This window comes from Hymenobacter sp. YC55 (assembly GCF_029433095.1).
In the GTDB taxonomy this organism is placed as follows: domain Bacteria; phylum Bacteroidota; class Bacteroidia; order Cytophagales; family Hymenobacteraceae; genus Hymenobacter.
Genome location: NZ_JARNTX010000001.1, coordinates 690,497 through 921,182, shown reverse-complemented (window position 1 = coordinate 921,182; position 230,686 = coordinate 690,497). Strand labels below are relative to the sequence as shown.

Annotated in this window: 199 protein-coding genes and 3 tRNA genes (2 of these 202 cut by a window edge); 94 read left to right on the top strand and 108 right to left on the bottom strand. The window is 55.1% G+C overall.

Annotated elements, in window-relative coordinates:
- The 20 genes from P1X16_RS03960 to P1X16_RS03865 all read right to left on the bottom strand — a co-directional run.
- Positions 1-935, bottom strand: the 5' portion of a protein-coding gene (locus tag P1X16_RS03960) for a hypothetical protein (protein WP_277226553.1). The gene continues 547 nt to the left of window position 1, outside the view; the window shows 935 of its 1,482 coding nt (coding positions 1-935); its start codon is at positions 933-935; its stop codon lies beyond the left edge, outside the window.
- Between the two features lie 11 nt (positions 936-946).
- A complete protein-coding gene (locus P1X16_RS03955) occupies positions 947-2,866 on the bottom strand; it encodes a SprB repeat-containing protein (protein ID WP_277226552.1) in 1,920 nt (639 codons plus the stop codon).
- Between the two features lie 3 nt (positions 2,867-2,869).
- Positions 2,870-3,409: a hypothetical protein gene (locus P1X16_RS03950; protein ID WP_277226550.1), complete on the bottom strand. Its 540-nt coding sequence runs from the start codon at positions 3,407-3,409 to the stop codon at positions 2,870-2,872.
- A gap of 2 nt (positions 3,410-3,411) precedes the next feature.
- Positions 3,412-4,233 (bottom strand): hypothetical protein, encoded by an 822-nt coding sequence (locus tag P1X16_RS03945; protein ID WP_277226548.1) that lies wholly within the window; start codon positions 4,231-4,233, stop codon positions 3,412-3,414.
- A gap of 4 nt (positions 4,234-4,237) precedes the next feature.
- The gene (locus P1X16_RS03940; protein ID WP_277226546.1) at positions 4,238-4,612 is read right to left on the bottom strand and encodes a hypothetical protein; all 375 of its coding nucleotides are present in this window, start codon (positions 4,610-4,612) and stop codon (positions 4,238-4,240) included.
- Positions 4,613-4,845: 233 nt separating this feature from the next.
- Positions 4,846-5,301, bottom strand: coding sequence for a hypothetical protein (locus P1X16_RS03935; protein ID WP_277226545.1), 456 nt, complete (start codon positions 5,299-5,301; stop codon positions 4,846-4,848).
- Between the two features lie 200 nt (positions 5,302-5,501).
- Positions 5,502-6,053, bottom strand: a complete 552-nt coding sequence (locus tag P1X16_RS03930; RefSeq protein WP_277229446.1) for a CHAP domain-containing protein — start codon at positions 6,051-6,053, stop codon at positions 5,502-5,504.
- A complete protein-coding gene (locus P1X16_RS03925; RefSeq protein ID WP_277226544.1) occupies positions 5,942-6,457 on the bottom strand; it encodes a hypothetical protein in 516 nt (171 codons plus the stop codon). Before P1X16_RS03925 ends, P1X16_RS03930 begins: the two co-directional genes overlap by 112 nt.
- Positions 6,458-6,461: 4 nt before the next feature.
- Positions 6,462-6,761 (bottom strand): hypothetical protein, encoded by a 300-nt coding sequence (locus P1X16_RS03920; protein ID WP_277226542.1) that lies wholly within the window; start codon positions 6,759-6,761, stop codon positions 6,462-6,464.
- Entirely contained in the window at positions 6,761-7,771 is a 1,011-nt protein-coding gene (locus P1X16_RS03915) for a DUF6712 family protein (protein WP_277226540.1), read from the bottom strand. Before P1X16_RS03915 ends, P1X16_RS03920 begins: the two co-directional genes overlap by 1 nt.
- Positions 7,762-7,944, bottom strand: coding sequence for a hypothetical protein (locus P1X16_RS03910; protein WP_277226538.1), 183 nt, complete (start codon positions 7,942-7,944; stop codon positions 7,762-7,764). The genes P1X16_RS03915 and P1X16_RS03910 overlap by 10 nt, the downstream gene beginning before the upstream one ends.
- Positions 7,945-7,946: 2 nt before the next feature.
- Complete coding sequence (locus P1X16_RS03905) at positions 7,947-9,281, bottom strand: hypothetical protein (RefSeq protein WP_277226536.1); 1,335 nt, start codon at positions 9,279-9,281, stop codon at positions 7,947-7,949.
- Positions 9,281-9,643: a hypothetical protein gene (locus tag P1X16_RS03900; RefSeq protein ID WP_277226535.1), complete on the bottom strand. Its 363-nt coding sequence runs from the start codon at positions 9,641-9,643 to the stop codon at positions 9,281-9,283. The genes P1X16_RS03905 and P1X16_RS03900 overlap by 1 nt, the downstream gene beginning before the upstream one ends.
- Positions 9,644-10,010: 367 nt before the next feature.
- Positions 10,011-11,669, bottom strand: a complete 1,659-nt coding sequence (locus tag P1X16_RS03895; RefSeq protein ID WP_277226534.1) for a hypothetical protein — start codon at positions 11,667-11,669, stop codon at positions 10,011-10,013.
- Positions 11,666-12,298, bottom strand: coding sequence for a hypothetical protein (locus tag P1X16_RS03890; protein ID WP_277226533.1), 633 nt, complete (start codon positions 12,296-12,298; stop codon positions 11,666-11,668). Before P1X16_RS03890 ends, P1X16_RS03895 begins: the two co-directional genes overlap by 4 nt.
- Positions 12,291-12,971, bottom strand: a complete 681-nt coding sequence (locus tag P1X16_RS03885; protein WP_277226531.1) for a hypothetical protein — start codon at positions 12,969-12,971, stop codon at positions 12,291-12,293. Before P1X16_RS03885 ends, P1X16_RS03890 begins: the two co-directional genes overlap by 8 nt.
- 727 nt (positions 12,972-13,698) lie before the next feature.
- Positions 13,699-14,271 (bottom strand): hypothetical protein, encoded by a 573-nt coding sequence (locus tag P1X16_RS03880; RefSeq protein ID WP_277226529.1) that lies wholly within the window; start codon positions 14,269-14,271, stop codon positions 13,699-13,701.
- Positions 14,272-14,296: 25 nt separating this feature from the next.
- Complete coding sequence (locus P1X16_RS03875) at positions 14,297-14,581, bottom strand: hypothetical protein (protein ID WP_277226527.1); 285 nt, start codon at positions 14,579-14,581, stop codon at positions 14,297-14,299.
- A gap of 61 nt (positions 14,582-14,642) precedes the next feature.
- On the bottom strand, positions 14,643-15,653 hold the full coding sequence (locus P1X16_RS03870) for a hypothetical protein (RefSeq protein WP_277226525.1): 1,011 nt from the start codon (positions 15,651-15,653) through the stop codon (positions 14,643-14,645).
- Positions 15,654-15,708: 55 nt separating this feature from the next.
- Entirely contained in the window at positions 15,709-17,079 is a 1,371-nt protein-coding gene (locus P1X16_RS03865; protein WP_277226523.1) for a S49 family peptidase, read from the bottom strand.
- Positions 17,080-17,236: 157 nt separating this feature from the next.
- On the opposite strand from P1X16_RS03865, the gene P1X16_RS03860 reads away from it, so the two are divergent.
- Together P1X16_RS03860 and P1X16_RS03855 are read left to right on the top strand one after the other, a co-directional pair.
- Positions 17,237-18,322 (top strand): acyltransferase, encoded by a 1,086-nt coding sequence (locus P1X16_RS03860; protein WP_277226522.1) that lies wholly within the window; start codon positions 17,237-17,239, stop codon positions 18,320-18,322.
- A 39-nt stretch (positions 18,323-18,361) separates the two neighbouring features.
- Complete coding sequence (locus P1X16_RS03855; RefSeq protein ID WP_277226520.1) at positions 18,362-18,541, top strand: hypothetical protein; 180 nt, start codon at positions 18,362-18,364, stop codon at positions 18,539-18,541.
- A gap of 48 nt (positions 18,542-18,589) precedes the next feature.
- Here P1X16_RS03855 and P1X16_RS03850 read toward each other — a convergent pair whose 3' ends face one another.
- From P1X16_RS03850 to P1X16_RS03760, 19 genes are all read right to left on the bottom strand, one after another.
- Entirely contained in the window at positions 18,590-22,033 is a 3,444-nt protein-coding gene (locus P1X16_RS03850) for an IPT/TIG domain-containing protein (RefSeq protein WP_277226518.1), read from the bottom strand.
- Positions 22,033-22,695 (bottom strand): hypothetical protein, encoded by a 663-nt coding sequence (locus P1X16_RS03845; protein WP_277226516.1) that lies wholly within the window; start codon positions 22,693-22,695, stop codon positions 22,033-22,035. Before P1X16_RS03845 ends, P1X16_RS03850 begins: the two co-directional genes overlap by 1 nt.
- Entirely contained in the window at positions 22,688-23,248 is a 561-nt protein-coding gene (locus P1X16_RS03840) for a hypothetical protein (protein ID WP_277226514.1), read from the bottom strand. The genes P1X16_RS03845 and P1X16_RS03840 overlap by 8 nt, the downstream gene beginning before the upstream one ends.
- 742 nt (positions 23,249-23,990) lie before the next feature.
- The gene (gene dnaG, locus P1X16_RS03835) at positions 23,991-27,512 is read right to left on the bottom strand and encodes a DNA primase (protein WP_277226512.1); all 3,522 of its coding nucleotides are present in this window, start codon (positions 27,510-27,512) and stop codon (positions 23,991-23,993) included.
- A gap of 26 nt (positions 27,513-27,538) precedes the next feature.
- On the bottom strand, positions 27,539-27,841 hold the full coding sequence (locus P1X16_RS03830) for a hypothetical protein (RefSeq protein ID WP_277226511.1): 303 nt from the start codon (positions 27,839-27,841) through the stop codon (positions 27,539-27,541).
- An 11-nt stretch (positions 27,842-27,852) separates the two neighbouring features.
- Positions 27,853-28,110: a hypothetical protein gene (locus tag P1X16_RS03825; RefSeq protein WP_277226509.1), complete on the bottom strand. Its 258-nt coding sequence runs from the start codon at positions 28,108-28,110 to the stop codon at positions 27,853-27,855.
- 11 nt (positions 28,111-28,121) lie between these two features.
- Positions 28,122-28,259: a hypothetical protein gene (locus P1X16_RS03820; protein WP_277226507.1), complete on the bottom strand. Its 138-nt coding sequence runs from the start codon at positions 28,257-28,259 to the stop codon at positions 28,122-28,124.
- Between the two features lie 8 nt (positions 28,260-28,267).
- Positions 28,268-28,558 (bottom strand): hypothetical protein, encoded by a 291-nt coding sequence (locus P1X16_RS03815; protein WP_277226504.1) that lies wholly within the window; start codon positions 28,556-28,558, stop codon positions 28,268-28,270.
- Positions 28,551-28,973, bottom strand: a complete 423-nt coding sequence (locus P1X16_RS03810; protein WP_277226502.1) for a hypothetical protein — start codon at positions 28,971-28,973, stop codon at positions 28,551-28,553. The genes P1X16_RS03815 and P1X16_RS03810 overlap by 8 nt, the downstream gene beginning before the upstream one ends.
- Before the next feature lie 2 nt (positions 28,974-28,975).
- Positions 28,976-29,377, bottom strand: a complete 402-nt coding sequence (locus tag P1X16_RS03805; protein ID WP_277226500.1) for a hypothetical protein — start codon at positions 29,375-29,377, stop codon at positions 28,976-28,978.
- The gene (locus P1X16_RS03800; RefSeq protein ID WP_277226498.1) at positions 29,374-29,691 is read right to left on the bottom strand and encodes a hypothetical protein; all 318 of its coding nucleotides are present in this window, start codon (positions 29,689-29,691) and stop codon (positions 29,374-29,376) included. The genes P1X16_RS03805 and P1X16_RS03800 overlap by 4 nt, the downstream gene beginning before the upstream one ends.
- A gap of 151 nt (positions 29,692-29,842) precedes the next feature.
- Positions 29,843-30,256 (bottom strand): hypothetical protein, encoded by a 414-nt coding sequence (locus P1X16_RS03795; protein ID WP_277226496.1) that lies wholly within the window; start codon positions 30,254-30,256, stop codon positions 29,843-29,845.
- Entirely contained in the window at positions 30,253-30,690 is a 438-nt protein-coding gene (locus P1X16_RS03790) for a hypothetical protein (protein ID WP_277226494.1), read from the bottom strand. Before P1X16_RS03790 ends, P1X16_RS03795 begins: the two co-directional genes overlap by 4 nt.
- 4 nt (positions 30,691-30,694) lie before the next feature.
- Entirely contained in the window at positions 30,695-30,868 is a 174-nt protein-coding gene (locus tag P1X16_RS03785) for a hypothetical protein (RefSeq protein WP_277226492.1), read from the bottom strand.
- Positions 30,865-31,455, bottom strand: coding sequence for a hypothetical protein (locus P1X16_RS03780; protein ID WP_277226491.1), 591 nt, complete (start codon positions 31,453-31,455; stop codon positions 30,865-30,867). The genes P1X16_RS03785 and P1X16_RS03780 overlap by 4 nt, the downstream gene beginning before the upstream one ends.
- A 24-nt stretch (positions 31,456-31,479) precedes the next feature.
- A complete protein-coding gene (locus P1X16_RS03775; protein ID WP_277226489.1) occupies positions 31,480-31,728 on the bottom strand; it encodes a hypothetical protein in 249 nt (82 codons plus the stop codon).
- Positions 31,729-31,995: 267 nt separating this feature from the next.
- Positions 31,996-32,244, bottom strand: coding sequence for a hypothetical protein (locus tag P1X16_RS03770; protein ID WP_277226488.1), 249 nt, complete (start codon positions 32,242-32,244; stop codon positions 31,996-31,998).
- Between the two features lie 11 nt (positions 32,245-32,255).
- Positions 32,256-32,636, bottom strand: coding sequence for a hypothetical protein (locus P1X16_RS03765; protein WP_277226486.1), 381 nt, complete (start codon positions 32,634-32,636; stop codon positions 32,256-32,258).
- A gap of 37 nt (positions 32,637-32,673) precedes the next feature.
- On the bottom strand, positions 32,674-32,943 hold the full coding sequence (locus P1X16_RS03760; RefSeq protein ID WP_277226485.1) for a hypothetical protein: 270 nt from the start codon (positions 32,941-32,943) through the stop codon (positions 32,674-32,676).
- 146 nt (positions 32,944-33,089) lie between these two features.
- On the opposite strand from P1X16_RS03760, the gene P1X16_RS03755 reads away from it, so the two are divergent.
- The 5 genes from P1X16_RS03755 (at position 33,090) to P1X16_RS03735 (ending at position 38,094) form a co-directional block, all read left to right on the top strand.
- Positions 33,090-34,013 (top strand): S24 family peptidase, encoded by a 924-nt coding sequence (locus tag P1X16_RS03755; RefSeq protein WP_277226483.1) that lies wholly within the window; start codon positions 33,090-33,092, stop codon positions 34,011-34,013.
- A gap of 8 nt (positions 34,014-34,021) precedes the next feature.
- On the top strand, positions 34,022-34,267 hold the full coding sequence (locus tag P1X16_RS03750) for a hypothetical protein (RefSeq protein WP_277226481.1): 246 nt from the start codon (positions 34,022-34,024) through the stop codon (positions 34,265-34,267).
- A 463-nt stretch (positions 34,268-34,730) separates the two neighbouring features.
- Entirely contained in the window at positions 34,731-35,453 is a 723-nt protein-coding gene (locus P1X16_RS03745) for a SprT family zinc-dependent metalloprotease (protein ID WP_277226479.1), read from the top strand.
- A gap of 691 nt (positions 35,454-36,144) precedes the next feature.
- Positions 36,145-36,594: a hypothetical protein gene (locus P1X16_RS03740; RefSeq protein WP_277226477.1), complete on the top strand. Its 450-nt coding sequence runs from the start codon at positions 36,145-36,147 to the stop codon at positions 36,592-36,594.
- 633 nt (positions 36,595-37,227) lie between these two features.
- Positions 37,228-38,094 carry a S24 family peptidase gene (locus tag P1X16_RS03735; RefSeq protein ID WP_277226475.1) on the top strand — a complete coding sequence of 289 codons (867 nt, stop codon included), beginning with the start codon at positions 37,228-37,230 and terminating at the stop codon, positions 38,092-38,094.
- A 136-nt stretch (positions 38,095-38,230) separates the two neighbouring features.
- On the opposite strand, the gene P1X16_RS03730 is transcribed toward P1X16_RS03735, so the two are convergent.
- A complete protein-coding gene (locus tag P1X16_RS03730) occupies positions 38,231-39,724 on the bottom strand; it encodes a M28 family peptidase (protein WP_277226473.1) in 1,494 nt (497 codons plus the stop codon).
- A gap of 344 nt (positions 39,725-40,068) precedes the next feature.
- Entirely contained in the window at positions 40,069-42,024 is a 1,956-nt protein-coding gene (locus P1X16_RS03725; RefSeq protein ID WP_277226471.1) for a prolyl oligopeptidase family serine peptidase, read from the bottom strand.
- Positions 42,025-42,531: 507 nt separating this feature from the next.
- Between P1X16_RS03725 and P1X16_RS03720 the strand changes: the two genes are divergently transcribed.
- The 7 genes from P1X16_RS03720 (at position 42,532) to P1X16_RS03690 (ending at position 49,373) form a co-directional block, all read left to right on the top strand.
- Complete coding sequence (locus P1X16_RS03720) at positions 42,532-42,885, top strand: S-adenosylmethionine decarboxylase (RefSeq protein ID WP_277226469.1); 354 nt, start codon at positions 42,532-42,534, stop codon at positions 42,883-42,885.
- 163 nt (positions 42,886-43,048) lie between these two features.
- Entirely contained in the window at positions 43,049-44,218 is a 1,170-nt protein-coding gene (locus P1X16_RS03715; RefSeq protein ID WP_346771248.1) for a DUF4178 domain-containing protein, read from the top strand.
- 26 nt (positions 44,219-44,244) lie between these two features.
- Positions 44,245-44,433 carry a hypothetical protein gene (locus P1X16_RS03710; protein ID WP_277226467.1) on the top strand — a complete coding sequence of 63 codons (189 nt, stop codon included), beginning with the start codon at positions 44,245-44,247 and terminating at the stop codon, positions 44,431-44,433.
- A 125-nt stretch (positions 44,434-44,558) separates the two neighbouring features.
- On the top strand, positions 44,559-44,774 hold the full coding sequence (locus tag P1X16_RS03705; RefSeq protein ID WP_277226465.1) for a DUF350 domain-containing protein: 216 nt from the start codon (positions 44,559-44,561) through the stop codon (positions 44,772-44,774).
- Positions 44,767-46,356 carry a polyamine aminopropyltransferase gene (locus tag P1X16_RS03700; RefSeq protein ID WP_277226463.1) on the top strand — a complete coding sequence of 530 codons (1,590 nt, stop codon included), beginning with the start codon at positions 44,767-44,769 and terminating at the stop codon, positions 46,354-46,356. The genes P1X16_RS03705 and P1X16_RS03700 overlap by 8 nt, the downstream gene beginning before the upstream one ends.
- A gap of 64 nt (positions 46,357-46,420) precedes the next feature.
- On the top strand, positions 46,421-48,121 hold the full coding sequence (locus P1X16_RS03695) for an NAD(P)/FAD-dependent oxidoreductase (protein WP_277226461.1): 1,701 nt from the start codon (positions 46,421-46,423) through the stop codon (positions 48,119-48,121).
- Positions 48,122-48,308: 187 nt separating this feature from the next.
- Positions 48,309-49,373: a hypothetical protein gene (locus tag P1X16_RS03690; protein WP_277226459.1), complete on the top strand. Its 1,065-nt coding sequence runs from the start codon at positions 48,309-48,311 to the stop codon at positions 49,371-49,373.
- 30 nt (positions 49,374-49,403) lie between these two features.
- Here the strand turns inward: P1X16_RS03690 and P1X16_RS03685 are convergent, their stop codons facing one another.
- Both P1X16_RS03685 and P1X16_RS03680 read right to left on the bottom strand, forming a co-directional pair.
- Positions 49,404-50,315, bottom strand: coding sequence for a hypothetical protein (locus P1X16_RS03685; protein WP_277226458.1), 912 nt, complete (start codon positions 50,313-50,315; stop codon positions 49,404-49,406).
- 112 nt (positions 50,316-50,427) lie between these two features.
- Positions 50,428-52,500 carry an RICIN domain-containing protein gene (locus tag P1X16_RS03680; protein ID WP_277226457.1) on the bottom strand — a complete coding sequence of 691 codons (2,073 nt, stop codon included), beginning with the start codon at positions 52,498-52,500 and terminating at the stop codon, positions 50,428-50,430.
- A gap of 754 nt (positions 52,501-53,254) precedes the next feature.
- Between P1X16_RS03680 and P1X16_RS03675 the strand changes: the two genes are divergently transcribed.
- Positions 53,255-53,470 carry a DUF2945 domain-containing protein gene (locus P1X16_RS03675; protein WP_277226455.1) on the top strand — a complete coding sequence of 72 codons (216 nt, stop codon included), beginning with the start codon at positions 53,255-53,257 and terminating at the stop codon, positions 53,468-53,470.
- 71 nt (positions 53,471-53,541) lie between these two features.
- Here the strand turns inward: P1X16_RS03675 and P1X16_RS03670 are convergent, their stop codons facing one another.
- Positions 53,542-55,107, bottom strand: a complete 1,566-nt coding sequence (locus tag P1X16_RS03670) for an amino acid permease (protein ID WP_277226453.1) — start codon at positions 55,105-55,107, stop codon at positions 53,542-53,544.
- A 207-nt stretch (positions 55,108-55,314) separates the two neighbouring features.
- On the opposite strand from P1X16_RS03670, the gene P1X16_RS03665 reads away from it, so the two are divergent.
- Both P1X16_RS03665 and P1X16_RS03660 read left to right on the top strand, forming a co-directional pair.
- A complete protein-coding gene (locus P1X16_RS03665; RefSeq protein WP_277226452.1) occupies positions 55,315-55,767 on the top strand; it encodes a hypothetical protein in 453 nt (150 codons plus the stop codon).
- Between the two features lie 357 nt (positions 55,768-56,124).
- A complete protein-coding gene (locus P1X16_RS03660; protein WP_277226450.1) occupies positions 56,125-57,504 on the top strand; it encodes an MBL fold metallo-hydrolase in 1,380 nt (459 codons plus the stop codon).
- 93 nt (positions 57,505-57,597) lie between these two features.
- Here P1X16_RS03660 and P1X16_RS03655 read toward each other — a convergent pair whose 3' ends face one another.
- A complete protein-coding gene (locus P1X16_RS03655) occupies positions 57,598-58,362 on the bottom strand; it encodes an MOSC domain-containing protein (protein ID WP_277226449.1) in 765 nt (254 codons plus the stop codon).
- 166 nt (positions 58,363-58,528) lie between these two features.
- Here P1X16_RS03655 and sbcD point away from each other — a divergent pair, with 166 nt between their 5' ends.
- The 4 genes from sbcD to P1X16_RS03635 all read left to right on the top strand — a co-directional run bounded on the left by sbcD (position 58,529) and on the right by P1X16_RS03635 (position 64,870).
- A complete protein-coding gene (gene sbcD / locus P1X16_RS03650) occupies positions 58,529-59,758 on the top strand; it encodes an exonuclease subunit SbcD (protein ID WP_277226447.1) in 1,230 nt (409 codons plus the stop codon).
- A 54-nt stretch (positions 59,759-59,812) separates the two neighbouring features.
- Complete coding sequence (locus P1X16_RS03645) at positions 59,813-60,817, top strand: alpha/beta hydrolase (protein WP_277226445.1); 1,005 nt, start codon at positions 59,813-59,815, stop codon at positions 60,815-60,817.
- Between the two features lie 428 nt (positions 60,818-61,245).
- Complete coding sequence (locus P1X16_RS03640; RefSeq protein WP_277226443.1) at positions 61,246-63,720, top strand: TonB-dependent receptor; 2,475 nt, start codon at positions 61,246-61,248, stop codon at positions 63,718-63,720.
- Positions 63,721-63,883: 163 nt separating this feature from the next.
- Positions 63,884-64,870, top strand: a complete 987-nt coding sequence (locus P1X16_RS03635) for a virulence protein RhuM/Fic/DOC family protein (protein WP_277226441.1) — start codon at positions 63,884-63,886, stop codon at positions 64,868-64,870.
- A gap of 12 nt (positions 64,871-64,882) precedes the next feature.
- Here P1X16_RS03635 and P1X16_RS03630 read toward each other — a convergent pair whose 3' ends face one another.
- Positions 64,883-66,157, bottom strand: a complete 1,275-nt coding sequence (locus tag P1X16_RS03630; RefSeq protein WP_277226439.1) for a glycoside hydrolase family 2 TIM barrel-domain containing protein — start codon at positions 66,155-66,157, stop codon at positions 64,883-64,885.
- A gap of 63 nt (positions 66,158-66,220) precedes the next feature.
- A complete protein-coding gene (locus tag P1X16_RS03625) occupies positions 66,221-66,583 on the bottom strand; it encodes a hypothetical protein (RefSeq protein WP_277226437.1) in 363 nt (120 codons plus the stop codon).
- A gap of 354 nt (positions 66,584-66,937) precedes the next feature.
- Here P1X16_RS03625 and P1X16_RS03620 point away from each other — a divergent pair, with 354 nt between their 5' ends.
- Positions 66,938-67,174, top strand: a complete 237-nt coding sequence (locus P1X16_RS03620; RefSeq protein WP_277226435.1) for a hypothetical protein — start codon at positions 66,938-66,940, stop codon at positions 67,172-67,174.
- A gap of 94 nt (positions 67,175-67,268) precedes the next feature.
- Here P1X16_RS03620 and P1X16_RS03615 read toward each other — a convergent pair whose 3' ends face one another.
- Entirely contained in the window at positions 67,269-69,566 is a 2,298-nt protein-coding gene (locus P1X16_RS03615) for a GH92 family glycosyl hydrolase (protein WP_277226433.1), read from the bottom strand.
- A 62-nt stretch (positions 69,567-69,628) separates the two neighbouring features.
- Complete coding sequence (locus P1X16_RS03610) at positions 69,629-70,183, bottom strand: hypothetical protein (protein WP_277226431.1); 555 nt, start codon at positions 70,181-70,183, stop codon at positions 69,629-69,631.
- A 345-nt stretch (positions 70,184-70,528) separates the two neighbouring features.
- Between P1X16_RS03610 and P1X16_RS03605 the strand changes: the two genes are divergently transcribed.
- The 3 genes from P1X16_RS03605 (at position 70,529) to P1X16_RS03595 (ending at position 76,460) form a co-directional block, all read left to right on the top strand.
- Positions 70,529-71,374 (top strand): phytanoyl-CoA dioxygenase family protein, encoded by an 846-nt coding sequence (locus tag P1X16_RS03605; protein WP_277226429.1) that lies wholly within the window; start codon positions 70,529-70,531, stop codon positions 71,372-71,374.
- A gap of 139 nt (positions 71,375-71,513) precedes the next feature.
- Positions 71,514-72,515, top strand: coding sequence for a glycoside hydrolase family 43 protein (locus P1X16_RS03600; protein WP_277226427.1), 1,002 nt, complete (start codon positions 71,514-71,516; stop codon positions 72,513-72,515).
- 510 nt (positions 72,516-73,025) lie between these two features.
- On the top strand, positions 73,026-76,460 hold the full coding sequence (locus P1X16_RS03595) for an SbcC/MukB-like Walker B domain-containing protein (RefSeq protein WP_277226425.1): 3,435 nt from the start codon (positions 73,026-73,028) through the stop codon (positions 76,458-76,460).
- 36 nt (positions 76,461-76,496) lie between these two features.
- On the opposite strand, the gene P1X16_RS03590 is transcribed toward P1X16_RS03595, so the two are convergent.
- A complete protein-coding gene (locus P1X16_RS03590) occupies positions 76,497-77,549 on the bottom strand; it encodes a DUF6687 family protein (protein WP_277226424.1) in 1,053 nt (350 codons plus the stop codon).
- Positions 77,550-77,632: 83 nt separating this feature from the next.
- Positions 77,633-77,965 (bottom strand): HNH endonuclease, encoded by a 333-nt coding sequence (locus tag P1X16_RS03585; protein WP_277226422.1) that lies wholly within the window; start codon positions 77,963-77,965, stop codon positions 77,633-77,635.
- Between the two features lie 202 nt (positions 77,966-78,167).
- Here P1X16_RS03585 and P1X16_RS03580 point away from each other — a divergent pair, with 202 nt between their 5' ends.
- The 4 genes from P1X16_RS03580 (at position 78,168) to P1X16_RS03565 (ending at position 82,510) form a co-directional block, all read left to right on the top strand.
- Positions 78,168-78,623, top strand: coding sequence for a hypothetical protein (locus P1X16_RS03580; protein WP_277226420.1), 456 nt, complete (start codon positions 78,168-78,170; stop codon positions 78,621-78,623).
- Positions 78,624-78,852: 229 nt separating this feature from the next.
- Positions 78,853-79,161: a thioredoxin gene (trxA, locus tag P1X16_RS03575; protein ID WP_277226418.1), complete on the top strand. Its 309-nt coding sequence runs from the start codon at positions 78,853-78,855 to the stop codon at positions 79,159-79,161.
- Positions 79,162-79,270: 109 nt separating this feature from the next.
- Positions 79,271-81,619 (top strand): TonB-dependent receptor, encoded by a 2,349-nt coding sequence (locus tag P1X16_RS03570; RefSeq protein WP_277226416.1) that lies wholly within the window; start codon positions 79,271-79,273, stop codon positions 81,617-81,619.
- 48 nt (positions 81,620-81,667) lie between these two features.
- On the top strand, positions 81,668-82,510 hold the full coding sequence (locus P1X16_RS03565; protein WP_277226415.1) for a DUF4249 domain-containing protein: 843 nt from the start codon (positions 81,668-81,670) through the stop codon (positions 82,508-82,510).
- Between the two features lie 143 nt (positions 82,511-82,653).
- On the opposite strand, the gene P1X16_RS03560 is transcribed toward P1X16_RS03565, so the two are convergent.
- From P1X16_RS03560 to P1X16_RS03550, 3 genes are all read right to left on the bottom strand, one after another.
- Entirely contained in the window at positions 82,654-83,472 is an 819-nt protein-coding gene (locus P1X16_RS03560) for a purine-nucleoside phosphorylase (protein WP_277226413.1), read from the bottom strand.
- A gap of 160 nt (positions 83,473-83,632) precedes the next feature.
- The gene (sppA, locus tag P1X16_RS03555) at positions 83,633-85,387 is read right to left on the bottom strand and encodes a signal peptide peptidase SppA (RefSeq protein WP_277226411.1); all 1,755 of its coding nucleotides are present in this window, start codon (positions 85,385-85,387) and stop codon (positions 83,633-83,635) included.
- 273 nt (positions 85,388-85,660) lie between these two features.
- Positions 85,661-86,998 carry a replication-associated recombination protein A gene (locus P1X16_RS03550; RefSeq protein WP_277226409.1) on the bottom strand — a complete coding sequence of 446 codons (1,338 nt, stop codon included), beginning with the start codon at positions 86,996-86,998 and terminating at the stop codon, positions 85,661-85,663.
- Positions 86,999-87,185: 187 nt separating this feature from the next.
- On the opposite strand from P1X16_RS03550, the gene P1X16_RS03545 reads away from it, so the two are divergent.
- Complete coding sequence (locus P1X16_RS03545) at positions 87,186-88,121, top strand: DMT family transporter (protein WP_277226408.1); 936 nt, start codon at positions 87,186-87,188, stop codon at positions 88,119-88,121.
- 137 nt (positions 88,122-88,258) lie between these two features.
- On the opposite strand, the gene P1X16_RS03540 is transcribed toward P1X16_RS03545, so the two are convergent.
- The 10 genes from P1X16_RS03540 to P1X16_RS03495 all read right to left on the bottom strand — a co-directional run bounded on the left by P1X16_RS03540 (position 88,259) and on the right by P1X16_RS03495 (position 99,492).
- Complete coding sequence (locus P1X16_RS03540) at positions 88,259-88,576, bottom strand: hypothetical protein (RefSeq protein ID WP_277226406.1); 318 nt, start codon at positions 88,574-88,576, stop codon at positions 88,259-88,261.
- A gap of 122 nt (positions 88,577-88,698) precedes the next feature.
- Positions 88,699-89,643, bottom strand: coding sequence for an N-acetylornithine carbamoyltransferase (locus P1X16_RS03535; RefSeq protein ID WP_277226404.1), 945 nt, complete (start codon positions 89,641-89,643; stop codon positions 88,699-88,701).
- Between the two features lie 346 nt (positions 89,644-89,989).
- On the bottom strand, positions 89,990-93,220 hold the full coding sequence (gene carB, locus P1X16_RS03530) for a carbamoyl-phosphate synthase (glutamine-hydrolyzing) large subunit (protein WP_277226402.1): 3,231 nt from the start codon (positions 93,218-93,220) through the stop codon (positions 89,990-89,992).
- A gap of 95 nt (positions 93,221-93,315) precedes the next feature.
- A complete protein-coding gene (locus tag P1X16_RS03525; RefSeq protein WP_277226400.1) occupies positions 93,316-93,684 on the bottom strand; it encodes a hypothetical protein in 369 nt (122 codons plus the stop codon).
- Positions 93,685-93,724: 40 nt separating this feature from the next.
- On the bottom strand, positions 93,725-94,084 hold the full coding sequence (locus P1X16_RS03520) for a hypothetical protein (RefSeq protein WP_277226399.1): 360 nt from the start codon (positions 94,082-94,084) through the stop codon (positions 93,725-93,727).
- Positions 94,085-94,142: 58 nt separating this feature from the next.
- Positions 94,143-95,216: a glutamine-hydrolyzing carbamoyl-phosphate synthase small subunit gene (gene carA / locus P1X16_RS03515; RefSeq protein ID WP_277226398.1), complete on the bottom strand. Its 1,074-nt coding sequence runs from the start codon at positions 95,214-95,216 to the stop codon at positions 94,143-94,145.
- A gap of 129 nt (positions 95,217-95,345) precedes the next feature.
- Positions 95,346-96,509 (bottom strand): aminotransferase class III-fold pyridoxal phosphate-dependent enzyme, encoded by a 1,164-nt coding sequence (locus P1X16_RS03510; RefSeq protein ID WP_277226397.1) that lies wholly within the window; start codon positions 96,507-96,509, stop codon positions 95,346-95,348.
- On the bottom strand, positions 96,509-97,489 hold the full coding sequence (argC, locus tag P1X16_RS03505) for an N-acetyl-gamma-glutamyl-phosphate reductase (protein WP_277226395.1): 981 nt from the start codon (positions 97,487-97,489) through the stop codon (positions 96,509-96,511). The genes P1X16_RS03510 and argC overlap by 1 nt, the downstream gene beginning before the upstream one ends.
- Positions 97,479-98,666, bottom strand: coding sequence for an argininosuccinate synthase (gene argG / locus P1X16_RS03500; protein WP_277226393.1), 1,188 nt, complete (start codon positions 98,664-98,666; stop codon positions 97,479-97,481). The genes argC and argG overlap by 11 nt, the downstream gene beginning before the upstream one ends.
- Positions 98,667-98,913: 247 nt before the next feature.
- Entirely contained in the window at positions 98,914-99,492 is a 579-nt protein-coding gene (locus P1X16_RS03495) for a GNAT family N-acetyltransferase (RefSeq protein WP_277226391.1), read from the bottom strand.
- Between the two features lie 615 nt (positions 99,493-100,107).
- Between P1X16_RS03495 and argB the strand changes: the two genes are divergently transcribed.
- Both argB and P1X16_RS03485 read left to right on the top strand, forming a co-directional pair.
- Complete coding sequence (gene argB, locus P1X16_RS03490; RefSeq protein WP_277226390.1) at positions 100,108-100,890, top strand: acetylglutamate kinase; 783 nt, start codon at positions 100,108-100,110, stop codon at positions 100,888-100,890.
- Positions 100,878-101,945, top strand: coding sequence for a M20 family metallo-hydrolase (locus P1X16_RS03485; protein WP_277226388.1), 1,068 nt, complete (start codon positions 100,878-100,880; stop codon positions 101,943-101,945). The genes argB and P1X16_RS03485 overlap by 13 nt, the downstream gene beginning before the upstream one ends.
- Before the next feature lie 2 nt (positions 101,946-101,947).
- On the opposite strand, the gene P1X16_RS03480 is transcribed toward P1X16_RS03485, so the two are convergent.
- Positions 101,948-102,412 carry a VOC family protein gene (locus P1X16_RS03480; protein WP_277226387.1) on the bottom strand — a complete coding sequence of 155 codons (465 nt, stop codon included), beginning with the start codon at positions 102,410-102,412 and terminating at the stop codon, positions 101,948-101,950.
- A 182-nt stretch (positions 102,413-102,594) separates the two neighbouring features.
- Here P1X16_RS03480 and argH point away from each other — a divergent pair, with 182 nt between their 5' ends.
- The gene (argH, locus tag P1X16_RS03475; protein ID WP_277226385.1) at positions 102,595-103,902 is read left to right on the top strand and encodes an argininosuccinate lyase; all 1,308 of its coding nucleotides are present in this window, start codon (positions 102,595-102,597) and stop codon (positions 103,900-103,902) included.
- A gap of 946 nt (positions 103,903-104,848) precedes the next feature.
- Here the strand turns inward: argH and lpdA are convergent.
- Complete coding sequence (gene lpdA, locus P1X16_RS03470; protein ID WP_277226384.1) at positions 104,849-106,243, bottom strand: dihydrolipoyl dehydrogenase; 1,395 nt, start codon at positions 106,241-106,243, stop codon at positions 104,849-104,851.
- A 542-nt stretch (positions 106,244-106,785) separates the two neighbouring features.
- Here lpdA and P1X16_RS03465 point away from each other — a divergent pair.
- Positions 106,786-107,496, top strand: a complete 711-nt coding sequence (locus P1X16_RS03465) for a tetratricopeptide repeat protein (RefSeq protein ID WP_277226383.1) — start codon at positions 106,786-106,788, stop codon at positions 107,494-107,496.
- Here the strand turns inward: P1X16_RS03465 and P1X16_RS03460 are convergent, their stop codons facing one another.
- Positions 107,497-108,738, bottom strand: coding sequence for a geranylgeranyl reductase family protein (locus P1X16_RS03460; protein WP_277226382.1), 1,242 nt, complete (start codon positions 108,736-108,738; stop codon positions 107,497-107,499).
- A gap of 240 nt (positions 108,739-108,978) precedes the next feature.
- Between P1X16_RS03460 and fabG the strand changes: the two genes are divergently transcribed.
- The gene (gene fabG, locus P1X16_RS03455; protein WP_277226379.1) at positions 108,979-109,728 is read left to right on the top strand and encodes a 3-oxoacyl-[acyl-carrier-protein] reductase; all 750 of its coding nucleotides are present in this window, start codon (positions 108,979-108,981) and stop codon (positions 109,726-109,728) included.
- 195 nt (positions 109,729-109,923) lie between these two features.
- Here the strand turns inward: fabG and bglX are convergent, their stop codons facing one another.
- From bglX to P1X16_RS03425, 6 genes are all read right to left on the bottom strand, one after another.
- Positions 109,924-112,245, bottom strand: coding sequence for a beta-glucosidase BglX (gene bglX, locus P1X16_RS03450; protein ID WP_277226377.1), 2,322 nt, complete (start codon positions 112,243-112,245; stop codon positions 109,924-109,926).
- Between the two features lie 356 nt (positions 112,246-112,601).
- Positions 112,602-113,960: a glucoamylase family protein gene (locus tag P1X16_RS03445; RefSeq protein ID WP_277226375.1), complete on the bottom strand. Its 1,359-nt coding sequence runs from the start codon at positions 113,958-113,960 to the stop codon at positions 112,602-112,604.
- Positions 113,961-114,391: 431 nt separating this feature from the next.
- The gene (locus P1X16_RS03440; RefSeq protein ID WP_277226373.1) at positions 114,392-115,951 is read right to left on the bottom strand and encodes a RagB/SusD family nutrient uptake outer membrane protein; all 1,560 of its coding nucleotides are present in this window, start codon (positions 115,949-115,951) and stop codon (positions 114,392-114,394) included.
- A 9-nt stretch (positions 115,952-115,960) separates the two neighbouring features.
- A complete protein-coding gene (locus tag P1X16_RS03435; RefSeq protein WP_277226371.1) occupies positions 115,961-119,272 on the bottom strand; it encodes a TonB-dependent receptor in 3,312 nt (1,103 codons plus the stop codon).
- Positions 119,273-119,430: 158 nt separating this feature from the next.
- Entirely contained in the window at positions 119,431-120,459 is a 1,029-nt protein-coding gene (locus tag P1X16_RS03430) for a FecR domain-containing protein (RefSeq protein WP_277226369.1), read from the bottom strand.
- Between the two features lie 501 nt (positions 120,460-120,960).
- Positions 120,961-121,569 carry an RNA polymerase sigma-70 factor gene (locus P1X16_RS03425; protein WP_277226368.1) on the bottom strand — a complete coding sequence of 203 codons (609 nt, stop codon included), beginning with the start codon at positions 121,567-121,569 and terminating at the stop codon, positions 120,961-120,963.
- A gap of 717 nt (positions 121,570-122,286) precedes the next feature.
- On the opposite strand from P1X16_RS03425, the gene P1X16_RS03420 reads away from it, so the two are divergent.
- Together P1X16_RS03420 and P1X16_RS03415 are read left to right on the top strand one after the other, a co-directional pair.
- A complete protein-coding gene (locus tag P1X16_RS03420; RefSeq protein WP_277226366.1) occupies positions 122,287-123,462 on the top strand; it encodes an MFS transporter in 1,176 nt (391 codons plus the stop codon).
- Positions 123,463-123,544: 82 nt separating this feature from the next.
- Complete coding sequence (locus tag P1X16_RS03415; protein ID WP_277226364.1) at positions 123,545-124,216, top strand: YiiX family permuted papain-like enzyme; 672 nt, start codon at positions 123,545-123,547, stop codon at positions 124,214-124,216.
- 6 nt (positions 124,217-124,222) lie between these two features.
- Here P1X16_RS03415 and P1X16_RS03410 read toward each other — a convergent pair whose 3' ends face one another.
- Positions 124,223-124,699, bottom strand: coding sequence for a hypothetical protein (locus tag P1X16_RS03410; RefSeq protein ID WP_277226362.1), 477 nt, complete (start codon positions 124,697-124,699; stop codon positions 124,223-124,225).
- Positions 124,700-124,885: 186 nt separating this feature from the next.
- On the opposite strand from P1X16_RS03410, the gene P1X16_RS03405 reads away from it, so the two are divergent.
- The 6 genes from P1X16_RS03405 (at position 124,886) to dnaK (ending at position 133,537) form a co-directional block, all read left to right on the top strand.
- The gene (locus tag P1X16_RS03405) at positions 124,886-126,964 is read left to right on the top strand and encodes a VWA domain-containing protein (RefSeq protein WP_277226360.1); all 2,079 of its coding nucleotides are present in this window, start codon (positions 124,886-124,888) and stop codon (positions 126,962-126,964) included.
- Positions 126,965-127,353: 389 nt separating this feature from the next.
- Positions 127,354-128,031 carry an NAD-dependent epimerase/dehydratase family protein gene (locus tag P1X16_RS03400; RefSeq protein ID WP_277226359.1) on the top strand — a complete coding sequence of 226 codons (678 nt, stop codon included), beginning with the start codon at positions 127,354-127,356 and terminating at the stop codon, positions 128,029-128,031.
- On the top strand, positions 128,031-129,164 hold the full coding sequence (locus P1X16_RS03395) for an MBL fold metallo-hydrolase (RefSeq protein WP_277226357.1): 1,134 nt from the start codon (positions 128,031-128,033) through the stop codon (positions 129,162-129,164). Before P1X16_RS03400 ends, P1X16_RS03395 begins: the two co-directional genes overlap by 1 nt.
- Before the next feature lie 278 nt (positions 129,165-129,442).
- Entirely contained in the window at positions 129,443-130,399 is a 957-nt protein-coding gene (locus P1X16_RS03390; protein WP_277226356.1) for a pseudouridine synthase, read from the top strand.
- Positions 130,399-131,358, top strand: a complete 960-nt coding sequence (locus P1X16_RS03385; protein ID WP_277226354.1) for an alpha/beta fold hydrolase — start codon at positions 130,399-130,401, stop codon at positions 131,356-131,358. The genes P1X16_RS03390 and P1X16_RS03385 overlap by 1 nt, the downstream gene beginning before the upstream one ends.
- A gap of 232 nt (positions 131,359-131,590) precedes the next feature.
- Positions 131,591-133,537 carry a molecular chaperone DnaK gene (gene dnaK, locus P1X16_RS03380; protein ID WP_277226352.1) on the top strand — a complete coding sequence of 649 codons (1,947 nt, stop codon included), beginning with the start codon at positions 131,591-131,593 and terminating at the stop codon, positions 133,535-133,537.
- A gap of 76 nt (positions 133,538-133,613) precedes the next feature.
- Here dnaK and P1X16_RS03375 read toward each other — a convergent pair whose 3' ends face one another.
- Positions 133,614-134,780: an endonuclease/exonuclease/phosphatase family protein gene (locus P1X16_RS03375; RefSeq protein WP_277226350.1), complete on the bottom strand. Its 1,167-nt coding sequence runs from the start codon at positions 134,778-134,780 to the stop codon at positions 133,614-133,616.
- A gap of 214 nt (positions 134,781-134,994) precedes the next feature.
- Here P1X16_RS03375 and P1X16_RS03370 point away from each other — a divergent pair, with 214 nt between their 5' ends.
- The 4 genes from P1X16_RS03370 to P1X16_RS03355 all read left to right on the top strand — a co-directional run bounded on the left by P1X16_RS03370 (position 134,995) and on the right by P1X16_RS03355 (position 138,507).
- Positions 134,995-135,612, top strand: a complete 618-nt coding sequence (locus tag P1X16_RS03370) for a MarC family protein (protein WP_277226349.1) — start codon at positions 134,995-134,997, stop codon at positions 135,610-135,612.
- Positions 135,613-135,810: 198 nt separating this feature from the next.
- Entirely contained in the window at positions 135,811-136,842 is a 1,032-nt protein-coding gene (hemE, locus tag P1X16_RS03365) for a uroporphyrinogen decarboxylase (protein WP_277226347.1), read from the top strand.
- Positions 136,843-136,961: 119 nt separating this feature from the next.
- Entirely contained in the window at positions 136,962-137,225 is a 264-nt protein-coding gene (locus P1X16_RS03360) for a hypothetical protein (protein WP_277226346.1), read from the top strand.
- A gap of 28 nt (positions 137,226-137,253) precedes the next feature.
- A complete protein-coding gene (locus P1X16_RS03355) occupies positions 137,254-138,507 on the top strand; it encodes a M1 family aminopeptidase (RefSeq protein ID WP_277226344.1) in 1,254 nt (417 codons plus the stop codon).
- Between the two features lie 55 nt (positions 138,508-138,562).
- On the opposite strand, the gene P1X16_RS03350 is transcribed toward P1X16_RS03355, so the two are convergent.
- The 6 genes from P1X16_RS03350 to P1X16_RS03325 all read right to left on the bottom strand — a co-directional run bounded on the left by P1X16_RS03350 (position 138,563) and on the right by P1X16_RS03325 (position 146,175).
- Positions 138,563-139,585, bottom strand: coding sequence for a bifunctional ADP-heptose synthase (locus P1X16_RS03350; protein WP_277226343.1), 1,023 nt, complete (start codon positions 139,583-139,585; stop codon positions 138,563-138,565).
- Positions 139,586-139,698: 113 nt separating this feature from the next.
- Entirely contained in the window at positions 139,699-140,928 is a 1,230-nt protein-coding gene (locus tag P1X16_RS03345; RefSeq protein ID WP_277226341.1) for a pyridoxal phosphate-dependent aminotransferase, read from the bottom strand.
- Between the two features lie 452 nt (positions 140,929-141,380).
- The gene (locus tag P1X16_RS03340) at positions 141,381-143,468 is read right to left on the bottom strand and encodes a glycosyltransferase family 2 protein (RefSeq protein ID WP_277226339.1); all 2,088 of its coding nucleotides are present in this window, start codon (positions 143,466-143,468) and stop codon (positions 141,381-141,383) included.
- Between the two features lie 128 nt (positions 143,469-143,596).
- Positions 143,597-144,976 carry an aspartate kinase gene (locus tag P1X16_RS03335; RefSeq protein ID WP_277226337.1) on the bottom strand — a complete coding sequence of 460 codons (1,380 nt, stop codon included), beginning with the start codon at positions 144,974-144,976 and terminating at the stop codon, positions 143,597-143,599.
- Between the two features lie 204 nt (positions 144,977-145,180).
- A complete protein-coding gene (gene recR, locus P1X16_RS03330) occupies positions 145,181-145,795 on the bottom strand; it encodes a recombination mediator RecR (RefSeq protein ID WP_277226336.1) in 615 nt (204 codons plus the stop codon).
- A 98-nt stretch (positions 145,796-145,893) separates the two neighbouring features.
- The gene (locus P1X16_RS03325) at positions 145,894-146,175 is read right to left on the bottom strand and encodes an ATP-dependent Clp protease adaptor ClpS (RefSeq protein ID WP_245122861.1); all 282 of its coding nucleotides are present in this window, start codon (positions 146,173-146,175) and stop codon (positions 145,894-145,896) included.
- A 334-nt stretch (positions 146,176-146,509) separates the two neighbouring features.
- On the opposite strand from P1X16_RS03325, the gene P1X16_RS03320 reads away from it, so the two are divergent.
- Together P1X16_RS03320 and P1X16_RS03315 are read left to right on the top strand one after the other, a co-directional pair.
- Positions 146,510-147,067, top strand: a complete 558-nt coding sequence (locus P1X16_RS03320) for a hypothetical protein (RefSeq protein WP_277226333.1) — start codon at positions 146,510-146,512, stop codon at positions 147,065-147,067.
- 32 nt (positions 147,068-147,099) lie between these two features.
- Positions 147,100-147,864: a hypothetical protein gene (locus tag P1X16_RS03315; protein WP_277226332.1), complete on the top strand. Its 765-nt coding sequence runs from the start codon at positions 147,100-147,102 to the stop codon at positions 147,862-147,864.
- 74 nt (positions 147,865-147,938) lie between these two features.
- Here the strand turns inward: P1X16_RS03315 and P1X16_RS03310 are convergent, their stop codons facing one another.
- Together P1X16_RS03310 and P1X16_RS03305 are read right to left on the bottom strand one after the other, a co-directional pair.
- Positions 147,939-148,631, bottom strand: a complete 693-nt coding sequence (locus P1X16_RS03310; protein ID WP_277226331.1) for a YceI family protein — start codon at positions 148,629-148,631, stop codon at positions 147,939-147,941.
- A 54-nt stretch (positions 148,632-148,685) separates the two neighbouring features.
- Entirely contained in the window at positions 148,686-149,132 is a 447-nt protein-coding gene (locus P1X16_RS03305; RefSeq protein ID WP_277226330.1) for a MarR family transcriptional regulator, read from the bottom strand.
- Positions 149,133-149,292: 160 nt separating this feature from the next.
- Here P1X16_RS03305 and P1X16_RS03300 point away from each other — a divergent pair, with 160 nt between their 5' ends.
- Positions 149,293-149,880, top strand: coding sequence for a DUF6799 domain-containing protein (locus P1X16_RS03300; RefSeq protein ID WP_277226328.1), 588 nt, complete (start codon positions 149,293-149,295; stop codon positions 149,878-149,880).
- A gap of 26 nt (positions 149,881-149,906) precedes the next feature.
- Here P1X16_RS03300 and P1X16_RS03295 read toward each other — a convergent pair whose 3' ends face one another.
- Positions 149,907-150,923 (bottom strand): dipeptide epimerase, encoded by a 1,017-nt coding sequence (locus tag P1X16_RS03295; RefSeq protein ID WP_277226326.1) that lies wholly within the window; start codon positions 150,921-150,923, stop codon positions 149,907-149,909.
- A 324-nt stretch (positions 150,924-151,247) separates the two neighbouring features.
- Here P1X16_RS03295 and P1X16_RS03290 point away from each other — a divergent pair, with 324 nt between their 5' ends.
- Together P1X16_RS03290 and dinB are read left to right on the top strand one after the other, a co-directional pair.
- Positions 151,248-152,669, top strand: coding sequence for a cation:dicarboxylase symporter family transporter (locus P1X16_RS03290; RefSeq protein WP_277226324.1), 1,422 nt, complete (start codon positions 151,248-151,250; stop codon positions 152,667-152,669).
- 192 nt (positions 152,670-152,861) lie between these two features.
- On the top strand, positions 152,862-153,941 hold the full coding sequence (gene dinB / locus P1X16_RS03285) for a DNA polymerase IV (RefSeq protein ID WP_277226323.1): 1,080 nt from the start codon (positions 152,862-152,864) through the stop codon (positions 153,939-153,941).
- 31 nt (positions 153,942-153,972) lie between these two features.
- On the opposite strand, the gene P1X16_RS03280 is transcribed toward dinB, so the two are convergent.
- Positions 153,973-154,617 (bottom strand): sce7726 family protein, encoded by a 645-nt coding sequence (locus P1X16_RS03280; protein ID WP_277226320.1) that lies wholly within the window; start codon positions 154,615-154,617, stop codon positions 153,973-153,975.
- Between the two features lie 224 nt (positions 154,618-154,841).
- Between P1X16_RS03280 and P1X16_RS03275 the strand changes: the two genes are divergently transcribed.
- From P1X16_RS03275 to P1X16_RS03265, 3 genes are all read left to right on the top strand, one after another.
- Entirely contained in the window at positions 154,842-155,753 is a 912-nt protein-coding gene (locus tag P1X16_RS03275) for a T9SS type A sorting domain-containing protein (protein ID WP_277226319.1), read from the top strand.
- Between the two features lie 202 nt (positions 155,754-155,955).
- A complete protein-coding gene (locus P1X16_RS03270; RefSeq protein WP_277226317.1) occupies positions 155,956-156,486 on the top strand; it encodes a hypothetical protein in 531 nt (176 codons plus the stop codon).
- Between the two features lie 100 nt (positions 156,487-156,586).
- A complete protein-coding gene (locus P1X16_RS03265) occupies positions 156,587-158,920 on the top strand; it encodes a GAF domain-containing protein (protein ID WP_277226315.1) in 2,334 nt (777 codons plus the stop codon).
- A gap of 47 nt (positions 158,921-158,967) precedes the next feature.
- Here P1X16_RS03265 and P1X16_RS03260 read toward each other — a convergent pair whose 3' ends face one another.
- From P1X16_RS03260 to P1X16_RS03250, 3 genes are all read right to left on the bottom strand, one after another.
- Complete coding sequence (locus P1X16_RS03260; RefSeq protein ID WP_277226314.1) at positions 158,968-159,666, bottom strand: phosphatase PAP2 family protein; 699 nt, start codon at positions 159,664-159,666, stop codon at positions 158,968-158,970.
- Positions 159,667-159,799: 133 nt separating this feature from the next.
- A tRNA-Leu gene (locus P1X16_RS03255) sits at positions 159,800-159,881 on the bottom strand.
- A gap of 135 nt (positions 159,882-160,016) precedes the next feature.
- Positions 160,017-160,730 (bottom strand): phosphatase PAP2 family protein, encoded by a 714-nt coding sequence (locus tag P1X16_RS03250; protein WP_277226312.1) that lies wholly within the window; start codon positions 160,728-160,730, stop codon positions 160,017-160,019.
- Between the two features lie 122 nt (positions 160,731-160,852).
- Between P1X16_RS03250 and P1X16_RS03245 the strand changes: the two genes are divergently transcribed.
- Together P1X16_RS03245 and P1X16_RS03240 are read left to right on the top strand one after the other, a co-directional pair.
- Positions 160,853-161,503 carry a class I SAM-dependent methyltransferase gene (locus tag P1X16_RS03245; protein WP_277226311.1) on the top strand — a complete coding sequence of 217 codons (651 nt, stop codon included), beginning with the start codon at positions 160,853-160,855 and terminating at the stop codon, positions 161,501-161,503.
- 99 nt (positions 161,504-161,602) lie between these two features.
- Positions 161,603-163,441 (top strand): PDZ domain-containing protein, encoded by a 1,839-nt coding sequence (locus tag P1X16_RS03240; protein WP_277226309.1) that lies wholly within the window; start codon positions 161,603-161,605, stop codon positions 163,439-163,441.
- Positions 163,442-163,524: 83 nt separating this feature from the next.
- Here P1X16_RS03240 and P1X16_RS03235 read toward each other — a convergent pair whose 3' ends face one another.
- The gene (locus tag P1X16_RS03235; RefSeq protein WP_277226307.1) at positions 163,525-164,247 is read right to left on the bottom strand and encodes a Bax inhibitor-1/YccA family protein; all 723 of its coding nucleotides are present in this window, start codon (positions 164,245-164,247) and stop codon (positions 163,525-163,527) included.
- Between the two features lie 123 nt (positions 164,248-164,370).
- On the opposite strand from P1X16_RS03235, the gene P1X16_RS03230 reads away from it, so the two are divergent.
- The 4 genes from P1X16_RS03230 (at position 164,371) to P1X16_RS03215 (ending at position 168,348) form a co-directional block, all read left to right on the top strand.
- Complete coding sequence (locus P1X16_RS03230; protein ID WP_277226306.1) at positions 164,371-165,627, top strand: MFS transporter; 1,257 nt, start codon at positions 164,371-164,373, stop codon at positions 165,625-165,627.
- A gap of 141 nt (positions 165,628-165,768) precedes the next feature.
- Complete coding sequence (locus tag P1X16_RS03225) at positions 165,769-166,470, top strand: hypothetical protein (RefSeq protein WP_277226305.1); 702 nt, start codon at positions 165,769-165,771, stop codon at positions 166,468-166,470.
- 156 nt (positions 166,471-166,626) lie between these two features.
- Entirely contained in the window at positions 166,627-167,226 is a 600-nt protein-coding gene (locus tag P1X16_RS03220; RefSeq protein WP_277226303.1) for a hypothetical protein, read from the top strand.
- Between the two features lie 105 nt (positions 167,227-167,331).
- Positions 167,332-168,348, top strand: a complete 1,017-nt coding sequence (locus tag P1X16_RS03215; RefSeq protein WP_277226301.1) for an MBL fold metallo-hydrolase — start codon at positions 167,332-167,334, stop codon at positions 168,346-168,348.
- Between the two features lie 96 nt (positions 168,349-168,444).
- On the opposite strand, the gene P1X16_RS03210 is transcribed toward P1X16_RS03215, so the two are convergent.
- On the bottom strand, positions 168,445-170,208 hold the full coding sequence (locus P1X16_RS03210) for a T9SS type A sorting domain-containing protein (protein WP_277226299.1): 1,764 nt from the start codon (positions 170,206-170,208) through the stop codon (positions 168,445-168,447).
- A 539-nt stretch (positions 170,209-170,747) separates the two neighbouring features.
- On the opposite strand from P1X16_RS03210, the gene P1X16_RS03205 reads away from it, so the two are divergent.
- The 7 genes from P1X16_RS03205 to P1X16_RS03175 all read left to right on the top strand — a co-directional run bounded on the left by P1X16_RS03205 (position 170,748) and on the right by P1X16_RS03175 (position 178,732).
- The gene (locus P1X16_RS03205; protein ID WP_277226297.1) at positions 170,748-172,232 is read left to right on the top strand and encodes a sodium:solute symporter; all 1,485 of its coding nucleotides are present in this window, start codon (positions 170,748-170,750) and stop codon (positions 172,230-172,232) included.
- A 155-nt stretch (positions 172,233-172,387) separates the two neighbouring features.
- On the top strand, positions 172,388-172,867 hold the full coding sequence (locus P1X16_RS03200) for a TonB family protein (protein ID WP_277226295.1): 480 nt from the start codon (positions 172,388-172,390) through the stop codon (positions 172,865-172,867).
- 84 nt (positions 172,868-172,951) lie between these two features.
- Complete coding sequence (locus tag P1X16_RS03195; protein WP_277226294.1) at positions 172,952-174,787, top strand: ABC transporter transmembrane domain-containing protein; 1,836 nt, start codon at positions 172,952-172,954, stop codon at positions 174,785-174,787.
- Between the two features lie 156 nt (positions 174,788-174,943).
- Positions 174,944-175,939, top strand: a complete 996-nt coding sequence (locus P1X16_RS03190; protein ID WP_277226292.1) for a cation diffusion facilitator family transporter — start codon at positions 174,944-174,946, stop codon at positions 175,937-175,939.
- A gap of 21 nt (positions 175,940-175,960) precedes the next feature.
- On the top strand, positions 175,961-176,509 hold the full coding sequence (locus P1X16_RS03185) for a hypothetical protein (protein WP_277226290.1): 549 nt from the start codon (positions 175,961-175,963) through the stop codon (positions 176,507-176,509).
- Between the two features lie 3 nt (positions 176,510-176,512).
- Complete coding sequence (locus tag P1X16_RS03180) at positions 176,513-177,046, top strand: hypothetical protein (protein ID WP_277226288.1); 534 nt, start codon at positions 176,513-176,515, stop codon at positions 177,044-177,046.
- Between the two features lie 801 nt (positions 177,047-177,847).
- Positions 177,848-178,732 (top strand): DUF2911 domain-containing protein, encoded by an 885-nt coding sequence (locus P1X16_RS03175; RefSeq protein ID WP_277226286.1) that lies wholly within the window; start codon positions 177,848-177,850, stop codon positions 178,730-178,732.
- Positions 178,733-178,887: 155 nt separating this feature from the next.
- Here the strand turns inward: P1X16_RS03175 and P1X16_RS03170 are convergent, their stop codons facing one another.
- From P1X16_RS03170 to P1X16_RS03155, 4 genes are all read right to left on the bottom strand, one after another.
- The gene (locus P1X16_RS03170; RefSeq protein WP_277226284.1) at positions 178,888-180,579 is read right to left on the bottom strand and encodes a sodium:solute symporter; all 1,692 of its coding nucleotides are present in this window, start codon (positions 180,577-180,579) and stop codon (positions 178,888-178,890) included.
- Positions 180,576-180,707 carry a hypothetical protein gene (locus tag P1X16_RS03165; protein ID WP_277226282.1) on the bottom strand — a complete coding sequence of 44 codons (132 nt, stop codon included), beginning with the start codon at positions 180,705-180,707 and terminating at the stop codon, positions 180,576-180,578. Before P1X16_RS03165 ends, P1X16_RS03170 begins: the two co-directional genes overlap by 4 nt.
- A gap of 73 nt (positions 180,708-180,780) precedes the next feature.
- The gene (locus P1X16_RS03160) at positions 180,781-183,360 is read right to left on the bottom strand and encodes a PIG-L family deacetylase (protein ID WP_346771230.1); all 2,580 of its coding nucleotides are present in this window, start codon (positions 183,358-183,360) and stop codon (positions 180,781-180,783) included.
- 267 nt (positions 183,361-183,627) lie between these two features.
- Entirely contained in the window at positions 183,628-184,845 is a 1,218-nt protein-coding gene (locus P1X16_RS03155; RefSeq protein WP_277226280.1) for a T9SS type A sorting domain-containing protein, read from the bottom strand.
- Positions 184,846-185,264: 419 nt separating this feature from the next.
- Between P1X16_RS03155 and P1X16_RS03150 the strand changes: the two genes are divergently transcribed.
- The 3 genes from P1X16_RS03150 (at position 185,265) to P1X16_RS03140 (ending at position 189,676) form a co-directional block, all read left to right on the top strand.
- Positions 185,265-186,899: a S8 family peptidase gene (locus P1X16_RS03150; RefSeq protein ID WP_277226278.1), complete on the top strand. Its 1,635-nt coding sequence runs from the start codon at positions 185,265-185,267 to the stop codon at positions 186,897-186,899.
- Between the two features lie 1,178 nt (positions 186,900-188,077).
- The gene (locus P1X16_RS03145; RefSeq protein ID WP_277226276.1) at positions 188,078-188,905 is read left to right on the top strand and encodes an MOSC N-terminal beta barrel domain-containing protein; all 828 of its coding nucleotides are present in this window, start codon (positions 188,078-188,080) and stop codon (positions 188,903-188,905) included.
- Positions 188,906-189,004: 99 nt separating this feature from the next.
- On the top strand, positions 189,005-189,676 hold the full coding sequence (locus P1X16_RS03140) for a DUF2461 domain-containing protein (protein ID WP_277226274.1): 672 nt from the start codon (positions 189,005-189,007) through the stop codon (positions 189,674-189,676).
- Positions 189,677-189,792: 116 nt separating this feature from the next.
- Here P1X16_RS03140 and P1X16_RS03135 read toward each other — a convergent pair whose 3' ends face one another.
- On the bottom strand, positions 189,793-190,416 hold the full coding sequence (locus P1X16_RS03135) for a deoxynucleoside kinase (protein ID WP_277226272.1): 624 nt from the start codon (positions 190,414-190,416) through the stop codon (positions 189,793-189,795).
- 145 nt (positions 190,417-190,561) lie between these two features.
- On the opposite strand from P1X16_RS03135, the gene P1X16_RS03130 reads away from it, so the two are divergent.
- Complete coding sequence (locus tag P1X16_RS03130) at positions 190,562-191,050, top strand: hypothetical protein (RefSeq protein ID WP_277226270.1); 489 nt, start codon at positions 190,562-190,564, stop codon at positions 191,048-191,050.
- 26 nt (positions 191,051-191,076) lie between these two features.
- Here P1X16_RS03130 and P1X16_RS03125 read toward each other — a convergent pair whose 3' ends face one another.
- Positions 191,077-191,760, bottom strand: coding sequence for a hypothetical protein (locus P1X16_RS03125; protein WP_277226268.1), 684 nt, complete (start codon positions 191,758-191,760; stop codon positions 191,077-191,079).
- Between the two features lie 138 nt (positions 191,761-191,898).
- Between P1X16_RS03125 and P1X16_RS03120 the strand changes: the two genes are divergently transcribed.
- On the top strand, positions 191,899-192,417 hold the full coding sequence (locus P1X16_RS03120; RefSeq protein WP_277226266.1) for a GNAT family N-acetyltransferase: 519 nt from the start codon (positions 191,899-191,901) through the stop codon (positions 192,415-192,417).
- Positions 192,418-192,528: 111 nt separating this feature from the next.
- Complete coding sequence (locus P1X16_RS03115) at positions 192,529-192,801, top strand: CDGSH iron-sulfur domain-containing protein (RefSeq protein ID WP_277226265.1); 273 nt, start codon at positions 192,529-192,531, stop codon at positions 192,799-192,801.
- 90 nt (positions 192,802-192,891) lie between these two features.
- Here P1X16_RS03115 and P1X16_RS03110 read toward each other — a convergent pair whose 3' ends face one another.
- Positions 192,892-193,152, bottom strand: coding sequence for an acyl-CoA-binding protein (locus tag P1X16_RS03110; RefSeq protein WP_277226263.1), 261 nt, complete (start codon positions 193,150-193,152; stop codon positions 192,892-192,894).
- 325 nt (positions 193,153-193,477) lie between these two features.
- Between P1X16_RS03110 and P1X16_RS03105 the strand changes: the two genes are divergently transcribed.
- From P1X16_RS03105 to P1X16_RS03090, 4 genes are all read left to right on the top strand, one after another.
- Complete coding sequence (locus tag P1X16_RS03105; protein WP_277229440.1) at positions 193,478-194,665, top strand: amidohydrolase family protein; 1,188 nt, start codon at positions 193,478-193,480, stop codon at positions 194,663-194,665.
- Between the two features lie 149 nt (positions 194,666-194,814).
- A complete protein-coding gene (locus P1X16_RS03100; protein WP_277226262.1) occupies positions 194,815-195,480 on the top strand; it encodes a hypothetical protein in 666 nt (221 codons plus the stop codon).
- Positions 195,481-195,511: 31 nt separating this feature from the next.
- On the top strand, positions 195,512-196,828 hold the full coding sequence (locus tag P1X16_RS03095) for an APC family permease (protein WP_277226260.1): 1,317 nt from the start codon (positions 195,512-195,514) through the stop codon (positions 196,826-196,828).
- Positions 196,829-196,934: 106 nt separating this feature from the next.
- Positions 196,935-197,468, top strand: coding sequence for a nicotinamide-nucleotide amidohydrolase family protein (locus P1X16_RS03090; protein WP_277226258.1), 534 nt, complete (start codon positions 196,935-196,937; stop codon positions 197,466-197,468).
- Positions 197,469-197,512: 44 nt separating this feature from the next.
- Here P1X16_RS03090 and P1X16_RS03085 read toward each other — a convergent pair whose 3' ends face one another.
- Complete coding sequence (locus tag P1X16_RS03085; protein ID WP_277226255.1) at positions 197,513-198,550, bottom strand: hypothetical protein; 1,038 nt, start codon at positions 198,548-198,550, stop codon at positions 197,513-197,515.
- A gap of 241 nt (positions 198,551-198,791) precedes the next feature.
- On the opposite strand from P1X16_RS03085, the gene P1X16_RS03080 reads away from it, so the two are divergent.
- The 4 genes from P1X16_RS03080 to P1X16_RS03065 all read left to right on the top strand — a co-directional run bounded on the left by P1X16_RS03080 (position 198,792) and on the right by P1X16_RS03065 (position 206,900).
- Entirely contained in the window at positions 198,792-200,042 is a 1,251-nt protein-coding gene (locus P1X16_RS03080; protein ID WP_277226253.1) for a hypothetical protein, read from the top strand.
- A gap of 597 nt (positions 200,043-200,639) precedes the next feature.
- Positions 200,640-204,710 carry a T9SS type A sorting domain-containing protein gene (locus P1X16_RS03075; RefSeq protein ID WP_277226251.1) on the top strand — a complete coding sequence of 1,357 codons (4,071 nt, stop codon included), beginning with the start codon at positions 200,640-200,642 and terminating at the stop codon, positions 204,708-204,710.
- 384 nt (positions 204,711-205,094) lie between these two features.
- Entirely contained in the window at positions 205,095-206,000 is a 906-nt protein-coding gene (locus P1X16_RS03070) for a manganese catalase family protein (protein WP_277226249.1), read from the top strand.
- 147 nt (positions 206,001-206,147) lie between these two features.
- A complete protein-coding gene (locus P1X16_RS03065) occupies positions 206,148-206,900 on the top strand; it encodes a peptidylprolyl isomerase (RefSeq protein ID WP_277226247.1) in 753 nt (250 codons plus the stop codon).
- Positions 206,901-206,946: 46 nt separating this feature from the next.
- Here the strand turns inward: P1X16_RS03065 and P1X16_RS03060 are convergent, their stop codons facing one another.
- Both P1X16_RS03060 and P1X16_RS03055 read right to left on the bottom strand, forming a co-directional pair.
- Positions 206,947-207,309, bottom strand: a complete 363-nt coding sequence (locus tag P1X16_RS03060; RefSeq protein WP_277226245.1) for a hypothetical protein — start codon at positions 207,307-207,309, stop codon at positions 206,947-206,949.
- A 367-nt stretch (positions 207,310-207,676) separates the two neighbouring features.
- Positions 207,677-209,812: a M13 family metallopeptidase gene (locus P1X16_RS03055; protein WP_277226244.1), complete on the bottom strand. Its 2,136-nt coding sequence runs from the start codon at positions 209,810-209,812 to the stop codon at positions 207,677-207,679.
- A 516-nt stretch (positions 209,813-210,328) separates the two neighbouring features.
- Here P1X16_RS03055 and P1X16_RS03050 point away from each other — a divergent pair.
- Positions 210,329-211,339 (top strand): GDP-mannose 4,6-dehydratase, encoded by a 1,011-nt coding sequence (locus P1X16_RS03050; protein WP_277226241.1) that lies wholly within the window; start codon positions 210,329-210,331, stop codon positions 211,337-211,339.
- A 150-nt stretch (positions 211,340-211,489) separates the two neighbouring features.
- Positions 211,490-213,187 carry a glycosyltransferase family 39 protein gene (locus P1X16_RS03045; protein WP_277226240.1) on the top strand — a complete coding sequence of 566 codons (1,698 nt, stop codon included), beginning with the start codon at positions 211,490-211,492 and terminating at the stop codon, positions 213,185-213,187.
- A 49-nt stretch (positions 213,188-213,236) separates the two neighbouring features.
- Here P1X16_RS03045 and P1X16_RS03040 read toward each other — a convergent pair whose 3' ends face one another.
- Both P1X16_RS03040 and P1X16_RS03035 read right to left on the bottom strand, forming a co-directional pair.
- Positions 213,237-213,908 carry a lipid-A-disaccharide synthase N-terminal domain-containing protein gene (locus tag P1X16_RS03040; RefSeq protein WP_277226237.1) on the bottom strand — a complete coding sequence of 224 codons (672 nt, stop codon included), beginning with the start codon at positions 213,906-213,908 and terminating at the stop codon, positions 213,237-213,239.
- A complete protein-coding gene (locus P1X16_RS03035) occupies positions 213,901-214,659 on the bottom strand; it encodes a glycosyltransferase (RefSeq protein ID WP_277226235.1) in 759 nt (252 codons plus the stop codon). The genes P1X16_RS03040 and P1X16_RS03035 overlap by 8 nt, the downstream gene beginning before the upstream one ends.
- A 289-nt stretch (positions 214,660-214,948) precedes the next feature.
- Between P1X16_RS03035 and xseA the strand changes: the two genes are divergently transcribed.
- From xseA to P1X16_RS03005, 6 genes are all read left to right on the top strand, one after another.
- Positions 214,949-216,331 carry an exodeoxyribonuclease VII large subunit gene (xseA, locus tag P1X16_RS03030; RefSeq protein WP_277226234.1) on the top strand — a complete coding sequence of 461 codons (1,383 nt, stop codon included), beginning with the start codon at positions 214,949-214,951 and terminating at the stop codon, positions 216,329-216,331.
- 116 nt (positions 216,332-216,447) lie between these two features.
- The gene (xseB, locus tag P1X16_RS03025) at positions 216,448-216,753 is read left to right on the top strand and encodes an exodeoxyribonuclease VII small subunit (RefSeq protein WP_277226233.1); all 306 of its coding nucleotides are present in this window, start codon (positions 216,448-216,450) and stop codon (positions 216,751-216,753) included.
- Between the two features lie 128 nt (positions 216,754-216,881).
- Positions 216,882-217,229 carry a hypothetical protein gene (locus tag P1X16_RS03020; protein WP_277226231.1) on the top strand — a complete coding sequence of 116 codons (348 nt, stop codon included), beginning with the start codon at positions 216,882-216,884 and terminating at the stop codon, positions 217,227-217,229.
- Between the two features lie 14 nt (positions 217,230-217,243).
- Positions 217,244-217,966, top strand: coding sequence for a hypothetical protein (locus tag P1X16_RS03015; protein ID WP_277226229.1), 723 nt, complete (start codon positions 217,244-217,246; stop codon positions 217,964-217,966).
- Between the two features lie 341 nt (positions 217,967-218,307).
- Complete coding sequence (locus tag P1X16_RS03010) at positions 218,308-219,126, top strand: sensor histidine kinase (RefSeq protein ID WP_277226227.1); 819 nt, start codon at positions 218,308-218,310, stop codon at positions 219,124-219,126.
- On the top strand, positions 219,123-219,530 hold the full coding sequence (locus P1X16_RS03005; RefSeq protein ID WP_277226225.1) for a response regulator transcription factor: 408 nt from the start codon (positions 219,123-219,125) through the stop codon (positions 219,528-219,530). The genes P1X16_RS03010 and P1X16_RS03005 overlap by 4 nt, the downstream gene beginning before the upstream one ends.
- Before the next feature lie 468 nt (positions 219,531-219,998).
- Here P1X16_RS03005 and P1X16_RS03000 read toward each other — a convergent pair whose 3' ends face one another.
- Positions 219,999-220,361, bottom strand: coding sequence for an MGMT family protein (locus tag P1X16_RS03000; RefSeq protein WP_277226224.1), 363 nt, complete (start codon positions 220,359-220,361; stop codon positions 219,999-220,001).
- A gap of 11 nt (positions 220,362-220,372) precedes the next feature.
- Between P1X16_RS03000 and P1X16_RS02995 the strand changes: the two genes are divergently transcribed.
- From P1X16_RS02995 to P1X16_RS02980, 4 genes are all read left to right on the top strand, one after another.
- On the top strand, positions 220,373-220,996 hold the full coding sequence (locus P1X16_RS02995) for a ferritin-like domain-containing protein (RefSeq protein ID WP_277226222.1): 624 nt from the start codon (positions 220,373-220,375) through the stop codon (positions 220,994-220,996).
- 228 nt (positions 220,997-221,224) lie between these two features.
- A complete protein-coding gene (locus tag P1X16_RS02990) occupies positions 221,225-222,373 on the top strand; it encodes an efflux RND transporter periplasmic adaptor subunit (protein ID WP_277226220.1) in 1,149 nt (382 codons plus the stop codon).
- Between the two features lie 114 nt (positions 222,374-222,487).
- Entirely contained in the window at positions 222,488-225,565 is a 3,078-nt protein-coding gene (locus P1X16_RS02985) for an efflux RND transporter permease subunit (protein ID WP_277226218.1), read from the top strand.
- A gap of 204 nt (positions 225,566-225,769) precedes the next feature.
- Positions 225,770-227,203: a TolC family protein gene (locus tag P1X16_RS02980; protein ID WP_277226216.1), complete on the top strand. Its 1,434-nt coding sequence runs from the start codon at positions 225,770-225,772 to the stop codon at positions 227,201-227,203.
- A gap of 54 nt (positions 227,204-227,257) precedes the next feature.
- On the opposite strand, the gene P1X16_RS02975 is transcribed toward P1X16_RS02980, so the two are convergent.
- The 5 genes from P1X16_RS02975 to P1X16_RS02955 form a co-directional block, all read right to left on the bottom strand.
- A complete protein-coding gene (locus P1X16_RS02975; protein WP_277226214.1) occupies positions 227,258-227,683 on the bottom strand; it encodes a hypothetical protein in 426 nt (141 codons plus the stop codon).
- 739 nt (positions 227,684-228,422) lie between these two features.
- Positions 228,423-229,697, bottom strand: coding sequence for a zinc dependent phospholipase C family protein (locus tag P1X16_RS02970; protein WP_277226212.1), 1,275 nt, complete (start codon positions 229,695-229,697; stop codon positions 228,423-228,425).
- 260 nt (positions 229,698-229,957) lie between these two features.
- Positions 229,958-230,042: transfer RNA gene (locus tag P1X16_RS02965), tRNA-Ser, on the bottom strand.
- Between the two features lie 92 nt (positions 230,043-230,134).
- Positions 230,135-230,221: transfer RNA gene (locus tag P1X16_RS02960), tRNA-Ser, on the bottom strand.
- Positions 230,222-230,349: 128 nt separating this feature from the next.
- Positions 230,350-230,686: the end of a YihY/virulence factor BrkB family protein gene (locus tag P1X16_RS02955; RefSeq protein WP_277226210.1), read on the bottom strand. Its footprint extends 668 nt past the window's final position; the window shows 337 of its 1,005 coding nt (coding positions 669-1,005); its start codon lies beyond the right edge, outside the window; it ends in the stop codon at positions 230,350-230,352.

The following is a 230,686-nucleotide window of genomic DNA, read 5'->3' as shown; positions in this document are numbered from 1 at the left end:
TTGAGCAGCTCGTCGCCACTATCGGCCGTAAAGCCGAGCACAAAGCCATCCACCTCGCTGGCTACGTCGCGCCAGCCGGCCCGGGAACGACGATCCAGATAAACCGGGTCGGCAATCACTTCGCGCAGGGGCCGGATGGTGAGTTCCTTTCGCACCGGATTGAAGAGGTAGCCCAGACAGAAAGTCTGCTGCAGGGCAATCAGCAAGTCCGCTACCCGCACATCTGGCAGTAGCGTGGCCATGGCCACGGTGGCCACGTTGCCGATGCCAGTGGGCGCATCCAGGCAGCGCGTGGAATAGCAGACGAGTTGCTGGATTTCCTCATCCTCCACCCAACTGCCAACGACCGAGTAACCGAACAGCCCCAACACGCGCCGCAGCAGCGGCACCACCTTCAGGAAGGGCGTATTGGTGTGGATTACCGCATCGATGTTCGTGGTGAACTGGTCGAAGTTGTAGTGGTTGACGATGCCGCAGTAATTGGCTTCGTTTTCCTTGTCGTAGAAGATTTTGTTGCGAACTGGAAACAACACGTAGTCGGCTGTTTCGGGTTGCAGCACCACCAGCAGCTCCGGCAAGGCCAGCGTAGCTAGGGTCACCCCCTCGATCTGCGTGGCCAGGGCATCGGCATCCGCCTCGAACTGGTATTGATATTCGTTTTTGGCGCTGTCGTAGTCCTTATAGCGCAACTGGCCACGACGCCAGAGCGTGCCGCCCAGGTAGCAATCGGCCGGCACCGGGGGCACCGGGCCGACCTGACGGCTCCGGCGAGCCGGGAAGCGCAACAATCTGCGGTTGGCGGGCGTGTCGGCAAAGGGTGCCGGGTACGACTTGGTACCCGGCACCGCATTGGTTTCAAATAATGGGCTGCGGATTTCCAGCCCCAGGGTGGCATTGAAGTCCAACCACTGCTCATCCACTCGGAAGCCTATCATAACGTATGGGGTTAGGAGTTGAGGAGCCGGGGCGTATAGTGCCGCTCGCGGGGCATCTCGAAGTCGAACTGGAGCACGCGCCGGGTGGCGTCCTCGTCGAACACCGTCGCGGTGCGGTCCTTCACCGTGCCCGCCCGGAAGCGGTCCGAGTCGTAGAGCAGCACCCGAGGAGAAAGCAGGAAGTCGGTATCGGCCAGCGTCTGCTCAGCGGAGCGGGCACCGGTATAAACTTTAAGCGTCGGCAGGCCCGTTCTGCGGTCCACTTCCACGTCGCCGCGTACGGCATCGTAGCCGGCGACGCGCGGCAAGGGCGAGCTGGTCGTTTTGCTGGCCAGCTGCAGCTCCGCCCGCCCATGGGCCGACACGGTGTTGAAGCCGCCCAGGCTATTGACATAAATAAAATAGCGGGTCGTGGCCCGGTACCGGGTATCCAGGACGTAAGTGCGCACCTCGCTCACCTCCGTTCCATTTTGATCGGTCACGGCCACGTCCCAACGCTGCACGCGCCGGGCACCGGTTTCGTAGCGACTAAGCCGCAAATCCGTGAATCCTACGGGAATCAGGTACACCTCATTGGCCTTGGCAGGACCATAGCCACTGTTTTGAAACGTCGAAACCGAGCCGTCACTGAGGTAGACCCGCACCCGGCGGTTTACACTGGTGATGGCATCCGTGGGTACCAAATAGGATAGGTACTCCGGCTGGGCACGCTGCACTTTTTTGCGAACCGGCTCCCAGGTCAGAAAGGGGCGACGATTGAAAAACCAGCCATCAAACCAGGTACCCCTGGCCGCTTCCTCGAAGCTGAGCCCGCCGTAGACCACGTAGCTCAGCTCGGTGGTGAGCGTCCCCACCAGGACGCCCGCGACGCGCTCCTGGTAGCGCAGATAGAAGCGCTTGAAGTTGTCGCCACTGCGCACCACATCGGTGCGGTAGCGTGGGTCCAGGGTCGGCAGCTGCGGGCTTACATAGGGCTCCAGCAGCTCCTGCACCTCAAATACGGTGCGGCCGTCACGGTCGGCAGGCTGCTCTTCAGCCTGGCCAGCCAGCTCGAATACACCGCTGAGGTAGGTGCGCTCAACAAACACTTCGCACACGAAGCTCAAATTCGGCTTGGTGGTCGGGTTGTTGCGGTAGTCCTGGCCGGCATCGAGCGCGAGCACAATCGGATCGTGCGAGAAGTAGAACCGGTTAGCGCCGATGGTGCCAGAAATAGAAGCTGTGCAGCCCCGGCTGTCGCGCACCACGCACCGGTAGGTTGCCGGATCGAGGCCCGTACGGCTGGCCGTGGTGGCGCCATCATCCCAGCGGTAGGTATAGCCGGGCGTGCCGCCACTGGCTACGACCGTGAGCCCGGAACCGGTTTTGATTATCTCCAGGATAATCTGGTCGTTCTGCTCGACCGTGATATCGAGCGTACGCTGAGCGCCGCTGGGCGTATCTGTTATTAGCAGCGAGTAAGACGCCGCGCCCAGGCCCATACGGTCCTTGGTGGTGACGCCATCACTCCAGCGATAAGTGAACGGCCCGGCCATGCCAGCAGGCGTGACGGTCAGCATCACGTTGCGCGTGCCAAAACAGTTAAAGCCTGCACTCGTGTAGGTAGCAGTCAGCGTCGTTTTAACGACCGTAACGGCCACCACGTCACTGGTTTCGTTGTTGTAGTAGCCGTAGCGGTCGGCACCATCAACATACCAGTAGAATTCCTCGGTGCCGGGCCGCTGGTAGTTGGTGGGCGGTACACCGCCGAAAGCGACTTGCACACCGGCGTACAGGCTGCCGTCCGTGGTATGGTCGGCAAACACAATGGTGCGTGTGTTCGAGTCAAACGACCAGCGCTGGCCATAGTAAATGTCCTCATCGGCCTGGGGAACGTCCGGGGTCTGGTTGGTATGGTCGTACTGCCAGACAATTCGAAGGGTATAGAGCATAAGCTAGCTGGTAAAGGCGTCCGCGTTAAAAGCCAGCGCCTTGGTAGCGGGCTGGGTGAACTTGAAGGCGAACTGGTTGCCGTAATGGTTGTCGGCCACCGGACCGATGGCATCGAGCGCCATGTCGGAGCGGTTGATGAAGCGGCCCTGGCGCCGGGCCTCGGGACTGCGGAAGGCCAGCAGCACGAAGCCCATCACTTCATGGGCAATGCGCTCGGTGCGCTCCAGCACCTCGTCGCGGTGCTCATCATCACCGGCCTTCACCTTCTCGAGAATGATAAAGGAGCCGTGCCGGTGGGTCAGCGTCTTATCGTCGCCAGTATCCTCGTAGTCGGCCTCGTAGCTGATGGCCACCAGGGTAATGCCGGGCTTGAGCTTGGTTTTGAGTGCCGAGAAAAATGACGTCCAGTAGGTGGCCTTCTGCACGGGGTCCGCCGAGAGCACGAGCTTCACGAAGTGGCACTCCTTATCGGAATGCTTGATTTCCTTGTGACGGGTGGCCGCTTCCTTGAGTAAGGCGGTGTAGGCGAGGTTAGCGAACATGGTTACTGGGGTTGCTGGGCTTCTTTGGCCCGGTCGTAGTTGTCGAGCACGCGCTGCATTTCGCGCATCACGTTGTGCAGCAGCTGCCGCGACGTCACGTCGACGCGGTGCACGCCGTCGGCTAGCGAGAAGAGCACTTGCTGCCAGCCGCTCTGGCTGGCCTTCTGCTGATTGTCGCTGCTGAACACCCGCACGTAGCGCCGCTCCAGCTCACGCCGGCAACCCCGGTACCAGAGCAGCACGGCATACTGAAGGTGATGGGGCACGCGGGCCACGTGGCGCACGCGCCCCTCCACTAGATGCTCGTTGAAATCTTCGCGCCGGTCGCCGCCATAAGTGACCGCGGCCGGATCGTAATCCGCTCGCTGCGGCCGGTAGAGCACGGCCACCAGGCGCTGCAGCCATACCTCCTCATTGGTCTGCAGGTAGCGCAGAAAGTAGGTATCGGCGTAGATGAACTCGGTGAAGGTGAGGTTCAGAAACGACTCACGCGGGCCGTACAACTTGGGGCTGAGCAACTGCCGCCAACTGATTTTAGGTAGGCTGGGCAGCAGTTGCTTGGTAAGCGGAGCGCATTCGCTGGGCTCCTTTAGGAATCGAACCAACGGCTTTAGCTCTACCAGCTGCACAATATTGAGTTGGCGGATGGTGCGCAGGGGCACCTGAAACACTGCCTGCAGCAAGGCCTGGTACAACGGCCCAGGCGAATCGTAGGGCGTGCCATGCACTAAGCACACACGCAGTAATTGCGCCTCTGTCAAGTCGTTCCAGGATTGTGCCACCAGGCGCTCGCGGCCGTCAATCACCACCTCGATCTTTTTCATCGAGTTACTTCTTGAGCTCGCCCATTACACCCCGCTGAGTCCGCTCACGAACCCGCTTCTCCAGTGCCTCTAAGGCCAGATCAATGCCGGCAATGAATTGGGCGTGGTCATCCGACGGATAAACGGCGTTCAGTTTTTCGTGCCGGTCTTTGAGAATGTGCAGTAGCTGCTCGGTCTGAACGCCAGGCTGCCAAGTGCCATCCTCATTGCGCTTCACAAATGGGATGGAAACCAAGTTGCCACCATAGACGGCACCATCCTGAAAACCTATCATAGGCATCAGATAGTAATTGTGGGCACCTTGAAATTTATCATCGGTGGCCACGCACAGCATGGTTTTTTGGCGGCTAGGAAAAACGGAGGCGTTAACGGCGTTCATGGGGCTGTTTTAGTGAGTACAGCCCGAAATTCCCTTGGCAATTGCCGCTAGCAAAGGACATAAAAAAGCCCTTTCAGTACGGAATGGGGTGGTATACCACCTAGTATATTTGTATAAACCTTGATCCCTTGAGGTGAACCGGCTGTACAGGTTTGTTCTAGCAGTTTGTTTCGAAGCAACAAAAAGCCCCGGCCTTTATAGACCGGGGCTTTTTGCTTTTAATAATGCGCTGTTTACGGATGGTCACGCTTTAGGCGCTTGGCCTGGAGTTTCCGGTCTTGCTGCAAATCCCGAAGGTCCTGGCGGTTGATACGCCGATAATAGCGCACGATACGGTTATAGCGGCGCTGAGTGCGACGTGATTCCTTGTAGCTGTATCGCCTCGGCTTTGGCTCATCAGCCTGGGCAGTCTGCGGCTTGAGCGGGCCATCGGCAGCCGAGGCCTGTGAGGCCAGCGCCATGAGCAGCAGCAGAACCATGGCCATCCGGCTTTTGAGCACCCAGCCCGCTATCGCAGCCCCAACGACCAGCACCCCGACCAACCAAGCAGCCGTGGTGTTTTTCGTGCTGGCTTCGGAGTGGCCACCGTTGGCGCCGGTCTCGGCAGCCCGGCCAGTGTTGTCGGTTTTCGTGGTGGTGGCCACGTGGCCAGTACCGTGCTGGATGGTCACCGGGCCATTGAACTTCACCTTGCCGGCACTAAGCTGGCCAAAGGAATCCAGCTTTACCGCGACGGGTGGAATAGGTGGCTCAGGCTCTGGTGAAGCAAAGATGAGCGGCCTAGTGCAGCTGCTGAAGAGTATAGACCAAGTGGCTATAAGTATAACCCAATAGAAACGGTTTCTGAGGCAGGCAAATGCGGCCTCCTGCATTCTAGCGTACATAGAACTCAATATTTAGGATTAGAGATAACATCTGCCACGGCTCTGACTTGCCGCTTATCACGCCAGTTGCGGAACACGCCCTGGCCTTCCCGGAGCAGCGCCCGGCCCCCGCCCGTATTGCCCTCGATGGTGAGGCATGTCGCGCCGGTGCCCCAGCGCTCGATGATGCCCACGTGATTGATGTGGGAGCCGCCCCACTGGTAGCCGACCAAGTCGCCGGGCCGGGGTGTAGTGCCCCGGCTTTGCTGCCAGATGACGTGGCGCTTATCAAACCAGGAGCGGGCAGCACCGAACTTGGCCGTCAGCACACCGGCTGAGCGCACGCACCAAGTCACGAACCACGAGCACCAGGCATCACCTTTGCGGCCTCCGCCAAACCGCTGATACTTCTCGACCTGCGGGCCGGCATTGTTGCCGACTTCGCGCACGCCCAGCTGCGAGACGGCTACAGCAACGACGCGGGCGCGGAGGCTGTCGGCAGCACGGTCATGGCCACGGTCAGCATATGCGTGGCCAGGTGCAATAAATAAGCTAAGACAAGCAAGCAGAAGGATAATCGCACGCATCGGATAAGGAATTGGAATTGCGCCACCTTGCGGCGCTCAGTGAGTTGAGCCAGCCGGTTAGGGCCGAGATAGTCTGCTTTGATTAGGGGCTGCCAGAGTTGATCGGTGAGGTTTTCGAACAGCTTTCCCTCCCCTTCCAGGCATTCGCGCAGGTAGTCGTAGAAGCGGGGAAACAGCCGGCGAAACACGAAGAAGCCCACGTGCACGGCCGCCAGAACCAGCATAGCCGCCAACGCCAAGGTGTTGAACTGATCCGCAGTGAAGCCACCGGCACCGGCATCAAACAGATGCAGCACGTAGGGCAACCCGATCAAAATAAAGCTGGCCAGCACCAGCGAGATAAAAGCAAAGCGCAAATAGTGCGGCTTGTCGGTAGTGGGTAAGCGAGGATCCATAAAGCTAGTTTCGCGCCTGGCGCAGGTTGTCGATGATAAAATCCGTAAACATTTTCTTCATGGAGGCCACGTCAGAGCCGATCTGATCGAGCCGCTTTTCAGTGCGGGCATCACAATCATCCATGCGCTGCTTGAGGTGTGCCACCTCCTGCTCTGTGCGCTTCGCCAGTTCGTGGGTGGCATCGAGCTTGGCATTGCGGGCCGCATCCTTAACATTGCTGCGGGCCGTGAGCAGGTTGTAAATGGCCGCGGTGGTACCGAGCACGGCGAAGAAGGTGCCGATAATCTTGAGGGCTAAATCCATCAGAGGGCGCCGAAGATCGGCTCGGAAGAAGCGGTGGAGAAGAGTTCCGGCCCGGCCGGCAACTCATAAGCCGAAGAGCTGAAATAAGTGGCGTAGCGCGTAGCGGAGGCCGTTTCGTTGAGGTGCTTGCGCATACGACGCAGGAACCGCTCCCCGTCCTCCAAGGCCTGCTCGCCCTTCATGTCGAGCAGCTTCTGCAGACCTGGGTCGGATTCCTTGGCGTTGGAGTTGTCAGGCCGGTACACGTTTAGCTCCAGCGAATTGCCCGACAAGCTGAAGCCCAGCTCGCCGATGGCCTGAGCCATGGTCAGATGCGCCAGGGCCGGCCGCAGGTACTTCTCGACTAGGGCTTTGTTTTCTGGCGTGAGCGACTCGGTGGCCAGCTGCTCTTTCAGCTCGTCGAAGAAGTCGGAACCCAGAGCGGGTTCCAGGGCAAACGCTTCGGTTTTCTGCACCAACGAAGCCAGCGCCAGGTACGTGAGGCGGGCGTTGTTGATGTTGTAGTACTGCGAAAACTGCGTGGCGGACGAGATGAACAGCTCGTGGTACTTACGAGCGGCCGGCGACGTGGCCCAGGCCGTGAAGTGGGTATCGTGGCTGTCGAGGAAAGCCAGGGCTTTCTCCAGGCCATTGTAACCCTTGCGGCTGAAGTTGCGCTTCAGATCGTCGATCTGCCATTGGAAGGCCGTCTTCTGGTTTTGGTCGCTGACGATCTGCACGCCGGCACCCGATATGTGCACTTGCGCGATATCGAGGTAGCTCACCATGGTCAGGTTGGCCAGGGCCGACTGGAGCAGCTGCAGCAGCCGGTTCTGATCGTCGTCGAGGGCAGCGGGTATCTGGGCCAACTCGTGAAACTCCTCGTAGAACTCATCACCGAGCAGCGGACGGATGTGCTCATCCTCCATCAGCAGCAGGTCCGGCAGCAAGGCCTTGTAGGTGTCCTCGTCCGAGCTGCTGTTGAGCGTGACGTGGCCTAAGAATTGGTCGATATAGGTAATTAGAGCCATGTCTGGTTGATGAAAGAGCGGAGGGTTCGGATTTGGGCCTGGATGGCGGAGTACTCCTGCTCCAGAAGTGTTTGCCTGGGGTGCTTGGCCGGCAAAGCGCAGATTTGCCGGTTGAGTTCACGCGCCTGCTCTAGCAGGACTTTCATCGTGTTGGGGTGCTGGACTTGGGCCATGGTCAGGAGGTTTGCTGCTGGACTTGTTTGCCCTTGTCCATCGTCATGATGAGGGGCTGCTTGAAGCGGAAATGAATGTTAGCCGGCCAGCCGTTGAAGTCGCGGATGAAGTGCAGCGGCTCCAGTACCAGGTCCTGCTCGAAAGTGGAGGTGCTGATAAAATTGTTGAAGGCCACCCGGGCGTCAGACCCGGAACCGGCTCCCATGTTCTTGCCGGGCTGAATGCCCATCAGTGTGGGCGCGACGCCACCGGCTGTGAACACGTGGCTGGCTGACTCCTGGGAGTCTTCGTTGAGGAAGCCTTCCTTGCTGGCCTTGTCGAGCGGAGTGACCTTGAAAGCGGGCACATCGTTGCCCTGGGCATCCTTGACCATCGTGGTCATCAGGGCCTTGCCAGCGCCGTTACTGCCGCTCATCACCTCGCCGAAGTTCTTCAGCTCCACCTTCATCAGCCGACGCTGCTCATCCTCGGTCTTGTCTTCCCAGTCTTTGTACTTCCACTGCCAATAGGCCGGGTGGATCTCGATCAGCCATTCAATCGAGAGAATTTGCCCTAGCAGCTTGGCTTTGAATTCGACCACGGCCTTGCCGATGCCGAGCCAGCCCGAGCGACGCACCGAATTCCAGCTCGCCAGCTGATACTCGGTCTTATCCGGCGAAGGGAAACTGATCGGATAGATGTACTTGAAGCCATCGGTGCGCTCGCGCAAGGCCTCCACCGCATCGTAATAGGGGTCGAGCACCGGCACCGTCGTGGTGTACTCGTCGTCCCAGCGGCCCCCGTTAGCCCAGTTGGCATTGATAAAAACCTTGCGCTTGAAGTCCAGCGGGCCTTTGGCCTTGGCGTAGCGCGTGTCGCAGCACTCCTGTTCGGAAATGCCGACAATCTTGGCCCGGTTGCGCGAGAGGATCAGTTCCGGGAAGCCATTAGAAAACCAGGACACATCCAGCAACGCTTCCATGGCGTAGCGGTTGATGAGCGTCCGGTTCAGGAAAGCATCGATTTCGGTGTTGCGTACCCGCTTGAACACCTCCTCCCCTTGATCGTCGAAGTCGAGGGTGCCATACACCAGGCCCCCGCCGTACCAGGCCTTGGCCTTCCAGTTGAGCATGGTGGCCAGCGACGTGTTGCTCTCGGCATCGGCCACCACGTTTTGCGGAAACAGGTTGTCGTCGCCCCAGAAGGCCACTTCGGCGTTGCCGCCCTGGTCTTTTTTTACCGACGTGGTGGAGGCCGTGCCGGCTTCCTGGCCAGCGCCGGCACCGGTGCGCACAACGGCCCCTATTCCACTCAGATAGCCAAAGGATAGATCACTACTTACAAAAGCATCTAGCATTAGATAAGAACTTTTTTGCCGTTAAATCCGAGAATCAGATAGATGTGCACCTTGGTGAAGCGGTGGTTGATCGTGCTCACCAGGTTGCGGGTCATGTTGTCGGAGTGGTTGGGGTCGCGGGTGAGCTGCGTGGGCTGATCTGGCTGGTTACTCGCCTCGGCCACCGGCGACCCCTTTTTCTCCGACGGGTCATTCCCAGCCACGTGATTCCGGCCGCTGAGCAGCACGGAAGGCAGCTCCACGATTTCCCCGCCCTGCTGCTTCCCTTCATTCAGCTTCACAAACCGCAGTGAAAACGGCTCTTTCGCGGCCTGCATTTCTGCTAGCACCTGCTTGAGTGGTATGAGTTCTTGACCTGCCATAACACTGCGAAACTCCCTCCCAAACAGGCCCTACCAAAGGACAGAAAAACCGACACTGAGGGCCGGCAATCGGCCTTTCAAAACCCAGTCTCACGCCAAAGTGCCCCTGCTCGCTGGAAACGTCGTTTTCGGGCTGAAAACAGAAAATCCAGTCTCATTTTGTCGTAGAAGACCCCAGCTTGCACTAACGCGTGACGGCAATTGCCATCGGCAAAAAAGGGATATATGAATGGGGTTATGGCAAACAAAAACCCCGTTTCCAAGCTGGAAAAGGGGTTTTGATGCTGTTATGAATGGCAATTATGGACTAGATGCAGACGCGGACAACTGAAGGACATAGATGTCCATTAGTTGTCCGACTACTGTCCTACCCTACCTCCATGATGAAGCCACTGAAGTCAGCAGCAGGCTTGAGGGTAGTGTCGTCGATGCTTAGCAGGTGCAGGTCTACCGTGTCCGTGAAGTGAGGCGCTTCCTCAGCGGGTACGCTCTTTAGCTTCTCGGTCTTCTTGTTCTTCTCGATACCCTTGGGTCCCTCCTTCATCTCGGTTAGCTGCATGGCCAGCAGGACCTCCTTGCAGTGATGCTTATTGAAGCGGATGATAGGGTTGCGCGGGTCCTGCTCAGCGAGTAACTCATGGGCCAGCAGGTAGCGAGCATGGTGCCCAGGTGTGCGCCCTAGCTTAATCACCTTGACCTTCCATTCTGCCTCCCTAAGCATACGCACGAACATCTGATTGTAGGTCTCATCGGAGTTCGGTACGCGGCTATTGCCGTACTCGGCATCCTCAATAAACTCCACCCGCTTGATCAGATGATAGGCATAGTACTCGGTGAACTTGGCGGCCAGGTGTCGGATCAGCTCTGGGTGCTTCACATACAGCCCCTTCAGGAACCGGTATTCCCGCTGCTTGGCGTGCACCTGGGCTATCGTGATAAACGAAGCCTTGCCCCAGTCAGGAGCAATACGCAAGGGTAACGTGGGGTCACAGTCCCCATCCTGCCTAGAATCGGGCTTATCGTTAAGGCGTTGCAGCTTCTTTAGGTTGAACTCTATGCCCCCCAGGTAGTCGTTATTGAAAGCCTCATAGGCGTGCTTGGCTGTATCGAGCGTCGGATAGAAACCAGCTTCCACCGCAAACGGGCGCTGGTTGAGCATTTCCACCCGAAACGTGAAGTCAGTGAGCACCCGCCGCTGCTGCTCGAAGTAGCGGATACCCACGTTGTGCATGTTCTCGAAGGCATTGGCCTCAGAATACAGCTGGCCATCCTTGTCGACGTAATACCTCAGCTCGGTGGTGAGCTTCTGAATATCGCCCCAGATAACACGCCGGGCTTCGCGGTCTTTATTGTCGATGTACTTCAGTTGGAGCTTAATCAGCTCGCGAGTCAAGATTTCGTAGTCCTTGCCCGCCTCCTGGTAGTGTTTTGAACCCTCCAGCAGCCATTTGCCCTGCTGGCCGTACGGCATCGAGCTGAAGTGAAAAATGCCGTGGTGCAGCCGGTTGTCAGACCACGCCTGGCGCTCGTTGCCCCGGTTGGCCGGCACTACCTCATCATCGAACTTTTCCTTGTTGAGCGTCAAGGATTCGTCGGAAATAATGCCGTCCAGGTTCAGGCCCCGGGCAGAGCCCCCACCACCATCGAGCGACACCAGGTGAAAACAGGCCCCGGTATAAAAGACCATGCAGTGGTTGAAGGTCTGTGGTGGCTCAAATGGCAAGGCAAAGTGCGCTGGTGGCTTCACGCCGATGACGTAGTGCACGCCCTGGAAATAGCCGATGCGCTCCAGACTGGCAATCGTACTCGGCAGCGTCCGGGTTAGAATCTGCTGGTAGGTCTGGCCACAGAGTGCCCAGGCACTGCGCGGCAGCTGCTGAACGATCAGGTGCATCAGCCAGGCAATCAAGCTCGACTTGCCGGTGGCCCGGCCCCAGATGCTGATGGCCGAACTAATCAGCGTGATGATGAAGCGCAGCTGGGGCCGGTTGAACTTGAGCTGCTTAACGTTGATTTCGGCGCTCATTTCTTCGATTTTCCTTTCTTCTCGGCCTTATCCTGAATTTCTTCCATGTCCTCGGCCGTAATGGTCATGTTCTCGACTGCATCCACCACTTGGGCATAGGTGGCTTCCTCCAACTCCTCGATTTTATCGACGTTGAACTGTACCGGCTTGCCGGCATTGCCCTTCAGCTCAATGAGGAAGGTGTGCGCCTGCAGGGCTTCCAGGCTGCTTTCTTTGTCCTCGACATTGAGGCCCTCGAACGTGGTCATGTTCTTCAAAATAGCCGCGTAGGCCCGCATGTCGCCTAAGGCCTCGGCCATCTTCAAGCCATTGAGCGAGTATTCCCACATCAGCAAGCGCTTTTGCTCCTTGGTGGTCTTCACCACGTCGCCGAAAATCCGCAGCGTCTGCTTGACGATGCGGAAGGCCGTGGCCCGGCTGATGCCCCGCTTGCTCTGCAGCCACTCGGCTGTGGCCAAGGGTGACTTACGCTTAAGCAGATAATGCCAGGCCTCGTCAATGCGGGTGCGCTGCTCCAGTTCCTGGGCCGTGAGCGTAGCTTCGACCTCCGCGCTAAGGAACGAGAAGTAAATGCGGTCTTCACTGGTTTCCAGCTTCGCGGGCACCTGGATGGCGTCTTTCTTAGCCACGTGCTACCTCCTTTCCCTTCAGCTCGTCGATGCGGGCCGTCAGCTCCAGCACCTCGGCCTGAGCACGTGCCAGGTCAGCAGCCCGGGCCGGCTTTTTCTTCCACTTGCTGATGTTGCTGCGCAGATTGTTGCGGGCGTCGATAAGTTCGGCCAGGGTGCCATTTTTCACGTCAAACGCCGCGGGCGTGGGTTCTGGAACAGGTAAATGGCCGTGCTCCTTCACGTAGGCCACCGTTTTCCAGTGCTCGTTGATGCTACGCGAAAGACGTTGGATATTGAGCGCGTAGGTGAGCCGGGTGGGCTCATCGACGAGCGGCAATTGCGCGTGCAGGTAGCGCCGGTGGTCGTACGCGGGCTGCACGTCACTTTTAAGGGTTGCCAGTAGGTCGGCTCCTTTCTCAGGCTCCTCAACTGGCTTTTGCAACGTTTTCGTTGCATTCGGGGAGCTCACCACCGGAACCGAAAGCACGAGGGGTGCACCTACGCCGGCCTTGGCTAGCTTGCCCAGCTCATAGGCCAGAGCCGCGCGGTTGTAGCGGTTGGGGCCGGTGCTGAGCGTGCGCTTCAGCATGGGGTTAGTGCCAAGTGCCTCGTAAAGCAGCCGGCCAGTATCGTAGTCTTGCTCGCTCTGGAGCCATGATTGGGGCGTCATACCCCGAAATTCCGTTGGCAATTGCTGGGGGCAAAGGACAACAAAAAAGCCACCAGCGATGCTGGTGGCTTCTTCTACCTCACGATGTATGGCACGTTGAATTTCCCTTCTGTGATAGGCCGCACATCACATCGCTTGCATACCGTACCGCTGAACGTTCCGCTGATTGTTTGCTTCTCCGTATCAACTTTTTTCACTTCTAGGGTAAAGGATTTTGTAGCGCAATTAGTGCTACTGAAAATATATCCCCCAGTACCTCCAATCAAAGTGGTACACTCGGACCTGTAATCCTTTATGATGCGTTGGTACACCACGGTAGGAGAGTCAAAATCGGACCGAAAATTATATACGTGAGGCTCTTCTACGCTCCCTTTCTTACCGAACCCTATCGATAATTGCGTATCGTTGTTGTCAGCGTATCCATATAAAATACAGCCATTTTCGCCATTTCTGACGTTCCTAGTTAAAAACGCGGAATCCACCCGAAAGACAATTGTACGATTATCTATTTTCATGCTAAAGGTGTTAGCTGGAATCGCCTCCTCCTTTTCGGAGCAGCCTGCTAAACCTATGCTAACACACAATAGTAGAGTGTAAAGCTTATTCATGTTGGATGATAGTATATTAATAAAGTTCAACAAAGCTACTATAGATTTAGCACGCTACAACAAAAAAGCCAGCTGCATTCGCAACTGGCCTTTCGCAATGTCAGAAGCCGATTACCAGCCTCTTAATCTCTGCTTCAAAACTACGCTAAAAACACCAGCACCTGTTCAACGGCACCGGCTAATACTTTGCCAGTGAAGCGAGGAGCTGGGCCGCTCCATACGCTTTGGAAGCTAAAGGTGCGGCCTTTCGCGTCGGCGGTTTTCTCACCGGTCGTGCCGGGCGCACTGACCATCTTGGCCGGATAACCCGGGTGGCCAAGCAGGAACACCGTGCCGTCCAAGTCAGCGAAGAGGATGTAGAACGAGCCGTTTTTGGCAAAACGAGCGAAGCCATCCGCATCGGCGTTGTTGCCAGGGTGGAACAGCTTGATGCTGTTCTTGAACGACATGCCATCCATTTCGCCCTGGCTGTCGCTGTTGGCACCGCTTTTTTCCAACGTGCAGTAGAAGTTGATGGCCCTAGCTCCGGCCTTCAGCACGATGTCGCCGGCCACGGTGGCCAACTCGGCTAGGGTAGTAGCGACGCCTAGCTTAGGCAGGGCCGGGAAGGTCGTAACGTCACTTTTGCTGATAAAATAGACATTCTGCTGAATGCCGGCGGTGTTATCCTGGCCTTGCGTCCAGTCGATATCATCGAGAATTAATTCGGGCATTTCTCTGATAAAATGAGACCCGCGCTTAGATAGCGTAGGTCAGGTTGGTGAAAGTCAGCTCGACGTCTTTCGTCAGCTCTGGGGCTTGCTCGATGGTCGGCCCTTCGTAGCTCTTGTACTCGGTCACCACATTGCTGAGGATCGTGGTTTTGGCTACATCCGATACGACCAGCTGCGGCCCCTTCTCGCCGGCTCTCACCAGCACTGAGGCTTTGCCCTTCTCGGTACCATCGGGCGCCGTTACCACGCCCTTGGCGTAGAACAGACCCTTTTCCTTGGTCTCCGAGGTGATTTTAACTTTTAGAGGCATATAACACTGAAATATGTCCGCCCTGGCTTGCAGGCCAGAGCGGGCGATTTATCGTTTCAGATTAGGGCTGGGCAACTACGGCATCTGTGCCGTAGTACTTCTGGTTGGCACCCGCTGGAGCCAAGCCCGTGATGTTGCCACCGATGACGCCGGCCACGACCAACTGGTTGGTCCAGAAGGCAACGCCTTCCCACCACTCCATGAAGATCTTCACGTCGTAGTCGAGGGCCTGCACGTCGGTGATAACCGGCTCGTCGTTGAGGTCGATCAGACGCAGGAAGTTCTCGTCAGGAGTCGAGAAGATGAGGTCCGAACCGTTCAGGCCAGGCAACCCGATCAGCTCACGGCTACCGAGGATGGTGGTGAAGCCTTTGTTTTCGGTGTAAGAAGGGTATGAGCCGTACTTCTTGAAGTAGTCCAAGCGGTACTTCTCCAGGTTGCTCGAAGACATGTAAATCTTCGTCAGGAAGCCCTTGATGGACTCTGGCAAGGCCAGCTCGAACTCGGTTACCTGATCCGTGATGTTGGCCACCGTGATGGCTTCCATTGGAATCTGGTAAACCGGATTTTCGCTGTTAGCCGCCAGGCCCAGCTCAATCACTTTCACGATACCGTTCATCGACTTGCCAAACGTACCTAAGTCGTTGGCATCGTAAACACCACGGCAGATCAGGTGCTCCCGGTCGCGCACAACAGCCGGCATCAATTCCTTCTCGATGATATACTTCGAGATGGGCATGTCCTGCGGCTTCTTGTTCTCTTCGTAGAGGTGCGCCAACCAGCTAGCCTGAATGTCGGCCGGCTTGATTGGATAGTTCACCTTCTGCTGATAGTTCTTCAGCTCGTTTACGCGGAACTCGGTGATGCCGAGCGGAGACCATACCGCCTGGAAGCCTTGTACAACGCGGCCCGTAATGGACTGCAGCGCGGGGAAGCGGCCCTTGATAGCCGGCACCGTGCGCATGTACTTGGCCGTTACCGATTTCTGGTACGCCATGGCCCGAACCTCTTTGTTGTGGGTGCGGGAATAAGCGCCCAGCTCGGTTTTTAATTGGGTTGCGTTGATACTCATTAGAGTAGTAGAGAATAAAAAAAGTGAATAATCAGTCTAGCCTAGAGCAAGTCACTTAGCCGAGTAAAGCAGCGGCCTCCTGGTTGTGCTCCGCGTTCGGATCGAAGTAGCTGGTAGCTTTCGGAGCATCCTCCGTCTTGTCACCGTCCTTCTTAGCGGTCGTGGTAGGAGTAGCACCACCCAGAGCACCGAGGCGCTCAACTTCTTTCTGGGAGGTAGCAAGCTTGCCTTCCAGATCAGTTTTAGCAGTGGTCAGCTCGGTTACCTGCTTTTGCGCAGCTGTCAGCTGGGTGCCTTTCTCCACCAAGGCATTGTAGTTACCCTCAGTGATGAGAGCGGCCGTGGTGATGCCGGCAGCACGCAGCTCTTCGTTGGCCGCGCTGGCCTCCTCGGCCGTGATAGTGGTTTTACCCGAAAGCGCTTCCAGCTTCGGGAACTTCGATTTTGCGCCAAAAAGCGACATAGAATTGGTAGTTAAGGATGAAAAAGAAAGTTTTTGGGTAGTAGCAGTCGTTGGGGTGGGTGCGGCCGTCGCCTGCTCAGATGCCAGGTCAAAAGCAATCTGGATGGCGTCCTGCATGGTGCCGAGCGAGTCGGCAATACCTTTGGCCACCAGGGTCTCGCCCAGGTAGCACATGCCGCTGAGCACTTCGGCCCGCTCCTTTTTGTCGGTGGGCAGTTTCTCGCCCCGGGTGGCCTCGACCGTGCTCAGGAACACCTCGTTGATGGGGTCGAGCAGCTGCGCCCGCAGGGGCTCCGGATCACCAGCAGCAGCCGCTTCGAAAGCGGCGTTCTTGTTGGTTGATTTGGTAGCAGTAATGGAGCGCCGCTTGATGCCCATCTTGGCGAAATACTCGCTGTAGTCGGCCGTATCGAACTTGGTGCCGATGCTACCCCCAATGGAAGTGCGGCCGGCAGCCACGATGTGGTTGGCGCCGCTGAAGGCCCAGACGCCAGCCGAGCACATCTGCACGGCCAGCACCACCAACGGTTTGCGGGTGGCACTTACGATGTTGGCAAAGTTTTCCAGGCCGGCCACTGAGCCACCAGGCGTGTTCACGTAGATCACGTGGCCCACGATGTTGCCATGGCTGTCGGCGTCTTCCAGGCGCTGACCCATGGTCCGGGTGCCGGCACTGAAGCAGGTATCCTCCTCCATCATCACGCCTTCCACCGACATGATGTTCATGCTGCCAGTGGGAATCTCATCCAGGCTGCTATAGCCCTCAAAGAAGAGGCTCTGGGCGCTGGCCTGAATGGCCATGAACGTGGCTTTGGGCGCTTCCGATTGCAAGTCCCGCCAGTCTTCGGCCTTGAAGGTGCCGCTGAGCAGGGAAGCCACTAGGGGCAAATAGGACTGGGTGGCCGTTTCCTCCATGAGGAACTGACCACCCAGAATAGCACGTAGGATAGGACTGGTTTGCATCGATAGGCATTAATCGATGCAAATGTGCTGTGCCCCCTATCCGAAGCGAAGGACAAAAAAAAGCCCCGGCCTGGGGAGGTTGGGGCTAAAGTAATGGAACGCGCATTGCAGGTAATGTCCTTAGCTTTGCAGGCTTTTTTAGATATACTCTACCTATATGGCCTTATCAACTTTGGCAGCTCCTACGAATTCGATTCCTACTGCCGCGAGTCACAAGAATAACAATTTTAACTTTTTACGGCTGTTCTTCGCCTCGCTCGTCTTGATTTCGCACGCGCCACAGTTGCGAGATGGAGACTATCGCCGAGAGCCAATCATGCAATTTTTCGGCACTACTTCCGCCGGCGAATTAGCAGTGTATGGGTTTTTCCTGCTGAGCGGTTACCTGATTGTGGGCAGTTGGCAACGCAAGACTGATTTGCTGTATTTCCTCAATAAACGGGTACGCCGCATTTACCCTGCCTTCATTGTAGCCATCATAATTTCGGTATTCATCGTTGGCCCTTTGGCCGTGCCGGATGTTGCCGCGTATTTTCAGAAGATAAATTACCGTTGGCTGATTAGCGGCACGATGAAGCTACGCCCCCCAGAGCAAACGAACGGCTTAGCGTTTGCCGGGCAGCCTTCTCCCTTCCTCAACGGCGCGGTATGGACCATAGCCTACGAGTTCCGGTGCTATGTTATTACCGCTTTGGTGGGCTTACTGGGCCTGAAAAGGCAGAAACCGGTGTGGGTATCGCTGCTCGTCATCTCGCTAGCCTTCACCTTGGTTCCTGCCGACCTGTTGGATATTCCTTTTCCAGGGCGTGAGCTGCTGATTGACAACCCAAACGCATTCTTTCGGCACCTGTCCATGTTCTCGGCTGGCGCCTGCTTCTACTTTTTTCGCGGCGCCTTGCCTGCTACTGGGCGCAAGGCGGCATTGGTTGGTATCGTGCTGTTCGCTTTGCTATTTCTGCCTGTTCCCCCAACCGTAGCCCTGTCTACGCTTGGTGCTTACTTTCTATTCTGGGTGGCTTTCGCACGCATCTCCTTTCTAGACAGCTTCCAGAACATGAGTGACATTTCGTATGGGGTTTACCTTTATGGCTGGCCCATACAGAAATTGCTCGAATGGTATTTCCCAACAGTTTCTGTATGGGTGTTAGTGGTAGTCGCCTTCGGGCTGTGCTGCGTTATGGGGGCAGCAAGTTGGCATCTAATCGAGAAACATTTTATTGCGGGGCAACGTCGCCAAGCGTAAGCCTTAACTCTTTACCTAATCTCTTTTTACTTATCACCGATGAAATCATTTATTATGGGCCTGTGGCGTTGGATGGTTAAGCAAGTCCAGGAGTCAGATGGGCGCCCGCCGTATCCGTTCGATGACCCAGAAGGCACCCAGCAATGGGAAGCCGGCAAAGAAGAAGCCGAGGCTAACAAGCTAGTTCGAGAAGTGAAGGAGATTGTTGGTTCCAAATAAAAAAAGCCCCTGGTTAGAGGGGCTTTTTTTATTGCTGCGCTTGCCTGCTTACCCCGTTACCACAAAAGCGCTGACAACAATGAATTGCACATTGTTATCGGCTTTCTCCACTAGCAGCGTGTGCGTTCCCCCACCCAGACCGGCAAAGGAGTGCAGGAATGTATCGGTCACAGTTTCCCCGTTGTTGGTGTCGATAATCGTTGCATTACCATCCAACGTGAGTTTGATGCGGCCCCCATCTGGAAACTTGTTGCCTCTGAGGGTTAGCGCCGAGCCGGTGAATCGGAACGTGCCAATAGCATTGAACAGCGTCGTGTAAGCAATGCCGCCGTACTGTCCGTCACGCGTCCAGTCCGAGGCCGTGGTTTCAAAGGCGTTGACATCATTCGCGCGGTACGTACCGGCCCCACTTGGCGCGGGGCCGCTTGGCGCCACCGTTTGCCCCTGCACAAAGTCCAGATTACGGGTTGGATCAGCCCGGTTATACGCTACCGTGCTGCCGAGCTTGGTGCGGAAAGAAGTGTCGAGCAAGCAATTTGGATTCTCATACTGGGCTGGCGTGAGCACGCAGTTCGCAGCAAAGATGCTGCTGATAGTTGCCGCGTCCAGCGCAATATTCCAGAAGCAACCCCGCTGCAACGTGCCGTTCATGGCATTTCCGGAGCCGGACGGATTGATCTTGCGCACCCCGCCAAAGGTGAGGTTATCCAAGATAGCGCCCACGTTTGCCACCGCCGCGCCGCTGAAAACTTGCCCGTTCAAATGCAAGCGGACTTCGCTCCGGCTCGATACCAGCGCGTAATTAAAGGCGACGTTCGCAGCGAGTGCTCCCGCGCCGGAGTTGAGCGTCGTCCCGACGCCTCCAGCGGCGGGAAATACGCCCGCGCTTAATACCCCGTCGAGACTGGTATACACGCCGAACATGCCCGTTCCGCCCACGCCGGACACATCTACTACCGCTTTGGCAGCAATCTGCTGCGCCCCGTAGAGCTGCGCCAAGGTAGTTCTCCCGATGACGGTGAAATCCTGATAATTGTAATTCTGCGTGTCGCGCATCAGCGCATAGGTGCCCGCCGTGGTGGCGTCCATTACCGTCTCGTTCAACCGGACGGCTTCGCTGTAATCCCCATCCGCTTGCACGCTAGAGCTGATCCGCTCGAAATAACGGGCAGCGGAGATGGAGTACCCGCCGTCGTTACCGTGTAGCAGGTCAGTGTGAAGGTCAGCCTGGGACCACCAGTTGGTGGCATTCATCAGCTTGACATACGCTAAGTTGTTGCCGACGCCTATTATCGCATCCGTATAATTCTGGAGCGTAAAGCCTAACCCATTCGCGCCGCTGTTGACTTTGAATAGGGGCGTTTTAAGATAGATTTCCACTGCGGAATCCCAGCCCCTAACCAGCTCAATCATTGCTTGCGCTGCCGCCGCCGCTTGCGCGGGGGTGCCGTAGCCTACGCCGTGGTCGTTGGTGCTCATATCGAGCACGTAAATCCGCCGACCCGTCCGGCCGGACAGAAACGCTTGCACCCTGCCTAACTCCTGCTGGCGCAATTCCGGCGTACCGAGGGAAGGAATCAAGCCCTTCCAGCCATAACCGCCCGCGGCTACATCGAAACCTAGCAGCGCCCGCAAACGTGGGATTAAGCCGAAATCAATGCGCGTTGCGCCAGTTGATACGGTTATGGAGTCACCCGTAAGGTAAGCCCCATCTGGTGTTTTGGTGGCCGCGCCTACACTATACGTGGCATTGGTGCCCACTACTTCCACTTTCGTAAAGGTGCCACCAGTCAAGATGCTGCCCTCTTCTTCGGGCCGCTGCTGTGAGCCTTCATAGAGCTTCAGAACGTGCGTACCGAGGTCTGGTAGCGCCAACGTAAACTCACGCGTCAGCTGCCCCGCATTATCGAAGTAAGTTTTCTGTGCCCCGTCTATGGTAGCATAGCCCGACCCAGCCTGCGTGTACGCATCATTCTGCGTGACCACATGCGTAATCTTCACCGCCGTAGCTCCCGAGATAGAAATTGGCACACTGGTAGCTAAGGCCGAACGCCTGCGGTAGTTGGGCGCTATGCTGGAATAATCATCGTCAAAGGCATTTTGCGTGAACAGGTTGCTGCTCATCACCAGCGGCCCGGTATTCCCAACCGGTGTTGCGGCATTGACGGTGACCAAGACAAAATCTTCTTGCGACTCCGCGCTCTTGTTATCAATTGTCTTAAAGCCGAACTGATACGCGCCGGCAATCAAGTTACTAGCCACCACATTCTGCGTGTTAGCAGGTACGCCCGTCGCGTTGTTGGGACCAGTTACTTGTCGCCACTGGTAGCCCGTAATGGTGCCATCGGAATCCGAGCCGCTACCCAGCAAGGCAATGGAATTGGTGGGCAGTTGAATGGTAGCGTCCGAGCCCGCGTTGGCACTAGGCAGCACGTTAGCCGCCGGCGCCGTAACCGTGAAGTAAAGCGAAGCGGTACCAGCGTTGGTGGTAGCGGTGAAATTGCCCGGAGTAGCACCAGCAGGTACGGCCACCACAATTTGGGTAGCTGTAATGCTAACAGGAGCCGCTGGCGTGCCATTGAAGGCGGTGACAGCGCCGCTTAGGTTGGTACCAGTAAAGATAATCTGAGTACCCACAACCCCACTTGCGGGCTGCGCTTGCGTAAGCGTTGGCCCGGGTACTACGGCTGGGCCAGTGAACGGTCGGGGGTTTGTTGCAAACGGACCTGCTGGCTGGCTACCATTAGCGGCAACTCGGAAACCTGCCCCATCAATATCAATAGGTCCGCTCAGCCCCTGCATGAACAGATAGCCGTCTTGGATATAGGCGTTCTCGCTCGTTAAGGGTACGGTGCCGGCTATGCCTGGAAAGCCAAAGCCTTCGTAAAGCACCAGGCTAGGGTAACCGGGCACAAGCTTCGCGCTGAGCGTATTGGCCACATCATCCACCCGGATATCCGTTGGCTTAGCAGGCACCTGTATCGGCACCAGCTGGTTTAGCCGCTGCAGCAGATAAGCAAAAGCAGTTTGCTCGGTGGCCAAGGCCGGATGGATACCATACTGATCCTTCGCGATGGGCGTGAAGGTGACGCCCGCGAACAGTTGCGTGAGCACCTGCTGCGAGATGGTGGCCGTAGTGCTGGTCCCGGTGCTCTGCAATACGGGTACCGCTGCCGGCACCTCCAGAACCAATTCCCAGTAGGCATTATTGGTTGGGGTGGCACTGGCGTTGAAGTTGCTCTTGGCCCGGTAAATGAACCGCTGGTTGGAGACGTAGAAGCTGTCTTTCTCCACGGCTTGCGGGCTACCCACCGAGCCAGTAAACACCCGCATCTTGCCGGTCATATCCCCTACCGCAAGGGGAAGCGAGAAGCTATCGGCAATATCCTGGCTGTATTCGCGTAAATCTTCTTCGTCGATAGCGAAGGAATCATTGGTCGCAAAGCGGACATTCCACTTATCGACAAAGGCGGTGGGCGTTAGAACGGCCATTAAATAATTTGATAAGAGAGTTTAAAGCCGGACTTGAGCACGACCCGCTTGCCCACTGGCACCACGGCCAGCAAGCGTCCACCGGCCGTGCGTAGCTCGATGGTGCCGCCGCTGCTCTGCTGCAGGCCTAGCCCGGTCTGTAGGCCCAGCTCGCTCACCACCCAGCTACCGAAATAGGCACGAGCCCGGCGCGTGGTATCGCTGGCGAACGTGAAGCTCTTCTGGTTGCGGTCATTAACGCCGTTTCCTGTATCGAGCACCTCGCTCCAGGAAAGGGGCTCGTCGAGCGAGCCGACCAGCCACACCTGGCCATTGCCATCGCGGTAGAGCACCAAGTAAAGGTGACCCTCCATAGCTTCCAGGCCTGCGGCTAAAGCAGCCGTATTCTTAGCCAGCACGCCCGTCAGCTTGGGTTGATAGAACACGCCGTGGCGGTCTTCCTTGCCGGGCTCGTTGTAGCGCACCGTATTGAGCGTGGCCACCAGCTGGTACCAGGTCGCACCCGGGCGAAGGTCAACGCTCTCGTACACGATAGGCTCTTCCGAGTCGGGTACGAAGAGCACGTCTTCAATCGGCACGTACCAGAGGGCTTCCACTCCGCCCAGGTTGTCGTCGATAGACTGCGATAGGTTACGCAGTTGACCTGCAGGCAAATCAGACATGAGCCAAGGCTTTAGGCCCCGGGAATACAGGACATTTCGGGATAAGAAAGAAGGGTTTTTGGAGTCTCTCGGCCGCTTTTCGGCGACGATACTCCGCTTTGATCAGGGCGTCAAGGCTGAAGTCATCTTCAGTGAACCCATACAGGCTCATGAAGTCCTTGGCGAACTGCTTGGTCTCGACCTGCACGCCGTAGGCCCGCAGCACCCGTAGGCAGTTCAGAAATTCTTCCTCAATCATGTCTTCCACCTGGCGGTTGAAATCATGAATGGCCTGGGGCGTCAGGTAGCGGCAGCCGTTAAGCCAGGAAAGGTGATGCGACACGCTGACGACGAACTTAACCGGGTACTGCTCTGCCGAGCAGTCATATTGCCGGTCGTCTTGCGGCGTGCGCAATAAATGATAAAGCATGCGCCCTACCTGACTCTTCTTGCCCACTGGGAAAGGTTCGTTGTTTTCGATGACGAGCTTTTTCTCAAGGAATTTGAGCACCGCCCGGCGAACTGGGATAACATGAAGTTCAGGAGGAGTAGTCGTGTGGCTATGCTTTCTCATTAGGACAATACTACCAAATTGCCTGTTCTTAGCAGAGGACAATTCGGGATACAAAATATAGCTAGAGTACAGGTTGATAACTCAAACCTGATAGCGCAAAACATTTGCCATACATGGCATAAAACGCGCTTTTATGTGCCTTGCTAAGATACTCAGCCCAATTCTATTAGTAATAGATTATTGGATAAATAATATCTATCGATAATAGCGCATTAAGTCTTTCACTTTTCCGGTTTGAAACGGGCTTATAAAAAGTGGTGCGACGGGAATGAATCCGGAATGGCGCGGCGGTTCGGAGGGGGACGCAGCAAAAAAAGTTTTTTCCAGGGCCAAACGGCTTGTTTTCAGTTTCCCTGTTTCCCCGTTTCCACATCCCTGTATACCAATTACTTACCTTTCACCCTACCTCGGGAAACAGGGAAACAGGCGGGGAAACAGGGTGAAAAACGACTCCTCAGCATCGCCCTGTTTCCCCGGTTTTCAGGCTGTTTCCCCAACTTTCCCCGCGTTTCCCCAACTTTCCCCGGTATTATACCCTTACTTACTTTTTATAAACTACACGTATGCAGTACATTAATCATATTCATAATTGTTCTGATAACAGGTATGGGGAAACAGGGAAAGAATTTATGATATACCCCCTATGTGCTAGAAATCGCATTGGCCCGCAAACCGGCTGGGGCCAAAAAAAGGGCGCACTAGGCGCCCTTTCGGTTATTGTATATTTCCTCCTTTCCTTTCGTTAAAACGGCAGCATTAGCTTGAACCGGGTGAAGTCGGAGTTAAATTCAACATTATGGTGATTGCGTCCCCCGGCGTACTCCTTTAAATGCGCCAGCCAAGCGTCGTGGCTTAGGGCCGGCTGCTTGTTCTCGTTGAACTCGTCGAGGGCCGTGGCCACGTCGAGGATGTCATCGGCTGGTCGCTCGTCGAGCCAAGCCTTTACCAGCTCGCCGGCGTTGCCGTCAATGATGACCTTCTCCTGCAGTTTGCGGCTGTCATCATCCTTGGCCACCAGCTCGGAAAGCTTTTGCTTGGTCTCCAGCTCGATGCCGTATTCGCGCATCATCTGGTAGTTGAACACCAACGCGCTCGTCGGGTTGCCTTCCTCGCCAAAGCGTACGCCCTTGGGGCGGTCTTCCAGGAAGTAGCGCGACTTGGTGAGGTAGTTGCGAATGGTGGCAATGCTCAGCGGCTCGATGCCCTGGCGCTGCGCCGCCTGCAGGTAGAGTGGGTGCACCTTGCGCACCCGTACGAAAAGTTTCGTAATACCGTCCTCCTCTTTCTGCACTTTGAAGTCGCGGTCTTCCATAATCTCGCGGCCAACCATGGAGCCGAGCACCATGAAGTACTGCTCGATATCGTCGCTGGTGTGCTGGATATTGACTACCTGCTGCAGGCGCTCGATCATAATGCCGAACAGCTCCTGGCTGGTGAAGGGAAACTTCACGCCCGCCTCGCTCAATATCTCGCACGTGGTAAGCAGCGAAACGGCATTGAGGGCCGTGCGGTCTTCTACTTCGAAGCCCAGCACCTCTTTGCAGTGGCTGCGCACCCGGCGCATCATATCCGAGCTGCGGAAACGGTAGTTTTTCATCTGCTCCCGGTAGCCGAGCAGCTCACAGGTCACGTGCACGGTGGCCAGATTCTTCTCCAGCTCCTTGAGCTCGTCGTAGGCCTGGCCGTTGTTCTGGCGCTTCATGTCTTCCGAGAACTCCAGCACGATGCAGCGGCTGAGCAGGGCCGGGTCGCGCGTCGGCAGGTCCTGGCCACCGACCACGGCGGTGCTCAGCGGCTTGAAGCTTTTGGTTTGGTTGCCGCTGGTGGCCACGCCCGTAATCTTCGACGATCCGTCGGCCAGGCCCTTGAGCAAGCCGATCATGCGCATGTCCAGGCTGTTCTTGTACTCGTCGATAAAGATGATGCCGTTGCGGGCCGTGGCCATGCGGCGCTGGATACCGGTTTGGGTCGCGCCCCCTTCCAACCGCAGCGGGTCGCCGGCATGCTGGCCGAACGGCGCCACCACCGACTCAGCCGCTTTACTCTTACCAGAACCACGTACCCCGAACAGGTTGAGCAGCGGAAAGAAGTAGTTGTTTTCGTGGTAGATGATGTCGCGGAAGTTGCTGGCCACGTAGTAGGCCGTCATCACCACACCGTTCTGACCGTAGGCTTTGCGCATCAATTCGCCCCAGCGCTCGAACGAAAGCTTCTCCCCTTTCTGCGGCAACAGATAGCGCCGCTCGTTTTCCATCATGTCATCATCATCCTCCACTAGCTTGAGCGTCGAAGCAAAAGGCAGGAAGTAGTACGCCAGGTGAAACACGTTGCCGGCTTCCAACGCTTCCTCCAGCTTGGCCTGGCCAATCTTAAGTGCCAGGCGCTCGGCCGATATCAGCACGTGCACTTCCTCGCCGATCATCACGTGCGCCTCGCCCCGGAGCTTAGCCAGCTCCTCCTCGGTGGCCACCGGCCGCTGCAGCCGCACGATGCCGTAGCGGTCGGCCGGATAGAACTTCTTGCGGTAGAACAACCCGTTGGCGAACGTGGTAAAGTCGCCGGTCGGGTTGTAGAGCATGGCCCGGGGCTGCACGGCCTCGGCTACGCCGTGGAATACCTTGATCTTGATTTTATTGAGCTGCTCGTCATTGCCCTCGAAAATGAAATTACCGAGCCGGCCCACGCACTTCTTGAACGTGGCCACGCTGGTGAAGTCGTCGGTGGTGATGGCAATGGTGCGCGAGCTGCCGAACATGTTGCGGAAGTGGCAGACGTATTTCGGCTCGTCCTGGCTCAGCACGAAGTATTGAATCTCGAAAGTGAAGTTGCAGATGCGCACCTCCATCTTGTTATGGTAGCCATAAAAGCAGCCATCCTTTTCAAAGAAGCCATAGTCGAAGTACTGCGCCCGGGCTTCGGCCTTCATTTGCTCGAGCAACTTATTCTCGGTGCTGTCGCCCCGCTTTACCAGCTTATAGAGCTTCTTGAAGTCCGACCACTTGGCCGTTAGATCATCGTAGTAAGCCTGGCGCTGGCCTTGGTTGGCCAACAGCTCCAGCACGCCCCCCAGGCGCTCGGCCGCGTTGGCCCGGTCGATGGGCGAGAGCACCGCTTCCCGCTCGCAGTCGGCCAGCAGCTCGCCGGTGATGTAGTCACGGCGGCTGGAGAGCCAGGTCGTTACCTCTTCCGGAGTCTTGAGCTTCTTACGGAGCATATCATCCGGGTCGCAGGTGTCGGCCGGCATGAGCACCTCCACCCGGATACCCGCTTCAATCAGCAGCAAGGCGTACTTGTGCATAGCAGCACGGCCGGCCGGATCATTGTCCGGCACGAAGACCACGTGCTCGGTGTACTGCTTAAGCAGCTTGATCTGCTCTTCCGTGAGCGAAGTGCCGTAACCGCCCACGGTATTGGTCAGGCCGGCCTGATGCCACTGCACCACGTCGATGTGCCCTTCTACCAGATAAACGAAGCCCTGCTTGCGAATAGCTGGCCCGGCCACGTCGAGGCCGTAAAGGTGTAAGCGTTTATCCCAAACGGTATCCGGGGAGTTAAGGTACTTCGGGGGTTTGTAGGTGGCATTGGCCGGTGTATCCTTCACCAGACGCCCCGTAAACGCTACCAACCGGCCCCGGTGGTCACGGATGGGGAACATGGCCCGGCCCTGAAACACGTCGTAGTAACGGGGCTCGCCCCCTTCGATGCGGTGCTCTCGCACCAGGCCCGCCTTGACAAGCAGCTCGACCGAGTGGTGCTGCAGCACGGCCGCTTTGTAAAAGGAGTCGGGGGCCTCCTCAGCGTAGCCAATGCGCCAGTCGCTAAGGGTCTGCGGCAGCAGGTTACGGTACTTGCTCCAAGTTTCAGGTACCTGGTTAAATTGGTAGTAGGCCGCGGCGTAATCGAGCACGATGCGCACGGCCTCGCGCTCCAGTTGCAGCTGCGCCTGCTCGGCCGCTTTCTCTGGATCTTGCTCTTTGTATTCGATGCTGATGCCATGGTCGCCGGCCAACTGCTTCACAGCCTCGCCGTAGCCGATATTTTCGTGCTTCATCACGAAGCCAACACCGTCGCCGGCAGCCCCGCAGCCAAAGCACTTATAAATCTGCTTTTGAATATGTATATGGAAGGAAGGCGTTTTCTCGTCGTGGAAGGGGCAGCAAGCCTCGTGCTTGTTGCCCTTGGATTTTACTTGCAGGTAACGGCTAACGACACTTAGGATATCGAGCTGCTTAACCTGGTTAATAGTGGTATCGGAAATGAGCATGAGTAACGGCGGGGCTAGTAAAGAGATTAGAGGTCGAGGCGCAGGGTGGAGTACTTGTGCTCGGTGCCGTATTTGCGGTTCTGGATGTGGCTGGGCCGGTCGTAATTGAGGTGGCAGCGCTGGCACAATGCCTTCAGGTTGTGGAAGCGGTTATTGGTCCGGTCGCGGTCCAGGTGGGCTACCGTCAGAATCACCTTGGAACCGGTTTTCGGGTGCGGCTTATGGTTTTCGGCGCCGCACCACTCGCACTTGTTGCCGGCCCGGTGGAACCGGATCAGGCGGCTGATCAGGCTCCACTTAGGGTGATACTTCTTGTAGTTGATGGGCATGGATTCAATCGTTAGTAAGCCGGCCCCTGGAGTGGTGGCCAGTGTTCACTGCGGCCATCAGTGCCGGCATTCGCCCAGCCGTATGCCTTGCGCCGCTCCCGGGCGAATTGGCGACATTTTTCGCAGCGCAGCCCATGGCGCGGGGCACGGCTAGGGGTGTATTGCACCTCACTGCTGCCGTCACAAAGCCGGGTGCCGTCCTCTTTGAAAAAGTGCCACAACAAGGGCTGGTAGACGGTACCCCAGGTACCGCTTCTTGGGAAAAACATAGCCGTAAGATTTAGTAGGGAGGGTAGCCGTACTGGCGGATGAAGTCGCGGTAGAGTCGCTCAGCGTGGGCTTTTTGAATCCGGTAGTTGCGCCACTGCACGAATGCGTTGGCTACTTGCACAAAGGCATTCAGAAGGAGAGCAATCATGCAGAGCGTCATCCTAGTGGTTGGTAGTGTAAGTCTGCGTAGTTATTGCTCACCTGAATGCCTGAATACAGCTGTTCGGGGACTGGACTACCGATCAAACCGACGTAGCCAACACCTTCAATCATGCTGTAGTGGTCGCCCCAGGTCTTTAGCTGGCTGATAGCGTGAATCACCATATCCTGAGCGTCCCCATCGCTAATGAGTTCGTTGTAGGATTCTAGTGCATCCTTGAATTCTGGCGAGTTTTCGTCGTACTGCACTTTGATTTCGCCGCTTACTTCTATGGTTACCTTATTCATCGGTATCTGGCTTTAAAACCCATTCCAACTGCTGGATAGCGTAGCTCACCTGGCGCATCGAGACAAATAGGACACCCGCTTTTTCGCTTTCTGCACCCTCGGAATCAAGGCTTTCGAATTCGTCAGCATACTCTTGGCCCTCCCTCCTTAATGCCTCGATCTGCTGTTTGATCTGATCAGCCGTCTTGCGAGCCCAGTTTTCACGTTGTGCTGGCTGTGACTGGCATAAATCTTCAGGCCAGCCCATGTGCTTTTTTTGCCGATTACCAAAATCAGCGGCCTCATGTGCCTGTTGCTCGTTTTTGCCGTGGGTGGTAACATGCTCTGAGCCATCTGGCCACATGGCCAACAGGATCAAGTGGGAAGCACCGATATCCTCCCGGATTTGCTTGGCTTGTTCTATTGAAATACTCATGGTTAGTAGCGTAAGTCGGTCCAGCCTACCAGCTGGCCAGTGAAGGGTCGCCAAAATCGGAGGCCGTGATTTTGGCGGAAAAAGTCGAGCAGTTGCTTGAAGTCGTCGAAGCCATCGGTACAGGCTAGAATTTGGCACTCCAGCGGCGTGAGCTGACGGCCGTCGATGGTTATAGTGGGCTGGTTAGGCGGGCCGAGGAAGCTTTCTTTGGCCTCCGCGATGGTAATGGCCTGCACCACTTTCGCCACTGCATCTTCCCGGAACTTGAGCATCGACTTCTGGCGCACGTCCTGGTAGAACTGGATGCTCATGCCCACGCGCCACCGGTTGCCGAGTCGTATCGAGTGAGGCTTCGTGCCGTCTATTACAGAAGGCACGAATTGGGTTTTGAAACCGAGGATCATTGCTGAGCGCCTTCTTGCGTGCTATTAGCCGCTTCCTTAAAATCTTTAGGTGGGTTGGCCAAGAACCTCAGGAAACCCTCAACTACCTTTTGCGCTATCTCCTCATCGAAGTAGGCATACTTCTCATCCCGGTTCGCAACACCTTCAGCCTCATAGCTGTGTGTTTGCATCATCGTCACACCTTTAATGGTGACCTTGATGTGGATTTGGTGCGGTTTGTCGCTGTTGAACTTGTCTTGTTTTCGAATCTGAACTAGTCGATTGCCAACACGAAATGTCTTTTTGTCGAGGATTGAAAGGCGCTTTGAAGTCATGATTTAATGATGTTTTTAGCGGCTCCAGTGAGAATGAATGACACCACGAAAAGGGTGATCAGTAGCTCTTCACTCTCAGCAGCCTTGATGTGAAAGAGGAAGGCCAGCAGGGCAAAAAGCCCTAGGAAAATGAGTGCAACGGAGAAGTACTTCACGTCTGCTCGCCTTCTGACTTGTTCTTGATGGCTTCTTGTAAGGCAGCTACCTGTTCTTTTGCAACCTCGACCCACTGTGCACCATGTTTGAGCACGAGGCGCACTAGCCAGTTGAGAACGAAGGCTTGCTCAGCCTCAGCTTTAGGCGGAATCTTAGCGCCAGTGGCCCGAAAGAGTTGGGCGTAAGGGCCGCACTTGAAGTTGGGCCACCCTAGTACAAACTCTAGCTCTGGCGTCATTTCATCCGGGTATTTCAGCCCAGCTCTAAACTTTTGCAGGGCGTCGACTGGGTTCGGCATTATCTCGTTTACCAGCTCACGTAAGGCTTCAGCCTCCGCTTCATCGCCTTGAATTGAGCCCCACATAATGCGCTCACCATCGACGTAGAGCTTTAGGTCCAGCGTGCTCATACCGGCTCCCCTCCTTCCCCGGTCAGCTCCCGCATGATGTTTTCCAAAGCCGCCAGCCCGTCCGGGCCTAGCGTCTCCATCTGGTGAGCGTTGTGCTCCAGATAAAGCATATGGCTGGCAATCTGCTGTTTGACTGCTTCTACCTCTTTCTTGATAGCCTCTTCCAATAAGCGCCGCTTAGGGTTGGTCAGTGCCGTCCAGGCTGCTGGTGAAAAGTGGCCCTTCACGTCCTCCAGCTGAATAACGCCGGTATCTACCGCGTCGAAGTACTTCTGGTACAGGGGCAAAATCAGCTTAAGCAGCGCCCCGATCTTGAGCAGATTAGTGGCCCCATCCGGGCCGATCATGCGGGTCACTTCCTTGCTGACGATAACGGTGGCCATTTTGGCCACCGTCACGTTGTTTGGGGTTCTGAGATTTGGGGTCGCTACCATGAGTCTAGCCCTGAATGATGGAGGATAATTGAACTACTGGGGTGGTTTTCTCCGGCTCGGCCGGGAAGAAGCGCTTGCAGCAGGCGGCACAAGACAGGATGATGGCCATGCCGAGTAAGGTGAGCCACTGGCTGCGGTCAGCCTGCTGCTGATAAGGGTTGCGGATGGAGCGTCTCATGCGGCCCAGGCGTCTTCTTGGTCTCTCTCCTGCTTGTGCTGAGGGGCTTCGACCGTCAGGTAAAACACGTTGAGAAAATCACGTTTAGCTGCTCCAGGTGAGAGGGGCTTCCAGCCTACCCGGCGAGGAGCCGGGTCTACTAGTGCCAGGCTGGCATCATTCCAGGGCACATTGCACGGCCCCATCACTAGGCCTACTTCCATGAGCAGCACCTGCAAGTCCATGGTCTTAATGGCCAGCTTGGCCGCGACTGTGGGCGTAAGGCCGAACTTATGGTTGATGGTCGCCTGCAGCACCTTTTCGGCGTCGCGGTAAAACTGGAATTGGTCCATGGCTTTTAGCGGCCGAGGCAAATCCGCGAGGTAGGCTTCGCTGGCATCGTGCATAAGCGCCAGGCCCTGGTACTCGGGAGCCACGCGGCTGGCCACTTCCACGCAGTGCTGGGCTACCGAATAAAACTGCTTGGTGTGACCAGAAAAGCGGCACTGATTGGCGAGGGCATGGGCAATGTCCTCAATCTTGATTTTAGCGGGGCTCGGGTTGAACGGGTCAAAGTCCTGACCGGTGAAGGTTTGAATCCAAGGCATGGGAAAGAGATAAGAGGGTGGGAATTACATCCAGCTTGGAAGGGCTGGAAGTGGGCAAAGGCTAAGGAGGATGGCTTCCACGCTGGCTAAGTCAGCAGCTAGTTCGTCGTGGTCACGTTGCCAGGCATCAGCGTGGCCTTGCTCGAAGTAGGCCAGCTTGGCCAGATTAAGCTGGGCGTGCTCATGCCGCAACAGCCGGTGCATCCAGGCGACTAGGTTCAGCTGCGCTTCGGGCGAGTAGATGCGGATCTGGTCTAAAGAGGGGCGGATCATAGCGGTAAGGGGAATCGAGCGTGTGGGATGGAAAAGCTTTAAGTAGAGTGAGCAGGTCTTCATCGTCCTGCAGTGGCTCGGTGGTGATAAGCTCCCGCACCACCAGCCAAATGGTGCGGGAATCGGAAACCCAGGCGGAGTAGTAGCCATTGGTTTCCCGGTAGAGCACATCCAGTAGCCCGTCCGGACGCTTTCGCTTGCGAACCCTGGCCGTGGTGGGCAGGAAGCCAAGGCGGCACCACTCTTGGTAGCTAGGTTCGTAGCACATCAGATAATTCGGAGCTTAATCTGGCGGGCCTTGCGCCGGCGCCGGCGTTCGTCGAGCAGCACCCAGGCCGTCTCCTCTGCCAGATGGGGGTGCTCGTTATCGATTTCTTCTTTACGCCGCTCCAACTCTTCCATGGAAGTGAGCTTGACGAGTACTGGCGGTAGAAACTCGGTGTTAACCTTGCGCAGCTCCAGGATGCTGATTGGGCCGGGCAACAGCGACGGCACCGTTTCGGGCAGTATGAACATCTGGCTCATCATCAAGCGGCTTTGAGGAAGCTGATGGATAACTGGCCTTTCTCAGGGCGCTCTAGCTGCAGCGACTCGGCATACACGTCCACTTCCAACTCGTGCAGCCGTACCGGCAACATGGATGAGAAGAGTACTTCGCGGCTGAGTGGGTCAGGAAAGCGCAGATGGTCGCGCTCAACGGCTGGTTTCTGACGGCCGGGCACATAAGCTGTCACGCTCATGACGCGCTGGTGCTTGGTGAGCAGGAGCCGGTAACCAAGGATAGGGTGTGCCTCGCCAGCCGTCAGGCCGTCGATGGAATCCGCGACGTGCAGCACGTCGTCGGAGCGGAAGCCTTCTGCGAGGGAGGCAAAGCCGCCAGCCAGTAAGGCAATGTGTGGAGTGAGCATAAAATGAGATAAGAGGTTGGGCAATCAGGTCGGGCACTTATTTCTTCTGCTCCAGGGAGCGGAGGTACTCTTCGTTAAGGCGGGTCTCTTCATCACGGCGCAGCTTCTCCGTTTGCGCCAGCTTCAGCACGATGGGCCAAATAGGATGAGTGGTGCGCGCTGAGCGTACCACATCACTAATCACCGAGTCGGAATAGACCCGGGTTTTCTTGCGCCCCAGTTGGTCCTGGATCAGCTTCAGATAGTTGTCTGGCATCAGACCACGGACGGCCAGAGGGGCAATAGGGGCGGCTGTTGTAGAGGTCATGGGAAATGTGCTTTTCGGTTTTCACTACCTTAGCCTGTCAGGAATTTTCCGGAATAGAAAAGGAATGCTCAAATATGATTGGTTTTAAACCAATAGGCAATTCTAATTCTATTTATAACCAATAGAGTATTGCCAACACATTGAAAATGAGCGATAAAAAATTGGCTGAAAACCAAGAAGATCTGCTCAAGCGCGACACTGGTAGGCGCTTGAAGGAGCTTCGGGAGCATTTTGGTTTGAGGCAGGCCGAATTCATTGCCCCTTGGAAAGGCAAAATCGGGACGTACAGCTCTGTTGAAACCGGAAAAAATGGCCTTTCAGAACAATTAATCCGTTTATTATTGAATTACTACCGGGCAAACCCTGTGTGGTTGCTGACTGGGGTAGGCGCGATGATATTGCCGGAAGACCTAGGAGCGAGCGCTGCTAATGGCTCTCAATTGCAAAATTCCAAGAAAGAACAGTCTGATATTATCACAGTCACTGTTGATTCTTCGGGTGAAGAAAATATCACGATTGTAACAGCAAAGGCCCGGGGCGGCTACCCTACTCATCATCTAGAGCCTGAATTTCTTCGTGATCTGCCGGCTTTCTCGCTACCAGGTGCTCGCTATAAGAACGGTACGTTCCGCGCCTTCGAAGTTGCCGGAGACTCTATGCAAACCACCATCTATGCTGGCGACTTAATAATAGCGGAGCAACTATATAAGTGGGCTACCGATATCACAGATGGAGACGTGCACATCATCGTCACACGAGACGACATTTTAGTGAAGCGAGTTTATAACCGGCTCATGGAGTCCGGACATCTGATGCTTAATAGCGATAACATTTCCTACACCACGCAGATGGTGGAGGGCGAAGAAGTACTCGAGGTATGGCGTGCCAAAGCCAAGCTCTCAGATAAGTTCGTCAACACCCATTATGATGCGGCCAAGGAGGTTGCCAACCTCCAGGCAGAGCACGCTGAGTTGGCCGATGAATTCGACGACTTCAAAAAAGCAGTGGCTGAAAAGCTAGGCCTCTCAGTGCGTGACCTAAAATCCAAGAAACCGTCCCGCAAATCCTAACATACCTAATGCAACAAGTAACCGCAGTCGAAGCCATGCATGCCGGCGTGCTCTATCTGGTAGACGAGCATGGCCAAAGGCTTACAACATCTTTCGAGGAGCAGCTGCAGTCCGGCAAGTGCTGGGCTCATCTTCGTGATGGAGCCACTGGCCAGTGGCATGTTCATGAATTTAGTCAAGCAGCTGAGTTGAATGAGACGCGCATACTGGAAATGTTGCAGCCGTTTCCTCAATCCGTTTCACCAAATGCTTAGCATCTGCTTAGCATATAACAGCCAACCACTTCACAGTCAAACTTGTCCGGTATCCCGGCTCTGGGTACCTAGAGGCGCAAAAGCAGCCTCAACAGCCGTAAAAGCGGCCTTTCCAACTTTCGGAAAGGTCGCTTTTATATTTTATGGCCACTCGCTTAAAACCATTTATTAAAATGCCGCCCTTGGAAAGCGGATTTCTCTCACCAACCAGATGCTAGTGATTGAAAACCGCTAAAGCCTAGAGGCGCGGCAACTAGAAAGCCACCAAAGCTGAGCTGAAGGCTCGGCTGTAATATTTAGGCCTATTGGAAGCTAGGCACCCGTCTGGTAGCTTCGCAATGGCCTTTGCGGGCACGTAAGGAAATGATGCCGATGTGCTGCCGCCCGTTTCGACTACAAGTTCACGTTACCCTATAAAGAAGACTTAGCAGCGCTGAAATCAGCGTTTTTGCTGCCATTCGCCATGCCAACAGTACAAATTGGTGATTTACAAGTAGAAGTAGTACGCAAGAATATCCGCAGCCTACGCCTAACAGTATACGCCCCCGACGGCCGCATCCGAGTGGCAGTACCAACGCGCACATCCGACCAAGCTATTCAGGATTTTGTGGCCGCGCGCCGTACGTGGATTAACAAGCACCAAGAAAAATTTAAGTCGCAAAAGACTCCGGTGGAGTTACAGTACGTTTCGGGAGAAACGCATTACTACCAGGGCGTGGGCTACTTGCTGCAGGTACATGCATTTGATGGGACACCGAAGGTGGTTTGCCGCGAGTCACAAATCCTGGATTTATATGTGCGGGAAGGCAGTACGCAGCAGCAACGCGAGAAAGTATTGCAGGCCTGGTACCGGCGACAACTGAAGGCTCAATTGCCGGAAATGGTAGCGCAGTGGCAGAAAGTGGTAGGCGTGCAAGTGAACGACTGGGGCGTTAAGCAAATGAAAACTCGCTGGGGCACTTGCAACATTCGGGCGAAGCGCATCTGGTTGAATTTAGAGTTGATTAAGCGGCCGACTCCTTGCCTGGAATATGTGGTAGTACATGAACTGGTACATCTGCACGAGCGGCTACACAATGCGCGGTTTTGGGGACTGATGGATCGGTTTATGCCCGCATGGCGCACCTACCGGGAGCAGCTGAAAAAGACGATGCTAGAGTTGCCTATTGAACTAGATGCTTGCTAGACCATCTGTTCAAGCATAGTCTGAAGTGATTTTGACTAAGACAAACTAGATCATCTATTGAGTTGCTATTCGTTGCAAGCATTAGCTCAAGCGGCTCGTGCTGACTCTTAAGTAGTCAGCAGAGTTAGTTGAGAAGTTGGTATTTACAGGGCAAGACTACTTCTAAAAGCCCTTTGGTCTCTTACCCTTCCCTACAATTGCTCGGCTGTTAAGAAATGCGCATTAAGGGGAGTAGTTGCAGACTTACTGACGTCTTTAAAAACGTTATTACAACATAACCTGAAAAACGAGAATGTTTTTCAGCAATTTTACTATTGCTTTCAATTCACAAGTGCTTGATAATAAATACTATATAATTATAAGTTTAGTGAATTAAGATAATGTTACTTGATTTGGCAAAACATTTTTACCTAATTACTTGTATATAATACAACATTATACAAGATTTGTGTATTAATGTTTGCACTCTAATCTTATACTCTATGAACAAGCTTAACAATGTCACCAAAACCGGTTATGCTACCAGTAGATCTGTGTCACTATCTACCGTCAGCAAACCTGAGCTCCATGCACATCTGAGATGTGGGCATAAAAGTGCTAACAGGCTAGCACAGCAGGACAAGGTATTGGCGCAGATTAGCTTACGCTATTGTGCCTTCATGGTGTGGTCCAAATTTAATTACTGAGCACCATGCAAGACTTTATGAGTTATTGGGGAGTTCTGGTGTCGGTGTTAACGGCGGGCTCAGCTGGCGTGCTGTATTTCATCAAAAGCTGGCGAGATGTTGAAACTCTTAAAGAACACCGGCGCGCGCAGGAAATGCAGATTGCTGCTTTGCTGGAGAAGGTAGACGGATACCAGATGGCCGCATTGGCGCGGGAGGTAAAGCACAAGCAGGCTTTTGAAATCAAATTACAAGAACATCGGACGGAGATGGCCCGGGAGGTAGCGGTAGGCCGCCGCGAAAGCGCAAACTCGGTGCTACGGCTACACGAACGAGTGGAAGCTTTAGATAAACTGCTATCGGTTTCGGTGGAGCGGCAGAATCAGTTGATGGACTCGACACGGCGCCAAGAGGTTCGTAGCGAGCGGGTAGAACAGATTTTGTGGCGGGCCAATACTAGGCTCAACGAGGAATAATATTCAACAGATCTTGAAATAAGTCGGCGTTGTGCGGGCACATCGAGTGGAGCTTCGCTCCTGCTCTGCTACGCCTTTTCCATTCATTTTTCATCAGCACTGCCATGAATCAGCACCAGAATCTAACTCTATGGGACCGGTTGAGACTGCCTACCCCTCAGTTTTTTCGCAAAGTTCGCGCTATAGGTTCCGCCCTAGGCGCCTTGGGATTGGTACTTACTACCACGCAAGTACCATTGCCCGCTATTGTTGTAACAATAGGCAGCTACCTTATTCTGGCTGGCTCGGTGGCTGCCGCAATATCGTCGGTGGCAGTGGAGCCAGAAGCCGGCAGCAGAAGTTTAACACCTCCTACCCCACTTGGCCAGCCCCCACAGCCCACTCCTTCCAACGCCTTACGACTATGATACAACGCCCTTTTCAAGTGTCTGCCCTTCCTTAGCGCATGCCAAACTCACAAACGCTATTTTCAATGACATGTAATTGATGATGTACACTGCATAAATTTCTAGTACATCTGTTGTAATTACAACTATATCCTTTATTATTGCCAATAAATATTGAACACACAACGAGTAACCTGACTGAAAACTAACGCCCTAGCACGACACCTTACAACATAAACGCACCAAAATGGAATTGCACGAACGATTCGCTGCTTTTATAGCCGATAAAGGTATTACCGTGAATCAGCTAGCCAAAGAGTTGAGCTATGATAGGCCCGAAAAGCTGTATTCCATTTTGCGCCAACGCAACAAGCCTAGCTATGAAACCTTGTTGGACATACTCACGCGCTACCCCGAGTTGAGTGCCGAATGGCTTATCCGAGGACAAGGCACTATGTATATAAGCGCTCCTACAACAGATGTTGAAGTAGGAATTGAAGTAACCAAAAACCTGCCTCTACGCACCGACAACGGCCGTACCCTGGTAGTTACTACCGACACCAAGGGCAAGGAAAACATGTCGTTGGTACCTATTCCGGCGCAAGCTGGCTATAGCCGCCAGTTCAGCGACCCATCTTTTGTAGAGGACCTCGTAAAGTTTACTATTCCTGGCTTTCCTATTCAAGGCGGACGGGCGTTTGAGGTGGAAAGTGACAGTATGATGCCCATTATCCGTCACAAAGACATGGTGCTGTGCAGCTACGTAGACAAGTGGACCAACCTAGCGCCTGGTTACCCCTATGTGGTGGTGATGGAGAACATGATTATGGTGAAACGCATCAACGCACCCATCTTACACGCCGACGACATCGTGGAGCTTTATTCCGACAACTCCCACTACCAAGTACACCGGGTAAAAGCGGAGGACATCCGGGAGATTTGGCTGGTGCGCGGAATTCTCACTTCACAGATACCCGCCAACAACCGTGAAGTGCAGGACCGCTTGATTGAAATGGTTGGGTTTATGACCAACAACACCGAGCACCTTCAGTTAATGACCATGGAGATGCTACGCATGATCCGTGAAACGCAGGCTGGTGCTAAAAAGCAGTAGATAGTTGCCGCACCTGCCCAGAAACAAACTGAGCGCGACAGAAATGCTGATTTTAGCGTTTCTGCCGCGCTCAGTTTGTTTTCAGCTTAATCAGAGCTTGCGACTACTCAGTAGACTCTTTGATGCCGTACTCGTTTTACCGCTCCAACTTGAAGCCAGGATCTACTGGTGGCCGCTCGTTTTGGTTAGCCACGGCCCAGCCGGTCAGGTAAATCCAGCGGGTGACGCCGGCCAGTTTGGTGATGTTGATGCCCGCTGGCTCATCTTTAGGGGTGTGATAATCCTTGTGCAGCAGCGTGGTGTAGCAGATAGAAGGAATATTCAAGCGGGCGTAGGACAGGTGGTCGGAGCGGAAGTACCAGCCTTCGGGATGGGTTGGCTTGTCCCAGAGCGTATCGAGCTTGAACTTCGGGCTGGCTTGGTTGGCTGCCAGCGCAGTGGCTACCAAATCTTTGGAATTGCGGTGAGGCGGCTGCGAGCCAAGCAGGGCAGCGCTGTCGGGGACATTGCGACCTATCATTTCGGCGTTCAGCACGGCCACTATCGACTCTTTGGGTACTGTGGGATTAGCCGCGTAGTAGCGCGAACCTAGCAGGCCCCGCTCCTCGGCCCCGTGGTACACAAACAGCGCCGAGCGGCGCCCTGGTTTCTGCACAAAAGCTCGACCGATGGCCAGCAAAGCGGCGCAACCGGTGGCATTGTCGTCGGCGCCGTTCCAGATGGAGTCGCCGGCTACGGCTTTGCGCACCCCGTCGTGGTCTTGGTGGGTGCTGAACAGCACGTTTTCGGCTTTCAGTTTGGCATCGGTGCCGGGCACTTTGGCTACAATATTGACGGATGGATAGCTGAAGCTTTCCACGTTGAGGGTAGCCGTAAGCTGCTGGCCAGGCTGGCGCACCCACGACAGCGCATCAGCAGGCAACCAAATGGTAGGCGCCTGCGCCACTACAGTTACGTTGGGGCCGCCGGGCAAGTCATAACGGCCCCGCTCGTAGCCGGTAGTCCACCGCTCGTAGTAGAATTGAGCTTGTGCATTCGACACAAACACCACCGCCGCGGCACCGGCCTTTACCAGCTCCGCCGACCGGTCGCGCATGGTACCGGTCAGGAAGCGCCGATAGCTCAATTCAGCCGGCCCGGTACCCGAGAAAAGAATAGCTACTGCCTTCCCTTTCACATCAACGTTCGCCATTTCGGCAGCGGTACCCGTGCCCACATATACCAATGGCGCATTTACCGAAGCAATGCCAGGCGCCAAAACCATAGCATCTTGGCCGTGGGTGAGCTGGTGAGTACCAATGCGCAGCGTACTATTTTTGGTGAGGCGCGTGCGCTGAATGTGAAAGAATTGGAAGTAGGTGCCATCGTCGCCGGCGGGTTGGAGGCCGCTGGCCCGCAGCTGTTCGGCTATCCACATGGAGGCTCGAAGTTCATCGAGCGTACCACCTTCGCGGCCACGGAAATGGTCACCACCGATAGCAAATAAGTCGCGCTTCAGGTCGGCCTCTTTAATAGCGGTGCGCTTGTCGCCGGTGAAAGGATTGCGTTGCGCAGTAGCTGCGCCGCCAGTTAGTAAAAGGGTACTTAAGCAGCCAGCGGCTGCTACGTGCGAAAGGAAATTTCTTGTCATGCAGGCAAAATAAGATGCTTTAGCTTCTGCCGTACGCAGCGGCTGGCATCTGGTTGGAACGGTAATGTGAGGACTAGTAGCCTTGCGGTTGAAGGCTAGTTTACTAGTTTCCCTTTAAATGCAAGAGTGGTTACCAGTTGCTACTGGTATAGCCAAACCACCCGTCATGCTGAGCTTGTCGAAGCATCTCGCGTGCTGATGTTAGATTAGTAATCCAGCGTCAGCACGCGAGATGCTTCGGCTGCGCTCAGCATGACGGTCAGGGCAAACAAGGATTAAGCAGAATCACTTCTGGCCCTTAGTTGGAGAATGAAGCGAGTTTTCTAGCTTCTAGTGTTGGTATGTTACTTCACCAAATTCACCAGATTGTCTCGCAGAAACAGCATCATGGCGCCGTAGGTGTAGTCGCGGTTGGCTTTCTTGGCGAGGCTGTGGCCTTCGTCTTTGGCCATGATGTACCAGACTTTGGTACCCTGCTTCTTTAGGCCGTCCACCATTTGTTCGGATTCGGAGAGGGGCACGCGCGGGTCATTTTTGCCTTGGTACACCAGCATGGGCTTGGTGATGTTCTTGATCTTGTTGATGGGCGAAATTTGCTCGAATACGGCTTGCATGGCCGGGTCCCGCTCGTCGCCGTACTCCACCCGGCGCAGATCGGCGCGGTAGGAACTGGTGTTTTTCAGGAACGTGGTGAAGTTGCTGATACCAAACAAATCGACGCCGCAGCGCATGCGGGCGTTGTAGTTGGTCATGGTGGCCAGGCACATATAGCCGCCGTAGGAGCCGCCGTACACGCCGACCCGCGTGGCATCGAGGTCAGGCTGCTTGGCTATCCAGTCGAGCAGCGCACCAATGTCGCGCACCGATTCTTCGCGCTTGGGCCCGTTGTCGAGCTTGAGGTAGGTTTTGCCGTAGCCACTGGAGCCGCGCACGTTGGGCACTACCACCGCAACGCCAAGCTCGTTTACCAAGAGGTTGATTAGCGGGCTGAAATTGGGCAGCGATTGACCCTCCGGGCCGCCGTGGATACTAAGCAGCACGGGCGTTTTGCCGGTTGCATTGCGCGGACGGTACACGAAAGCCGGAATCAGGCGGGGTTTGCCGTTTACCTGGTCGAAGGTGGGATACTGAATCAGCTCAGGCTCCACAAAACTGGCCGGGTTCAATCCGCCGACTTCGCTGGTGGTCCAGCGCGTGAGGGCTTGCGTGGCGAGATTTACCACGTACACGTCGGAGCTGGAGGTGGGGGTGCCGAAGCTTACGGCCAGCTGTTGGTTGTCGTCGTTGAGCTTGAAGTTGCCAATGACGCCTTTGGGGATGTTCGGAACAGGCTGGTATTGCCGGGTTTTGGTGTCGAGCACGTAGAGCTTGTAGTAGCCACCTTCGTTGGTGGAGAAGACGAGCTTGCTACCATCTTTGCTTAGGTCTGTGCCTTCCACGTCCCAATTGATGGCGGCCGTGAGCGGAGTCTGCTTGCCCGTTGCTAAATCATAATAGCGCAGGGTTTGAAACTCAGTGCCTTCGTCGGAAGTCAGGAACAGGCCTTTGCCATCCTTGGTGAAGTTTACCCCACTGTAGGCTACCGGCGTGGACGTTGGATGCAGTCGTTCCATCTTGCGGGCAGTTACATCAAACCGGTACAGCTCACTTTCATTGATGGATTTGTAATTGGCCAGAATCATCTGCTTGCCATCGTCCGACCAATCGGCCACGCCCCAACCGCCGCCTTTTAGCTCGGCCAGCATGGTGGGCTTGGCATTGGGCTTGAAATCGAGGCTGTAAAGGTCGAGGTCGGTGCCGTTGCGCTGGTTGCTGGTGAAGGCTAGTTGCGTGCCCGCCTCATTCCAGCTTTGCAAATTGTTGCGGCTCTTGCCATCGGTCAGCAGCCGCGACTGGCCATTACCGAGGTCGAAAAAGTAGATCTGGTAGTTTTCGTTGCCGCCGATGTCGCGGCTGTAAAGGAAGCCGTTCTGCTTTTTATCGGGCGCTACTTGTACTGCCCCAAGCGGTTCCTTGAAGAAGGTAATCTGGCGCCGGTCGGCGCCGGGCGCGGCTACGTGGTGAATCTGCGGTACCTCCGCGAAGCGCGTCGAGATATACAGGCCCTTACCGTCCCGGTCCCAATCGGCGAAGCTCGCGCCCCGCACGTTCTGGTATTGATCGACGCGCTCCAGCAGGTCGGCGGGTAAGGCCGGGATGCCATCTACCACCAGATTGCCGATTTCCTTGCGGTTGTCCTGCGCCCAAGCTGGCGCGGATAAGGCCGCTAGCAAGCCTATTGAGAGTAAGTGTTTCTTCATAGCAACAAGTTGAGGTTCGCCTTCCCGGAGTTGCTTTTAACTGCCGAGCTGGCTAGAGTTTAAGAAAAGACCTTATTAGTCCAATATACTAGAGTCTGTGGACAGTCAGTAACACAGAGCCTTTTGCACAAGTGCGGCCGAAGCATCATGCGTCCTTATGCTGTGATGCTAACTGTCATGCTGAGCTTGCCGAAGCATCTCGCGTGCTGACGTCTGATTACTACTCCGGCGTCAGCACGCGAGATGCTTCGACTTAGGCTGCGCCTTCGCTCAGCATGACGGTCTTTTTAAATTAGAACCGGTTTTTACTGACTGACCACACAACCCGATTGACTATGCTATTGACACAAGTTGATTAAGGGTCTCTGAAGGCTGAGCATGAAGCGGACCCACTAGAGGAGGCGAGCCTTGCAAGCTATAGCGTTGTTGGTTTTGGCATTAGCGGCGCTCTGCGTACTATTGCTTTCCTATTATTCGTCCGGTTTACGGACGTGCTGTTGTTTATTTATGTCTTCTTATACTCCTGGTTTACACGTGCTGGCCACGTTTACGGCGCCGGTACAACACTTAACCAACGCTGTTGCCTGCCAGTCGTTTTTCAACGAGCAGATCCGGGCGTTGCAGCTCACCAAAGTGGGTGAAGTCTACCACACATTTCCCAATGGCAGCTTTACGGCGGTGGTCGGCCTCACGGAGTCGCACCTGAGCGTGCACACCTGGCCGGAATACGGGCTGGCCACCTTCGACGTGTTTTTGTCGAACTTCCAGCGCGACAATTCGGCCACCGTGCGGCAGCTCTACGCAGAAACCCTGCGTTTTTTCGAGGGCACTGAGCAAACCAAAACGGAGGTGCGCCGATGAGTGAAAATCTACAATCTACCGTGGCCCCGGCGCAACTTGAATGCCCAAAGTGCAACGCCACCATTGGCTACTTTGACACCAAGAATAGTTCGTTTTTCGTCTGCCCAGCGTGTCGCACTTTGTTTGAGGCACAGGGGTTGCTTCCACCGCGCATCATCAATGGATTCAAAAAAGTCTGAAATCCAGGCTGCCTCTGTCGGTAGGGGCAACCGGTACGCTTTTCGGCGATGAATACCGCGTGGTGGGAGCTATGGTGAAGAAAGAAACCCGAAGCTCCGCACAATGGGTGGAATACATGCTGTTCCAGCAAGCTACGGGAGCTACAGCGCAGTTGGCTGTGTACGAGGGGCACTGGATGTTCATTCAGCCTACTGACAAACAGTTTACAGTAACTACTCCATCCCAAGCCGGACAGCATAGCTACGTTGACACCTTACTAGGCACCTATCAGATTTACAACCGCTACTCACCTCACATACTTTATGCAGTGGGGGAATTTGACTGGAACATTCTGGATGATCAAAAGCTGGTAATCACTGAATTTATCTTGCCACCGTTCATGCTAGTGCAGGAGCAGCAAAAATCTAGCGAACGGGTCAACTGGTATAAAGGAGAACATTTGGAGCCCGCTCAAATAGAAGCAGCTTTCCAAGTAGACCCAAGCCGTTTTCCTCGGCGCAATGGCGTGGGCGCGATTCAACCAGCACCTGGTGAAGGCAACTGGCCCGCATTGAAATGGTTTGCTTCACTGATGGCCTTGGCAGTAGTGATTACGCAGTTGCTGCTCCTGTTTGTGAAGCCCGAGCGCCTATTATTACAACAGCAGTTCAGCAGCCAACCTACTACCCTGGACAACGCCGCTACGGCCACTGCAGCAGGCAGCAACAATGTTATCGTAACACGCTCTTTCGAGGTCCAGGGACCGGCTGCCCTAGAGTTCGACTTACGGTCTTCGCTGAGCAATCAGTGGGTGGAAGTGCCTATTACGTTAGTAAACGAGAATACTGGCGTGAGCTACGAATTCACAAAGAGCTTAGAATACTATTCTGGCGTGGAAGATGGCGAAAGCTGGAGCGAAGGCAACAAGCAAGACGATGCTATGTTGGCAGGCATCCCGTCGGGCCGCTATCATCTTAATATTTACCCTATTTCGGATTTCGGCACCAGCCTGCTTGTTGACCTGAAAGTATCGCAGAATACCCCCTTGCACTCTAATGCGGTGCTGGCTTTGTTGGTTCTATTGGTCTATCCTGGCATTCAGTTTTTTCGGCGCTATAGCTTCGAGCAAACCCGCTGGCTTAACAGTGACTATGGGCCACAGGAAGCAGATTAACTATCCTCCTTTTACCACCCTTTCGCATGAAATTCCTGCGTGAATTAAGCAGTATTCGTTACTATGTCTTGGCCGCCGCCCTGGCTTACGGCACGTTTGTATGGGCTGGCTTACGAGGCATACGCTTCCTCGGCGACGACAACGAATATACCGAGACGCTTAATGGCAACGGCAGCCATGGCTCTGGTGGCCATGCTCGCTTCTTTCATAAGTGAGATGGTGACTTTACAACTTACTGAGTCGGCTATCCAAATCATATTACTGGCACAAATTGAATAGCCTGTCCAGGAAGCTATCAAGCTGCTGAATCACAATTTCACTACCTCACCACTTCACCTCTATGGAATACCTCAACTTCAAGCTTATTGCTGCTTCCGTTATCTACTCGGTTTTAGGCATTATTATTCTTGTTATCAGCTTTTATCTCTTCGAAAAGTTTACGCCAGGTACGCTGCGCAAGGAAATCATGGAGGAGCATAACAACGCTTTTGCGTTGGTAAGCGCGGCTTTCATGATTGCCGTGGCTCTGATAATCAGCGCGGCTATTCATGGTTAAGGAGCCGGTACGCCGCACCGGGCGCAAAACCGCTGCCGCGGCTTCGGGCGCGCCAGCCCGGCCAACCGCTGCGGAAAGCCAAGCGGCGCTGTTGTTGGGCTCCGTGTTCGTCATTGCTACGTGCGGCCTGATTTACGAGTTGATTGCCGGCACCCTGGCCTCGTATCTACTCGGCGACTCGGTCACGCAGTTTTCCACCATCATCGGGGCCTATTTGTTTTCGATGGGCATTGGGTCGTGGCTGTCGCGCTACTTGGGCGGGTCGTTGCTGAAGTGGTTTATCCGGTTGGAGATATTGGTGGGGCTGGTGGGTGGCTTTTCGGCGCCACTGCTGTTCGTGCTGTTCGAGTACGTCACGTCGTTCCGCTTGATTTTGTACACGCTGGTAGGCTTTACCGGGATATTGGTGGGCCTGGAAATTCCGCTGCTGATGCGGATTCTGGAGAACCGCTACGAGTTTAAAGACTTGGTGTCGCGGGTTTTCACTTTCGACTACATCGGGGCGCTGCTGGCCTCGCTGATTTTTCCGCTGGTGCTGGTGCCGCAGCTGGGGTTGATGCGGACCTCGTTGCTATTTGGCGCGCTGAACGTGGTAGTGGCGGGCGTGGCGCTGTTTCGGTTCCGCGAAACGCGGCCGTACCGACGGGGCTTTGCGGGTGGGCTGTTGGTGGCGCTGCTGGCTTTGGGCGTCACCTTCGCGTATTCCGAGCGTATCCAGAGCTATACCGAAACCCTGGCTTTCCAGGACCAGGTGATTTACAGCAAGAGCACCGTGTACCAGCGGCTGGTACTCACCAAGAATAACCGTGAGCTGCGCCTGTTCCTCAACGGCAACCTACAATTCAGCTCCCAAGACGAATACCGCTACCACGAGGCGCTGGTGCACCCGCTGCTGCAAGGCTTACCCAACGCCCGCCGTATCTTGGTGCTAGGCGGCGGCGACGGCCTGGCCGTGCGGGAGTTGCTAAAGTATCCGCGCCTCCAACAAATCCGCCTCGTCGACCTCGACCCGGGCATGACGCAGCTATTCCAGCGCAACGAAATCTTGGCGCAGCTCAATCAGCGCGCTTTGCTCGACCCTAAAGTGGAAGTTGTCAACGGCGACGCTTACCAGTGGATTCGGCAGGATACCGCTCACTACGACGGTATTGTGGTGGACTTTCCCGACCCCGGCAACTACTCGATTGGCAAGCTGTACAGCACCGCTTTCTACCGGGCACTGGAACAGCGGCTGGCGCCTGGTGGCCGGGTGGTAGTGCAAAGCACCTCGCCTTACGTGGCGCGGCAATCGTTTTGGTGCGTGGCGCATACGCTGGCCGCGGCGGGTTTCCATACCATTCCCTACCATTGCTACGTGCCCTCTTTTGGGGAATGGGGCTACGTACTGGCGGGCCGCAACCCCCATTGGCGCCCCGATGCTAGCCCGTTGCCCACCGGCCTGCGCTTCCTGACGCCCGCCACCCTGCGCCAAATGCTTTACTTCCCGCCCGATATGGCTGAAGTGCCAACGGAAATCAACCAGCTAAACAACCAGGCCCTAGTACGGTACTTCGAGGAAGATTGGGGACCTTACTCACACTGATACTCACCTATCATTCAACGTGTTTTAGCCCCGCAAAGGGCGCAGTGTTCTATACCAGTTCAGCATGGCTTTTAGAGCTCAAAAACGACAAGCTAGCCCCCCCTCTCCTCAAGAAAGGGGGCTAGGGGGTGAAGTCCCGCGGCGCACGTTTCTACAACGGGCTGGCCTAGGCGTAGCCGGGGTGCTGCTGGCCCCTACCGGCTTGCTCGAATCGTGTGCGCCGGGTACGATGCGGGCCCATATTCAGGGGGCGCTGCACGGTGCGAACCACGCCACCGGCCATTTGCTGCGTCAACCCGAGAAATTGCCGCCGCCTACCCGTACTGTACGCACCGAGGTATTGATTATTGGTGGGGGCGTGGCCGGGCTAGCCGCACGGCGCGAACTGCACCAGAAAGGTCAAACTAACACGCTGCTACTCGAACTAGACGAGCGGGTGGGTGGCAATGCATCCTCGGGTCAAAACCAAGTTTCTGCTTACCCGTGGGGCGCCCATTACCTTCCTGTTCCGGACTCCCGCAATAGCAAGCTTATTGCTTTTCTACGGGAAGCAGAGGTGATAACCGGGTTTGCGGCGGATACCAGCTTGCCTATTTACAACGAGTACTATCTCTGTCACGACCCCGAAGAGCGCCTCAGCATCCACGGGCATTGGCAGCAGGGTTTGGTGCCCGATGCCGGCGTACCAGCCGCCGACCGCGCCGAAATAGCTCGGTTTTTCAAGCTAATCGAGGAGCTAAAGCAAGCCCGCGGTCAGGATGGTAAAGAGGTGTTTGCGATTCCCTTAGATCATTCTTCCGCTGACTCCACTTACCGCCAACTCGACACCATTTCCTTTGCCGATTACCTCACGCAGCACGGCTACGTTTCGCCCTACTTGCGCTGGTACCTCGACTACGGCTGCCGCGACGACTACGGCGCACCTGCCGCCGCAGTATCAGCGTGGGCAGGGCTGCACTACTTTGCTGCCCGCAAAGGGCGCGCCCATAACGCCAGCGCTTCTGATGTCCTGACCTGGCCCCAAGGCAACAACTTTCTGATCGAGCAATTACGCCAACAGGCTGCCGCCCCCATCAGCACGGGTATGGTGGCCTATCAGCTGCGCGAAACCGCTACGGGAGTAGATGTGCTAGCGTATGACGTAGCCGCCCATCAAACCGTGCGCGTGGAGGCACGGCAGGTGCTGCTGGCTACGCCGCAGTTTGTTACGCAACGGTTGCTAGCCGGCCTAGCCGATGCTCCAAGCTCCCTCCTGACGCCTTATCATGCGCCGTGGGTGGTGGCGAATCTGACCGTAGATGGTCTGCCGCAGGGCCCCGGCCAGCCGCTTTGTTGGGACAATGTGCGCTACGGCAGCACGTCGGTAGGCTACGTGAATGCCAATCACCAGAACCTAAGCCTACGCTCCGACGGGGCTAAGGTGATTACTATGTACTGGCCACTGTGCGACGAACTACCCGAAGCTGCCCGGCGCCGCGCGTACCAAACCAGCTACGATGAGTGGGTAAAACGCCTGCTCGCGGAGTTGGAAATTATGCATCCGGGCGTTACGCACCACGTTCGGCGGGTTGATGTGTGGGTGTGGGGCCACGGCATGGTGGCCCCCACGCCTGGCTACTTGTGGGGCCGGGGCCGAGCGGCAGCGGCTCAGCCCTGGCGCAACAAGGTCTTCTTCGCCCACACCGACCTCAGCGGTATTTCTATCTTCGAGGAAGGATTTTATCAAGGCATACGGGCGGCCCACGAAATGCTGGCTGTATTGTAGCTGGCAAGCATCCTTGTCATTCTGACGCAGGAGGAATCTGAATTATTTATTCCGACGATTTATACTCAGATTCCTCCTGCGTCGGAATGACAGCCATTGTTTAAATATTCTCTAGGCCGGCTTCTACGGCATAGAAGCCGGTCGGTCTATCAGCTTTAGCTATCTACCCACTTAGCAATTAGTTTTCGTGCATCTTTCTCACTCCACTCAGCCTTGGATTCGTTCTGCCCGCTTCGATGGGGCGTTTATCCTGTTGCCGCCGTTCTTGGCGCTGCTGGTGGTGTTGGCCCTACCGGCGCAGTTTCGTACTACGTCCCAAATGCCGCTTTGGGGATGGGTGATTCTAGTCGTACTGATTGATGTGGCGCACGTGTACAGCACGCTGTTCCGCACGTACTTCGACCCGGCGCGTCGGCGCCAGTTTCGGCAGCTACTGTGGTTGGTGCCGCTGGTCTGCTACGCAACGGGTGTGGCGCTGCACTACGCTGGAAACCTGCTGTTTTGGCGGGTGCTCGCGTATCTGGCGGTTTTCCATTTCATCCGACAGCAATATGGATTCCTGCGCTTGTACTCCCGCCACGAAGCCTCCAGTTCCGGCGCCCGCACCCTTGACACCCTGCTGATTTATTACTCCACGCTCTACCCACTGCTGTACTGGCATCTTTCGCCGCCGCGCAACTTCAATTGGTTTATTGCTGGCGACTTTGTACAGCACGACTTCCCCCTCGGCCGACTAGTAGCCACGGTGGTGTATGTTGGGTTAATTGGCGCCTACCTACTCAAGGAAACGAAGCTATGGCGGCGCACTCACACTTTCAATCTGCCCCGTAATCTGTTGATGGTAGGCACGTTGGTATCGTGGTATTTCGGCATTGTGCAATTCAACGGCGACCTGGCATTTACCCTGCTCAACGTGGTAGCACACGGCATTCCTTATTTGGCTTTGGTATGGACGACCAGTCAGCCTACCTCCACCGCGCATTCTGCCGCCCGGATAGGGTATTGGTGGACGGGCCGCTACGGCTGGTTGCTGTTCTTGGGTGTCTTATTCGGCTTGGCATATGCCGAAGAAGGCTTTTGGGACGGCCTCGTGTGGCGTGAGCATGGCACGGTGTTCCAATGGTTCCAAGGCCTACCATCCGTAGCCAGCACCCCGCTGCTACTGACCCTGCTCGTGCCTCTATTAGCCCTCCCCCAAATGACACATTATGTGCTGGATGGCTTTATTTGGCGCCGCGCCAAAGCAAAATAAAACTCTAGCAGTTGGCTGTTAAGCAGCAACTCACACCGTCACTTCTACCAGTACCGCCGTAGAGCCGCCTTGGTCGTCGTCGGTGACGAGAAGCAGTTCGTAGCGACCGGGCGCCAAACGCCGCCGGATAGCTACGCTTTCCACTTTCCCGGTGTAGGGTTTGCCGCCGGCAAGTTGCAGTTGCGCAAAGGAAACTGGCTTGTTGGCGGGCTGGTCGAGGTCGAGCAAGCCAACAAAGCTCCCTAACACCTCACCGTCCAGAATGGCATCGGCGGTATCTTCCACGGAGGCCGTTATAAACAACTTGTCTTCATAGGTGCAGGCACCCGAGAAACCGGCTGGTTTGCCCTTGATGTTGGGCAGTTGAAAAAACTGTGGCCGCACCGTGGGTAATTGTGTGGAGCGGTGATGCAGAAAGTCGAGCGTTGCGGCCAAGGGCATTCTGAATACTAAATTGCCGGCCGTTGAACCAACCGTACGCTGGAACAACAGCAGCTCAGTGTCGGTAGCGGCGGCCGCCTCTAAGTTGAGGGTAGCACCGGCGGGCAGTAGGGTACGCAGTTGCGCATACAAGCCACTTAACGACACGGGGTGCACAGTGGCCGCCTCTCCTTGCGTGGGGGAAAGTGGCACCCAAAAGCCGTTTTCCCGCGCTGCTGTGGCCCCCGAACCGCACACCAGCAACCCCATTTCGCCGGTAGCAGTGGTGAGCGTTGTGAGGCATTCCAGGTCGGCCTTGATGGCTTTGTCTATGCGGCCGGAGCTGAAATGCGCGGTTTCAAATAGAGTCAGCGGCTTGCCGGGTACCAAGTCGGTGGCCGTAAACCGATACAGGTAAGGCGAGTCGTCGCCGATGATGTACACCGTGTCGCCTACAATTTCTACCCCGGACGCCGACGGCAGATTAGGTAAATCGAGCTGACGCAGAATGGTGGCAAGCATGGCTAATGATTAATTGCTGGTTGTTGAATGCTGATTGCTCACTGTTAATAAGCTCCGATTGGGGCCTCCCATGTAGAAGTCTAAGGTTGAGCAGCACCAACCATCAACTTACCTACTTGACAATGGTAAACTCGACGCGACGGTTAAGCTTACGGGTTTCTTCTTTCTCGTTGCTGGCCCGGGGGTGAGTACCGCCGTAGCCTACTACGCTAATACGGTTTTCCGGCACGCCCCGCATAATTAAATACCGCCGTACCTCCCCCACTCTATCCTCGGACAGCTTTTGGTTGAGGTGAGCAGGCCCTTGGTTGTCGGTGTGGCCTTCCAGGCGGATGTTCACCGTGGGGTTGTCGGCGAGGGTACGGGCCAAACGGTTCAGCTCGGCATAGGATGCGGGCAGCAGCGTGAACTTGCCTTGCGCAAAAATCAAGGTAGGCAGTTCCAAGCTGGAGCCAACCGCGGCCGGCACCAACAGCAAATCGAGCGTACGGGAACCGGTCATGCTCACGGTATCGGTGGCATTCAGGAACGTGGCACTACTGCCGAGCACTTGGTAGCGGCCGGGCGGCAGCGTGAACTGATACGAGCCGGTACCGGGCAGGCTTCGGGCGGTAGCGTTGAAAACCAGGTTGTTGTCTAGTCGAACAATCTTGACTTCGGCGGCCAGGGGTTGCTTGGTTTTTGCATTCAGCACGCGGCCGGTAAGCAAGGTGCGAGGTACCACTGTAGCCGGCACGGGAGGCGCCACAGGCGTTGCAACTACAGGGGCCGCAGAGTCGGGAGGGGCTACGGTACGTTGCACGTTGGTTGCCGTGCGGAAAATGTCGGCGGGACCGTTGGCGGTGCGAGCTGACGCATAGTAGGCCTGCTTGCCATCGGGTGTAAGCGTAAAATAGGCGTCGAAACCAGGCCCGTTGAGCTGGTTGCCGAGGTTGCGCGGCTCACTCCACTGCGTCCAGGTGTCGTCGAGGCGAGTACTCACGAAAATATCGGCGCTGCCGTAGCCGGCGTGGCCGTAGGAACTGAAATACAAGGTCTTGTTGTCGGGCGACAGCCAAGGAGCAAATTCAAACCCCGGCGAATTAACGACGCTGCCCAAGCTGCGCGGCTCACTCCAGCCCCCGTTAGTCGTTGGAGTGCTTAGGTACAAGTCGTTGCCGCCCTGCGTGTCGCCGCGCTCCAGCGAGAGCAGCAGCACCTTCTTGTCGGGCGTCATAAAGAAGGTAGTGGACGGGCCGGCTGAGTAGTAGTTCTGAATAATGAGCGGCACTGGCCGGACTCCTTTGCCACCGGAGCGAAGAACTTCGGAAACGCCTTCGTCACGGAAGCTGCCGTCTCGCTCGTAGGTACCACGCACCAGCAGCGAATTGCCTTCGGGTCCTACCACCGCCATTACGCCGTTGTTCTGAGGGGTATTCAGAGCATCTACCCGCGTAGGGGTACTCCAGGTGCGGCCTTTGTCGGAGGAAACGCTCATCCAAGCATCGCCCGATTCGGTGTTGCCTTCGGTGTTGGCCGGATAGCGCGTACGCGACAAATACAGCGCGCTACCGTCCGGCGACAGCACAGGATGCAGTTCGTTGCCGCTCGTGTTGAGCGTAGGCAACAGCTCCGGCGTTCCAAAGCCAGGTAAGTTGGGGTCTTCGTTCAGGCGCAACTGAAACAGCCGCCACTGCTGCGTGGCCCGGTTTTGGGGTCGTTGCAGTACCGCCGCGGTGCCATTAAACTTATCGGCATTGATGATGGCGGCACAATTGTTATTACCTTTTACCACCAGCTGCACGCTTCCGAAAGGGCCGCCGGGCTCTAGCTTCCACTGCTGATAAAAGCTGCCGGTAAAGGGCCGTTGCACTAGAGGCGCGTTTTCGTCGGGCTTATCAACGGTTAGGCACTTACCGCTTTGGCGGTTTTCAATGCGGTAGTATTCGCCGCCGGGCACTACCCGTACAAAGCGCCATTGCTGAGAAGCTGGGTGGGTAAATTCCCATTGCACTACGGGGGCGCCGGCCTCTTGCGAACCGCCTTGCACCTCTAAAGAGCGGCCACTACTGCGCGCCACAATACCGTACCAGCCGTTTTCGTCTAGCACCGGCACGGTAGCCTGCGCCCATAAGGGGCCGCTAGCCAGCAAAGAAATCAGTGAAACAAACAGAAACAGTAACTCACGGAAACGGGAAGACAGCATGGGCAACTAAACGCAGGGTTTAGGTTGCAAGTTAGCCCAAAAGCTAGCGTCCGTATATGCAAAGCGCCGCACCCCACAACAGGGACGCGGCGCTTACTTATTGCAGCAACAGATTATCTCTGTTTTTACTGGGCGTTATGAATGTACTTGAAGCGTACAAACCGGTCGTTTTCGTAGATAGCGGTAAAGTGGCCGCTGCTCTGCACTTTCGTTTCTTGCTTGCGTTCGGGCTTGGTAGTAGCCATAGGTACAGCAGGGTAAGAACCAGGTGTCGTGCCTGGAACGTGTACAATGAAGGAGAGAATCTTAGAGGGCATAACTAGTTTGTTTTCGTTTGGTGTGACTCAGGTTGAAGAAGGCAAAATCCTGGAATCAAGAAAGCAACTCCAAGACGGCATTTAGGCGCAACTGCACCAAATGCACAGTTCATGTCCCAAATGTAACGATATTTCTATTTGATAGAACGTTGCTAATGTATATTTTTTCATGAAAAAAATAAAATAGGTTATACATTATATATAAGCGTCTATTTCCGCCTATACGGCCTGTCTATCATCTATCTACCTTTCCCCTACTGTTCAGCCGGCATGGCTTTACCGCTTACGGCTCAGTGCCTGCCACTTGCAAGAGAAGTAGACTAGCTGAACAGCTAGGTGCTGCATCTTTCCAAGAACCTAAGCAGCACCGAAACAGTAAAACGAAAATAGGCGGCTCCTCGCTTGCCATTTATTCACTGCTACTTGTTTTCCATATCATGCGCAAAGGCACTACTGTAAGCTGGAAGTACGGCACTGGCACCGCTACCGGCAAAATCGAAGAAACCCACAAGGAAACTGTCACCCGCAAACTCAAGGGCTCCGACATCACCCGCCATGGTACTCCTGACAATCCGGCTTTCGTAATCGTTCAAGAAAACGGCGACCGGGTCATTAAGCTTCAGAGCGAAGTAAAGGAAGCGTCTAAGAGCTAAGGAAGGTTGTAAAACGCAAAAGACCCCGCTGGCTAGCCAGCGGGGTCTTTTTGTTGCTCGGTAGCGAGTATCTAGTCTTTTATAAATGCCTGCTCTTCCATTTCGGTGGGCACTACCACAATACCGCGTTGCAGCATGGAGTTGCGCTTGCCATAGATGAAGTACACCAGGAAGCCTAGCAGCATCCACCCCACGGCTACTTCCAGCGTGAAGGCGTCGAGGCCGATGATGAGCAAAGTGCACACCACTGCACCCATGATAGGCACGAGCGGGAAGCTAGGCGAAGATAGTGGCGCGCGGAACGGCCGGGGCTGGCTGGGGTCGGAGCGGCGCATAATCCACACCCCGATGCTCACCAGCACGAAGGCCAGCAGGGTACCAAACGAGGTAAGGTCGCCGGCCAGAGAGCCGGGCACGAAGGCCGCAAACAAGCCCACGAACACCATCAGCATGAGGTTGGATTTGTAGGGCGTGTTGAATTTGGGGTGCAGGTCCGAGAAGGCTTTGGGCATGAGGCCGTCCTTGGCCATCGAGAAGAACACGCGGCTTTGGCCCATGAGCATTACGAGAATAACCGAGGTGAAGCCCAGCAAAATGCCTACTGTCACGGCCGTAGCCAACCAGCCGTAGCCGGGCATGTGCGCACGGATAGCATAGGCCACCGAAGCCTCACCACCCAGAGCCGGGTCGGCAAACTCGCGCCAGTTGGCCACGCCAGTCAGCACGTGGCCGAACAGGATATAAAGCACCGTGCAAATAGCCAATGAGCCAAGAATACCGATAGGCATGTCGCGCTTGGGGTTTTTAGCTTCCTGCGCGGCCGTACTTACGGCGTCGAACCCGATGAAGGCGAAAAACACGATACCTGCGCCGCCGATAATGCCGCCCAAGCCGTGTTTGAAGAATCCTTCGTAGGTGCGTACTACTTCACCAGCGGCGTTTTTAACCACGGCATCAGCCGGAATGAGGTAGGGCGTGTGGTTGGATGGGTTGATAAACTGCCAGCCCACCGCAATAAATACTACTACGATGAGGGTCTTCAGCACCACGATAACGGCGTTGAACAGGGCTGATTCCTGCGTGCCTTTTACCAGCAACAAGCTCAGCATTACGATGATAAGCAAGGCGGGCAGGTTGATAAGTCCGTGCTGCGTCACGCCATTGATAACAGCGCTTTCGAAAGGCGAGTGGCTAAGATTATACGGTATACTGGTGCCAAAGACCTCCAAGAGTTTGTTCAGGTATTCGCTCCACGCAATGGATACCGTGGCTGCTCCTAGGGCATACTCCATGACGAGCGCCCAGCCGATAACCCAAGCCACAAACTCGCCCATGGTAGTGTAGGCGTAGGTGTAGGCCGAGCCGGCAATCGGAATCATGGCTGCAAACTCGGCGTAGCAAAGCCCGGCAAACACGCAGCCGAACGCGGCCAGCACGAAGGCCAGCGTCACGCCGGGGCCCGAAGCCTGGGCGGCAGCGGCGGCCGTACGCACAAATAGGCCCGCCCCGATGATGGCGCCTACGCCCAGAGCTACGAGGTTGCCCGCACCCAGGGTGCGCTTGAGCGCCCCGTGTCCGGAAGAATTAGCTTCACTCAGCAACTGAGTTAGCGGTTTTTTGGCGAAAATACCTGCCATATAATTTTGTGAGAAAGGGAAAGAAAGTGAGTTGGTAGTCGAAGCGGAAAAAAGCCGTCTACAAGCAGTTGCCCGGCCCCGAATATAGGCGTTTATTGGATTCGTCCGCTTCAGATAGGTCATTGTCCTAATCTTTGCAGACCAATTAAACCCAGCCGTGGCAGCGTCCTCTAAGCAGTCGTCATTAACCTCAAAGACAACTCTACCATGAAAAAGACGCTTGTTATACTAGCTGCTTTCTTTTTAACTGCCGGCGCGGCCTCGGCTCAATCCTCTGATCTAACTACTGCGGGCCGTGGCAACCGCATGGGCATGGGCCAGGGCCGCGGCGGCAACATGACGCCCGAGCAACGCGCCGACATGCAAACCCAGCGCTTAACCAAAGAATTGAGCCTCACCGCCGATCAATCGACGAAAGTTCGCACTATCGCGCTGGCCGAGAACCAGGAGTTGCAGGCCCTGCGCGCCAAGTTCTCGTCCGCCGATTCTCGCCAGGGCGCTGGCCAGGAAATGAAAGCTGTCCGCGAAAAATATGATGCGCAACTTAAAGCAGTGCTTACTCCAGAGCAGGTAACGAAATTCGACCAGATGCGCGAAGACCAGCTAGACAAGCGCAAAGACAAAATGCAGGGCGCTATGAAAAAGAAGGCAAAAGCGTAAGCAAACGCGCAGCAAATTAGATGCAAAAGCCCCGGCCTGTTTGGCCGGGGCTTTTTGCTGCCGAACTGTTTACCCTGCCGTTGCGCCTGCTTTTGCCGCAGGAGGCGCAAGCTGGTGTATAACTCCACGCGCCATAGGTTTTTCCAAGCTGTGCGTAGTATGCAGTGCGCTACGCCTTGCGCAGACTTCATGGAAAACCGCTATTTCAACACGCTGCCTCCAAAGCGCTTGCACCTTTTCGAGAATACTTTTCCCTCTACTTTCGGTTTACGTAGAATTCCACTTGCTTATATTTGAAAATATGCGTCCGGCTTTGCCTTTCCCACCCGGTTGCGCATCCACCACATTCCTCACCCCATGAGTCCTCTGCCCAGTAGTACCGCGTCGGTACAAATTCAGCAGTTTTACGATAAAGGCTTAGCGCATGCCAGCTACGCCATCCGCAGCGGCCGCCAAGTGGCCATCATCGACCCGGCCCGCGACCCCCAACCCTACTACGACTTCGCCGACGAGCACGACGCCCGCATTATTGCCGTCATCGAGACCCATCCGCACGCCGACTTTGTCAGCAGCCACCTCGAAATAGCCGAGGAAACCCACGCTACCATTTATTGTAGCCGGCTGGTGAAGGCCAGCTACCCCCACCAGCCCTTCGACGATGGCGACCGGATCAAGCTCGGCAACATGGAGCTGCACGCCATCAACACCCCCGGCCATTCGCCCGATAGCATCAGCGTACTGCTGATGGACGAGTTTGCCCATACCCGCGCCGTATTTACCGGCGACACCTTATTTGTGGGCGATGTTGGCCGCCCCGACCTTCGCGAAGCCGAGAATGTAGGCGGGCATAGCCGCGAAGAGCTTGCCGCGCAGCTCTACCACAGCACCCGCCAAAAGCTGATGACCCTGCCGCCCGCCACGAAGGTATACCCCGCCCACGGCCCAGGCAGCTTGTGCGGCAAAACCACTAGCACCGACCTCGACAGCACCATTGGCAAGGAAGTGCAGTCCAACTACGCCTTGCAACCCATGTCGCAGGACGAGTTTATTAAGGTACTGCTGGAAGACCAGCCTTTCCGCCCCAAATATTTCGGGCACGATGTGGTGCTCAATAAGCAAGGCGCGCTTCCCTTCGAAGACAGCATCCGGCGGGTGCCACGCTTGCAGCCCGATGCCGCCCTCGACCCCAAATCTCTGATAATTGACACGCGGCCGGCCGAACAATTCCGGACGGGCCACTTACCCGGCGCCATCAATCTGATGGATGGACCCAAATTCGAGACCTGGCTCGGCTCGGTAGTGGGCCCCGAAGAAACGTTCTACCTATTGGCTGATTCGCAGATTGCGCTGGATACGGTCATCCGCAAAGCGGCTAAAATCGGCTACGAGCTCAACATCAAAGGAGCCCTTGTTACGCCGCAGCAGCTCCCCGTCACGAGCCCCAGCACGGATGTTGCGCACGTTCGTGAACGGCCCGAGGACTATACGATTGTGGACATCCGCAACACCACCGAAGCCAAGCAGCCCATCTTCGAGAACTCACTGCAAATTCCGCTGCCGGAATTGCGCGAGCGGGCCCATGAAATTCCTACCAACAAGCCTGTGCTCGTACACTGCGCGGGTGGCTACCGCTCCGCGGCGGGGTCTAGCATCTTGGATGCGGCACTGCCCGACAGCGTGCAAGTACACGATTTAGGTGAGGCCGTTACTACGTTTCAGCCGCAGGTAGTTCACTAACCGTCTTACCAGCACTAAAAGCCCCGGCCCGACAATAGCTGGGGCTTTTTTTATGGTCATTTATTTCAAGGGAGCTTCAGTGGCTTGAAAATATTATCCGGCATTGGGGCCAACCAACCGATTAGCGTCGTCATTGAGTGGCAAAGAACCGTCTGTTCGGCCTTGCATTTTGCGGCGCCAATGCTGCCCTAGTGCTGGGCAGGCAGCTAACTGTGCTACTAGCTCCCGGTCGTGGCGCTGTTCGTATTTGGCAGAATTAGCACGAGCCACCGTCCATTCGGGGTGTGGGCGCTCCATGAGGCGCAGTACGTCATGGGGGCCGACCAAGCCAGGGTGTATGACCCGCATGTACCAGCCCGTAAAACCAGTTTCCTGTAGCCACTGCGAAAACAACGGCAGTTGCCAACGGCGCGCAATTTTCCAGCAGGGCGACCGTGGCTGCGAGATTTGCACCACTGCCTCACCGAAAGCCAGCACATCCCCAATGCACACGTCATCTTCGGTACACTCACCGCCAACAGTTAAGTTTTCACCGAAGCTGCCAGCCGTTAGCGGTAGGCCTAGCCTCTTGGTCCAGTAAGCGTAGTGCTGGGCTGGGTAAGCGCACAATGCCTGGTCGGGCCCGCCGTGGTTACGCTGATCAGCTTGCTCGTCGCCGGCCAGATTAAGCGTAGAAAGCCATACTGGCTCAGTTACTTCCCGCTTGAATATGGCCGAGGTCCACGCCCGGCTCAATACGTCTGGTGCATTGTGTGTTCCTAACTCCTGCGGCAATCCTACGCGCAAGGAAGTTAGCGGCCATGAAATAGCGGGGACAGAATCCGCTTGAGCAGGTGCGGTATTTTCTATGCGTTCCATTACGTCTAGTGAATTACCAGGTTAAGCTACCCGAGTCGATATAAAGCGACTACTGCTGGTAAACTTATCTACTTCCGGATAACGTTGTTAGCGCGCATCGTGGAATTACGAATAGAATCGGCGAAGCAAGCTGTAATTTTGAATTTGCATTGTTACACTTTTCAGCATGAGAGTCCTGCACACCGCCGACTGGCACCTGGGCCAGCGCTTTATCAGCGGCCACGAACGCACCGACGAACACCGCCACTTCCTCGATTGGCTGGTGGAAACGGTGCGGACGCAGCGCGTGGAAGTGCTGGTCATAGCCGGCGACATCTTTGACACCGGCTCGCCTTCCAACCAGGCGCTGGAGTTGTACTACTCTTTCCTGCTGAACATGCGCGGTACCAGCTGCCGCGACATTGTGGTAGTAGGTGGCAACCACGATTCGCCCGCCACGCTCAACGCGCCGGCCCGGTTGCTGCGCCACTTGCGCGTGCACGTGGTGGGTTGCGTGCCCGACTGCTTCGAAGACCAAGTGCTGGTGTTGGATGACGCCACCGGCAAACCCGGCCTTGTGGTGTGCGCCGTGCCTTTTCTGCGCGACCGAGACGTGCGCCTGTCGGTGCCCGGCGAAACAGCCGAGGAGCGGGAAGCTCGCATCAAACAAGGCATTGCCGACCACTACGGCCGCATGGCGGAGGTAGAGCAGGTATGGCAACTTAAAGACTTAGGCTTGCCCGTACTGGCCACCGGCCACCTCTACGCCGCTGGCGCCGCTCCCTCCGATTCCGAGCGGACTATCCACGTCGGCAACCTGGGGCAGATTACGGCCGACCATTTTCCTGCAATCTTTGACTACGTGGCGCTCGGGCATTTGCACCGCCCGCAACGCGTGGGCGGGCGGGAGCATATTCGTTATTCCGGCTCCCCTATTCCGCTGTCGTTTTCCGAAGTCGACCACCCCAAGGAAGTGCTGCTGCTAGAATTTGGCGGTGGCAAGCTGCAAACGCTGGAAGCCCTGCCCGTGCCCGGTGCACGGCGGCTGGTGCGCTTTCACGGCGCCCTCGACGAAGTGGTTCTGCTCCTGACTAGCTATGATAACTCCGGCTACGCCCTTCCCGCCTGGGCCGACGTGCAGATTCATTCCGAGCTAACGCAGTTGGAAGTAGCGGAAGCGCTGTTGAAAGTAATCAAGGACCTGGACCGCAAGCAGCTGGAGGTGTTGGCCCGTCGTCACTTCCGCTTGGTGAAGCTCCGCGCCCTTGGCGATGAACCGGAAGCAGAAGCCCCTCTCACCCGCAGCCTCCACGACTTTACCGAGCGCGAAGTATTCGAGCAACGCCTGGAAGCAGAACCCGAAGCCAGCCGCGCCGACCTACTGCGCACGTTCGACGAGTTGCTGGAGCGGCTGTAAGCCTAGCAGCTATTCAGTAAGTTAGGGGCAACTGGAAGATTTCACTGTGTATTTATGACCACCCAAGGTGTTTTTTCGCTGCAGCGCTGGCTAGCTGCGCTGAGTTGCTCGCTTGCTTTTCATACTCTGCCAGTGGCTGCCCAGCAGCCTCCGGCCCCGCGCGACACGTCGTTCACTGTATATAGTGCCTTCACCAAAGCCAAGAAGAACTATCCAAACATCAGTGTAGCCAGGCCAGCCATGCCAGCCACTGTTCAGGCGAAAACCAACCTGACCTACTGCAGCCTTGGCAACCGCAATTTGCAGCTCGACATCTTCCGTCCGACTGCCAACCGCAAGAAAGGGTACCCGGCTATCCTGTTTATTTATGGCGGCGGCTGGCGTTCCGGCGACCGTTCGCACCACGTCCCGATGGCCCAGGAACTAGCGGCCAAAGGCTACGTGACCGTAACAGCCGACTACCGGTTGTCCACGGAAGCTATTTATCCGGCCGCCGTTACGGACCTAAAAGCTGCCATTCGGTGGATGCGTGCTAACGCAAAAGCTTATGCCATCGACACCACCAAAATTGCCGTTTGGGGCTTTTCGGCGGGTGGGCAGCTAGCGGCGCTGCTCGGCACCACCAACGGCGACAAAACCCTGGAAGGCGATGCCTGCCACACCAGCCACTCCAGCAGCGTGCAAGCCATTGTGGATGTAGACGGTACGCTGGCGTTCATCCACCCCGAATCGGGCGAAGGCAACGACAGCAAAGGGCCTTCTGCTGCTACGTATTGGTTTGGCGCCTCCAAAACCGAGAAACCTGAATTGTGGCACCAAGCCGGCGCTCTAAACCATGTGAGCAGTGCAACGCCGCCCATTGTTTTCATCAACAGCTCGGTTGATAGAATGCACGCCGGTCGAGAAGACATGATTAAGAAGCTAGATGCCTTCCATATCTATCACGAAGTGCACAACTTCCCCGATGCGCCGCACACGTTTCCGCTTTTCAACCCCTGGTTTGAGCCCACACTGACGTATACCGTGGATTTTCTTAACAAGGTATTCAAGGTAAAATAAAGCCACTAAGGTTAAGCTGAGCTGCTAGAACAGCCAGAGCATCACCCTATAAGAGACCCGCTGCGCTTCGTCGTGGCGGGTTTTCTGCTTTCAACGCGTCTGGCATGGTACGGATGTGCTCAGTCTGACTGCCTGTTTTGCACCCGATGAAGGCAGCAACGCTTGAGAGCAGTTGCAGTGCCGCAAGCGCGAAAAATAAATAGCCCCTGCGGCTGTAACGTCCGAAAGTTCGCGCGGTATCCACACCTGAAACCGAACTCGGCGACCCTTTATCTGCCTTCCTAGCTGGCTCCACTTGCTGGCTAGCTTGAAATCCAAGGGTTACCCTCTGCTGCTTGCCACGGTCATTAGCTTGCTTTCAGCCTGCATGGCTCGCTTGGACATTCCTGTTGCTGTACTTCCTTTTGCCACTTAACCGCTTCAATACATTGAACAGCAAAATCTCTACTCGCTTCTTTTTGTTTGCGGCCGGAATTTTGGTGACAGCACTAACGGGGTTCATTGTGCCTACCCAAGCGCAAACTTCCGGCAACATAACGGGAACCGTGCGCTCAGCGGCGGGCACGGCTATTGACTACGCTACCGTGACGCTGCATCGCGCAGCCGACTCTTCGGTGGTGAAAACCGAGTTCAGCGACGCTAACGGCGCTTTTCGTTTCGAGCATCCTACAGAAGGCCGTTACCGGGTATCGGCAGCCCAGATAGGCTTTGCTCGGTACTGGAGTGAGCCGTTTGCGTTGCCAGCAAGCGGCAGCTTGGCGCTACCAAGCATCGCGCTGCAACCTAGTGCGGCTACGGCATTGAAAGAAGTACAGGTAGTAGGCCAAAAACCGTTGTTTGAACGCTTAGCTGACCGCACGGTAGTGAATGTGGAAGGCTCCACGCTGGCCGCCGGCAATACCACGCTCGACGTACTCGCCCGTGCGCCGGGCGTCACCGTCGATGGCAACGACAACCTGGCGCTACGGGGGCGGCAGGGCCTGCTGGTTCTCATTGATGGTAAGCGCCAGCCCATGACCGGCTCAGAGCTAGCCGACTACTTGCGCTCCTTGCCCGCCGATCAGCTTAAGAGCATCGAGCTGATTACCAATCCGCCTGCCAAGTATGATGCGCAGGGCGGCGCTGGCATTATTGCCATCAATCTAAAAAAGGACCAGCGCATGGGTACCAACGGTGCCCTGAATGCCAGCTACGGCCGCACCCAATACAATAAGTTTACCAGTGGCTTCTCGGGCAACCACCGGCGCAAGGACCTCAACATTTTCACTTCCGTAAACTACACCCGGCGCCGGGGCTTCGGCATTCGGAACACGTACCGCTACTTCTACGAGTCGCAAAACGAGGAAGCCCCCGTCCTGCAAAGCACCAGCGACCAGCGCAACCGCATAGAATCCAGCGACCATTTTCTGATCTATAAGATTGGCGCCGATTTCAACCTGTCGAAAAACACTGTCCTCGGTGGGGCCATCAACGGGTTTGCCGTTCCGAACCCGCGCCCGAATGGCGTAGGTACCAACACCAGCACCTTTTATGATGCGGCTGGTCAGGTAACGGATTATTACACGGCCCTGAGCAGAACCGAAGGCTTCAACCCCAACGTTGCGGGCAACCTCAACTTCAAACACACCTTTGGTGCCGCCGGTGCCGGCAGCCCGGAGCTAACGGCCGATGTGGATTACGCCAACTACTATACGCACCGCCTGCAGCGCCAAACCACTTTCTTTGAACTGTCGGGCCGCCCCACTTCTACCCTAACAGGCGACCAGACCGGCGAGCTAATCATTCGGGCCGTGAAAGCCGACTACACGCAAGCCCTATCCCCTAAGACCAACCTCGAAGCCGGGGCCAAAGCCAGCCAAGTGTCTTCCGATAATGACTTGCTATTTGAGAACACCGTCAACGACATAACCACTATTGACCTCGGCCGCACCAACCGCTTCAAATACGACGAAATCATCACGGCTGCCTACGCTACCTTATCGCACACCATCAATAAGCTCAACCTACAGGCCGGCTTGCGCAGCGAGCAAACCGTAATGAAAGGCCGTCAGTTGGTGGATACACTCAACTTCCGGCGCGACTATTACCAGCTCTTTCCGAGTGCTGGCCTCAAGTACACACTCAATGACAAACACGAGCTGTCAGCGTCGCTGAGCCGGCGCATCAATCGGCCCTCCTACCGGCAGCTTAACCCCTTCCGTTTCGTCATCGACCCAACTACTTCGGGCAAGGGCAACCCCGACCTGCGGCCAGAAACCAGCTACAATGTGGAGCTTAGCCACACGTTCAAGCAGAAATTTACCACTGGTTTTAGCTTCAGCGTTACCCAAGACCCCATCACGGACGTGGCTCAACCCGAAAGCGACAGTACTACCGTGTCGCAGTACGTCAACCTGAACCGGCAGCAGTACGCGGCCTTGACGCTCACGGCTCCCCTGACGCCGGCTAAGTGGTGGAATATCTACAACAACGTGGTGCTGTACTATATCCATTACCAGGGCAGTTTGGCCGGCACGGCCCTCAACCGCGGCCGGGGCGCGTGCTCGTTGAGCAGCAACAGCACTTTCACGTTCGGCAAAGGCTGGGGCGCGGAGTTGAATGGCACGTACGAGTCGCGGCAGCGGGTAGGGTTCTTTGTGTTTCAACCGTTTGGCCAAGTTGGAGTGGGCGTGCAAAAGGCCGTGTGGGAAAAGCGTGGCAACGTGAAGCTGGCCGCCACCGACATCTTCTATACCAGCCCCCTACGGGCTACCTCGCGCTACAACAACTACCAGGAAAACCTCTTCCTGCGCCGTGACTCCCGCGCCGTGACCCTGTCATTAAGCTGGAAGCTAGGCAATGATAACTCCACCGCCACCAACCGCCGCAGCGGCGCCGAAGACGAGAAGCGCCGCGCCCAATAGTAATAGCCGCGTTGTTAGCACCATTTAGTTTTCAGAATCAGTTTGCCGCAGGTTGTACCACCGATAGGCCCGATTTTATTTCAGTGAAATGAATAGTAGATCTTACTGTTGAGATAGTGCGGATAGCTACTATCTTGTCCGACCATTTTTTGTTCGGCAACTCATGTCCTCCACCGACGATATCCTCCTCTACCACTCCCCCGACGGCAACACGCAGCTACAAGTACAGTTGCAAAACGAAACTGTCTGGCTAACCCAGGCTCAAATGGCTGAGCTGTTTGATGTTTCTCGCCCAAATGTCACTATGCACTTGCGTAATGTCTTTAAGGAAGGGGAATTAGAAGAAATTTCAGTTAGTAAGGAATCCTTACTAACTGCTGCCGACGGCAAAAGCTACCGCGTCAAACATTACAACCTTGACGTTATTATATCCGTCGGGTACCGGGTGAAGTCCCTGCGCGGCACGCATTTCCGGCAGTGGGCAACGCAGGTGCTGCGGCAATACCTGGTGCAAGGCTACGCACTGAACGAGCAGCGGCTGCGGGAAAGCGCCCGTCAGCTGGCCGACCTTAAGCGCCTGGTGCAGTTGCAAAGCGAAGTGGCAACCAACCACGAGCTAACTTCTGACCAGTCGGATGCGCTGCTGCGAGTGCTCGGTGACTATGCCCGCGCCCTCGACGTCCTCGACCAGTACGACCATCAGCGCTTGCAGGTACGAGGCACTGCCACCGAGGAGCCGTTTGAGCTTACGTATGAAGCTGGCTTAGAGGCAGTAGAAGGCTTACGCAAACAGTTTGGGGGCAGTGTACTCTTTGGCCGCGAAAAAGACGCTTCGTTTCAAAGCTCCGTACGCACTATTTACCAGAGCTTCGATGGCGAAGATCTATACCCCAGCGTGGAAGAGAAGGCCGCCAACCTGCTCTACTTCGTGGTAAAAAATCACTCCTTCTCCGACGGCAATAAGCGCATTGCCGCTTTCCTGTTCGTGTGGTTCCTCGACCGCAACCATTGCCTCTACAAACCCGATGGTTCCCGACGTTTGGCTGACAATGCCTTGGTAGCCCTCACGCTGCTCATTGCCGAAAGCAAGCCGGAAGACAAAAACACAATGGTGACGCTAGTGGTGAATCTGATTAACCAAGAGAACTAGATCAGTAAATTTCTATTTCCCACTTACATAAAACGGGATGTTAGCCGTGGCTACATTGTCGTGGCCGTCGGTGGCGTAGATGAAGAGGCGGTAGGCACCTTCCCGTCTGGGGGCCGTGAGGGTAGTTTGGGCTTTGGCGTTGGCCGGAAGCATGCCGGGAACGGCGGTGGGGCGGCTTTCCCGGTCGCCACCTGATTTAAGGTCGGTGCTTTCGGGCAGCAGCTCGTAGCGGTAGGTCAACTGGTCTTTGTCGGGGTCCGATACGGTGGCTTGCACGGGGTATGCTCTGCCGGGCTGGAGGTACACGCTGTCGGTGGCCTGCTTGCCGTTGAGCCGAAACGAGGTTAAATGCGGAGCGCGATTCTTAGGCCACTGTCCACTCCACAAGTACTGCATCACATCCACCACCTCCGACTCCTTACCGTCCTCGGTGAAGATGCCATACCAGGTAGGCGTGCGCTCCTGCTTCTGCCCCCACAGAAACACGTAGGTACCCAGGCACTGCGTTTTGTCTTTAGCCACTGAGGCCTCGTAGCGGCTTTGGTACACGGCGGCTTTCTGGCTGCTGGTTTCCTCAACCGAGGCTTTCCAGGGTGTAACGGGACTTTCCCAGTGGCCCGTTGGGCCCCACTCGGCTACTACGTAAGGCCCGGTCCAGCCCGTAGTGCGAACCTGCTGCGGAATGGCGGCCAGTCCGGCGTAGGTGTTGATGCTAAGGATGTCCACCGCCGGGCACTTGGCCTTGATGTAGTCCACTTCTTTCTTGCTGCAGCCCGCCAACACGGTACTAGTCGGGTGGTTGGGGTCTACTTCGTGAATCATCTGGGCTATTTGCTGCACGGCGTCCCAAACTTTGGGGTTGGTGTACTCCAAGTTCAGTTCATTGCCGATGCCCCAGAATAGCACAGCCGGGTTGTCTTTGTACTTGAGCACGTCGGCCCGCAGCTTCTGTAGTTGCGCGGCCACAGCCTCCGGGTTGTTGTAGTCGAAGCCGTGCCGTTCGCGGGCTACATCTAGCCCTAGCATCACGGTGAGGTCATTTTTGTTGGCTTCGGCCAGCACTTTGTCGGCGCCGCCAGTTCCCCAGGTACGAATGGAATTGCCGCCATACGCTTTGATGCGCTCGGGAAACTGCCCGCCGCCTGCGCCATTGATGAAGTATGGCTTTCCTCCCCGCAGCAACTCATAACGACCATCGGTTTGCTTGACTTCAACCTTAACGGGGCCGGTTTGAGCGTAAGTAGCGGTGGCCAGGGCAAGCAGAGAGAGAAGAAGGCGGGATTTCATGGACAGATGCGGGGAGTGAGGGCTCTATTTTAATTAATCAGCACGAATATATTGTGCGCGCCCTTACTTGTACACTGACCCAGCTGGGATATAGTGAGCTTGAGACTCGCTCACCTGCCACTGCTTACGCCGACGGTTAAACAAAGCAGTGCCGGGTAGCAGAACCGTTAGCAGGGAGATACCAGCTACTTCCCAGAAGTGCAGACCAGGCAGCCGCACTAATACCTCGGCCACTAAAGCTACGTAGAGCTCCAGCACCGATAAATACATAAAACTGTAGTGTAACTGCTGCCAAGAGCGCACTGGTTTCTTCCGCAGTACGGGCGCCATTCCCAGGCCCAACGTAACGGAACTGAGTAGTGCAGCTACGTGAAAAATGCCGAAGCCGTGGTACTGTCGGTAGATGGCAAACGAGGTAGCAAGCATTAATACCATGCTACTCACGTAACCATAGCCCAGCCGTTTGTGAAGATTGTTTCGCTTGGGCAGCAATAACACTGCAGTCCCTAAAATCAACGACGCCAGTGCGGCTATAAGGTGTAGTAAGCCCCAATTGCTATAGACTATTGTAGGCATACGGTACGCGTCGTATTCGGCAGCCGTCACAGGCCTGTTCAGACGAATTCAAGGGAGGCTATTTTGGCCGTTTGCTACCTAAACAGTGCGTAGCCTGTATTGTTCTTCCCGCCATCTGGTGCAGGCTTCTATTCCTGCATGTTAACCCTACCAATTCCGCTTGCGTTATATAGCTACACACCCACACCAATTCCTTTTTCAATCATGAGCATATTTGGTTCTGGCCGCCAACCGAGCGGCACTATGGGAGGCTTACTTTCGGCTCTGTTTGGAGGTAATTCCACTGGCGGTGATGCTACCGGAGGTAACATCAGCAGAAACACCGGAGGTTTTAGTCGTAAGCTGGCTGGCGGCGCGCTGCTAGCTGCTGGCGCGGCGTATCTGTATAACCGCAACAAAAACAAAAGCATCAACACGCCACGCTTCACCGGTAACGAATAAACCCGTTCGTTGAAACAGCGAAATCCCCGCCCCTGCCTATTTCGGCAGGGGCGGGGATTTTTGATGCTAGACTATTCCTAAAGGCATTCTACTATTACGGCTTAGCCGCCATTGTAAACACCAGTTCGCCGCCCTTCACAATATCCTGGTAAGCCAAGAACGGCTTGGTGAGTTTCTGGCCATTGAGGCGAGCTTCCTTCACGTAGACATTTTTGTCGCTTTGGTTTTTGACGGTGATACGGAAGGTCTTGCCGTTTTCCAAGTTCATGGTGGCGCCGTGGACAGCAGGGCTGCCAAGAGCATAATCGGGGGAGCCGGGAGCTACAGGGTAGAAGCCGAGAGCCGAGAAAATGTACCAGGCGCTCATTTGGCCGCAGTCGTCGTTACCGCCGAGGCCGTCGGGCGTGGGGCGGTACATCTTGGGCAGAATCATGCGCACACGCGCCTGGGTTTTGTAGGGTTGGTCGGTCCAGTTGTAGAGGTAGGCGGCGTGGTGAGCGGGCTCGTTGCCGTGCACATAGTTGCCGATGATGCCTTCCCGAGTGATGTCCTCGGTTTCGGCGAAAAACTTATCGGGCAAGTGCATCGTGAACAACGAGTCCAAGTGCTCCACGAAGCGCTTCTGGCCGCCCATGATGGTAATAAGGGCCGCGGGGTCTTGCGGCACGTAGAGGCTGTAGTTCCAGGCGTTGCCTTCAATAAATCCTTGGTTGTGCGTGCTCAGCACATCGAATTCCTTGCGGAAAGTACCGTCGGCGAGCTTGGGGCGCATAAACCCGATACGCGGGTCGTAGACATTGCGCCAGTTCTGGGCGCGCTTGCTGAACTCCTGATAGATGTCCTGGCGGTTGAGTTTCTGGGCCATCTGGGCAATGCACCAGTCGTCGTAGGCGTATTCCAGGGTTTTCGATACCGACGAGCCGCTTTTGTCTTCCGGCACGTAGCCGAGCTGCATATACTCGCCAATGCCATCGTAGCGCTGGGTGCGGGCGGTAGTCACGCAGGCGTCGAGGGCCTTGTTGGCGTCGAAGGGGGCGTTGCCTTTGAGTACGGCATCCGCCACCACGGGCACCGAGTGGTAGCCAATCATGCACCAGTTTTCGTTGGCATAGTGGCTCCACACGGGCAGCATGCGTTCCACACTTTGGTTGAAGTGAGCCAGCATGGATTGCACCATGTCGGCGTTACGCTTGGGTTGCAGCAGGTTGAAGAGCGGGTGCAGGGCGCGGTAGGTGTCCCAGAGCGAGAAGGTGGTGTAGTTGGTGAAGCCGTCCGCTTTGTGCGAGTTCTGGTCGAGGCCGCGGTACTGACCGTCCACGTCCATGAAGGTGGTTGGGCTTAGGAAAGCATGGTACATGGCCGTGTAGAAGTTCTCCTTGTCTACTTTCTTCGGCGACTCCACTAGCACCTTGCTTAGCTCTTGCTGCCACAGTTGCTGGGCCTGTGCTTTCACCTTGTTGAAATCCCAACCGGGGGCTTCGGTGCGCAAGTTTTGCAGGGCCCCAGCGGTGCTCACGGGCGAGAGGGCAAATTTCACTTTCAGCTTCTCCCCTGCCGTGGTCTTGAAGTTGAAGTACATGCGCAGCTGCTCACCAGCCAAGTCGGGAAAGTTTTTGGTTTGGTCGAACTTGCCCCAGAAGCCGCGGTACACCTGTTTTTTAGAGAAGTTGCGGCTGCCGTAGTCGGTGAAGGGCTTCGAGAAAGACATGGCGAAATACACCGTGCGGGTACGGGCCCAGCCGTTGGTTTGGCGGTAGCCCGTCACCAGCGAGTCATTCTCTACCCGCACAAAAGTCCAAACGTTCTTGTCGGGGTAGTTGTAGATGCCGGCCATCAAATCCAGAATCAGGTGAGCTTGGTCGGACTGCGGAAATGTGTACTGGTGCATCCCCACGCGGTTGGTGGCAGTCAGCTCGGCGAGGATGTTGTGATCGTCGAGCTTCACTTTGTAGTAGCCGGGCTCGGCTACTTCGGTGTCGTGGGAGTAAGTAGAGCGGAAGCCGCGCTCGGGCTGGGTGGCCGTGCCGGGGTTCAGTTGCAGCGGGCCGGTGGTGGGCATCACGAGGAAGTCGCCAAGGTCGGAGTGGCCGGTGCCGCTGAAATGGGTGTGGCTAAAACCGACGATGGTTTTGTCGGTGTACTGGTAGCCCGCGCAGTACTTGTACATGTCGGGGTTGTACTTGCCGTTCAGCTCGTAGCTAAGCGTGTCGGTATCGGGCGAGAGCTGCACCATACCGAAAGGCACCGTTGCGCCCGGAAAGGTGTGACCCATCTTCGCCGTCCCTACTATTGGGTGGGCATACTGCACGAGGTTCTCGGCAGCTTTCGGCTTTTGGGCGAAGGTAGGCAGCGCCGCAAGGAGCAGTGCGGCAGGCAGGAGCAGTCTGTTCATCAGCTTCAATCAGGAGTGGAGTTGAAGCTGGAAAGGTAAGGAGCAGTGCGTTTAGTTAATCTTTACCCTTGTTTATTTAGGACATTCACCACTTTCCAAAACATCTCATTCTTAATCTCTATCTTCTTATTATTCTCTTTATCATAGAAAATCAACCGTTTAACCATGATACTCACTACATCAGCAGCTTCGCCGTAGTAATCCGTTTTACTACTGACCCCAATTACTATTTCACCTGTCTTGCTTACAATTTTTCTAACAGGTCTTGCACTGTTAACTGTAGTCACATCAGTGCAAATATTATTTAGGTTAGCCTTGCTGTCTTTATAAACAGAAAGAGCAGCCATAAAATACTGTATTGTTCTTGGGCCTTGAGCAGTTATACAGGAGCCAGTCTGGGGAAGCGTGTCAAGCTTGATACTTAACACATATTTCTTCCCTATCAGCTTATAAAATGTATTATGGCAGCCTAAAGCACGTGCAAAGTCAGAATGATGAATGTTTGAGAAACACTTATCGAAAGCTATTCTTGTAGTATCACCCCGAATAGAGTCAGCCGCACAGCACACCTTGAAAACAAGTAAGAACAAGACAAAAAGTGTGATTCTAGTTTTCATAGCCTGAGCTTGCCGTTAGAGTAGCAATACACTGAAATAGAACAATTGCTCACCGGAGCCGATTTGTTAGATTTCTCGGGCTAATCAAGAGTGAGCATACTATTGGGAAGGTAATGCAGAAGAGAGCCTAGTACCGTCACTTTTCGAGGAGGCGAGTGATTCCTTTATGTCTACACACAAGCCAAGTACCGCGTAAGAATTCAAAAGTGTGGCATTTCCGGCACCTGATGCCACCAAAAACGCTTTGAATCCGTTAGGAAATAGACATCGACTGGCTTCTCTTGTACCCCTGTTGATGCGGGACGGAGTTCGGTTGACTTTCAAACAGCCTAACAGCAGAGCAGTATGGAAACAGCGCAGTTAAAAAATCCCACCCAAACCACCTACGACGTCGCGCAAATTATGGGCGGGCTCTACGGCGACGGTATTATCGGCCTGAAAGGGGCCTTTAGTCGCGAATGGGCGCAGCAGCTCGGCGAAGACATTGCCGTGCTCTACGCAGATGCCCTGAAACGTCCTGGTGGTGCCCTTGGCCGTGGTCCTAAGCGGCACTACGTCGAGATTCACCCCGAAAATATTCGCGGCTTTGTGGAGCTAGCCACGCACCCGTGGGTGACGGCGGTGTGCGAGGCGGTGCTCGGACCAGAGTATAAAATCGTGGAAATCGGCTTCGACGTGCCCAATCCCGGCGCCGTCAACCAGCCCTGGCACCGCGACTTTCCTGCCCCCGACGACACCATCATTGGCCGCCGACTCAACTCGCTGGCCTTCAACCTTACCACCATCGACGTGACCGAAGATATGGGCCCATTCGAGGTGGCGCCCGGCACGCAGTGGGACTTGCCTATCGATTTCGAACACGGCATGTTCCCGCCCAAATCCAACAGCCCCCGCTACGAGCAGCGTGCCCAGCGCAAAATGCCACAGATGGGCGACATCTCGGCCCGTTCGGCCCTAACTATTCACCGCGGCACGGCCAACTACTCCGACAAGCCCCGCCCCGCGTTGGTACTCGGCGTAGATGCTCCCACCGCTAACAACGCTGAGCGCCACGACCTACAAGTCAGTAAAGCATTCTACGAAACCCTCCCCGAAAGCCTCAAGCAGCACCTCACGTGCCGGATAGTTGATGAGCTAGAGGTTATCGAGCAAGGACATACTATTGAAGGGTTGATGATGGGCGAGGCGTAGGACTTGTAGAGGAAAGAAATATAAGCTAGAGTGTTCGTTGCCCTTCTTAGATGCCATTGCGCCTCTAGCAAGAAGGAAAACCAACGCTCTAGCTTCTTTTCTAGTCTTATCCCCTGCACTCTATTGATGTAGCATAGACATGCATATACCTGATGACCATATTTACCAAGAGGCGCATTTAGCGCCGATGACCGTAGCGGAAATAAACGAGCTAACAAAGAACGCGCGGGCGCTGCCACCAAGTGGCGACCAAACGCATGTGTTGGTGGAAGATGGTGAAGACCCCTGGGTTATTTCGCACGAAGGCCACCTGTACTATTGCAGCGTTGATAGGCTAAAGCAAACCATTCAGGTAAGCAGGTTCTCTAGCTTAACGGAAATGGCCACCGCCGAGCTCGTGCAGGTATGGCCAGGCAAGCAAGGCACCACGCCCGAGTTTGTGGAAATATGGGCTCCCGAGCTGCAGCTAATCGACGGGAAATGGTATATCTATTTCGCCCTTTATAATGCCAAAAACGGCGAAGAGCGACTTTATGCCCTTGAGGGTATTTCCGATGACCCGCAAGGCGAATACGAGTTCAAAGGCAAACTTGACGTCCCCACCGACCGATGGGCCATTGACGGAACGATACTAGCCACCGACGACGGGCAGAAGTATTTCGTATGGTCAGGGTGGGATGGATTTACCAACGTCAGCCAAAACATTTACATCGCCGGAATGAGCAACCCCTACACGATTTCCTCGGACCGGGTGTGCATATCTCGACCGGAATACGAGTGGGAAAAGCAGGGCTACCCGTACGTGAACGAAGGTCCGCAAGTGCTGACTCGCAACGGCCGCATCTTTATTGTCTACTCCGCCAGCGGCAGTTGGACCGATGACTATTGCCTAGGTCAGCTCACGTACTTGGGCGGCGACCTGCTAAACCCGGCTTCGTGGCGCAAGGAGCCCCAGCCCGTGTTTTCAAAGACGGACACCATTTTCGGCCCGGGCCATGCCTGCTTCGTTGAAATCAACCAGCAGGACTACATCATCTACCACGCTGCTCGCCGTAGCCAAGCCGGTTGGGCCCGCCAAGTTCGCGCAAAGCCCTTTACCTGGAACGAGGACGGCTTGCCCAATTTTGGCGCTCCAGAATAGTCCCAAGGTGTAGTTAAGTAGCGGCTTACTTCTCTTCATAAGATGATATGACACCTTTCCAGCAGCATTAGCCCAGCTGGCATTCAGCTTGTTGGAATGTTGAAACCGATGGTAACTAAACCGGCTGTGGGTTTAGGCCTATCCTCAATACGCCTGGTCTGCACGTCACGGCTGACGCCGTTAGAAAACGGTGGCTTTGCCGTTGGCGAGGTATAAGGTGGGCTTAAGAAGAGTAAGCCGTTGAGTACATGCTTTCGATGGGTTATATTGAATTGAAGACCAATGCCGAGAAAGCGCACTACGCCGAGGTGCCGCTATTTCGCAGTAACTTCGTAGTGCGAAGCTTTGCTTTCGGTTAAGCTTAGTTTTTCGCTTAGGTTGTAGCGACGTCCAGTTAGTTTTTCTCTTCGAGCAAGCGGATTCCTTTATCAAGTAGGGCAGCTACACCGTCCCTTTGAGGCTCCTTTATTACTTGTTTCCTCTGGCTCATCTCTCAGCCAGCTATTGTAAATGAAAATTCTCCGCGTCCGCTTCTTCAATCTCAACTCCCTGCGCGGGGAGCACACCGTGGATTTCAGCCAGTCGCCGCTATCAGATGCGGGGCTATTTGCCATAACTGGCGCTACGGGGGCGGGCAAGACGACCATTCTCGATGCCATTACGCTCTCACTCTACGGGCAGGTGCCACGCCACGAAACCAGTGGCCCCGAGCAGGTAATGAGCCACGGCACTGGCGAAAGTTGGGCCGAAGTGGAGTTTGAAGTGAACGGCCAGCAGTACCGCGCAAAGTGGGGCCAATACCGCGCCCGCAAGCGTCCGGATGGCAAGCTGCAGGATCCGCGTATGGAGTTAAGTGAGCGGCACGTAGCCGAGAACGGCGAGGAAACTTGGCCGTTTCTGGAAACCTACAAGTCGAAGGTGCCGCTACGGGTGGCGGAGCTGAGCGGGCTTGAATACCGGCAATTTTTGCGCTCGGTGTTGCTGGCGCAGGGCGACTTCACCAAGTTTCTGAAATCGACGGCAGGCGAGCGGGCGCAATTGCTCGAGAAGATTACTGACACCAAAAAGTACTCTGATATCTCGCGGGCGTCCTTCGAGAAAGCCAAGCAGGAAGCGCAGTTAGTGGAAACCCTGCGCGCGGGTCTGGCGGGTGTAGTGCTGCTTTCGCCCGAGGAAGTGGCCGTGCTAGAAACCGAAATTCAGTTGCTACAGCAGCAGCTTGAAGAAACTACTAGTGCTCAGCAGAAGCTTCAGGATGCCCAGACTTGGCTGCGGCGCTTGCAGGAACTCCGCACGCGTCACCAAGAAAGTCAAACCCGCCAGCTCCAGCTCACGGCCCAAACCGATACCCTCACCCCGCTGAAGCAGCGCTTGGCTTTGCACACCCAGGCAGCTCCCTTTGCCACCGATTGGGCGTTGCTTCGGCAGTCGGATGCGCACATAGCCCGCCTGCGCCAAGAGGCCGAGCAGTTTCGGCAGCGCCTCCCGCAGTTGCAGCAGCTCCGCGACACGGCTGCCGCTGCCCGCGCCACCGCACAGCAAGCCTACGACACGGCCACGGCTACCCGCCAGTTGCAAGAGCCCAAGCTGCGGGAGGCCGAGCAGCTAGACAACTCGATACGCGAAGCCAACAAGCAATTGCAGTTGGCGAAAGAAGAGTACGAGCAAAAAAACGAGCAGTGCAAGGCGCTAAAAGCTACAGCCGAACAAGCCGCCACCCTCACCCGCACCTTGCGCGAGCAAGTGCGCGAGCTAACGAAGTGGCTGGAGCTAAACGCCAACATCAGCGAGTTAAACGAAACCCTGCCCGACTTATCGGCCAACCTGCAGCAGTGGGAGCACCTGAAAGCCGAGCTAGGCCAATTGCGCCAGCGCCTGCACGAGGCGCGCCAGCGCCAAACCCAAGCCACGGAGGCAGCCACCCGCTACCAAGAGGCTGCCACCGAAGCCAGTCAGCATTTGCAGGCCCTTAGCACCCGCCAGCAAGTTGCCCTCGATGCCCGCACCGCTTGGCTGCACCGCTTGCGCTACCACGTGGCAAGCCTGGTGCGCGAGCAGGAAAAAGAACAGCAACACTGGGACGACCTCCGCCGTAGCCTCCAGATGCAGCAGCTGATTTTGTCGCACACCGACACGCGCCAGCTCTTGGAGCCCGGCCAGCCGTGCCCAGTGTGCGGAGCTACCGAACACCCCTACTTGGCTGGGGTGCTAGGCGTGAGCGAGGATGCTTTCCAGCACGACCGGCAACGCGAGGAAGACATGAGCCAGCGGGTGCGCGCCCTAGGAACCCGCTTCAACCGCCTCAACACCTATGTTACCATGCTGGAGCAAGCCGGCCCTGAGCCCGCGGAGGTGCCAGCAGATACCATCCAGCTGTTGCCCGAAGCCGGTGAGAAAGCCGCGGCCGAAGAAGTAAGAGCCTTGGTGCAGGAAATGAAAGAGCTGCGCGACCAGCACACGACCATCAACCAGCACTTTACGCAGGCTACTACGCAGCAGGAAGCGGCCACGCGGCAGCAGCAGGAATACGCTCAGGCCGTACTGCACTTAGAAGCCGAGCTGGCCGATGCCGAAGAACGTGGCCCGGCCGCCAAAATGATGATTCAGAGCCAGCTCGAAAACTTCGGGATGGTGTTCTCCGATGAAAATGGGCGCGCCCTGATGGAGCAGGCTCGCCTGCGCATTCTAGAGTTCACCACCAAACAGCAGCAGCGCGAGAAAGCCAGTAATGAGTTAAGTGGCGTAAGTGTAGCCGCCGATGAAGCCGAGCGGCAGAAAAAGGAACTGGATATTTGGCTCCGAGCCCGCAAGCAAACGGTGCTCGACAAATACAATGATATTCAGGCGCAGCAGCACCAGCGGCAAGCGCTTTTCTCTGGCTCCGACGTAGCCCAGGCCCGCCAGCAGCTCGAAGAAGCGGTGCGCCAAGCAGAAACCCGGCGGCAGCAAGCCGAACAGACACTGCAGCAACACGAAACCGCTTTGGTGCTGGCCAATACCCAGCAGCAACAGCGAGAGCAGGATGCCCAAACGCAGCAGTTGCTTCGGGAGCAGCAGCACACCACGCTCACAACAGCCCTTTCCGCCGCGGGCCTCGCCCCCGACCCTGCCGCTCTTACTGCCCTGCTCCTCCCCGACCCCGAGGTGCGCCGCCTCGCCGACCAGCTTCAGCGGCACGAGCAGGCGCTGGCCGTCACCCAACAAACCCTCACCGATTTGGCGCAGCAGCTTCAGCAAGAGCAAGCCCGCGCCCTTACCGAGGAGCCTTTAGAGTCAATAGAGCAGCAGCTACGTGCCAGTAATCAGCAGCTGGCCAATCTTAATCAGCAGCTAGGCCAGCGGCAGCAGCGCCTGCACGACCACCGCAACGGCCAAGAGCGCCACGCTACCCTGGCCGAGCAACTAGAGAAACAGCAGCAAGAGGCCCGCCGCTGGCGCCAGCTAGCCGACGTGATAGGCTCGGCCGATGGCAAGAAATTCAGTGAATTTGCCCAAGGCCTAACTCTGGCCCGCCTCACCGACCTGGCCAACCGCCACCTGCACCGCCTCACCGACCGATACCGCATCCTGCGTAACCCAGAGGAGCACCTCGACCTGCTCATCGTCGATGAGTACCAGGGCGGCAGCAGCCGCACGATGAACTCGTTGTCGGGTGGGGAGAGTTTCTTGGTGAGTTTGGCGCTGGCCTTGGGGTTGTCGGAACTAGCCAGTCACCGCACCCAAATCGACACGCTCTTCATTGACGAAGGCTTCGGTACGCTCGACCCTGATGCCTTGGATGTCGCCCTTTCGGCTCTCGAGAACTTGCAGGGCAGTGGCAAAACTATCGGTATCATCTCCCACGTCGAAGCGCTGAAGGAACGCGTCAGCACCCAGATCAACGTGCGCAAGGGTGTTGGTGGCGTTAGCTCGTTGCAGATTGTAGGCTTTGGAGAGGCACTATAGCGTCTGTTAACTACTAAGTCGTTATCAAAGCTGCCTCTATACAGCTTTGATTTCTGCCCACGTCCAGTACTGTTTTGGTTCTATAGCGGCGTATTTCTCTCGGAAGTATGTCACCACTAATTGCTCTAGCTCTTCCGGCGCGATAGAAGAAGCATGAATTGGCCGCTGGTCAGGGTCGGCGTAGCGTTGCGCTTTGCCAAGGCTTTTGCCCGCCAAGCGCAGCAAAGGGCCAGTATCGGTTATGCCATCGAAGGTCCAGCGGTGCGGAGCTTGCTCGCGGGCGTTGAGTTGAGCGGCCAAGGTGTCGAGTGGCAGACGAGGCAGTGTAGGGCGGCTTTCGAGGTCTATCCAGGTGGTATATTTGTACTCGAATTCGTAGCGCTGCCCTCCGTAGATGCTGAGTACCATGTCGTAGCCCGCCGTAGGGCCGAACAACGCGTAGTAAGGCAGCGGCACTGGTGCCCGCACCACCACCAGCCCAATTTCCGGATACCGGGTAAGCCGTGCATCTGCACCTTGTAGCACGGTGGCCGCTTGTTTGACCCGCTCATACTCCGGCTCCCACACCGGGTGCTCATTCTCAGGATTTTCTAGTACGTGCTGAAAGCGCAGCAAAAACCACTCGAATTTATCTGCTGAAGCCTCGTCTTCGCGCCGGCGCAGCGCTGGCGCGCCAAACGGCACATAGAACAACTCTTTTTCCTTGGCATTCAGCCAGCACACCAGTTGCAAGGCGTGGTCGGCGCAAGGGTCCTGCCAATCCAGTTCCCGGAAGTCGCCGAGGGTGGCGGTAAGACGGAGTAGGTGCTCGTGACGCAAGGCTAGCTCGGGATTCAGCAAGCTCCACACGCCCACAAAGCCATCTACATCAAAATGATTGGCCGTGACAGCTGTGGCGTTTATACCAGGGGTTTCGGGCGCGTGCAGTGCCCGGAGCACCGAGCCCGCACTGGTATCGTCGCGCAAGAATTCTGGTGTAGCCGCGCCGCGCCAATGCGCTAGCGTGAGAGTAGCACCCAAGCCCACACTGTCTACTACAATGGTAGGCTGCTGGCGGAGCTTCTGGAAAGCAACGAACTGCTTGGGCACGGCAAGAAGATGTAAGAGGAAACTGGCTAGGCCGCAAAGCTAAGCCAGCGGCATGACTAAGCTCTTCTCGCTGCCTCCCAAACTCACTTGTTTCCCCGCCGATTGGAAATGCGCTCTACGCGGCTGCGGCGTATCCAGTGCAGGTATTTCTGCAGCTTCTCAGCGCCACGCAACGCTTCAATAGTGTGATACTGGCGGGCCAGCTCCTTGTTGTCGAGCAGCAAGTGCACACTACTATGGCAGGGCTGGCAGAGGTCAGCAGTGGGACCGTGCCGCCCCCCTTCCTCGCGTGGTATCAGATGGTGCCGCGACAATTGCTGCACTTCCCGCTCGCACAAAGCGCAGCAGTTGCCGCTGACCGAAGCAATTGGGGCAATTAATTCAGATTGGGAATTATAAATCGAACGTCGCCGCATAAGACTATGATAAATAGCATGTTGAAAACATCTAGACTTGACATAGTAGTTTCTCGGAAGTAGAGAAAAAAATGCACCTTACATTACCAGCCATGTCGAAATACTCCTATATTTGGTTGGACCCGAACGGTTTAATCGAATACGACCTTAAATTTTTCACTTTTCTCTTCTTTTTTTGCCTTATCACTTTATCGTTTAACTCATGGGCGTTTCTACTCTTGTTTTTCCTAATCGCCTCACCTCATTGCTACGGGTTGCCGGGTTAGGGCTGGCTTGCATCGTGCTGTCACCTACTGATTCGAAAGCTCAAACCTGGATGGTTTCTACAGATGCCTTCATGAAACTGGGCGTGATGGATAAGTTTGGCACCTTAGGCGCTTACTCGGCCAAGTTCGTTGTCACCAATACCACTAGCGGCAAAGCGTACATCCTAGTGAAGGAAGTTGGAGGTGGCCAAAACGGGATTGACGTGGTTTTCCCATCCGAACCTTCCGAGCCCGACTATTTCAAAGCTGATACGGGCGAAGCTGCCCGCGCGCTGCCAGGCTCCTATGTTTGGGAGTGCCAGGTAGGAGGCAAGAAAGTGGTTGGCGGAAAATTCTCGTTCCCGCAAACAGCTAACGACGTCACTACTGTAGTGGTCGATAAAAAGAAATAATGCAGCAATTATACTCAGCAACTGGCCCGGTGCTTACGCATCGGGCCTTTTTGCGGTAAGGCCTAGTTGTTTCGGAACGTGGGCTCGGGTGGTTTCGTAGTATGTACCTACTTACTGTTGTAGCGTTTCGCCAACAGAGGATTCAGTAGGAAGCCTCTGGACTTGTTGTCTGGAATCCTTGTTCTAAGAACCAGAGCTTTCGTTTGTATTCATCTAACTGCTATTCATCATGCCTAAAAAATCTTTCTCCGAACTCATCAACAGCCCTGGTATGCCGGTGCTGGTTGACTTCTATGCCGACTGGTGCGGGCCTTGCAAAACAATGGCGCCTATCCTCGAGCAAGTAGCGGCCCAGCACCAGGGCAAGCTCAAAATCATCAAAATAGACGTGGACCGTAATCCGGCAGCCGCCCAGCAGTTTCGGGTGCAGGGCATTCCAACGCTGATTTTGTTTCATAAAGGGCAACCCGTGTGGCGGCAGTCGGGCGTAGTGGCAGCGCCGCAGCTCAACCAGGTGGTGCAACCGTTTTTAGGGTAGGCGCTTCTAAAAGAGGAAAGGAACAGCCGGGCTACAAACTATACAGTGAAGCAGGGCGTTAGGTACTACGCTGCCTACCTTTGCTGGCGCTGGCTCATACTTTCCTCGGATGCGGTTTCCTTTTCTACTACTAGTTCTTGGGTTTTTCAATCTTCTGCTTATTTCCCCGGTTTCGGCTCAGTCGGCGGGTGGTTATAAATTGAGCGGCTTCGTACGAGCCGGCAGCAGCCGGGAGGTTTTGCCCGGAGCCTCCGTTACGGTACCCGCACTTGGCACCGGCGTTACCACTGATGGGGCAGGCTTTTACACGCTGGTATTGCCCGCGGGCCGGTATGAGGTGGTTGTTTCTTTTATCGGTTACCAAAACCAAACGCGGGAGCTGAACCTCACGCGCGACCAGAAGGTGTCGTTTAGCTTGTCGGAATCAACCAACACGCTGAATGAAGTGGTGGTAGAAGGCTCTGGCACGCTAGAGCAAAAGCTGCAAACCACTCAAATGAGCGTGGAGCGCCTTTCAGCCAAAGAAGCTAAGTTGCTACCGGCATTGTTTGGCGAAGTTGACATTCTGAAAACCTTGCAACTCAAGCCAGGCGTGCAAAACGGCGGTGAAGGTACCAGCGGCCTGTTTGTGCGCGGGGGCTCCAGCGACCAAAATCTGGTGCTCGTTGACGATGCCCTGGTGTACAACCCGAGCCATTTATTTGGTTTGTTTTCGGTGTTCAACCCCGATGCCGTTGCCAGTGTGGACTTGTATAAGGGCGGGTTCCCGGCTCAATATGGTGGGCGTTTGTCGTCGGTGATAGATGTAAAGCTGCGCGAAGGCAACAAGGAAAAGATAGGTGTTAGTGGTGGCCTGGGGTTGATTTCGTCGCGCCTGACTGTGGAGGGGCCGATAGTGAAAGACAAGGGCTCGTTCATCATTTCGGGTCGCCGCACGTATTTCGACGTCTTCACGCGCAAAATCAACAGCCTCAACGACGACGACCCCGAGTACAACCCCATTCCCGACTACTACTTCTACGATTTCAACGCCAAGGCCAACTACACGCTCGGCCCTAAGGACCAGGTGTTTTTGAGTGGGTACTACGGGCGCGACGTCTTCGGCTTTGCCTCGCAGGGAGGGTTCGACTTTAATTTCACCTGGGGTAATTCGGTGGGGGCGGTCCGCTGGAACCACGTGTTTAATAAGCGGCTTTACCTCAATACCACCGTCTCCCTCACCGACTACAAGTACGACGTAACTAACAAGCTAGACCAGTTCAGCTTCAACCTGGCCTCTGACATTCGCGACTATTCCGTCCGCACCGACCTCGACTATGCTCCCAATAGCAAGCACGCCCTCAAGTTTGGGGTGCAAGCCACTACGCACCAGTTCGGGGTGGGCCGTCTGCAAGCCGGCTCCGGCGACGGCCGCCTCAACATCGGCTCTGATGTGAACTACCGCGGACAAGAAGCGGCCGTGTATGCCTCCGACAACTTCAAGCCCACCGACAAGTGGCAGTTCGAGTACGGCCTGCGGCTGACCGGCTTTCAAAGCGGTGCCCAATCCTATGGCGGTATCGAACCCCGGGGGTCGGCACGGTATTCCCTCACGCCCAAAACCTCGCTGAAAGCTAGTTACGCCCTCATGTACCAGTACGTGCACTTGGTCACGAACTCCGGGGCCACGCTGCCGACTGACATTTGGTATCCCTCCCGCCTCTCGGTAAAGCCCCAACGCTCGCAGCAAGTGGCCACGGGCATCAGCTTTCTGCTCGGCGACGGCAAGTACTTGCTGACCGATGAGGTGTACTACAAGTGGGCGCAAAACCAAGTGGACTTCAAGGACGGCGCCCAGCTGTTTGTGAATCCGGACCTGGATACAGAATTCCTGTTCGGCAAAGGTTGGGCCTACGGCAACGAGCTGTATCTGGAAAAGAAAACCGGCCGCACCACGGGCTGGCTCGGCTACACGTTGTCGTGGAGCAAGCGCAAGTTTCCGCCGCAGCGCGAAACCAGCGGCATCAACGGAGGCCGGACGTTCTACCCCAACTATGACCGGCGGCACAACATAACGGCCGTTATCCTGCACCAGCTTAGCGAGCGGGTTAACCTGACGGGCTCGTTTGTGTACACTACCGGCAACGCCACTACCCTACCCTCGGGCCGCTTTGCGGTGCAAGACGTGTTTGGGGGCGAAACCGCGGCAGTACCCATCTACCCCGACCGTAACTCCTTTCGCCTGGCCTCTTACAATCGGCTGGACCTAGGCGTGGTTTGGCGCATGAAGCCCAACCGCTGGTTCCGGGAGTCCGACGTGACGTTCAGTGTTTACAACGCCTACAACCGCCGCAACCCCTACTTCGTGTATTTCGACCAAATAAAGGAAGACGACGATGCTCCTGTCACGGGGTATCGGGCCCGGCAGGTGTCTTTGTTCCCCGTCATTCCGGCCGTGACTTACAATTTCAAGTTCTAACCCCGGACGGCGCGGCCTACAGTCTCCTAGCTATCTGCTTTTGCTTTTATGCCCATTTTCAAGAAAAACCATTTACTGTCTTGGCGCCTAGTGTGGCTGTTGGCGTTGGCACCCTTCACCAGCTGCGACTTACAAAAGGAAATTGATGTGGATTTGCCCGTTCTGCCGGCACAGTTGGTGGTGGAGTGTTACCTCGAAAACGGGCAGCTCCCGCGCCTGACGGTGACGGAAACCGTACCCTACCTTTCCAGTCCCGACCCCGTCATTCCCGAAGACGTTAAGGTCCGCATCACGTTAGCCAACGGGCAAGTACAGCAGTTGCAGTATTTCCCTGGTTATGACCCCACTACTGGCAAGGCCTTCACGCATATAGGATTACGCCGAATAATAGCCCGCCCCGGCGACACGTTCAAGCTAGATGTAACCGACACCAAAGGGCGTCACGTAACGGGCACGGCTACCATGCCCGCGCGTATTCCCATCGATTCGCTGGAATACAAATACAACGACCTGCCGCCTGAGTCCCGCGAAGCCTACGTGCTCACCAACTTCAAGGACCCCGTGGGTGTGGGCAATTACTACCGCTTGCAAATCCACCGCGACAGTATTTCCAACGACCCCGTGCTCGATTACGATGTGGACGACCGCCTTAACGACGGCACTAACTTCACGCTCGGCACCAGCTACATCTTCGACCCCGGCGACCGGCTGTACGTAACGCTCTACCACTTCGACCGGCCCTACTATTTATTTCGGCAGTCGGTGAATGATGCGCGCAACGCCAACGGCAATCCATTCTCACAGCCATCAGCCATAAAAAGCACAGTAGAAGGCGGCGTTGGCGTGTTTACGGTGCTTAGCTACGAGCGAAAACGCCTCTACATACGATAAGTGTTTAGCTGCGCTACGGGCTACTCAGAGGAATAGCGGAAATATCAGCCTTTGCATAGTCCATCAACAGAAAAGCCCTTTCCAACTTTGGAACGGGCTTTTCTGTTGGTGCCTCTGGTACGCAGGTGCGGCAGTAAGTATCCTTACTGCATCTGGATTACGGCTCGTAGCAAGGCGGTAAGGCGGGGCTCAGCATCGGCGGCTACGCGCAGGATATCGGCTATAGCCACGCGCTTGAGCTTGCCAGGCGAGCATAAGTCAGTAACAACGGAAATAGCCAGCACGGGCAAACCCATATGCACTGCCGCAATAACTTCGGGCACCGTGCTCATGCCCACCGCGTCGGCGCCGATGGTGCGCAGGTAGCGGTATTCGGCGGGCGTTTCGAGCATGGGCCCGGGCAGGCTGGCGTACACACCGCGCCGCACTTTATCGGCGAAGCCGAGGGTACGGGCGGCTTCCTCGGCTTGTTGCAGCAGGGTAGCATCGTAGGGCTCTAGCATGTCGGGGAAGCGGGGGCCTAGCTCGTCGAGGTTTTTGCCGACTAGTGGGTTGGTGGGCTGCAGGTTGATGTGGTCTTCGAGCAGCATCAAATCCGAGTACTCCATGTCGGGGTGCAAGCCACCAGCGGCGTTGCTGACAAACAGCTTCCGGATACCCAGCAGCTTCATCACGCGGACCGGCAGCACCACTTGCTCCATGCTGTAGCCTTCGTAGTAATGAAAACGGCCCTGCATCACCAGCACCTTCCGCCCGGCCAGCTCGGCGGCCAGCAGGTTACCCGAGTGGCTTTCCACCGTCGAAACCGGGAAGTTGGGAATCTCGGCGTAAGGAAACGTGTGGTGGATGGTCAGATCCTTGACCAAGGCCCCAAGGCCGGTACCGAGGATGATGCCAAACTCAGGCGTGAAGTCATGAAGGCGTTGGCGGAGGTAGTCGGCGGCTTGGTGAAGTTGCTGCATGTAATCGGCTCTCTTGTTAAGCTTTAAACAATAAAAGTTGTCATCCTGAGCTTGCGAAGGACCTTCTGCCCGCAGCGCGAAATCGTTGAAACGACTATTCGTACTGATGGCATAAGATCCTTCGCAAGCTCAGGATGACAACCGGTTTTTTACTGATGTGTTACTGAATGTTAACCTCGAACGGCATGCGCATTTGGGCGCCTTTCATTTCCGAGAGCTTTTTGTACTGCTGATACACGGGGTACATCGGACCCATTTCTTCCTTCACGAGGCGCAGCTTGGCTTCTTCACTGAAGCCGCTGAAGATAGATTCGGCGAAGGTTTTCTGGCGCGGCAGCTTCTGGATGCGGTAGTCGCCTTCCTTGAGCTTAGCCCGGCGAGCCGCAATGCGCAAAGCATCGTCGTACGAACCTAGCACGTCAACCAAGCCCCGGGCCTTAGCTTCCGAACCCGACCATACCCGGCCAGAAGCATAGCCGCGCAAACGCTCAACCGGCATGTGACGGCCTTGGGCCGCTTTGGTGGTGAAGTCGGCGTAGATGCGGTTGATTTCGTTTTGGAACTGCGTTTTCTCGAAAGGCGTGAGGGCCCGCGTCACGGTGGGGAAGTCCGAGAACTTGCCGGTTGTTACGCGGTCTGTAGTGATGCCTAGCTTGTCGCGTAGCAGCGGCTCGATGTTGGGCAACACGCCAAACACGCCAATGCTGCCCGTAATGGTATTCGGGTGCGCCACAATGGTGTCGCAGCCCATGGCAATGAAGTAGCCGCCACTAGCCGCCACATCCGACATCGAGCACACAATGGGCTTCACCTTCTTGGTGAGCATCACCTCGCGGTAGATAATGTCGGAAGCCAACGAGGAGCCGCCGGGCGAGTTTACACGTAGCACTACGGCCTTCACCTTATCGTCGAGGCGGGCTTTGCGGATGGCTTCCGCGAAACGGGTGCTACCGATGTTGTCGTTGCCGCCCTTGCCGGTCACGATGTCGCCATCGGCATACACCACGGCAATGCGGTTGCTGCTGCTGTTCTCTTCATCGTCGGTTTGGCTGTAGTCGCCGAGGTTTACGAGGCTGAGCTTGTCGTCTTTTTCCACGCCGAGCTTGCCTTTCATGTAGTCGAGGGCTTGGTCGTAGTAGCCGAGGTGTGTGACGAGGCCGAGACGCTTGGCATCGTCGGCGTTGTGCACGAGCATGGAATCGGAAATGACCTTGAGACGTGCGGGCGCAATCTTACGGGCCGTGGCCACATTGCCGAGCGTGAAATTGTTGATGGAATTCAGGAACGACGAAGTTTGCAGGCGGGCCGAGTCGGACATATTCTCGCGGAAAAACGGCTCTACAGCGCTTTTAAACGAACCAACCCGGAAGATCTGTGGCTGAATACCGGCCTTGTCGAACAGGTTTTTGTAGTACATCGTCTCCGAGCTCAGGCCATTGAACTCCAGTGTGCCCTGCGGATTGAGATAGATGCGGTTGGCTACGGAAGTCAGGTAGTAGCTTTTCTCGGACGCGGCATCGGCATACGCCACAATGAACTTGCCCGACTTCTTGAAGTCGATTAGCGCGTCGCGCACTTCCTCCAGCGACGCCATGCCGGCCTGCACCAACTCCACGTTCAGGAAAATGCCTTTGATGTCGCCATCGGCCTTGGCCCGGCGGATAGTGGCTTTGAGTTGGTCTAACCCAATGTTGTCGGCTTGGTTGCTGAACGCGGAACCGAAGGAATCACGGCTTTCGCGCTCGGCAATGGGCCGGTCGAGCTTCAGTTCCAGCACCGAGTCGCTTGCTACGGTCACTTCCTTGTCGGAGGAAGCCAGCGCGGCTACAAAGCCCACCAGCAACACCAACCCAAGCAGGCCTAATATGAAAATGCCGGTGATGGTGGCCAGCACGTACTTAAAGAATTGTCGCATGAAAAAAAGAACAGATTAACTGATGGAAAGCGAATGACGCAAAGGCAGACGTAGCAGGTTGCATTTGCCTTTACTGGAACAACACTGGCGAGCAAGTTATTCATTCGGGCCGCCTGAACTAGTGAGTAGCCAAGCGAAATTTCAGGACGCCCGGCTTGACCTGACGCCTATTGATTGAAGCATCTATCGCCGAAGTGTTTTCCTCATTACAAGTAAGCTGCAAAAAGGTCTGCGGGTTCTTGGCAGGCTAGTTTAGAGGCAACTTTCTAGCTATTAATACCCGTACTTCTCGCCCCACAACTGGCGCAGGCGGTCCTGAATCTTCGTTTCAGCGGGGTTGTGGCCGGGATGGTAGAATGTGGTGCCACTGAGTTGCTCGGGCATGAACTCTTGGTAGGCGAAGTTGCCGGGATAGTCGTGCGAATACTGATACTGACCGCCGTAGCCGAGGTCTTTCATGAGTTTGGTGGGCGCGTTGCGCAGCGGAATCGGGACTGGTTGCACACCTTGCTGCCGCACTAGCGCCCGCGCCTCCCGGATGGCCTTGTAGCTGGCGTTGCTCTTGGGCGAAGTGGCCAGATACACCACCGTCTGCCCCAGAATAATGTCGCCCTCTGGCATACCAATCACCGTGACGGCCTGGAAGCAGCTATTGGCTAGCATCAGGGCGTTGGGGTTGGCCATGCCCACGTCCTCGGAGGCCAGAATAAGCAAGCGCCGAGCAATGAACTTCGGATCCTCGCCGCCTTCCAGCATCACGGCCAAGTAGTACAGCGCGGCATTGGGGTCGGAGCCGCGGATGCTCTTAATAAAGGCCGAAATAACATCGTAGTGCATTTCGCCGCCTTTGTCGTAGCGCGCTAAGTGCTGCTGCGCCAGTTGCTGCACCACTTCATCGGTAATAATGATTTCGTGGGTTTTCGGGTCGGGGCGGCTGGACTCTACTACTATTTCGAGCAGGTTGAGCAGCTTGCGGGCGTCGCCGCCCGAGATGGTGAGCAGGGCGCCGTACTCGGCTATGCGCACGTTTTTCTGCTTGAGCTGTTCGTCTTCGGCCAGCGCCTTATCGACGAGGTCGGTTAGCACTTCTTTGCTCAAGGGCTCCAGCACGTACACCTGCGCTCGGCTTAGCACAGCCGGAATCACCTCGAACGAGGGGTTTTCGGTGGTAGCCCCTATCAGCGTGACAATGCCTTGCTCTACAGCCCCGAGCAGCGCATCTTGCTGGCTCTTGCTGAAACGGTGAATTTCATCGATAAACAAGATGGTACCACGCTGCTTTTTAGCCCGATCAATAACATCCCGCACGTCCTTCACGCCGGCATTGATGGCGCTCAACGCCACGAATGGCTTGTGCAACTCCTCGGCCAGCAAGTGCGCCAACGTGGTTTTGCCAACGCCCGGCGGGCCCCATAGAATCAGACTTGGCAGGCGGCCGGCGTTCAGGTAACGGCGCAGCACGCCCTCCGGACCAATTAGGTGTTGCTGGCCGGCGTACTCGTCGAGGGTGCGGGGCCGCCGGCGCTCGGCGAGCGGAGCCGTATCGTCGGCTTTGGGGCGCAGATTGGAAGCAGGTGTAGGGTCGGAATCGAAGAGGGAGCCGGTGGACATAGAGCAGATAAATTCAGGTGGTGAAAGTACGGCAGATGGCGCGCGGAGGTGATAGAATTCTATTTTTAGGCTGCCATTCCTACGAATTCACTTCAAAAAAAGCCCTGTAAGGCTACATACGGGCGCTACTCGACACGAAACAGATTTGTTGTGCCTTCGCACCTCGTCTGCCGTAACTTTACGCGCAATGAAAAACTCCGTCAAGGTGCACGCGGCCCTGTTTCTGGTGGCCCTGATTTATGCGGCCAACTATAGTATCTCTAAGGATGTAATGCCCCACTACATGGGGCCATTTGGACTGGTGCTGCTGCGTATTGTGGGGGCAACGCTGTTTTTCAGCATTATCAGCCGTATTGTGGCGCCCCACGACCGGATAATTGGCCGCGCCGACAATCTGCGGGCGGTGGCGTGTGGCGTGCTCGGCATTGGGCTCAACCAGTTGCTGTTCTTTTCGGGCCTCAACCTCACCACTCCCATCAATGCCTCGCTCATTCAAACGGTAGCGCCTATCGTCACGGTGCTGGCCTCCGTGGTGCTGCTCGGTGAGAAACTAACGCTGCCTCGGTTGCTAGGCATTGTACTAGCGGGCGCAGGCGCGGCGCTTATTATTCTGGGCCGTAGTGGTCCGGTAGCCGTGGCTGGTCAAGATGGTACGCTAGGCAACTTATTCATTCTGCTCAACGCCACGGCCTTCGGGGCGTACTTGGTTATCGTGATGCCCTTGATGCGCAAGTACCACCCATTCACGGTATTGGCCCGCATCTTTCTGGTTGGGGCTGTGTTGGCGGTTCCCGCTGGCTGGCAGCAAGTCCAGACTCCCGACTACGCCAACTTCCCTCCTAGCATCTGGGCGGCTATTGTGTACATGGTAGTGTGCCTCACCATTCTGGCGTACCTGCTAAACAACTGGGCACTGAAATACGCCTCCCCTGCCCTACTAGGCGCCTACATCTACCTGCAACCGGCGCTGGCGGTACTGATTGCCGTGAGTTTGGGGAAAGACTCGCTCACGCCAGCCAAAGCCTTGCAGGCCTTGCTAATCTTTGGCGGTGTGTTCCTGGTAAGCCGAAAATCCAAGCAACCGAAGCCTGCCGCTATGCCCTTGGAAACGGTGCAAGACTAAAACCGCGCCAAGGTGTAGCGCCGCTCCTAGCTACGCACACAACTGAAGCGGAATAGCATTTCATAGGCAAAAAGAAAGCCTGGTCGCCACAACGGCAACCAGGCTTTCTTTTTGCTAAGCGCGAGGCGCTTAGGCAATTACTTGTTAGGATCAGCCTTTACTTTAGACTTCTTCTTTTTGTCTTTCGACTTTACGTCAGCGTCGGTTGGCATGGTTGGAGTAGCCGGGGTAGCGCTGGTGCTAGACTGCGTTTCAACGGTAGTAGTCGTAGCAGGAGTGGTGCTCATGGTAGGAGCGGTAGCGGGGGTAGTCGTAGTTGCTGGCTGAGTAGCAGGCTGCGTCTGGGTAGTCGTGCTCTGTTGCGGGACCGTCGTAGTCGTAGTGGTCGAAGTTTGCGCGTTGGCGGCAGAAATACCGGTTACGAATACTGCGGCGAGAACAAGTAGCTTTTTCATGAAAAGGGGTTATGGTGGACTATCCGAAATCCGACTGTTGAGTCAGACTCCGTTGAGTGCCCTTGAACGACTGTCAACAACCGGGTGTTGCGTTACCACCAAAAAATACCCGAATTATGCACTTATTTCAGCAACTCATGCAGCACCGTCTGCATCGAGAAAACCCGGTTTCCGGCTTCCTGAATCACTAAAGAGTTAGGCGAATCCAGAACGGCATCCGACACTTCTACATTGCGGCGCACGGGCAAGCAGTGCAGAAATTTGGCGTTGTTGGTACCGGCCATGTGTTCGGGAGTTAGCATCCAGGAAGGGTCGCTCTGGAGTACTTGGCCGTACTGTTGGTAGCTGCTCCAGTTTTTAGCTTGCACAAAGTCGGCGCCTTCCAGGGCTTTCTTCTGGTCGTACTCGATGCGGGCACCTTTCGTGAACTTGGGGTCCAGCTCGTAGCCTTCGGGGTGCGTGATAACAAAGTCCACCCAATCAATTTCCGAAAACCAGTCAGCGAAGGAGTTAGGTACACACTGAGGCAGGGCCCGCACGTGTGGAGCCCAGGTGAGCACCACTTTCACACGTTCCTTCTGCTTGAACTCTGCTACCGTAATCAAGTCGGCAAACGACTGTAACGGGTGCAGCGTGGCGCTTTCCAAGCTGATAACCGGCACGGTGGCGTATTTCAGAATCTTGTTGAACACCACTTCCTGGTAGTCTTCGGCGCGGTCCTTGAGCGTAGGAAAGGTGCGCACACCCAGCACGTCGCAATATTGGCTCATCACGGCAATAGCCTCCTTAATGTGCTCCTGCGTGCCGCCATTCATGACGGCACCATCTGCCATTTCCAGCGTCCAAGAGTCCGCTCCGGCATTCAGCACCCACGCCTGCGCCCCTAGGTTGTAAGCCGCCTTGATAGAGCTAAGGCGCGTACGCAAGCTAGGATTGAAGAAGATCAGCCCAACGGTTTTGTTCTTGCCAATATGCTGGTAACCATACGGATTCGCTTTGATTTCCAGGGCCTGCTTCAATAAGGCATTATAATCGCCTGCATCGGCGAAGGAGGTAAAGTTCTTCATGAGGTAATGTAAGGTGTCAGTTGTTTTTGGATGCAGGTGTTTTAGCCCCTTTTCTTGACCAGGAATAACTTCTGCTCAACCGGAACCCACACGTAGACGAAACTACCAATTGGGCAAGCTGAGAAGAAAGTGTAATAGCTTCCAGGCTTACCTGCAGATGCTTTTAAGGGTTGTATTAACCAAGTGTTGTCAACACCAATCAAGAGTATAAAACAACCTACTGCTAGAATCAGAGCCGTAACAAGTATCCTTTTAGCCATTCAGCAAAGTACAAGACATATTCCCCTAAAAAGAGTTGAGCAACTTAAATGGCTTTAAGTTGCTCAACTCTTTTTCGAGACTTTACTTACTTCGCCTTATACTCATTCCAGCTCTTGATCTTCAAGTCATCTAGTTTCAGCGTGCAGAAGGCTTGGATAAACGACTTGGCCAAGCGAGCATTGGTTAGCAGCGGAATACCGAAGTCAATGGCCGTGCGGCGGATTTTGTAGTCGTTGTCCAGTTCGCCCTTCGACAGGTTCTTGGGAATGTTGATAACCAAGTCGATTTTCTTCTCTTTCAGATACGTCAGCACGTTGGGCTCAACGTGGTCGTCGGGCCAGAAGAGCAGGCTGCTCGGCACGTTGTTTTCGGCGAAGAAACGGTGCGTGCCCTGCGTAGCGTAGATGATGTAGCCACGCTTCACCAGCAACTCCGTGGCCGACAGCAAAGCCACTTTCGACTTGATAGGCCCACCAGAAATCAACACCGTTTTCTGCGGAATCTTGTAGCCCACGCTCAGCATCGACTTCAGCAACGCCTCTTCGGCCGTGTCGCCTAGGCAGCCTACCTCGCCAGTCGATACCATATCGACGCGCAGTACGGGGTCGGCACCGGGAAGACGCGTGAACGAGAACTGCGGCGCTTTCACGCCCACAAATGGCAGGTCGTACACCCGCTCGCTCTCGTCGCGCTCTACTTTCAAGCCAAGCAGCACTTTCGTGGCCTTCTTGATCATGTTGTTGCCCGATACTTTCGACACAAACGGGAAGCTACGGGAAGCGCGGATGTTGCACTCAATCACCCGGATTTCGCCGTCTTTCTCCAGAAACTGAATGTTAAATGGACCGCTGATTTGGTAACGTTTGGCCACCTTCTCGGCAATGATTTTCAGCTTGCGAATAGTGCGCACATATACCTTCTGCGGCGGGTAGTACATGGTAGCGTCGCCGGAGTGCACGCCCGCAAATTCCACGTGCTCGGAAATGGCGTAGCTCACGATTTCGCCTTTGGCCGCTACGGCGTCCAACTCTATTTCCTTGGCTTCCTGCATGAACTCCGACACCACCACCGGATACTCGGCACTCACTTCCGTAGCCGCTCGGAGGTACGATTCCATCTCGAAAGCATTGGAAACCACGTTCATGGCCGCGCCCGACAGTACATACGAAGGCCGAATTAGCACGGGGTAGCCTACTTCCTTCACGAACTCGAACATGGCGTCCATCGAAGTCAGCTCCTTCCAACGCGGCTGCGCAATGCCTAGCTCGTCCATGATGCTGGAGAACTTGTGGCGGTTTTCAGCTTCGTCGATGCGAGAAGGCGAGGTACCCAAAATGGGTGCCTGCGCCTCTTGCAGGCGGGTAGCTAAGTTGTTAGGAATCTGGCCACCGGTGGAGAGAATGAGGCCCTCCGGCTGCTCGAATTCCAGAATATCCATCACCCGCTCGAAACTTAGTTCCTCGAAATACAGCCGGTCCGACACGTCGTAGTCGGTCGAAACGGTTTCCGGGTTGTAGTTGAGAATGATGGTTTTGTAGCCTTCTTCGGCCGCTGTTTGCACCGCATTTACGCCGCACCAGTCGAACTCCACGGAGCTACCAATCCGGTACACACCCGACCCCAGCACCATCACCGACTTATCCGTCTCGGGCGCCAAGTCGTTTTCGGTGCCGTGGTAAGTGCTGTAGAGGTAGTTGGTTTTCGCTGGAAATTCAGCCGCCAGCGTGTCAATCTGCTTGATAACCGGCAACACGCCTAGTGCTTTGCGGCGGGCGCGCACCAGTAGTTCGTCGCCTTTTACGTCGCCCTCCCCGAGCAGCTTCACGGCTATTTGCTGGTCGGAGAAGCCGGCTTTCTTGGCATCCCGCAACAACGTTGTTTCTAGAGCGTCGAGGCCAGTGCCCCGCAGTGCCGCGAGTTGGTTGCCGAGCTGGAAAATGGTGTACAGACGCTGCAAAAACCAGTGGTCGATGCGCGTCAAGTCGTGCACTTGGTCGAGCGTATAACCAGCCTCGAAGGCTAGGTTGATGGCAAAGATGCGCTCCTCGTTGGGTTCGCTCAGCAGTCTGTCGATGGTGGAATTGCTGACGGTTTCGGGCCGGTTGGCCACGAAGCCGCGCTTGCCCGTGTCTAGCATGCGCAATCCCTTCTGAATAGCTTCTTCGAAGGATTTGCCAATGGCCATCACTTCGCCCACGCTCTTCATGGCACTGCCAATCTGCCGGTTTACGCCCTCAAACTTGCCCAAGTCCCAGCGTGGCAGCTTCACTACTACATAATCCAGGGCTGGCTCGAAAAACGCCGTTGTGGTCTGTGTTACGCTGTTTTTCAACTCCGACAGCGAGTAGCCCAAGCTCAGCTTGGCGGCCACAAACGCCAGCGGATAGCCCGTGGCCTTGGAAGCCAGCGCCGAGGAGCGCGACAAACGGGCATTCACTTCAATTACGCGGTAGTCCTCGGAAACGGGGTCCAGTGCGTATTGAATGTTGCACTCACCCACAATACCGAGGTGGCGAATCGTTTTGATGCCGATGCTGCGCAGCTTGTGGTACTCGCGGTTGCTTAGCGTCTGCGAAGGCGCCACCACAATGCTTTCCCCGGTGTGAATACCAATGGGGTCAAAGTTCTCCATGTTGCAGACCGTGATGCAGTTATCATACTGGTCACGCACCACTTCATACTCCACTTCCTTCCAGCCCTTCAACGATTCTTCCACCAGAATCTGGTCGGAAGTGGTGAAGGATTTCTGAGCCAGGGCCCGCAGCTCGTCCATGTTGTTGGCGAAACCACTACCCAGGCCGCCCAGCGCAAACGCCGCCCGCACGATAATGGGGAAGCCGATTTTCTCACCAGCTGCCAGAGCGTCTTCCATCGTCGTCACGGCCACGCTGCGGGCTGTGAAAACTCCAATTTGGTCGAGCTTGTCCTTGAAAATATCCCGATCCTCCGTATCTATTATAGACTGCACCGGGGTACCTAGCACCTTCACTCCGTACTTCTCGAACACGCCACCGCGGAACAAAGCCACGGCGCAGTTCAGAGCGGTTTGTCCCCCAAATGCCACCAAAATGCCGTCGGGTTTTTCTTTCTTGATGACTTCCTCCACGAAGAAAGGCGTCACAGGAAGGAAGTACACATCGTCAGCAATGTTGTCCGATGTTTGTACCGTAGCAATGTTGGGGTTGATGAGGATGGTGCGAATGCCTTCCTCTTTCAGCGCTTTGAGCGCCTGCGAGCCGGAATAATCAAATTCTCCGGCCTCGCCAATCTTAAGTGCGCCGGAACCGAGGACAAGAACTTTGTTGGGTTTTTCCATTCTTAGAGTTGAGAGAACAGACCAGCAGAGCGGTCATGTTAAAAAGTAGCCGGACCAATCCGGCTACCGCTTATTGCTTACGTGGGGCAGGTTATCTACTTGGTAAAGAGGGTGTCGCTTTTGACTGTTTTCCATTCACCAGAAGGTCGTCTGACCATCCAGAGCTTGATAGTTGCATTGGAGTACTCCCCTTTCAAAAAGAATTGAAAGGCAAGAGAATCTCCTTTAGAATTCAGTTTCTGAACCCTAAAGTTTTTGCCGGTTATTTTTCCAGTTCTACTGGTTATCCTAGAAGAAGCCTTGGCCGAACTCATGGCTGTAGCAATCAGATCGGCCGGCTTACCAAGCACTGCTTTCATGATCGTCCGCTGTCCCATGTTCTTAACAAAATAGAACGTAGCGAAAGCCAGAGCACCTAATAACAGATATCCCCAGTTTGGGAAACCTCTAGTTTTCGCTTGCATGAGAGTAGTGCGATGACGGTCGAATGAATGCCTATGCTTTCTAAACTTCTACTGAAGACGATGTTTCAAAAGGGTTTTCCTTGTCGAGGTTCTTCTCTACAAAACTAATAGCTGCTTGTGGGCTGTTGAAATACCGTTTTTCGGTATTGTCATAGCTTGAAACAGTGTACTGATTTTGATGAAAGTACAAGCACACAAATTGGTCAGCTTGTCCACGAGCATAAGTATCATACCGTTGCAAGCCCATTCGCCCTAAACTGATATATGGCAGCAACTGGTGGAGAAGCTTAGAAGCCCTACAAGCATCTAATAACTCTATGGTTTTCTTGGAATGAAAGTGTGGCGGAAACTCCGCCAAGCGAAGGCGTATCTGGTGCCACTTTTCATTGTTTTCAACCATAGACAGCTATTTAATCATGTGCGGTAAAGCTTCCATTAAAGAGAAGGCAGAGTTAGGATTAGCGTTGCTTATACTCCTCCACCGCTTTTAGGAAGTCGTCAAACAAGTATTCCGTATCCTCGGGGCCGCCAGCGGCTTCGGGGTGGAATTGGGTGGAGAAGAACGGCTTGGTTTTGTGCTTGATGCCTTCGCAGGTGCCATCATTTAGGTTCTCAAACAGCATTGTCCATTCGTCGGGCAGCGTATCGGTGTCCAGCGCGAAGCCGTGGTTTTGGGAGGTGATGTAGCTACGCTTGGTACCAGAGAGCAACACGGGCTGGTTGTGGCTGCGGTGACCGTATTTCAGCTTGAATGTGTCGCCGCCCGCGGCCAGGCCCATGAGTTGGTTGCCTAGGCAGATGCCGAAGATGGGCTTGTCCTGTTGCAAGGCAGTTTGCAGGTGGCTGATGGTGGCCTCGCACATTTTCGGGTCGCCGGGGCCGTTGCTTAGGAACAGGCCGTCGTAGTCGATTGTGTTGAAGTCATAATCCCAGGGCACGCGAATCAACTCTACGTCGCGGGTGAGGAAGCAGCGGATGATGTTGGTTTTGGTGCCGCAGTCTACCAGCACGATTTTGTGTTGGCCTTTGCCATAGTGCTGCACGCCGGGTGGGCTCACTTGGGCTACTAGGTTGTCTTGGTTGGGGTCGTGGAGGGGAATGTCTTCCTCGGCCACAATCTTACCAAGCATAGCCCCTTTCTCGCGCAGCTTCTTGGTGAGCATGCGGGTATCCACCCCGAAAATGCCGGGAATGTTGTACTCGGCTAGCCAGTCGCCGAGGCTCTTGGTGGCGTTCCAGTGGCTATGCTCTTCCGAGTAGTAGTTGACCACTAGCCCGGCAATATGAATCTTGTCGGACTCGAAAATCTTGGAAATCGACTCGTACAGTTCTTCGCCGGGCACACCGTAGTTACCCACCATGGGGTAAGTCAGCACCAGAATCTGGCCGGCAAAAGATGGGTCGGTGAGGTTTTCGGGGTAGCCTGTCATGGCCGTGCTAAACACCACTTCGCCTGCGGCCGATGTGTGGGCGCCAAATCCAGTACCCTCGATTTCGGTGCCGTCTTCTAGCACCAGCTTTACTTGCTTCATCAGTATCAGTTGATGGAAATATTAGTAGTGAAATCTTGCTCTCTACAGAACCATGGATAAGCAGCACAAGGCTATATTTTTAGAGCTGTAGCCTTTCTCCAAAAGGAAGAAAAACTACAGCTCTAAATGCTAGTCCAATGCCGAAGGCTCCTGAATAATGGCTACCGATTTGCCGGTTAGTTCGTACAGCGCGTGTAAGAATCGGTCGACTTCTGCCTTCGTTATATTAAGCGGTGGCAGTAGGCGAAGCACCGTCGGGTCGGAAGCATTGCCGACGAAGATGTGGTGCTCGGTCAGCAGTTTGTCACGTACGTCCTTTATAGGAAAGTCGTACTTGATACCTACCATCAGGCCCCGCCCACGAATTTCTTCGGCCCCGGAATTAGCTTCTAGCTCGGTGCGCAAGTAGTTGCCGAGTTCGGTGGCGTGCTGCAACAGGTTTTCGTCTTCAATAACTTCCAGCACAGCCAGCGCAGCGGCGCAGGCCAGATGGTTGCCACCGAAAGTAGTACCCAACAACCCGTAAGACGCTTTCAACTCCGGCGCAATGAGGATGCCGCCGATAGGGAAGCCGTTGCCCATGCCCTTTGCCACCGAAATAATATCGGGCTTAATGCCGGCGTGTTGATGCGCGAAGAACTTACCGCTGCGGCCGTAGCCGCTCTGCACCTCATCGGCAATCAGCAGCACGCCGTGCTTTTGGCAGAGCGCGCCTAGTCCCACCAAAAACTCGTCGGAAGGCATAATGATGCCACCCACGCCCTGAATTGGCTCGATGATAACGGCGCATACGTCGCCTGCCTGCATCACCCGCTCCACTTCGCTTAGCTCGTACGGCACAAAGGAAATGGCATGGCCTGCGTTGAAGGGCGCCACAATTTTCGGATTATCGGTGGCCGCTACCGCGCCGGAAGTCCGGCCGTGAAACGCACCTTTGAAGGCAATGACGTGATTTTTGCCGGTGTGGAACGAGGCCAGCTTCAGTGCATTCTCGTTGGCTTCGGCGCCAGAGTTGCACAGGAACAGCGTGTAGTCGTCGTAGCCTGATACCTCACCAAGCTTGCGCGCCAATTGCGTCTGAATCGGAATCTGTACAGAATTGGAATAGAAGCCGATGTTCTGCAACTGCTCAGTGAGGCGCTGCACGTAGTGCGGGTGGCTGTGGCCGATGGAAATTACGGCGTGGCCGCCGTAGAAATCCAGGTATTCCTGGCCTTTGTCGTCCCAAAGCTTCGCTCCCAGCGCCTTAACCGGCGTGATGTTGACGAGCGGATATACGTTGAAAAGCTCCATTACAAAAGCACTGATTTGAGGTGAAGGCCCGTCGTTTCCGGCAGACCGAACAGCAAATTCATGTTCTGGATGGCTTGCCCGGAAGCGCCCTTCACCAGATTATCAATAACCGAAGTAATCAGCAGTTGCTTGCCGAACTTCTGCACGTGCAGCAGGCACTTGTTGGTATTAACTACCTGCTTCAGATGCAGCTCCTTATCCGACACCGTAGTGAACGGCGCGTCGGCGTAAAAGTCTTTAAATAGTTGTCGAGCCTCGTCCTGCGTCAGGTCAGATGGTGTATACACGCTGGCAAAAATACCGCGCGAAAAGTTTCCCCGGTACGGAATGAAGTGAATATCCATTTCCAACTGCGGCTGCAACTGTGCCAAGCTCTCCCCTATCTCGCCCAAGTGCTGGTGCGAAAAAGGCTTGTAGATAGACACATTGTTGGTGCGCCACGAGAAATGCACTGTTTCCGATAAGCTTTGTCCTGCGCCCGTAGAGCCCGTAATAGCCGACACGTGTACGTCATCAGTCAGCTTGCCCGCAGCAGCCAACGGTAACAAGGCCAGCTGAATGGCGGTGGCAAAGCAGCCCGGATTGGCAATGCTCTGCGCCTGCTGGATACGGCTCTTGTTCAGTTCTGGCAATCCGTAGACGAATTCTCTATCGGCAAATTCCTGGTCGGCTTCCAAACGGAAGTCGTTGCTCAAGTCGATGACGTGGGTAGTAGCGGCCAAGGGCGTCTTTTCCAGGAAAGCACGGGAGTTGCCGTGCCCGAGGCACAAAAATACTACGTCCTCGTCTCCTGCCAACTCCGAGGCAAACACCAAGTCTGTTTCCCCCACCAAATCGTCGTGCACCTGGTACACCGGATTGCCCGCGTTGGAAGAACTGACAATAGCGCCCAACTCCACGTATTCGTGATGCAGCAGGATGCGGAGTAGCTCGCCGGCCGTGTAGCCCGCGCCGCCCACAATGCCGACCTTAATTTTCATCGTTGAAGGAAGAGTGAATGCGCAATTGATTGCTGAAAATTTTGATGAAGCCCTTGGCGTCGCGGCCGTCCCAGGCGTCGTTTTCCTCGCCGTAGGTGGCTACTTTCGAGCGCATCATATCGTACTTCGACTCGATGCCTTGCAGCTCGAACTGGTAGGGCTTCAGCGTAACGAACACCTTGCCCGACACCCGCTCCTGCGACGACGTCAGGAAGGCTTCCATATCGCGCATCACCGGGTCGAGGTACTGCGCTTCGTGTAGCAGCGTGCCATACCAGTTGGCGATGTAGTCTTTGTGCAGCAGTTGCCAGCGCGACGAGGTGTGCTTTTCCAGCAAGTGGTGGCCCTTCAGCAAAATCAGCGGTGCTGGTGCTTCAAAACCCACCCGACCCTTGATGCCGAGGATGGTATCGCCGACGTGGATATCACGGCCAATGGCGTATTTGCCCGCCATGTCGTTTAGCTCCTGAATGAGCTGCACCGGCTTCATCGTCTGACCGTTCAGCGCAACCGGCTCGCCCTTCTCGAAGGTTATTTCCACGTTAACCGGCTCTGTGGCACTGATTTGGGTTGGATAAGCCGACTCTGGCAGCGCTTGGTTGGAAGTCAATGTTTCGACGCCACCCACGCTGGTACCCCAAATACCCTTGTTGATAGAGTACTTGGCCTTTTCCCAGCTCATTTCGAAACCGTGCTGATTCAGGAAGTCGATTTCTGCCTGGCGCGACAGTTTCAGGTCGCGGATGGGCGTAATGATTTCGGTGTTAGGCGAAATCACCGAAAACGCCACATCGAAACGCACTTGGTCGTTGCCAGCGCCGGTGCTGCCGTGGGCAATGTAGTCGGCCTTGTGCTCGCGGGCATACTCAGCCAACGCCAGCGACTGGAACATGCGCTCTGCACTTACGCTCAGCGGATACGTGTCGTTCTTCAGGATATTGCCGAAAATAAGGTAGCGCAGGCAGTCGTGGTAGAATCGCTCGGTTACGTCAATCACCTCGTGCTTGGTCGAGCCCAATTCGTAGGCTCGCTTCTCGATGGCGGCTAGTTCCTCCTCAGAGAAACCACCCGAGTTGACAATAACCGTGTGCACCTCCAGACCCAATTCGCGGGTCAGGTACACCACGCAATAAGACGTATCCAAGCCGCCGCTGTACGCTAAAACTACCTTTTTCATTCGTTAGTTAGAAGTAAGAACCGAGAGGTGAACAGTAAAGAACGGCATGCTTCGCCTAGCATTCACTTACTGAAGCCTTCACAATAGTGACATTATTTATCCTGAGCGTCATGCTGAGCGGAGCCGAAGCATCTCGCATGCTGACATAGGAGTGGTATTTACCACACCGGCGAGATGCTTCGGCTCCACTTAGCCTGACAGTGACCTTGGCAAAGTCAGCAGGCGAGATTTGCCGCCAAATTTACACTCACTTCTCTTGATTTAAGATTTCGATGCTGGCTTGTGCCGGCTGACTGTACTGGTCGTTCAGCGTGTCGTAGACCATGCCGGTGCACAGACACATTTTGCGCTGATTTTCCATCAAGATGCCGTAGTTCTTGCAGCTCGAGCAGCCTTTCCAGAAGTCGTCGCTTTGCGTTAGCTCGGTGAACGTGACGGGCTTGTAACCGAGCTCGGTGTTGATTTTCATCACAGCCATGCTGGTCGTGATACCGAAAATCTTAGCCTGCGGATACTTGGTTCGGGAGAGCTTGAACACCTCGTGCTTGATAGCGCGGCCTAATCCCTCCTTGCGCAGCTCGGTGTTCACTATCAATCCCGAGTTGACCACAAACTTGTTGTCCTCGAAGGTTTCGATGTAGCAGAAGCCAGCCAGCTGATCGTCGATGAAAGCAATAATGGAGTCACCTCTATCCATCTTCTTAATCAGATAGTTAGGGTCTCGCTTGGCGATGCCTACGCCGCGCTGTTTGGCAGATTCCTCATACCATTGACAAAGGGTTTCCACATACTGCGCGTCGGCAGCATTGGCTACGCGTAAAATCATGGTCAAAGCTCGGTTAGTTGCCTGCCTATCAGACAACGGACTCGGAAAGACGAATGGAGAGAAAGTTTAAACTACTTACGAGTGAAGCAGCTTGGCAACCGGGAAAAAGACCGGTTTATGGGAAAAATCCTGAAACCGAAGAGAATAACTTCGCGGATTAGGGGAGGCCGTTCTGGCTGATAGCTCGCCAGAAAAAGCATACTACTAAGTAAGGCTTACACTCGTGTCAGTTGGTTATTCGTAGATGTTCTCTTCAACCGGGGTAGTTCTAGGGAAGGCCCCGTGCCGGTTTTTAGCGTGGCTAAAAACGCAGGCGAAACAGTGCAGCCAGCTCTTAAGCTGGCATGATTCGCACGACCAGCGTGGGTCGTAGCACAAGCACATGAGAGGAGAGACGAACCATGACAAATGCCGCGGAGCGGCGTAAGTGTTTCTGCGGTTTAAATCATTAGAACCGCTAAATCGTTGCAAAACTAGATGTTTTTTTTTGGAAACTTTGCCGGCTCTATGTTAAAAAACCTTTAGCAATCCTGGCCTTCTATTTTGAAGGGCCGCACGCGAGGCTAGATTCTCGCATTTTTGGCCGTCAGCGCCCCGTTTCACCTTAATCTACTTATGAGCAAAGTCCTGAAAATATTCAAAATAGGGGGTGGCATTATCGACGACGAATCGCAACTCCGCTATTTTCTTGGCGAGTTGGCGCGCATCGAAGGTCCCAAAATACTAGTGCACGGCGGCGGCAAGGGTGCCAGCCAAATGCTAAGCCGCCTTGGCATAGAGCCGCAGATGGTGGAAGGCCGCCGCATCACCGACGCCGCCACCCTTGATATTGTGACAATGTTCTACGCCGGCAAAACCAACAAGCAAGTGGTGGCGCTGCTGCAAGAGCAGGGCGTTAACGCCCTCGGCCTCTCGGGCGCCGATGGCAACGCCATACTGGCTACCAAGCGCCCCGTGCGCAGCATCGACTACGGATTCGTGGGCGACCTGAATGAGCAGAGCATCAATACTTCCTTGCTGAAGCAACTGCTTGAAGCTGGCCTTACCCCTATTTTCTGCGCCATCACCCACGACGGCCACGGCCAATTGCTCAACACCAACGCCGATACTATTGCCAGCACTCTGGCTCGTGCTTTAGCGGGCTCGTACACGGTGGAGCTGCATTTCTGCTTCGAGAAAGATGGCGTGCTGACCAATATCAACGACGAGTCCTCGGTGATTCCGCTCATTACACCAGAGCAGTACCAGGCCCTGAAGGCAGAGGGCATAATTGCCGCCGGCATGATACCCAAACTTGACAACGCCTTTGCTGCGTTGGAAGCTGGAGTAGCTACGGTAGTCATCGAAAATGCTTTGAAAATCAACGAGCCCGTGAAAACGATTCTATGCCAGAGCTAATCGAACGTCTTTCCGAAGGGGCTATTCAGCTGCTGATTCAGCTAATCAGAACGCCTTCTTTCTCGCGGGAAGAAGGTGCCACGGCTGACCTAATTTTCAACTTCCTGGCTGCACATGGTGCGCAGCCCCAACGCGCTGGCCATAACGTGTGGGCCGTAGCTGCAAACTTTGATGCCGCCCGCCCTACCCTGCTGCTCAACTCCCACCACGACACCGTAAAGCCGGGCAGTACTTGGACCTATGACCCGTTCGGAGCCGTGCTAGAAGGCGATAAGCTGATCGGGCTCGGCAGCAACGACGCCGGCGCTTCGGCTGTGAGTTTACTGGCCACTTTCCTGTATTTCCAGCAGCAGCGCCCCGCTTTCAACTTGCTATGCGCCATTACGGCAGAGGAGGAAGTTTCGGGCGCAGGCGGTATCCGGAGCGTTTTGCCGCAGTTCGGAAAAGTGGACTTGGGTATTGTAGGTGAGCCAACCCAAATGGATATGGCCATTGCCGAAAAAGGCCTGATAGTGCTGGACTGCGTGACCCACGGCCGCACCGGCCACGCCGCCCGCGACGAGGGCGACAATGCCCTCTACAAAGCCATACCCGACATTCGGTGGTTTCAGCAGTACCAGTTTCCGAAAGTATCGGAGTTGCTTGGGCCTGTCAAAACCACTGTCACGCAGGTGCAGGCCGGCTCGCAGCACAATGTAGTGCCCGACAAATGCCAATTTGTGGTGGACGTGCGCACCAACGAGTTGTACAGCAATGAGGAAGTGGTGCACTTAGTTCGGGAGCATGTGGGAGCCGACGTTACGCCTCGCTCTACGCACCTCAATTCCTCCCGCATTGCCCTAGATCATCCGCTGGTGCGCAAAGGTCTAGCCCAAGGCCGCCGACCGTTCGGTTCCGCTACGCTGTCGGACCAATCGATGATGCCATTCGACACCCTCAAGATTGGTCCTGGTGACTCTGCCCGCTCCCATACGCCCGATGAGTACATCCTGCTCAGCGAGATACGAGCCGGGATTCAAGGCTACATAGCGCTGCTGGACGGATTGGAGTTGTAGGATTAGGCTTGCTCCAGCGTTGCAATGTCGATTTTGTGCATCTGTAGCATGGCGGCCATTTTGCGTTGCCCCCGCGCCGGATCATTGCTTTGCAGCAGCTGCCCCATGTTGGCCGGCGTGATTTGCCAAGATACCCCAAACTGATCTTTGAGCCACCCACACTGGCCTGGCTGGCCACCATTGGCCGTAAGCTTGTCCCATAGCTCGTCTATCTCGGCCTGACTTGTACAACTTACCGATAATGAGAACCCCTCGGTAAACGCAAAGTGCGGCCCCCCATTAAGCGCCACATACTTTTGCTTGTTTAATTCAAATTCAACCGTCATTACGCTGCCCGTTGGCATAGGTGAGCCTTCGGGGTAGTAGGTAGTTTTCGTAATACTCGAATCGTTGAAAAGGCTGGTGTAAAGTTTCGCTGCTTCTTCTGCTTTATCATTGTAGGTCAGAAACGGGGTGACATTTGGCATGGCGTTTTATGGCTTAGTGGATGATACACTAAAGTACCACTCACCTTACCCCACCCTGGGGCTTAAACCGACAAAAACAGGGCTAATTGCGACAGTCGGGGTCATTGCCCGTACAGCTTAGCTTGCATAGCAAAACCTAGCATCAGGAAGTCCAGCAGACGGCCTTCTTTAGAAATCGACTTATGAAAATTTGGGACAAAGGCATCGCCGTTGACAAGAAAATCGAACAGTTCACGGTTGGTAAAGACCGGGAGCTGGACCTGTATCTAGCGCGGTTTGACGTAAAGGCTTCTAAAGCACAAGCCAGCATGCTGGCCAAAGTTGGACTCATTTCCGCGGAGGAAAACCAGCAGCTTCAGGTAGGCTTGGCTGAGCTGGCAACACAACTAGAGGAAGGTACTTTTAATATCGATGAAAGCTTCGAAGATGTCCACTCGAAAATAGAGGCTTATCTAACCGAGAAGTTTGGCGACGCCGGCAAGAAGATCCACACGGCCCGCTCCCGCAACGACCAAGTGCTGACCGCCATCCAGCTTTTCTTGAAAGACTACACCGAGCAAGCAGCCAGCCAGATTATGGCACTGGTTGATGTTCTTCTACAGAAAGCCGAAGCCCACCAAGCCGACCTGATGCCCGGCTACACCCACTTTCAAGCAGCTATGCCTAGCAGCTTCGGCTTGTGGTTTTCTGCCTATGCCGAACATTTACTGCTCGACTTGGCTTTGCTGGAGGCGGCCCACACCGTAGCCGACCAAAACCCCTTAGGCTCGGGGGCTGGTTTTGGCAGCAGCTTCCCCATCGACCGGCAACAAACCACACAGGAAATGGGCTTCGGTCAGCTCGCCGTCAGTTCGGTAGGAGCGCAAATGCTGCGGGGCAAAACCGAGAAGACCGTGGCTTTCGCACTGGCGGGTGTTGGAGCTACCCTTTCGAAGATGGCCTATGACCTGGTGCTCTACAACAGCCAAGACTTGGCTTTTGTGGAATTGCCCGCCGCTTTCACAACTGGGTCCAGCATTATGCCGCACAAGAAAAACCCGGATGTGTTTGAGCTGGTGCGGGCGCGCTGCAACGCCCTGCAAGGTTTGCCCACCACCATCATGCTCGCCACTAACAACCTGCCTAGCGGCTACCACCGCGACTTTCAAATTCTAAAGGAGATTCTGTTCGAGCCGATGATGCAGTTCCTCGACATCCTCGACATCCTGCTGTTTGCGTTGCCAGAACTTAAGATCAAGCCTGATCTGCTGAATCAGTCGAAGTATGACGGTGTTTTTTCGGTTGAAAACATCAACCAGCTTATTCAGGCCGGGGTACCTTTCCGCGAAGCGTATAAACAAGTAGGAGTTGCCGTAAACGAGGGTAACTATGTGCCACACCGTGAGTTTCACACTACTCACTTAGGTAGCGTTCACAACCTAGGGCTAACCGAAATTCACGACAAAGCAGCGCAAGTGCGAGAAAAGAGTCGAGTACTTCGAGGCCGCTAGGAAAGGCATTGGCGCCGATTTCAGGCTAACTCACTTACCATTAGAAAAATATTTTCAAATTTTTGAAAAAATAATCCAGTCATAAGTTTTTGAAAAGCAATCGATTGCATTGATGAATTTCTTAAAGTGAGTATGTACTTACTAAAAAGAGTAAGCTAACACTTACTAGTTTAAAAAAATCTTTGTAATATTGCTCTCGCTACCGGCTAATGAATCCCCCCCATTAGCCAGTAGCCAATTCCCACGCTCCGTTTGAGCAGGCGCAAACCCCACCCCGCCTGTAGCATTTTCGAATACCGGGCAGCTTGCTAGATGCAGTTGTTTCGCCACTATTCGAACCAAGTAGCCGGCCGCTTCGACCCCCGTCGAGGCGGCCGGCTTCCGTTTGTGGCTATGCTAGTTCTGTAGCCTTGTGTAGTTGGTGCAATTCAGTGCTCAGCTCTGGATTGAACCCTTTTTAGGGTAAGGTTACTAAGGCCTACTATCATCTACATGAGTTATTGGTATTTACGATCAGCTAGTGAACTGATGTATGCTAGCGACCTACTCTTTGTTGCCTAACCTGTTGGCGAACTTCCAGACGACTAGTACTCCCGCTACAAACTGAATTGCTAATCCCAACAATATCAATAGGTCACTGCCAGGATAATGCTGCGTTTTGAATAGTGCGGCCGTCAGGACCAGTGCTACTCCAATCAGTAATAAGGTGATCAGCAAACGATAAGAAAGCTTCATGAGCTTGCAAGTGGTGGGAGCGAAATAAACAGGATACGGCAGGGCACTAGCATAGTTCCAGCGCGTACTATGCTAACTGAACGGCGCCTTGTATGTTGGCACGCAACGACACTGACTCATCGGGGCCATTTTACCCCTTAGCATTCTATTAAAAACAAAAAGCCCCAACCTAATTAAGGTTGGGGCTTTCAATAAGACTATAGGCTACAGCTTACAAGTGAATCACTTCGCCGTAAGCTGCGGCAGCGGCTTCCATCACAGCTTCGCTCATGGTGGGGTGCGGGTGCACCGACTTGATGATTTCGTGGCCGGTAGTTTCCAGTTTGCGGGCTACCACCACTTCGGCAATCATCTCAGTCACGTTCGAGCCAATCATGTGGGCACCTAGCCACTCGCCGTACTTCTTGTCGAAGATAACTTTCACGAAGCCATCCTTCACGCCACCTGCGGAAGCTTTGCCGGAGGCAGAGAACGGGAATTTACCAACCAAAATGTCGTAACCCTGCTTTTTGGCTTCGGCTTCGGTGAGGCCAACAGAAGCAATTTCTGGCGTAGCGTACGTACAGCCAGGAATGTTCTGGTAGTTGAGCGGCTCGGGGTGGTGACCCGCAATTTTCTCAACGCAGATAATACCTTCGGCTGAAGCAACGTGTGCCAACGCGGGCCCTGGAATAATGTCGCCAATGGCATAGATGCCGGGCACGTTGGTTTGGTAGTAGTCGTCGACGATGACGCGGCCACGGTCTACTTTGATACCAAGTTCTTCGAGGCCGATGTTTTCCAGGTTGGTAGTCACGCCAACGGCGCTTAGCACCACATCGCAAGCAATTTGCTGCTCACCCTTCTCGGTTTTGATGGTGACGTTGCAGCCTTCGCCGCTGGTGTCGACTTTGGTTACCTCGGCGCTGGTAAGCACGTTGATGCCCATTTTCTTGAACGACTTCTCCATCTGGCGCGATACTTCTTCGTCCTCCACGGGCACGATGCGGGGTAGATACTCCACCACTGTCACCTCCGAGCCCATGGCGCGGTAGAAGTACGCAAACTCAACCCCAATGGCACCCGAACCCACCACTACGAGGCGTTTCGGCTGTTTTTCGAGGCTCATGGCTTTGCGGTAGCCAATAATTTTCTTGTCGTCGATGGGTAGGTTGGGCAGCTGACGGGCGCGGGCACCGGTAGCCAGAATGATATGCTTGGCTTCTACCGTATCCTTGGTGCCGTCGGCTTTGGTTAGCTCGACTTTGCCGGGAGCCAGCAGCTTGCCCGTGCCCATGATGGCGTCGATCTTGTTCTTTTTGAAGAGGAAATTGATGCCCTTGCTCATGCCATCGGCCACGCCACGGCTGCGGCTGATGACGGCGTTGAAATCGAAGCTCACGCCATCGGCTTTCAGACCGTATTCGCTGGCGTGGTTTAGGTATTCAAACACCTGAGCACTTTTGAGCAGAGCTTTGGTGGGAATGCAGCCCCAGTTGAGGCAGATGCCGCCGAGCGACTCTCGCTCGATGACGCCGACTTTCAGACCAAGTTGGGAAGCGCGGATGGCGGCCACATAGCCGCCCGGCCCGGAGCCGACCACGACCAGGTCGTATTGCAATGCCATAGTGTTTTCAGGTTGAAGGTGAAAAGGGAAAGTCCCGCGTCGGGCTAACTGCCACGCCAACGGGGTGGGCAAAGATAGGCAGACGACGCATCTACCCAACAGCTAGAACCAGGCATCAGTTCTTATACCTTTCTACGCTGGCTCTCACCTTCAATTCTAGAAGCTAATTGACTTACAGGAACCGGCTATCAGGTACTTTTCGAAATGTACCAGACAGGACAGCATACCACTACAATATTCGTAGTGGACGGCTGGTAGGTGGGTAGTTCGCCGAAGAATGCACCATAAGGTGTTCTGGCAGCCCTACTCTTCTAGCGGGTTCGCAAGGAAATAGAAATACGGTGTAGGATGAAGCTTGCGTTACTTTTCTTGATTTAGTGGCAAAGAATGGGTAGAATAGGTGCGCTGAGCGCATCCTTTTTACAGAAAGTACAGTTTCTTGAATACGGGCCTGCACTAGTTGACTGGTATGCAAAGTTGACTACCTGCAAGTTACTTCGTGTATCGTTTGCTTTTTTTCACCGTTCCCGCTTCGCTGCTTTATGTCTCGCCGCCTGTTTGTTTTGCTCTCTGTTGCTGGTAGCACGTTGCTTTTCGGGCAATGTGCTTCGGTGGAGGTGCAAAGTCAGGCGACTACTTCACAACGGGCAATTCGCTTCGAGAAAGCCGAGCCTTTGTTGCTGAATTCCACGGCTCCGAACGCTGCCACAGCTTCAGCAGCAGAAGCGGCAGTGGAGGTGACCAGGTCTTCGAACGATTACCGGGCGATGCTGGAGGAGGCTAATGCTCTACTGGCCAGTACCCCTGGCGACGTGCAGATGCTGGTGGTACGGGCCAAGGCAAAAAGTCAGTTGAAAGACTACGATGCAGCTATTGCCGATTGCAACGCGGCGCTACGCCTAGCTCCTGCTTCTGCCAATGCCCTCTATCAGCGCGGCCTCAACCGCCTCAAGATGAAGCAATATCCAGCAGCTATAACCGACCTAACAAAAGCTATTCAGCACAACCCAGAGTACAAAGAAGCCTTTTTTGGGCGTGGGGCGGCCCGTATGCAAACTCTCAACTTCCGAGCCGCCATTCCCGATTTTTCGGAAGCTATCCGCCTCGACTCCACTTATGCTGATGCTTACGAGTATCGTGGCATCTGTTATGCCTCTCTCAATAAGACTGCCGAAGCCAAAGCTGATTTAGAAAAGGCCACCCAACTCAACCCGAAGGCTGAGCGAAGCCTGCGGCGCTACATAGACAAGTAATTACTTCCCAACCAGCAGCTTCAAATAAAAGCTTGGTTTGCGTAGCCGCTCGCGCATATCCAAGTCCAAAAACATCATCGACAGGGTTTCGGCGATGGTAGGATTATTGGCGGCGCGGTTGGCAACGAAATTGAACAGCCACGGGTAATTCAGCAGGCGTTGCATGACTCTGCTCAAACGCAACTCCTGGCCTAAACGATTGTAAACGGCCTTGTCGTAGCCGGTCAGGAAATCGGCGCTGAATTCTTGAGCGGCAAGGGCGCGGCCAGCCCAGTCGGCGGCATGCCGGCCCGATACCATGGCGTGGCTGATGCCTTCGCCGCTAAACGGGTCGATGAGGGAGGCGGCGTCGCCGAGGAGCAGGAAATTGGCTCCTGAAAGTTTGCGGCGCTTCGAGCCCAGCGGCAACCCAAAGCCTCGAACTGGCCCTAGCCGCTCGGCTTCGGCAAAACGCTCTTTAAGGGCCGGATGAGTAGCCAGCATGTCGGCGAGCTTCTCGCGCAGGTTCACCTTTTTCTTAGATACAGCCTCGGTGAGCATGCCCACCCCTACGTTGGCCTCACCGTTGGGCAGCGGGAACACCCAGAGGTACCCAGGCAGAAAATCCTTGATGAAATGTAGCTCGATAAAATTGTCGGGATGTATGTTGCGTACGCCCCGGTAGTAGGCCCGTAGGCCGGCGCAATGGTGTGCTGGCTCTAAGGCGTGGCCTCCAACCTGCCGCGCAAACGACGATTGCGCGCCGTTGGCTACCAACAGTAGCCGCGTTAAAGCCACGGGCACGCCACTTGCGTCTTTTAGTAGCCACCGACCGTCGGGCTGCTGCTCGTGCTGGCTGATGTCAACTCCTTCGCGCAGCTCGATTTCGGGGCGGCGGCGCACTTCTTCGATCAGGAAGTTATCGAAGTCGATGCGCTTGCTGATGTGGCCGGCGGCATGGTCAGTGGCGGCGTTGTAGTTGGGTTTGAACGGCACGGCCAGCTTGCGGCCATTGGGAGCGTAGAAATCAATCCCCCACGAGGGCAGCTGCACTGGCGCGGCCTCTAGGCGGGCGGGCAACGACTCATCAACGCGGCGCAACTCGCTCAGCACTTTCCCGCTTAGCGCATCGCCGCATACCTTGTCGCGGGGGAAGGTGGCGCGGTCGAGGAGCAGGCAGGACCGGCCGGCATTGGCGAGGTGCAGCGCCGCCGTAGCGCCACCTGGTCCGGCACCCAGAATACAGATTTCGGTTTCGAGCATCAGGGCGAAGGTAGCGCCTCTGGCGGCTGCTTGTGTATTGCTTGTCGTTTGGGAGCAACCCGGGCATGGCTTTAGCCCAGGTTCCGCTTGAAACGGCACTGGCACAAGGAAACAGCGGGTTGGATTTGGGTGGTGAATTTGTGTAGGTTGACGGCTAGTGTCGACGAGCGCGCACCACATACATCACCCGACAGCCGCTTAACATCAAAAACTACCCACCAGAAACCTATCTTCGCCCCCATGACAAAATTGCTCGACGGAAAAGTGGCCCTCATTACGGGCGCATCGAAAGGAATCGGCCGCGCTATTGCGGTACATTTTGCCCAGCTTGGGGCGCAAGTGGCTTTCACCTATCTCTCTAGCGTAGAGAAAGGCCAACAGCTCGAACAGGAACTGGCTGCTCACGGCACCAAAGTGAAAGGGTACCGCTCCGACGCTTCTATTTATGCCGAAGCGGAAAAGCTGGTGGAGGATGTGCTGGCAGATTTCAGCAAGCTGGATATTCTGGTCAACAACGCCGGTATCACGCAGGATGGGCTGCTGATGCGCATGGGCGAACAGCAGTGGGACCAAGTAATAGCGGTGAATCTGAAGTCGGTGTTCAACCTCACCAAAGCGGCCACCAAGCCCATGATGCGCGCCAAAGCCGGCAGCATTATCAACATGACATCGGTAGTCGGTATTAAAGGCAACGCCGGCCAAGCCAACTACGCAGCTTCGAAATCGGGCATTATCGGCTTCACGAAGTCGGTGGCGCTGGAGCTAGGCTCGCGCAACATCCGTTGCAACGCCATTGCCCCTGGCTTCATTGAAACTGAAATGACCGACGCCCTCGACCCAAAGCAGGTTGACGAGTGGCGCAAGGCTATTCCGCTACGCCGCGGCGGCTCACCCGAAGACGTGGCCAAAGCCACCGCCTTCCTCGCCTCCGACGATTCCAGCTATATCACCGGCCAAGTGCTGCAAGTGGATGGCGGCATGCTGACCTAAGCAGTCTGACCTTCCGACGCAGGAGGAATCTGAGTGACGTGGTTCGACGACTTTACCTCAGATTCCTCCTGCGTCGGAAGGACAGTAACACGCCCCTTTGATTTTGTTAAGTAATCAAGGATTGAAGCAGTGTATCTAAATTATAAAAGCCGTCATGCTTCCTTAGCATGATGGCTTTTTACTTATGCCAACTACCTATTCCGTCAGCTTGAAGGCGGCGGTTTGCACGTCGCGGGAGTTGCCGCCGACGAATACTTGGAAGTCGCCGGGTTCGGACACGAACTTGAGGTCGTTGTTGTAGAACTTCAGGTCGTCGGTGGTCAGCTTGAAGGTGAGCGTGCGGCTTTCCCCTTTCTTCAGCATCACTTTCTGGAAACCTTTCAACTCTTTCACCGGGCGCGAGATGGAGCCAACCATGTCGCGGATATACAATTGGGCTACTTCTTCGCCGTCGTAGTTGCCGGTGTTTTGCACGGTTACCTTCACGTCGAGGGTGGCGTTGGGGCTTAGGGTAGTGGTGCTGAGTTCGGGCTTACCATACGTGAAGGTGGTGTAGCTCAGGCCGTAGCCGAACGGGTAGAGCGGGTCGTTGCTAACATCCATGTAGCGCGACTTGTACTTGTCGAGCGCCACGCCGGCGTAGGGGCGGCCGGTGTTTTTGTGGTTGTAGTAGAGGGGCACTTGGCCCACCGTTTGGGGGAAGGTAGCCGTGATTTTGCCGGAGGGGTTGTAGCTGCCGAACAGCACGTCGGCAATGGCGTTGCCGGCTTGGGAACCCCCAAACCAGGTTTCCAGAATAGCATCGGCGTTTTTATCTTCCCAACTCAGCGTGAGCGGCCGGCCATTCATGAGCACGAGCACCAGCGGCTTGCCGGTTTTCTTGAGCGCCTTGAGCAACTCCAACTGCTGCCCTGGCAGACCAATATCGGCGCGGCTGGCAGCTTCGCCCGTCATGCCCTGCGACTCGCCGACTACGGCCACCACCACGTCGGCGCCTTGGGCAACCTGCACGGCTTCCTGAATCATAGCTTCCGGGGAGCGTTTGTCGATGTTTAGCTCGCCGCCGTGAGCATTGAGCCGGGCTATCATCTGCTCGTCGTCGGTGACGTTGGCGCCTTGGGCATACACCACTTTCACGGCGCTGCCGGCCACATTTTTCAGGCCCTGCTCCACCGATACGGCTTGTTTCCAGTCGCCAGCACCGCTCCAGCTACCAATCATGTCGCGCTGGCGGTTGGCTAGCGGCCCGATTAAGGCAATAGTGCCCGATTTCTTGAGGGGCAAGGTGTTCTTGTCGTTCTTAAGCAATACCAGGCTCTTGCGGCTGATGTCGCGGGCGTCGGCTATGAATTGCTTGTTCATCATGGTGGCCTTGGCGCGCTTGTCGGTCACGGCGCGGTACGGGTCTTTAAACAACCCGAGAATGTACTTGGCTTCTAGCACGCGGCGACAAGCCAAGTCAATCTGCTCTTGCTTTACGGTGCCGTCTTTCAGGTTTTGGGCCAGGTTTTTCAGGAAGATTTCACCCACCATGTCTTGGTCAATGCCCGCATTGAGGGCCAGCGCCGACACCTGCGCATCGTTGCCCATACCGTGGGCCGTCATTTCGTTGATGGCAGTGTAGTCGGTAGCCACGAAGCCTTTGAAGCCCCACTGCCCACGCAACAGGTCAGTCATCAGCCACTTGTTGGCGGTGGCGGGGATGCCGTTGATGTCGTTGAACGAGCTCATAACCGAACCCACACCCGCGTCGATGGCGGCTTTGTAGGGCGGCAGGTACTCGTTGTACATGCGCACGAGGCTCATGTCGGTAGTATTGTAGTCGCGTCCGGCTTCGGCGGCGCCGTAGAGGGCGAAGTGCTTGAGGCAGGCCATCACGCTGGTGGGCTTGCTCATGTCGGTGCCTTGGTAGCCGCGCACCATCACGCGGGCAATTTGGGCACCGAGGTACGGGTCTTCGCCTCCACCCTCGGCAATGCGGCCCCAACGCGGGTCGCGGGCAATATCCACCATCGGCGAATACACCCAATTGATACCATCAGCGGCGGCTTCTTCGGCGGCAATGCGGGCACTGCGCTCAATGGCCGTCAGGTCCCAGGAGGCGGCCACCCCTAGCGGAATGGGGAAGATGGTGCGGTGGCCGTGGATGACGTCGTAGCCGAAAATCAGCGGAATGTGGAGGCGCGATTCTTTCACGGCCAATTCTTGCAGCTTGCGCGCCGCCACCGGCGTGTAGGTATTGAGCACGGCACCTACATTGCCCTTCCGAATATTGGCATCCACGTCCTTGCTTACCACCGGCCCCGTCACATCAAAGCCCACCGACACCAGATTTAGCTGCCCGATTTTCTCTTCCAGGGTCATCTTTTGCATCAGGTCCGCCACGAACTTGTTCATCTTGGGGTCCTCGGCAGTTGCCATGGGGGCAGTGGTGGTAGTGGTTTTTTGCGCTTGCAGCTGCGGCGTCAGCGCGAGGCCTAGCGAAAGCAGCAAGGCGGTTCGGAAGGTACTTTTCATGTGGGAATGAAAGGGTGTGAGTAGGATGATAAAGTGAGTGAATGCGAAAGTAGATAGTTGTGCTCTATCTGGCATCTGCATGATTGAAGTATCTCACTACCGACGTCAGATTAGTTTTGTCATGCTGAGCGCGTGGCGCATCAAGCCAGGGATCGAAGCATCTCGCGCGCTGATGTTGCCAAACTACCTGTCATGCTGAGCGCAGTCGAAGCATCTCGCTCGACTCGTTGCATCGACAAAAGGGTTTACCACACTAGCGAGATGCTTCGGCTGCGCTCAGCATGACGTTCTGGTTGTTGTGGCAACATCAGCACGAGAGATGCTTCGGGTAAGGCTCTATATGAGGTGCGGGAACCTTATTTCTTGATCTGTGGGCTCTCGAAACCGAGCTTGGTGAGGCCGCGCTGCACGTCGGGGCTGCTCATGAACAGCTTCCAGAGCAAGCCGGTCCGGTGGTTTTCTATCATGCCCACAATGGGCCCCTGGTCGATGGCGAGGTGCGACTTGGCGTACCAGTTATGGTGCTCACTGAAGCCATCGACAAAGCCATACTCGCTCCAGATATTGTCGCCGAGGTCGTTGTAGAAGTGCTTGAGGGCGGCCATCGACTCGGCGGGCGCGTAGGGCATGGCCGAGAGGGCGGCGGTGGGTGAAATCACGCCTAGGTCTTCACTAGGTGAGTGCGCGGCGTAGCCCTTGTAACTGTCGGAAGCGGTGAGTCCCCAGTTATTGGGGCCGTAGCCTTTGTACTTCTTAGGGTTATCGACGCAATAAGCGTAGTTGATGCGGGTGTGTGCCTGATTTTGCTGCCAGTAGTCGGCGTACTGGTCTTTGAGGCCGCGGGGGTCGAGGCCAAGGAAGGTGTAGTGCGAGAAAAACAGTGGGCCACCGTAGTCGAAGCCTAGGGGCAGCTTGATTTTGTAGAACTCTTTGCCGTTGCGGAAATAGTCGCCGGTGGCCCAGCCTTGGTCGTACACCTTCTTGTCGATGGCGTACTTGGGCGAGGACGCGGCCAGCACGTAGGTAATTAGGCATTCATTCCAGCCGTGAATCTGGTGGTTCATGCTCCAGCCGTTGTTGGGGCTCCAGTGCCAGTACAGCACGTTTTGGCCACCTTGGGTGTGCCAGTTCCACTCCACTCCTTCCCACATCCACAGAATGTGGTTGCGCAATTCCTGCTCGGTTTTGGTTTCCTGCGTGAAGTACTGGCGGGCACAAATCAGGCCCTCAAACAAAAACGACGTTTCCACCAAGTCTCCCCCATCGTCCTTCTGGCTGAACCGAATGACTTTACCGGTTTCCCCGTTCAGCCAGTGCGAAAACACTCCGTGAAACGAATCCGCCTTCTCCAGGAACTTCACAATTTTGAGGATGCGGGTGGCGGCCTGCTCCCGCGTAATCCACTTGCGGTCTGCCGCCACGATAATGGCCACGATGCCGAAGCCGGTCCCGCCAGTAGTTACCACCTCGTTGCCGTACTCGTAGGCCACGTTGCTCCGCTCCCGCGCCATGCCCGACACCGGGTGCCCAAAGTCCCAGAAGTAGCGAAACGTCTGCCGCTGCACCTGGTCGAGCAGTTGCTCGTCGGTTAAGTTGCGGGGCCGCTGCCGCGGGTCGAACTTGGTGGTAGCTGTTTTTTTCGGTGCGGGCTTCTGCTGCGCGTACAGCAAACCAGGCAGCAGCAAGCACAGCAGGACAAGAAGTTTTGCGTTCATACAGTAGTGTTTACAACTGTTAGCTAGAGCTATAAAAGCTAGTTCCCCTCCTCAAATGAGGAAGTGCCAGGGGTAATTGACTTCGCACTCTTTGCTTTGCCCGTCATGCTGAGCGCAGTGTAACGGAGCCGAAGCATCTCGCGTGCTGGCGTTGTGAAACTACCTGTCATGCTGAGCGCAGTCGAAGCATCTCGCTCGACTCGTTGCGCAGGTATCAGACTATACCACACTAGCGAGATGCTTCGACTGCGGCTGCGCCTACGCTCAGCATGACGTTCTCGGTAAACAACGCTTGGTCAACTATCCCTAACCTCTCTGCTTGCTAGATGCGCGTCATCTAACAAGCAGAGGCTATTCACCTGGCTTTCAGAGGCATAAAAAATAAGAGCTAGTTTCGAGGGGGCTAGCGGACGAGGTCAACCACGCACCTGTTAATACCCAGGGTTCTGCGTGAGTTGTCCGCCGCTAAGGTCAATCTGGGCTTGCGGAATGGGGTATATTTCGTTTTTGCCTTTCGTGAAGGTTTTGCCTTGCGCTGCGAAAATGGGCACGATACGGCCGGGCTGCACGCTTTCCTGGCGCACTAAGTCAAAGAACCGGTCCTGCTCCAGAGCCAGCTCCACACGACGCTCCCGCCAGATTTGCGCGAGCGTGGGTGATGTAATGCTTGGCAGGCCGGCGCGGGTGCGCACCAAGTTCAGACTAGTAGCGGCGGCCCCGATGTTGCCGGTTTGAAAAGCGGCTTCAGCGTTGATGAGCAGCACATCGGCGTAGCGCAGAATGCGGACGTTCTTGGGCAAGTAGTCGTTGTTGCCGCAGTTGGCTTCGCGGGTGCGGCTGTGGTAGGCTTTGTAGCTATAGCGCAAGCCTTCCACCGAGTCTTTGCTCGGAATGCGGAACCCGTCCCATAGCACCGTGCCGGTAGAACGCTGCCCGGCTGGCGCAGTGGGGTTGATGAAGATGATGGAGCTGGCCCGGCGCACATCGTTGGGTTCGTAGGCATTAACCAGGTCCTGCGTGGGCGTGTTGAAGCCGAAGCCCAAATCGGCCCAGCCGCCCCGGCCGCCGGAGCGCGGACCTTGGCACACGGTGTAAAGGTTCACCGCCGAGGTGTTGCAGGCCGCATTCACGCCCGTCTGTACTTCGAAGATGGACTCTGAACTGTTAGCCCCCGGCGTGCGCCATACGTCGGCGTAGTTCGGATACAGTGCATAGGCTCCCGAGCGGCCCTGGATAATTTCGTTGGTCAGGGTGTAGGCTTGCTGGTAGTTTTTCTGATACAAATACACCTTGGCCAGCATGGCCTGCGCAGCGGCCTTGGTTACGCGGCCCGTTTGGGCGGTAGCTTTCAGCGCCAGATTATCGACCGCAAATTGCAAGTCACTCACAATGAACTGGTATATCTGCTCGGCCGTGGCGCGGGTCTGAAACTCGGGGCTGTTGATTTCCGACGTGGCGGGCACCCGGTCGAGCAGCGGCACGCCCCCGTAGAGCCGCACCAGATTGAAGTAGAAGTACGCCCGCAAGAAGCGCACCTCCCCTATCAACTGGTTTTTGGCGGCCTCCGGGGCTGGGCTCAGCGGAATCTTGTCGAGGGCCTGGTTGGCGCGCGCTATGGCCTGGAAGTGCCCGTTCCAAACGTTGTTGATAACGCTGTTGGTGGAGGTCAGCGTGAAGTTGTCGACAGCGGCCGCGTCGGCGAAGTCGTTGGGCGTACTGCCTTTGTCGGTGTCGTCGGAGGCAATATCGGTCAGGATGATAAACTGAAAGCTGTGCACATCGGGGCCGAAACCGCCCAGATACAGCACGTTGTACACGCCATCAACCAGCTTTTGGGCGGCGGTGGGATCGGTCCGGATGGCGTCTTCGCTGAGCTGGCCTTGTGGGGCCACATCGAGATAATCGTTGCAGCCGCTAACCAGTGCCAGGGTGAGAGCTAGAGCCGCCGTGCCGGTACGGCGCGAGAAAGAGGTGGGAAGTTGAAAAAACATCGGCGTAGCTTATTTGAAGTTGACATTCAGCCCCAGCGTAATCACGCGGCTAATGGGATAGGAAGTAGCTTCGATGCCCGAATCGAGCGGACCACCCGCCAGCTCCGGCGTAAAGCCGCTGTAGTTGGTGATGGTGAACAGGTTTTGGGCCGAGGCAAACACCCGCAACGAACTCAACCGGAACCGCTCCAGCGCCGTGCCCGGCACTGTGTAGCCCACTACCAAGTTGGTTAGCCGCATAAAGTCCCCCGATTCCAGGAAGTAGGTGGAGTTGGGCAGGCTACTCGGAATAGACCGTGGGTTGGTGTTGGAAGGATTGGTGGCCGTCCACCGGTCGTTGGCGAAGTCGGCTTCCACGTTGTCGGTGCCAGTGGTCCGTAGCTGCTTTTTGGCGTTGTACACCTTGTTGTTGAGGTTGCCCGACAGCACAAACGAGAAGTCTAGGTTGCGGTAGTTGAGCCCGCCGTTGATGCCGTAATACACGGGCGGCTGGTACGAGCCGAAGTAGCGGCGGTCCAGCAAGTCAATTACCCCGTTGCCATCGGTATCGGCGTACTTCAAGTCGCCGACCTGCGGCGTACCGAACGTGGAGCGGGGCGAATTGGCAATTTCATCAGGAGTTTGGTACACCCCAATGGCATCGAGCAGATAGAAGCTACCGGCCGCCACGCCGTTGTCGGAGCGAGTCACGAGGTTGGTGCCGCCAAACAGGGCCTGCCCGCCGTTGAGGTTGGCAATGCGGTTCTTGTTGAAGGTGGCATTCACCCCAAAGTTATAGCTCCAGTCGGCGCTGCCCCCAATGCTGGAGCGCCAGTTCAGGCCGGCTTCGATACCCTTGTTGGTGATATCGGCGGCATTGGTAATATACTGGTTGTCAGGGTCGCCGAGAATACCCGGGATGGTCACCGGAATAAGGGCGTCGGAGGTGGTCTTGTCGTAGTAGGTTACCTCGCCCGTTAGGCGGTTATCGAGCAAGCCAAACTCTACGGCCAAATCGTACTCCGTGGTGGTTTCCCACCGCACGTTCTGGTCTTTGAGCTGCGTGATGGTCGCCCCGAGTATCGGCTGTCCATTGATGACGTACGGAATGTTGGAATTGGCCGTCACAACGTACGAATTGGCTGGAATCTGGTCGTTGCCGAGCTGGCCGTAGCTGGCGCGCAGCTTCAGGAAGTTCAGCACACTGTTGTCTTGCAGAAAAGCTTCATCGGAAACCACCCATCCTAAGCCGACCGATGGAAAGAAGCCGTTACGCCGGTCCTGATTGAACCTCGATGTAGCATCACGGCGCAGGTTGGTTGTGAACAGGTACCGATCCTTGAAGGCGTAGTTGACGCGCCCTAAGAACGAGATACGGCGGTCCTTGGCGGGCAAAAAAGGGTCGGGGTCGAGCGGGTCCACAAAGCCATTGACCGCCGTGTTTGGGTCACCTGCGTTGAGGTACCACTGGTTGGGGTCGGCGGGCACATCCCGGCGCGAAGCCGAGAAAGGCGTAAACTGGCCTTCTTCTACTACTTGCCCTACTAACACCGTAAGGTTGTGCTGGTCGTTGAAGGTCTTTTGGAATGTGGCTGTGTTTTCCCACAAGTAGCGGTACCGGTCCTCTTTCGTGATGGTGAGGTTGCTGCGCTGGTTGCGCTGGTTGCCACCGGTGGTCAGGAAGGTATTCTGGTCGTTGAGGTACTGGTAGTCGTACACGCGGCGGTTCAGCGCGTTCAAGTCCACGTTGATAGCCGAACGGAACGTCAGCCACGTTACGGGCTTCACATCGATGCCCACGTTGCCTTGCAAGCGGTTTTCTGTCAGCTTGTTGTTGTTCTGTTCAATATCAAGCACCGGGTTGCCCACGTTGCCGAATGCCGAGGTATTGCCGTACAAGTTGCCCACCTTCGAGGGGATAATAGGCGCCGCTCGGTAGGCATTGCCGTAAGCCGTCCCGATGTTCACGTCGCGCGCATCTGCGTGGCTGAAGGAGGCCTGCGAGCTAATCGTGACCTTATCAGACAAGTCAAACGCCGTGTTGGAGCGGACCGTGAGGCGCTGAAACTTGTTGTTGATGACGATGCCATCGTCCTGCAGCAAGTTGCCCGAGAAATAGTAGCGCACGTTCTCGCTGGCGCCGGATACGGCCAGGTTGTGGTTCTGGTAGGTGCTGCGGCGCAGAATCTCGTCGTACCAATCGGTAGAGCCCGAGAAGTCGGGAATGGTTGTGGTCGGCGACGTGTCGCGCAGGTAGTTCACGTACTGGTTGGCGTCGGCCATGTCCACAAGACGGGCCGCCTGCTTGAAGCCGCCGGTGGCGCTATAGCTTAGTACGGGCTTGCCGAGCTTGCCTTTCTTGGTGGTGATGATGATAACGCCGTTGGCCCCGCGCACCCCGTAAATAGCGGCCGCCGAGGCATCCTTCAGCACGTCGATGGTCTCGATGTCGGCGTTGCTTAGGTTGCGGATGTCGGTGGTTTGCACGCCGTCTACCACGTAGAGTGGGTTGGCACCGGCTAGCAAGGTGCCCGTACCCCGGATGCGCACCGTGGGCTGCGAGTTAGGCGCGCCGCTAGTGGTGATTTGCACGCCGGCAATCTTGCCCTGCAAGGCTTGCGTGGGCGTTTGTACCGGCTGATTCACAATTTCGTCGCCTTCTACGCGGGCAACGGCCCCGGTTACGTCGCGCCGGCTTTGGGTGCCGTAGCCTACTACCACTACTTCACTGAGCGCCTTGGTATCGGGCGCCATGGTCACATCGACGGTGGCGCGGCCGCCCACGGCCACTTCCTGCGCAGTGTAGCCTACAAACGAGAATACCAGCGTGGCATTATCGGGGGCAGTGAGGGTGTAGGTGCCGTCGGGGCCGGTTTGGGTACCGTTGGAAGTGCCTTTCACTACCACGTTCACGCCGGGCAAGCCCGAGCCGGTTTCGTCGAGCACCTTGCCGGTCACGGTGATGTCGGCGGTGGTTGACGGCTTGAGAATGATGTCGTCTTCTACGGCCTCGTACTTGATGTGCAGCGGGTCGAGCAGTTTGTGCAATACATCGGCCAGCGGCTCGTCGGTGGCCGTTATCGACACGCGCCGACTAGCGCCAATCAGCTGCTTGCTGTACTGAAACCGCACATCCGATTGGCTTTCAATCTTGTTCAGCACCGCATACATGGGCTGGTTGCGGGTTTGCAGCGTAATCGGCTGCTCCAAAAAATCCTGCGCTTTGGAAGGGTGTGGCGAAGCCAAGGTAACGGTGCTCAGCAACGTAATGCCGAGCGTTTGGGCGAACACCACGCGCCGTAGGAAACGGCCGGAAGTGGCAAGGGGTACTAAAGGAATCATGCGAAAGTGGGAATTGAGTGGGGTCTCATGCCGAGACAATAATTTTCGCGGTCTGCAGTTCTCACCCCTTAAAGTGGCGGTGGCAGCACTAGCAGAAGTTGGCAGGCAGGGCGGCTTTCTACATCATAGGCAAGACCAAGGAATGGGTGGCGAACGGGCTAGCTACCCTGGCAGCCGGGCCCGTGAAACAGGATTTGAGCATTCACTTCTTCGTAGGTGGCGCCTAGCGTTTTGCAGAGCACATCGAGCTTCCCGTACAGCGACTTATTGCGCAGCGCCAACGTCACGGTGCAGTTAGCCAGCGCCTTATTATCGAACACGATGTGCACGCCGTAGGCCGTTTCCAGCGCCGTCAGCACTTCCGGCACGGGCCGGTCGTCGAACACAAACGACTGCGACTTTAGCTGCACTGGCTGCGCCACCAGTTCGCGCTGTAGCTGCTGGCGTTCGGGCGAGTATACGGCTTGTTGGTTGGGCAGCACCACAATGGCGGCAGGCAGGGCTTTGCTGATCGGTGCATTAGCTACCACGCGCGGGCTCACGCGGACCCGGCCGGTTTTCACTTCTACTACCGCCTTCTTCTGCCCCTGATAGGCCTGCACTGTAAAGCTGGTGCCGAGCACGGTGGTCAGCATTTGGGCGGTGTAGACCTGAAATGGGCGCGTGGTATCGCGCTGCACTTTGAAAAAGGCTTTGCCCACCAAATACACCGGCCGCTGCTTAGCCCCAAACGTGCGCGGGTACTTCAACTGGCTACCCGGTGAAAGCTGCACCCGGCTGCTGTCGGGCAACGTAATATTGACGACCTGCTGGCTGGTGTTGGGATATACCACCCACTGGGCACTTGCTGTAGCTGTGGTTGCAACTGTTTGTGGTTTAGCTGCCGGCCAAAACTGCCAAGCCCCCAGCCCCAAGCCTAGCGCTACTACGGCCGCCGCAGCCCACCGCGCAACAGGCGCCGCAACCCACGATTGGTCTTCGGGGTCAGCTTCTTTTGTATTTATAGTTTGTTCGGCAATCCGGTTCCAGAGGTTCAGCCGAACGGTTTCCTGCTCTTCGGGCGTCAACCGCAACTCTCGCTCCTCCCCTACTGCCTGATACCAATTTTCTACCAAGCGCTTCTCTTCCGTAGTGCAAGTTCCCTGCTGATACCGCTCTAATACATCCCGTAAATCCGTCTGATTCATATAATAGCCATAGGTATTGAACCGACAGAACTCGGCGTCCATCCCTATAGTCGACCAACTGTGCTATACCCCTAGCCTGCCGTGAAAATTTTTCATAAAAAAGCCCAACTACTTGACGGCAATTGGGTGGCAGGCTTCTGCTAGAACTTATGAGAGCTAATACTAGAACGCTGTAGAAGCGCGATACTTCGCGTCTTGTCGTTGCTGACCTTGATAAGTAACCGATTGAAGCATGGACGATAAACAAACAAGAACGTCATGCTGAGCTTGCCGAAGCATCTCGCGTGCTGATGTTGCCAAGCTAACTGTCATGCTGAGCGCAGTGCAACGAAGCCTAAGCATCTCGCTCGACTCGTTGAACCTATAAAGGGTTTACCACACTAGCGAGATGCTTCGGCAAGCTCAGCATGACAACCTAAATAAGGAAAATTACTCGCCTGTGGCTACTGTCCACACACCCTAACTTCAGGTATACCGCTCTGACTGCGCGTGTGGCAAGTGTTACCAGAGATACACGAGCAGCACGGCAATAAAGTCGCGCAGGCTGACGCGCAACAGCTTCAGGGCGCGCGTAAGATGATACTCCACGGTTTTGCGAGAGAGGTTAAGCTGCCCGGCTATTTCGGGCACCGTTTGATGCTCGAACCGGCTCATCAGAAACACTTGCCGCGTGTGCTCCGGGAGTTGCGTCAGACTCGCTTCCAGAGCGCCCGATAAATCGTGGGCGGCTATGGTGTCTTCGGTGCTATGATCGGGCTCCGGCAGATGGGTGCGGCTGTAGTGCAAGTAGCCGGTTTCCGAGAGGCGCAACCTGATACTATCGATGATGCGGTAGCGGACAGCCGTAAACAAGTAGCTTTTGAGGTGCTGAATGTTGTTGGTTTGGCGCTTGTGCCAGAGGGCTGTAAACACGTCCTGCACCACTTCCTCGGCGGCTTCCCGCGAGTTGAGTTTGCCGTATGCTGCCTCCAGCAGCTGGTACCAATACCGCTCGTACATTTCGGCAAAAGCCCGCGTATCGCCCTCACTCATGGCGCGCACCAGAGCTTGATCATCCCACGCGGTGCGGGGCACGAGCAGCCTCACTTTTAGCCGCGGAGCGCGTGCCATTGGATGAGACCAGTTAACAAACAAACAGTAAAGTTTGAGGGCATGTCCTACAGGCAACAAAGGTGGGAAAGAGCCTAGACAAATCAATCGGGTGCCAACTTCAACGATTCTCCCGCGGCCAGGTTCTATTCGGGGAGGTACTACAGCTCAGTGTTCACGCACTGAATATAAAAACAACTAGCAACTGTTTTATACGCTGTCCAGCTTAAGACGGATAACAAATACTAGCCTGATTGCTGCGACTCGTTACCAATAGTTACTAGTAATTCGCCTTACGAAATGGAGTGAAGCTTCCGTTGCACTGACGTTACCAGCACCATTAGGCCGTCATGCTGAGCTTGCCGAAGCATCTCGCGTGCTGATGTCTGATTAGTAATCCAGCGTCAGCACGCGAGATGCTTCGACTGCGCTCAGCATGACGGTCATTTTGGCAACAGACACTTTCAGTAGACATAACCGTTCTTCTCGTTTGCTGTCTACGGCTCAGACTAAAGTCGAATAGCCTTGTTGCGGGCTGCTGCCGGAAGCAGTTTGTTGATGAGGCGGAAGTAAAAGGCATGTTCTACGCTAGGTTCGGAGTACCTTTGCCGAAGCATTTCGGCGGAAATCCGCCTTTTTTGAACAAGAACAAAATCTATTGGGTTGTCAGGCTTCGGTCAAGAAGGCCCGTTGCCACCTCCTATCTGCTGCGCCATCTGAGGCGCAGCCAATCTTTCCATGAAATCAAAATTTGCACTGATTCCCCTCACGTTGGGCGGGTTCGGCATCGGCATGACGGAATTCGTCATGATGGGCATTCTGCCTGATATAGCTAGCGCCATGCACATCACCATTCCCGAGGCGGGTCACTTCATTTCGGCGTATGCGCTAGGCGTAGTGGTGGGTGCGCCGTTGTTGGTAGCCCTCACGGGCAAGCTCCCGCCGAAGAAGATTCTGGCCTTGCTGATGGGCTTGTTTGCTATTGGCAATGGGTTGTCGTTGCTGGCTCCCAACTACCAACTTATGATCTTGACCCGGTTTATTTCCGGCTTGCCGCACGGTGCCTTCTTCGGGGTGGGCGCGGTGGTAGCGGGCCGCTTGGCCGAGCCAGGCAAGGAAGCACAGGCTATATCCATCATGTTTGCGGGCCTGACCATTGCCAACATTATCGGGGTGCCGATTGGCACCTATTTGGGCCATACTTACAGCTGGCGGATTCCTTTTGTGCTTATTGTGGTGGTGGCCCTGCTAACGGTGCTAAGCGTGTGGCGCTGGCTGCCCAACCTGTCGGCCAAGGAAAGCAACCTGCGGCAGGAGTTTCAGGCGTTTACCCACCTGGAGCCCTGGATGATTATAGGCATTACTATCCTCGGCAACGGGGGCTTCTTTGCGTGGTTCAGCTACATCGTGCCGCTGTTTACGGAGGTATCGGGCTTCAGCAACAACGCCGTTACGTTCTTGATGGTGCTGGCTGGCGTGGGTATGGCCCTCGGCAATATACTCGGCGGCTGGCTCACCGACCGGATGTCGCCGCTCCGGGCTACCACGTGGCTGCTGCTGGCTATGGCTACCTCCTTGCTGCTTATTCCTTTTGCGGCGCACTACCAGATTCCTACCGTCCTGATAACTATGCTGACGGGCGCTCTAGCCTTCTCGACGGCTGCTCCTATCCAAATGCTGATGATACGGTCGGCTAAAGGGTCCGAAATGCTGGCTTCTTCGCTTAGCCAGTCGGGCTTCAATACCGGCAACGCGCTAGGGGCTTACTTAGGCGGGCTGCCCATTGCGGCTGGCTTAGGCTACACCTCGCCCGAGTGGGTGGGAGCGGCATTGGTGGCAGGCGGCATCCTATTTTGCGTGGCCCTGGTCGCCAGACGGCGCAAGAAAGTGAAACTTGAGTTGGCGTTGCAGTAGCTCATATTCGGCGTTTGGGGTACCGGCAGCAAAGCTCCTATATTTAGCCAGCAGCCCCGTTTGCTTGGGCTGACGCCAATCCATGAAGCTGAAGTTTCTGCTGTTTCTAGTACCACTGCTGGCACTGGCTGTGTTAGCCTATCCACACCTACACAACCACTTCACGCGCTTCCAGCAAGCCCGCCGCGCCGACACGGAAGTAACGCGCATAGCACCCAAGCTTCACAACGGAGACCTAATTTTCCAGACGTCCACTTCCGCCCAAAGTCAGGCTATTCAGCTTGCCACGCACTCGCCTTATAGCCACTGCGGTATCCTGTTTGAACGCGGTGGCGAGTGGCGCGTGTTCGAAGCTGTACAGCCCGTAAGTGAAACTTCCCTGGCCCATTGGACAGCCCGAGGGAAAGGCGGCCGATTTGTGGTGAAGCGCCTCCACGACGCAGAAACCGTGCTTACCTCCTCTGCTCTACAGCGCCTGCAAGCCGCTGGTGAACAATACCGCGGCAAGAGCTACGACCTCTACTTCGGCTGGTCCGACGACCGAATCTACTGCTCGGAGTTGCTTTGGAAAATGTACCAGCAAGCGACAGGCCGCGAAATCGGTGAACTTCAAACGCTCCGCGAATTCGACCTCAGCCACCCCGCCGTGCAAGCCAAGCTGAAGGAGCGCTACGGCAACCGCATCCCGCTCACCGAAAAGGTCATTTCGCCAGTGCGCATGTTTGAGAGCAAGGAGTTGGTAGAGGTGCGGTGAGGGTCTCTATCTCGCTGCCGCCAAGCTGTCGTATTTCTCGTGAAACCGTTCTGGAATTTGATGCAAGTAGAAGGTCCCTTCTTCTGTAGCTAACGTTATGTCGCCGTCATTAATACCTCGCGACACGATTTCATAGCGCGTTTTATTCATCCACAATAGTGCTAACTTGTAAGAATCTGTACTATCGTTGAGCTGATGGATGGTAGTTTCTATCAAAGCACTATCAGCCGATTTTGCAGCGTAGTCTTTGTGCAGCCTGCCCGCAAGAGCCGCTCGAACAGCATTGGCTCCACGCAGGCTCGTGTTAGGGAAACACCAAGTAGTATTAGGCGGTGGCGGCTGAATAACAACCTCAGGCGGCACAAATTGGTATTGGCTTTTACCCCATACATAGCCAGCCATTAGTAGACCTACTGCTACTCCTAAAACAAAGAGTAAAGGATAGCCCAACCAGTTATCAATTCTTTTGCTCCGTATTGCCATGAGTTTCCTCTAGCTCATTTAAAAAGAAATTTTCACTTAATGTAACGCACATTGCTTGATGTGCGCTTCTCCCCTGCAACTCCCTAACTTAGCCCACGCTGCTCTGTTGTACAGCGGCTGACCGAAGGCACGCAACTCTGTGGCCTACTTTGGGGTTCTTGGTATTCTCACTCGCTATTCCTGTCTTTGATTTCCGTCGCTGCTTCTCCCTGGTTTATTCTGCTGTGCCTGGCTGCGGGCGCGGGCTATGCGGCTCTCTTATACTCAGCTAAGGCCCCTTGGAGCAAGGCGCTGAACCTCGGGCTAGCCGCACTGCGTTTTGTGGTGGTAAGCTTGCTGTGCTTTCTGCTGCTCTCGCCTTTCCTCAAAACCACCACCAATACCACCGAAAAGCCCACGCTGGTACTAGCCGTCGACAACTCGCAGTCGGTGGGGCTGTTCACGCCGCCGGCCGTGCTTGGGCAGGCCAAGACGGGGTTGCAACAGCTCACCGAAACGTTGCGCGGCCGGGGTTTCAACGTAGAAACCCGCACGCTCGGCGCTGCTACCACTCGCCCCGTAGCTCCCGATTCAGTGCGTTTCACCGCCGATGCTACCAACTTAGATGCGCTGCTCACAGGTGTGCGAGAAACCTATGATGGCCGCAATTTGGCGGGCGTGGTGCTCGTCTCCGATGGTATTGTCAACCAGGGCCGCTCCCCCGCTTACTCTGAGTTCAACTTCCCGATCTACTCAGTGGCCGTGGGCGACACACTGCCTAAGAAAGACCTGAACCTGCCCACACTGAACTACAACCGGGTGGCGTTTAGCGGCAACAAGTTCCCTATTGAAGCTGAGGTGACATATGATGGGTTTGCGGGCGGTACGGCCGTGGTGCAACTACGCGAGAATGGCCGTGTGCTGCAAACGCAGCGCGTCCGCCTGCCGGTTGGCCAGCGCCGCACCAAAACTACCTTCACCCTCATAGCTCCCGCCCCCGGCAAGCGCCGCTACGAAGTGGTGGTCTCAACCCAAGCCGGCGAGTTCACGACGCTCAACAACAGCAAGTTTGCTTACATCGAGATTGTGAAAGGCAAGCTGCGGGTGCTGCTGGCCGGCGCGGCCCCCCACCCCGATTTGAAGGCCTTGCGAGCGGCTATCCAGCAGAACGACAACTTCGACCTCGTGACGTACCTGCCCGGCATCAGCCCGCTCAAAAGCCAGGACTACGATGTAGCTATTCTGCACCAGCTGCCCGCGCGGACCGGCGAGGGCGCGGAAGTACTGGCGCAAGTGCGGAGCCGTCGTATCCCGACCCTCTACATCTTGGGGGGGCAGTCCGATTTCAACGCCTACAACGGCATGGGCGCGGGCCTTACGGTGCTGCCCCGCGGCTCGCAAACCGACGAGGTAACGCCCGTGCTCAACCCGAGCTTTTCACGGTTCACTTTCGAGGAAGACGCGCTCCGCCGCTTCACCTCCTACCCGCCCGCGCCCGTACCGTTCGGCGACATTCGCCTGAGTGGTGGGGCCGAAGCCGCCTTGTATCAGCAAGTGGGCCGCCTCCGCACGCAAAAGCCGCTGTTGGTTTTTGGCGGCACGGCAGCCCAACGCCAGGCCACACTGCTCACGGAGGGCAGCTGGCAGTGGCGCTTGCAAGAAGCCGTAGAGCACGACGACCGGCCCGACGCTTACGACCGGCTCATTGTCCGCACGTTGCAGCTACTCACCCAGAACGCCAACAAAAAGCGCCTCGACGTGTACCCCACACAGGATGCGTTCAGCACTCAGGATGACGTAACCTTCGGTGCCGAAACCTACAACGCTATTTTCGAGCGTACCTACGGCCAGCAAATCACACTCACCCTCACCGACGAGCAGCAGAAAACTCGCACCTTCAGCTATACCAATTCCGAAGACGGCGCCCCCCTGCACATCGGCTCCTTGCCGGGCGGCCTCTACCGCTACGCGGCCCGCGCCAACCTCAACGGCCAGCCCCAGCAAGACCGGGGCGAGCTGCTAATTCAGGAGCAGCAACTAGAAGCCCTCGACGCCCGCGCCGACCACAACCTGCTCTACCAACTCGCGCGCCGCAGCGGTTCCCGGCTGTATTACCCGCAGCAGTTCGCCCAGCTCACTCAGGACATCTTGAAGGCCGATTACAAACCCGTCATCTACTCCCAGGAAGACCTAAAGGACCTCATCAACCTGAAATGGCTGTTCTTCCTGATTCTGGCCCTTGTGACGGTGGAGTGGGCCACACGCAAGTACTCGGGCGGCGTGTAGTGCCTTCAGAAAGAGGGAATAAGTATTAAAGCTTCAAAAGCTAGTTTCCCTTCTTAAATGAGGCGGGTTTTGGAATGTAGTTGACCAACCAACATAAGCACGATCCACCAGAACGTCATGCTGAGCTTGCCGAAGCATCTCGCGTGCTGACGTTGCCATGCTAAATGATTTGACCACACTAGCGAGATGCTTCGACTTCGGCTGCGCCTCCGCTCAGCATGACAGCTACTTTGGCAATGTCAGCACGCGAGATGCTTCGGCAAGCTCAGCATGACCGTAGGAACAAACAATGAGTTGAGTAGTAACCAAGCCAATTACAAATAAGCGCGAATCAATTAAAGTAGAAATGGCCTTAGTGCGTCCTCACTGTTGATTCACTCAACCATTCTATGAAACTACGAGTTATCCTGACGGGCGCCAGTGGCATGGTCGGCGAAGGCGTACTGCTTGAATGCCTCCGCAACCCCGAGGTCGAGCAGGTTTTGGTCCTTGGCCGCCGGGCTAGTGGCATCACGCATCCGAAAGTAAAAGAGCTGCTGCACGCCGACTTTCAAAACCTCTCAGCAATTGGAACGCAGTTGGTGGGCTTCAATGCCTGCTTTTATTGCGCGGGCATCTCGTCGGTAGGCGTGACCAAGCAGGAGTACGAGCGTATCACGTACGATCTTACACTGCATGTAGCCGAAACACTGGTGCGCCTCAATCCGAACATGACCTTTGTGTTTGTGTCCGGCGTGGGCACCGATAGTCGTGAAAAAAGCACTCAGCATTGGGCCCGGGTGAAAGGCCGCACCGAAAATGCACTCCTGCGCCTCCCGTTCCGGCATGCGTATATGTTCCGGCCCGGCTTTATGCGGGCTACGCCGGGGCAGCGCAATGTGCTGAAGCTCTATAAGTATTTAGGCTGGCTGTATCCGATTATGCGGAAACTGACCCCTAACCTGGTATCCACTATGAGCGAAGTGGGCGTGGCGATGATAAAAGCAGCGCAAGAAGGCTATCCAAAATCAATATTGGAAGTGCGCGACATGGTGGCGCTGGCCCATGGCAAAGTGGCCAAGGGCTGATGAGAAAACCCGTAAAGATCTTTTTCATGGCATCGAGCAGCATTGTTGGCGTCCTACTGATGGCTGCGGTGGCCTTCGTAAGTATTAGTCCCGAGTTTGGCGGCAAGCCCACCAAAGCCGATAAGCAGATGTATGCCAAGTCGGGGCACTACGAGGACGGCGAGTTTAAGAACCTCGTTCCAACCGTCGAGCTAACGGGCGGCAGCATGGTGAAGGTGCTATGGAAGTTCCTTTTCCGCAAAGAGCCCAACGCACGTCCTCCGGGCCCGCTACCGATGCAGCAATTGGATTCGCTCACCATTGTGCGCAAAACACCGGACTTGTTGCGCGTGACGTGGTTTGGGCACTCGGCTAGCTTGGTGGAACTGGCCGGCAAAAACATCCTGCTCGACCCCATGCTCAGTATCGACCTTGGACCGAGCGCCTGGCTAACCCCACCCCGCTACAACGCCACGCTGCCCATCACGCCCGAACAGCTACCACCCATCGACGCCGTGCTGATTTCGCACGACCACTACGACCACCTCGACTACCAAACCATCCGGCGCATCAAAAGCAAAGTGGCGCATTTCTACGTGCCTTTAGGTATTGGGCCGCACCTGCGCAAGTGGGGTGTAGCACCGGAGCGCATCACCGAAATGAATTGGGGCGACGAAGCCCAGCTGCCCGGCCTCACGGTGGTGTGCACGCCTAGCCGCCATTTCTCGGGGCGCGGCCTCACCAACCGCAATTCCACACTTTGGAGTTCGTGGGTTCTCAAATCGGATTCCAAACGGGTGTTCTACAGCGGCGACGGAGGCTACAGTCCGCACTTCAAGGCCATTGGCGCCACCCATGGCCCCTTCGATCTGGCTCTGATAGAGTGCGGCCAATATGATCAGCAATGGTCCCAAATTCATATGATGCCCGAGCAGAGCGTGCAAGCCGCCGTTGACGTGCGCGGGAAAGTGATGCTACCCGTACATTGGGCAGCCTTTACCGAAGCCAACCACGCTTGGACTGACCCAATCGAGCGGGCCACCGCCGCGGCCATGCGTTTGCATATACCGGTCACTACTCCAAGGCTCGGCGAACCTGTCGTAGTAGGCAGCGGGCCCTTACCTAGCTCACCGTGGTGGCGGCAAGTACAGTAAAGCGCATAAGGCTAATCAGATAGTTATGTTGTGCGCCGGCGCAGCCGGAGTTGAAGCATCCATCTTACGTTCTGACGTTATAAGGTACTGTCATGCTGAGCGCAGTCGAAGCATCTCGCGTGCTGACGTTGTGGTGCTGACCCAATAATTCTAGCGAGATGCTTCGGTCCCTGGCTTGATACGCCACATGCTCAGGTTGACGGCTGGTATGACAACGGCTATCAACTGGAAATCACGGGAAAACTGCAAAACGCCCGCAAGCCGCGTACCTTTGTAGCATGCGCTACATTCTGGTCAACAAACCCTACGAAGTCCTCACCCAATTCACCGACGAGCAAGGCCGTGCCACGCTCAAGGACCTCGTGGCCGTTCCTAACATTTACCCCGTCGGGCGGCTGGATTTCGACTCCGAGGGCCTCGTGCTCCTCACCGACGACAAGCAGCTTCAGCACCGACTTTCCGAGCCCCGCTTTAAAGTAGCCAAGACCTATTGGGTACAGGTGGAAGGCATTCCTACCGAAGAAGCCCTCGAAACATTGCGCCGCGGCGTAGATATCAAGAGCGGATTCACCTCCCCTGCCGAAGCCCGTTTACTACCCAACGACACCGAGTTGTGGCCCCGCAGCAAGCCCGTCCGCTTTCGGGCGAGTATTCCTACCAGCTGGATTGAAATAACGATTTCGCAGGGCATGAACCGCCAAGTGCGCAAGATGACGGCTGCCGTGGGCTTCCCTACCTTGCGGCTGGTGCGCGTAGGTATTGCCGGCTTGCGGGTGGAAGGCCTAGCGCCCGGCAAATGGCGCGAGCTAACCGACCAAGAAGTACAGGCGCTGAAAGAAGACATGGCTGCCCAAACGGCGGCAGCTGGCACTTTTAAAACGCCTGGTAAATCAGACACCTTTTGGCCCGGCGGCATTCGTCCTGCCAGCGCTAAGCCGGGGCAAAACAGCGCGGGTGGTTACAGCCGCGGCGGTTTTGGCGGTGCCGGCAACTCAAAAGCAACCGGAGGTGATGCCCGCTCGGCTGGCACTCGCGGTTCTGGTCGCAATAGCAGTGGTGGCACCTTCAAGGCGAAACCTACCGGCAAGCCAGCCAGCGACAAAACAACGCCCGGCAAAACCGGCAGCAAGCCTGGTCCCAAATCGGCAGGGCGCGGTAGCGCGGGTCCGAATAGTCGGGGCGGCGCCGGGCGTAAGCCAGGCCCCGCTGGCAGCGGCCGTAACGGACGTGGCTAATGAGCGAAACCTCTTCTCGTAAACCCCGGCGCTTCCGGCAACTGCTGTTGCTGGCGGCGTTGGGGTTTCTGCTTGTCAATGCCGTAGCGTTTTTCCATGCTTGGCGCTTCACACACTTTACCATCGAAGCCGGCACCCATACCGACAACCCCGAGCAACTGACGCCGCTACAGAAAGTGGGGATTCTACTTACTGGTATCAAGAACCCGAAACCTCGCAACCACACCATCCCAAGTTTTCCCTATCGCACGGTTTACCTCAACAGTTCCAATGGCCGCCTGGAAGCTTGGTACGGTCCGGTGCCACACCCGCGGGGCACGGTGGCGCTGTTTCACGGCTACGCCAGCTGCAAAAGCAAGCTCCTAACAGAAGCCGCCTACTTCCGAAGACTCGGCTACTCAGTGCTCCTGACCGATTTTGCCGGCAACGGCGGCTCCACGGGCAATGTCTGCACCGTGGGTCACCATGAAGCCGCCGACGTGGCTGCCGTGACGCGCTGGCTGCAGCGGCGGCCCGGCCCGGTGGTGCTCTACGGCAACTCCATGGGCGCCGAAGCCATCTTGCGTGCCGAAAGTGAGCTAGGTGTACGCCCCACGGCCAACCTTGTGGAATGCCCCTACGGCAGCATGCTGCAAACGGCTTCCAACCGTTTCCAATCCATGCATGTCCCACCGTTCCCGCTGGCCAATCTGCTGGTGTTTTGGGGCGGAGTACAAAACAACTTTTGGGCGTTTGATTTAGATGCCACCCATTTCGCCACTAATATCAGCACTCCTACCCTCTTTATGTGGGGCGAAGCCGACCCGCGCGTAATGCGTCAGGAAACCGACGCCATCTTTGCCAACCTGCGCGGCCCCAAGCAACGCCAGGACTTCCCTGATGCCGGCCACGAGCCCTATTGGCGCAAGAACAAACAGCTGTGGGAACAGACGCTGGCGGAGTTTTTGGCGAAGCAATAGCATCAAGTTTCGGTTTGGTGGCATCTATCCTGTCCCTGTGGCAGAATATGCTGCATCACAAAGTTTCGCGGAAGTCAGTCCGTCGGACAAACCGCACGGCACACCTTCAAAAATGACAATCTGTCACAAATAAAGGCATTTGCCGCGGCTGGTACGAGCCTTGTAATTCCCCCCGTGCGAATGATTCGCAGCTACAACCTGACACCTCAACTAATACATAACAACCATCCAAATGGGCAAAATAATCGGTATTGACCTCGGAACCACCAACTCGTGCGTGGCCGTAATGGAAGGCAACGAGCCGGTGGTAATTCCGAACAGCGAAGGCCGGCGGACGACTCCGTCTATTGTGGCTTTCCTGGACAACGGTAAGGGCGAGCGGAAAGTCGGTGACCCGGCAAAACGTCAAGCCATTACCAACCCTACGAACACCATTCAGTCGATTAAGCGCTTCATGGGCCGTGCCTTTGGCGAAGTGACTGAAGAGGCTAAAAACGTATCCTACGCGCTAGAGCGCGGTTCCAATAACACGGTGGCCGTGAAGATTGGCGACCGTCAGTACACGCCGCAGGAGATTTCGGCTATGGTGCTTCAGAAAATGAAGCAAACGGCTGAAGACTACCTCGGCCAGACTGTAACGGAAGCCGTTATTACGGTACCTGCTTACTTCAACGACGCACAGCGCCAAGCTACCAAAGAAGCCGGTGCTATTGCTGGCCTCGACGTAAAACGCATCATCAACGAGCCTACTGCCGCTGCTCTGGCCTACGGCCTCGATAAAAAGCACACCGACCAGAAGATTGCCGTGTACGACCTTGGTGGTGGTACCTTCGATATCTCTATCTTGGAGCTCGGCGACGGTGTGTTTGAAGTACTGAGCACCAACGGTGACACCCACCTCGGTGGTGACGACTTCGACCAAGTAATCATCAACTTCTTGGCTGAAACTTTCGCCAGCGAAAACGAAGGCCTCGACCTGCGCAAAGATGCAATGGCTCTGCAGCGCTTGAAAGAAGCTGCCGAGAAAGCCAAAGTAGAGTTGTCTTCGTCGACTGAGACGGAAATCAACCTGCCCTACGTAACTGCCACGGCTTCGGGTCCGAAGCACTTGGTGGTGAAACTGAGCCGCGCTAAGTTCGAGCAACTCGCCGACAACCTGGTTCGTCGTTCGATGGAGCCCGTGAAGAAGGCTCTGCAAGATGCTGGCTTGAGCACGTCGGATATCAACGAGGTTATCCTCGTAGGTGGTTCGACCCGCATTCCGCGCATCCAAGAAGAAGTAGAGAAGTTCTTCGGTAAGAAGCCTTCGAAAGGTGTGAACCCCGACGAAGTAGTGGCCATCGGTGCTGCTATCCAGGGTGGAGTACTGACCGGTGAAGTGAAGGATGTGCTCCTGCTCGACGTGACCCCGCTTTCGTTGGGTATCGAGACGATGGGCGGCGTTATGACCAAGCTCATCGAGTCGAATACGACCATTCCTACCAAGAAGTCGGAGACTTTCTCGACGGCTTCCGACAACCAGCCTTCGGTGGAAATCCACGTGTTGCAAGGCGAGCGTCCGCTGGCTTCGCAGAACCGCACCATCGGCCGCTTCCACCTCGACTCGATTCCACCAGCACCCCGCGGCGTACCGCAAATCGAAGTAACCTTCGACATTGACGCCAACGGTATCCTGCATGTATCAGCTAAAGACAAAGGCACTGGCAAAGAGCAGAAAATCCGCATCGAAGCTTCGTCGGGCCTCACCGACGCCGACATCGAGCGGATGCGCAACGAAGCCGCAGCCAACGCCGAAGCCGACAAGGCAGAGACCGAGCGTATCGGCAAAATCAACGCTGCTGACTCGATGATCTTCCAGACCGAGAAGCAACTCAAAGAGTACGGCGACAAACTAAGCGCTGGCAACAAGACGGCCGTTGAAAATGCCCTCGGCGACCTCAAAAAGGCCCACGAGAGCAAAGACATCAGCCAGATTGACACCGCTATGGAGGCTATCAACGCTGCTTGGCAGGCTGCCTCGCAAGAGATGTACGCTGCCACCCAAGGTGGTGCCGACGGCCAGCCCGGTGCCGACGGTGGTAACCCCTTCGGTGGTGGTCAGCCAAACGGCAATGGCCAGCAAGGTCAGCCCCACGACAACGTAACCGACGTGGATTACGAAGAAGTAGGCACCAAGTAATAACTGCTCTTCACTAAGTAAAAAAGGGCCGGAAGCATATAGCTTCCGGCCCTTTTTTGTTGCGTGTAGCTTCAAGTTAGCTTGTCACCTTCTTTGCCTCTTCAGCATTAGTTACCTCTTCCAACTCTTCCTCTACTTCTTCTTCGAAGCCTTCCCGAATTTTTTCGTTGGCTTCCTGGTAGTCGTCGGCGTCGGCTTGTTCGGCATTTTCTTCCTGTACCTTTTTGTCGTAGGGCTCATAGCTAAGCTTGATATAGATAGGAAAGTGGTCGGAGCCAACGTAAGGCAAGCGCTGAATGTCATCGACCTTAAAGTCGGGCGATACAAACACGTGGTCGAGGGGCCACCGTAGAGCTAAGTAGTCGGCGTGAAACGTGGGAAGCAAGCCTCTGCCTACGCGAGGGTCCATCAGTCCGCTTATCCGCCGAAATAATTCAGACGTGTGCGACCAGGCCACATCGTTCATGTCCCCGAACACAATAGTGGGCTCTTCGTGCTCATTTATTTCCTTGCCAACTAGTAATAATTCTGCATCGCGCTTGGTACTGGTTTTAGATTCGGCAGGTGCTGGTGGCTTGGGATGCAGCCCGTAGAGGCGCACCCATGTTTTGCCATCGGGCAATTGGATACGCGTGTGCAGCGAGGGCACATCATCGTCGAGCAGATATTTCACTTGGCATCCTTCCAATGGCAGCCGGGAGAAGAACAGCAGTCCGTAGGTGTTGTCGAGTGGCTCGTGGCAGGTATACGGGTGTGTTTTTTCCAAGGGCTTCAACTCCTTATGCCACCACTCATCCGTCTCAACCGCCATAATAACGTCGGGGTCTACTTGCTGAAGCACACGTAATGCCATGTCACTGTGCTTGTTGTACTGTAGCACGTTCATCACGGCCAGGCTTATGTGCTTTTGCCCATCCTTTAAGGTACTGTCGCCCACCTGCTTTTTCACGATGCGAGTGTAAGGCGCAATTCGCACCGATTGATAGAGCACCACCGCGCCGAGTGCGGTCATCAGTCCTAAACCCGCCAAGCCCGGCAGATGATGCCAGTCGAGCAGCCAAGCAGCCATGACCACGAGTAGCGTTACGCCCACAATCTGCAAACGGGGAAAGTCAAACACCCGAATCCACCAGGCCGTTTGGCGCAACAGTGGCAAGAGGGTGGCTACCACTGCCAGTACAGCTAGCAGCAACGTAAGGCCATGTGCCAGTAAAATCCAGATTGGGGCGTCGAGGGTGGGCACGGGTGAGGTATAAGAGGTGTGTGGGAACGAGGAACAGAGCAGTGGCAATAGCACTTTGCAAGTACCACGCCACGGTAATATAAGGTCGGCTGCTAAATGCTCGTCTGTACGCTGACGGAGCGTTACGGTTGACTTACCAAACATAACATTTTCCTGAATTGCTGCTTCTGCGCGGGCGTGTACCTTTGCATAGTTTCGCACCGGCCTCTCCTGTATGGAAATTCTACTCGCCACCTTCACTACCCTGTTTTCGGTCGTCAATCCGTTCGGGGCTATGCCCGTGTTTCTGACGCTGACGGAAGAAGACACGCCCACCGAGCGTGCCAACGTAGGCCTCCGGGCGTGCTTCTACATGATTGGGGTATTGTCGGTATCGTTTTTTGCGGGACAGTACGTGCTCAACTTTTTTGGCATCAATATCCACCACCTGCGCATAGCGGGCGGCATCTTGCTCATGCGCTCTGCCTTTGACCTGCTCACGCCGGGCGGCAACCGCTCGAAAGTTTCAGAGGCTACGCTGGAAGAAAGCATGCACAAAGACGATATTTCTTTCACGCCGCTGGCCATGCCCATGCTGTCGGGTCCCGGCTCGATGGCGGTGTGCATCGGGTTGTTTACCGAGAAGCTTAGCTACCTCGATATGGGCCTGATTGTGCTAGGATTTGTGCTGGTGGCACTGGCCGCCTACATCATTCTGATGTCGTCTTTGCGGCTCACTCGGTTTCTGGGGCGGCCGGGTATGGCAGCCTTGGCGCGCATTATGGGTTTTATCACGCTGGCTATCGGCGTCAACTTTTTAGCTACAGCTATCAAGGCGCTGTTTCAAGAGTAAAAGTGCCAGCTAGCTTGGTGTAGCGTATAGGCTTAGATTGCCTTGCTTAGTTTAACGTCTGCTTGCCAGGATAATTTCGGAGTTACGACGCTGTTCTGACGAGCTCGGCCGTAGCTACTCGCTAATACGTACTCCGAGGACTTTTGCTGCCGGATTGTGTGGTACCTTGCGCCCGATTTCTCTGCCACTGCGCTTCTTATGCTCAAAAACGACCTTCTCCTCCGTGCCGCCCGCGGCGAAGAAACCGAACGTACCCCCGTGTGGCTGATGCGCCAGGCGGGTCGCATCCTACCCGAATACCGTGCCCTGCGAGGCCGCCTCAGCGGTTTCAAGGAGTTGGTAGAAACGCCGGCTCTGGCCGCCGAAGTAACCATTCAGCCCGTTGACGCACTGAATGTAGATGCCGCCATCATCTTCTCCGATATTCTGGTGGTCCCCGAAGCCATGGGCCTCACCTATGAAATGGTAGAAGCCAGGGGCCCGCTTTTCCCCGAAACCATCAAAACCGCGCAAGATATAGCCCGCATGCGCGTTGCCGACCCGGAAGAGCACCTTGGCTACGTGCTGGAAGCTATCCGCGTCACTAAGCGGGCCCTTAATGGACGGGTGCCGCTCATCGGTTTTGCCGGTGCTCCCTGGACTATTCTGGCTTACATGGTGGAAGGGCACGGCTCGAAAACCTTCAGTAAAGCGCGCCGGATGCTGTATGCCGAGCCTGCCTTGGCGCACGAACTGCTCGCCAAAATTACCGCTACTACCATTGCTTACCTGAAAGCGCAAGTAGAAGCGGGTGCCAACATCGTGCAGGTGTTTGACTCGTGGGCCGGGATACTGCCGCCCGCGCACTATCAAGAGTTCAGCACGCGCTACATAGCTGAAATTTGCCGGGCCATTCCCGAGGTGCCCGTTACGGTATTTGCCAAAGGCGCTTTCTGGGCCGTGGAAGATTTTGCGCAGCTCCCCTGCCGTACCATTGGCCTCGACTGGAACCAGGATGCCCGCGCCGTTCGCCCACTAGTCGGCGACAAAACGTTGCAAGGCAACCTCGACCCCTGCGCCCTCTACGGCTCGCGCGAGCAAGTGCGCGCCGCTACTATTGCCATGCTCGACCAGTTCGGCCCGCACCGTCACATTGCCAACCTCGGCCACGGCGTTTACCCCGACACCAACCCCGACAATGTGAAGGTATTTATCGAAACAGTGAAGGAGTACAGCCCGAAACTGCGCTAACTATCGACGCCTTGGCGACTTCAGCTTTGTTTGCCAACAACGCAGCCCATTACAAAGTGGGCTGCGTTTTATTTATCCTGTATCTGATATGCCGTATTCCCGTCTGATCCGCTTGATAGGTGCTGTCCAGTGCCCGCGCCTACCTCGACCTGCTATACGATGCGCCAGAGTATGCGCGTCAGTGGAACTACCGTTTTGGGGCTCTTCGCCAAGCTAGCCGCACGCCCCACGTTCCTCTTCAAGTCCCGCCGCTGCCACCGCTTACCAACCGTCTCACCTTTCTGCCTCCCGACGACTTGTCTACCGTGTATGGATTTGGGGTAAACACGCGGCTGGCTACCTGGTTTGGGGTAGACTCCGTACGGGTGGCAGTGCCACATTAGGTATTTGCTTGCTTTATAACATTGTTAGATGAAACGTTTTCTACTACTGCTCTTGCTTGTTGGGTTGTGTGTTGTCCAGAGCGAGGCTCGAAATCAAGTGCGTGTGCTGCTTCGGGTGCAGCCCGAAACAAAGAAGTTCTGGTGCCGCTACACGCTGACTCTACCTGCTGAGACTGCGCCCGCTGAAGTACTGCTCAACCTCAATAAGCAATACAAAATCATTTCGGTAGAAAGCCCACGAGTTAAACAACAGCGCATAGAGCGGTATCTATATCCAGTTTTTCAGGATACGCTACAAGGCATCAATCTAAGTTATGCCATTCAGGATCGGCGAGCGAAAGAAATTACCGTAACCTATGAAGGTACTCTACCAGCGAAATACGCCACCAACGAAGTATTGGAGCTTAGTGGGCACACCAATTGGATGCCTCTGTTGCCCTATAAAGAATATGAAGTGGTCGATTATACGTTGGATGTGGAGGCACCTAAAGCATACTCGGTAATCAGTACTTCACCACCGACCCGAAAGCGCGCTGAGCAGTATCGCTTTCAAGGCGCTACTTGTGCCATCGAGCTTACCGCTCTGGTTGCCAAACGATTTTACCGACTTGCATCTACTTCGGCAGTACCATCGGTTGCGATATATAAAGCAGGTAGTCCGCTGCTCAAGCTAGATTCCTTGCTGTTAGGCGAATCTGAACGAATTATTGCTTTCTATAATCAGTCTATCGGGCGCCAGGATGCCATAAAGCGCTTCAGCATTTTCCTGCCTGGCACCGACCGGGATGCCTTTGCTATGCTAGATAATGCGACGGTAATCACATATGCAGATTTTGATGTTCAGCAATTGGAATACCGAACAATCTTAGCGCACGAAATCAGTCATAAGTGGTGGGGCTACGGTGCTTATAGTGACTACAACGACTGGCTAAACGAGGCTTTTGCCACGTATTCAAGCTTTCTGTACCTGCGGTGCGTAGGTGATACAGCATCTTATCGGCAACTGCTGAATGCCAAGATCAAATCAGCAACGGGCGCGCCGGCCATCATCGGGTTTGATAAGACCAAATACAATTATGCCACGTACCGCCGCGTAATCTACGATAAGGGCTCCGTTGTATTAGCAACCTTGCACCAGCGGGTGGGCGACGAGAAGTTCTTCGCAGTTCTGGCCAAGACCGCCGCTCAGAAAACAGCCACTACCGACGCCTTTCTGGATATAGTTGCCCAGGAAACGGGTGAAGAAACCTGCCGCTGGCTAAAAGCTGAGCTTATGCGGTAACCATTAGGCAGCAATCAATTAGTTAAGCAAATTAGCGTTTGGGGAGCCTGTTTGCTTATGCTAAAAGCTGCAATCCGACTTCCTGCGCTTCTTTCAACAGCAACTGTTTCTCGATTGGCACCACGCCTACCTGCTCGCAAACCAAGCCACCGCCTAGGTTGGCTAGCGCCGCCGTAACGGCAGCCGGCAGCTTTAGCGCCACGCACAGTGCAGCAATGCTGATGACGGTATCGCCGGCTCCCGACACGTCGGATATGGTGCGCAGATGGGCAGACAGGTAAGTGCGCTGCTCGTGTCCATTTTCCACGAATACTCCGCGTTCAGACAACGTAACGAGCACAATTTCTGGGGTAAGCAACTGGCGTAAGCGAGTTACCGCTGCCTCGAATTGTGGGCGCTCGGCATCGGTGTCGCTAAATTCCAGCTTGAGACCTTCGCGTAACTCTTTCAGGTTGGGCTTGAACAGCGTGCAGTGCTGGTATGCCAGGAAGTTCTTTTTCTTGGGGTCAACCACGGTTGGAATGCCGCGCTGCCGGGCCAAGTCAATGAAATAGTGAATACTCGCCTCGGTGAGTACGCCCTTATCGTAATCTTCGAATATCACGACATCCACGCGCGACAGTAACGCCTCGTAGCGGGCCGTTAGCTGCGCACCTTCCTCTTGATTAAGGTCGGTTTCCACCTCCGAATCGATGCGCAGCAGGTGCTGACCGGCGGCCAGGATGCGTTGTTTCACGGTGGTGGGCCGGTACGCACTGCGCACAATGCCTTCGGCCGAAAGGCCCGTGGTACGCAGCAGTTCCAGCAATTGGTCGCCGCCTTGGTCCTCTCCTATCACAGCGCACAACAGCGGCGTCGCGCCGAGCGCCTGCACATTCAAGGCTACGTTGGCAGCTCCGCCCAACCGCTGCTCGGTGCGGCTCACGTTGACTACGGGTACCGGCGCTTCGGGTGAGAGACGAGTGGCTTTGCCCCACACATACGCATCCATCATGACGTCGCCCACTACAAGCACCGTGAGCTGATTGAATGCGTTGAAAAGTTCGGGAAGCGTGGTGGGTGCAGCAGGCAAGGGCATTCTGGCAGTTTAAGTAAGGCTGCAAAGGTACATGGTCCTACGAATTCCCTAAGCGGGCTCGTAGGACCATGTCCAAGTGAGGTTATTAACCTACTAGCCAAGCTAGTGGCGGCCTATACTAGCGTTGCCAAGCTCTTTTTGATACGAGCAAAGGCTTCGCGCAACTTCTCATCGGCAGCCGCGGTGCTAAACCGGATGCAGTTGGGTGCCCCAAATGCCCGACCATCTACGGAAGCTACGTGCGCATCGCGCAGGATAAACAAGGCGAGGTCGTAGGCGTTTTCTATGGTTTGGCCATCGGGGGTTGTTTTGCCGAAATAGCCGCTCACGTCCGGGAAGATATAGAAGGCGCCGCTTGGGGTAGGCGTGCGGAGGCCCGGAATATCTTTCACCAAATCCAGCACTAAGTCACGGCGGCGGTGGTAGGCTTGAGCCATTTCGTCCGCGGTGGCCCGGCCTCCTTGTAGCGCTACAATGGCCGCCCGCTGCGCAATAGAACATGTACCAGAGGTAATCTGGCTCTGGATTTTTTCGCAGGCGCACGCAATTTCTACGCTGGCCGCAATGTAGCCCACGCGCCAGCCCGTCATGGCGTAGCCTTTCGAGAAGCCGTTGACCGTAATAACCCGGTCCTTAATTTCGTCGAATTGCGCAAGGCTCACGTGTTCCCCCACGAAGTTGATGTACTCGTAAATCTCATCGGCCAGCACGTACACGTGCGGGTTGCGGGCTACTACGTCGGCAATAGCAGCCATTTCTTCCCGCGTAAACACCGCACCGGTCGGGTTGCAGGGCGAAGAGTACATGATGAGCTTGGTACGAGGCGTAATGGCCGCTTCTAGCTGAGCGGCCGTGGCCTTGAAGTCGTCTTCGATGGAGCCTACTAGCTCTACGGTAACTCCTTCGGCGAGCTTTACTATCTCAGTATAGCTCACCCAATACGGCGCAAACACAATAACCTCGTCGCCGGGGTTTACTAAGCTTAATACCACGTTAGCCAACGACTGCTTGGCGCCGGTGCTAACAACAATATTTTCGTTTTTGTACTCGAGGTTGTTGTCGCGCTTCAGCTTTTCGCAGATAGCCTTGCGCAGATCGGGGTAGCCGGGGACGGGCGTATAGAACGTGTAGCCTTCGTCGAGGGCGGCTTTGGCGGCATCTTTGATGTATTGCGGCGTCTGGAAATCCGGCTCGCCGAAGCCCAGATTGATAACATCAATACCTTGTGCGCTCAGTTCTCGGCCCTTTTTGACCATGGCAATGGTCTGTGATTCCTCCATGGCTAATATCCGGTCGGATAGCATGGACGTAGGCGACTGAGCGAGCGTGACAGCTTGAGACATAACTACAAAGACGAATTGGTGAAGCGAGCGAATGTAATGAGTCTGGGGTAAATTAACCAGCGCTACTAAGTGGCTTGCTACACAAGCTAAACTCTTTCTATTCGCCTTCTATATAAGCCAAACAAGCCTGTTCTTGGGTTTCGCTCTTCCCAGCAGCACCAGTAGAAACCTTATTGACTTGCAAGCTTTTTCCAAAGAATAAGCCATCAAAGGCACTGAAAAAGGCCTTTAGTGCCTCAGAACAGCTGAAGCTTTAACTCTCTTACCTACTTGAACCAGGGTACTTCACCTGGTCATTTCTGCTTCTCTATTTCCAAAGAATAATTATTTCTAACGGGTTCTTTAGCCGCTTCCCATGACCTTTTCCTATAAGAATGGAGCTACGACTACAACGGCGTCAAACACCGGTTACGTACTGAATTGGTTTGACTAGTCCTAGTAGAGCCTCTCCCCTATTCGGTTCCCAACCACCTGAATCGGCGGAACAGAATGCTGACATCGGTACTAGGCTCGTAATCCTTGGCGTAGAGCAGTTCCAACCGGCGACGGGTGGCCTCGGTAAGCGGAGTAGCGGACTGCGCAACATCAGCCGGAGAAAGTATGGCGCGAGCCAAACGGCCAGGCGCTGCTGCGTGCAACATACCCACCCAGGTACGCGTGCCTGTTAATACGCGCAGGCAGTTGCGAACAAACCCACCCTTGTTGAATTGAAGCCCAAGCAATAGAGGTGCCGCCAAAAGTAACAGCAAGCTCGCCAGGATATCCAACATCCGCTTGTTGCGCACCTGCTGTGGCCGAAACAGATTGAGCGTGATATCAAGAGCGTAATAGTCGCCGGGCGCGTCTTTAGACGAACTGCCAATAATGTACTGGCTGTCCTGCGGCAATATTTTGTAGGCCACGGGTGGGTGTTGCGGCAAGCTCACCATCAAGCCGATAATCTGACTGGCTGATAAGTCTTTACCACAGAAAATCAACTCATCCAAGGCATAAATGCGAATGATTTCCGCTAGTTGCCGCACCTCGCCGAGTTGGTCGTCGGGCGGAAGTGGGGCGGCTACTGCCGCAGGAGCTTCCGCCACAGCAGCCATGACGGCCGTTTCCAGCCTGGAAGCTCCTCCTCTCATGGGCACCACAGCGGCAGCAAGCAGGCCACTTTCGCGCACCACTATATCGGGGCCGGCATCAGGGCTTATGTAGCCAATAAGACGGGCCTGCACGCCCGAGTGCTCCAGCAACCGGCGCACCCGCAAGCTTTCTATCGACGAACCGACAATGGCTACGTTTTTCTGACGCCGGTCATTCAAGCGCAGGTCGTGGTAGCGCAAAAAGTGCGTTGCCATCATTCTGATTAGCAGCGCCGCAACGGCCCACACGCCGCCCAGCACAATGAGTGCTTTCGAGAAGCGCCACGCATCAAAGAAGTTGCTGATAGCCGAAATCAGGACCGTGCCCAAGAAAATGCCGCGGGCAATGCGTGAGGTTTTGCTGGGTTGGTCGTAGGCGCCGCTGAAGTAAGCCGAGGTAAGCCAGACCACAATGTAGGCCGGCACCGCCACCAACATAAACTGCGCTGGGTAGGGCGTCCGCACAAATTTGTGGTTCTGCTCCCAGTACGTTTTCAAAAACGAAAGCCCTATGTAAATCAAGCCAGCATCGAGCAGCACGGGGGCAGCCCGGGTTATGAAGCGCTCGGCCACTGCCATGCCCGCCCGCAACCAGATGGCCGCGTTGATGAGCAGCGAGAACATGCCCGCCTGCTTGGGCGCAAAGTGCTTGCGGGCAAAAATCACCATGGCCCGGTAAAACACGAACACATAGTTGACGCTCGTGCGCTTGGTGCTTTCGCCCTTGTAGTGAATGATGCGGGTGTGGGGGAAGTAGTAATTCTTCCATCCTCCCTGCGTGATGCGGTACGAGAGGTCAATGTCCTCGCCGTACATGAAGTAGTCCTCGTCGAGCAAGCCTATCTGCTCTAGCGTGGCGTGGCGCATCATCATGAAGGCACCGCTGAGCACCTCTACCTCGTGGGTCTGGTCTTTGTCGAGAAACCCGAGGTGGTAGCGCCCAAACTGCCGCGACTTCGGAAACAGCTTGGCTAGCCCGAAGATTTTGTAGAACGCCACCCAGGGTGTGGGCAAGCCTCGCTTGCTTTCCGGCAGAAATTTACCTTGCCCATCCAGCATTTTCACGCCTAACCCGCCCGCATTGGGGTGGTCGTCCATGAACGCGCAGCACGCCCGGAAGGTGTCTTCCTCTACCACCGTATCGGGATTGAGAAGCAAGACGTACTCGCCTTGCGCTTCGCGCAGCGCCTGATTGTTGGCTACGGAAAACCCAGGATTGTCTTTGTTCTCAATCAGGATAATTTCCGGAAACCGGGTCCGCACCATAGCCACGGAGCCATCCACCGAATTGTTGTCTACCACGAACACCTCGACCGGCTGTTCCAGCTTTTCAGCTGCCCGCCGCACCGAGAGTAACGCCTGCTCCAGGAAGTAGCAGACGTTGTAGTTGACAATGACGACAGAAAGCTTCACGGGCGCAGGACGGACGGCTGATTCTGGAGAGGTAACGTAAGATACACAGAGTTAGGCCTCGGCGCTATAGCCCTCCAGCGGACGAGTTACGGCCTCAGCTACAGCATTGGTCAGCATTTCTGTATATATCAGAAAAACAGTGTCTTATTTAATGCAATAACGGCTGCCCGGAAGTCGGCGCGCGCAATTAGAAACTGAATGTTAACCTTGCGTAACGCAAAACCGGCGCTCATGATGTTGATGTTGGCCTCGGCCAGGGCCCCAGCCGCCTTGGCAAGCAGGCCTGGCTGGTCGATGTTGGAGCCTATCAAACACACCATGGCGGCCTTCTCTACGGTTATCTTTTCGTACTTCTCTTGCAGGTCTTGCACCAGCTTTTTGTTGAAGTCTTTCTCCCAGATAACCACCGAAATGCTGTTAGCACTGGTGGCCTTGAAGCTGTAGCTGATGCCTAGGTCGTAGAAGGTTTGCATAATATGCAGATCGTAGCCAGCGGCTCCCACCATCAGCGGATCGTACACATCAATGATCAGCACTTTCTCTGTACCCGTAATCACCTCTACCCGCTTCTGCGGCGACACATAATCTTCGGTGATAAGGGTGCCGGGATGCTCGGGCTCGAAGGTGTTCTTGATGCGCAGATTGATCTTATTAATCTCCAGCGGCTTCGATGCTTTGGGATGAATAGCCTCCATGCCTACGTCAGCCAATTGGTCGGCCACATCGTAGTTGGTGAAACCAATAGGCTCACAATTATCAACCCCTACCATCACGGGGTCGGCCGAGCACAGGTGGTACTCCTTGTGAATAATGGCTTCTTTAGGCTTCACGGCCACCGCTATTTTGCTGAAAGTAACTTCCGAGTAGCCTCTGTCGAACTCACGCATAATTCCCTCTGTGCCTTTCACATAACCCGTGACGATGCAGATGGTTTCACTGAAATTGATCCGCCTAAAAGCGTGCCGGATGCGCTGGTCGATGGTGTATGACTTATGGTCGTGAAAGCCGCTCAAATCCACGAGCGTGGCATTGATGCCCCGGTTTTGCAGGATGTTAACTGAGTTGAAAGCCGAATGCGTCTCGCCGATGGAGGCTAGGATTTCGCGGGCGGCTTGCAAAATGTTGTAGCTGCTCACATAGCCGGACGCCAGGATATTGGTTAGGCTGTTGAGGTAGGTTTGCGCATCCTGAATACGTTGCTCGATAAAGGCGTCGGCAACGGCCAGGTCTAATCCTAGCGGCTCGTACTGCCGGTTCAGTTCCTTGAGTTTCGAGGCTACTTCGGCCAGCGCCCGATGAAATTTCTTGTGTTCGGTGATGCGGTGGTAGACGCCAGGCTCCCCGGTTTTCTTGTTTTCGAGCAGCCAGTTCGTAACCCCAGCATAGGCCGATACCACAAAGATCCGGTTGTAGAGTTCAGCGCCCGTGCGGTTGAATTCAATGATGTTGCGCAGCACGTCGCCAAAGGCACTCATCGACGTACCACCTATTTTTTCTACAGTAAGCATGAAAGTAGCAAAGGTTGGACGGCAAACATAGACACCAAGACCCACATATTCAGTATACAAAGCCGCCCATCCACAGCCGAAGGCTGCTCCCAAGCAGGTACGCTGCCTGCTACAATCCGGATTGACGAGCAAATCCAACCTTAACAAAAAAGGCCACCACGTACAGTGATGACCTTTCTGAAAGTGAGGATGTTGCAGATGATGTTATTTGGCTTGACGCTGGCGCTCGACTATACTGCGGCCTAGCGTAATCTCATCGGCGTACTCCAGTTCGCCGCCCATCGGAATGCCGCGGGCAATAGAGCTGATGTGCACTTCGGCAAAGTCGCGCAGCCTACGTGAAAGATAGAAGGCAGTGGTATCACCTTCCATAGTAGGGCTGATGGCCAGAATAACTTCTTTAATTTCTGAACCCGGTGCGCTAATGCGTTGCACCAACGAATCAATTTGCAGGTCGCTAGGGCCTACACCTTCGATAGGCGAAATAACCCCACCGAGCACGTGGTAGCCGCCTTTATACTGCCCCGTATTCTCGATGGCAATAACGTCGCGGATGTCCGACACCACGCAAATAATGCTATGGTCGCGGAGCTTGTTGGCGCAGATAGTGCATTCGGGGGTGTCAGAAATATTATGACAGGTGTCGCAGTAGCGAATGTCGAAGCGCATTTTGGCTAGTGCCTCTGCCAACGAAGCGGTGGTATCCGTTTCGGCCTTGAGCAGGTGCAGCGCCAAACGCAACGCAGTTTTCTTACCGATGCCGGGTAGCTTAGACAGTTCCCCAACGGCGTTTTCAATCAGTTTAGAAGGAAAATCCATTCAGTAGTAAATAGTTGAATGGTTGAACTGTCAAGTAAATAGTCATGCGGGCAGGGTGGCAAAACAACCTGCTAGCTAACCCTTAACAAGGCAACCACTTATAAAACGTCGGCCGAAATGCCTCGGTCGTGGATGGCGGTGCACATAGCCGCCAATTCATCGTAGACGCCATGCTTTACCGTGCACTGCCCTTTGTAGTGGATGAGCAAGGTGCACTGCTCGGCCTGTTCCGGCTCGTGGCCGCACACATCGATGAGGGTTTTGATGACGTGGTCGAAGGTGTTGATGTCGTCGTTGTATACAATTAGGTCACGCACATCAGTGGTTTCTTCCAACAACAGGACGTCTTCGTCGTAGTCGATTTGTGGTTTGCTATTCATGGTACAAAAGTACGTAAAAACGAGCAAAAAAACGGGCTTGATGGCTTCTACCGGCCTTATATAACCCCTTGAAAGGCAGAAACGTTTCGGCACTTTCGGGAAAGTATTAGCCGCTACGCAACAAATATTTTCAGGCGCCTTTCCAGTTAAAACAAGATGGCAAATTGCAAGATAAGCTCCTGCTTAGCCCCGCCTCCACCAACAACGAGGCAGTGTAGCAGCGCAGACTCGATTACGTTAAAAATCACCCTCTCCGAAAGCGGCTAGCCCGACTAATAGTTGGCTGCTCCGTTTCTACTTTATTTTCAAGCCAAATTCGCCGTTTCCTTCTGCTATGCCCGTTCCGTCCGCTGACTTCAAAAAAGCCATCAACCGCCTCTCCGATAAGGAAAAAGAAACCCTGCTGCTGCGTGCAGCGCGCCGCGACGCTGAACTCTACGATACGCTTAGCTTCGAATTGCTACCCGATGTGACCATTGAAACGGTATTCGAAGAAACTTCCGACCGGATTCATGAGCTATTTGCGGTGGGTGCTACGGGCCGGTTGCTCAACCGCAGCCTCACCAAAGCCCTGCAAAAAGCCACCAAAGAAGTGGCCCGCGCCCGCCGCATCACCAAAGACAAGCGCCTAGAAATCGACCTCAACCTCTACATTCTGCGCCTAATCTTCGATAACTATTCCGGCCAGTTCGATAGTGTGTACGGAGGCTTCTACACGGCTACGGCGCGGCTGGCAGCACGCACTACGCAACTAGTAATTGGCAATCTGCACGAAGACTTATGGCTGGAGTATAAGTCGGATATAGATGAGTTTTTGGGGCAGCTACATGCGCGCAATAAAAGTCATGGTCTTAAGTTTAGCTTACCGAGAGAGCTAGTGCTGCCGGACTAATCAACTTTTATTGAAACTTCCCGCTTGCCTCTATGCTCCTACCTCGCTCGTTAGCAGTTCTAGCCTTTCTCGGTTTCCTAACTGCTTGCTCCGATGGCACCTCCCGCCGCCCGGCCCCCGCTACAGCCAATGCCGCGCCCAATGCGGCAGCCGTACAGAAAGCGGCACAGGAATTCAGAGTGCATTACAATCGGCCTGTCGATCTAGATAGCACCGATTTCTACTATCAGCCCGTATCGGTGGTACCCCTAGCTGGCGAAACGCAGAGCAGAATACTATCGAGCAGCTCCTACGAAAGCGAATACAGCAACACGAGTGGCATTGAAGGCACTTGTTACAACGTGCTGTTCTTCCAAAAATCAACCATGGAGGAACATGCTCTGCTACCGCATGGCCGTTTTGTGATTTCGGAAATAGATACTGATAAGAAGCCCGATGCTCGCTGGCCGTTCTTGTTTTATACCCTCATCAAGGCCGACACCAACGCTGACGGCGCACAAAACGATGAGGATGCCAGCGCCTTGTTCGTATCCGACCGTAGCGGCCGACAGTTTCGTCAGCTCACGCCCGATGGCACGCGCCTAGAAAGCCGCCAGTTGCTACAGAAAAGCACTCTTCTCTTGATGGAGGTTCGTCCCGATACCAATCAGGACCGTGAGTTTACGCATGCCGATGGCACCTACTGGCTGCGCTTCGACCTGCGCAACCTGAATGCTCCTCCTACACGGCAACCCGCCTCGGGCCTAGCGGCATCCCTACAACAGCAGATGCTAGAACGCCAGAGCCGCCAGCAATAAAGTAAGGCAAAGAAAAGCCCTGCTGACAACTGCCAGCAGGGCTTTTTAACTACCCGTGAAGGTTTCTGAACGTATTACTTAGAAGCTTTGGCAGGCTTAGCGGAAGCGCTTTCGCCAGGCTCGTTTTTAGCAATAACGTTGAAGCTCATGGTGAAATCATCCATGATGGCTTTGTCGCCGATGCCTTCGAAGAACGACTTCGAGCCGTATTTGATGTCGAACTTGGTGCGGTCGATGGTGGCGGTGCCGCTAGCGGATGCCAAGTTGCCTTTCACACCCACTTTAGCAGGGAAGCTGATGGGCTTGGTGATGCCTTTGATGGTTAGGTCGCCGGTGATGGTAGCGTTGTTGCCAGCGGCGTCGGCTTTCATTGGCGTTACCTTCGTGATGTTGAAAGTAGATGTTGGGTTCTTGTCGATAGAGAAGAAGTCATCGGAACGGAGGTGACCCATTAATTTGCCGTTGGTTTCGGCATCCTTGATGTCCTCGATTTTCAACGAGGTCATGTCCACGGTGAACATGCCGCCTACAATCTGGTTGCCGCGCACGATTACAGTGCCATCTTTAAACTGCACGTTGCCGTTGTGCTGGCCCGTTACCTTCTTGCCTACCCAACCGAGGGTGCTTAGTTGCGTCTGTAGTTTAAAGGTTTTGTCGGCAGCTTTGCGGCTGGAAACAGGAGCTTTCTCGGTTGATGGCGTACCGGCCATGGCAGGAGCTACAAGCAGCGAAACCGCTAACAGAGCTGGCAAAATGATCTTTTTCATGAGTAAGGCGAGTGTGAAAATGAAAAGTAAAAGGGAGAGTAACTGAGAGTGCCGTCAGTCGCGGATTTTATCTAGTAAGTCGCTGAGTTGCGAGACTTCTGCTTCGGTCAGTTTATGCAGCAGGGGCTCCCGCTCAAGCACTTTGTCTATTTCTTGTAGCAGTTCCAAGCCCGAATCGGTGATGCAGATATCGACTGCGCGGCGGTTGCTGGGGCACACGGTGCGCGTCACGAGTTTCTTGGCTTCCAACTTATCTACAATGCGAGAAGCGTTGCTGGTCTTATCAAGCATCCGCTCGATGAGCAGATTGACGGTGGCTGGCTTGGGGTGCTGACCACGCAGGATCCGGAGTATGTTGAACTGGGGTAGCGTAATTCCAAACTCCTTGAACTGGCTTGAATTGCGCTGCTGCACCCAGCCAGCTGTATAGACTAGGTTGATTAACCCCTTTTGAAAGGCATCTTTAAAGACTGGCTGTTTGATTTCGTCTTCTATTTTCATGATTTGGAAAAGGGTACCTTGGAAAGGCGTTGCAAATATATGTACATACATTTAATGTCGCAACACTGTTTGAAAAATATTTTTACTATTGAATTTACAGATTCCACTAAATAGCCATTTTGTGCTATCCATCGTAAAGAGCAGCCTTCCATCTTATTCCATGAATATACTGTATAGGCTGTTTTCGCTGCTACTATTATTTGCATTCTCCTCACTCATCCCGCGTCAAGTGGCGGCTCAATCTAAAATCGCGCCATCAGCCGGTGCTATTGCTGCCAATTCATCGGATCGGTTTGTGATGCAGGATGGAACCCTACTGTTGGTGCAAGGAAATCGTTCCAGCCCCCTTTCCAAGAATGTGGTACTGTCAAATGGCACTAAAATAAATTATAAAAGCGGAATAGTCGAATTTACAACGGGCAAGAAAACAACGCTCCGAGAAGGCGACTACGTGAAAATGAACGGCGACATTGTGTACGCCACCCCAGCCAGTGCTGCTGCCGCCCGCGGCGACAACTCAGTGCCAGCCACTGCGCAGTACAACCAATACATAGAACGCGGCACTACTGCCACAAGCACTACCGTGTCGGGCACGCCCGTTTCCGAGGAATTAACGGGCTTACTCACGCGCAAAATTCAACTCCTGAATCAGAAGATCAGCTTGATGACGCCTAATCCTGCCAATCAAGCAGCCCTCGATAAGCTCAACCAGCAGCTTAAATCGCTTGATGCGCAAATAAACCGGTAACTGTTTCGCCCCTTAAAGCAACGGCTCTATACATCTTGCCGATGCAAAAGCCCGGCTTCTTCCCGCACCAAGCCAAAAGGCTCATTCTGGACGATGAGCAGGCCATCCAAGTCGCAAACTTCCGCCAAAGCGCTGATTTGGAGTGCCCCCCAAATAGCCAACGAGGTTTCGACCATGCAGCCCATCATGGTTTGCAGACCATGTGCTCGGGTTTCGTGCAGAATACGCAGCCCGTTGCGGTAACCGCCGGCCTTCATGAGCTTCATGTTCACGCCGTGAAACTGCTGCGCAATAGCTTCAAAATCGGCAGTGTCCGTCACCGATTCGTCGGCGAAGAGCGGCCAGGGCGAGCGGGCACGCATATATTGGTAGTCGGCGGCGTGGCTGGCGGGTAGGGGCTGCTCGAGTAGGCGCGCATGCAGGCCAGGCAAAGGGGCCACCTGTTCTACAAAGGCAAGTACTGCATCGGCATCCTTCCACGCCTCGTTGCCGTCGATGATAAGGGGCCGGCCAGGCAGTAGACGCGTGATTTCGCGTAGCAGGTCGTAGCCGCTTTCCTCGTTTACTTTCACTTTCAGAATCTGAAAGCGGTCCATGCGCTGCTCGCGCACAAATTCGGCCACTTCGCCGGGTGCCATAATGGGGAGTGTAAAAGCCGTCGGCACGGCGCGGGCGGGTTCGGGAGCGCCTAGCCACTGCCAAACCGGCTTTCCTGCTTGGGCGGCAGCCCATTGTATAAAGGCCGACTCAATAGCAAAACGCAGCGCATGCGCCGGTGGATGTGCCGTTAGAAACTCTTGCAACTCTGCTTCCGTCCGAATTTTGTCTAGGCCAGCTTGCAGCAAAGCCGTGAACTCCATTTGCAGCGCCTCAGGGGTTTCGCCATAGCGGATATTAGGAGCCGCCTCCCCCATTCCAACGGGTCCTCCCTTTGGGTCTTGCACCCGCACGATCAGGTTGGTTTTGGTAGTGGAAGCATTGCGCGAAATTTTCCAAGTGAAGCGCAACGGTAAGACGAGAGGCGTAAGGGTCCAGGTAAGCATGCAGTAACGAGAAAAACCAAAGCTAGCAGTATAAGCGTCTAGTTTCGGTTAGATAGTATGACTGGTTGCGTTTTATTGAAACTGAATGGCCGTTTGCTGTTGCCTGCTGTACACATATTCGAGTTGTTGCCCTGCACGGCACCCCGAAGCAGTTAGAACTTGTGGGTTGGTTGTCTCCACGAAAGAGGGCCATACCATAGGCATAACTGCATTGTTGAACCTCCAGAATAAGTTGGTTTGTTGAGTGCAAACCCCAGACCGCCGATAGGGAAGCCCAAAAACCTATCTTTGCTACCTTCACCCTCCTTCCCTTTGCTGCCGCGTATGAAGTTTTCGCGACTTGTCCCCGTCGTTCTGATCCTGGCCCTGGTGGCCGTCTTGCTTACCGTTCTCACCAACTATCAGCTAATTGCCCTCGACCCTGCAGTGGCTCGGGCAGCGCGCTGGTTGTTCTTGGCCTCCTTTGTGGCCTATGGCGTACAGCGCCGCTCCCTTACGTTCTGGATTGTAGTCAGCATGTTTGTTGGGGCCGAAATCGGCAACGACTTTCCAGAATTTGCCGTGAATCTAAAAGTGCTTAGTGACGTGTTTCTGCGGCTCGTCAAAACCATTATTGCGCCGCTGGTATTTGCCACGCTGGTGGTTGGTATTGCCGGCCACGCCGACTTGAAACAGGTTGGTAAAATGGGCCTCAAGGCGCTGGTGTATTTCGAGGTTATTACCACGTTTGCCCTTTTCATTGGCTTGGCGGCCATCAACCTCACCAAGGCCGGCGTGGGCATCAGCCAAGCGGGAGTAGCTGCGGAAGCCGAGAAGCTGGCGCCCGTCAAACAAACGACTTCCGATATCATCCTGCACATTTTCCCCGAAAACATTGCCAAATCGGTGGCCGAAGGGCAGGTTCTGCAAGTGGTGGTATTTGCCATCATCTTTGCTATTGGCTTGGCGATGGTGCATCAGAACAAGCGCCGCCCCATGCTGGAAATAATCGACAGCTTGTCGGAGGTGATGTTTAAATTCACCAACGTAGTCATGTTTTTCGCCCCGATTGGGGTGGGTGGCGCTTTGGCCTATACGGTGGGCAAGATGGGTTTCGAGCCGCTTAAAAACGCCTTTTATCTGTTGCTCACGCTTTACGTGGCGCTGCTGGCGTTCTTGCTACTGATTCTGCTGCCGGTGGCGCTGCTGATGCGCATTCCGGTTAAGCGTTTTGTGCAAGCCATTGCCGAACCCGTGAGTATTGCGTTTGCTACTACGTCGTCGGAAGCCGCACTGCCGCGGGCTATGGAAGCCATGGAAGGCATCGGCGTTCCGCGGCGCATTGTGGCCTTTGTGATGCCCACGGGCTATTCCTTCAACCTCGATGGCACGACGCTTTACTTGTCGTTGGCGGCGGTGTTTGTGGCGCAAGCCGCCGGCGTTGAGCTGTCGTTTGGGCAGCAGCTCGTGATGGTGTTCACCCTGATGCTTACCTCGAAGGGCGTAGCAGGCGTGCCGCGGGCCTCGCTCGTGATTCTGCTGGCCACCGTGGCCTCGTTCAACCTGCCCTCCTGGCCCGTGTTCATCATCCTGGGTATCGATGCCTTGATGGATATGGCCCGGACGGCCGTAAACGTAATTGGCAACTGCTTGGCCACGGCTGTAGTAGCCCGCTGGGAAGGCGAGTTCGTCGACAACTACGTGGCTCCCGAGCCAATCGAAGGCTTGGCGGAAGTGGACAGCAGCTTGGTGCAGCAGTCGCACTAGCGCTGGCTCTATCGTGTTGCGCTTTGGCCCCTACCCTTCCGTGGGTGGGGGCTTTTTTGTGCGCAACACGCTGCTAGCTCAGGCTGAATTAGTCTAGAGTATCGGTTGTTAGAAACCTGCCGCCGGGGGCAAAAACAGAAGGCGAAGGTCCCGGCTTCGCGTTTTATCTTCGTGGTTTAGGGAACAACAAAAGTGGAGCAGGAACTACAGCGCAAGATTATTCATCTGGACATGGATGCCTTCTATGCCTCGGTGGAGCAGCGCGACCAGCCGGCCCTGCGCGGCCGACCGGTGGCCGTAGGCGGCTCGCGCCAGCGGGGCGTGGTGGCGGCGGCCAGCTACGAGGCGCGGCAGTTTGGCGTGCGCTCGGCTATGGCTTCGTCGGTGGCGTTGCGCAAGTGTCCAGAATTGGTGTTCGTAAAGCCGCGCTTTGAAGTGTACAAGGAAGTGTCGCGGCAGATCCGGGCAATTTTCGCCGAATACACGCCGCTTATCGAGCCCCTGTCGCTGGATGAAGCCTATCTTGACGTAACGCACAACCTGAAGCAAATCAAGTCGGCGACGCAGCTGGCTCAGGAAATCAGAGCCCGAATTCTGGCCGAAACGCAGCTAACGGCTTCGGCTGGCATCTCCTACAATAAATTTCTGGCCAAGCTAGCGTCCGACTACCGTAAGCCCAACGGTCAATTCGTAATCAAGCCCCACGAAGGATTGGCGTTTGTGGAAACGTTAACGGTTGGGCAATTTCATGGCATTGGGCCGGCCACGGTGGCCCGCCTGAACCAGCTAGGCATTTTTACGGGCCTGGACTTACGCCAGCAAACAGAGGTTTTTTTGCGACAGCACTTCGGCAAGGCCGGCACGCACTACTACCACATAGCCCGCGCCGAGGACTACCGACCGGTGGTGGCCGACCGGGTGCGCAAATCCATCGGTTCGGAAAACACCTTCGAGCACGACTTACTCACACACGAAGAATTGCTAAATGGGCTGCAACCGATACTGGATTCGGTGTGGGCTACCAGCCAGCGCGTCGGCGCTTCGGGCCGCACCGTGACCCTCAAGGTGAAGTACGCCGACTTCCGGCAAATAACCCGTAGCCGCACCTTCCTGGCTTCTATTCGCACGCCAGAGCTACTGGCGCAAGTCAGCCATGAGTTGCTGGCCGCTTTGCTGCCGCTGCCACTCGGCGTGCGCCTACTCGGCGTGGCGCTTTCCACGCTAGAAACCGAAATAGAAACGCCCGGGCAGCAACTGGTGCTTCGGTTCTAGCTAACAGCAGCCCGCCTAGAGAGCAGGCGTTTTAAACAGAGCGTGGCGTTGACTTTGCCGGCTGCCGACGCTTTTTAGGTTTGCGCTTTGGTTTGCGACGGCGCGCTCCTAGCCGTTGCCGCTCGGCTTTGCGCTCCGCACGGGCTTCTAAGCGCTGAGGCAGCCTAGCCGTTAGCTGCTCCCGCACGTACTGCGCCAACGCCGAAAGCGGAATAGAATGCGCGTTGCGTACCACATTCAACACTTCCCGCCGGCGCAACCAGCTCACGCCAGTCAGGCCGCGGGCCATCAGAAACTGGCGCACTTCTTCCAGCAACAGCAAATCGGCCACGGCAGCCCGCTCGACGGTGGCGTTGTAGAGAGCCGGCCGGTGCACGCACAACTTGCCAGGTGAAGCCACCAGCACCCCCACCCATTCGGGCAGTAAGGGTAGCAGCTTGGGCAAGTGCTTCTCAGTAACGATAAAGGATACGAAATCATAGGCGCCGGCATAGCAACCCAGTTGCCTGCTCACCCGCTGAAGGGTATCCCCGTCGCCTTTCACTTCATACCCATGCATAAACTGCTCGGTGATGTGCACTACATCAACGCGGGTGCTACCGGTGGGCAGCTCATCAACGTACACGCCGCCCGTGAGCAGCGGATAAAGCAGGGCGCGAATTTCCGGATCGTTCATTGCAAGGCACAAGATACGGCACACGCAGCATCAGAAAAGTAATTGGTTTGGGCTACACCCCTCTCCTAGCTAATTCTGCACATTAAGCAGAGTGGGCTGGGGTGGGGTCTACCTTCTGGTGTCAATCCATCTTGTAGTTGCAGGAATAAATTTTGCGTCGTGACGTTAAACTCCGCCTCTATTGCCTGATCTATGAAAATGAAAACAGCACACTCCCTTTTGCAATGAAAACCACCCTATTCAAGTCGCTGACGCTGGTTCTTGTGCTTCTTGCTACGAACATCATTGCTCCTGCGCATGCCGAGCAGCGCAAAGACCAACATCCGGTGCGCCGGGAAATGCAGGCGTATATCGAGCAGAACGTGCTGCCCGTGGTGCGGCAGCAGCGCCAGAAGTTGGATGCCCAATTATCTACCGCCGATAAAGCACAGCTCGCTATTTACCGCACGCAGCTCAAGGAAGTGCGCCAACGCAGTCAGGCGCTGCGGCAGAGTTTCCGCAGTGCCCCAAGTGCTGCCCCCCAAACCGCTGAGCCCGCCAGCCCACGCGCGCCCCTTACCGATGCGCAGCAGCAACAACTTCAGCAGCTACGCACCGAAACCCGGACCATCATGCAGCAAGTGAATCAGATGGCTGAAAAGTACGCCGCCAACATCACGCAGTTGCTTCAGGAAGTCCAGCCGCAGAAAGCGAAATGGGCAACCGATATGCAAGCCATTGTAGCTAAAAACACCACGCCCGAGCAGCAGGAAAAGCTAGGCCACTTCCGTGGAGGCCGGATGCATTACCGGAGCGGCGCCAGCAGATTGCTACGCCCTACTGCTTTCCTGCTGCTAGACCCCGCTACTTCCAGCACTGCGCCAGCATCATCTGACGTAAGTGGCACTAGTAGCCTATTCCCGAATCCGGCAGTGGCTACCAACCAACTGCAATACATGGTATCGAAGGCAGGTCCTGTAACGGTGGAGCTGCTTGATAGCCGCGGCAATACAGTGCGCACCGTAGCGCAGGAAGCCAAGCAGGAGAAAGGCGCACACACCCTGCAAGTGAATCTAGCCGATCTGCCTAAGGGCACTTACTACTACAAAATCACTACCCGCACCGGCTCGGAAACTAAACGGTTTGCGAAAGAATAAGCGGTCCGCTTTTGCCGTTACAAAGCCAACCTCATTTCGAGGTTGGCTTTTTTCGTGTAATGTTCTCTGTCGACAGTAGCTGAAACAAGTGCCAGCCGTAAAACCGAATGCTGCTCTCCTTACCTAAACCGATAGTTTGAAGCAACCGCGCCGGCTGTGGAAACATGCGTGCCCGCCAGAATCCCTTCTATCTTTGCATTCTATGCTCCGTAACCCGCTTACCTGGCTTCTGCTACTGATTGCCTCCACTGCCCTCGCTGCTTGCTGCGGTTCCGTGCCCTGCGACTGCCGGGACGAACTAGACGACGCCATAATTTTCCGTTTTAATACCGACGTTTCTACAATTCAAGGTTTCCGACCCGAAGAGCTCAGTACAGTATATATCCTGCGGGTGCCGCTCGATACAGCACAAAGACCCAAAAGTGACACTATTGCAATAACCGGCGGCAGGCGTCCGACCGTGCAAACAGTAACTATTAACAATTCTCAACCCTTCGTTCAAAGTGGCTCGCGCAAGCTCGACGAATACAGGTACACCATCTATCTAGGCGCTCGTAAAGCTCCTACTGAAAGCTTCATTGTTTCGAACATAAGGCTGGAGGATGATTTCGAGGCCAACAAATGTTGCACCTGCAATATCAATCTTAAAAAAACGCTGATGGTTAACGGCGGACCTGAAATTGATTTGTCGAAGGAGTTACCCGATACGGTGCTGCTTAGCCGGAAAAGGTAAGCTCAGCTAAACGTCCGTGGGGGGAAGGAATTGCGTATAGAACTACGACTCGATAGGGAGCCGCAATGATTTGGCTACCTTAGGTGTTGTTGCTTTACCTATGCTACCCGAACCTACAATCGTCCGCAAAACTCTTTCGGAGTTTCCTTTCAAATCGACTCTTAGCTTCGAGCCGATTATTGCGTATTGGCAGGCCCACGAGGATGACGCCAATCCGGGTTTGGCCTTGCTGGCGCGTGCTATTGGCGAAAAGGTAGCCGAGCAGCCTTGGGTTCGTGGCCCCATCACGGACATGACCGTGCTCGAATGCAACTGCGACCTAGTGGAGACGCTCATGCTGGCTATGTTTCCGCCGGCTTCCTTCAGCTCCGATATCAGTGGAGCTATTGCCCCGTTTCAGCGCTATAGTTTCTACCACACCCCCCGCTTTGCTGAAGTACTGCTGACCGGTTCCAAAACCATTAAGCAGCCGCTCAATATCGACAACCGAGTCCTGGAAATTCATTCCACCCGAATGGCTTACCAGTTGATACTCGACCAAGTATACGGGGTGCAAATGCCGCAGTACGGCACTATTACCTTCACCGTTCCCGACTACAGCATTGGGCTTTATCGGCACTATGGGGTTGAATTCAACACTACCTTCCTGAAGGTACAGGTAGTAGGCGGCCCGCGGCCCGAACTTACCTCCGACCAAATAGAGCGCCTAACCCGCAACCCGCACCGCATCGACATCTGGCAGGAACTACTCCCCGTTAATCGGTTCGAGCTCGAAGGTTTTCACATCTTGCACTTAGTGGATGTTACCGACCAGGAAATACTGTCGGAGCTGAAATACGACTTGCTGGAGCGCGACGTGCTGCAAGCATCCGACCGGCTAGAGCAGATTCAGGAAAAGCTGCGGGTACTGTTTGGGCGGCCATTCTTGCAGCTCGGTATTGCCGCCTACGATGAAAAGAAGCAGGCCTTTGTAGACTTCGGGCGCAAAATCAACCATAGTTTCCTGACCAAGCAGCTGCACAGCCAAGACGCTGGCTCGGGTTTCCGGCAGATTTACCGCGAGTTGTGGCAGAACCGTCAGCCGCTGGTGCTCGAAAACGTGGAAACAGCCGACATTCCCGAAGATTTGCGGCAGCAGATTCTCAGCCTTGGTATTCGCTCGGCCATCCTGGCATTGTTGCCCTATGGCGATGATACCGTGGGCTTGCTGGAGCTAGGTTCACCAAATATCGGGGACCTCGACGAATTCGACGTGGAAACGGTGGCGCAGTTTGTGCCGCTGTTTGCGGTGGCCGTAAAGCGCAACGCCGAGGAAATTCATACGCGCGTGCAGGCCATCATCAAGGAGAAATTTACGGCCATCCATCCCACTATGGAATGGCGTTTCACCAATGCAGCCCAGAACCTGTTGCAGAAAGTGGAAGACGGCAACCGCGGTGCCGAAATGGAAGACATTGTCTTCCACGATGTCTTTCCGCTTCACGGTTCCTCCGATATTCGCGGCAGCAGCACCGCTCGCAACGAAGCCGTGCAGGGTGACCTGATCGAGCACCTCACGCTGGCCAACAAGGTGTTGAAAAAAGCCGCTGAGTTTCAGGCGCTGCCTATTCTCGACGAGTTAAAGTTCTACGTCAACAAAAACCTGCGTCGCTTGCGCCAAGGCATCGTCTCGGGCGATGAAGTGAGCATTTTCGAGTCGCTGAAAACAGAGGTAGAGCCGCTATTTGAGTATTTAGGCCACAATACGCCTGCTTTGCAGCCGATTATTGGTCAGTACTGGTCGAACATCGACCCGGAGCTTGGTATTGTGTACAAGCGCCGAAAGGCTTTCGAGCAAAGCACTACCATGCTCAACGACGCCGTAAGCGACTACCTCGACGAGGAAGAGGAAAAGGCTCAGCTGATGTTCCCACACTACTTCCAGCGCTTCAAAACCGACGGCGTGGAGTACAACATCTACGTGGGCGCGTCGCTGGTGGAAAACAAGCCGTTTGACATGGTTTTCCTGAAAAACCTTCGGCTGTGGCAGCTCTTGGTGATGATTGAAATCACGCGGCGTACTGCGGCGCTCAAACCCAAGCTGCCGGTTCCACTCGACACCACACAACTTATCCTCGTTCATGGCCAGTCCTTGAGCATTCGTTTCCGGCAGGATGAGCGCCAGTTCGACGTTGATGGTGCCTACAACATCCGCTACGAAATTATCAAGAAGCGCATCGATAAGGCCACTGTGCAAGGTAGCGGTGAGCGGCTCACCCAGCCCGGTCATATTGCCATCGTTTACACCCAGCAGCGCGAAAGCGAAGAATACTGCGAGTACCTCGATTACCTCCAGGACCGTGGCTTACTCGAACCTGAAGTAGAAGAGCTGGAGCTAGAAGAACTACAAGGCGTGAAGGGTTTGCTGGCTCTGCGAGTGAAAGTGAAGATGTAAAGAGAGAAAAAGGAGTTCGGGCAAATAGCTGTGTCGTTTGAGCAAGCTTAGCCTCGAACTCCTTTTTCCGCTTCTACTATTTTCACTTCTTCCCGCCACCACAGCCGCAGGGCGGTACGCAGCAGTATCAGCCAGAGGACGCCAGCCGCAAAGCCCGCCAGCACATCAGTGGGGTAATGCACGTGCAGGTAGACGCGGGTAAGACCAATAACTACGGCCCACAGCACCAGTAGAACGGCCCAGGCCGGATGGTGGCGGTGTCGCCACAGCAGCCACGCCAAGCAGCCGTACAAGGCCATGCCAATCATGGCGTGGCCACTTGGAAAGCTCAGACCCTGCTGAAAGAATAGCGCCGATGAAGGCCGCGTGCGGTGATAGTGCGTCTTGAGCAGCTGATTGAACAGCGACGCGCCGGCCACTGCCAGAAACAGTTCCAGCGCTTCGCGCTTGCGCCCCCACCACCGCAGCAAGATGGGTGCAAGAATACCTGCTGCCACCAAGAACGGGAACGAGGCAAAAAAAGTAATGAACTTGGCCACGGACGTCAGCCAGGGCTGAGCAGCGCGCAACTGGTCCATATGTTGGAAACCCCAATTATCGAACTGTACAGAGCGCGCTACAAACACCTCCCGCGTCAGGTAGAAGAACAGCAGCAGTGACACTACAAACACGCCCCCTATTAACAGCAGCTCCAACGTCAGAAAACTAAAAAGAGCGAACAGACGGGCAGTGACAGATTTTCTCATCACGGATAGCGCAGGTTTATCGGTGATTACGCAGAGACGGCGCCTTTTGGTTGATCATCGCCACGCAGAGCCTACTTCAGCGAGAAGCATCTAAACGCAAAAAGCCGGTCCATTGCTGGACCGGCTTTCGGGGTGCGCTCGGAGAGACTCGAACTCTCACACCTTGCGGAACTGCCGCCTGAAGACAGCGCGTCTACCAATTTCGCCACAAGCGCAGAATAGTTACCAAACCGCAAATTCCCGTTCGGAGAGCTATTTGGTTTTGCAAAGATAAGGGCATTTTCTGAGTGAAGGCAAGTTCTTACCTAAAAAACCAAACAATTTTTCCTACTAAAACCCGCATCCTGACCTCATTCAGGCTGTTTTTCAACTGCTTGCGCTTGAATTTTAAGTGGCCTTCTTGCTCGAATTTCCAACTGTTTTAACAGCGGAATTGCCACAATCAGCCACACCAGCCCGGCCGTAAAGCCAGCCAACACGTCGGTGGCGTAGTGCACGCGCAGGTAAATCCGGGTCAGGCCGATAAGGGCTATTAGTAGCACCAATCCGCCGATCAGCAACCAGCGCCACCCTGCCCTGCGGATGTAGGTGTAGGCAAGATAAATCAGCAACCCATAGAAGGAGGCGGAAATCATGGCGTGCCCGCTAGGGAAACTAAGCCCCGACGCCGATACCAGGGGCAGCAACGGGCGGGGCCGCTGGTAAAATTGCTTTAGCGCAAGATTGAGCGTAATGCTACCTAGTGCCACCACAGGCACTAACAGTGAATTCCAACGGTGCTTGCGCACCAGCAGAAACCAATTGATGAGCAGGAAGGCGGCCGCCATGATAAAGTAGCGCGAGGCAAAAAACGTAACGGCCTCCACCCATTGCTGCCGCGGCCCAAGCAACTGCCGCGTCCATTGGAAAGCAGCGGCATCGAAGGTGGCCGCATCTCGGTCGAATACCTCCCGGCCCAGCGCCAAAAACCCCACTACCCCCGCAATGCCAAGCACAAGCGTCACCGCAAACTCGGTAAGAAAAAGGATAATAATGGCTCGTAAACGGCGCAAATGCCTGGTCATAAGTGGCAGGATAGCGTAAGCAGTGATGCTTAAAATCCGGAACTGCGGACGCCCGGTAACTAAATAACGGTTTCGCCTGGGTGGCCGTTGTCTAGCTGAATTTACTTTTCAAGTGCAAAGGCATGTTTGCTTCTCTTCCCGATGCCGGCTTCGACCGGGTTGCGGCGTTCTATGACCCGTTGAGCCGGCTCGTGTACGGCCGCACGCTCTTGCACGCGCAGCAGCACGCGTTGGTAGTGGGGCTACCCCCGGGCGCACCCCACTTGCTCGTCATTGGGGGCGGCACGGGGGCGGTGCTGCTGGAAATACTGCGCCTGCGGCCTCAGGCTACCGTTGTGTTCCTGGAAGCCTCTTCGCAAATGCTTACCAAAGCTCAGGCACTGTTGCACAGCCAACACCCAACGGCTGCGCCGCAAGTGGAATTTCAACTCGGTACTGAGAACGACCTCACCGGACAAGCGGTTTTTGACGGTATCATTACTTTCTTCTTTCTCGACTTGTTCGAGCCGCAACGGCTGCGGCAGGTGGTAACGCAACTCAACGCGGTCCGCCGACCTATGGCCCCTTGGCTGTTTGCTGATTTTGCGCCGCCTCAGACGTGGTGGCAGCGTGGACTCTTGTCAGTTATGTACCGGTTCTTTCGCCTCACAACAGGCATTAGCGGCCGCGACATGCCGCCTATTCAGGCGGAGTTGGCGCGGCTGGGGCTGCGGGCAGACAAGCAAAAGCAATTCTTTCAGGGCATGGTAGCTGCGGCCGTTTGGGTATCATAAGGAGTGATGAGTAAAGCTATTCCTAGACCTCCCCTACTTGGTATCGGCAACGTCGGCTACCTTTAGCGCGTCCTTGGATTTCTCTTCGCTCTTCTCTTGATGATTCGGAAAACTGCTACTGCTTTTCTGCTAGCGCTGCCGCTGGCTTTCTGTGAACCTGTGGCCGCGCAGGCGCCCGTCACCTACACTGTTGCTTTTCCTAATGCGGTGCACCACGAGGCGCGCGTCAGCATCACGTTTGCGCAGCTGCCCGCCGGGCCCCTGCAGGTGCGTATGGCCCGCTCGTCGCCGGGGCGTTATGCGCTACACGAATTTGCAAAGAACGTGTACGAGGTAAAGGCCACCGACTCGAAAGGCAAAGCACTGGGCATCAGCCGCCCTGACCCATACGGCTGGGATGTAGCGGGCCACGATGGCACCGTCGTGTTCAGCTACACGCTGTTCGGCGACCGGACCGACGGTACCTACGCGGGCATTGATGCTCGGCATGCCCACCTCAATATTCCGGCCACTCTGGCGTATGCCCGCGGCTTGGAGCAGCGCCCCGCCGAAGTGAAGTTCGATCTGCCCACGGGCTGGCAAGTGGCGTCGCAGCTACGGCCCGATGCAACCAAAGGCACTTGGTACGCGCCGCACCTACAGTACCTCATGGACTCGCCCACCTCGCTGGGGCCGCAGAAAACGCGCACCTGGCAGGAACAAGGTCGCACCATTGAAATGCAAGTACTGCACGAGGGCACCGATGCTGAGCTAGATAGCTATGTGGCGCAAGCCAAGAAGGTAGTGAAGGAAGCTGCCGCCGTGTTCGGGGAGCTGCCGGAGTACGACTTTGGGCGCTACACCTTCGTTGCCAACTATTTGCCCCAAACCAGCGGCGACGGCATGGAGCACCGCAACTCTACCTCCCTTACCAGCAACCGCCCCCTACGCGGCACCGGCGCCCTCGACAACCTCGGCACGGTGTCGCACGAGTTTTTCCATAGCTGGAACGTAGAGCGCATCCGCGCGAAAGACCTAGAGCCCTTCGATTTCGACCGGGCCAACATGAGCAGCAACTTGTGGTTTGCCGAAGGCTTCACGCAGTATTACGGCGAGCTACTGCTGCGCCGAGCAGGCGTCTACACCGATCAGCAGTATTGCGAGGAAGCCCTGAACGGCCTCGTCAATTCCATTTTGCTTTCGCCGGGGGCGGCCAAATATTCGCCGGTGCAAATGAGCCAGCAAGCGCCCTTCGTGGATGCCGCCGCCGCCATTGACCCCAACAACCGCGCGAATACTTACTTAAGCTACTACTACATCGGGGGAGCCAACGCGCTGGCCCTGGACCTAGAGCTGCGCGCCAACCACAAGACCACCCTCGACGCCTTTATGCGCGCTGTGTGGCAGCAACACGGCAAACCGCAACGTAACTACGCGCCGGAGCGCCCCTACACCGTCCCCGATTTGCAGCGGGTGCTAGGCGAAGTCAGCAAGGATACCGCCTTTGCCGGCCGCTTTTTCCGGGATCATATTTATGGACATGAGTTACCTAAATTCGAACAGCTCCTAGCTCCCGCGGGTATGCAGCTCCGCAAGGCCAAAGCCGGCCAAGCCAGCCTCGGCCTCAACCGCTTCCAGTTTCTACCCGACAGCAGCGGCGCGGTGCTGCCCGCTACCTCCATCGTGGGCAGTCCGCTCTACGTGGCCGGCATCGACCGGGAGGATGTGCTTCTCAAACTCGATGGCCAGCCGCTGAAGCGGGCCAAGGTGCTGCAACAGCTGCTGGCCAAGCACAAGCCTGGTGATGTAGTACCGCTGGAAGTGCGCGCCCGCGATGGTGTCCGCACCGTACAGGTCACGCTCCAGGAAGACCCGATGCTGGAAGTAGTGCCCCTGCCGACTGCCACGCGCCAACAGCTAGCATTCCGCAAAGAGTGGCTAAATGGCAAGACGAAGTAGAGCCGCTTCCGTGCGCAAAACACTAACCCTATAAAAGAAAAGCCCCGCTGATTAATCAGCGGGGCTTTTCTTTTAGTGATTTTCTAGCGGCGACGGCCGAACAGGCGCAGCAAGAACAAGAACAGGTTTACGAAATCTAGGTACAAGGTGAGAGCGCCGAGCACAGCGGCCTTACGGTCGGTGGCTTCGTCTTCGTAACCAATAAATGCCAGCATTTTCACCTTCTGCGTGTCGTAGGCGGTGAGGGCCGTGAAGAGTAGGACGCCGGCAAAGCTGGTAATCCAGTACAGCAGAGAATTGGCCCAGAACATGTTCACCACCGACGCAATGACAATTCCTATCAGCCCCATAAACAGCAGGTTGCCCCAACGCGAAAGGTCGGCGCCAGTGAAATAGCCATAGAGGCTCATCACACCGAAAGTGCCAGCCGTAATAAAAAACGTAGAGGTTATCGACTCGGCCGTGTAAGCCATAAACACGACTCCTAGCGTAAGGCCGTTGAGCAACGAATAAACTATGAAAGCCCCGGTTGTGGTACTAGCTGGCCAGTCAAACGCTTTGCGCGACAGGAAGCCAACCAGCAGCAGTTCGGCCAGCAGCAAGCCAATGAATACGAACCGATTACCAAATATCAACTCTTGTAGCGTATAAGACGACCCAACGGCCAGCGCTACGGCTCCGCTCATAGCCAAAGCCCCGGCCATCCAGCCGTACACTTGGGTCATAAAACGCGAGGTTACTTGCGCTACCTCCTCGGGTGTTAAAACGAGTTCTGGTTTGGGTTGTTCAGATTCAAACTCTTCCATGACTATTGTTAGATAAGGTGTAAGATAAACGGCGTTGAAAATACTAGGTTGCCTGCATATTCCGCTGTTAAGTATTGGATATTATTTATACGTAATACTGCTGTTACTCGCCCTGCTTTCTGTATGTCCTCCCCACCCCTCGACCGTCGTTTGTGGCTGCTGTATACTATCATCTTGGTTGATATTATTGCGGGGGCGGCTATTGGTCCGGTGATGCCGGAGTTTGTGCGGGGGCTACCCGAGCCGCAACTGTGGCTGCTGGTAGGCATGGGCATATTTTTGGGCGTGCAGTTGTTTTCGGCGCCGCTGCTCGGGCGGTTGAGTGATGGGTACGGGCGGCGTCCGATTTTCATTGTGTCGGCGGTGGGTACGCTGCTGGCGAATGTGCTGCTGCTACCGGTACGAGCGGGGCTCTATTTCGTGAACCGCGCTTCCGATGGTGCTACCAACGGCATGTATTCCACCGTGCGCTCGGCCATTACCGACATTTCCCCACCAGAGCGGCTGTTCAAGAACCTCGGCTTAGAAGGTGCTATTATTTCGCTCGGCTTTGTGATAGGGCCTATGGTGGCCGGGGTGCTACTTACCACCCTTCACGTGCCGCCCGCCCAACAGGCGGCCTACGTGGTACGAATGGCGGTGGTGCTGGCGGCTATTAATATCGTGTTGAGCTTGTTGTTGCGCGAAACCCACCAGCAGCGCAACGGCGTCCGGGGCAGTGAGCTACTGGCAGAATTAGGTCGTTCGGTGAACCCGCTTACGCTCTGGTCGCGGCTGCAAGCGAAAGATGCCAGCAACCCTGGCGTCCGCCGTATTGTGCTGACACAGGTGGCCCTCACGCTCAGCACCGGCTACTACGTGTATTTTGTGCCCTACATGAGCTTGGGCGAGCTGCACATGGATGCCCGTACTATCTCTTACTTCTTCATGTTTTTCGGCGCCCTTAGCATTGTGCTGAACTACGGGTTCTACACCTACCTCGCCGACCGTATAAACCAGCGCCGCGCCATCGTGCTGCTTGCCCTGTTGGGCACGCCAGTGCTGGCAGGCTATGGGCTGTCAGGTTCTTCCCGCGAAGCGTTTGTGGTGCTCGTTGTTCTCGACTGCCTCACACTTTCCTTGATTCAGGGCTTGCTGGAAGGTTTACTGGCCCGCCGCACTACCGAAGTGGACCGGGGCGAGATTTTCGGGCTGAACCAGGCCTTTCAGGGACTCGCTAGCTTCGGCTCCACGCTGGTATGTGGATTGTTGTCACTGCTCGACCTTCGGCTGCCGTGGGCATGGTTTGCGTTGTGCTTGGTATTAGTGGCCGTGCTGGCATGGAATCGTAGTCCGGAGGAGCCATCTGCCACGGCTGATGAGTCGCGGAGTGCGGCCTGATTCTAAGCGCTTCTAAGTAGTAAACAGGCTATTTTCCCTTGCTTTTACTATCAGTTGAAAATAGAGACGCAGTGCTGTAATGAATGTTCATGCTAGGCGATATATACGTCAAACTAGACCGCACACGCTTCATTACCTACCATGCCTATCTTCGATAATATAGCCAAAGCCGCCAAAGACTTTTTTGTGGAAGGCGACGATACCCCGGCAACTCCTGCTACCACGAGCAAAGCGCAGACGGTAGCTACTCCTGCTCCTTTTGTTGCTGCGCAACCTGGTACGCTCACTGCCTTCAATACTTCCCCAAGGCAGCCCGAACAACGGCACCTAGACCATATTGCAGGGCTACTAACCGGCGACGGCAAGGATTTCGCAGCGTATATGAAAATGGTGAAAAGCATGGCCGCCGCGGGCATGTCGGGCCAGCTGCTCTACCAGACGGCTTTCAATGCTTTTGCCGCCATTAACGGCTCTACCGTGCCGGGGCTGCTGGCCTCGGCTGCTAAGTACGAAACCGTACTAGAATCAGACCGCAACAAAGTGTTGGAACGGCACCGCGAAAAGATGGGCGAAATCAAAATCAACAACGCTGCCCCAAGCGTGCTACTCCAACTAACAACCCAAGAGCAGCAACTGGCCCTCGAAATTGCCGAACTAACCAAGCAGCTGCAAGCGAAGCAACAGCAACTCACCGCAACACAGCAACAGCTCACCGAAGAACGGCAAAAAACCCAATCGGCGCTGGCCAGCTACGAAGCCGCCAATGCCAGCGCCCTGGCCGAACTACAAACGCACCGCAAAGCTGCCGAAACGTTTTTGGCAACCACCGGCGCAGCGGGGTAAACTGTCTGGCTTGCGTTGCGGGCAGCAGGTAGCTCGGGAAAAGCTGGAAATGCCTGGCGCTTATGTTATCTTTCAGGAAAATGCACCTCTGATGCAGCCTTTGCGTTGGAGGAGTACTCCCTGTGGTATCAGCCTCAACTGACCTTTCCGCTGTTTATGCTTCGTCTTTCTATTTTTTTGATGAGTGTGCTGCTGGCCGGCTCCGCGGCGGCCCAAACTACTCCTATGGCTAATGCCGGTGTTGCTACGTCTACACCTACTCTACCTGGCATCTTGGGGCCCCGCCAAAGCTTCCGCGTCAATGCTGGGTTTATGACGGCGGGCCGGTATGGTTCGGCCTCGTATGTTAGTCCAGAGATGGGCTACAAGCTCAGTAACCGACTGACGGTATTTACGGGCTTAACTTACATGCGCCTCAACCCTGGCCTGACCACTTATGCTGCTGGTGATGGCGCGCCGCGCGCCTGGAGTGGCACCAATCAATATCTTATTCAGGCGGGTGCGCAATACGCCGTGTCGCCACGCCTAGCCCTGACGGGTACCGCCTGGAAGGATCTGTCGAGCTCGGTGCCACGGGGCATGGTAGTGAATCCGTACGCGGGTTTCGGCGGCAACATGAGTTCGGGCATGAGCTTACGTGCCGACTACATGATAAACGAGAACATCACCATATCGGGCGGCATCCGGACCAGCAACGGACAGTCGAGCATGTATCCGGGCTATTCGCCTGGGCTAACCGGTGGCGGTATCTGGTAGCAGGACTCGCCCGGATTCCTTACCATACAGAATTAGCGGCAAGCCTCGGAAACCTTCCGGGGCTTTGTTGTTTCTTTCACTTACCACTTCCACAACCACCACCGCATGGCCCTTCGCCCCACGTACCTTCGCAACGAAGCTCTGAAAACGATACGCCCCAACTACCCGGGCAACAAGATGATAGGGGCGCAATTCTGCAATGGGGAGGAACTTTACGAGCCTAGCTTCAGCACCGTGTTGCGCTGGCAAACCTCTAAAAACCCACAGAAAGAAGAAAAGAAGGCCGATACTTGGGTGCCGGAAGTAGTGGACTGCACCGCGTTTCTGAAAAGCCAGGAAGATGGCCTGGTCTGGCTTGGTCATGCCTGCTTTCTGCTGCGCGTAGGTGGCGTCACGCTGCTCACCGACCCGGTGCTGTTTTCGTCGTTCGGTTTACGCCGCCGCCACGAACTCCCCTGCCGCGTAGAGGACCTGACGGGCATCAACTACCTCTTGCTCAGCCATGGCCACCGCGACCATCTCGACGAAGCGTCCATCAAGCAGTTGGCCCGGCAGAATCCGGCCATGCAAGTGCTGACCTCGTTGCGCATGGCGCCGCTGGTGCGGGGTATGGCCTCGGGGCTGCAGGTGCAGGAAGCGGGCTGGTGGCAGCAATACGATTTAGGCGACAGCGCACCTTTCGAGTTGTTCTACCTACCTGCCTCCCACTGGCACCGCCGTGGCCTCAACGACCTGAACCGGGTGCTGTGGGGCAGCTTCCTGCTCCGCACGCCCGACTTCCGGACCATCTACTTCGCGGCCGATACCTCTATGGCCGACCATTTCGAGGAAATCGAGAAGCAGTTCGGCCCGCTTGATACTGTGCTGGTACCGATTGGCGCCTACAAGCCCGCCTACATGATGCAACTCAGCCACGTGAACCCGCACGAAGCGGCCAAAGCAGCCAACCAACTGCGAGCCGGCCATGTAGTACCGATGCACTACGGCACTTTCGACCTCTCTGATGAGCCCGCCTCCGAGCCGCTTCACGAAATCAAGATGGTGGCCCACGGTGGTATGCTGCGCGGAGAACTGCACACACCCGCTGTGGGAGAAGTGATGCGCTGGCAGGACTGGGAATAAAGCGCCTATACAAAGTCAGGACCTGCTGGTGCTTGTTTAGGCAGTTGATACAGCCATGACAAGCACCAGCAGGCCCTGTTTAGGGCTGTCAAACAATTATTCGACTACCACGCGCTGAGTCAGCACTTCATCGCCCTGAAACTTGAGCACGTACACGCCCGGCTTTAACTTGTTGCGGAGCGTGACGGTGGAAGCGGCTTTGGTGACGGGGATTTGCATAGTCCGCCGGCCAGTTACATCTAGCACCTCGATAGTTTTGATGTGCAGGGCATTGGCACCCAAGTCCACTGTCAAGTTGTCTTGCGTGGGGTTGGGATACACCTTCACATACTGCGCAGCGCTTTTTGACTTGGTGCCTAAAACGGTTACGGTACCCAAATACCGCGTAGCAAACGTCAGGAAGGCTGGCCAGTCGGGGGCGTCGGTGTGGCCGCCGTTGTGAAAGCGGTACCCAATATCGCCAATGATGTAGGCTTGGTCTATCACCGGCTTCGGGTCGTTCATGATCAAGCCCTGACGGCCAAGCAATTGGTAGACTGGCGAAGCCCCGACGCCCGTTAGGTAGATGCCGTACGGATCAGGCCAAGTGTCCTGCGTGCCAGCGTTCATAAACATGGGCCGCGGCGCGCAAACGGCGAGCAACGAGTGCGCATCGACTGTTAGGTCCTCGATTTTGCGAGGCAAATACGTACCGGGCGTTTTGGGGCCCATCCAGCGGAAGAAGGCACCGGCCATCCAGTGGTACTCCTGGTCCCAACCCGAATTTTCAATGTCCTGCCCCCAGTGGCGGCGGTTCATCTTAGTGCCCAAGCTACCCGCGCAGCTCGGATAGCCGATAGCCAACCGCGGCTCAAACGCCATAGCTACCAGCGTGGCTTTGCCGTAGCGAGAGTGTCCCGTCAGCCCGATTTTGGTGGCATCGACGCTAGGGTCGGTTTCGAAGTAATCGATGAGGCGGCTTACCCCCCAGCTCCAGGCTACCAAGCTGCCCCAGTCGGTGGGTTTGCGCCAGTTGCCTTTGTTGACTAGCCCAATCAGGTAGCTGGTAAGGCCGGCTCCGCCATTGAAATCGGGTTGCAAAGTGGCGTTGCTATAGATGCAGATGCCCCAGCCCACGGGCCGTACGTAGTTCCAGTAAGTGTCCAAAAGAGCAGGAAGGCCACCGAAGCCGGGGTTGAACACGATAATAACGGGCACTTTGCCAACTGCATTGGTAGGCACACGAAGGGTGGCCGTAATCTGCGGCCGGTTGCGCACCTGTGGGTAGCGGGAAATGTCGATGGTGCCGGTTATGGCTTTCTGCGTGTAGGCGCCAGCACCTACGCCACCCGTGGTGGTTACGGTCGAGAACGTGACACCAGGCAATATGCTGTCGGCAGGCATAACGCCGTAAAGCTGCTCTTTCAAGTCCTTCATAATCTCGGGTCGGCGCAGCGTCCACCACTGGTCGGGGGTAGTAATGGCCCGGCCGCTTTTCGTGCGCAGCAAGTCAATGGCCGGATAGTCCCACACCCGCCACGCCTCGGGGCCCGGCCAAAAGCCATTCGGCTTATCATCGTAGTTGGTCCAGAGCCCAAAGTCAGACCGCGACACGAAATAGCCTTGCGAGGTTTGCCAGTTGCCTTGTGGATTGGTTGAATCGGATGGGTAGGCTCCCGGTGGCCGGTTGGGGTCTTGCAGCTTGGGCGGCAATGTCGGGAACGTGATGCCGAGCTGCCACACCATTTGGTTGCGGTCCTGATTGTTGGTTACGTTGGCCGGCGGGAAGGCAGGAAAAGGCGCTTGGGCCTGTGCTGCAAAATGCAGCGCCAGCAACAAACAGAGTAAGAAGGCTTTCGTGTTTGGAAGAAGTGTTTTCATAGACATGGTAGGAGTTTTGGGGGAGCGAGTTCAGCGAAACAGTTAGTGGAGTGTCAGCATAGGGCGGCCGAACAGGTACAGCAAAATCGATATGCCTGAAAAGCAGAAACTACCAGCCACTGATAGTCGGTCACGGAGTGTTTTCATAAGAAATAGGTTGGTTTCTACGCGTTGCCGCCTCTACTGTCAAGGGCCTAGGTACGTCAGCAAGGCAGCTCTTCTGGAATATACTCTCTGAGCTAGTCTTTATGTGCTAGGGTCATGCTCTCCCCCCCTCATATCGGCAAAATCAAAATATCGGTATCGTTTTCGAAAACGATACCGGACAAAATTTTACTGTCTGATTATCTGCGGCTTTAAAACTGTTATTGCCGCGTTACCGGCACTTGCCTTTGCCTTCGGGGTTGCCTCGGCCAATGAGTATAGTTCAAAAAATAGCTTTGTTACTGGGGTATAGTAGCTACTTCAGGGCTGCATTGGGCATAACTGTGTAGTTGCAGCAGCAACTGTATCTTTACCTCCCTGTTTCTCGGCCTGCTATGTCTCCTACCCTTATTCTGAGCCTGATTGCAGGCTACTTCGTTGTTCTCATCATCATTTCGATTCTGACTTCGCGCAAAGCCACGAGCGAATCGTTCTTCATTGCCAACCGCAATGCCCCCTGGTACATGGTGGCCTTCGCCATGATTGGGACTTCGCTTTCCGGGGTCACGTTTATTTCCATTCCGGGCATGGTGGCAACGCAGTCGTGGAGCTATATGGCGGTGGTGCTGGGCTACACGGTAGGCTATTTGGTGATAGGAACGGTGCTGATGCCCATGTACTACCGGCTGCGGCTGGTGAGTATCTATACGTATCTGGAGCAGCGGTTTGGGTTTTGGAGCTACAAGACGGGCGCGTTTTTCTTCTTGATTTCCAGAGCTGTGGGCGCCGCGTTCCGCTTGTTCTTGGTAGCGGGCGTGCTGCAATTTGCCGTTTTCGATTCGTTGGGCGTGCCGTTTGCCGTCACGGTGTCGGTTAGCATCTTCCTGATTTACCTCTACACCTTCCGGGGCGGCCTCAAAACCATCCTCTGGACCGATACTTTCCAGACCATGGCCATGCTGGTGTGCGTGGCCGTGAGCATCTACCTGATGGCCGATGAACTGAACCTCGGCTTCGCGGGCCTTGTGAAAACTGTGCGCGAAAGCGCCATGTCGCAGATTTACTTCTCCGATGTCAAAGACGATAAGTATTTCTGGAAGCAGTTTGCCTCCGGCGCTTTCATCACCATTGTGATGACTGGCCTCGACCAAGATTTGATGCAGAAGAATCTGAGCTGCCGCAACCTCGGCGACGCGCAGAAAAACATGTTCTGGTTCACTATTGCCATTGTGGTGGTGAACGTGTTTTTCCTCTCACTTGGGGTGCTGCTCTACCAATTTGCTGCCGCCAAAGGCATTGCGCTGCCTACCAACGCTGCCACTGGCAAAATTATCGGCGACAACGTGTTTCCGCTGCTGGCCACCAACCACTTCACGCTTTTCGCGGGGGTCGTGTTCATCTTGGGCATCATTGCCGTGACGTATGCCTCCGCCGATTCGGCCCTGACGGCGCTTACCACCTCGTTTTGCGTGGACATGCTCGACATCAAGCAGTACGGGGAGAATAAGCAGCGGCAAGTGCGGCAATTCACGCACTTCGGCTTCTCGCTAGTGCTGATTGTGATTATCCTGATTTTCCGAGCCATCAACGACCAGAGCGTCATTACGGCCGTGTTCAAGGCGGCTGGCTACACCTACGGGCCTCTACTTGGGCTCTACGCCTTCGGGCTGTTTATGGGCCGTGGCCTCCACGACCGGCTGGTGCCGGTGGTCTGTGTAATTGCGCCCTTGCTTACCTACTTCATCAATGCCAATTCCAAGGCTTGGTGGGGCTACGAGTTTGGCTTTGAAATTCTGATTCTCAACGGCTTACTCACCTTTGCTGGGTTGCTCGCAATTTCACGTCCTCGACTTGTCACAGAATTGAACCCTGTTGGGTAAGGGTTGTTTAGGAAGAAGCGTACGTACCTTTGCTGTTTGTAGCGCAGAAAAGCCAATTGGTCTGTTTTGCAACGGCTGCTATAGCGCTGGAATAATTGTGCTTACGGTGTACTTGTTTCCTGCGGCTCACGGCTATGTGCGCTACTTTATCTTTTATGAAACATCTGCTTCTTCTGGTTCTGCTCTTTGGTTCTGCCTATACGGTCAGCGCGCAGCAGTCCGCTCCCCCTTCCTCGAAACCCATTGAATTGAAGGCGGGTCGGATGCAGGCGCAGGCTCGGCCGGCTTCCAACCGGCCCGATGTAGCGCCGTCGTTTCCGGGGGGCGCCGACGCGTTAGGCGCCTTTTTTCAGTTGAACATCAAGTATCCGGAGACTTCCGGCGTCAACAATCCTACCGGCAACGTATTAGTAACGGCAACGGTCGAAGCCAACGGCCGCCTATCCAATCCGGTAGTGGCGCAGTCGTTGTCGCCGGCCCAGGATGCGGAGGCGTTGCGAGTAGTGGCGCTCTTGCCGGCTTTCAAACCCGCTACCCGCAAGGGCGTGCCCGTGCCAGTGCAAATTAGTCTCCCCGTGCCGTTTGGCAACGGGCAGATTCTGAAGGTAGAGCAGGCGAACAACAAAGACGAATAAATGCAGAAGCGAAGAATCGAAAGCTAGGAACCGGATACTACCTCTCCTAGCTTCAGAATCCTCGCTTCTAACTTCTATAAGAGAATGGCCCGAAGCGGAATGAATACGAGCGGCACGACCCTTGAACCGGAAGTGCCCAAGAAAAAATTAACCAAGGAAAGTCTGCGGCACGGGCTGCGGATTTTTCGCTATGTATTGCCTTATCGGGGCAAGTTTACGGTGGGCATGATTCTGCTGGCCTTGTCGAGTGCTACGGTCATGCTGTTCCCCTGGGTGATTGGCAAGCTCACCGACGCCGCAAACGGCAAGCCGTTCGTTTTGCCGAATGGCACCGCTGTCAGCATCAACCAGATTGCCATTGGCCTGTTTGCCGTCATTGTGCTACAGGGCCTTTTCTCGTTTGGCCGCATCTGGTTTTTCACGCAGGTCAGCGAGTTTACGGTGCGCGACATCCGGCAGGCACTCTACCAGAAGTTTGTCACGCTCCCAATTCCCTTCTTCGAGAAAAACCGCGTTGGCGCCATCACCTCCCGCATCACTTCCGATGTTGGGATGATTCAGGACTCGTTTTCGCTCACGCTGGCCGAATTGTTTCGCCAGGTTATGACCTTGGTGGTGGGCATTGTGTTCATCATGATGGTGTCGGTGAAACTCTCGCTGTTTATGCTGCTTACCTTTCCGCCTATCGTGGTAGTCGCCATGGTTTTTGGGCGCAAGATTCGGGTGTTAGCCAAAGCTACACAGGATGAGCTAGCTAAAACCAACGTCATCGTAGAAGAAACCTTACAGGGTATCAACACGGTGAAAGCCTTCACCAACGAGCAGTTTGAAACGCAACGCTACACCACTTCGCTCACGCGTACCGTGCGGGCCGCATTGAAAAGCAATCTGTACCGGGGAGGCTTTGTGTCGTTTGTCATCATCGGCTTGTTCGGTGGTATTATTCTGGTGCTGTGGCGGGCGGCCTCTCTTGTGGCCGCCGGCCAAATGACCATCGGTGACCTAACCTCGTTTGCGCTTTATACCATTTTCATTGGCGCCTCGGTGGGTGGCTTGGGCGAGTTGTACGGCAAAGTGCAGAGCACGCTAGGCGCGTCGGAGCGCATTCTGGAAATCCTGGACGAAAAGTCCGAACCAACCCACCAAACGCGTGTGGCCGGGCTGGCCCCGCTGCAAGTGCGCGGCGACATCGACTACCGCAACGTGGCCTTCCGCTACCCTACCCGCCCCGACTTGCCCGTGCTCAAAGACATCAGCTTTGATATTCAGGCCGGCGAAAAGATTGCGCTGGTGGGCCCGTCGGGAGCCGGCAAGTCCACTATCGTGCAGCTGCTGATGCAGTTTTATGAGTTAAGCGACGGCAAGATCCTGATTGACGGGCGCCCGGTCAGCCAGTACGACCTTACTGAGTTGCGTCGCCACATCGGCATTGTGCCGCAGGAAACCATTTTGTTCGGCGGCAGCATTCGGGAGAACATTGCCTATGGCAAAACCGACGCCACCGACGAGGAAATTATTGCGGCGGCCCGCAAAGCCAATGCCTGGCAGTTCATCGAGTCGTTTCCCGAGGGCCTCGATACGCTGGTGGGCGAACGGGGTATTAAGCTGTCGGGTGGCCAGCGGCAGCGCATTGCCATTGCCCGCGCCATTCTGAAAAATCCCGCCATCCTCATTCTCGACGAAGCCACGTCCTCCCTCGACAGCGAGAGCGAGAAACTAGTACAGGGCGCCATGGACGAGCTGATGCAGAACCGTACCAGCATCATCATTGCCCACCGCCTAAGCACCATCCGCAAAGTGGACAAGATCTTGGTTATTGATGGCGGCCGCATTGTCGAGCAAGGCACTCATGATGAACTAGCCCACAACGAAAATGGGTTGTACGCAAACCTGCTGAAGCTACAATTCGAGTTGAGCTAGAGCTTATCTGGCTTGAAATAGCCCGTTCGGTTGCGCTTACCGAAGCACCTCGTGTGCTACCGTTAAGCGCAACCGAACGGGCTATTCAGTCCGAGCACTGTCACTTTCCGTACACTCCCGTTCACCTATTTGCCAACCGTTAGTTGGCTGCTTGCTATGTCACTCGCGCAAACCAAAAATCGGCTCGGCCTGCTTTCCCTGGTGGTAAGTGTAGTGCTGGTATTGGTAAAATTCTACGCCTACTACCTCACCCGCTCCCAAGCCGTGCTGACGGATGCGCTGGAGTCGATTATCAACGTCTTTACCAGCGGCTTCGCGCTCTACAGCATCTACCTGGCTAGTTTGCCCAAGGATGAAAACCACCCGTACGGCCACGGCAAGGTGGAGTATCTGTCGGTGGGTTTCGAGGGTGGCCTGATTCTGTTTGCGGGAGCGTACATCTTCTACAGCGCCACCAATACCCTGTTCCATCCTCACGTGGTGGCCCGGCCCGATTCGGGCCTGTGGCTGCTAGGGGCTACAGCCGTAGTCAACTTAGCTGTAGGCTACGTGCTAGTTCGGGCGGGTCGGCGGCTACATTCGGTGGCCTTGGTCGGCGACGGGCAGCACTTGTACATTGACGCCCTGAACACGATTGTGTCGTGCGCGGCTCTGGCGCTGGTGTTCTTCACGGGCAATGTGCTCTACGATACTATTGCGGCCTATCTGCTCGGACTTTTCATCACGGTGAACGGCTACCGGATGCTGCGCAAATCAGTGGCGGGCCTCATGGACGAATCAGACGTAAAGACCGTGGGCCGCGTGATTCAGGAGTTGCAGCAGCACCGACAGCCCGCTTGGATTGATGTGCACAACCTGCGCGTACTGCGCTACGGCGCCGATTTACACATCGACTGCCACGTGACACTACCATATTATTTCAGCTTAGAGGAAGTGCATGCGGAGGTGCACCGCATCGAGGATTTCATTCAGACACGGTTTGAAGTGGACACGGAAATGTTTGTGCATGCCGATCCTTGCAACTTCTCGGCTTGCTCGCACTGCCACATGCCCGAGTGCCCGGTACGGCACCACCCCTTCACCCGCGAAATACCCTGGACCGTAGCCAACACTGTAAAAAACGAGCGGCACCAACTAGCGGAGTCGGAGTAGCTGATATCATTGACTTATCTTATGTCTAAGTCTATAATTGTCACTGAATCATACCTGAGTGCTCACGATTTTGCTGCTATTCATCAAAAACAAGAACAACAACGTTATCCGGCAGCAGTGCGGCAGCGCCAGGTGGCACCGGGTAAAGTCCCCGCAAAATGGGCTACCTGGTGGAACGTGGTCTGGTTGCTACTGCTAACAGGTGGCGCGTGGCTAGTTCCGAAACCTTTTAAAGGCTATATAATAATTGCTTTGGTGACTGCACTGGTCACGGCAGTAGGTTTGTGGTACAGGCATTACGAATACCGCCGGGCTTACCAGCAAAGCCCAACGGCCAGCCGTCCTACTAGCTTCACTATCCTAGAGCATGGAGTTGTTATTGAGCAACAGCATGAGTTTTTCACGCTGCTTTGGTCGGATTTCTATCACATTCGGCGGGTTGGCCGGTGGTGGTTGTTGTATCCTAATGCTGACTACTGCTATTACCTCAATATGCGCAACATAATGCCGCCAGCTACCGAGGCAGATTTACTGGAGTTACTACACGAATATGAAATTCTAGCTCGATAATACGTGCCTTCTGCTTCCCTTATTGCTCCTGGCGTCACAATGACGGCCGATGACTTTGTGGTTGTGAACTTCCGGTTGTGGCGGCAACAGCCGGCAACGCGCCGCAACTATTGGCTTTTGGGAGCAGCATTGCTCTTGCTAAGTATAGCTGTAGCACTCGACGTTGTACAGAACCACCGAATTAGCAATCCGAGCACCCTAGCCTTTTTGGCCGTGGGAGTACTCTATGGTTTGTTTCGCATGAGCTTAGTGCGCTACCAACTGCGCCGAGGATACGAGCGAAACGCCGTGCTTCGCGCACCCACCGACTTTACATTTGATGTGGAGTTTCTCCGTGGCCAAACCAGTAATGGCCGCTTCGAGGCGCGTTGGACTACAATGCGGCGGGCGGTGTGGGTGAAACCGAACTGGTTGCTGCTTTACCCTACCGAGGCGGCCTGCTATTACGTGGATTTGCGCCGGATACAAGCACCCGCTGCACTGGAGCAACTATTGGCTTTAGTGAGAGAAGCTGGAATAGCAGTGCGGGAGGTGTAGAGAGGATACCAACAGACATAAGATTATATGCCTACGGCAGAATTCAGCGTTGTCTTGATTCTATCAAGCTAATGGCCTGCTCTATATGATAACCAGTCTCACTCAGCCCCGCCGACACCAGATTTACCGCCGCAACTTGTCGATTCCAGAGGTGTGGCCATTGGCTATAGTGGTGCTTGTGCTTTTTCGCTGTTGTTTGGCGACTACTTCCTTAAAGCAAATAGAACCAGTTGTTGACCTGCCTACAACTTCAGGATCAAGCTGCTTACCTGAGAACCGCCACTATAATATCACCATCAGCAAAGACAATAAGATTTTCTTTAACGTCGAAGATGAGCCTTATCGGACTATGGTTGTCGAACAAGTAGCAGCCCTATATGGTGTTCGACTCACGACCCTGCAACAGCAGGAATTGCACCGACTGCCATACATAGGCATGGATGTACGCAGACTACCAGAATACTTTTCTTCCAGTAGGATTCAACGTTATTCACTACTCAAAGCGGGTATACCAACTGCACAATTGGAGGAGTACATAGATGCTACTCGTCGGGTGTATAGGGAATGCGTTGGTAAACCTGTTTTCTGTTTTATCCGGGCAGACAAGAGCACGCCTTTTGCTGCCATCCGACCTATCATTCAACTTTTACAGCAACACAACATCTATCGACTCAACTTTAGAACTACTATGCCAATTGGAACCCTATAGCTCTTGTTGTGCATGACTAATCACACTGAAACCCGCGCTCCAACGCGGGTTTTATTACTTTTAACCACGAATCAATTTCATTTTCCCCTTTCATGAAAGCACTTCTCTCTCTCACCGCTGGTTTGGCTCTTCTTGTAGCCATTCCGCAAGTAACTCATGCTCAGATTGCCACTCCTGCTGCTAGTCCTAAAAGCGTTGTCCAACAGCGTGTAGGTCTTACCGACGTTACCATCACCTATTCGCGCCCAAGCCTCAAGGGACGCGCAGCTTTCGGTGCATCCTCTCCCCTCGCGCCTCTTGGCAAGCGCTGGCGCACGGGTGCCAACGCCACTACTACTATCAAGTTCTCCGACGACGTGACGCTGGAGGGCAAGAAAGTGCCAGCTGGCGAGTACGGCATCTACACCATCCCAAATACGGCCGAGTGGACTGTGGTAATCAGCAAAAACACCAAGCAAGGAGCTGATGTCGATGGTTTCAAAGACGCCGACAATGTAGCCAGCTTCACCGTAAAGCCTTACAAGACAGCCACAAAGGTGGAAACCTTCACCATCAACTTCTCTGACCTCACGCCCGCTACTGCCAATGTAGATATGGTGTGGGCAACCACCGGAGCTAAGTTCAAAGTGACGACCGATGTGGACCCCAAAGTAATGGCCCAAATCGATGAGAAGGTGGTGAAAAACGCCACTCCCAATGCCAACGACCTCGCTGCTGCCGCTGTCTACTACTACGACAACAACAAGGATCTGAAGCAAGCCCTAACCTGGATCCAGAAGGCCAACGAGAAGGACCCCAAGTTCTGGAACGTGCACACCGAAGCCAAAATCCGCATGAAGATGAAGGATTATAAAGGCGCCGCTGCCGCTGCCGAGCAGTCCAAGAAACTGGCCCTGGCTTCTACCCCTCCCAACACCGACTACGCCAAGATGAACGACGACTTGGTGGCCGAAACCAAAAAGCCGGCCGCAAAGTAACCCTCAGTCTCTAGGCTGCCTAGCAGTAAGCAGGCAATAACGCTGATTACAAAATAAGCCCTCTGCTTAGTAGCAGAGGGCTTATTTTGTAAACTTTCTTTTGTTGCAAAGTGTCATCAGAAGAATATCGTCTACTAGACTCATTCGCCTTAAAGTTAATTAGACGAGGGCGCGAGACGCTGATAGCAAGCTGCAATAACCATGACCAGTGCACAGCCAATGATATTGAACCACAAGTAGCCAATATCCGTCAGCCAGAATAGCAGCAGCACGATAATCTCGGCGAGAACAGCGGCCCAAAACACAGCCTTACCACCGATAGATTTCATAAAGAAAGCCACCACAAAAATGCCCAAGATGGTGCCGTAGAAGAGCGAACCGAGAATGTTAACGGCTTGGATCAGGTTTTCGAGCCGGGCGGCAAACGTTGCAAACCCAATGCCGAGCACGCCCCACGCAATGGTCGCCCACCGGGAAGCCTGTACGCAGTGGCTGCCGCTCAGGTGCGGACGGCTCGGGCGATACAAATCAACCACCGTAGTGGAAGCCAGTGCATTAAGGCCCGAAGCCGCCGAACCCATAGCCGCCGACAACACCACCGCAATCAGCAAGCCCACTAGTCCTTGTGGCAGATACCGCAGTACAAAGGTCAGGAACACGTAGTCGGTGTCTTTGGCCTCGGCCGATGGGGCGGCTTTTTTCAGCAGGGCCTGGGCTTCGGTGCGCAGGGCGCGGGTGGCCGTGTTGGAAGCTTGCACCTGCGTTTGCGCGGCAGCTAGCTGGCTGCCATCGTGGCTGCGTAGTGCTTCCACTAATTGGGTATTAGCGGCTCGCTTCGCCGCAAACAGTTGGCAGTGCTTATCCTCCAGAGCCCGGAGGCTGGGACCATGCTCCGCTGACTGAGCTACTTGGTCGTGGACGGGACGGTTGAACGTGAGCGGTGGCGCATTGAATTGGTAGAACACAAAGAGCAACACCCCAATAAGCAGGATACCGAATTGCATGGGTACCTTCACGAGGCCATTCATGAGCAAGCCCAAGCGGCTTTCCGTGATGTCGCGGCCGGCCAGGTAGCGCTGCACCTGGCTTTGGTCGGTGCCGAAGTACGAGAGGGCCAGAAACAAGCCGCCCGTCATGCCCGACCAGAAGTTATATCGGTCGTTGGGGTCGAAATGGAAATCGACGAGGTTGAGCTTGCCTTGGCTCCCTGCTACTTGCATGGCCTCCGTAAAGCCCATATCAGCAGGTAAGTAATGTACCAGTAGGTAGCCCGCCACCACCATGCCCGTGAAGATGACGCCCACTTGCCACTGCTGCGTGACGGCCACCGCCTGCGTGCCGCCCGCTACTGTGTAGAAGATCATCAACCCCCCAATCAACCAAACGGTAAGGTTGATATTCCAGCCCAAAATGGCCGACAACACCAACGCCGGTGCATACAGCGAAAGGCCATTGCTAAGTCCGCGCTGCACCAGAAACAGCACTGCCGCCAGGGTGCGGGTCCGCCTATCGAAGCGGCCTTCCAAGTACTCGTAGGCCGTAAATACCTGAAGCCGCTGGTAGATCGGGACGGCAAACACGGCAATCAGCACCATGGCCAGCGGCAGGCCAAAGTAGAACTGAATGAACCGCATGCCATCATCATAGGCCTGACCGGGCGTGCTCAGGAAGGTAATGGCCGAAGCCTGGGTGGCAATAATGCTTAGTCCGATGCCCCACCACTGCGCCTGCCGGTCGCCGAGCAGATAGGAATCCATAGTATGGCCGGCGCGGCGGGTGCGCCAAGTTCCGTAGCCTACAATAAAGAGCAGCGTACCACCCAGCACCAGCCAGTCGAGTAAGCTCATGAAGCGAAAAGCTGGGTGAGATACGTGAAAAGCCCTACTTCCACCGCCAGTGCCCCAAGCACTAGCCAGTACCAGGCCCGCCAGGAAGGCAGCAGCGGAGGCTTTTCAGTTTCAGATGGGGTGGGCATAAGGGCAGGCAACTAGAGCGAAGAACTAAAAAACGAGAAGCTATTTCTCTTCTCTTGAAGAGAACCGTCATGCTTACTTACCCAATGACACCATATTTGTCAAAAGGCGGTACGCACCGGGCACACCGGCGGGCAGTTCCCGGAAAAGCGAGAGGCCTGTGTAGATGTAATGACCTTTGCCGTAGTCGGCAACGAGGATGGCGCTTTCCTTAGCCGATTCGTTGGGGTCATGGCTGCTGATAACGGGTTGGTACTTGGCATCCCACTGCGAGGGATAGTAGAGGCCTTGTTCCTGCACCCAGCCTTCAAAATCCTTGGCTGTTATCTTGTTGGGCGTGTTTAGCAACGGCTGCTGAGGCTTCAGGAAGGTAACCGCTGCATTTTCCACCGTCACCCGGTCGCTGGAAAGCGTGAGCGGGTACGGGCCAATCTGTGGCATGACAGTACCGCGGTTCACTACGTACTGCACCACCATATTGCCGCCATTCTCGACGTAGCGTAGCAGGGTAGGCTGTAGTGCTTTCAGTTTATCAATAGTATTGTAGGCCCTGATACCCAACACCACAGCATCGAAGCGGCGCAGGTTGGCGTCGGTGATGTCCTCGGGCTTAAGCAGCGTCACGTTGTAGCCGATCTGGCGCAGTGCGTCGGGCACTTCGTCGCCAGCCCCCATCAGGTAGGCAATTTCCTGGCCTTTGCGCTTGAGGTCCAGCTTCACGAGCGGAGCCACTGCTTCGGGGAAAAGCGTTTGCGTAGGAATGTGGTTGTACTCGATGGCCTGGTAACCGCGCGAGTACTGCTGCCCATCCACAGTAGCTACAGCGCGCAACTCGGTTTTGCCTTCTACCGCACCCACACCAGGCTGCACCTGAAACAGCACAGTTTGCTCGGCATCCTTATTAGCAAGGTCGAAAGGAATGCTGGCGGGCTCGGCTTTCCAGCCTTTAGGTAGCGTTAAGGCCAAAGTGCCTTTCACACCTGCCTTACCAGCCCGCAACGTCACCGGCACAGTCTTGGGCTGGTTTTCGGCGAAGACATACGCCCGGCCGCCGATGTTTACCGCTACAGGCGGCACCACCGCCAACGGACGGTACTTCTCCCCTTCTACCGGGTCAGTGCTTTTGTATTGAACGGGAATACGAATTGTATACGAAGAAGCAGCTGTCCGAATTTCGTACGGAACGGTCAATACCGGGAAATTTTCAGGTTGGCCTACCAATATGTTTGCTTGGCTACCATCCTCAGAAAAAGTAGGGATGCTGTACATCCCGGTTGTGCCCGCTTTTTTAAGCCAATACGGTTGCGACGTTTCCGCAGGCACCGACAACTCCAATTGATTCTTTTCCGTGCTTAATGGTGACTTATCTATTGGCTTCTGCGCGACTGATTTAAAGGTGGAAGCTTGCGCATTTGCAATTCGTTTGGTTACCTCCATACTAACGCGCGCTTTCTCGCCAGCAACTACAGTGGGCTCACTTGCTACTGCTTCCACGTAGGTTCCAGAACAAGCATGCAATAACTGTAGGACCTCGCTTCCTTTCTCATTGATCCAAAATGCAGACTGCGATGCTGCTTTAGAGATTACAGGAGTAGGTTTAGTATTAAGCGTTGGAAAGACTGTTGCGCCATTCGCAAATGATGAGTTAGGCAGATTTGCAATGGCGTCCAGAACTGCACTAAGCCCCGCCACGCTAGCAGACGGGTTGGCCGCATCATACTTCCGGATCACCTCGTCAATCATCTTCCCAATTGCCGCTCCGCCGGGCACCCGGTTCCAAGTCATGTCGATACCCTCGAACGGGTCGGTCTTGGCCTTGTCGCCTTTTACATATTGGAGGTACTCCAGTGCCTCGCCGCGGGTCGCCGCCGAGCCGAAGCCCTGGCTCTTGTGTTGCGAGCGGCTGCGGGCAGCAATTTCGCCGTAGCTCTGGCCGAGTAGCGGATTGTAGGCGCCTGCGTCAACCTTGAGGTAGCCGCTCATGTCTTCGCCGGCCTTCACAAAGAAGCTGCCGGTGTTCCAATAGAGGCGCTTGGGCTGCCATACCTGCACGTATTTCAATTGCTCGGGAAACCGTTTTGGGTCACCAGCGGCATCGAAAGCTTCGGCGGCCAGAATGGCGGAAGCGGTGTGGTGGCCGTGGCCAGCGCGGGCGTCGGGCGGGAAGCGGGTGATAAGCACGTCGGGGCGGCGCTGCCGAATTACCCACACCATATCGGAAAGCACTTGTTCTTTGTCCCAGATGGTAAAGGTTTCCTCGGCGGTTTTCGAGAAGCCGAAGTCGTTGGCGCGGGTGAAGAACTGTCGGCCACCATCGATGCGGCGGGCAGCCAAAAGTTCCTGCGTCCGGATCACGCCGAGTTGTTCGCGCAACTCCGGACCAATTAGGTTTTGGCCACCGTCGCCGCGGGTACAGCTCAAGTAACCGGTTTCCAGCAGACGGCCGTTGGCGAGGTAAGCTATTAGGCGGGTGTTTTCGTCGTCGGGGTGCGCGGCCATGTACAGCGCCGAGCCCAGCACGTTGAGCTTTTTAAGACCCAGCAGGATTTCCGAAGACGAATATGTTTTGGGGGCTTGGGCAAAAGCAACCGAGGCCGGCAACAGCGGCAGTGCCGCCAAAAGCCCAGCAGCACAGAAAGAACGTAGGCGCATCATGAATCGGAATGAGAGCAATGGCAGTAAATATACAGGCCGCTGCGGCAGCTTACCCGCGTCGGCCTTCAGGAGGTGCTTGAATTGGTTGCTGAATGCAAACTGCTCGAGGTAACCAACTGTAGCACCAGCCTAGGTTAATTTGCTAGTGTCTTTGTTGTTTCAACTCCTAACCGCTTGACGTGTTGCTAGAAAGTGTAGTTGTCAGCTCACACAAAAAAGTCCTCCCAACACCTTAGGAGGACTTTTTAATTGAAGAAACCAGGGAAGCTATTCTTTCAGCAGCTTTACTGCATGCTGTTCTCCGTTCAAACTTAGGCGCAGATGATACAAGCCTTTAGGCAAGCTGCTTAGCTCAGGCAACTCAACTTGGCTGGTACCAGCATTCAAGAGCAAGGGCTGGTTGAAGACGGTGCGCCCTACCATGTCTGTTACGACCAGAGTGCCAGCGCGGGTGCCTTCCTGCGCAGGCAGGGTTAATGTTACCCCACTGCTGAAAGGATTGGGAGCAACCTCGAGTGCGGCCAATGCATTTGCTTTGCCGAAACTGACCACTTGAGGGCCATACGTTCCTTCTTTGCCATCGAAATCTATCTGGCGCAACCGATAGTAACGCACACCGCTCTTGCCGTTTTCGGTGTCCACGTACGTGTAGGTCCGGCGGCTAACTTGGGCTCCTTCGCTCTGGCTCGGCACGAAGCCTAACGCCCGAAACGTGCGGCCATCAGTGGATACTTGCACTTCGTAGCCGCGGCTATGCAGTTCCGAAGCAGTTTCCCAGCTTAGCAAGGTATTAGCATCCTGACGCTTCGCATCGAAACGAGTAAGCGTAACGGGCAAGGGCCGCAGTGGGCAGCTATTATTTACTGTGACTTGCTGGCTACCCTGAACAATAGTGAATTGGGTCTGGTAATTTCTTGTGTTGTAGTTGTAGTAATTAGTACCATTACCACAACCTTGATAATCTGCCTCTAGATACACTTCTAGAACATAATTACCCGGTAGCCTTCCCTCTATCAAGTTGACAACACCCCGATTTTCATACCATTTCTGATATCTGGAGAACCCATCGTTTGCGAAATCCTCAACCAAAGGAAATCCAACGCTGCAGAATGGTATACCAGGTTTATCGGTATCCGGGGTGTCAGCAAGATAAACACGATACCGGATTCGAGCTGCGTATACATCACAGCCTCTGTTTTTTAGGAGCTTTGCTTCTGCGCCTCTTAAGATGAATTTTTCGTCTGTTGTGAAGGTACCAAAATTGATACCATTGAAGTCTGGATTGCCTGTAGTGGTGGTAGGGTTCAGGTCGTAATAATTGTCACTTACTCCTCTAGCATTCAGAATGACGTACCCCTCATAAATATAGGCATCGGCCAATAACTTTTGAGGAAGCAGCACAGTAATCAATAGAAGCAAGAACAGCCAATGCTTGCGGCTGAATACAGGAAATTTTGAGGGATAATGGGGTAAATTCATTTTCATAGAAAGTTGGTAGGAAGTGAAAGTAGCGAGGCAAAAAGCGGCTAGACCATAGCAGCAGGTAGCTGATGGGATGGATTGCAAGCCGACACAAAGGATTTTTCATGCTCTTATTCTCCACATTCCAACGCCACTCAAGCTAGAAGAGCCCTATTTATTGTAGGTTCAGTACTGCAAATCTAAACTAAAATTAGCTCGTCTATTATATTTCTATGAAATAGTTGAATTAAGCTAAAGTTAATATAGTACTATAGCTACATCCGCCACTTTGCAGGTTTAAGTGCTTTCTATGCGTCCTACCCAACACCACATGGGTCTATAGGGCGGAACTTGTTTTTCTATTTTTGTCAGCAAAGCTGAATTAAGCGGACCAGATTTTGTTATCGTCCGTATTTCCGCTTTCCCACTGCTTATATTTTCTGATGTCGTTTTCCTTTCCTTCCCAGTTGCGGAGTCTTGGTCTGGCCTTGTTGCTGCCCATGGCAAGCGCAGCCCAAAACACGGCACCGGCTGCTTTGCCAGCGGTGCCAATCCAACAATGGTTTCACCTCGACCCAACCGCCGATAAGGTAATGGGCGTTAGTGCCAAGCGTACTTACGAGGAATTGTTAAAAAACCGGACTTCCACGCCGGTAGTAGTAGCCGTTATTGATGCCGGCATCGACACGGCACACGCGGATCTGAAACGAGTACTGTGGACGAACCCGCGCGAAATAGCCGGCAACGGCAAAGACGACGACAAGAACGGTTACGTCGACGACGTTCGGGGCTGGAACTTTCTGGGCGGCAAAGACGGCCGCAACGTAGACGTGGAAACCTACGAGGATACTCGCCTGCTGGCTAAGCTGAAGCCGCTATACGAAGGCAAAGTGCGCACGGCCGTTCCCGCCGACAAGCGCGACGAGTTCGACTTGTATCAGAAAGTAAAGAAGAGCCAGGCCAGTAAAATAGCCGAAAACACCACCCAGTATCAGTCGCTTAGCGAAAACTACAAGCTAACCGAAGCTGGGGCCGAGAACTTGCGGCAGGCGTTGAATGTGCCTCGCCTCGACACGGCTACTCTGCACCGCGCCAAGCCCACCGACCCAAACCTATTGCGGGCTGCCCTCAGCCTCGACGCTAACCTGCGCTCTGCAGGCTATCCTGACCTCGAAACGGTACTTAAGGATATGAAAGAGGGCATGGATCAGAGCAAGAACCTGCTCGATTTCAGCCTGAACCCGACCTATAACCCGCGGGCTACCATCATCGGCGACGATCCATCCAACGTAAACGACCGCCTCTATGGCAACCGTGACACGCATGGCCCCGACCCTTCCCACGGTACCCACGTGGCCGGCATCATCGGTGCCGACCGTACCAACAACCTTGGCATTCTAGGCATTGCCGACAACGTGCGGCTGATGGCCGTACGTGCCGTACCCAACGGCGACGAGCGCGACAAAGATGTGGCCAATGCCATTCGCTACGCCGTCGACAATGGGGCCAGCATCATCAATATGAGCTTCGGCAAATACTACTCGCCCCAGCGCGAGGCAGTGGAAGCCGCTATTCAGTATGCCGAAAAGAAGGGCGTGCTGCTCGTACATTCGGCTGGCAACGAAAGCCAGGACATTGATACGGAAGTGGAATTTCCATCGCCGGTATACCTTAATGGCAAGCGCATTCCAAATATGATTACGGTGGGAGCTACGGCCCGCCTCAACGATAATCATATGGTGGCCGAGTTTTCCAACTACGGCAAGAAGAATGTAGACGTATTTGCTCCCGGCAATCAGATTTATTCCACGCTGCCGGGCCAGGAATATGGCAATAAGAGCGGTACCAGCATGGCCTCACCCGTAGTAGTTGGCATTGCCGCCGTGCTGAAGTCTTACTTTCCTAAGCTCACTGCCGAAGACATGAAGCGCATCATTCTGCAATCTGCAGTGGTCTACCATACCAAAGTAGTGAAACCAGGCACCAACAAAGAAGTGGACTTCGCTGAATTATCGAACACGGGAGGGTTGGTAAACCTCTACCAAGCCGTACAGCTAGCCGCGCGCCAGACCCCATAAACTAGCGTTGCAGACAATAAAAAACCCGGCGTGCTTAGAGTAGTACGCCGGGTTTTTTATTGTCTGCAACGCTAGCTGCACTATAAAATCAACTGTTTGTTATCTGTTACGAACGAGCTCGGTTTGAAATGCTAAGCCGGAACCCGCCCAAAGCAAACTGTGGAATTGTTGGGCGTGGGTAAGGTAGTGGCATCAAGCCCCACTTATTTTCGCCAGGTTTACTTGGCAATACTAAAAGCAGCAACAAGAGAGGCAGATTCAAAACCGGCACCACTAATGCAAGTGCGTGCCAACCGCTCAAGCCTAGGTCATGGAAACGAGGCACAGCTACTACAGCCGCCGAACCCGTGCAAACAACTATAAGCAACGCCACCAATCCAGAATGCAGCCAATTTGTGGTATCAACGGGAGGATGAACAAGTTCGAGCGGAATCAAGACCATTATCAACTGAACGCCATACCCAAATCGACTTAGCCTGCCTTGGAGAAATGTTAACTGCTGCATAACATAGGATAAGTTAGAAGTTTATCATTCGTGTTGGTTATGAGTAATAACTGCTTTCAAAAAGCAAGCTTGTGCGGCTTGCCTATTGATTCGGAATGCTCAATATATAGATTAACAATCTAAACGCAATAGAACTTTTCAAATTCCTTTCAATTCGCAGTCCTATACTTACTACTCCAAAAAATGCAGCATGCAGCTCATATATGCAGAGAAGGCACTCCTTTGCTTGTTGCCGCTGTAATTAATAAAATGGCAGCATTTCAGTTAAATCTAGCAATGTTACTAATGACATTATATTAATAAGAGGGTTTTGCTAGCAACTTATTGCCCGAATTGCCTTCTGAGGTTGCTAGATATACAGATGCGTGTGTTTCGATTTCTCGGCTGCAGTGACATCATTTAGTTGTATGTAACCCAACTGATACTAATTGCCACACTTTATCAGCCTTCTTTACTTTTTATCTTATTCCCAGATAAGTCTAGCCCTATCTTATAATGAAAGAAATTTATGTTTGCTGGCATTATGGACAAGATGAATCAGACAGCAATGGGTGAAAGCAACTCAAATAGAATCAGATAGACCAATTTGAAAGTCCATGTATGCAGCTTAATTCTGGCGCAGTTGGCAACAGATAGTGGCTGCTGACCGCGCTATGCCGCTTACCTTAGCGGCATGATTGACTCTTTGATTTTACAAGACCTGTATATCTATCCTGTTAAGTCGCTGGGCGGCATTCGGCTCACTGAAGCAGCCACCGAAAAGCGCGGCCTTCGTCACGACCGGCGTTGGCTACTGGTTGATGAGCGCAACCAATTTATGACGCAACGGCAAACCCCAGCAATGGCGCTGTTGCGCGTGGCGCCGGCCTACAATGGCTTTCTCCTCACGCACTCCCAGCGACCCGATTTACTGCCGCTTTACATTCCGTTTGAAGCTACCCCAGAGCGCACCTTATTCGTGACCATCTGGGATGATATGGTGTTCGGCTGGCGCGGCTCCCGCGAGGCCGACGAGTGGCTGAGCGAAGCGCTTGGGCAAGTCTGCAAACTGATTTATATGTCGGATATGGTGCGGCGCGATGTAGATCCGAACTTGAATCCCGAAGGACAACTTGTAAGTTTTGCCGATGAGTACCCCTTTCTGCTAATTGGTCAAAGCTCGCTCAATGACCTGAACTCCCGCCTCACAGACCCTGTGCTCATGGACCGGTTCCGGCCCAACTTCGTGTTTAGCGGCGGCGCTGCTTTCAGCGAAGACGCATGGGAACAATTTCGGATTGGGGAAGTGACCTTCCGAGCCGTACGCCCTTGCGCGCGGTGCGTCATGACTACGGTGGATCAGCAAACTTCTTTGCGCACCCCTACCGGCGAGCCACTACGCACCTTGGCCACTTACCGCTCGGTAGGCAAGAAAGTGATGTTCGGACAGAACGTGACAACCACCGAAAAAGGCTTGCTCCGGGTCGGCAGTGCGGTAGAAGTACTTAGCCTGAAGTCGTAAAATGGTGGGTTGGTGAAACAGTGAACTTGCCGGTTTGCTGGTTTCAATCGTAAGGGTTGCACAAGCTGAACTTACACCCAACTCACTGCTTTCTTATCTATGGACCGCACTTTTCTGCTCGACTTCCTACGCAATCTAGCGGCAAACAATCATAAGGCCTGGATGGACGACAACCGCGCGGCCTATAACCAAGCCCGGGCTATTTATACGGCGCTCATACAGGAAGTGCTAACCGGGCTGCAGGAGTTCGATCCGGATTTGCGAGCCCTTACGCCTGCCGACGTCATGTTCCGCATCAACAAGAACGACCGTTCACAACGCGACCCAGAGCCCTACAAACGACGCATGGGAGCAGGTATGAAGCGCGACGGACGCCATGCGCCTTGGGCCGGCTATTTTCTAGCGGTGCAGCCCGAAGGTCATACGTGGATGGGCGCCGGCGTTTGGAAGCCCGATACAACTGCTTTAACTCGAATACGCCAGGAGATTTATTACAACGGCGCCGAGTTTCAAACACTGCGTGAAGATCCACAGCTACTGCACTATTTCCCGGCGGGTCTGCAAGGAGAACGGCTCCAACGCCCGCCCCGCGGCTACAACCAACAAACGCCCGACCTGGAATGGCTGCGTCTGAAGGAATTCAGGGTTTCACAAACCTTCCCCGACAGTGAAGTGCTTCGTCCTGATTTTGCGGCTCGCGTGGTAACTGGCTTGCGCACCACATTGCCACTGGTGCGGTTTCTTAATCAGGCTATGAGCGCCGAAAACTGAGTAGAATAGCTTGCTCTTTAAACCAGCTATAAACCACGTATCCTGAAAAAGTATGCTGAACTAGCATGCCTCCTCAGGATACGGGTTAATGCACGACTACAAAGCCCGAGTACGCGCTAGAACAAGCCAAAGAGGGTACTGTTGATCCGCTCGATAATAGTACCTAGATCTTCTGGGTTCTGCACGTAGTCGAGGTGGTTGACATCGACGATGAGCAGTTTGCCGTGCTTGTAGTTAGCTATCCATTGCTCGTAGTGCCCATTTAGGTTTTTGAGGTAGTCGATCTTGATGTTGTTTTCGTAGTCGCGGTTGCGCTTCTGAATCTGATGGATGAGCCGAGGCAAATCGGCACGCAGATACAACAGCAAATCCGGTGGGCGCACCATGTTGATCATCGACTCAAACAGGCCGAGATAGTTTTGGTAGTCCCGCTCGGTCATTAGCCGCGATTCGTGCAGGTTGGCGGCAAAAATGTGCGCATCCTCATAAATGGTGCGGTCCTGGATGACTCCTTTGCCGGCCGCTTGCAGCTCCTTGATGCGCTGCGTCTGCTTGAAACGACTGTTCAGGAAATATACCTGCAAATGGAACGCCCAGCGGGGCATGTCGTCGTAGAAATCCTTGAGGTAGGGATTATGGTCGACGTCTTCCAGAAATACTTCCCAGTTGAAATGGTGAGCCAGCTTGTTGGCCAGCGTGGTTTTGCCGGCTCCAATGTTGCCGACGATGGCAATGTGCATACAAGTGAAGAAAGAATGCGCGCCCGGCCGCCGTGGCCTAGCCTAAACAACAAAAGTACTGAATCCGCCCTCTCAACGCGCCCCTCATTTTTTCTATATTACTTATTTATTATATTGATAGAGAAGTCCAGCACCTGTGTTGCCGATGTCTGCTCCCACGTTTTCCGCCCGTCCTGAAATAGCATTCGTTCACCCCTCGTTTCCAGAACCTGAGGCGCAGGACTTGGGGCTTGTGCTTGATGCCCACGGCGCTCCACTGCTACAGCAGTTCTACTTGCCCGCCGAACAATTGCTGTACGTGCAGTGGTTTGGCAACCTCACGGCCGATTCGGTTGTGGCCGGAGCCCAAGCCGTACTCGCCACTCAGGAGCAGCTGAAGTTCCCGTTGTTGCTCAATAACAAGCACGGCTCAACCGGCGACTGGAGTGAGGCCATGGAGTGGCTGGAATTTGAATGGCTGCCGCAGGCCTACAGATTGGGGCTCCGAGCTTTTGCCTACGTCTTTGCCCCCGACCTAAACAACCAGCTGGCCTCGCTGGACTTTGTAGCCCGCTCCAGCCAGCTGTTGTCTATCCAGGTTTTCTATGATGCCGACAACGCGCGTACTTGGCTCCAAACGCATCGGCTGCAGTAAAGCACGTTTCTGGCCGAGGGCTTAGCTTATTTATCTATCACTTCTTTAGCATCCCGTGCGGCCTCTAGAGTGCGGAACTCTCCTTGCCAAGAACGAATCCGGACGCGGTCTTCCAACGGCAACTGTTCGCGCACTTGGGCATAACGGGCATTCAAATTGGAGAGCACAACGCCCGCCTTGCTCCAGTCGGCGGCGGTCCATTGGCGGCGCTGCTCCCGGGTAGAACCAATAAAGCGAGCGTAGAGGTCGGGCAATTCAGTGGCGCGGGCGCTGCTCAATACCACTTTCTCGCCGAGCAAGCGGTCTTGGGTTTGCTGCGCAGTTTCGGGGCGGCGCGCTTTCGCGTCTAGGCTGTCTTGCTTGGCGGCCCAATCTTCATAGCGCTTCTTCTGGTCGCCGTATTCGCGCTTGCCCTGCGCCGATAGGCTATCTACACTGCGGTCGATGCGCTTGCTTTGGCGGTCGAACTCGGCACTAATGCGCGGCATTTCGCGGCGCACGCCTGCTTCGGCACGATTTAGTTTGTCACTTACCCAATCGCTGAAAATGCGCAAATCCTTTTCTACACCGGACACGGTTTGAGAAGTTGACGTTTGCGTAGTCGATTTCTGCGTGGCGGGCTTTTGCGTGGTCGTTTGCTGGGCTTGGGTGGTGGAAGCCGAAGCAAGCGTGACTAACAGGAGCGACAAGGGGAAAGCGAAACGTTTCATAGGGAACAGGTAAGGGAATTGACCTATCAACGGTCGAGAACAGGTAGGGTATACGTCTGCCTGGCAATTTCCGGCCCAAAACGGTGAAATCGGCCCTCAAGTTCGGTTCTTACTTGTAAAATGCCGTTTTTGCAGCCTATGTCTGCTTTTGCTCCTGCTGCTATTACTATTCGGCCCGCCGCTCTGGCCGACATTCCTACCATCATCGAGTTGGCCGAAGCCACCTGGGAACCTACATACCGCTTCATCATCTCCAAAGAGCAAATCGACTACATGTACCGCGTCATCTACACGCCGGCTTCGCTGCAGCGCCAGATGACCAACGACGAGCATACGTTTCTACTGCTTTACACCGATGACCAGCCCGCTGGTTTTGCTTCGTTTTCGCGCTTGCCTCTGGAAACCAACGTTTTCAAGCTCCAGAAAATCTATGTACTTCCTTCCCACCAAGGCCAAGGCTTAGGCCAGCATCTGGTGGCCGCCGTAGAAGAAGCCAGCCGCTCGGCCGGGGCCCATGCGTTGGAACTCAACGTCAACCGCAACAACCCAGCCCTGGCTTTCTACGAACACCAAGGGTTTACGCGGCACCGGGAAGAAGACATTCCTATTGGCCCTTTCTGGATGAACGACTATATCATGCGTAAGGAACTACGCTAGTAGTGCAACGAGGCTAGTGTTCAAACTGCACCATCCAATCTTGTGCATCGCCAAGCAACTATCTTCTCATCGTCCTCTTCTCACTATTTCACCACTTCACCCTCTCATTACATGGCTACGAAACTCACTGTCCTTAGCAACGGCTCCCTCCGCGTAGAGGGCACCGATATTGAACTTGTTGATGCCCAGGGACAGCCCTACGGCTTAGGTGGCCGCGAACGAATCAGCATCTGCCGCTGCGGCCTTTCCAATCAGAAGCCCTTCTGCGATGGGTCGCACAAAGGGCATTTCGAGCACGCTGCCATTGCTTTTGATTTGCCGGCACCCAAGCCTGCTACGCCGCCTGTAGCTCCGCCTACCTCGGGCACCCCACCGTTGAGCTAACCGCAACGCTACTTCACAAACAAGCCCCTACTACCGCGTGGTAGCAGGGGCTTGTTGCGTTTACAAGGAATCGGCGGGTTAGGCGCTTGCTTAGGCTTGCTGAAACAAGGAATTCACGAGGTCCACGTATTCCTGGCGGGCTTCATCGGCACTTTTGCCTTTGAGGCTGCTCCAGGCATCGTATTTGGCAATGGCTTTGAAGTCGAAGCCGCCGGGCCGGTCGCCGGTAACGTCGCCTTCGGAGGCTTGCTTGTAGAGGGAATAAAGCTGCAGTAGTACGGCATTGGAAGGTTTGCTAGGCAATTCTTTGCTGCGGGCGGCTGCGGCTTCGAATTCTTCGGGAGTGGCCATAAAGTGGGTCAGTAAATGGATGAATGGGCCGGAAGGTACGGAGGACGACCATAATTTACGCTGCAAGCAGACTATTTTTTGGTGGGATTAGGCGCGAGCAGCGTGCTGCGCAGCATGAGTTCTACGGGTCTACAGTAGCTGAATCCTAGTGGAAGAGCATCATGTAGCTGAAAACTCCTTACTTGGGCGTGCACTGGCTTTTCGTGTTCAACCTAATTCCTCTATGCTTCGGAAAACACTTGTACTCTCTGTTCTAACTCTTGCCTTGCACCTACCCACAGCGCAGGCGCAGAAAACCTACTTGCAGTGCGGCCGCCTGCTGGATATGCGTCAGGAGCGCGCCCAAACCGAAGCTACCATAGTAGTCGAAAACGGCCGTGTGGTGTCTATCCAAAAAGGGTACCAAAGCGGTGGTCCCACCGATAAAGTCATTGACCTGAAGAATCGGACGGTGCTGCCAGGCCTAATCGACTGCCATGTGCACCTAGAAGACGAGACCAGCAAAGACGGCTTTGTAAAAGAACTCACTCAGAACCCGGCCGACATAGCGTTCAACAGCCTCACTTACGCCCGCAAAACGTTGCTGGCCGGCTTCACAACGGTGCGCGACTTGGGCGGCTCGGGCGTGAACGTGGCCTTACGCAACGCCATCAACCGGGGGCAGGTAACGGGGCCTCGCATCTTCACAGTTGCTAAGGCTATATCGGGCACCGGGGGCCACATGGACCCCACCAATGGCTACCGCCTCAACCTGATGGGCACCCCTGGCCCTGCCGAGGGCGTAATCAATGGCCCCGACCAAGGGCGCCAAGCTGTGCGGGAGCAGTATAAGCGCGGCGCCGACCTAATAAAAATTGCCAGCACGGGGGGCGTACTGAGCGTAGCCAAAGACGGCTCGGCGCCCCAGATGACCGAGGCAGAAATACGGGCCATAGTGGAAACGGCGCACGACCTGGGGTTGCGCGTGGCCTGCCACGCCCACGGCGCCGAGGGCATGAAGCGCGCCGTGCGAGCAGGCGTCAATAGCATCGAGCACGGCACCCTGATGGACGACGAGACCATGCGGCTGATGGTGAAAAACGGGACTTGGTACGTGCCCACCATCACGGCCGGCAAGTCGGTGGCTGATTCGGCTAAAATCCCGAACTACTACCCGCCGCTGGTTACGCCCAAGGCCTTGGCCATCGGGCCGAAGCTACAGGGCACGTTTGGGCGGGCGTACAAGGCCAAGGTGAAGATTGCCTTCGGGACGGATGCGGCCGTGTTCCGGCACGGGGCTAATGCGCTGGAGTTTCAGTACATGGTGGAAGCCGGCATGCCCGCCTATGAGGCGTTGCGCAGCGCTACCGTGTCGGCCGCCGAGCTACTCGACCAAACCGCCAACCTCGGCACGTTGGAGCCTGGCAAGTTCGCCGACGTGGTAGCCGTGGAAGGCGACCCAACCCAGGATATCAAGATTATGCAGCAAGTGCGGTTTGTGATGAAGCAAGGCGTGGTTTATCGGCAGGAGTAAGCGCAACGGTGGGGCGAGCTTGGCTTAATTTGTTGCTAGCCAAAAATTCTGTTTTGCTATACAACAAAATGGTGGTGACTGTCCTCTTTACGCCACTTTCCTCCTGCTTTACCTCTCGTCGTTACTTCCCTATCTCCTAAGCTTTACCCGTGAAAATCTTTACTGCCCTTACCACGTTGTGCCTTGTAGCCGCTGCCATACCTGCCCTGGCTCAAACTGAGTTGAACACCCGGCCTCCGGTAGGCACTAGGCCGGCGCCGGGCACTCGTGCTACCCTGTCCATAGCCCGGCCCTCCGACTTAAGCACTTACCGCACGTCCACGCTGGGTATAGACCTAGGGTGGGGTGGGCCTTACGGCGGCTTAGGTGTCAACTATGCCCATTTAGTAGGCCCCTCCACCGATGTGAATGTGGGCGTAGGATTGGGGTTTGGCGGTAAGATTGGAATTGGCCTACGGCAGTATTTAAGTCCGCGCAGGCCTCTTTCTCCTTATCTTGGGCTCAATCTGTCTCGCTCAGGCCGGTTGGACAATCTAACGCTCACGCTAAACGAAGACACGCCTTCGGAGGAGAAGGCCGATGTGCGGTTTGCTCCTAGCGCGCTGCTGCACCTGCGCTCCGGTTTGCGGTGGCAGCCGGGCCGTGTCGGGCTTATCGGGACTTTGGGCTACGGCGTACGCCTATCCAGCGACCCGGCAACCTATGTCACCTCCACTGGGGTGTCACCGTCCCAGCGGATGCGTGATTTGGTAGATATTCTTAGTCCCGGCGGCATCGAGCTATCTATTGGCATGAGCATCGGGCTGAGTCAGTAACCCTTTAGTAGCTCTTTAATCTGTTCTTCTGTTGACAGCTCCCACTACCGGCCAATCTTCTCGTTTGCTGCGCCTGCTAGGCATGGGGTTCGGGCTGGCTGTGGTAGTGGGCGGCACCACCGGTACAGGCGTGCTCCGCTCGCCCCGCGAAGTAGCGGAAGCCGTAGGTTCGCCAAACGGTGTGCTGCTCGTGTGGCTGGCAGGCGGATTTTATGCCTTGTTAGGTGCGAATTCCATTGCCGAGCTCGGGGCCATGCTACCGCAGGCCGGTGGCTGGTACGGCTACGCGCACCGCGCTTTCGGCGAGTTCGTGGCGGTGGTAGTGGGGTGGGGCGACTGGGTGAGTAGCTGCGTAACAGGTGCCCTGGTAGCCTTGATGATGGCCACTTATGCAGCCGAGCTATTCCCGCTGCTAGCCGGCCACGAACGCACGGTGGCGGCGGCTGCGGTTGGCGGGCTTGGCCTCATTCAATGGCGCGGCTTGCGCGAAGCCAGCCGCGCCCAAGAGCTGACGGCCTTGCTCATGGCGCTGGCGCTGGCGGTACTGCTAACCGGCAGCTGGTGGCTGCCGGCCGCCCCTGTTTCAAAAAGCAGTGGTTTGGCTGGGCCGGGCGCGCTGGCGCTGGTAGTGGCATTCCAGGCGGTCATCTTTGCTTACGACGGCTGGTACGCCGCTATCTACTTTGCCGAGGAAGACCATGATCCGGCCCGCGCCGTACCGCGCTCCATGCTAGGCGGTGTGGCCCTCGTTATCCTTACCTATGCCTTGCTCAATGCGGCGCTCTTGCACGCGCTACCTTTCAGTAAGTTGATTGGCACCGAATTGCCGCTGGCAGAAGTTGCCGACCGACTATTGGGCACCTGGGGACGCCGGGCCATGCTGGCCGTGGCAGTGCTAGGTCACCTGGGTGTACTCAACTCGGTGCTCCTGATGGCTACGCGCGTGCTGTTTGCCTTGAGCCGCGACGGGCACTTGCCTCGCCCCTTAGCCCAAGTGCACGAGCGAGGTACCCCGCGCCCAGCGTTGCTGGTAGCTACTGGCCTTACGTTGCTACTCATGGCAACGGGTAGCGCCGAGCAGTTGCTGGCCGTCACGAGTATCTTGTTTGTGAGCTACTATGCCGTCGGGTTTGGCGCCGTGCTTTGGCTGCGCCGCACCGCTCCCGAGTTGCCTCGCCCCTACCGCGCATGGGGCTATCCGTACACAACTGGGCTGGCGCTGTTGGTCTCTATCGGCTTTCTCGTAAGTAATGCAGTGGCGGAACCTGGTAACACCTTGTTGGCCGCTGGGCTGATAGCGGGCAGCTATCCACTGTATAAGCTGTCAACCCGCCGAAGCAGGATGTAGCCCCTTGCTTTCGTTGCTGTTTTGGCAGGCAAAGTAGCAGCTCAACTATAACAATTACGCAGCAGCTTCGCGTAAAGGGAGGACTTTGCCTCTCCCTCCGCACATTATGAAGCCTTCCGAACTGAATGCCCTTCTCAAGAAATTTTTGCAGTACAAGCTTACCGTGGCCTTTGCCGAAAGCTGCACGGCTGGTTTGCTGGCTTCTGAATTTGTAAAAGGCGAGGCGAGCAGTGAGGTATTGCTTGGCTCCGTCGTCACGTACCATCCGGTGGCCAAGCAGCGCTTGCTAGGCGTGGAAAAGGAAACCTTGGCTATGTACACGGCCGAAAGCCAGCAAGTCACCAATGAAATGGTTATGGGCTTGCACAAGCACTTACCTACGGCCGATGTCTGCGTGGCCGTGACGGGCTTGTGCGGGGCCGGGGCTTCCGAGTCCGATGAGAAGCCGGTGGGTACCATGTACTTCACCATTCTGCACGAAAACCGGGCGAAAGAGCTACGCCAAGAGTTTGAAGGTAACTGCGACAAAGTGCGCCAACTGGCCGTAGACTTCATATTGCAGCACCTGAGCGAGCTACTCGACAACTACGCCGAACAGCACGCCAACGACGCCATCGTCACCAAAATAGAGCAAAGTTGAACGGCGAGCGGCAGAGCCACAGGGCCACTATTTCACGACTTTGCCTATTCCAGCTTATTGGGGAGGTCGAGCATTAGCTTCAAGTTTTGGCGCACGATGTCGCCCATGTTGCGGCAGCGGTTGAAAGCCGTGGTTTGATGGTGCAGGTTTAGCTCGCTCTTGAGTTGCGCTACTTTCTCGGGCGGAGCTAGCTCTTCGCGGCGCATACAGTCCATAAGTTCCTTAAGGCGGTAGCGTTCCAGGCGCACCCGGCGCTGCATCACCACCCGCTCTTCGGTTTGATACTGACGGATAGCTTCGGCTTTCAGGAAACGGCTGCACATCTGAATCACGGCCAGATTATCCTTGAAGTACTGGGGCAAGTACATGGTTTTGCGGCCCTCGTAGCTCTGCTGGTCGAAGTCGATGGCGCGGACGCGGTACTGCTCGGCCTCTAGGTCGGGCGTCACCACAATTACATAGTTGTAGGAGCGCATATCGCCGAGCAAGCGGGCAAAGCACCGCTCGTTGAATTTTACAAACTCTTTGGCAATACGCACCTGGTTGAAGGGCATCTGGGGCATACGGGTCCGAATAAAATCGTCGCCGGGAATGCCCGCAATGTGCTCCTCCACTAAGGTGTCGCCGCTCACGAGGTAACTCAGGCGGTTCGGCGACAAGAGGTGCTCTAGCTCCAGCCCGTACACGCGGGAGGCATCGGCCGTCTTCACGTAGAAATAGTCGTAGTTGTCATTGAGGCGATTGACGATGCGCACTCGAAACGGTCTGGAATTGCCGAAGCGGCAATAGTCGATACGGTCGGCCAGCAGGTGGTCGGTAAACGACAAGTCGCCATCAGTCTTGAGCAGAGCATACACTTGGGCTAGGCCTTCGCTGAGTTCGCGCAGGGTTTGCGGCTCGTAGAAAACAGTTTCCCAAAGCGTGTCGTTGCCATATCGGTCGACCAGCGGAAAAGCCCCACTGAAGTGCGTGAGGTCCCGGTAGCTGACGGGCAACAGGGTTTCCCGGTCGTAGTGGTGCAAATACTCGCGTAGCGCTGGCTTAATCGAGTAATTGAGCTTCTTTTTCGAGATAAGCGCCATGGCTGACAAGCAAACAAACAACAAGCAAAAAAGTAGGTGACGGCAGGCAAGTACTACGAGCACTGGGCGGCACGTATCGAAGCCTAACGGTTCCAGCAAACGAGTTAGATGTAGGCTTCAACCGGCAAGATGACCGGCTTTTTCCTGATTTCATACTGGGCTTATCTCCTAATAACCCAACCCCTTACTCATGTATTCAACTTAACTTTACGGGTCTATTTACGGGTACAGCCGCTACACCATGAAAAAACCGTTTCTTGTTCTGCTTTGCTTGGCTTTGTTAGTACCGGTTACGTCGCCGGGCTGGGGTTTCTTTGCGCACCGCACCATTGCGCAGCTGTCGGTGTACGCGCTGCCTTCCAGCTTGCAGCCATTTTACTTCCGGCACATGAAGGAAATCGTGCGGCTCTCGACGGCTCCTGATGAGCGGCGCGACTCCGACCCCAAGGAAGCTCCCAAGCACTTTATCGACATGGACCACTACGGCGACGACCCGTTTGGCCTCATGCCCAAAGCCTGGGACAAAGCCGAAGCTAAATACACCGCCGATACGCTTCGCAAGTACGGCACGGTGCCGTGGCAAATCATGGAAACGAAAGACGACCTTACGGCCGCCTTCAAAGCCCGTGACACGGCGGCCATCGTGCGCCTTTCCGCCGATTTGTGCCATTACGTAGCCGATGCTTTCGTGCCGTTGCACACCACCGTCAACTACGACGGGCAACTTAGCAATCAGAACGGCTTGCACTCCCTCTGGGAATCCAAGCTGCCCGAGCGCCACATTGCCGAGTACAAGCTCGACAACGAATCGGCGAAGTACGTGAAGGACCCGCTAACCGATATCTGGCAAGTAATTCAGAGTTCTTACGGCTTCCTGGGAGCTACTTTCGACATGGAGGAGAAAGTAACGCGCAACTTCACCCCCGAAACGAAATATGTGTATTCGCATAAGTACGGCAAAACGCGGCGCTCCTATTCCGATGCCTTTGCCGATGCCTACCACAAAGAAGTAGGTGGCCAGGTGGCTTGGCGCCTCAAGCTAGCACCCACGTTTGTGTCGTCGCTTTGGCTAACGGCTTGGCGCGACGGTGGCAGCCCCAACTTATCGGAACTGCTAGCCAAAAAGCAATCCAAAGAAGAAAAGGAAACACTGGACAAGCAGCTGAAAGTGTGGAAAGACAACGAGTTGGTGCCTCAGCAGATGCTTCTTGCTCTGGAGAAAGAAAAGGCGACAGTGCAAGCCGACCAAATCAACTCGGCAGTAGACATGACTGCGCCCGTATTGGAAACTGCCACTCCCGCCGAGCCTACTCCTGCTCCATCGGCTAAGGCGGGCTCTCCCATCCCGGGCGCGCCTGTGCCAGTAGGTGCCGAGAAGGTGAAAGTAAAGACCAAGAACGCCGAAGGCAGCACCAAGCAAAAAGAGAAAAAGCAGAAAGCCGCCAAAAAGAACGACGATGGCTGGAGCACTCCAGCCGGTTCGGGCTGGTAAAGGACTTCATTAATAGCAAAAGGCGCCCTCCGCTTATCGGAGGGCGCCTTTTTTATTTCCGGTAAAAGAAAACTGGACACTAAAAAGTTGCAGCCATCAATATTCAGAAACCTGAATAAAACGTAGCGAATTAGATGTATCTTCTACCAAGTAAAGGTATACTTAGCAAGACACCTGTTGGCATGAGACGATGGATTTCGCAGACGTTGGTGGCCTTACCATATATATCCCGCCCCGCGAGCTTGCTGTTGAATAGCAGCCTATCAGTGCCTGTCGCCACGATAGTTTGAACCTCCATCATTGCTTTCGTCACGCTCTATGAGAGGGTATGACAATGCATGCGACTAGCTTCTTTCCTTGTCCTACTCTCTTTCCGCCTAAGCTATGATACACTTCTGCTCCTATTCAGTTGGCCGCTGGCTGACTACTCTCTTTTTTTCTCTGGCCACGTTAGCTGCTTTTGCTCAAGATTGGCAGGGAAGTTCCTTATCTGAAAGTTCACCAGGCAAGGGTAACAGCTCCGAATACCAGCTTACCCCTACAGTTAGTGGTTCTGGCGCAGGTGCTGCTAGCCCCATTGCTGCGGAGAAAGCCTCTTTGACCAGAGAATTGCAACCTCAGGAAACACTGAAACCGAATGGAGCTGGTGATGAAAACTGGCAGAGTGGCTTTGGCGAACCTGGCATTGATGCTACTGTAAACGCCTTAGTAGCAGCTCCCGACGGCAATGTATACGCCGGTGGTGCCTTTAATTCGGCGGGTGGGGTATCTGCCAACCGGATAGCTCGTTGGGACGGGTTGGCCTGGTCTGCTTTAGGTCAAGGTATCAATGGTGTTGTGTATGCGTTGGCCGTAGCACCCAATGGCGACTTGTACGTGGGTGGTAATTTTCCGGAAGGTGTAGCAGGTGTGCCGGGCACTCAGAACCTAGCCCGTTGGAATGGCACCGCTTGGTCGGCGGTGGGAGGTGGCGTCGATGCCAGCGTGCTGGCCTTGACTGTGGCTCCCAACGGCGACCTGTACGCGGGTGGCTCCTTTGCTACGGCCGGAGGAGTAGCCGCGGCCCGAATTGCGCGCTGGAACGGCATCACCTGGTCGGCGCTCGGCAGCGGCACCAATGCCGATGTAACTGCCCTAACATCAGCAGCCACCGGCGACGTGTATGCCGGTGGCATCTTCCGTGTGATTGATGGACAACCTGTAGCAACGGGCGTTGCCCGCTGGAACGGCACGACTTGGACACCTTTGGAAAGCACTGGAACTTATTTTGGCTCTGTGACTTCGTTGGTGGTAGGCCCCGATGGGAAGCTTTACGCTGGCGGCTTTATAATACTAGGCTCCAGTCATAGTGTGGTCCGTTGGGATGGTACTTCTTGGTCAGAGTTAGGTGGGGGGCTGGCTTTGGGAGGGGCTACTAGCCTGGCGTTTGGGCCCAACGGCGTGTTGTATGCGGCAGGCGATTTTGGCAGGGCTCTCTCAGGCACAGCGCGCGGCTTTGCCCAATGGAACGGCACTTTCTGGTCGAATCTAGGCGGTGGGCTTACGTTCAACAACTTTGGCACTCCTAAGGCTATTACAGTTGGGCCGAGTGGCACCGTATACGCGGGGGGCAGTTTCACCTCCTTCGAAAGCGGGCTAGTTACAAATCGAGTAGCACAGCTGAATGACGGCATTTGGGCGCCCATGGGCAAAGGCTTGAATGCCTATGTTCAGGCCTTAGCAGTTGCAGCCAACGGCGATGTATATGCGGGCGGTTTGTTTTATCTGAATTCGGTTAGTGTCCCTAACACATTCCACATTGGCCTCCTAACTTCCACCGGATGGCAAAAGCTAGGGGATCCATCACCTACCGCTGGTTTCAATAGCTTTGTGTATGCCTTAGGCTTTGCGCCAGATGGGACTCTGTACGCGGGTGGCATTTTTTCTTCTGTCAACAACCGGAGCACGGGCGGGGGAATTGCGCGCCAGACCAATAGCGGTTGGCAAGGCTTAGGGAGCACACTTGGCGGCGACGTATACGCCATAGCCTTCGCCCCGAACGGAGACTTATATGTAGGGGGGGCTTTCACTATTGGAGGCGGCAAAACCCTCAATAACGTAGCGCGTTGGGATGGCACGACTTGGCAGCCCCTTGGCAATGGCATCGTTGGCAGAAGAGTGCTTGCTTTGGCTTTCACACCCAACGGCGACTTGTATGCTGGTGGTGATTTCGATACGGGTAGCGGCGCAGTAGCCAATGGCGTGGCCCGCTGGGATGGCACAGCCTGGTCGCGGTTGGGCAATATCGGCACCAACAATATTGTGTGGGCACTAGCGGCGGCTCCCAACGGCGACTTGTACGTGGGAGGAGAGTTCAACACAGTGGATGGCCCGAATGGCTTAACTGCCAATAAAATAGCCCGTTGGGACGGCTCGGCTTGGTCTGCCTTAGGCAATGGATTGGGGGGCGGCGGCCCAGTGTCTGCACTTGCGGTAGCCCCTGATGGACAATTATACGTCGGCGGCAGCTTTACCGGGGTGCTAAACGGTCCGCCCAGAACAGCCAATATAGCCCGCTGGGATGGCACCAACTGGTACTCGCTAGGAACTGGCCTCAACGGCAGAGTGCTAGCCCTGGCATCAGGCCGCTACCACGACCTATTCGCAGGGGGTGATTTTACTGGCGTCGGGGATGGAAGTAAAAGAAGTGCCCGAATCGGCCGCTACTTCACCAACGGGGCGCCTACCAATCTTACCGTTAGTAGCACCCAAGTTATTCCGGCTGGCAACTATAACAACATTACCATCACGGGTCCCGACACGGGCGGGCCAGGAAAAGCTACACTTGGCGGCAACGTCACGGTGAATGGCAATATGCTGGTTCAAGCCGGGGGTACGCTCGACGATGGCTGCTCGACTATCAATGGCCCCGGCACTTTCAGACTGGCAGCTGGCGCTACGCTGCGCGTTTGCTCTCCGCAAGGCATAGAGGCCAATGCGTTGTCGGGGGCCATCCAGGTAGCGGGCACTCGGTTCTTTAGCTCCGATGCTTCCTATGAATTTGGGGGTACTACACCCCAGGTAGTAGGCTCCGGCCTGCCTTTTACCATGCGCAATCTGGTTGTCAGCAATGCAACTGGCGTAAGCCTTGTGCAGCCAATTAGCATTCGGCAAGCACTTACGCTGGCCGGCAGCGGCAACCTTAACCTCAACAACTGGGGCCTAACCCTCTTGTCGGATATCACCGGCACAGCCCTCGTGGTGAACCAGGGCACAGGCTTGGTGGTTGGAACCGCCACGGTGCAGCGCTATATCACCCCAGCTATAAATCCGGGCCTCGGCTACCGGCACTACTCGGCTCCAGTACGCAATACCACCGTAAGCGACCTAGCCACCTTTAGGTTTGTGCCTGAAGTTAACGCGGCTTACAACACGTCAGTTGATCCAGGTACGGTTTCCCCTTTCCCGACAGTGTTTGGCTACGATGAAACCCGCATTGTAACGTCGCCAGCTGTTGGCTATACCCCGTTCGACCGAGGCTGGGTTTCGCCCGAGAGTTTGACCGACTCACTGGAACAAGGCCGCGGCTACAGCGTGAATATCCCGGCAACGGAAACCGTGAGTTTTGTGGGTACGCTTGGCAACGGCTCCGTTACGAAAAGCAACCTCACGCGCAGCGGCACCGAAGGGGGCTGGCATTTACTCGGCAACCCCTACCCTGCCCCACTGGATTGGAGCACCGTAGAGGCGCCCAACCGCCCGGGCTTGGACGGAGCCGTGTATGTTTTAGAAAGCACCGGTCAATACGCGGGTCAATACCGGGCCTATACCAATGGCATCGGCAATCCGCTTGTAGCTAGCAGCCAAGGCTTTTTTGTGCACACCAGCACTGCGGACGTACCTGGCTCGCTCACGCTCACCAATGCCAACCGCATAACCAGCTTTGCCACCCAGGCTATCTTGCAGCGCCCCGCCGTAGATGGGCGCCCACAGCTAGAGCTACAGCTGCAAGGCGAAACAGCAGCGCAGGATGCCACCACTGTTTACTTGCAAGATGGCGCCACAGCCGGCTTCGACTCCACCTATGATGCGGCCAAGCTGCGCAACCCGTCGGGGCTTTCACTATACTCGCTTACCACCGCGGGCACACCTGCATCAGAATTGGCCATCAATGGCTTGCCGACGCTAACGTCGACCACAGTGGTACCGCTGGGTGTAGCGCTTCCGCAGCCAGGCGCTTATTCGCTCACAGCCAGCCGGCTTGCTAATTTCGGCGGTAATCGAGTGTATCTTCTGGACGCTGTTACTGGTCAGCAACTCTTACTGACGCCGCAGATGCGCTATCCTTTTACAGCCACCAGCACCAACCTTGCAGGGCGTTTCAGTTTACGTCTGGAGCCAACACAACCTATGGCTACTCTCACAACTCTTGCAGTAATGCAGGTAGGCTTGTATCCGAATCCAGCGCGGAACACGGTTACGCTTACGCTGCCCGCTTCACACGCTGCTAGAGTCGTTGAGATAGTAATCTACAACACGCTAGGGCAACAAGTCCGCCAAACCAGGTTGATGCTCTCTGCCGTTAGCGCCCAGGGCCTCGTTGATATAACAGGTCTACGTGCTGGAGTCTATTCTGTGCGGGTGCAGACGGGTACGGGCGTAGCCACTAAGTGTCTGGTTGTTGAATGATGCGTGCTTGAGCCGTTGCTTTTGAGGTAGTTGCTACTGTTTTGAATTTGATAACAATTTGTTTTTCAATTAACACTGTATAAAATTCCTCCCTTCTATCCGCTTGCTAGGGTCAAGAAAGCTGCTCAGTACGTGAAAGGTCATCAATGGCTATCATCGAGGCAACAGTAGCTCAATAGGCTAAACAATACCGGTTTTATCCAGAGTCTATCGGCGAATTGCACGTCCGGAGTTCAACTGACGGCTAACCAAAACTCCTATTCTACTGGTCGCTGAGCTTGTAAGCTCAACATAACGACAACCAAACTGCTCCGTAGAGCCTGATAACCTTGTCTGTCAAACGCCGACATGGGAACTCGACCTTTCACCTCTAAATACTGAGCTATGATCTTGCGTTATGACCGGCTGGCCGTTGAGCTGCCAAAACCCAAAAACCCTTCGCCCAACGACGCGGCAGCCATCCAGGAACTGCTCGGGGGCAAATACGGAGAGATGTCGACGCTGATGAACTACACGTTCCAGTCGTTCAACTTCCGGGGGCGTAATCGGTTGCGGCCGTTCTATGACCTAACGTGCAGCATTGCGGCCGAAGAATACAGCCACATCGAGGCCGTATCCTACGCCATCAACCTGCTGCTGACGGGCCAGACGGTACGGGGCAAGAACCCGGTACCAGCCCCGCTGGCCGACGCCAAAGATGCTCGCAACAGCTACCACTTCCTGAGCAGCGCCCAAGCTGCCCTACCCGTCGATTCGATGGGCAACCCGTGGACAGGTCAAAATGTGCACGCTAGTGGTAACCTCAAACTAGATTTATTACACAACTTCTTCTTGGAGTGTGGTGCCCGGGCCAACAAAATGCGGGTATACGAAATGGTAGCCGATCCTTGTGCTCGTACCATGGTAGGCTATCTGCTGGTGCGTGGTGGCTTGCACGTAGTGGCCTATGCCAAGGCGCTAGAGCACCTGACGGGCGTGGAGGTAACCAAACTCGTGCCCGTGCCAGACCTAAGCAACGATAAATTCCCGGAAGCCAAAAAGCTACAGGATCAGCAAAAGCTGCACCTCAAGCTTTACACCTTCAGCCCTGACGACTACAAGCAGGCCGGTATCATTTGGAACGGTACGCACCCAGAAGATGGTCAGCCGCTGGAAGTAATTCAAGGCGGTTTCGAGGGGGTTCCTTATCCAGTACTCGAGGAAGAGCCCCAACTCAACTCGCCCGGTGCCGACGACTACGACCCCGAGATGTTCAAGGATCTGGCCAAAAAGCTTGGTATAAAGCTTTAAGCTTGCTGCTATATTAGTTGCACGGGCATACTGGCAGGCCAAGCTGCCCATAGATTGCAACTGATTGTTATGTTTGAGGTGGCTGCCGGAAGGTGGCCACCTCATTTGCGTTTCGGCCCGCGTACGTTCTACCTGTTTGCTCTGCCTATGTCTGCTCCTACCCCACACCTTGCCATTTCGCTTTCCTTGCTGCTACTTGCTTCGGCTTGCAACCGCCAGCAGCCCGTCGAGGAAACAACTGCGCCCCGGCCCTCGGCAGAGCGGCAAGCACCAGGCCCAGCCCTTACAGCCATTGCTGATAGCAATGCCGCGGCCTTACTTCTGCCTTATGGCAAGCAATATCCGGCCTCAGAGGTGATAGTGCACACGCGACTCGGCGACATCCGGGTAAAGCTCTACGACGACACGCCCATTCACAAAGCCAATTTTTTATTGCTGTCTCGCAAGGGTGTGTTCGATGAAACCGTATTCAACCGGGTTGTGAAAGGCTTTGCGGTCCAAGGGGGCGCCTCCGACCACCGTAGTATCCGCCTGGCTCGTTACCGCCTGCCTCCCGAAATTCGGCCACAGCACTTCCACAAACGGGGTGCCCTCGGCATGGCCCGCTACGACGATGATCAAAACCCCGGCCAGCTCTCCTCTAACACCGATTTTTACTTTGTGCAGGGTCAGAAAATGACGCCTGACCAAAGCCAGGCGATGGCCGGCCGGCAACTTACGCCCGCACAACAAAAAGCCTATGCCACCGTCGGCGGCGTTCCGTCCTTGGATGGCAGATATACTGTGTTTGGGGAAGTAATAGAAGGCCTCGACGTAGTTGATAAAATAGCCAACGAACCCGTAGACCCTTACAAGTGGCCTAAAAAAGACGTTGATATCAAGATAGAGATAGTAAAGTAGTACGAGCTATTGCATCTGTTTCCTGATGTACTAGCTCAAGCTGGAATCAGGGGCGCCGAACTTGTATAAGCCGGCTTTTCGTTACGTCGCCGGGCTGTTCTTTCAGCAATTCTGCCAGTTCAGCGCGGGAATAGCCAATGCTGTTGGCAGAGGGCTCGAAAGCCAGTTGACGTAGGTTGGCATCGGCCGAAGGAGAATCTTTACGGGCCGGGTGCATGTAGGCACTATCGGGGGTGACGCGGTAGAGATGGTAGAAAAAATAGCGCGTATCGGTAGTGCCTTGTGGCTGAAACTGTACCACGTACACGTCCCCAACTTTAGGATTGGCTACTTGCTCTTGCACTGAATCCGAACAAGCGCAAGCCAGCAGCAGCGGCAGATAAGCAAGCCGGCGAAGTATCTTTTGCATAGCGCAAGATAAACGAGTTGCTGATTATAGGTCACCAGTTATTTACAAGAGCATCCTGGAGTCGACACCGAAAAGTCCAGCGTGTTATCATGACGTTGCCACAGTATATCCGTCATGCTGAGCGCAGTCGAAGCATCTCGCTCGACTCGTTGCAATGGCAAGGGGTTACCACACTAGCGAGATGCTTCGACTGCGCCTGCGGCTCCGCTCAGCATGACGGTCTGGTTGGCAATAGAATAGCAACACCAACACCCGAGATGCTTTGGCTTCGCTTAGCATGACGTTTTATTGAGAACCTGGAGCTATAAAAAAAACGGCTCACAAATGCGAGCCGCCTTTCCAACAATCAAATCGTTGTAAGCAGAGCTTACCAAATCTTAGCGCGCTCAGTCTGAGCACGTACCATCTTCGCATCTTCTTTGCAGCCAAAGGCTTCGTAGAACTGCGGCATATTCATGAGGGGGCCGTTGGTGCGGAACTGTGCCGGCGAGTGCGGGTCAGTTTGTACTTGCTGACGTACGTACTCTGGCCGGGCGTTTGTACGCCACACCTGTGCCCACGATAAGAAGAACCGTTGCTCGGGAGTCAGGCCATCGTACTTGGGGCGCGGACCATTGCCGTACTGCTTGGTGAGCTGCTTTTGCAGCGCCGAGTAGGCAATGTTGAGGCCGCCAAGGTCGGCAAGGTTTTCTCCCATTGTCAGTTTGCCATTTACGTACACCGAGTCGAGAGGTTGGAATGCCGAGTACTGCTTGCCCACCATGTCGGCGCGCTGCGTGAACTTATCGGCGTCTTCCTTGGTCCACCAATCTTTCAGGTTGCCTTCCGCGTCGTACTGGCGGCCTTGGTCGTCGAAGCCGTGGGTGATTTCGTGACCAATAACGGCACCCATGCCACCGTAATTAACCGCGTCGTCGGCCTTGGGGTCGAAGAACGGAGGCTGCATGATACCGGCCGGGAACACGATTTCGTTCATTGGCGGGTTGTAGTAGGCATTCACCGTGGGCGGCGTCATGCCCCACTCTGCACGGTCAATTGGCTTGCCAAGCTTACTGGCATTGTCCATAGAAGCCCACTTACGAGCGGCCAGCACATTCTTCAGGTACGATTCGCGCGAGATGGTCAGCGCCGAATAGTCTTTCCACTTGTCGGGGTAACCGATTTTCACGGTGAAAGCATTCAGCTTTTTCAGGGCCTCCTGCTTGGTGGGTTCGCTCATCCAGTCTAGTTGCCGAATATGGTCGGCCATGGCTTCGCGGATGTTGCTAACCATCTCCAGCGCCTTGGCTTTGGTTTCGGGGGTAAACGCTTTATCAACGTAGAGTTGTCCGAATGCCTCCCCCAGAGCACCATCGGTGGCACGGTTCATCCGCTTCCAGCGGGGCTGCTGCTGCTTGGCGCCGCTCAGCACCTGCGAAAAGCGGAAGGCTTCGTCGCCATAGGCCTTGGGCAGCGCCGACGTCAGCGACGATACCATGTGCCAGCGCATGTAGGTTTTCAGGTCGGCTAAAGGCTCTTGCTTGAGCATGGTGCTTTCTTCCTTGAAGAAAGCAGGCTGTCCTACAATAACTTCTTTGGCGGCACCCAGCTTCATAGCGGGCAGTGCGGCAGGCAAGTTCAAGTTCGGGAACTGCTTGTTGAAGGCAGCCACCGTCATCTTGTTGTAGTTGGCATAAGGGTCGCGCAGATCTACGCGGCTCTTGCTGGCTTTGGCCAACCGAGTTTCCAGGCGCATCACCGTAGCTGCATTTTTGGCAGCAGTAGCGGGGTTGTCGCCTAGCATCTTGAACGTGTTGGTCAAATACGTTCTGTAGGCGGTTTGGATATTTTTGGAGCGGGCGTCGGTCTTGAGATAGTAGTCCCGGTCGGGCAGGGAGAGGCCGCCTTGATAGAGTTGCACGGCATACTGGGTGCTGTTCTTCTCGTCTTGGCCTACGCCCATGCTGAAGAAAGCTCCAGTACCCGACAACTGCTGACGCACAATTTCCGCTTGTACTCCTTTCAGGTCTTTGATGCCCTGAATGCGAGCTAGCTCGGGCTGCAAATACTTTAACCCCGCCTTCTCAATAGCTACCGTGTCCATGGCAGAGGCGTAGAAGTCGCCTACTTTCTGCGCATTGCTGCCTTTAGGCGCCGAAGTATTAGCAGCGGCTTCCTGCAAGATCTGCCGCATTACGGCATTGTTCTTATCGGAAAGCTCGTTGAAAGAGCCCCAACGTACTTCAGCGGCTGGAATGGGGTTGTTTTTGTACCAGTTGCCCGAAGCATACTGATTGAAATCTTGGCAAGCCGAAACGGAGGGGTCGATGTTGGCGAGGTTCAAACCAACGCCCTTTACATCGGCTGGCTCAGTAGGAGCTACATCTGCTCCTTTAGGTACAGATAAATCAGGCTTGATGGTGGTAGCGGCCGGACGGGCTTTGGGGCCGCTAGTAGAGCAAGCTGCCAGCGTAAGACCCGTGAGAGCCACGGCTGCTAGCGTCATGCTGTTGCGTTTTTTCATGGGAATCAATGGTGTGTTCTTCAGGTCTGAGATTGAGGTGTGGCGCTATAACGAAGACACTGCTATTTGCTTGTCTAAGATATAGACAAGATTTTTTAGTATCCAAACCTGTTGGTCACACGCTAAGGACAAGTAAACTCTATCAAAGGTTGCTTGCTGCTAAGCCTTACCCCTGATTTCTGCCCAATTTATACCAAGCATAATACAATAACAACTCCCCTAACTGTCCCATTTAAGGAAGAAGGCCAATTAACAAGCTAAAGTGCTAGTAGCTAAAGAACTAGATTTTGTATAAAAATGCTAGTATTTGCGAAAAGGTAGATATACCCGAAAAAAGTAGAAGATATAAATAAAGTCAAACCACCTTTGTTCTGTCTCCTAGCCCAAACATCGTAGCTATTATCTCCTTTAAAGCTCATTATTGGGAGCGCCAACTGAACTACTCGCTAATACAATCGTTACTTTGTGTTTTCGCCCAGTTGTGTGGGTCTTCCATAGTTGCTTACTGGCTTTTTCATGCCTACTGCCTTAGTTACCGGCTGCGCCGGCTTCATCGGCTCCCACCTAAGCGAACGGCTGCTGGCCGATGGCTACCGCGTGATTGGGCTCGATAATTTTGATCCGTTTTATGACCGGTCCCTCAAACTAGTCAATCTGTCGGTATCACTTAAGAACCCCAACTTCGTATTCCGTGAGCTAGACCTGCGAGACGGCCCCAGCGCCCTGGCAACAGCTCTGGCTATGGAGCAGGTGGACGTGGTTGTACACTTAGCGGCCAAAGCTGGCGTGGGCCCTTCCGTGCGCGAACCGGCTGCCTATCTTGAAGCCAACGTGCTAAGCACTGTGCACCTGCTAGAGTGGATGCGGCAGGCAGAAGTTAAAAACTTGTTTTTCGCATCGTCTTCGTCGGTGTATGGCAACACGGTGGAATTACCGTTTCGGGAGGATATGGCGTTGCTAGCCGCGTGCATTTCGCCTTACGCAGCCTCCAAGCTGAGCGCCGAGCAGTTTACGTTCACCTACCATCACCTTTACGGCTTCAATGTGCTCAACGCGCGGTTCTTTACCGTGTATGGTCCCCGCCAACGCCCCGACTTAGCCATCCATAAGTTTGCGCGGCTGCTACGGGCGGGTCAACCTATCCCAATGTACGGCGACGGCAGCACGGCCCGCGACTACACCTTTGTGGCTGATACCGTAGATGGTATAGCGCGGGGCGTAGCCTATTTACTGACGCATTCTGGCACGTACGAAACCATCAACTTGGGCAACAGCAGCCCTGTCAAGTTGCGCGACCTGATAACGGCTGTAGGCACTGCCGTAGGCGTTACGCCCGTACTCGACATGCACCCCATGCAGGCTGGCGATGTCGAGGTTACCTACGCTGACATCAGCAAAGCTCGCCAGCTTATTGGCTACAACCCCCAAACAACCTTAGCCGACGGATTACAGCAATTTGTGCGCTGGCTCCAGGAAGCGGAGGATGCCCCTGCTTCCCTTGTGTTGGCTTCCGTACCGACCTCATAGTGTTAGTTGGGTTGTCTTAGGGTTTGCAGCCTTGCTTGCTAATTACTGCTGAACCTACCCGCCCGCAACTGCTGTTCACGAGCGGCTTTCTGAATCACATTTTCAAGCGCAACTGCTTTGCCCTCGCTCTCCAGGGAATCTAGTTACTCTATGCGTTCTTCACTTACCGAGTCTGCCTGGTTGCGGCCGTTTAGCGTCTTGCTCGTATGCTTTTTCAGTTGCTTCGTGCACCTAGGTGCCCCTGAGGTAAACCTGATGGAAGCCCGCAACTTTGTTGCGGCCCGCGAAATGGTGCAGGGAGGGTCTTGGCTGATTCCTACCATGAACGGTGCTTTGCGCGTGGCGAAGCCCCCACTCCCAACCTGGGCAGTGGCCATTACCGAGAAACTGACTGGCCTCACCCAGGACCCCGGTATCCTACGCCTGCCCGCTGCTATCATGACCACCCTGCTAGTATTTTTCTTTTGGGGCTTGGTGCGCGAATTGATACGGGAGCAGCCAGGCGAAGCGGAAGCACCGGGCCGCACAGCGTGGCTGGCTACACTAGTGCTGGCTAGCAGTTTGCTGGTTATTACGGTAGGACGCGAGGGCCACTGGGATATTTTCGCTAACAGCTTTCTGGTAGGCTCGCTCTGGGCATTGGCTCGCGGCTGGTTTGCCAAGAAGTTAGGCTGGGGGTGGTTCGCGCTGAGCGGTTTGCTTCTCGGTTGCTCTATGCTCAGCAAAGGACCGGTGGCGCTCTACGCGGTTTTACTGCCTTTCCTGGCGAGCTTCGGGGTGCTGCTGTTCTACCCCGAGCGGGGGCCTATTCGTCCGCGGCGTTGGGGGTTGCTGCTGGCGCTGGTTTTAGGCTTAGCCGTCGGTACGGCGTGGCCTATTTATTTGGCGGTACAGCACACCGTAGCACCAGCGGCATTGGCTGTAGCCCGCGTTGAGGTTACATCTTGGGGTGAGCGGCACGTGCAGCCGTTCTGGGAGTACTGGAACTTCCCGGTGTTCACGGGTATCTGGACACCAGTAGCCCTACTGGTGCTGGCCGTGCCTTTCGCCCGTCCGCGCGCTGGACGCTACATTCCTTACCGGGCCGCACTGGCTTGGCTGCTGATTGCCTTCTTGCTCTTGAGCTTGGTTCCGGAAAAGAAAGAGCGGTATCTATTGCCACTCATGCCCCCCCTTGCCTTCTTGATCGGGGGCATGCTTCGCCACCTCGAAACCGTACTGCGCAACAACCTGCGTCCGCGCCCCGAAGCTACACTGGTCCGCGTTTGGGCCGGGCTGTTGGCCGTTGCCTGCTGCCTGTTTCCGGTTGTGTTGATTTTTATGAAGCTACCCGCCTACGGACCTGGGTCAGTACCGTTTGCAATTACCCTAACGGTATTTGTGCTGCTAGCGGCGGCTATTGTACGGTGGGGTTTCCGGCAGTATCAGGTTCCCGTACTCATGGCTAGCTCCATCACGGCTATGGCGCTGCTGCTGGCCCTGCTGGCCCCCGCCTATCCCCTCTGGACCAACCGCCGCGCTGAACCTGGCCTGCGACATATTGCGGCCCTGCGTCGCAACCCAGCACTGGCTAACCTACCTTGGTATACTCTTGAAGAACTACACATCAAGCGGGTGTGGGATGCGGGTCGTGCGGCTCCTAGCTGGCCCCGCACTCCCGACTCGGTGCTGGTGCGCCCCCTAAGCCCAATTGCAGTTCTTACCGGCTCCAACATTGCCAAAAAACTCCCCCGCGCCTGGCGCGACCAAGTGCGTCTGCAAGTGGTGGACAGCTTCTACCTCGACCGTCAACGGAAAGATGGCCGCTGGCATGTGACTCTAGTTACACCAGTTTCAGCAGCAGAGTAGCCGAATATCAAGTGGTAGCACTACGAGTTGAAGTAGCTGAATAACCTACTCAATTACTTTGCTGCTCCGCTACTCTCCTACCCGCCGAAGCTACTTCCCGGCGCATCAGCACAATGTTGCGGGCATAGACCACCGTCCCGAAGATATTACCCACAATAAGCACCGTATCAACGGGACGACGCAGAATGGCATAGGTCAAGATCAAGACCGAGCCCAAGAAACTAACCACCCAAAAGCCGAGCGGTAGTACCGATTCGCCTTTGCGCTCCGAGTACAGCCATTGGTACACGAAGCGCATCAGAAAGATGGTCTGGCCGATTGCGCCTAGTGCCAGCACGCCGCTCGGGATGCCGTGGCTGAGCATGGCCCGCAAGCTGAAATGTTGGTTGCCAACCACAAACCAAATCAGCATGGCGAGCGGAAACACATAGGCTCCCGCCCGAAACAGCGCGCTTAGCTTGCGCCACTCGCCCAGCAGCTGCAAGTTGCGGATATAGATACCGTAGCTGATGAGTTGCGCGCCCAATATCACGGGGTCGTGGCGCAGCATACCGTAGATTATCATCAGAAACGACGAAACCAAGCTGATTTGCCAGAACAGCGTGGGCACGAGTACCCGCTTGGCCCGCTCGCTTTGCACCCACTGCAACACAATGCGACTGCTGAAAAGCAACTGCGAGGTCAACCCAATACCCAAAGCAACCTGCTCGACTTTAAGCATGGTCTGCGGCGCGGTGCTGCTCCCCGATTTCGTAGTTTTTCCAGCGGCTCCTGATCCAGCGAAAGCCGAAAGTATCCACGAGTGGTTTCCAGGCCCGGTTCCAGAGGTTGTACTTGGCCGTGCCTGCAAACCGGGGGAAGTGCTGTACCGGCAGCTGTTTCACGCGGCCACCCTGCAATTGCACCAAAGCCCCCAAAAAGCGGTGCATGCCATGGAATAGCGGAATCCGGCGGGCGTATTCAATCTTGATGATCTTAAGCGGGCACCCCGTATCCTCAATGCCATCGTTGATAAGCGTCCGCCGTACCGTGTTGGCCACTTTCGAGGATAGCTTCTTAACAACCGTATCCTGCCGCTTGGCCCGAATGCCGTTCACCATATCGTAGTCGGGCAGGAACTCGAAAAACTTCAAGAAATCGAGCGGTGAAGTCTGGATGTCGGAGTCGATGTAGCCAACCAGCGTAGTCCGGCATTGGTCGAAACCCGCCTTGATGGCCGTACTCAAGCCTTGGTTATGGCTCAGACTAATGAACTCGTAGCGAGGATTTTGCCGGCAGATGTCGCGAAGCAGCGCCAACGATCCGTCCTTGGACCCATCATTAACAAACAGTACGGTGGTAGGAACGGGGGTCTGCTCCAGAAACTTGTTCATCTCCACCACAAACTGCGGTAAGCTTTCTTCTTCATCGTACACAGGCACCAAGACCGTGAGCGTTTGCTGGGAGAGATAGGAACTGAGCGAAGCAGGCATAGCAGAATTTAGAAAACGGAGTGCAAGGTAGGCAGGTTTTAAACCTTCTCCCATGCAGTTGGCTCTCTTGGCTTTAATTCAATATTAATCTCGTTTCCTCCGGCCTGGTTTTCTTTCCTCTCGACATTCGTAGTCTGTGTTGTCCCATTGTTCGTTATTCTACTTGCTTATTTCGAATTGTTGATGGGGTAGTTACGTTGCTTCTTCATTCAGAAAAACCTGCATCTATCCGGTGTCCTGCGCCTGCGTTCTAGCGTCAGCAGCGCATAAGCCGTACCTTTACGCCTATATGCCACCGCTCTATAACCGTCGACCCGAACCGGGCCTTTCAACTTCTTTGCCCCCAGTAGCCTTGCCGCTGGCCGAGTTGCTGCTGCGTGTGAAGCAAAGCTTGAGCGAGCGGTTTGCCGATTCGTATTGGGTGGTAGCCGAAATTGCCGACCTCACGCTCCCCCGCTTCGACGGCGCGCATTGCTACCTCACCCTCACCGACCAGCACCAAACGGGCCGCGGGGCACAGCTTAAAGCCCAAGCCCGCGCTACTATCTGGAGCCAACGCTACCAGCAACTTGCGCCCGTATTCGAGGAGCACACCGGCCAGGAACTGCGCCCAGGCCTGAAAATCATGCTGCGCGTGCAAGTGAAATTTCACGAGCAATATGGCCTTAGCCTCGACGTGCTAGCCATCGACCCCACCTATACAGTAGGTGAGTTGGCCCGGCAGCGTCTGGAGACCTTGCGCAAGCTTGCTGAAAAAGGATTGCTGGAGCGGCAGCGTGCACTACCGCTGGCGCTGGCTCCGCAACGTTTGGCTATTATCTCCTCGCCCACAGCGGCTGGCTTTCAAGACTTCGTGCAGCAGTTAGAAGAGTCATCCTACGCTTTTTCACTGGCGCTATTTCCGGCCACCATGCAAGGCGAAGATTCTCCGGGCAGCATTCGGGCAGCGCTAGAGAGCATCCGTAAGCGACGCCAGCACTTCGATGCGGTGGTCATTATCAGAGGGGGTGGCTCGAAAACCGACTTGTTGGCCTTCGATGACTATGGGCTGGCCGCGGCCATCGGCGCCTTTCCGCTGCCCATCCTCACCGGTATTGGCCACGAACGTGATGAGGCGGTAGTAGACCTGACAGCGCACCTTGCCCTGAAAACGCCTACTGCCGTGGCAGCCTTCCTCGCCGACCGGCTAGCACGCCTCGATGCTGTCTATGATGGTTATGCCGGCCGCATTCGGGAGTTGGCAGCGCAACAAATTCAAGATGCAGCCACTCACCTCGACCGGGTTGGCCGGCGCACGCATCTTGCCGCCCAAGAACAGTTCGAAGGTCACCGAAGTACTTTACGGCAACGAGTGCGGGCTACGGCACCACTAGCCCGGGCACGTTTGCGGCAGCAAGAACTGCAACTTGGCCAACAACGGCATGCTCTACAACGCGCCGCCCATCACGCCGCCGTAGGCCAGCAGCGCCGCCTCGTGCATCTGGGTATTACGCTGGCTCGCCGCTTCCGTCGCCTACACCGCCGTCGCCGTGAGCAGTTGCTGCACAAGCGCTACCAGCTTCAATTAGCTGCTGAACGCATGTTGCACCGTGCTGAAATACTGCTACTAGAAAAAGCCAACCAACAGAAAGACGCCTTAGCTAGCAAGCAAAATAACGGCATTCCTATCTGACCGCACGGCGAAAGTTCTAGTGGCTGCTGGTTACTTAAGAGTAGAAATACTTACCGGACACTCGACCAGTAGAAACAATCTCCTCGTCTTATTCTTCCTAAACTCACTTCCTTCTCATGGATAACACCACTTATCGTGACGCTATAGCCGAGCTTGAAACTATTTTGCGGGCGCTAGAAACCGACACCGTCGATGTAGATGAGCTAACGGCTCGTGTGCAGCGCTCGGCCCAACTCATTCGCCTTTGCAAGCAGAAATTACGCACTGCCGAGGATGCCATCGACCGGGTGTTTGAGAACCTAGACCAGGACGAAGAAGAATTGCCTACGCCACCCGAAGAAGCACAGCCCCTCTTTGCTCCACCTACCCCAAAGCGTTCCTCCCGCTCACCGCGCGACACCAGCGGCGGCTTACTTTTCTAAAGCAAACCAAACAAGCAAGTAGATGCGCAAGATGGCGGCCCATAATAAGGTTTTATATATATTTGAATGTGCTGATTTAAAACTCAATGGCGCTGCACCATCTTTCCAGCTGCATTCTATTTGCCCATATGGATTCTTCGTTTAACAACCCTTCCGATAAACTCGACTCCCACAATGTTGTGGGGGAGCGCATCAGCTTTGATAAAGCAGCAGCCTGGACTGCTACTTATCAGAACGACCATGCAGGAGGCTTACAGTCGGTGTTTTATAGCGCCGACGTCTTTTTGCAATTGCTGCGGCAAGACGGGGCCACGGGAATTCGTATTTATAATGCTATCAATCCCGATGGCAAGGAGTGTTTTGTGCTCGTAGGAGCTACCGAAGAAGGCGACTTAACCGAGGAGCATAACTTGGTTTTCGACAAAGGGCAAGGTTGCCCGGATACCTGCATAGTCAGTTCGTTAGCCCGTAATTAGCTAGCCTTTACGTGATGCCAACGCCCGATCTAGCCTGGGTACTTAAGGTTAGACCCATTCTGACCTACACCAGTGAGCTTTCCCTATTGCTTCCAATAGGGGTGGGCTACCGGTACTGGTCTGTGTTGCAGAAGCACCATAAAGTTATTTTATGGTGTTGTGTGATGTGGGCCGTACTAACAGCTATTGGCGAAATTCTTTTTGCAGCGAAGCAGCACAATCTCTTTGTATGGAACACCGTCACCATACTAGAGACTCTCTTCTTAGGCTATGCTTTCTACTCGGTATTACGGTCTTCAAAGGCCCGCTACTTTCTGCGTATAGCGGCTGGCGTGTTTATCGTGCTTGCCGTTACTGATTTCTTCTACTTGAGTGGTTTAGAAGCTACAACCGTGTACACAGTTGCGGCCGAAAGTGCGCTGCTTATTAGTACTGTCTTATTGTATTTCGAACAGCTTTTGCAGGAGCTTCGCACAAGCTCTATGGAGCGGAACCCTATGTTCGTGATAGGTATAGGAGTAATAATTTATTTCGCCGGGACAGTAATGGTTTTTCTATTGCAAGACTCTGTGTCTGGTGTGCAGGAGATGCTTATGATGATGGTAAATTCAGTTCTTAGTCTTATCCTGAATTCTATTATCGCATGGGCTTTCCTACTGGTTGGAAAGATGCAACCGCCAACAATCCCTTCCATGCCCTCGGCTTCTTACTCTAACCGGCAAATTATACACCGGTAAGAAGCTGTTCTTTTTCCCTCTGGTACTTGGCAGCCTGTGCCTAGGTCTATTCGCCAGCGATAACCCATACTATAAAGGCAAGCAGGAGCTAAGCAGCTTACAATCAGCTACTCCTTACTTAGATAATAAGTGGACATTTCTGGTAAGTTAGAAGATCGTGACGTATTTTTCAGTCACCATATGATGGTGTGCATACGCTAATTGCTTTGCTTCAAACTCTATTTTCTTAAAGCAGTTTGTCGTTTCATTACTTATTTCTGTGATAAACCTGTTGTAGTTCAGTTTATTTGCGCTGGTTTCAACTACTTCTCTATTGCCTTCTGTATCCCTTTATCGTTTAGATGAATAATTGGCTGATTCCTGTTATGCTGGCTACACCAGTGCTACTGCTGCTCGCGCTGGGCATCGTGGCATTTGTGCTTCGCTACCAGCGGCGGCTACTCCGCCAACAGGAACAACTGCGGCAAGTGCGCGAAACGGCTCAACAACAGGCACTGGAAGCGGCGTTACTAGCCCAAGAGGATGAACGCCGCCGTATTGCGGCCGACTTGCATGATGGAGTAGGTACTACCTTGGCTATCGTGAAGCTGCACCTAAGCTCACTCGGTCACCCCTCACTTACTCAGGAAGCCAGCGGACTGCTTGATCAGGCTATCACAGAAGTTCGACGCATTTCACGCAATCTGTTGCCCGCAGCCTTACAAAAATTCGGGCTGCCTTTTGCGCTCGATGCCTTAGCTCGCACTGTGCCCACCGACGGCCCTACTCGCCTCAACCTGGAACAGCGTGGCCAGCCCCGCCGCCTCGACCCACATTACGAACTTATTGTGTACCGCGTGGTGCAAGAGTTACTAGGTAACGGTTTGCAGCATGCGCACGCCGACAAGATTGATATTGTAGTAGACTTTGGCACCGATACGCTTTCTTTGCATTATACCGATAACGGCATCGGCTTTGATACATCAAAAGTTGATGCCCAACCCTTAAGTGGCGCCCGCACTGGCCACGGTCTTACCAATCTGCGTAGCCGTGTGGCCGTCTTGCAAGGAACCCTCCGATATCAGTCGGAATTGGGGGTCGGCAGCCAGGTTTGGATTTCCTTACCCGTACCGTATATTACTGCTTCTCAAATACCTGCTCTCATTAGCTCCCTATTATGACACCTGCAACAATTCGTTTGGCCGTGGTTGATGACCACATTTTATTTCGCAAGGGCCTGCGTGCTCTTATCAGCGGATTTCCCGGCATGGAAGTACTTTTCGAAGCTGGCGACGGCGAAGAATTACTCCACCGTCTAGACCAAGGCAATCTGCCAGAAGTGATACTAATGGATTTGCAAATGCCTAATCTTGACGGTTTACAAACTGTCCGGCTGTTGCGTGCGCAATACCCCCGTATTCGCGTCATCATTATCTCTATGCATGACGAACCCGAGCTAATCGAGAGCTTGAAAGTGGAAGGTGCTCATGGCTACTTACTCAAGAACGCCAGCCCAGAGGAAGTGCGCGGCGCTATTCTGGCGGCTAATACCAGTGAGCCTCGTCAAGTTTTGAGTTCCTATTAAGTTGATGTTATTGGTTATTAAAACTATTGCCTAAAGTTGCTTTAAGCTCATTCACTCGGTTCTGTTGGCAACATCTTTCTTGATACGGCTTAGGCAAGCCTTGCAGGCAGGCTAAGAGACCTGGTTGATATCAGGACTCTTAGCTTGGTTATTTTACTATGTATTTATACTCCTTAGTTTGTATTAAAACTCGCCTTGTTCTGCCTCACTAATGATGCGGTGCTTCGACTTACGCACATAGGTGTAGTAGCGGCGCAAGAAGGAAATTCCGTTCGTACAGCTAGACTGTACCAAAGTAGAGTTGCTCCATAGCTGGATTGTCTCTGGTTGTGGTAGCAGGACACTGGCCAGCCTGCCCACCTATGCATTGGGGTTGGGTGGGCGGATATGCGCACAGCATCTGTGTGCTAAAGGGCCGCAAGCACTCCAGAGAACAGAGCGTTAAGACATTTTACAATGTTACTAGCACTACTCCAACTCCACGCTTGGGTCCCAAAACAGCTTCTTGAATTCCACTACTTGGTCGTCGGCTACGCGCACACCTTCGGCTTCAAGAGCTTCTTGCATAGCGGTTGGCGTAGCGAAGTGCATACGTCCTGTGAGCAGGCCATTGCGGTTGACTACCCGTTGGGCGGGAATATCTTCTAAGCCTCGGGCGGGCGCAGCAGCTATTAACGCATAGCCAACCATGCGTGCACCATGCCGAGCACCTAGGTAATGCGCAATTGCCCCGTAGGTGGAAACCCGACCTGATGGTATCAAACGTACCACTTCATGCACTTCCTGGAAAAAATTACGGCTTGCTTCGGTGGGGTTGCGGGGTAAGCTCATGGGCTAGAAACATGGAAAAGCGGGTACGGAAAGTAGAAAACCTAACGGAGTGGGTTGGACTGAGTTGTAACGCCCCTGCTGTTGAGTACGTATCGGATGTACTTGATTTCCACCTTAACACCTACACAACCATGGGCCTCTTCTCAGATAAACTCACTACCCTCGACGACTTATTTCACGAGCAATTAAAAGACCTGTACAGCGCTGAAAACCAACTGCTGGAAGTGCTACCTGAAATGGCAGCAAAAGCCAAAGACTCGGGATTGAAAACAGCGTTTCAAACGCATTTGCAGGAAACCAAAAACCAAGTGGCCCGCCTAGAGCAGATTGGCAAAATGCTCGACATCAGCCTAACCGGCCATAAGTGCAAAGCTATGGAAGGCATCCTGAAGGAAGGCTCCGACATGATTCATGAGGATGCTACCGACGAGGTGAAAGATGCTGGCCTTATAGCTTCAGCCCAGCGCGTAGAGCACTATGAAATTGCGGGCTACGGTACGGCAGCACATTACGCACAGCGCGTCGGACAGCCGGAGGCGGCGGCCTTGCTGCACCAAACGCTCAACGAAGAGCAGGCCACCGATACCAAGCTCAATAATTTGGCGAAAAGCTATATTAACGAGAAAGCGCTTTAAACCCGAAGCAATAATTCTTGTCATACCCGGAAACCCGGTCGGCTACGTGGCTGACCGGGTTTTTCAATGGATTGAACCAAGCTGCAACCTGCGGCCGATTTTCGTGTCTTACCGCCGTGTTTATCTAGTACTATTCACTCCGAGTCAACTTAAAACCAGCCATTCGCGTTGTGAAGCGTTAGCTGTATACCTACAGTAAAACGCTTCAGGTCAGAACCTTCTTAGAGTATGCAAACCAAGGAACAAGAAGAAATAGAGGTAATGCAAGAGCCAGCCGGAAAAAGCCACCGGGTGTTGTGGATAGTTCTGGCGCTGGCTTTACTAGCAGGGTTGGTTTTTGTGAAAATAAAATATTTCCCTTCCACCACTGGCAAAGGAGCCGGCGGAGGCAAAGGAGGCCCCGGCGCAGCCGGTCCCGGGGGCGGTGGCCGGGGTGGCGCTCAACGCTTGGCGGTTCAGGTGTACGTGGTGAAACCTACCAACCTCTCCGACGAGGTTGCTGCCACCGGTTCGGTGTTGGCCGATGAATCAGTGGTTATAAAGAGCGAGCTATCCGGCAAGATTACCAGCCTGCACATCAGAGAAGGTCAGCCTGTACGGAAAGGCCAATTGCTGTTCAGCATCAACGCCGACGAAGCCCAAGCTGCTATCCGCAAGCAGGAATACAACATCAAGCTGTTTCGGGACCAGGAACGGCGTCAGCGCACCCTGCTCGATAAGGAGTACATCAGTGCGCAAGAATACGAGCAAGCCAACAACCAGCTGCTTACTGCTCAGTCCGACTTACAAGCGCTTCGCGCTACCCTCGACAAGGCATACGTCAAGGCGCCATTCGATGGCGTACTCGGTTTGACTACCGCTACGGTGGGCACCTACGTGAGCCCCGGTGCTGAAATAACGACTCTCTCCCGCATACGGCCCGTCAAAATTGACTTCGCGGTGCCAGGTCGTTTTGCCAACAACGTACGAGTAGGCGACTTAGTAAGTGTAACCGACGAAAGCACCAACAAGCAATACGAAGCCAAAGTCTACGCTCTCGACCCGCAGATTGACCCCGTAAGCCGCACTCAACCGGTGCGCGCCCGCTATGCCAACGCTAAAAACGAGCTGCGTCCTGGTGCGTTCGTGCGAGTTAACCTAAAGCTCGGCGAATCGACGGATGCCTTGCAGGTACCAACCGAATCCGTAATTCCGGAAGCTAGCGGCTACAGCGTGTATACCGTGCAGGGCGGTAAAATGGTGCCGAAGAAAGTGAAGATTGGTATCCGTTCCGATAAGGTTATTCAAATCACCGACGGCTTGGCTGTGGGTGATAGTGTCATCCGTACGGGCATTCTCCAAGTGAAGCCAGGTGACGCGGTGCGTGCTACCAAGTAATAATTTGCGTGGCGTTTTATGCTACTGTAAAACAATGGTTTTCCAACACAAGCTATTGTAAACAACATAATGCGAACCCGCATTTTTCATTGAGAAACACTGTGTGAAACATATATGAGTTTATCATCAACCAGTATCAACCGCCCGGTCCTCGCTATCGTGATGAGCCTCGTCATCGTGATATTCGGCGTTATCGGGTTTCGGTATCTCAGTATTCGGGAGTACCCTAGCGTTGACCCTCCTATTATTTCCGTATCCGCTAGTTACACGGGTGCCTCGGCCGACGTTATGCAGGGCCAGGTTACGGAACCTCTGGAAGAAGCCCTAAACGGTATTGCTGGTATCAAGAACCTGACGTCTAACTCGCGTGATGGCCGGACCCAGATTACAGTGGAGTTCGACCTGGATGCCGACTTAGAAACAGCGGCTAACGACGTGCGCGATAAGGTATCGGGTGCCCAGGGCCGCCTACCGCGCGACATTGATCCTCCGGTAGTGAGCAAGGCTAACGCCGACTCGCAACCTATTGTAATGACCTACCTCAGCAGCAACCAGCGCGACCTGCTTCAATTAACTGACTACGCCAATAACACGCTTAAGGAGCGCCTCCAAACCATTCCTGGCGTGTCAGAAGTGCGGGTATTTGGAGAGCGTAGATACTCGATGCGCCTTTGGTTGGACCCGGTGAAACTGTCGGCGCTAGGTGTTAGCCCCGTAGACGTACAGGCTGCCCTCACCCGCGAAAACGTGGAACTGCCCAGTGGCGCCGTGCAGGGCCAAGCTACCCAGCTCACGCTCCGGACCATGGGGCGCCTTACCACGGTCGAAGACTTCAACAACCTTATCATCCGTAAGGACGCATCCTCTTTAGTGCGTCTGACGGATGTCGGCTATGCGGAGCTCTATCCTGAAAACGACCAGACCATTTTTAAAGTGAACGGGGTACCGATGGTAGGTATTGCCGTTATTCCGCAGCCCGGCTCCAACCAGATTGATATTGCCGATGAGTGGAACAAGCGTATCGAGCTTTATGGTAAGGACTTGCCTAAGGATTTGGTACTGAAAGCTGGTTTCGACAACTCGGTATTTATCCGTCAGTCTATTGGCGAGGTAGAGCACACCATCGTTGAGGCGTTCGTGCTGGTGGTGGTTATTATCTTCCTGTTCTTGCGCGATTGGCGCTCCACCCTTATTCCTGTGGTAGCCATTCCGGTGTCGTTGGTTGGTATCTTCTTTGTGATGTACCTACTCAACTTCTCCATCAACGTACTTACACTGCTCGCCATCGTGCTGGCCATTGGCCTTGTGGTAGACGACGCAATTGTGGTACTGGAGAATATCTACTCGCGCATCGAGGACGGCGAAGACCCCAAAACCGCCGCTATTAAGGGTTCCGAAGAGATTCTGCTGGCCGTTGTAAGTACTACCGTAGTACTGGCGGCGGTGTTCCTGCCAGTGGTATTCCTGTCAGGTATTACAGGCCGTTTGTTCCGCGAGTTTGGCATTGTGGTGGCCGGTTCGGTACTGATTTCAGCTTTCGTGTCGCTTACCCTTACGCCCATGATGTGCTCGGTGCTGCTCAAGCGCCAAGAAAAGCACAACTGGTTTTACCGCAAAACAGAGCCATTCTTCGAGCGGCTTATTGGTGGTTATCAGGAAAGTCTGCAAACCTTCTTGCGCAACCGGTGGCTAGCGTGGCTGGTGGTAGTGGGCACTGGAGTAGGCACTTGGTTTTTCATGAACACGATTCCATCGGAACTGGCCCCAGTGGAAGACCGGAGCCGTATCAACCTGAATGCTACCGGCCCGGAAGGTGCATCGTTCGAGTTTATGGACTCCTACATGGACCAACTCAGCAAGATGGCCGTGGACTCGACGGATGACGGCAGCCTAAGTAGCGTATATGCCGTAACGTCGCCAGGCTTTGGTGGCGGCTCCAACTCCGGCCGGGCCCGCGTATTGCTGCTTGATGCCGACAAACGCCCTTTCACGCAGGACCAAATTGCCACGAAACTATCGGCGGGCGTTAAGCGCTTAACTGCCGCCCGCACTTCGGTGTCGCAAGACCAGAGTATTGGTAACGGGGGCGGCGGTTTGCCGGTGCAGTTCGTTGTTCAGACCCAGGACTTCGAGAAGCTGCGCGCTGCCGTACCTAAGTTTCTGGAAGCTGCTCGCCAAGACCCCACCTTTCAGTTTGCCGACGTGGACTTGAAGTTCAACAAGCCCGAACTGCGCGTTACTATTGACCGGGAGAAAGCGCAGAGCCTTGGCGTTTCGGTGCAGAGCATCAGCCAGACGTTGCAATCAGGACTGAGCGGCCAGCGCTACGGCTACTTCATCAAGGACAGCAAGCAATACCAGATTATCGGGCAGGTGGCGCGCGAAGACCGTAACCAACCGCTCGACGTACGACTGCTGTCAGTAAAGAGTGCTGATGGCCAACTGGTGCAGCTCGACAACGTGATTCGCTTAACTGAAAGCAGCACGCCACCTCAGCTCTACCGCTTCAACCGCTACAACTCGGCCACGTTCTCCGCTTCGTTGGCGCCCGGCAAGTCGCTCGGCGATGGTATAGCCGCCATGCAAGCCATTGCCGATAAACAACTCGACGAAACATTCACTACAGAGCTAGCCGGTGCTTCCCGCGACTTTCAGGAAAGCTCCTCTTCCCTCATCTTTGCTTTCGGCTTGGCGCTGGTGCTAATTTATTTGGTGTTGGCTGCTCAATTTGAGAGCTTCCGCGACCCGGTTGTTATCATGGTGACGGTGCCGCTGGCACTATCGGGGGCATTGCTGAGCTTGTGGTACTTCAACCAAACCCTGAACCTGTTCTCGCAGATTGGCATCATCATGCTGATCGGACTGGTGACCAAAAACGGTATCCTTATCGTGGAATTCGCCAACCAGCAAGTAGAGCAAGGCAAAGACTACATGACCGGCTTGATTGAAGGAGCTACGGCCCGCTTCCGCCCGATTCTGATGACCAGCCTTTGCGCTATCCTAGGCATTCTGCCCATTGCTATTGCCACGGGTGCGGGTGCGCTTAGCCGCCGTGCCATGGGTATTGGCGTGGTAGGTGGTTTGTTTTTCGCCACCGGACTCACGCTGTACGTGGTACCCGTGATGTATTCGTACTTCGCTACGGCCAAGAAACACAGCGCCAAGGTGAAGCCTAAGAAAGCAGTAGCCTAAGTGAAAAAGCCCCTAGTGCTTGAATCAGTCTGGAACTAGGGGCTTATTTGTTGCTTGAAATTACCTTACTGCTGTACTGCCGGCATTGTACGAGAGCAATGCCATTTTTGCTGACAGTTCACCATTATTCGGGCTTCATTTCGACGCCCCTCCCCTTCTCACCGGAGAAGCGGACTTGCTTTTAGTTCTAGCATAGTTTCCCGAATGCAGTTTCAATTCTATCGTTTTCGTTGTTTGGGTGCGGCCCTGCTGCTCTTCCCTTTTGCGGCCCTCGCCCAACAGCCAACACAACCAGCCCGGCCCGCGCAGGAACCCCGGTCGAAACCTCAGACCGAAAAGCCGGAAACTGTAGCCGCCGCCGCACCTCTTACACTGGCCGAAGCCATCCGTATTGGTCTGGAAAACAACTACGACATTCGGGTATCACGCCAAGACGAGCGAATTGCGGAAAACAACGTGACGCGCGGCAACGCCGGCCAACTGCCAGTCGCAAACGGCAATTTTACCCGCACCTTCAATGTGAACAACACTCGGCAGGTACGGGAGCAGTCAGCGCCAGTGGTTATCAATGGCGGTAAAGCCAACGCTCTTAATGCAAACGTGTCGGGCACCTGGACCATCTTCGATGGACTCGGGATGTTTATTGCCTACGACCGGCTCAAAGCGCTCGACCAAAGCCAACGCCAGCTTACGCGGGCTACCATCGAAGAAACGGTCACCAACATCACCGACGCGTATTATGCGGTGGTGCGAGAGTTCGGCAAAATTGGTTCTATTGAAGAAGCTCTTAAGATTGGGCAAGCACGCATCGACCTCACGCAGGCACGTGTGGATGTAGGCGCCAGCGCCAAGGTAGAAGTGCTTACGGCGCGCGTAGACTACAATGCCGACCGCTCTATCCTGATTCAACAGCAGGAACTCCTGCAACGCGCGAAAGTCAACCTCAACACCCTCCTCGGCCGCGCACCCCGCATCGACTTCAGCCCTGCCGATTCTATCGTCGTTTCCCGTGACTTGACGCGCGAAACCGTAAATCAGGCACTACTCCAAAGCAACCCTCGCTTGCAACAAGCCAAGCTCAATACCCAAGTTGCGACCTACGACCGGCGACTTGTGCGGGCAAGCCGGTTTCCGCAGCTTGGCTTAACCGGCGGCTACGGTGTGAACCGCAACATCAACAATGCCTTCCTCATCAATACCGCCAACGGTAGTGTGTTGGGTTCCAACACCAACCGGGTCTTCGGCCCTAATTACGGCGTGGTAGCCTCTGTTCCCATTTTCGATGGCTTCAACCGAAGCCGCCTCGAGCAGAATGCCCGCATAGCCGAAGAGCAAAGCCAGCTGCTGCTCAACCAAACCCAGCTACAGCTAGAGGCTGAGGCTGAGCAAGCGTTTGCCCAGTACCAAAACCGCTTGCAACTGCTGGAACTTGAGGAAACCAATATTCTGCTGGCGCGCGAAAACGTGGCTATTGCGTTGGAGCGCTACCGCCTCGGGCTACTCACGCCCATCGTTTTGCGCGAAGCACAACGTACCCAGCTCGACGCTGAAGTGCGTTTGCTTGACATCCGGTATCAGGCTAAACAAGCCGAGATAGTGTTGCGCCGCCTAAGCAGTGGCTTAGTGCAAGCCCAATAACCAACTGGCAACTACTGCGCAGAGCAACATGCCTATTTCAATGCTTGGGATAGATTAAGCTGTTGCTTTGTTACGTTGCTCGCGCAGCCACTCTTCGGCTTCGGATACGTGGTCGAATATCTGAATTTGCACATCACCGCCGAACGAGTTGGTTTCTAACACGGCAACTTGGTGTGCCAGATCTTGGGGCTGAGCAACATGGGCTACGTAACGCAAACCTAAGCGCTCAGCCTGTGGAGCCCACGTGGTACGCAGCCACTCCACGGAGTCGAACCAGGGGCCGCGCAAGCCACTATTGTCGTTGAGCAAGTAAGGACAGTGAAACGTATGCAGGGTGCCTAAGAAATCCATGGCGCCGTTATACGCCTCCTGCGAATCGATGTAGCCTATCCAAGTAGCACGCAACCATTGCTCGTCTTCGTCAAAAGACAACTCACAGACGCTTTCATCGATAGAATCTATGTTTTTGAATATACGCATACCTCATTAACGACAATCTTACGCCACTTGGCTGCTAGCGACGAGTTACAATGACAAAGAAAATTGTCTTGTTGACACGCTTGATCCGCTCACATCGAAAGAGCATGCAGTTGCTATAAATTCACTACCAAGTAGTTGTATCATTGCTAGGATAAGAAGTCGGCATACCACTCAATAGGAGAGCAACAACTTCCATTGTAACTGCTCGCTATTGCTTCGTCGTGATACGGACGGGTTTGGTGGCGGTATTGCCTAAGCTCAACGAATAGCCTCATTCGCCTGCTCAGGGTGCTATAGTTTTGGCTACTTCTTCACCGGTTTGGTAGTGGCTAGCCGGCAGAAGTATCTGCTCTATCTACATACCTATTGCACCATGGTTACTTGTGTTTGTCGGTTGTTGCTTGCATTGACGCTGGTGGTGGGCTCGGCTTTCGCCTCATTTGAAGCTGTTGCCATCACCCCGATTTTCCGGTTGTTACCCCGCGTGCCACTGAAAACGGCAAATCGGTTTCCGCTTTGCTTGCACCACTCTAGCTACCGCGCCTACAAGTAGCGCCATCACCATCCTAAAGCACTTCGCACGGCACTTGTTATCGGTGAAACACTTTAGTTCTCAAATGAAAAAAGCCCACCAGATATTCTGGCGGGCTTTTTTGCTTGATACGGAGGTATGCCAACTGCGTGCAGTTCCTCCTACAGTGCGTCTCAGATTGAGGTTAGATAAGAAGCTCCCAAACAGCTATGGCGCAACTTTCAGAGCCCGCAACTGCTTCAATGCTTCCATTGTCTTGGCTCTGGTCTTCTCTTCCTTTTCATCTTCATCGACTGGTGCCTTAGGTGCTGGCCCGAAAAACGCTAGAATATTCTGTTGGGCCGGGGCTGTAAGGCCAACAAACTTGTTGTCGGAGAGCTGGCGTAACCACTCACCGTAAGTTTCATCGGTCAGATCGTACTCTCCTACTTTAGTTGGGCGGCCTGTATCAAAGTCGGTATTAGGCAGAACCCGCCGTGCCGTACTCGTTGTGTCTTGCGGCTCGGCTTCTACTAAATGGCAATATTGAGACATTACGTTCTTGAAGCTTGCTTTAAACAAGGTTTGGGCTTCGGGCGTGGGCAGCTTGAACGCAAACGGACGAAGCGGCCCAATCTTGGGCAGTACCCGTACGAAGTATGACAGGATGCGCGCCCCAGTACCGGGCTTTTGGTAATCGGTTCCGTAACGCTTCCGGTACTCTTTTTCGCTTTGATTGAAAACGTATTCGCGGCGCCGCGCTCGAGGGCTGAGGCGCCGAATTTCTTTTTTCTGCGCCTGCCAGGCTGCCCGACTTGCAATGGGAATTAGCTGGCGTACAGCAAACCGGAATGACCCGACTGCTAAGTCTACATTGAAAACTATTTTCCCTAGCTCTAGGCCATATGTTTTGTAGAAAGCACGTTCCAATACTGGTTTCGAAACCTGAAACCCAATGGAGCGCTGGTACTCGGCGGTGCGGTAACGGCCACTAGCTAGTTGCACCACATCGAACGCAAACTCGAGCTGCGTGTGCTGAATAGGTGCCTCCTCGTACGTGATGTTGTTACCGAACTTCTGTTGGAGCTCTGGATACACCGAGGGCATGGCCTTATTTGTTCCCTCCGGATGGCCAATAATATCGGCTGTGTAGTGCGCTAGCGCCCCTAGCGCAAAAGCATATTCGTTGCGGTTGTGCGCTTCGCTAAGCAGATTACGCACAAAATCGCCGCTGCGCACATAATGGGTCAGGTTGGTAAATAACTTAGAACCCATGGGATAGTACCCCATATCCTGCAAGATTGACCCTCCGTAGGCGTAGGCTTTTGCCTCGGTCAGTTGCTCTTCAGTGGCGCCCGGGTATCGTCGCTGCAACAGCGGCAGTAAGCAGCGCGTCCACGACGAGTCAATATTAGCTTGGTGGGTAAGCACCGAATAGCCTGAGGCGGAAAAAGGAACCAACAGCACCACCAACACCAGACTCCGAAACAACCAATTAAGCATGATGTAAAATGGACCTTGACAGGCTGACGGGTCATTCCGAAGCCTTAAAAGCATTGTGCAGTACGCGCAAGCACAACAGGAGTTGTGTCCATAAGCAACGGACACAGGCCAATAAACTTCGCAACACCACCATCCCCTACTCCGCCTGCCCGCTAGCCACCACAATGAGACCACGGAATGCAAGGTGTTGTATGCACGCTTATTTGTGGCTTCAGACTAAAAACAAAGCCCCGTTTTCTATATGAAAACGGGGCTTTTTGTAGAGAGCGAGGGATTCGAACCCCCGGAGGTTTAACCCTCAACGGTTTTCAAGACCGCCGCAATCGACCACTCTGCCAGCTCTCTGGGTCAATTGACATTTGTCATTCACTATGCGACAAATCTAACACCTTAAAATGATTGTTAGACCACGAACAGCAAATGTTCACTATAAAAAGTAGAGAGGGGGGGATTCGAACCCCCGATACCCTTGCAGGTATAACGGATTTCGAATCCGTCGCATTCGACCACTCTGCCACCTCTCTATTAATCCAAATCGGTCAATTTGGGACGACAAAAGTAGCAGCGTCCTGCACTCGTCACAACTTTTAACTACATATTTTTCCAGCCTTAACCGTGTTTTGTGCTTCGCAAGCGCACTTACCACTGATTATCAGGCTCTAACTTTCGCAATTTTTTCTTTGCCTCGCAGTCGATTTAATAACCGTAGACCGTTGGACTCTTGGCGCAGACGCCCGGTTACGGCGTCAATGCTCACGTTCACTTCAAAGCCGACGATTAGGGTCATGCACACAAAGTCCAGCCAGACCATAAAGCCCACAAGCGCTCCAATAGAGCCGTAGAAGTGGTTGTAAGAATCGAAAATCTTGACGTAGAGAATAAACAGAAACGACACCAAGAATATAAGCAACGTGGCTACCACCGCCCCTGCCGAAAAAAACGGCCACTTGTCGTGCACTGGCGGCACATAGTAGTACACCAAGCAGGTA

Coding starts and splice junctions, on each gene's coding strand:
- P1X16_RS03905 (WP_277226536.1), bottom strand. CDS start 9,281: ATGCTAGATGCTTTTGTAAGTAGTGATCTATCCTTTGGCTATCTGAGT.
- P1X16_RS03775 (WP_277226489.1), bottom strand. CDS start 31,728: ATGATCCGCCCCTCTTTAGACCAGATCCGCATCTACTCGCCCGAAGCG.
- P1X16_RS03175 (WP_277226286.1), top strand. CDS start 177,848: ATGAAAGCACTTCTCTCTCTCACCGCTGGTTTGGCTCTTCTTGTAGCC.
- P1X16_RS03745 (WP_277226479.1), top strand. CDS start 34,731: ATGCCAACAGTACAAATTGGTGATTTACAAGTAGAAGTAGTACGCAAG.
- P1X16_RS03725 (WP_277226471.1), bottom strand. CDS start 42,024: ATGAAGAAACACTTACTCTCAATAGGCTTGCTAGCGGCCTTATCCGCG.
- P1X16_RS03485 (WP_277226388.1), top strand. CDS start 100,878: ATGCCAGAGCTAATCGAACGTCTTTCCGAAGGGGCTATTCAGCTGCTG.
- P1X16_RS03275 (WP_277226319.1), top strand. CDS start 154,842: ATGAAAACCACCCTATTCAAGTCGCTGACGCTGGTTCTTGTGCTTCTT.
- hemE (WP_277226347.1), top strand. CDS start 135,811: ATGCTCAAAAACGACCTTCTCCTCCGTGCCGCCCGCGGCGAAGAAACC.
- P1X16_RS03630 (WP_277226439.1), bottom strand. CDS start 66,157: ATGAAATCCCGCCTTCTTCTCTCTCTGCTTGCCCTGGCCACCGCTACT.
- carB (WP_277226402.1), bottom strand. CDS start 93,220: ATGGAAAAACCCAACAAAGTTCTTGTCCTCGGTTCCGGCGCACTTAAG.
- P1X16_RS03250 (WP_277226312.1), bottom strand. CDS start 160,730: ATGACCAGGCATTTGCGCCGTTTACGAGCCATTATTATCCTTTTTCTT.
- P1X16_RS02995 (WP_277226222.1), top strand. CDS start 220,373: ATGGAAAAGCGGGTACGGAAAGTAGAAAACCTAACGGAGTGGGTTGGA.
- P1X16_RS03795 (WP_277226496.1), bottom strand. CDS start 30,256: ATGAGCACGCTGGACCTAAAGCTCTACGTCGATGGTGAGCGCATTATG.
- P1X16_RS03295 (WP_277226326.1), bottom strand. CDS start 150,923: ATGCTTACCTGGACCCTTACGCCTCTCGTCTTACCGTTGCGCTTCACT.
- P1X16_RS03335 (WP_277226337.1), bottom strand. CDS start 144,976: ATGCTTACTGTAGAAAAAATAGGTGGTACGTCGATGAGTGCCTTTGGC.
- P1X16_RS03165 (WP_277226282.1), bottom strand. CDS start 180,707: ATGCCCACCCCATCTGAAACTGAAAAGCCTCCGCTGCTGCCTTCCTGG.
- P1X16_RS03395 (WP_277226357.1), top strand. CDS start 128,031: ATGAGAAAACCCGTAAAGATCTTTTTCATGGCATCGAGCAGCATTGTT.
- P1X16_RS03770 (WP_277226488.1), bottom strand. CDS start 32,244: ATGTTCATACTGCCCGAAACGGTGCCGTCGCTGTTGCCCGGCCCAATC.
- P1X16_RS03675 (WP_277226455.1), top strand. CDS start 53,255: ATGCGCAAAGGCACTACTGTAAGCTGGAAGTACGGCACTGGCACCGCT.
- P1X16_RS03790 (WP_277226494.1), bottom strand. CDS start 30,690: ATGGTAGCGACCCCAAATCTCAGAACCCCAAACAACGTGACGGTGGCC.
- P1X16_RS03595 (WP_277226425.1), top strand. CDS start 73,026: ATGAAAATTCTCCGCGTCCGCTTCTTCAATCTCAACTCCCTGCGCGGG.
- P1X16_RS03820 (WP_277226507.1), bottom strand. CDS start 28,259: ATGATTGCTCTCCTTCTGAATGCCTTTGTGCAAGTAGCCAACGCATTC.
- P1X16_RS03400 (WP_277226359.1), top strand. CDS start 127,354: ATGAAACTACGAGTTATCCTGACGGGCGCCAGTGGCATGGTCGGCGAA.
- P1X16_RS03160 (WP_346771230.1), bottom strand. CDS start 183,360: ATGATGCGCCTACGTTCTTTCTGTGCTGCTGGGCTTTTGGCGGCACTG.
- trxA (WP_277226418.1), top strand. CDS start 78,853: ATGCCTAAAAAATCTTTCTCCGAACTCATCAACAGCCCTGGTATGCCG.
- P1X16_RS03940 (WP_277226546.1), bottom strand. CDS start 4,612: ATGAACGCCGTTAACGCCTCCGTTTTTCCTAGCCGCCAAAAAACCATG.
- P1X16_RS03600 (WP_277226427.1), top strand. CDS start 71,514: ATGCATATACCTGATGACCATATTTACCAAGAGGCGCATTTAGCGCCG.
- P1X16_RS03845 (WP_277226516.1), bottom strand. CDS start 22,695: ATGTCTGATTTGCCTGCAGGTCAACTGCGTAACCTATCGCAGTCTATC.
- recR (WP_277226336.1), bottom strand. CDS start 145,795: ATGGATTTTCCTTCTAAACTGATTGAAAACGCCGTTGGGGAACTGTCT.
- P1X16_RS03705 (WP_277226465.1), top strand. CDS start 44,559: ATGGAATACCTCAACTTCAAGCTTATTGCTGCTTCCGTTATCTACTCG.
- P1X16_RS03510 (WP_277226397.1), bottom strand. CDS start 96,509: ATGGAGCTTTTCAACGTATATCCGCTCGTCAACATCACGCCGGTTAAG.
- P1X16_RS03480 (WP_277226387.1), bottom strand. CDS start 102,412: ATGCCAAATGTCACCCCGTTTCTGACCTACAATGATAAAGCAGAAGAA.
- P1X16_RS03420 (WP_277226366.1), top strand. CDS start 122,287: ATGAAATCAAAATTTGCACTGATTCCCCTCACGTTGGGCGGGTTCGGC.
- P1X16_RS03090 (WP_277226258.1), top strand. CDS start 196,935: ATGAAGCCTTCCGAACTGAATGCCCTTCTCAAGAAATTTTTGCAGTAC.
- P1X16_RS03045 (WP_277226240.1), top strand. CDS start 211,490: ATGCGTTCTTCACTTACCGAGTCTGCCTGGTTGCGGCCGTTTAGCGTC.
- P1X16_RS03040 (WP_277226237.1), bottom strand. CDS start 213,908: ATGCTTAAAGTCGAGCAGGTTGCTTTGGGTATTGGGTTGACCTCGCAG.
- P1X16_RS03875 (WP_277226527.1), bottom strand. CDS start 14,581: ATGCCTCTAAAAGTTAAAATCACCTCGGAGACCAAGGAAAAGGGTCTG.
- P1X16_RS03130 (WP_277226270.1), top strand. CDS start 190,562: ATGTCTGCTCCCACGTTTTCCGCCCGTCCTGAAATAGCATTCGTTCAC.
- P1X16_RS03740 (WP_277226477.1), top strand. CDS start 36,145: ATGCAAGACTTTATGAGTTATTGGGGAGTTCTGGTGTCGGTGTTAACG.
- P1X16_RS03440 (WP_277226373.1), bottom strand. CDS start 115,951: ATGTTTTTTCAACTTCCCACCTCTTTCTCGCGCCGTACCGGCACGGCG.
- P1X16_RS03860 (WP_277226522.1), top strand. CDS start 17,237: ATGGCCTTATCAACTTTGGCAGCTCCTACGAATTCGATTCCTACTGCC.
- P1X16_RS03135 (WP_277226272.1), bottom strand. CDS start 190,416: ATGCACATTGCCATCGTCGGCAACATTGGAGCCGGCAAAACCACGCTG.
- P1X16_RS03825 (WP_277226509.1), bottom strand. CDS start 28,110: ATGTTTTTCCCAAGAAGCGGTACCTGGGGTACCGTCTACCAGCCCTTG.
- P1X16_RS03855 (WP_277226520.1), top strand. CDS start 18,362: ATGAAATCATTTATTATGGGCCTGTGGCGTTGGATGGTTAAGCAAGTC.
- P1X16_RS03015 (WP_277226229.1), top strand. CDS start 217,244: ATGCCAACGCCCGATCTAGCCTGGGTACTTAAGGTTAGACCCATTCTG.
- argH (WP_277226385.1), top strand. CDS start 102,595: ATGAAAATTTGGGACAAAGGCATCGCCGTTGACAAGAAAATCGAACAG.
- P1X16_RS03280 (WP_277226320.1), bottom strand. CDS start 154,617: ATGAACGATCCGGAAATTCGCGCCCTGCTTTATCCGCTGCTCACGGGC.
- P1X16_RS03945 (WP_277226548.1), bottom strand. CDS start 4,233: ATGAAAAAGATCGAGGTGGTGATTGACGGCCGCGAGCGCCTGGTGGCA.
- P1X16_RS03200 (WP_277226295.1), top strand. CDS start 172,388: ATGAAACATCTGCTTCTTCTGGTTCTGCTCTTTGGTTCTGCCTATACG.
- P1X16_RS03840 (WP_277226514.1), bottom strand. CDS start 23,248: ATGAGAAAGCATAGCCACACGACTACTCCTCCTGAACTTCATGTTATC.
- P1X16_RS03110 (WP_277226263.1), bottom strand. CDS start 193,152: ATGGCCACTCCCGAAGAATTCGAAGCCGCAGCCGCCCGCAGCAAAGAA.
- lpdA (WP_277226384.1), bottom strand. CDS start 106,243: ATGGCATTGCAATACGACCTGGTCGTGGTCGGCTCCGGGCCGGGCGGC.
- P1X16_RS03060 (WP_277226245.1), bottom strand. CDS start 207,309: ATGCAAAAGATACTTCGCCGGCTTGCTTATCTGCCGCTGCTGCTGGCT.
- P1X16_RS03580 (WP_277226420.1), top strand. CDS start 78,168: ATGGGCGTTTCTACTCTTGTTTTTCCTAATCGCCTCACCTCATTGCTA.
- P1X16_RS03005 (WP_277226225.1), top strand. CDS start 219,123: ATGACACCTGCAACAATTCGTTTGGCCGTGGTTGATGACCACATTTTA.
- P1X16_RS03245 (WP_277226311.1), top strand. CDS start 160,853: ATGTTTGCTTCTCTTCCCGATGCCGGCTTCGACCGGGTTGCGGCGTTC.
- P1X16_RS03635 (WP_277226441.1), top strand. CDS start 63,884: ATGTCCTCCACCGACGATATCCTCCTCTACCACTCCCCCGACGGCAAC.
- P1X16_RS03070 (WP_277226249.1), top strand. CDS start 205,095: ATGATCTTGCGTTATGACCGGCTGGCCGTTGAGCTGCCAAAACCCAAA.
- P1X16_RS03035 (WP_277226235.1), bottom strand. CDS start 214,659: ATGCCTGCTTCGCTCAGTTCCTATCTCTCCCAGCAAACGCTCACGGTC.
- P1X16_RS03385 (WP_277226354.1), top strand. CDS start 130,399: ATGAGCGAAACCTCTTCTCGTAAACCCCGGCGCTTCCGGCAACTGCTG.
- P1X16_RS03565 (WP_277226415.1), top strand. CDS start 81,668: ATGCCCATTTTCAAGAAAAACCATTTACTGTCTTGGCGCCTAGTGTGG.
- P1X16_RS03870 (WP_277226525.1), bottom strand. CDS start 15,653: ATGAGTATCAACGCAACCCAATTAAAAACCGAGCTGGGCGCTTATTCC.
- P1X16_RS03305 (WP_277226330.1), bottom strand. CDS start 149,132: ATGAAAATAGAAGACGAAATCAAACAGCCAGTCTTTAAAGATGCCTTT.
- P1X16_RS03950 (WP_277226550.1), bottom strand. CDS start 3,409: ATGTTCGCTAACCTCGCCTACACCGCCTTACTCAAGGAAGCGGCCACC.
- P1X16_RS03085 (WP_277226255.1), bottom strand. CDS start 198,550: ATGGCGCTTATCTCGAAAAAGAAGCTCAATTACTCGATTAAGCCAGCG.
- P1X16_RS03240 (WP_277226309.1), top strand. CDS start 161,603: ATGATTCGGAAAACTGCTACTGCTTTTCTGCTAGCGCTGCCGCTGGCT.
- P1X16_RS03145 (WP_277226276.1), top strand. CDS start 188,078: ATGATTGACTCTTTGATTTTACAAGACCTGTATATCTATCCTGTTAAG.
- P1X16_RS03185 (WP_277226290.1), top strand. CDS start 175,961: ATGTCTAAGTCTATAATTGTCACTGAATCATACCTGAGTGCTCACGAT.
- P1X16_RS03685 (WP_277226458.1), bottom strand. CDS start 50,315: ATGCTTGCCACCATTCTGCGTCAGCTCGATTTACCTAATCTGCCGTCG.
- P1X16_RS03065 (WP_277226247.1), top strand. CDS start 206,148: ATGTCTGCTCCTACCCCACACCTTGCCATTTCGCTTTCCTTGCTGCTA.
- P1X16_RS03155 (WP_277226280.1), bottom strand. CDS start 184,845: ATGAAAATGAATTTACCCCATTATCCCTCAAAATTTCCTGTATTCAGC.
- P1X16_RS03260 (WP_277226314.1), bottom strand. CDS start 159,666: ATGAGAAAATCTGTCACTGCCCGTCTGTTCGCTCTTTTTAGTTTTCTG.
- P1X16_RS03390 (WP_277226356.1), top strand. CDS start 129,443: ATGCGCTACATTCTGGTCAACAAACCCTACGAAGTCCTCACCCAATTC.
- P1X16_RS03210 (WP_277226299.1), bottom strand. CDS start 170,208: ATGAAAACACTTCTTCCAAACACGAAAGCCTTCTTACTCTGTTTGTTG.
- P1X16_RS03140 (WP_277226274.1), top strand. CDS start 189,005: ATGGACCGCACTTTTCTGCTCGACTTCCTACGCAATCTAGCGGCAAAC.
- P1X16_RS03735 (WP_277226475.1), top strand. CDS start 37,228: ATGGAATTGCACGAACGATTCGCTGCTTTTATAGCCGATAAAGGTATT.
- P1X16_RS03815 (WP_277226504.1), bottom strand. CDS start 28,558: ATGAATAAGGTAACCATAGAAGTAAGCGGCGAAATCAAAGTGCAGTAC.
- P1X16_RS03300 (WP_277226328.1), top strand. CDS start 149,293: ATGAATATACTGTATAGGCTGTTTTCGCTGCTACTATTATTTGCATTC.
- P1X16_RS03710 (WP_277226467.1), top strand. CDS start 44,245: ATGAAATTCCTGCGTGAATTAAGCAGTATTCGTTACTATGTCTTGGCC.
- sbcD (WP_277226447.1), top strand. CDS start 58,529: ATGAGAGTCCTGCACACCGCCGACTGGCACCTGGGCCAGCGCTTTATC.
- P1X16_RS03755 (WP_277226483.1), top strand. CDS start 33,090: ATGAGCGATAAAAAATTGGCTGAAAACCAAGAAGATCTGCTCAAGCGC.
- P1X16_RS02970 (WP_277226212.1), bottom strand. CDS start 229,697: ATGCTTAATTGGTTGTTTCGGAGTCTGGTGTTGGTGGTGCTGTTGGTT.
- P1X16_RS03525 (WP_277226400.1), bottom strand. CDS start 93,684: ATGCAAGCGAAAACTAGAGGTTTCCCAAACTGGGGATATCTGTTATTA.
- carA (WP_277226398.1), bottom strand. CDS start 95,216: ATGAAGCAAGTAAAGCTGGTGCTAGAAGACGGCACCGAAATCGAGGGT.
- P1X16_RS02990 (WP_277226220.1), top strand. CDS start 221,225: ATGCAAACCAAGGAACAAGAAGAAATAGAGGTAATGCAAGAGCCAGCC.
- P1X16_RS03495 (WP_277226391.1), bottom strand. CDS start 99,492: ATGATTTTACGCGTAGCCAATGCTGCCGACGCGCAGTATGTGGAAACC.
- P1X16_RS03320 (WP_277226333.1), top strand. CDS start 146,510: ATGCCCGTTCCGTCCGCTGACTTCAAAAAAGCCATCAACCGCCTCTCC.
- P1X16_RS03880 (WP_277226529.1), bottom strand. CDS start 14,271: ATGCCCGAATTAATTCTCGATGATATCGACTGGACGCAAGGCCAGGAT.
- P1X16_RS03195 (WP_277226294.1), top strand. CDS start 172,952: ATGGCCCGAAGCGGAATGAATACGAGCGGCACGACCCTTGAACCGGAA.
- P1X16_RS03010 (WP_277226227.1), top strand. CDS start 218,308: ATGAATAATTGGCTGATTCCTGTTATGCTGGCTACACCAGTGCTACTG.
- fabG (WP_277226379.1), top strand. CDS start 108,979: ATGACAAAATTGCTCGACGGAAAAGTGGCCCTCATTACGGGCGCATCG.
- P1X16_RS03895 (WP_277226534.1), bottom strand. CDS start 11,669: ATGAGCGCCGAAATCAACGTTAAGCAGCTCAAGTTCAACCGGCCCCAG.
- P1X16_RS03445 (WP_277226375.1), bottom strand. CDS start 113,960: ATGAACGCAAAACTTCTTGTCCTGCTGTGCTTGCTGCTGCCTGGTTTG.
- P1X16_RS03560 (WP_277226413.1), bottom strand. CDS start 83,472: ATGCAGCAACTTCACCAAGCCGCCGACTACCTCCGCCAACGCCTTCAT.
- P1X16_RS03800 (WP_277226498.1), bottom strand. CDS start 29,691: ATGACTTCAAAGCGCCTTTCAATCCTCGACAAAAAGACATTTCGTGTT.
- P1X16_RS03350 (WP_277226343.1), bottom strand. CDS start 139,585: ATGCCCTTGCCTGCTGCACCCACCACGCTTCCCGAACTTTTCAACGCA.
- dnaG (WP_277226512.1), bottom strand. CDS start 27,512: ATGCTCATTTCCGATACCACTATTAACCAGGTTAAGCAGCTCGATATC.
- P1X16_RS03205 (WP_277226297.1), top strand. CDS start 170,748: ATGTCTCCTACCCTTATTCTGAGCCTGATTGCAGGCTACTTCGTTGTT.
- P1X16_RS03055 (WP_277226244.1), bottom strand. CDS start 209,812: ATGAAAAAACGCAACAGCATGACGCTAGCAGCCGTGGCTCTCACGGGT.
- P1X16_RS02980 (WP_277226216.1), top strand. CDS start 225,770: ATGCAGTTTCAATTCTATCGTTTTCGTTGTTTGGGTGCGGCCCTGCTG.
- P1X16_RS03810 (WP_277226502.1), bottom strand. CDS start 28,973: ATGAGTATTTCAATAGAACAAGCCAAGCAAATCCGGGAGGATATCGGT.
- P1X16_RS03805 (WP_277226500.1), bottom strand. CDS start 29,377: ATGATCCTCGGTTTCAAAACCCAATTCGTGCCTTCTGTAATAGACGGC.
- P1X16_RS03780 (WP_277226491.1), bottom strand. CDS start 31,455: ATGCCTTGGATTCAAACCTTCACCGGTCAGGACTTTGACCCGTTCAAC.
- P1X16_RS03760 (WP_277226485.1), bottom strand. CDS start 32,943: ATGACCTCTACAACAGCCGCCCCTATTGCCCCTCTGGCCGTCCGTGGT.
- P1X16_RS03695 (WP_277226461.1), top strand. CDS start 46,421: ATGGCTTTTAGAGCTCAAAAACGACAAGCTAGCCCCCCCTCTCCTCAA.
- P1X16_RS03290 (WP_277226324.1), top strand. CDS start 151,248: ATGAAGTTTTCGCGACTTGTCCCCGTCGTTCTGATCCTGGCCCTGGTG.
- P1X16_RS03700 (WP_277226463.1), top strand. CDS start 44,767: ATGGTTAAGGAGCCGGTACGCCGCACCGGGCGCAAAACCGCTGCCGCG.
- P1X16_RS03830 (WP_277226511.1), bottom strand. CDS start 27,841: ATGCCCATCAACTACAAGAAGTATCACCCTAAGTGGAGCCTGATCAGC.
- P1X16_RS03415 (WP_277226364.1), top strand. CDS start 123,545: ATGAAGCTGAAGTTTCTGCTGTTTCTAGTACCACTGCTGGCACTGGCT.
- xseA (WP_277226234.1), top strand. CDS start 214,949: ATGCCACCGCTCTATAACCGTCGACCCGAACCGGGCCTTTCAACTTCT.
- P1X16_RS03315 (WP_277226332.1), top strand. CDS start 147,100: ATGCTCCTACCTCGCTCGTTAGCAGTTCTAGCCTTTCTCGGTTTCCTA.
- P1X16_RS03850 (WP_277226518.1), bottom strand. CDS start 22,033: ATGGCCGTTCTAACGCCCACCGCCTTTGTCGATAAGTGGAATGTCCGC.
- P1X16_RS03610 (WP_277226431.1), bottom strand. CDS start 70,183: ATGAAAACTAGAATCACACTTTTTGTCTTGTTCTTACTTGTTTTCAAG.
- P1X16_RS03955 (WP_277226552.1), bottom strand. CDS start 2,866: ATGCTCTATACCCTTCGAATTGTCTGGCAGTACGACCATACCAACCAG.
- P1X16_RS03310 (WP_277226331.1), bottom strand. CDS start 148,631: ATGAAAAAGATCATTTTGCCAGCTCTGTTAGCGGTTTCGCTGCTTGTA.
- P1X16_RS03355 (WP_277226344.1), top strand. CDS start 137,254: ATGAAACGTTTTCTACTACTGCTCTTGCTTGTTGGGTTGTGTGTTGTC.
- P1X16_RS03105 (WP_277229440.1), top strand. CDS start 193,478: ATGCGTCAGGAGCGCGCCCAAACCGAAGCTACCATAGTAGTCGAAAAC.
- P1X16_RS03920 (WP_277226542.1), bottom strand. CDS start 6,761: ATGGATTTAGCCCTCAAGATTATCGGCACCTTCTTCGCCGTGCTCGGT.
- P1X16_RS03190 (WP_277226292.1), top strand. CDS start 174,944: ATGTCACTCGCGCAAACCAAAAATCGGCTCGGCCTGCTTTCCCTGGTG.
- P1X16_RS03665 (WP_277226452.1), top strand. CDS start 55,315: ATGAAAAAGACGCTTGTTATACTAGCTGCTTTCTTTTTAACTGCCGGC.
- P1X16_RS03865 (WP_277226523.1), bottom strand. CDS start 17,079: ATGCAAACCAGTCCTATCCTACGTGCTATTCTGGGTGGTCAGTTCCTC.
- P1X16_RS03230 (WP_277226306.1), top strand. CDS start 164,371: ATGTCCTCCCCACCCCTCGACCGTCGTTTGTGGCTGCTGTATACTATC.
- argC (WP_277226395.1), bottom strand. CDS start 97,489: ATGAAAATTAAGGTCGGCATTGTGGGCGGCGCGGGCTACACGGCCGGC.
- P1X16_RS03000 (WP_277226224.1), bottom strand. CDS start 220,361: ATGAGCTTACCCCGCAACCCCACCGAAGCAAGCCGTAATTTTTTCCAG.
- P1X16_RS03150 (WP_277226278.1), top strand. CDS start 185,265: ATGTCGTTTTCCTTTCCTTCCCAGTTGCGGAGTCTTGGTCTGGCCTTG.
- P1X16_RS03410 (WP_277226362.1), bottom strand. CDS start 124,699: ATGGCAATACGGAGCAAAAGAATTGATAACTGGTTGGGCTATCCTTTA.
- P1X16_RS03750 (WP_277226481.1), top strand. CDS start 34,022: ATGCAACAAGTAACCGCAGTCGAAGCCATGCATGCCGGCGTGCTCTAT.
- P1X16_RS03730 (WP_277226473.1), bottom strand. CDS start 39,724: ATGACAAGAAATTTCCTTTCGCACGTAGCAGCCGCTGGCTGCTTAAGT.
- P1X16_RS03270 (WP_277226317.1), top strand. CDS start 155,956: ATGCTCCGTAACCCGCTTACCTGGCTTCTGCTACTGATTGCCTCCACT.
- P1X16_RS02975 (WP_277226214.1), bottom strand. CDS start 227,683: ATGCGTATATTCAAAAACATAGATTCTATCGATGAAAGCGTCTGTGAG.
- P1X16_RS03605 (WP_277226429.1), top strand. CDS start 70,529: ATGGAAACAGCGCAGTTAAAAAATCCCACCCAAACCACCTACGACGTC.
- P1X16_RS03235 (WP_277226307.1), bottom strand. CDS start 164,247: ATGGAAGAGTTTGAATCTGAACAACCCAAACCAGAACTCGTTTTAACA.
- P1X16_RS03215 (WP_277226301.1), top strand. CDS start 167,332: ATGGCCCTTCGCCCCACGTACCTTCGCAACGAAGCTCTGAAAACGATA.
- P1X16_RS03910 (WP_277226538.1), bottom strand. CDS start 7,944: ATGGCCCAAGTCCAGCACCCCAACACGATGAAAGTCCTGCTAGAGCAG.
- P1X16_RS03625 (WP_277226437.1), bottom strand. CDS start 66,583: ATGCTTGCTACCTCGTTTGCCATCTACCGACAGTACCACGGCTTCGGC.
- P1X16_RS03645 (WP_277226445.1), top strand. CDS start 59,813: ATGACCACCCAAGGTGTTTTTTCGCTGCAGCGCTGGCTAGCTGCGCTG.
- P1X16_RS03915 (WP_277226540.1), bottom strand. CDS start 7,771: ATGGCTCTAATTACCTATATCGACCAATTCTTAGGCCACGTCACGCTC.
- P1X16_RS03020 (WP_277226231.1), top strand. CDS start 216,882: ATGGATTCTTCGTTTAACAACCCTTCCGATAAACTCGACTCCCACAAT.
- P1X16_RS03680 (WP_277226457.1), bottom strand. CDS start 52,500: ATGCTGTCTTCCCGTTTCCGTGAGTTACTGTTTCTGTTTGTTTCACTG.
- P1X16_RS03220 (WP_277226303.1), top strand. CDS start 166,627: ATGCTTCGTCTTTCTATTTTTTTGATGAGTGTGCTGCTGGCCGGCTCC.
- sppA (WP_277226411.1), bottom strand. CDS start 85,387: ATGCGACAATTCTTTAAGTACGTGCTGGCCACCATCACCGGCATTTTC.
- P1X16_RS03465 (WP_277226383.1), top strand. CDS start 106,786: ATGTCTCGCCGCCTGTTTGTTTTGCTCTCTGTTGCTGGTAGCACGTTG.
- argG (WP_277226393.1), bottom strand. CDS start 98,666: ATGAAAAAGGTAGTTTTAGCGTACAGCGGCGGCTTGGATACGTCTTAT.
- P1X16_RS03425 (WP_277226368.1), bottom strand. CDS start 121,569: ATGGCACGCGCTCCGCGGCTAAAAGTGAGGCTGCTCGTGCCCCGCACC.
- P1X16_RS03660 (WP_277226450.1), top strand. CDS start 56,125: ATGAGTCCTCTGCCCAGTAGTACCGCGTCGGTACAAATTCAGCAGTTT.
- P1X16_RS03535 (WP_277226404.1), bottom strand. CDS start 89,643: ATGAAGAACTTTACCTCCTTCGCCGATGCAGGCGATTATAATGCCTTA.
- xseB (WP_277226233.1), top strand. CDS start 216,448: ATGGATAACACCACTTATCGTGACGCTATAGCCGAGCTTGAAACTATT.
- P1X16_RS03520 (WP_277226399.1), bottom strand. CDS start 94,084: ATGGTTGAAAACAATGAAAAGTGGCACCAGATACGCCTTCGCTTGGCG.
- P1X16_RS03545 (WP_277226408.1), top strand. CDS start 87,186: ATGAAAAACTCCGTCAAGGTGCACGCGGCCCTGTTTCTGGTGGCCCTG.
- P1X16_RS03655 (WP_277226449.1), bottom strand. CDS start 58,362: ATGGAACGCATAGAAAATACCGCACCTGCTCAAGCGGATTCTGTCCCC.
- P1X16_RS03585 (WP_277226422.1), bottom strand. CDS start 77,965: ATGCGGCGACGTTCGATTTATAATTCCCAATCTGAATTAATTGCCCCA.
- P1X16_RS03080 (WP_277226253.1), top strand. CDS start 198,792: ATGAAAAAACCGTTTCTTGTTCTGCTTTGCTTGGCTTTGTTAGTACCG.
- P1X16_RS03430 (WP_277226369.1), bottom strand. CDS start 120,459: ATGAATCAGACGGATTTACGGGATGTATTAGAGCGGTATCAGCAGGGA.
- P1X16_RS03125 (WP_277226268.1), bottom strand. CDS start 191,760: ATGAAACGTTTCGCTTTCCCCTTGTCGCTCCTGTTAGTCACGCTTGCT.
- P1X16_RS03345 (WP_277226341.1), bottom strand. CDS start 140,928: ATGTCTCAAGCTGTCACGCTCGCTCAGTCGCCTACGTCCATGCTATCC.
- P1X16_RS03225 (WP_277226305.1), top strand. CDS start 165,769: ATGCCTATCTTCGATAATATAGCCAAAGCCGCCAAAGACTTTTTTGTG.
- P1X16_RS02985 (WP_277226218.1), top strand. CDS start 222,488: ATGAGTTTATCATCAACCAGTATCAACCGCCCGGTCCTCGCTATCGTG.
- dnaK (WP_277226352.1), top strand. CDS start 131,591: ATGGGCAAAATAATCGGTATTGACCTCGGAACCACCAACTCGTGCGTG.
- P1X16_RS03120 (WP_277226266.1), top strand. CDS start 191,899: ATGTCTGCTTTTGCTCCTGCTGCTATTACTATTCGGCCCGCCGCTCTG.
- argB (WP_277226390.1), top strand. CDS start 100,108: ATGAGCAAAGTCCTGAAAATATTCAAAATAGGGGGTGGCATTATCGAC.
- P1X16_RS03720 (WP_277226469.1), top strand. CDS start 42,532: ATGTCTTCTTATACTCCTGGTTTACACGTGCTGGCCACGTTTACGGCG.
- P1X16_RS03265 (WP_277226315.1), top strand. CDS start 156,587: ATGCTACCCGAACCTACAATCGTCCGCAAAACTCTTTCGGAGTTTCCT.
- bglX (WP_277226377.1), bottom strand. CDS start 112,245: ATGAAAAGTACCTTCCGAACCGCCTTGCTGCTTTCGCTAGGCCTCGCG.
- P1X16_RS03615 (WP_277226433.1), bottom strand. CDS start 69,566: ATGAACAGACTGCTCCTGCCTGCCGCACTGCTCCTTGCGGCGCTGCCT.
- P1X16_RS03570 (WP_277226416.1), top strand. CDS start 79,271: ATGCGGTTTCCTTTTCTACTACTAGTTCTTGGGTTTTTCAATCTTCTG.
- P1X16_RS03370 (WP_277226349.1), top strand. CDS start 134,995: ATGGAAATTCTACTCGCCACCTTCACTACCCTGTTTTCGGTCGTCAAT.
- P1X16_RS03540 (WP_277226406.1), bottom strand. CDS start 88,576: ATGAAAAAGCTACTTGTTCTCGCCGCAGTATTCGTAACCGGTATTTCT.
- P1X16_RS03170 (WP_277226284.1), bottom strand. CDS start 180,579: ATGAGCTTACTCGACTGGCTGGTGCTGGGTGGTACGCTGCTCTTTATT.
- P1X16_RS03670 (WP_277226453.1), bottom strand. CDS start 55,107: ATGGCAGGTATTTTCGCCAAAAAACCGCTAACTCAGTTGCTGAGTGAA.
- P1X16_RS03925 (WP_277226544.1), bottom strand. CDS start 6,457: ATGGATCCTCGCTTACCCACTACCGACAAGCCGCACTATTTGCGCTTT.
- P1X16_RS03785 (WP_277226492.1), bottom strand. CDS start 30,868: ATGAGACGCTCCATCCGCAACCCTTATCAGCAGCAGGCTGACCGCAGC.
- P1X16_RS03325 (WP_245122861.1), bottom strand. CDS start 146,175: ATGAATAGCAAACCACAAATCGACTACGACGAAGACGTCCTGTTGTTG.
- P1X16_RS03050 (WP_277226241.1), top strand. CDS start 210,329: ATGCCTACTGCCTTAGTTACCGGCTGCGCCGGCTTCATCGGCTCCCAC.
- P1X16_RS03550 (WP_277226409.1), bottom strand. CDS start 86,998: ATGTCCACCGGCTCCCTCTTCGATTCCGACCCTACACCTGCTTCCAAT.
- P1X16_RS03765 (WP_277226486.1), bottom strand. CDS start 32,636: ATGCTCACTCCACACATTGCCTTACTGGCTGGCGGCTTTGCCTCCCTC.
- P1X16_RS03460 (WP_277226382.1), bottom strand. CDS start 108,738: ATGCTCGAAACCGAAATCTGTATTCTGGGTGCCGGACCAGGTGGCGCT.
- P1X16_RS03435 (WP_277226371.1), bottom strand. CDS start 119,272: ATGATTCCTTTAGTACCCCTTGCCACTTCCGGCCGTTTCCTACGGCGC.
- P1X16_RS03900 (WP_277226535.1), bottom strand. CDS start 9,643: ATGGCAGGTCAAGAACTCATACCACTCAAGCAGGTGCTAGCAGAAATG.
- P1X16_RS03620 (WP_277226435.1), top strand. CDS start 66,938: ATGAGCATATTTGGTTCTGGCCGCCAACCGAGCGGCACTATGGGAGGC.
- P1X16_RS03115 (WP_277226265.1), top strand. CDS start 192,529: ATGGCTACGAAACTCACTGTCCTTAGCAACGGCTCCCTCCGCGTAGAG.